Annotated in this window: 201 protein-coding genes, 2 tRNA genes and 1 pseudogene (2 of these 204 only partly in view); 83 read left to right on the top strand and 121 right to left on the bottom strand. The window is 50.1% G+C overall.

Translation table 11 applies throughout. From position 1 onward, the window contains the following. Positions 1-169, top strand: the end of a protein-coding gene (locus tag AC52PS_RS04960) for a ParB N-terminal domain-containing protein (protein WP_495561933.1). It extends 230 nt beyond the left edge of the window; 169 of the gene's 399 nt are visible here — the last part of the coding sequence; the start codon falls outside the window, past its left edge; it ends in the stop codon at positions 167-169. A 141-nt stretch (positions 170-310) separates the two neighbouring features. On the opposite strand, the gene pyrB is transcribed toward AC52PS_RS04960, so the two are convergent. Genes pyrB through AC52PS_RS04940 form a run of 4 tightly spaced genes read right to left on the bottom strand, consistent with a single transcriptional unit; the run spans position 311 to position 6,622 of the window. Next, positions 311-1,885, bottom strand: coding sequence for an aspartate carbamoyltransferase (gene pyrB / locus AC52PS_RS04955; RefSeq protein WP_495561932.1), 1,575 nt, complete (start codon positions 1,883-1,885; stop codon positions 311-313). Between the two features lie 35 nt (positions 1,886-1,920). Further along, entirely contained in the window at positions 1,921-3,504 is a 1,584-nt protein-coding gene (locus AC52PS_RS04950) for a P83/100 family protein (RefSeq protein WP_495561931.1), read from the bottom strand. 47 nt (positions 3,505-3,551) lie between these two features. After that, a complete protein-coding gene (locus AC52PS_RS04945; protein WP_495561930.1) occupies positions 3,552-5,312 on the bottom strand; it encodes a hypothetical protein in 1,761 nt (586 codons plus the stop codon). Next, positions 5,309-6,622, bottom strand: a complete 1,314-nt coding sequence (locus tag AC52PS_RS04940; protein WP_495561929.1) for a class I SAM-dependent RNA methyltransferase — start codon at positions 6,620-6,622, stop codon at positions 5,309-5,311. The genes AC52PS_RS04945 and AC52PS_RS04940 overlap by 4 nt, the downstream gene beginning before the upstream one ends. Positions 6,623-6,737: 115 nt before the next feature. Between AC52PS_RS04940 and AC52PS_RS04935 the strand changes: the two genes are divergently transcribed. Further along, positions 6,738-7,379, top strand: coding sequence for a redox-sensing transcriptional repressor Rex (locus AC52PS_RS04935; protein WP_495561928.1), 642 nt, complete (start codon positions 6,738-6,740; stop codon positions 7,377-7,379). Positions 7,380-7,442: 63 nt separating this feature from the next. Next, complete coding sequence (locus AC52PS_RS04930) at positions 7,443-8,411, top strand: class I SAM-dependent methyltransferase (protein WP_495561927.1); 969 nt, start codon at positions 7,443-7,445, stop codon at positions 8,409-8,411. 33 nt (positions 8,412-8,444) lie between these two features. Here AC52PS_RS04930 and tyrS read toward each other — a convergent pair whose 3' ends face one another. The 5 genes from tyrS to AC52PS_RS04905 form a co-directional block, all read right to left on the bottom strand. Continuing rightward, positions 8,445-9,773, bottom strand: coding sequence for a tyrosine--tRNA ligase (gene tyrS, locus AC52PS_RS04925; RefSeq protein ID WP_495561926.1), 1,329 nt, complete (start codon positions 9,771-9,773; stop codon positions 8,445-8,447). 143 nt (positions 9,774-9,916) lie between these two features. After that, positions 9,917-11,263 (bottom strand): glycine--tRNA ligase, encoded by a 1,347-nt coding sequence (locus tag AC52PS_RS04920; RefSeq protein ID WP_495561925.1) that lies wholly within the window; start codon positions 11,261-11,263, stop codon positions 9,917-9,919. A 30-nt stretch (positions 11,264-11,293) separates the two neighbouring features. Next, positions 11,294-12,769 carry a glutamate--tRNA ligase gene (gene gltX / locus AC52PS_RS04915; RefSeq protein WP_495561924.1) on the bottom strand — a complete coding sequence of 492 codons (1,476 nt, stop codon included), beginning with the start codon at positions 12,767-12,769 and terminating at the stop codon, positions 11,294-11,296. 142 nt (positions 12,770-12,911) lie between these two features. After that, positions 12,912-14,207 carry a pyridoxal phosphate-dependent aminotransferase gene (locus AC52PS_RS04910; protein ID WP_495561923.1) on the bottom strand — a complete coding sequence of 432 codons (1,296 nt, stop codon included), beginning with the start codon at positions 14,205-14,207 and terminating at the stop codon, positions 12,912-12,914. Then, on the bottom strand, positions 14,194-15,084 hold the full coding sequence (locus tag AC52PS_RS04905) for a hypothetical protein (protein ID WP_495561922.1): 891 nt from the start codon (positions 15,082-15,084) through the stop codon (positions 14,194-14,196). Before AC52PS_RS04905 ends, AC52PS_RS04910 begins: the two co-directional genes overlap by 14 nt. A gap of 151 nt (positions 15,085-15,235) precedes the next feature. On the opposite strand from AC52PS_RS04905, the gene AC52PS_RS04900 reads away from it, so the two are divergent. Continuing rightward, positions 15,236-16,399, top strand: a complete 1,164-nt coding sequence (locus AC52PS_RS04900) for an HD-GYP domain-containing protein (RefSeq protein ID WP_495561921.1) — start codon at positions 15,236-15,238, stop codon at positions 16,397-16,399. Between the two features lie 18 nt (positions 16,400-16,417). Beyond that, complete coding sequence (locus AC52PS_RS04895; protein ID WP_495561920.1) at positions 16,418-18,085, top strand: uridine kinase family protein; 1,668 nt, start codon at positions 16,418-16,420, stop codon at positions 18,083-18,085. On the opposite strand, the gene AC52PS_RS04890 is transcribed toward AC52PS_RS04895, so the two are convergent. The 8 genes from AC52PS_RS04890 to AC52PS_RS04855 form a co-directional block, all read right to left on the bottom strand. Continuing rightward, on the bottom strand, positions 18,075-18,494 hold the full coding sequence (locus AC52PS_RS04890; protein WP_495561919.1) for a hypothetical protein: 420 nt from the start codon (positions 18,492-18,494) through the stop codon (positions 18,075-18,077). The genes AC52PS_RS04895 and AC52PS_RS04890 overlap by 11 nt on opposite strands. 153 nt (positions 18,495-18,647) lie before the next feature. Further along, the gene (aat, locus tag AC52PS_RS04885) at positions 18,648-19,373 is read right to left on the bottom strand and encodes a leucyl/phenylalanyl-tRNA--protein transferase (RefSeq protein WP_495561918.1); all 726 of its coding nucleotides are present in this window, start codon (positions 19,371-19,373) and stop codon (positions 18,648-18,650) included. After that, positions 19,366-22,065 carry an AAA family ATPase gene (locus AC52PS_RS04880; RefSeq protein ID WP_495561917.1) on the bottom strand — a complete coding sequence of 900 codons (2,700 nt, stop codon included), beginning with the start codon at positions 22,063-22,065 and terminating at the stop codon, positions 19,366-19,368. The genes aat and AC52PS_RS04880 overlap by 8 nt, the downstream gene beginning before the upstream one ends. Before the next feature lie 15 nt (positions 22,066-22,080). Beyond that, positions 22,081-22,389, bottom strand: coding sequence for an ATP-dependent Clp protease adapter ClpS (gene clpS / locus AC52PS_RS04875; RefSeq protein WP_495561916.1), 309 nt, complete (start codon positions 22,387-22,389; stop codon positions 22,081-22,083). Positions 22,390-22,498: 109 nt separating this feature from the next. Beyond that, on the bottom strand, positions 22,499-24,604 hold the full coding sequence (locus AC52PS_RS04870; protein ID WP_495561915.1) for a hypothetical protein: 2,106 nt from the start codon (positions 24,602-24,604) through the stop codon (positions 22,499-22,501). After that, positions 24,601-25,269: a tetratricopeptide repeat protein gene (locus tag AC52PS_RS04865; protein ID WP_495561914.1), complete on the bottom strand. Its 669-nt coding sequence runs from the start codon at positions 25,267-25,269 to the stop codon at positions 24,601-24,603. The genes AC52PS_RS04870 and AC52PS_RS04865 overlap by 4 nt, the downstream gene beginning before the upstream one ends. 42 nt (positions 25,270-25,311) lie before the next feature. Beyond that, complete coding sequence (gene surE, locus AC52PS_RS04860; protein ID WP_495561913.1) at positions 25,312-26,064, bottom strand: 5'/3'-nucleotidase SurE; 753 nt, start codon at positions 26,062-26,064, stop codon at positions 25,312-25,314. A 79-nt stretch (positions 26,065-26,143) separates the two neighbouring features. After that, positions 26,144-27,292, bottom strand: a complete 1,149-nt coding sequence (locus AC52PS_RS04855) for a galactokinase (protein WP_495561912.1) — start codon at positions 27,290-27,292, stop codon at positions 26,144-26,146. A gap of 88 nt (positions 27,293-27,380) precedes the next feature. On the opposite strand from AC52PS_RS04855, the gene lnt (AC52PS_RS04850) reads away from it, so the two are divergent. Next, positions 27,381-29,051: an apolipoprotein N-acyltransferase gene (gene lnt / locus AC52PS_RS04850; RefSeq protein WP_495561911.1), complete on the top strand. Its 1,671-nt coding sequence runs from the start codon at positions 27,381-27,383 to the stop codon at positions 29,049-29,051. 119 nt (positions 29,052-29,170) lie between these two features. On the opposite strand, the gene AC52PS_RS04845 is transcribed toward lnt (AC52PS_RS04850), so the two are convergent. From AC52PS_RS04845 to rpsT, 9 genes are all read right to left on the bottom strand, one after another. Next, on the bottom strand, positions 29,171-29,416 hold the full coding sequence (locus AC52PS_RS04845) for a type B 50S ribosomal protein L31 (RefSeq protein WP_495561910.1): 246 nt from the start codon (positions 29,414-29,416) through the stop codon (positions 29,171-29,173). 78 nt (positions 29,417-29,494) lie between these two features. Continuing rightward, a complete protein-coding gene (rho, locus tag AC52PS_RS04840; RefSeq protein WP_495561909.1) occupies positions 29,495-31,444 on the bottom strand; it encodes a transcription termination factor Rho in 1,950 nt (649 codons plus the stop codon). Positions 31,445-31,557: 113 nt separating this feature from the next. Further along, a complete protein-coding gene (locus AC52PS_RS04835) occupies positions 31,558-32,190 on the bottom strand; it encodes a CinA family protein (protein WP_495561908.1) in 633 nt (210 codons plus the stop codon). Between the two features lie 25 nt (positions 32,191-32,215). Continuing rightward, positions 32,216-32,632 carry a bactofilin family protein gene (locus AC52PS_RS04830; protein ID WP_495561907.1) on the bottom strand — a complete coding sequence of 139 codons (417 nt, stop codon included), beginning with the start codon at positions 32,630-32,632 and terminating at the stop codon, positions 32,216-32,218. 56 nt (positions 32,633-32,688) lie between these two features. Then, complete coding sequence (locus tag AC52PS_RS04825) at positions 32,689-32,910, bottom strand: tetratricopeptide repeat protein (protein ID WP_495561906.1); 222 nt, start codon at positions 32,908-32,910, stop codon at positions 32,689-32,691. A 41-nt stretch (positions 32,911-32,951) separates the two neighbouring features. Continuing rightward, a complete protein-coding gene (locus AC52PS_RS04820; RefSeq protein WP_495561905.1) occupies positions 32,952-33,680 on the bottom strand; it encodes a response regulator transcription factor in 729 nt (242 codons plus the stop codon). Positions 33,681-33,815: 135 nt separating this feature from the next. Next, positions 33,816-35,525, bottom strand: coding sequence for an apolipoprotein N-acyltransferase (gene lnt, locus AC52PS_RS04815; RefSeq protein WP_495561904.1), 1,710 nt, complete (start codon positions 35,523-35,525; stop codon positions 33,816-33,818). A gap of 35 nt (positions 35,526-35,560) precedes the next feature. After that, complete coding sequence (locus AC52PS_RS04810; RefSeq protein WP_495561903.1) at positions 35,561-35,863, bottom strand: HU family DNA-binding protein; 303 nt, start codon at positions 35,861-35,863, stop codon at positions 35,561-35,563. Between the two features lie 112 nt (positions 35,864-35,975). Then, on the bottom strand, positions 35,976-36,239 hold the full coding sequence (gene rpsT / locus AC52PS_RS04805) for a 30S ribosomal protein S20 (protein WP_495561902.1): 264 nt from the start codon (positions 36,237-36,239) through the stop codon (positions 35,976-35,978). A 161-nt stretch (positions 36,240-36,400) separates the two neighbouring features. Between rpsT and AC52PS_RS04800 the strand changes: the two genes are divergently transcribed. The 3 genes from AC52PS_RS04800 (at position 36,401) to AC52PS_RS04790 (ending at position 41,145) form a co-directional block, all read left to right on the top strand. After that, a complete protein-coding gene (locus AC52PS_RS04800; RefSeq protein WP_495561901.1) occupies positions 36,401-37,141 on the top strand; it encodes a lysophospholipid acyltransferase family protein in 741 nt (246 codons plus the stop codon). Between the two features lie 156 nt (positions 37,142-37,297). Then, positions 37,298-39,001: an ABC transporter ATP-binding protein gene (locus AC52PS_RS04795; RefSeq protein ID WP_495561900.1), complete on the top strand. Its 1,704-nt coding sequence runs from the start codon at positions 37,298-37,300 to the stop codon at positions 38,999-39,001. Beyond that, positions 38,998-41,145, top strand: coding sequence for an ABC transporter ATP-binding protein (locus AC52PS_RS04790; RefSeq protein ID WP_495561899.1), 2,148 nt, complete (start codon positions 38,998-39,000; stop codon positions 41,143-41,145). The genes AC52PS_RS04795 and AC52PS_RS04790 overlap by 4 nt, the downstream gene beginning before the upstream one ends. Before the next feature lie 3 nt (positions 41,146-41,148). On the opposite strand, the gene AC52PS_RS04785 is transcribed toward AC52PS_RS04790, so the two are convergent. The 4 genes from AC52PS_RS04785 to AC52PS_RS04770 form a co-directional block, all read right to left on the bottom strand. Beyond that, positions 41,149-42,093, bottom strand: a complete 945-nt coding sequence (locus tag AC52PS_RS04785; RefSeq protein ID WP_495561898.1) for a PSP1 domain-containing protein — start codon at positions 42,091-42,093, stop codon at positions 41,149-41,151. 172 nt (positions 42,094-42,265) lie between these two features. Beyond that, positions 42,266-42,772, bottom strand: coding sequence for a YaaR family protein (locus AC52PS_RS04780; RefSeq protein ID WP_495561897.1), 507 nt, complete (start codon positions 42,770-42,772; stop codon positions 42,266-42,268). A gap of 13 nt (positions 42,773-42,785) precedes the next feature. Beyond that, positions 42,786-43,313, bottom strand: coding sequence for a bactofilin family protein (locus AC52PS_RS04775; RefSeq protein ID WP_495561896.1), 528 nt, complete (start codon positions 43,311-43,313; stop codon positions 42,786-42,788). Next, on the bottom strand, positions 43,313-44,236 hold the full coding sequence (locus AC52PS_RS04770; RefSeq protein ID WP_495561895.1) for a M23 family metallopeptidase: 924 nt from the start codon (positions 44,234-44,236) through the stop codon (positions 43,313-43,315). The genes AC52PS_RS04775 and AC52PS_RS04770 overlap by 1 nt, the downstream gene beginning before the upstream one ends. A 456-nt stretch (positions 44,237-44,692) precedes the next feature. On the opposite strand from AC52PS_RS04770, the gene AC52PS_RS04765 reads away from it, so the two are divergent. The 5 genes from AC52PS_RS04765 to purD all read left to right on the top strand — a co-directional run bounded on the left by AC52PS_RS04765 (position 44,693) and on the right by purD (position 50,002). Then, the gene (locus AC52PS_RS04765; RefSeq protein ID WP_495561894.1) at positions 44,693-45,481 is read left to right on the top strand and encodes a TatD family hydrolase; all 789 of its coding nucleotides are present in this window, start codon (positions 44,693-44,695) and stop codon (positions 45,479-45,481) included. A gap of 152 nt (positions 45,482-45,633) precedes the next feature. Then, the gene (gene purF, locus AC52PS_RS04760; RefSeq protein ID WP_495561893.1) at positions 45,634-47,076 is read left to right on the top strand and encodes an amidophosphoribosyltransferase; all 1,443 of its coding nucleotides are present in this window, start codon (positions 45,634-45,636) and stop codon (positions 47,074-47,076) included. A gap of 88 nt (positions 47,077-47,164) precedes the next feature. Continuing rightward, positions 47,165-48,127, top strand: coding sequence for a phosphoribosylformylglycinamidine cyclo-ligase (gene purM / locus AC52PS_RS04755; protein WP_495561892.1), 963 nt, complete (start codon positions 47,165-47,167; stop codon positions 48,125-48,127). Continuing rightward, positions 48,120-48,701: a phosphoribosylglycinamide formyltransferase gene (gene purN / locus AC52PS_RS04750; RefSeq protein ID WP_495561891.1), complete on the top strand. Its 582-nt coding sequence runs from the start codon at positions 48,120-48,122 to the stop codon at positions 48,699-48,701. The genes purM and purN overlap by 8 nt, the downstream gene beginning before the upstream one ends. A 44-nt stretch (positions 48,702-48,745) precedes the next feature. After that, the gene (purD, locus tag AC52PS_RS04745) at positions 48,746-50,002 is read left to right on the top strand and encodes a phosphoribosylamine--glycine ligase (protein WP_495561890.1); all 1,257 of its coding nucleotides are present in this window, start codon (positions 48,746-48,748) and stop codon (positions 50,000-50,002) included. A 32-nt stretch (positions 50,003-50,034) separates the two neighbouring features. On the opposite strand, the gene rlmB is transcribed toward purD, so the two are convergent. The 18 genes from rlmB to ptsP form a co-directional block, all read right to left on the bottom strand. Next, positions 50,035-50,826, bottom strand: coding sequence for a 23S rRNA (guanosine(2251)-2'-O)-methyltransferase RlmB (gene rlmB / locus AC52PS_RS04740; RefSeq protein WP_495561889.1), 792 nt, complete (start codon positions 50,824-50,826; stop codon positions 50,035-50,037). After that, positions 50,810-51,265 carry a hypothetical protein gene (locus AC52PS_RS04735; RefSeq protein ID WP_495561888.1) on the bottom strand — a complete coding sequence of 152 codons (456 nt, stop codon included), beginning with the start codon at positions 51,263-51,265 and terminating at the stop codon, positions 50,810-50,812. Before AC52PS_RS04735 ends, rlmB begins: the two co-directional genes overlap by 17 nt. A gap of 113 nt (positions 51,266-51,378) precedes the next feature. Further along, positions 51,379-52,509: a molecular chaperone DnaJ gene (gene dnaJ / locus AC52PS_RS04730; protein WP_495561887.1), complete on the bottom strand. Its 1,131-nt coding sequence runs from the start codon at positions 52,507-52,509 to the stop codon at positions 51,379-51,381. Between the two features lie 2 nt (positions 52,510-52,511). Beyond that, entirely contained in the window at positions 52,512-54,467 is a 1,956-nt protein-coding gene (gene dnaK, locus AC52PS_RS04725) for a molecular chaperone DnaK (RefSeq protein WP_495561886.1), read from the bottom strand. 128 nt (positions 54,468-54,595) lie between these two features. Further along, positions 54,596-55,267, bottom strand: coding sequence for a nucleotide exchange factor GrpE (gene grpE, locus AC52PS_RS04720; RefSeq protein WP_495561885.1), 672 nt, complete (start codon positions 55,265-55,267; stop codon positions 54,596-54,598). A gap of 178 nt (positions 55,268-55,445) precedes the next feature. Continuing rightward, positions 55,446-55,634, bottom strand: coding sequence for a hypothetical protein (locus AC52PS_RS04715; RefSeq protein ID WP_495561884.1), 189 nt, complete (start codon positions 55,632-55,634; stop codon positions 55,446-55,448). 33 nt (positions 55,635-55,667) lie between these two features. Next, positions 55,668-59,666, bottom strand: coding sequence for a SpiroCoCo family coiled-coil protein (locus AC52PS_RS04710; protein ID WP_495561883.1), 3,999 nt, complete (start codon positions 59,664-59,666; stop codon positions 55,668-55,670). A 90-nt stretch (positions 59,667-59,756) separates the two neighbouring features. Beyond that, positions 59,757-60,674 (bottom strand): pirin family protein, encoded by a 918-nt coding sequence (locus tag AC52PS_RS04705; protein WP_495561882.1) that lies wholly within the window; start codon positions 60,672-60,674, stop codon positions 59,757-59,759. A gap of 95 nt (positions 60,675-60,769) precedes the next feature. Further along, the gene (locus AC52PS_RS04700) at positions 60,770-61,432 is read right to left on the bottom strand and encodes an HAD family hydrolase (RefSeq protein ID WP_495561881.1); all 663 of its coding nucleotides are present in this window, start codon (positions 61,430-61,432) and stop codon (positions 60,770-60,772) included. A 72-nt stretch (positions 61,433-61,504) separates the two neighbouring features. Continuing rightward, positions 61,505-62,635: a hypothetical protein gene (locus tag AC52PS_RS04695; RefSeq protein ID WP_495561880.1), complete on the bottom strand. Its 1,131-nt coding sequence runs from the start codon at positions 62,633-62,635 to the stop codon at positions 61,505-61,507. Further along, positions 62,632-63,120 (bottom strand): ExbD/TolR family protein, encoded by a 489-nt coding sequence (locus AC52PS_RS04690; protein ID WP_495561879.1) that lies wholly within the window; start codon positions 63,118-63,120, stop codon positions 62,632-62,634. The genes AC52PS_RS04695 and AC52PS_RS04690 overlap by 4 nt, the downstream gene beginning before the upstream one ends. Continuing rightward, entirely contained in the window at positions 63,117-63,857 is a 741-nt protein-coding gene (locus AC52PS_RS04685; RefSeq protein ID WP_495561878.1) for a MotA/TolQ/ExbB proton channel family protein, read from the bottom strand. The genes AC52PS_RS04690 and AC52PS_RS04685 overlap by 4 nt, the downstream gene beginning before the upstream one ends. Before the next feature lie 75 nt (positions 63,858-63,932). Next, complete coding sequence (locus AC52PS_RS04680) at positions 63,933-65,807, bottom strand: hypothetical protein (RefSeq protein ID WP_495561877.1); 1,875 nt, start codon at positions 65,805-65,807, stop codon at positions 63,933-63,935. Further along, positions 65,804-68,926, bottom strand: a complete 3,123-nt coding sequence (locus tag AC52PS_RS04675; protein WP_495561876.1) for a tetratricopeptide repeat protein — start codon at positions 68,924-68,926, stop codon at positions 65,804-65,806. Before AC52PS_RS04675 ends, AC52PS_RS04680 begins: the two co-directional genes overlap by 4 nt. Before the next feature lie 34 nt (positions 68,927-68,960). Beyond that, on the bottom strand, positions 68,961-70,301 hold the full coding sequence (locus tag AC52PS_RS04670) for a DUF8515 domain-containing protein (protein ID WP_495561875.1): 1,341 nt from the start codon (positions 70,299-70,301) through the stop codon (positions 68,961-68,963). A gap of 44 nt (positions 70,302-70,345) precedes the next feature. Next, positions 70,346-71,824 carry a MerR family transcriptional regulator gene (locus AC52PS_RS04665; protein WP_495561874.1) on the bottom strand — a complete coding sequence of 493 codons (1,479 nt, stop codon included), beginning with the start codon at positions 71,822-71,824 and terminating at the stop codon, positions 70,346-70,348. Further along, the gene (gene der, locus AC52PS_RS04660) at positions 71,821-73,344 is read right to left on the bottom strand and encodes a ribosome biogenesis GTPase Der (protein ID WP_495561873.1); all 1,524 of its coding nucleotides are present in this window, start codon (positions 73,342-73,344) and stop codon (positions 71,821-71,823) included. The genes AC52PS_RS04665 and der overlap by 4 nt, the downstream gene beginning before the upstream one ends. Beyond that, a complete protein-coding gene (gene ptsP, locus AC52PS_RS04655) occupies positions 73,328-75,073 on the bottom strand; it encodes a phosphoenolpyruvate--protein phosphotransferase (protein WP_495561872.1) in 1,746 nt (581 codons plus the stop codon). The genes der and ptsP overlap by 17 nt, the downstream gene beginning before the upstream one ends. A 108-nt stretch (positions 75,074-75,181) precedes the next feature. Here ptsP and AC52PS_RS04650 point away from each other — a divergent pair, with 108 nt between their 5' ends. Next, positions 75,182-76,162, top strand: coding sequence for a GerMN domain-containing protein (locus AC52PS_RS04650; RefSeq protein ID WP_495561871.1), 981 nt, complete (start codon positions 75,182-75,184; stop codon positions 76,160-76,162). 31 nt (positions 76,163-76,193) lie between these two features. Then, positions 76,194-76,850 (top strand): hypothetical protein, encoded by a 657-nt coding sequence (locus AC52PS_RS04645; RefSeq protein WP_495561870.1) that lies wholly within the window; start codon positions 76,194-76,196, stop codon positions 76,848-76,850. Positions 76,851-76,864: 14 nt separating this feature from the next. Here AC52PS_RS04645 and AC52PS_RS04640 read toward each other — a convergent pair whose 3' ends face one another. Together AC52PS_RS04640 and AC52PS_RS04635 are read right to left on the bottom strand one after the other, a co-directional pair. Continuing rightward, a complete protein-coding gene (locus AC52PS_RS04640) occupies positions 76,865-77,725 on the bottom strand; it encodes a TlyA family RNA methyltransferase (protein ID WP_495561869.1) in 861 nt (286 codons plus the stop codon). Continuing rightward, positions 77,725-78,516 carry a TIGR00282 family metallophosphoesterase gene (locus AC52PS_RS04635; protein WP_495561868.1) on the bottom strand — a complete coding sequence of 264 codons (792 nt, stop codon included), beginning with the start codon at positions 78,514-78,516 and terminating at the stop codon, positions 77,725-77,727. The genes AC52PS_RS04640 and AC52PS_RS04635 overlap by 1 nt, the downstream gene beginning before the upstream one ends. A gap of 274 nt (positions 78,517-78,790) precedes the next feature. Here AC52PS_RS04635 and AC52PS_RS04630 point away from each other — a divergent pair, with 274 nt between their 5' ends. Beyond that, positions 78,791-79,570, top strand: coding sequence for an FMN-binding protein (locus AC52PS_RS04630; RefSeq protein WP_495561867.1), 780 nt, complete (start codon positions 78,791-78,793; stop codon positions 79,568-79,570). Between the two features lie 273 nt (positions 79,571-79,843). Here AC52PS_RS04630 and AC52PS_RS04625 read toward each other — a convergent pair whose 3' ends face one another. The 6 genes from AC52PS_RS04625 to AC52PS_RS04600 all read right to left on the bottom strand — a co-directional run bounded on the left by AC52PS_RS04625 (position 79,844) and on the right by AC52PS_RS04600 (position 87,442). Beyond that, complete coding sequence (locus AC52PS_RS04625; protein WP_495561866.1) at positions 79,844-81,733, bottom strand: sensor histidine kinase; 1,890 nt, start codon at positions 81,731-81,733, stop codon at positions 79,844-79,846. A 98-nt stretch (positions 81,734-81,831) separates the two neighbouring features. Beyond that, complete coding sequence (rny, locus tag AC52PS_RS04620; protein ID WP_495561865.1) at positions 81,832-83,361, bottom strand: ribonuclease Y; 1,530 nt, start codon at positions 83,359-83,361, stop codon at positions 81,832-81,834. A gap of 138 nt (positions 83,362-83,499) precedes the next feature. After that, positions 83,500-84,684, bottom strand: a complete 1,185-nt coding sequence (locus tag AC52PS_RS04615) for a glycine C-acetyltransferase (protein ID WP_495561864.1) — start codon at positions 84,682-84,684, stop codon at positions 83,500-83,502. Between the two features lie 40 nt (positions 84,685-84,724). Then, positions 84,725-86,179 (bottom strand): Gx transporter family protein, encoded by a 1,455-nt coding sequence (locus AC52PS_RS04610; protein WP_495561863.1) that lies wholly within the window; start codon positions 86,177-86,179, stop codon positions 84,725-84,727. After that, the gene (locus AC52PS_RS04605; RefSeq protein ID WP_495561862.1) at positions 86,169-87,119 is read right to left on the bottom strand and encodes a TIGR01212 family radical SAM protein; all 951 of its coding nucleotides are present in this window, start codon (positions 87,117-87,119) and stop codon (positions 86,169-86,171) included. The genes AC52PS_RS04610 and AC52PS_RS04605 overlap by 11 nt, the downstream gene beginning before the upstream one ends. Positions 87,120-87,368: 249 nt before the next feature. Next, positions 87,369-87,442, bottom strand: a tRNA-Arg gene (locus tag AC52PS_RS04600). A 112-nt stretch (positions 87,443-87,554) separates the two neighbouring features. Here AC52PS_RS04600 and AC52PS_RS04595 point away from each other — a divergent pair. The 9 genes from AC52PS_RS04595 to AC52PS_RS04555 all read left to right on the top strand — a co-directional run bounded on the left by AC52PS_RS04595 (position 87,555) and on the right by AC52PS_RS04555 (position 96,808). Then, positions 87,555-87,791 (top strand): hypothetical protein, encoded by a 237-nt coding sequence (locus AC52PS_RS04595; protein ID WP_495561861.1) that lies wholly within the window; start codon positions 87,555-87,557, stop codon positions 87,789-87,791. A gap of 123 nt (positions 87,792-87,914) precedes the next feature. Then, positions 87,915-88,601, top strand: coding sequence for a Maf family protein (locus AC52PS_RS04590; RefSeq protein WP_495561860.1), 687 nt, complete (start codon positions 87,915-87,917; stop codon positions 88,599-88,601). A gap of 160 nt (positions 88,602-88,761) precedes the next feature. Next, entirely contained in the window at positions 88,762-89,736 is a 975-nt protein-coding gene (gene rpsB / locus AC52PS_RS04585) for a 30S ribosomal protein S2 (protein WP_495561859.1), read from the top strand. Positions 89,737-89,838: 102 nt separating this feature from the next. Beyond that, positions 89,839-90,684: a translation elongation factor Ts gene (tsf, locus tag AC52PS_RS04580; protein WP_495561858.1), complete on the top strand. Its 846-nt coding sequence runs from the start codon at positions 89,839-89,841 to the stop codon at positions 90,682-90,684. A 103-nt stretch (positions 90,685-90,787) separates the two neighbouring features. Continuing rightward, positions 90,788-91,342, top strand: a complete 555-nt coding sequence (frr, locus tag AC52PS_RS04575) for a ribosome recycling factor (RefSeq protein ID WP_495561857.1) — start codon at positions 90,788-90,790, stop codon at positions 91,340-91,342. After that, a complete protein-coding gene (gene uppS, locus AC52PS_RS04570; RefSeq protein ID WP_495561856.1) occupies positions 91,339-92,037 on the top strand; it encodes a polyprenyl diphosphate synthase in 699 nt (232 codons plus the stop codon). Before frr ends, uppS begins: the two co-directional genes overlap by 4 nt. After that, positions 92,034-92,930, top strand: a complete 897-nt coding sequence (locus AC52PS_RS04565) for a phosphatidate cytidylyltransferase (RefSeq protein ID WP_495561855.1) — start codon at positions 92,034-92,036, stop codon at positions 92,928-92,930. The genes uppS and AC52PS_RS04565 overlap by 4 nt, the downstream gene beginning before the upstream one ends. A gap of 83 nt (positions 92,931-93,013) precedes the next feature. Continuing rightward, positions 93,014-94,387: an RIP metalloprotease RseP gene (gene rseP, locus AC52PS_RS04560; RefSeq protein WP_495561854.1), complete on the top strand. Its 1,374-nt coding sequence runs from the start codon at positions 93,014-93,016 to the stop codon at positions 94,385-94,387. 78 nt (positions 94,388-94,465) lie between these two features. After that, positions 94,466-96,808, top strand: a complete 2,343-nt coding sequence (locus AC52PS_RS04555) for a WD40 repeat domain-containing protein (RefSeq protein ID WP_495561853.1) — start codon at positions 94,466-94,468, stop codon at positions 96,806-96,808. 162 nt (positions 96,809-96,970) lie between these two features. Here the strand turns inward: AC52PS_RS04555 and AC52PS_RS04550 are convergent, their stop codons facing one another. From AC52PS_RS04550 to rpsF, 7 genes are all read right to left on the bottom strand, one after another. Further along, entirely contained in the window at positions 96,971-97,258 is a 288-nt protein-coding gene (locus AC52PS_RS04550) for a late competence development ComFB family protein (RefSeq protein ID WP_495561852.1), read from the bottom strand. A gap of 23 nt (positions 97,259-97,281) precedes the next feature. After that, entirely contained in the window at positions 97,282-98,622 is a 1,341-nt protein-coding gene (gene dnaB / locus AC52PS_RS04545) for a replicative DNA helicase (RefSeq protein WP_495561851.1), read from the bottom strand. 142 nt (positions 98,623-98,764) lie between these two features. Further along, on the bottom strand, positions 98,765-99,361 hold the full coding sequence (gene rplI / locus AC52PS_RS04540) for a 50S ribosomal protein L9 (protein WP_495561850.1): 597 nt from the start codon (positions 99,359-99,361) through the stop codon (positions 98,765-98,767). 124 nt (positions 99,362-99,485) lie between these two features. Next, the gene (locus AC52PS_RS04535; protein WP_495561849.1) at positions 99,486-100,511 is read right to left on the bottom strand and encodes a hypothetical protein; all 1,026 of its coding nucleotides are present in this window, start codon (positions 100,509-100,511) and stop codon (positions 99,486-99,488) included. A gap of 9 nt (positions 100,512-100,520) precedes the next feature. After that, on the bottom strand, positions 100,521-100,802 hold the full coding sequence (rpsR, locus tag AC52PS_RS04530) for a 30S ribosomal protein S18 (RefSeq protein WP_495561848.1): 282 nt from the start codon (positions 100,800-100,802) through the stop codon (positions 100,521-100,523). Between the two features lie 139 nt (positions 100,803-100,941). Beyond that, the gene (gene ssb, locus AC52PS_RS04525; protein ID WP_495561847.1) at positions 100,942-101,415 is read right to left on the bottom strand and encodes a single-stranded DNA-binding protein; all 474 of its coding nucleotides are present in this window, start codon (positions 101,413-101,415) and stop codon (positions 100,942-100,944) included. A 17-nt stretch (positions 101,416-101,432) separates the two neighbouring features. Continuing rightward, positions 101,433-101,714, bottom strand: coding sequence for a 30S ribosomal protein S6 (gene rpsF / locus AC52PS_RS04520; RefSeq protein ID WP_495561846.1), 282 nt, complete (start codon positions 101,712-101,714; stop codon positions 101,433-101,435). Positions 101,715-102,094: 380 nt separating this feature from the next. Between rpsF and AC52PS_RS04515 the strand changes: the two genes are divergently transcribed. From AC52PS_RS04515 to AC52PS_RS04490, 6 genes are all read left to right on the top strand, one after another. Further along, entirely contained in the window at positions 102,095-102,475 is a 381-nt protein-coding gene (locus tag AC52PS_RS04515) for a hypothetical protein (protein WP_495561845.1), read from the top strand. Positions 102,476-102,578: 103 nt separating this feature from the next. Then, complete coding sequence (locus tag AC52PS_RS04510) at positions 102,579-104,120, top strand: sigma 54-interacting transcriptional regulator (RefSeq protein ID WP_495561844.1); 1,542 nt, start codon at positions 102,579-102,581, stop codon at positions 104,118-104,120. Positions 104,121-104,583: 463 nt separating this feature from the next. Then, complete coding sequence (locus AC52PS_RS04505; protein WP_495561843.1) at positions 104,584-105,966, top strand: ammonium transporter; 1,383 nt, start codon at positions 104,584-104,586, stop codon at positions 105,964-105,966. Positions 105,967-105,989: 23 nt separating this feature from the next. Next, on the top strand, positions 105,990-106,331 hold the full coding sequence (locus AC52PS_RS04500) for a P-II family nitrogen regulator (protein WP_495561842.1): 342 nt from the start codon (positions 105,990-105,992) through the stop codon (positions 106,329-106,331). A gap of 227 nt (positions 106,332-106,558) precedes the next feature. Beyond that, entirely contained in the window at positions 106,559-106,936 is a 378-nt protein-coding gene (locus AC52PS_RS04495; protein ID WP_495561841.1) for a hypothetical protein, read from the top strand. Positions 106,937-106,984: 48 nt separating this feature from the next. Further along, a complete protein-coding gene (locus AC52PS_RS04490) occupies positions 106,985-109,843 on the top strand; it encodes a hybrid sensor histidine kinase/response regulator (protein WP_495561840.1) in 2,859 nt (952 codons plus the stop codon). A 128-nt stretch (positions 109,844-109,971) separates the two neighbouring features. Here AC52PS_RS04490 and AC52PS_RS04485 read toward each other — a convergent pair whose 3' ends face one another. Together AC52PS_RS04485 and AC52PS_RS04480 are read right to left on the bottom strand one after the other, a co-directional pair. Beyond that, on the bottom strand, positions 109,972-110,943 hold the full coding sequence (locus AC52PS_RS04485) for a hypothetical protein (protein WP_495561839.1): 972 nt from the start codon (positions 110,941-110,943) through the stop codon (positions 109,972-109,974). Continuing rightward, a complete protein-coding gene (locus AC52PS_RS04480; protein WP_495561838.1) occupies positions 110,940-112,463 on the bottom strand; it encodes a sigma-54 interaction domain-containing protein in 1,524 nt (507 codons plus the stop codon). Before AC52PS_RS04480 ends, AC52PS_RS04485 begins: the two co-directional genes overlap by 4 nt. Before the next feature lie 30 nt (positions 112,464-112,493). On the opposite strand from AC52PS_RS04480, the gene AC52PS_RS04475 reads away from it, so the two are divergent. Then, entirely contained in the window at positions 112,494-113,507 is a 1,014-nt protein-coding gene (locus AC52PS_RS04475; protein ID WP_495561837.1) for an aldo/keto reductase, read from the top strand. Here AC52PS_RS04475 and AC52PS_RS04470 read toward each other — a convergent pair. Then, a complete protein-coding gene (locus AC52PS_RS04470; protein ID WP_495561836.1) occupies positions 113,468-115,015 on the bottom strand; it encodes a DUF6938 domain-containing protein in 1,548 nt (515 codons plus the stop codon). The genes AC52PS_RS04475 and AC52PS_RS04470 overlap by 40 nt on opposite strands. A gap of 76 nt (positions 115,016-115,091) precedes the next feature. Continuing rightward, positions 115,092-116,666, bottom strand: coding sequence for a hypothetical protein (locus AC52PS_RS04465; RefSeq protein ID WP_495561835.1), 1,575 nt, complete (start codon positions 116,664-116,666; stop codon positions 115,092-115,094). A 32-nt stretch (positions 116,667-116,698) separates the two neighbouring features. Here AC52PS_RS04465 and AC52PS_RS04460 point away from each other — a divergent pair, with 32 nt between their 5' ends. Beyond that, on the top strand, positions 116,699-117,751 hold the full coding sequence (locus tag AC52PS_RS04460) for a bile acid:sodium symporter (RefSeq protein ID WP_495561834.1): 1,053 nt from the start codon (positions 116,699-116,701) through the stop codon (positions 117,749-117,751). Between the two features lie 85 nt (positions 117,752-117,836). Here the strand turns inward: AC52PS_RS04460 and AC52PS_RS04455 are convergent, their stop codons facing one another. Both AC52PS_RS04455 and AC52PS_RS04450 read right to left on the bottom strand, forming a co-directional pair. After that, on the bottom strand, positions 117,837-120,131 hold the full coding sequence (locus AC52PS_RS04455) for an ATP cone domain-containing protein (protein ID WP_495561833.1): 2,295 nt from the start codon (positions 120,129-120,131) through the stop codon (positions 117,837-117,839). Between the two features lie 502 nt (positions 120,132-120,633). Next, on the bottom strand, positions 120,634-121,029 hold the full coding sequence (locus AC52PS_RS04450) for a VOC family protein (RefSeq protein WP_495561832.1): 396 nt from the start codon (positions 121,027-121,029) through the stop codon (positions 120,634-120,636). A 379-nt stretch (positions 121,030-121,408) separates the two neighbouring features. Between AC52PS_RS04450 and AC52PS_RS04445 the strand changes: the two genes are divergently transcribed. Together AC52PS_RS04445 and AC52PS_RS04440 are read left to right on the top strand one after the other, a co-directional pair. Then, positions 121,409-121,600: a hypothetical protein gene (locus AC52PS_RS04445; RefSeq protein ID WP_495561831.1), complete on the top strand. Its 192-nt coding sequence runs from the start codon at positions 121,409-121,411 to the stop codon at positions 121,598-121,600. Between the two features lie 103 nt (positions 121,601-121,703). Continuing rightward, positions 121,704-122,231, top strand: a complete 528-nt coding sequence (locus AC52PS_RS04440) for a universal stress protein (RefSeq protein ID WP_495561830.1) — start codon at positions 121,704-121,706, stop codon at positions 122,229-122,231. Here AC52PS_RS04440 and AC52PS_RS04435 read toward each other — a convergent pair. Then, a complete protein-coding gene (locus tag AC52PS_RS04435) occupies positions 122,167-122,676 on the bottom strand; it encodes a hypothetical protein (RefSeq protein ID WP_495561829.1) in 510 nt (169 codons plus the stop codon). The genes AC52PS_RS04440 and AC52PS_RS04435 overlap by 65 nt on opposite strands. Positions 122,677-122,738: 62 nt before the next feature. After that, positions 122,739-123,299: a peptide-methionine (S)-S-oxide reductase MsrA gene (msrA, locus tag AC52PS_RS04430; RefSeq protein ID WP_495561828.1), complete on the bottom strand. Its 561-nt coding sequence runs from the start codon at positions 123,297-123,299 to the stop codon at positions 122,739-122,741. Between the two features lie 268 nt (positions 123,300-123,567). Here msrA and AC52PS_RS04425 point away from each other — a divergent pair, with 268 nt between their 5' ends. The 3 genes from AC52PS_RS04425 (at position 123,568) to AC52PS_RS04415 (ending at position 126,603) form a co-directional block, all read left to right on the top strand. Further along, positions 123,568-124,446, top strand: a complete 879-nt coding sequence (locus AC52PS_RS04425) for a hypothetical protein (protein WP_495561827.1) — start codon at positions 123,568-123,570, stop codon at positions 124,444-124,446. Positions 124,447-124,674: 228 nt separating this feature from the next. After that, the gene (deoD, locus tag AC52PS_RS04420) at positions 124,675-125,373 is read left to right on the top strand and encodes a purine-nucleoside phosphorylase (protein ID WP_495561826.1); all 699 of its coding nucleotides are present in this window, start codon (positions 124,675-124,677) and stop codon (positions 125,371-125,373) included. Between the two features lie 51 nt (positions 125,374-125,424). Continuing rightward, positions 125,425-126,603 carry a HAMP domain-containing protein gene (locus AC52PS_RS04415; RefSeq protein WP_495561825.1) on the top strand — a complete coding sequence of 393 codons (1,179 nt, stop codon included), beginning with the start codon at positions 125,425-125,427 and terminating at the stop codon, positions 126,601-126,603. 1 nt (position 126,604) lies between these two features. Here the strand turns inward: AC52PS_RS04415 and AC52PS_RS04410 are convergent, their stop codons facing one another. Continuing rightward, a complete protein-coding gene (locus AC52PS_RS04410) occupies positions 126,605-127,102 on the bottom strand; it encodes a hypothetical protein (protein WP_495561824.1) in 498 nt (165 codons plus the stop codon). An 84-nt stretch (positions 127,103-127,186) separates the two neighbouring features. Between AC52PS_RS04410 and AC52PS_RS04405 the strand changes: the two genes are divergently transcribed. Beyond that, complete coding sequence (locus AC52PS_RS04405) at positions 127,187-128,053, top strand: metal-dependent transcriptional regulator (protein WP_495561823.1); 867 nt, start codon at positions 127,187-127,189, stop codon at positions 128,051-128,053. Positions 128,054-128,108: 55 nt separating this feature from the next. On the opposite strand, the gene AC52PS_RS04400 is transcribed toward AC52PS_RS04405, so the two are convergent. Further along, a complete protein-coding gene (locus AC52PS_RS04400) occupies positions 128,109-129,107 on the bottom strand; it encodes a D-2-hydroxyacid dehydrogenase (RefSeq protein WP_495561822.1) in 999 nt (332 codons plus the stop codon). A 77-nt stretch (positions 129,108-129,184) separates the two neighbouring features. Between AC52PS_RS04400 and AC52PS_RS04395 the strand changes: the two genes are divergently transcribed. From AC52PS_RS04395 to AC52PS_RS04385, 3 genes are all read left to right on the top strand, one after another. After that, positions 129,185-129,427: a hypothetical protein gene (locus tag AC52PS_RS04395; RefSeq protein ID WP_495561821.1), complete on the top strand. Its 243-nt coding sequence runs from the start codon at positions 129,185-129,187 to the stop codon at positions 129,425-129,427. A 127-nt stretch (positions 129,428-129,554) separates the two neighbouring features. Continuing rightward, positions 129,555-131,405, top strand: a complete 1,851-nt coding sequence (ilvD, locus tag AC52PS_RS04390) for a dihydroxy-acid dehydratase (RefSeq protein ID WP_495561820.1) — start codon at positions 129,555-129,557, stop codon at positions 131,403-131,405. 38 nt (positions 131,406-131,443) lie between these two features. Continuing rightward, positions 131,444-132,838, top strand: coding sequence for an alanyl-tRNA editing protein (locus AC52PS_RS04385; RefSeq protein ID WP_495561819.1), 1,395 nt, complete (start codon positions 131,444-131,446; stop codon positions 132,836-132,838). Positions 132,839-132,976: 138 nt separating this feature from the next. Here the strand turns inward: AC52PS_RS04385 and AC52PS_RS04380 are convergent, their stop codons facing one another. The 3 genes from AC52PS_RS04380 to metH all read right to left on the bottom strand — a co-directional run bounded on the left by AC52PS_RS04380 (position 132,977) and on the right by metH (position 138,102). Then, positions 132,977-134,284 (bottom strand): PQQ-dependent sugar dehydrogenase, encoded by a 1,308-nt coding sequence (locus AC52PS_RS04380; RefSeq protein WP_495561818.1) that lies wholly within the window; start codon positions 134,282-134,284, stop codon positions 132,977-132,979. 13 nt (positions 134,285-134,297) lie between these two features. Next, entirely contained in the window at positions 134,298-134,456 is a 159-nt protein-coding gene (locus tag AC52PS_RS04375; protein ID WP_495561817.1) for a rubredoxin, read from the bottom strand. Between the two features lie 157 nt (positions 134,457-134,613). Then, positions 134,614-138,102: a methionine synthase gene (gene metH / locus AC52PS_RS04370; RefSeq protein WP_495561816.1), complete on the bottom strand. Its 3,489-nt coding sequence runs from the start codon at positions 138,100-138,102 to the stop codon at positions 134,614-134,616. A 455-nt stretch (positions 138,103-138,557) separates the two neighbouring features. Between metH and AC52PS_RS04365 the strand changes: the two genes are divergently transcribed. Further along, on the top strand, positions 138,558-139,355 hold the full coding sequence (locus AC52PS_RS04365; RefSeq protein ID WP_495561815.1) for an alpha/beta hydrolase: 798 nt from the start codon (positions 138,558-138,560) through the stop codon (positions 139,353-139,355). Between the two features lie 2 nt (positions 139,356-139,357). On the opposite strand, the gene AC52PS_RS04360 is transcribed toward AC52PS_RS04365, so the two are convergent. The 4 genes from AC52PS_RS04360 to yidD form a co-directional block, all read right to left on the bottom strand. Beyond that, positions 139,358-141,277, bottom strand: a complete 1,920-nt coding sequence (locus AC52PS_RS04360; protein WP_495561814.1) for a TRAP transporter large permease — start codon at positions 141,275-141,277, stop codon at positions 139,358-139,360. Beyond that, complete coding sequence (gene dctP / locus AC52PS_RS04355) at positions 141,277-142,353, bottom strand: TRAP transporter substrate-binding protein DctP (RefSeq protein ID WP_495561813.1); 1,077 nt, start codon at positions 142,351-142,353, stop codon at positions 141,277-141,279. Before dctP ends, AC52PS_RS04360 begins: the two co-directional genes overlap by 1 nt. Before the next feature lie 143 nt (positions 142,354-142,496). Beyond that, a complete protein-coding gene (locus tag AC52PS_RS04350; protein ID WP_495561812.1) occupies positions 142,497-143,456 on the bottom strand; it encodes a TRAP transporter TatT component family protein in 960 nt (319 codons plus the stop codon). Between the two features lie 83 nt (positions 143,457-143,539). Then, positions 143,540-143,821 (bottom strand): membrane protein insertion efficiency factor YidD, encoded by a 282-nt coding sequence (yidD, locus tag AC52PS_RS04345; protein ID WP_495561811.1) that lies wholly within the window; start codon positions 143,819-143,821, stop codon positions 143,540-143,542. Between the two features lie 257 nt (positions 143,822-144,078). On the opposite strand from yidD, the gene AC52PS_RS04340 reads away from it, so the two are divergent. Further along, positions 144,079-144,765 (top strand): alpha/beta hydrolase, encoded by a 687-nt coding sequence (locus tag AC52PS_RS04340; RefSeq protein WP_495561810.1) that lies wholly within the window; start codon positions 144,079-144,081, stop codon positions 144,763-144,765. Here the strand turns inward: AC52PS_RS04340 and AC52PS_RS04335 are convergent. The 4 genes from AC52PS_RS04335 to AC52PS_RS04320 all read right to left on the bottom strand — a co-directional run bounded on the left by AC52PS_RS04335 (position 144,743) and on the right by AC52PS_RS04320 (position 147,804). Beyond that, on the bottom strand, positions 144,743-145,405 hold the full coding sequence (locus AC52PS_RS04335; protein ID WP_495561809.1) for a hypothetical protein: 663 nt from the start codon (positions 145,403-145,405) through the stop codon (positions 144,743-144,745). The two genes, AC52PS_RS04340 and AC52PS_RS04335, sit on opposite strands and share 23 nt — an antisense overlap. Before the next feature lie 201 nt (positions 145,406-145,606). Next, on the bottom strand, positions 145,607-146,278 hold the full coding sequence (locus AC52PS_RS04330; RefSeq protein ID WP_495561808.1) for a SanA/YdcF family protein: 672 nt from the start codon (positions 146,276-146,278) through the stop codon (positions 145,607-145,609). A gap of 163 nt (positions 146,279-146,441) precedes the next feature. After that, the gene (locus AC52PS_RS04325) at positions 146,442-147,158 is read right to left on the bottom strand and encodes a HEAT repeat domain-containing protein (RefSeq protein WP_495561807.1); all 717 of its coding nucleotides are present in this window, start codon (positions 147,156-147,158) and stop codon (positions 146,442-146,444) included. Positions 147,159-147,225: 67 nt separating this feature from the next. Further along, a complete protein-coding gene (locus AC52PS_RS04320) occupies positions 147,226-147,804 on the bottom strand; it encodes a hypothetical protein (protein ID WP_495561806.1) in 579 nt (192 codons plus the stop codon). Positions 147,805-147,930: 126 nt separating this feature from the next. Between AC52PS_RS04320 and AC52PS_RS04315 the strand changes: the two genes are divergently transcribed. Further along, positions 147,931-149,988, top strand: coding sequence for a hypothetical protein (locus tag AC52PS_RS04315; RefSeq protein ID WP_495561805.1), 2,058 nt, complete (start codon positions 147,931-147,933; stop codon positions 149,986-149,988). Between the two features lie 108 nt (positions 149,989-150,096). Here AC52PS_RS04315 and AC52PS_RS04310 read toward each other — a convergent pair whose 3' ends face one another. Then, positions 150,097-150,657, bottom strand: a complete 561-nt coding sequence (locus AC52PS_RS04310; protein WP_495561804.1) for a 3'-5' exonuclease — start codon at positions 150,655-150,657, stop codon at positions 150,097-150,099. 97 nt (positions 150,658-150,754) lie between these two features. Between AC52PS_RS04310 and AC52PS_RS04305 the strand changes: the two genes are divergently transcribed. Beyond that, the gene (locus AC52PS_RS04305) at positions 150,755-151,042 is read left to right on the top strand and encodes a hypothetical protein (protein ID WP_495561803.1); all 288 of its coding nucleotides are present in this window, start codon (positions 150,755-150,757) and stop codon (positions 151,040-151,042) included. A gap of 61 nt (positions 151,043-151,103) precedes the next feature. On the opposite strand, the gene AC52PS_RS04300 is transcribed toward AC52PS_RS04305, so the two are convergent. Continuing rightward, a complete protein-coding gene (locus AC52PS_RS04300) occupies positions 151,104-152,873 on the bottom strand; it encodes a phospho-sugar mutase (RefSeq protein WP_495561802.1) in 1,770 nt (589 codons plus the stop codon). 92 nt (positions 152,874-152,965) lie between these two features. Here AC52PS_RS04300 and AC52PS_RS04295 point away from each other — a divergent pair, with 92 nt between their 5' ends. The 4 genes from AC52PS_RS04295 (at position 152,966) to AC52PS_RS04280 (ending at position 157,416) form a co-directional block, all read left to right on the top strand. After that, a complete protein-coding gene (locus tag AC52PS_RS04295) occupies positions 152,966-153,835 on the top strand; it encodes an RsmB/NOP family class I SAM-dependent RNA methyltransferase (protein ID WP_495561953.1) in 870 nt (289 codons plus the stop codon). Between the two features lie 43 nt (positions 153,836-153,878). After that, the gene (locus AC52PS_RS04290; protein WP_495561801.1) at positions 153,879-155,906 is read left to right on the top strand and encodes an ATP-dependent helicase; all 2,028 of its coding nucleotides are present in this window, start codon (positions 153,879-153,881) and stop codon (positions 155,904-155,906) included. 178 nt (positions 155,907-156,084) lie between these two features. Next, complete coding sequence (locus AC52PS_RS04285) at positions 156,085-156,762, top strand: protein-L-isoaspartate O-methyltransferase family protein (RefSeq protein ID WP_495561800.1); 678 nt, start codon at positions 156,085-156,087, stop codon at positions 156,760-156,762. Between the two features lie 27 nt (positions 156,763-156,789). Then, entirely contained in the window at positions 156,790-157,416 is a 627-nt protein-coding gene (locus tag AC52PS_RS04280; protein ID WP_495561799.1) for a DNA-3-methyladenine glycosylase I, read from the top strand. 495 nt (positions 157,417-157,911) lie between these two features. On the opposite strand, the gene AC52PS_RS04275 is transcribed toward AC52PS_RS04280, so the two are convergent. Further along, positions 157,912-157,998, bottom strand: a tRNA-Leu gene (locus AC52PS_RS04275). 63 nt (positions 157,999-158,061) lie between these two features. On the opposite strand from AC52PS_RS04275, the gene AC52PS_RS04270 reads away from it, so the two are divergent. After that, positions 158,062-158,880 (top strand): TatD family hydrolase, encoded by an 819-nt coding sequence (locus tag AC52PS_RS04270; RefSeq protein ID WP_495561798.1) that lies wholly within the window; start codon positions 158,062-158,064, stop codon positions 158,878-158,880. On the opposite strand, the gene AC52PS_RS04265 is transcribed toward AC52PS_RS04270, so the two are convergent. The 5 genes from AC52PS_RS04265 to AC52PS_RS04245 form a co-directional block, all read right to left on the bottom strand. Then, positions 158,849-160,030 carry an ATP-binding protein gene (locus AC52PS_RS04265; RefSeq protein ID WP_495561797.1) on the bottom strand — a complete coding sequence of 394 codons (1,182 nt, stop codon included), beginning with the start codon at positions 160,028-160,030 and terminating at the stop codon, positions 158,849-158,851. The two genes, AC52PS_RS04270 and AC52PS_RS04265, sit on opposite strands and share 32 nt — an antisense overlap. A 204-nt stretch (positions 160,031-160,234) precedes the next feature. After that, positions 160,235-160,936 carry a flagellar filament outer layer protein FlaA gene (locus tag AC52PS_RS04260; protein WP_495561796.1) on the bottom strand — a complete coding sequence of 234 codons (702 nt, stop codon included), beginning with the start codon at positions 160,934-160,936 and terminating at the stop codon, positions 160,235-160,237. Then, entirely contained in the window at positions 160,936-161,718 is a 783-nt protein-coding gene (locus tag AC52PS_RS04255; protein ID WP_495561795.1) for a flagellar filament outer layer protein FlaA, read from the bottom strand. Before AC52PS_RS04255 ends, AC52PS_RS04260 begins: the two co-directional genes overlap by 1 nt. Before the next feature lie 156 nt (positions 161,719-161,874). Next, a complete protein-coding gene (locus AC52PS_RS04250) occupies positions 161,875-162,876 on the bottom strand; it encodes a hypothetical protein (RefSeq protein WP_495561794.1) in 1,002 nt (333 codons plus the stop codon). Between the two features lie 4 nt (positions 162,877-162,880). Further along, complete coding sequence (locus AC52PS_RS04245; protein ID WP_495561793.1) at positions 162,881-163,558, bottom strand: hypothetical protein; 678 nt, start codon at positions 163,556-163,558, stop codon at positions 162,881-162,883. A 117-nt stretch (positions 163,559-163,675) separates the two neighbouring features. On the opposite strand from AC52PS_RS04245, the gene metX reads away from it, so the two are divergent. The 18 genes from metX to tsaB all read left to right on the top strand — a co-directional run bounded on the left by metX (position 163,676) and on the right by tsaB (position 179,804). Next, on the top strand, positions 163,676-164,827 hold the full coding sequence (gene metX / locus AC52PS_RS04240) for a homoserine O-acetyltransferase MetX (RefSeq protein WP_495561792.1): 1,152 nt from the start codon (positions 163,676-163,678) through the stop codon (positions 164,825-164,827). Further along, positions 164,827-165,429, top strand: coding sequence for a methionine biosynthesis protein MetW (gene metW, locus AC52PS_RS04235; protein ID WP_495561791.1), 603 nt, complete (start codon positions 164,827-164,829; stop codon positions 165,427-165,429). The genes metX and metW overlap by 1 nt, the downstream gene beginning before the upstream one ends. Before the next feature lie 97 nt (positions 165,430-165,526). Beyond that, entirely contained in the window at positions 165,527-166,075 is a 549-nt protein-coding gene (gene infC / locus AC52PS_RS04230; protein WP_495561790.1) for a translation initiation factor IF-3, read from the top strand. A gap of 7 nt (positions 166,076-166,082) precedes the next feature. Beyond that, positions 166,083-166,283, top strand: coding sequence for a 50S ribosomal protein L35 (gene rpmI / locus AC52PS_RS04225; protein WP_495561952.1), 201 nt, complete (start codon positions 166,083-166,085; stop codon positions 166,281-166,283). A gap of 107 nt (positions 166,284-166,390) precedes the next feature. Beyond that, complete coding sequence (gene rplT / locus AC52PS_RS04220) at positions 166,391-166,744, top strand: 50S ribosomal protein L20 (protein ID WP_024267573.1); 354 nt, start codon at positions 166,391-166,393, stop codon at positions 166,742-166,744. Positions 166,745-166,899: 155 nt separating this feature from the next. Continuing rightward, positions 166,900-167,562 carry a cell division protein ZapB gene (gene zapB, locus AC52PS_RS04215; RefSeq protein ID WP_495561789.1) on the top strand — a complete coding sequence of 221 codons (663 nt, stop codon included), beginning with the start codon at positions 166,900-166,902 and terminating at the stop codon, positions 167,560-167,562. Between the two features lie 50 nt (positions 167,563-167,612). Continuing rightward, positions 167,613-168,026, top strand: a complete 414-nt coding sequence (locus AC52PS_RS04210) for a cell division protein ZapA (RefSeq protein ID WP_495561788.1) — start codon at positions 167,613-167,615, stop codon at positions 168,024-168,026. Between the two features lie 137 nt (positions 168,027-168,163). Further along, positions 168,164-168,973, top strand: coding sequence for a PilZN3 domain-containing protein (locus AC52PS_RS04205; protein ID WP_495561787.1), 810 nt, complete (start codon positions 168,164-168,166; stop codon positions 168,971-168,973). Positions 168,974-169,064: 91 nt separating this feature from the next. Next, on the top strand, positions 169,065-170,180 hold the full coding sequence (locus tag AC52PS_RS04200; protein WP_495561786.1) for a tetratricopeptide repeat protein: 1,116 nt from the start codon (positions 169,065-169,067) through the stop codon (positions 170,178-170,180). 422 nt (positions 170,181-170,602) lie between these two features. Continuing rightward, positions 170,603-171,463, top strand: a complete 861-nt coding sequence (locus AC52PS_RS04195; protein ID WP_495561785.1) for a flagellin N-terminal helical domain-containing protein — start codon at positions 170,603-170,605, stop codon at positions 171,461-171,463. A gap of 516 nt (positions 171,464-171,979) precedes the next feature. Continuing rightward, positions 171,980-172,834 (top strand): flagellin N-terminal helical domain-containing protein, encoded by an 855-nt coding sequence (locus AC52PS_RS04190; RefSeq protein WP_495561784.1) that lies wholly within the window; start codon positions 171,980-171,982, stop codon positions 172,832-172,834. Between the two features lie 122 nt (positions 172,835-172,956). Next, positions 172,957-173,445 carry a flagellar protein FlaG gene (locus tag AC52PS_RS04185; RefSeq protein ID WP_495561783.1) on the top strand — a complete coding sequence of 163 codons (489 nt, stop codon included), beginning with the start codon at positions 172,957-172,959 and terminating at the stop codon, positions 173,443-173,445. A gap of 295 nt (positions 173,446-173,740) precedes the next feature. After that, entirely contained in the window at positions 173,741-175,759 is a 2,019-nt protein-coding gene (gene fliD / locus AC52PS_RS04180; protein WP_495561782.1) for a flagellar filament capping protein FliD, read from the top strand. A 232-nt stretch (positions 175,760-175,991) separates the two neighbouring features. Next, entirely contained in the window at positions 175,992-176,891 is a 900-nt protein-coding gene (locus tag AC52PS_RS04175) for a DUF8042 domain-containing protein (protein ID WP_495561781.1), read from the top strand. Then, positions 176,891-177,970 carry a flagellar brake protein gene (locus AC52PS_RS04170; RefSeq protein ID WP_495561780.1) on the top strand — a complete coding sequence of 360 codons (1,080 nt, stop codon included), beginning with the start codon at positions 176,891-176,893 and terminating at the stop codon, positions 177,968-177,970. Before AC52PS_RS04175 ends, AC52PS_RS04170 begins: the two co-directional genes overlap by 1 nt. Before the next feature lie 58 nt (positions 177,971-178,028). Then, positions 178,029-178,292, top strand: coding sequence for a hypothetical protein (locus AC52PS_RS04165; protein ID WP_495561779.1), 264 nt, complete (start codon positions 178,029-178,031; stop codon positions 178,290-178,292). A gap of 38 nt (positions 178,293-178,330) precedes the next feature. Continuing rightward, positions 178,331-178,882: a tRNA (adenosine(37)-N6)-threonylcarbamoyltransferase complex ATPase subunit type 1 TsaE gene (gene tsaE / locus AC52PS_RS04160; protein WP_495561778.1), complete on the top strand. Its 552-nt coding sequence runs from the start codon at positions 178,331-178,333 to the stop codon at positions 178,880-178,882. Positions 178,883-178,931: 49 nt separating this feature from the next. Further along, a complete protein-coding gene (gene tsaB / locus AC52PS_RS04155) occupies positions 178,932-179,804 on the top strand; it encodes a tRNA (adenosine(37)-N6)-threonylcarbamoyltransferase complex dimerization subunit type 1 TsaB (protein ID WP_495561777.1) in 873 nt (290 codons plus the stop codon). Between the two features lie 77 nt (positions 179,805-179,881). Here tsaB and csrA read toward each other — a convergent pair whose 3' ends face one another. From csrA to flgN, 5 genes are all read right to left on the bottom strand, one after another. Further along, positions 179,882-180,112: a carbon storage regulator CsrA gene (gene csrA, locus AC52PS_RS04150; protein WP_495561776.1), complete on the bottom strand. Its 231-nt coding sequence runs from the start codon at positions 180,110-180,112 to the stop codon at positions 179,882-179,884. After that, positions 180,112-180,594, bottom strand: coding sequence for a flagellar assembly protein FliW (fliW, locus tag AC52PS_RS04145; RefSeq protein WP_495561775.1), 483 nt, complete (start codon positions 180,592-180,594; stop codon positions 180,112-180,114). The genes csrA and fliW overlap by 1 nt, the downstream gene beginning before the upstream one ends. A 3-nt stretch (positions 180,595-180,597) precedes the next feature. Then, a complete protein-coding gene (locus tag AC52PS_RS04140; protein WP_495561774.1) occupies positions 180,598-181,842 on the bottom strand; it encodes a flagellar hook-associated protein 3 in 1,245 nt (414 codons plus the stop codon). Positions 181,843-181,872: 30 nt separating this feature from the next. Next, positions 181,873-183,750 (bottom strand): flagellar hook-associated protein FlgK, encoded by a 1,878-nt coding sequence (flgK, locus tag AC52PS_RS04135; protein WP_495561773.1) that lies wholly within the window; start codon positions 183,748-183,750, stop codon positions 181,873-181,875. Positions 183,751-183,824: 74 nt separating this feature from the next. After that, on the bottom strand, positions 183,825-184,310 hold the full coding sequence (flgN, locus tag AC52PS_RS04130) for a flagellar export chaperone FlgN (protein ID WP_495561772.1): 486 nt from the start codon (positions 184,308-184,310) through the stop codon (positions 183,825-183,827). A 111-nt stretch (positions 184,311-184,421) separates the two neighbouring features. Between flgN and AC52PS_RS04125 the strand changes: the two genes are divergently transcribed. The 3 genes from AC52PS_RS04125 to AC52PS_RS04115 all read left to right on the top strand — a co-directional run bounded on the left by AC52PS_RS04125 (position 184,422) and on the right by AC52PS_RS04115 (position 188,767). Next, complete coding sequence (locus AC52PS_RS04125) at positions 184,422-186,308, top strand: glycoside hydrolase family 3 protein (protein WP_495561771.1); 1,887 nt, start codon at positions 184,422-184,424, stop codon at positions 186,306-186,308. Next, positions 186,308-187,225: a GNAT family N-acetyltransferase gene (locus AC52PS_RS04120; protein WP_495561770.1), complete on the top strand. Its 918-nt coding sequence runs from the start codon at positions 186,308-186,310 to the stop codon at positions 187,223-187,225. Before AC52PS_RS04125 ends, AC52PS_RS04120 begins: the two co-directional genes overlap by 1 nt. An 87-nt stretch (positions 187,226-187,312) precedes the next feature. Further along, the gene (locus AC52PS_RS04115; RefSeq protein ID WP_495561769.1) at positions 187,313-188,767 is read left to right on the top strand and encodes a glycogen synthase; all 1,455 of its coding nucleotides are present in this window, start codon (positions 187,313-187,315) and stop codon (positions 188,765-188,767) included. Between the two features lie 16 nt (positions 188,768-188,783). Here AC52PS_RS04115 and AC52PS_RS04110 read toward each other — a convergent pair whose 3' ends face one another. Both AC52PS_RS04110 and AC52PS_RS04105 read right to left on the bottom strand, forming a co-directional pair. Continuing rightward, positions 188,784-189,899 carry a ribonuclease H-like domain-containing protein gene (locus AC52PS_RS04110; protein WP_495561768.1) on the bottom strand — a complete coding sequence of 372 codons (1,116 nt, stop codon included), beginning with the start codon at positions 189,897-189,899 and terminating at the stop codon, positions 188,784-188,786. Between the two features lie 266 nt (positions 189,900-190,165). Then, on the bottom strand, positions 190,166-192,496 hold the full coding sequence (locus tag AC52PS_RS04105) for a DEAD/DEAH box helicase (RefSeq protein ID WP_495561767.1): 2,331 nt from the start codon (positions 192,494-192,496) through the stop codon (positions 190,166-190,168). A 126-nt stretch (positions 192,497-192,622) separates the two neighbouring features. On the opposite strand from AC52PS_RS04105, the gene AC52PS_RS04100 reads away from it, so the two are divergent. Together AC52PS_RS04100 and AC52PS_RS04095 are read left to right on the top strand one after the other, a co-directional pair. Continuing rightward, positions 192,623-193,903 (top strand): glucose-1-phosphate adenylyltransferase, encoded by a 1,281-nt coding sequence (locus tag AC52PS_RS04100; RefSeq protein WP_495561766.1) that lies wholly within the window; start codon positions 192,623-192,625, stop codon positions 193,901-193,903. Between the two features lie 49 nt (positions 193,904-193,952). Beyond that, the gene (locus tag AC52PS_RS04095; RefSeq protein ID WP_495561765.1) at positions 193,953-194,822 is read left to right on the top strand and encodes a phosphotransferase; all 870 of its coding nucleotides are present in this window, start codon (positions 193,953-193,955) and stop codon (positions 194,820-194,822) included. Positions 194,823-194,995: 173 nt separating this feature from the next. Here the strand turns inward: AC52PS_RS04095 and AC52PS_RS04090 are convergent, their stop codons facing one another. Next, positions 194,996-195,436 carry an NUDIX domain-containing protein gene (locus AC52PS_RS04090; RefSeq protein ID WP_495561764.1) on the bottom strand — a complete coding sequence of 147 codons (441 nt, stop codon included), beginning with the start codon at positions 195,434-195,436 and terminating at the stop codon, positions 194,996-194,998. Then, entirely contained in the window at positions 195,433-195,846 is a 414-nt protein-coding gene (locus tag AC52PS_RS04085; protein WP_495561763.1) for a hypothetical protein, read from the bottom strand. Before AC52PS_RS04085 ends, AC52PS_RS04090 begins: the two co-directional genes overlap by 4 nt. An 816-nt stretch (positions 195,847-196,662) precedes the next feature. Between AC52PS_RS04085 and AC52PS_RS04080 the strand changes: the two are divergent. From AC52PS_RS04080 to AC52PS_RS04060, 5 genes and pseudogenes are all read left to right on the top strand, one after another. Further along, positions 196,663-196,806: pseudogene (locus AC52PS_RS04080) on the top strand (hypothetical protein); the annotation flags it as partial. Continuing rightward, entirely contained in the window at positions 196,803-197,030 is a 228-nt protein-coding gene (locus AC52PS_RS04075; protein ID WP_495561762.1) for a hypothetical protein, read from the top strand. The pseudogene AC52PS_RS04080 and the gene AC52PS_RS04075, both read left to right, overlap by 4 nt. Next, positions 197,021-197,914, top strand: a complete 894-nt coding sequence (locus AC52PS_RS04070) for a transposase (RefSeq protein ID WP_495561761.1) — start codon at positions 197,021-197,023, stop codon at positions 197,912-197,914. Before AC52PS_RS04075 ends, AC52PS_RS04070 begins: the two co-directional genes overlap by 10 nt. A 350-nt stretch (positions 197,915-198,264) precedes the next feature. After that, on the top strand, positions 198,265-199,506 hold the full coding sequence (locus tag AC52PS_RS04065; RefSeq protein WP_495561760.1) for a hypothetical protein: 1,242 nt from the start codon (positions 198,265-198,267) through the stop codon (positions 199,504-199,506). After that, on the top strand, positions 199,499-200,743 hold the full coding sequence (locus AC52PS_RS04060) for a hypothetical protein (RefSeq protein WP_495561759.1): 1,245 nt from the start codon (positions 199,499-199,501) through the stop codon (positions 200,741-200,743). The genes AC52PS_RS04065 and AC52PS_RS04060 overlap by 8 nt, the downstream gene beginning before the upstream one ends. Positions 200,744-201,115: 372 nt before the next feature. Here the strand turns inward: AC52PS_RS04060 and AC52PS_RS04055 are convergent, their stop codons facing one another. The 4 genes from AC52PS_RS04055 to AC52PS_RS04040 form a co-directional block, all read right to left on the bottom strand. Continuing rightward, positions 201,116-202,816 carry a formylglycine-generating enzyme family protein gene (locus AC52PS_RS04055; RefSeq protein ID WP_495561758.1) on the bottom strand — a complete coding sequence of 567 codons (1,701 nt, stop codon included), beginning with the start codon at positions 202,814-202,816 and terminating at the stop codon, positions 201,116-201,118. A gap of 127 nt (positions 202,817-202,943) precedes the next feature. Further along, positions 202,944-203,516, bottom strand: coding sequence for a hypothetical protein (locus AC52PS_RS04050; protein ID WP_495561757.1), 573 nt, complete (start codon positions 203,514-203,516; stop codon positions 202,944-202,946). Then, a complete protein-coding gene (locus tag AC52PS_RS04045; RefSeq protein ID WP_495561756.1) occupies positions 203,513-205,351 on the bottom strand; it encodes an NAD(P)H-hydrate dehydratase in 1,839 nt (612 codons plus the stop codon). The genes AC52PS_RS04050 and AC52PS_RS04045 overlap by 4 nt, the downstream gene beginning before the upstream one ends. Before the next feature lie 98 nt (positions 205,352-205,449). After that, complete coding sequence (locus tag AC52PS_RS04040; protein ID WP_495561755.1) at positions 205,450-206,658, bottom strand: LIC_12708 family protein; 1,209 nt, start codon at positions 206,656-206,658, stop codon at positions 205,450-205,452. Between the two features lie 72 nt (positions 206,659-206,730). On the opposite strand from AC52PS_RS04040, the gene secA reads away from it, so the two are divergent. Next, entirely contained in the window at positions 206,731-209,505 is a 2,775-nt protein-coding gene (gene secA / locus AC52PS_RS04035; RefSeq protein WP_495561754.1) for a preprotein translocase subunit SecA, read from the top strand. A 412-nt stretch (positions 209,506-209,917) separates the two neighbouring features. Here secA and AC52PS_RS04030 read toward each other — a convergent pair whose 3' ends face one another. Continuing rightward, complete coding sequence (locus AC52PS_RS04030; RefSeq protein WP_495561753.1) at positions 209,918-211,303, bottom strand: M23 family metallopeptidase; 1,386 nt, start codon at positions 211,301-211,303, stop codon at positions 209,918-209,920. Between the two features lie 106 nt (positions 211,304-211,409). Here AC52PS_RS04030 and AC52PS_RS04025 point away from each other — a divergent pair, with 106 nt between their 5' ends. Then, positions 211,410-213,305, top strand: a complete 1,896-nt coding sequence (locus AC52PS_RS04025) for a penicillin-binding protein (RefSeq protein WP_495561752.1) — start codon at positions 211,410-211,412, stop codon at positions 213,303-213,305. Beyond that, positions 213,298-215,112, top strand: coding sequence for a motility associated factor glycosyltransferase family protein (locus AC52PS_RS04020; protein WP_495561751.1), 1,815 nt, complete (start codon positions 213,298-213,300; stop codon positions 215,110-215,112). Before AC52PS_RS04025 ends, AC52PS_RS04020 begins: the two co-directional genes overlap by 8 nt. Positions 215,113-215,166: 54 nt before the next feature. Here the strand turns inward: AC52PS_RS04020 and AC52PS_RS04015 are convergent, their stop codons facing one another. The 15 genes from AC52PS_RS04015 to fliN form a co-directional block, all read right to left on the bottom strand. Next, positions 215,167-217,056, bottom strand: coding sequence for a hypothetical protein (locus AC52PS_RS04015; RefSeq protein ID WP_495561750.1), 1,890 nt, complete (start codon positions 217,054-217,056; stop codon positions 215,167-215,169). A 13-nt stretch (positions 217,057-217,069) separates the two neighbouring features. Next, a complete protein-coding gene (locus AC52PS_RS04010; RefSeq protein ID WP_495561749.1) occupies positions 217,070-217,726 on the bottom strand; it encodes a hypothetical protein in 657 nt (218 codons plus the stop codon). A gap of 78 nt (positions 217,727-217,804) precedes the next feature. Next, positions 217,805-218,134 (bottom strand): hypothetical protein, encoded by a 330-nt coding sequence (locus AC52PS_RS04005; RefSeq protein ID WP_495561748.1) that lies wholly within the window; start codon positions 218,132-218,134, stop codon positions 217,805-217,807. A gap of 96 nt (positions 218,135-218,230) precedes the next feature. Beyond that, on the bottom strand, positions 218,231-220,174 hold the full coding sequence (locus AC52PS_RS04000; RefSeq protein ID WP_495561747.1) for a FapA family protein: 1,944 nt from the start codon (positions 220,172-220,174) through the stop codon (positions 218,231-218,233). Positions 220,175-220,176: 2 nt separating this feature from the next. After that, positions 220,177-220,965: an RNA polymerase sigma factor WhiG gene (gene whiG / locus AC52PS_RS03995; protein ID WP_495561746.1), complete on the bottom strand. Its 789-nt coding sequence runs from the start codon at positions 220,963-220,965 to the stop codon at positions 220,177-220,179. Between the two features lie 18 nt (positions 220,966-220,983). Continuing rightward, positions 220,984-221,811: a hypothetical protein gene (locus AC52PS_RS03990; protein WP_495561745.1), complete on the bottom strand. Its 828-nt coding sequence runs from the start codon at positions 221,809-221,811 to the stop codon at positions 220,984-220,986. A gap of 63 nt (positions 221,812-221,874) precedes the next feature. Further along, positions 221,875-222,732: a MinD/ParA family protein gene (locus tag AC52PS_RS03985; RefSeq protein ID WP_495561744.1), complete on the bottom strand. Its 858-nt coding sequence runs from the start codon at positions 222,730-222,732 to the stop codon at positions 221,875-221,877. A 3-nt stretch (positions 222,733-222,735) separates the two neighbouring features. After that, on the bottom strand, positions 222,736-224,070 hold the full coding sequence (flhF, locus tag AC52PS_RS03980) for a flagellar biosynthesis GTPase FlhF (RefSeq protein ID WP_495561743.1): 1,335 nt from the start codon (positions 224,068-224,070) through the stop codon (positions 222,736-222,738). A 32-nt stretch (positions 224,071-224,102) separates the two neighbouring features. Then, entirely contained in the window at positions 224,103-226,214 is a 2,112-nt protein-coding gene (gene flhA, locus AC52PS_RS03975) for a flagellar biosynthesis protein FlhA (RefSeq protein ID WP_495561742.1), read from the bottom strand. Further along, a complete protein-coding gene (gene flhB, locus AC52PS_RS03970) occupies positions 226,214-227,407 on the bottom strand; it encodes a flagellar biosynthesis protein FlhB (RefSeq protein WP_495561741.1) in 1,194 nt (397 codons plus the stop codon). Before flhB ends, flhA begins: the two co-directional genes overlap by 1 nt. Then, a complete protein-coding gene (fliR, locus tag AC52PS_RS03965) occupies positions 227,404-228,258 on the bottom strand; it encodes a flagellar biosynthetic protein FliR (RefSeq protein WP_495561740.1) in 855 nt (284 codons plus the stop codon). The genes flhB and fliR overlap by 4 nt, the downstream gene beginning before the upstream one ends. A 7-nt stretch (positions 228,259-228,265) precedes the next feature. Further along, on the bottom strand, positions 228,266-228,535 hold the full coding sequence (fliQ, locus tag AC52PS_RS03960; protein ID WP_024267522.1) for a flagellar biosynthesis protein FliQ: 270 nt from the start codon (positions 228,533-228,535) through the stop codon (positions 228,266-228,268). An 86-nt stretch (positions 228,536-228,621) separates the two neighbouring features. After that, on the bottom strand, positions 228,622-229,473 hold the full coding sequence (fliP, locus tag AC52PS_RS03955; protein ID WP_495561739.1) for a flagellar type III secretion system pore protein FliP: 852 nt from the start codon (positions 229,471-229,473) through the stop codon (positions 228,622-228,624). Continuing rightward, positions 229,470-230,297 (bottom strand): flagellar biosynthetic protein FliO, encoded by an 828-nt coding sequence (locus AC52PS_RS03950; RefSeq protein WP_495561738.1) that lies wholly within the window; start codon positions 230,295-230,297, stop codon positions 229,470-229,472. The genes fliP and AC52PS_RS03950 overlap by 4 nt, the downstream gene beginning before the upstream one ends. Before the next feature lie 125 nt (positions 230,298-230,422). After that, positions 230,423-230,686 carry the 3' portion of a flagellar motor switch protein FliN gene (fliN, locus tag AC52PS_RS03945; RefSeq protein ID WP_495561951.1) on the bottom strand. It continues 87 nt past the right edge of the window, so 264 of the gene's 351 nt are visible here — the last part of the coding sequence; the start codon falls outside the window, past its right edge — the gene reads right to left on this strand; its stop codon occupies positions 230,423-230,425.

The raw sequence follows: 230,686 nt of genomic DNA, 5'->3' as shown, positions 1-230,686 counted from the left end.
TGAAATAGAAATTGAAGAGAATCTCTACCGGAAAAATCTCAGTGCTGATGAACTGGCAGAAGCATATGAGTATCTGGAGCGGTTGAAAAATCCCGGATGGTTCACCCGACTCCTGAATTTTATCAGGGATTTTTTCCGCCGGATTTTTAAACGGGGCAGTTCGTCCTGAGCCCCGCCCCGTTTCTGCCTACCTCGAATCTTAATTTCTGCTGCGCCGGATTTTCTATTACGGATTCCCCGAGGATCAGATTTCGATGCCGCCGATTTCAAGTACTGCTGCTATACAAATACTGCTGCCACAAGGTATCAATTACTGATCCTGCCAGATCTCGTTAAATCTGTGGGGGGTCTCACAGTAGGCACAGGTGAACTGATTTTCCGCTGAACGGATGAAATCTGAATATATGGGTTCATGATACTCGGGGCGACTTACGCATGCCTCATTTTTGCAGCACAGACCAGGCAGGCGGTACACCCTGGGCGGCGTGGTCAGCCGGAATTTCTTCACCACTTCATGATTCTCAACCAAATTCAGCGTAACTCCCGGAGAAACCGCCGAGAGCATCTTCAGCTTCTTCTCACCGGGCAGCCGGTGTTCAGGCAATGAAATAATGCCCTTGTAACTGCCTTCCCGAAAGCTGGGAAATACCCCGTGGGAACCCATGGTGTTCAAATCCAGAACTCTCCGTATCTTGGTGATATGTTCCCAGATTTCCTGGGGTGACTGTCCCTTTGCAATATGATCAATCACAATACCCCGGTCAACCGGCTTAATCCCCACCTTGAACTCCGGTTTGCTGCTGTTTGCCCGGGTGCTCTCGAGAATGAAATCGTCCGTGTACTCAGGAAGTTGAGCCTTCTCACCTTCATAATCGTGCCCCAGCTTCCCCCCCACCATGGCCAGTTCAATAATTCTGGTGAGGTATCCGTTCATACTCTGTTCATCCCAGCGGTTCACCGGGAGACGGTCCAGGAATGTGGGAATGGTGGGAGTTTCCGAATGCCGGGGAAGAGGGTGATAAAACCGCACCCGTTCATCCAGCTTTTCAAGATGATCCTCCCGAAAGCTCACCGACCTTCGCAGACGCTCGGCTTTGTTCAACAACTTGTCACCCATGCGTTCCAGCTGAAGTCTGGTGAAATACCACACAGGAGCCTGACGCTTTTGAGCCAGATATTCGTCAATGGATTCGAATATTCTGATACTGAAACCCTTGGATTCCATGGTTCTGATATAATGCTCCGGCATGGCCAATTCCTCGGGAGCTATGAGATCCACTTCCACGTTGTGAAACACCTCAAGACCGTCCACCTTTGAGTGCACGGTCCGGCCGTGAAATAAATCCCCCACAAGGGCAATGTGAATATGGTCCCGCTTCCATTCCAGCTGTTCAAGAAAGCTGAACTCATCTAGGAATTCCTGGGTGGGATGCTCATGCCGCCCGTCACCTGCGTTAATGAATGCCGGACGGGGGGCACCGATCTTTGCGGCGTACTCACTCAGACTGGCTTCCAGCCACCGGCAGGTACCCTCTATCCGGGAGCGGACCACAAAAATGCTTCGCGCCGAATATCCGGTGAGCATTTTAATGGTATCGGTAATGCTTTCTTTCTTCTGGAAACTAGAATTCTTGGCATCGAAATCATTCATCTTGATTCCGTGGAATTTCCCCGCATTCCTGAATGATTCTTTGGTCCGGGTGGAATCTTCCATAAAAAATAAATACATTCCCAGGTCGGGTTCATTCAAACGGAAGGAGTCCAGATTCCCCTCCCCTCGCATAGCCTGTTTCAATTCACGGGTTTTGGCATACAGATACCACTGCTCGTCAGGGTGAAGATCCCGTACGACCTGGATCGTCCTGCCGCTGAATGCTGAGTTCATATATTTTCTCCAAGATCAAAATCCGGTTTCCCGTTTCAGGGATTCACCGAGAGCTCGTCCAGATCCAGACCGGTGAAACGTCCGTCTTTCCGTTGGACAATGAGCTTTCCATTTTCTATCACTAAATTGCTTGCTTCGGAAACAGGTATTGACGATCTGAATAAAAGATTCAAGTTTGCATCGAAACGTCCGGCGTACCATTCACCGCCGTCGCGGATAACGGCAAATATCCCATCCCCCGAACCGCTGAGAATGGGGCTGTAAGGACTCACTTCACTGTCTCCCGCAGAAATGAAACTCAAGTCATCGGCATCAAGAAGTACCAGACCGGGGGAACCGTCCTCTTCACTGATGGCAATAATCCCCTGCCGGGTTTCCAGATATTGACGGCCGATAATCTCCCGCTGGGCGGTGGTGAGCACCGCACCGTCATTGGAATTGATAATTAACAGTGTTGAGTAAAGCACATTGTTGGCAACTCTGCTGCGGGTAACCCGAAGTTCGGATACCGGTTCCTCCCGGGAAGTGGACAGTTCCTCCACATCTTCGGCAGCTTCTTCCCGTATTTCCCGGGACCGCTCTTCCGCTTCATCGGTCTGTTCCCGGCGCTGTTCAGCCTGCTCCTGCCGTTCTTCAGTTTGCTGCTCCCGTTCCTCCAGATCTTCCTGCTGCCGGCTTACTTCTTCCTGCTGTTGGGCGGCTTCTTCCCGCTGCTGCTCCAGCTCTTCCTGCTCTTCGCTATCGGGTTCGGCTTCTTCAATCTGCCGGTCCAGGTCCTGAATTTCCTCTTCAATCTCCTGCTCCTGCTGCTGAAGTTCCAGCCGCTCCTCCTGGATCTCTTCCTGTTCCTGTTGAATTACCGCTTCTTCTTCCTCAACCTGGGAAGTCTCTTCATCCACGGTTCGGTCGATCAGGTCTGCGGTCTCCATTCGTTCTTCAAGGCCCCTGTCTTCACTGTCTCGGATGGTTTCTTCAACCGATTCATCCATGAGTTCATCGGCGGGTACCGATGAGAGTTCGCCGGGGGCGGCGTCAGATGCGATGGGGATAATTATCTGGGATGCTCCGGCCCATTCGGTATAGCTCAGGGAGAGTCCCGCTTTTTCTGGGTCCAGAACAGAGCTGAGTTCAGGAACATAGCGGCTGGTGAACAGCTCCATATTGCCCCGGTGCACTGCGTTGTATACGGTTACCAGACGTCCAAGAAGATTGGCGTCCTCGGGGCTGTATGCGTAGCGACTTTCAAGGTATGCGGAAATAATTCGTCTGAGGTTGTCAATGTGGTCCACCCGGGCGTCGTCAAGAAGTTCCAAAACATCCGCGCCTCTGAGAGTCTGGCCTTCTTCCGGAAGTACATGGGTTATACGGTACTTTCCGGCAAATTCCCTGCTTTCCCCCGATGCAATCTCCCGGGAAAGACTTACACCGATTCCCCGTATTTCTTCAATGGTATCAATATCATCGTGGGGACCTGAATAGTTAATAAAACTCACGGTATCGGTGACGGTTGTTTCCAACTCATCAACATCAACTTCAAGAGCATGAAGTGCGAACGCCGACGAAAAAACCAGTAAGGCCGCAAGTAAACCGTAACCAAATCTAGATTGTCTGAATTTCATAACATCCCCTTCTTCTATGATAATAGCGTTATTGATGGAATATTGCACTAGGGAGTTTGACCCAGAATGCGTCTGCGCAATTGAACATTTTCAAGATATGGATACAGGGCATTCAGCGCCGGAATAGCGGTCTGAACCACCATGGCATCCATATCCCCTCCCCCCGAGTCCTTCTCCAGTTCATTCAACAGGAAGCGGGCGAAACCGGAAATTACATTCTCACTAAGCTGCCAGGGTTCTGCATCGGCAATAAATTCCCTCACAAGGGTTATCAGCTCCAGCTTCTGCAACGGCATCAATTCATCTCCCCGCTCCACCAACTGTGAGAAAACCCGGGGGTCCACCTCGTATTGCAGGGCGTTAATGAGCCGGGAGAGCATCCGGGGATTTCCAAGTTGGAGCACTGCAGCTGACAGCCGGCTTCTGTTCTCTCCGGTACCGGGAAGAGTTTTCCCCCCGGAGGCTGCAGCTGGGGAGCCGTAAACCGCCCGGATGGCAGTATCCAGGGCGGAGCTGTAGGTATCCAGCCGGCCCTGCAGATCTCCGCTTTCCATGGCCTGAGTAATTGATGCGATCTGTGAATTGAACCTTTCGGGAAACTCGAGGGCGGCAACCAGCAAATCCGACAGAAAGTCTCCGGCGGAAGAATCCGGGACTGAACGTGGTGCCGGCGGGCGGATATTCAACCCATAAAGTTCCTTCGCCATGTCCTGTATATGGAAACGGTGAATCCGCCACCCGTTATCCGCAGCATAAAAGTATCCGGAGGAATAAAAAAACCGGAGGAACCGCCATTGATCTTCCAGCTGGAAAAACTTCTTTCTGAACCCATCTTCCGTCTCGGCATACAGTGCGCCGGAGGAACGGCTGATACTGAATTGTGCGCCTACCCCACCGGAGACAATATTCCAGCTCATCAGCGCGGGAGTGCCGGTCTGCTTTTTCCCCTCCATCAGCAGAGTTCCTGCAGCGTCATACATCCGGTACCTGCCTGCGTCCGGGTTGTTGAGCATATATACATCTCCCATTCGAAAGAGCGTATTCCATCCTCCGCCGGAATCATCCACGGGGATTTGAACCCGGGCACGTTCCCTCCCGTCCAGTGAATACCATATCAGGGATGCAGGAAACTGAAATATCAGAATGCGGGCTTCATGGAGATGAATGCTCTGGACTTCACCCGCCTCCCCGGAAATTTCCCACTGTAACAGTCTTGTCCCCCTGCCCTCCCCCGAGGGATTCCAGCGGTACAGACTCACCTCCCCAACCGAACCGGAGGTGATGACCTCAAGGATTCGTCCCTGCACAATATCCCGGAAGAATAGAGAACTTTCATCGCCGCCTTCACCGCCATCCATTTGCTGTGGGGCCATGAGCTGAAAAGGATTGCGAATGCTCCGGTCAAGTACCAGGCCCCGGCGGGGGTCTATGCTCCACATGCGCCGCTCGGGGGCTGGGATGAGAATGCCTCCGCCGCTTGATGTAAACCATTCCCCGGCGGATAATCTGGGAAGCCTGAGCGTCCAGTCCGGCGCCGAAACCTCCCCGGCCGTCCCGATGCGCTGTATTCTCCTGTCATCGCTGATCAGGATCATTCCCCCGTCACCGGTAAACAGGGGATCACTGATCACCCGTCCCTCCAGAATTATGGTTTGATACCATGGATAACGGTCAACGGCCGCCGCGGTGGGCGGGGGAGAGTCCTGGTCCTGGGCGCAAAGCAAGGTGCCGGTGGACAGACAAAGGAATACAGACAACAGAAGAGGCACATAATACAGCCGAAACCTGAACACCTGAAAACGGATCATAGAGCCAACTCCAGCCAGGCGGCGGCCTCCACATGATGATTATGGGGTGAAAAATCGAAGCCCGCCAGGCTTCGTACCCGGTAGCGCTCTTTCAGCCGGGCAAGATCCCTGGAAAATGTCACCGGATCACAGGAAACATAGAGAATATTGGGAGCGTCAATCTCCAGAAGGAGTTTTCTCAAAGGTGGATCAAGACCCTTTCTGGGAGGATCGACAATTACCAAATCATACATGCTTTGATCCGATGATCCGGGGCCTCCCTGCTGCAGCTGTTTTTTCAGTCTCCGTTTGCCGGGTCCCCGGGCCCAGGCGGATGCATCCATGGGGTAAAAACGGCCCCTGTCTCCCAGGTTCTGCCGGACAAACGGTTCAGCGTGACGGTTAATTTCCACCACGTCAATTGCCGTGAACTCCCTGGGAAGAAGGGAAGATAAAAATCCCACACCTCCGTACATATCCAGAGCACGTGCACCGGAGCCGGGATCCATTTGGGCGACACACTGCCGTATCCAGTGAACCAGCCATTCCAGGCCAGAAAGATTACTCTGAAAAAATCCCCGGACATCGAAACTCAAGCGTTGGCCGGCAATTTCCAGAATATGGGTTCCTTGCCTCACAGTGGCAGCCGAATCATCCGCAAAAACCGGTATGCGCTCACCCTCCACGCTGCTGTTGGCAAACGCAGGATCAGCCAGGAGGCCGTTAATTTGTTCATGAACCACCGGGCAGCGCTCAATCCGGATCACATTGTTGCTCCCGGCTTCCTTGAAACCCGGACCGTAAGGACCAAGTTGAATTTGCACCCTGTTTCGGCTGTTCCATTCGTCAGATGAGAACATCTCAAGACCCCCAAGCGCAGGATCCTCCGGATCAAACCCTCCCTGGCGTATCAGTGCTTCTTTAATGATTTCTTTCTTGATATCCAACTGGACGGCATACTCAATGTGCTGGAGATCGCAGCCGCCGCAACGGTAATAATACGTGCAGGGAGCTTCCCGGCGCCCCGGCCCAGGTTCCAGAATTTTGACCACTTCTCCGTAACGGGTTCCCCGGGCCGTCCGAATTGAATCCACCCGCAGTAAATCTCCCGGTACGGCATAAGGAACAAACAGCACCCCATGCTCATCCCTTCCAAGACCGTATCCTCCGGGAACGATTTTCTCTATGCGTATATCAGCGCCGGGCCGCTCTGTATTGCCGGAGGGCGCACCGTCTGCTGAGTTCTCATGCTGTGTTTCGGAGACCGCATGTTGCCCGGTAGCAGCCTGATGGCCGGCCTTGCCGGCCTGGTCGTTATGTTGTTCACTCATCTACTCTATTCTACCCCCATTTAGAAATCCCTGTCTAATGCTTGAGAAAGCGCAATTTTACCGATATAATTTCACCAGCTTTTCTTAATTCGCGTAACTGTTATGGGGTCCATACATGCCAATAGTAAAACTAGCCAGTCTGCCCACAATCAAGCGTCTTCCGTCATACCTACATGTTGTTGAAGCGGCTCAGAAAGATGGGAAAGACTTTATCTCCGGGACCATTATCGCCGAGGAGCTTGAACTTGAGCCGATTCAGGTGCGAAAAGACCTGGCAATCACCGGTATTGTGGGAAAACCCCGCATAGGGTTTCCAGTGAATGAACTTATTCATGCCATTAATTCATTTTTAGAATGGGATAAAATCCACCGTGCCATTATTGTGGGTGCCGGTAACCTTGGCCGGGCTCTTATGGGCTATGCAGAGTTTAAACGGCACGGTATGAGTATTCTCGCCGCTTTCGATCCATCAACAGATAAAATCGGGAAAACCATCTGCGGGGTAACGGTGCACTCCCTGAATCAGATGGTGGGCAAGATCCAGGAACTGGACGTACATATTGCAATTCTCACCGTGCCCTCGGATCAGGCCCAGGCGGTGGCTGAGCTGCTGGTGAAAGCCGGCATTAAGGCCATCTGGAACTTCACCAATGTAAAACTCAAGGTTCCCGAAGATGTGGTGGTTCAGAAAGAGGATCTTTCATCGGGCTATGCGGTTCTTGCGGTGAAAATGGCCCGACAGCACGGCTCAGTGTAGCCGCCGGCTGTATCGACAGATACAACAACAGAAAACGCGGCAGACACAACACAGGTACCTAAAATGGATGATAAAACCGCCGAACAGGCAGAAATGCTCACCAACCGCTTGAAAAAGCGGCATCAGCATCTTCGAAAATGGGCAAAACGACAGGATATTCAGGCGTTCCGGCTGTACGACAAAGATATCCCCGAAGTCCCTCTTCAGATTGATATATACGGAAAGTATCTGCACATCGCAGAGCTTCTGAAGTTCAGGGACAAAGATGAACAGGAACAGGAAGAGTGGACCATCACCATGGCCGAGCATGCGGCACGGGCCCTGGGAATTCCTGAGGAAAATGTGTTCATCAAAACCCGCAGGCAGCAGAAAGGGCGTAATCAGTATGAACGCTTCGCCCGTGAACGCTTCACCATAGAAATCCGCGAAGGCGGCCTGGAATTCGAAATTAACCTTTCGGATTATCTGGATACAGGACTGTTTCTGGACCACCGCACCACACGATCCTTCGTACGGGATATCGCTGACGGTTCCAGAATGCTCAATCTCTTTTCTTATACGGGGAGTTTTTCCGTCTACGCCGCCAATGGCGGGGCCATGAGCACCACCAGCGTAGATATGTCCAACACCTACAGCGAATGGGCCAAACGGAACCTTGAACGCAACGGCTTTCTTACCGGGAATCTGCATCGGCTGATCACCGCCAATGCAATAGAATGGCTGAATCAGGCGGTAGAGCGAAAAGACAGCTACGACCTCATTGTCTGCGATCCCCCCACCTTTTCCAACAGTAAAAAAATGGACGGGGTTTTTGATGTTCAAAAGGATCAGCTATGGCTCATAGAGCAATGCCTGAAACTTCTCACCAAGAAAGGAGTGCTGATCTTCAGTAACAACTTCAGAAAATTCCGTCTGGAAGAGCGGGAGCTAAAAAAACGGGGCGCTCTTATAGACGAAATTACCAACAAGACAATACCTGAGGATTTTGCCAAACGCAAACCCCACCGCTGCTGGCTTATTCAGCGAAGCTGAGCCCCGGAGTATGCCCAAGACACAGGGGCGGACTCAGCCCCTGACAATCCGTGCATACCGTTTTTTTCCGGCTCTGAGAATGATTCCGTCCTCTCCAAGACGGGAAGCATCGATGTTCTGCTCAATATCGCTCACCTTCTCATCGTTCACCCTTGCTCCGCCCTGCTGAACAAGGCGGCGGGCTTCACCCCGGGAGGAACACAGGCCGCTTCTGGCAAACAGTTCCAGTACGCCGATTCCCGCTTCCAGTTCTTCTGAAGGAATTTCGGTGGTGGGCATGGAATCCAGGGCTGCGGCAGCGCCATCCTTTGAGAAAGCCGCCTTTACCGATTCAAGGACTTTATCCGCAGTTTCTTTCCCGTGTACCAGCGAAGTGAATTCATAGGCCAGAATTTCCTTGGCTTCATTAATCTTTTGATCCTTCCATTCAGCCATTTCATCTATCCGTTCCATTGGAAGAAAGGTGAAGAGTTTGAGAAATTTAATTACATCCGCGTCCGCAACATTTCGCCAGTACTGGAAAAAATCAAATGGGCTGAACATATCAGCATCCAGATAAACTGCGCCTTTCTCTGTTTTTCCCATTTTCTTTCCGTCGGATCGGGTTACCAGAGGAAACGTAAGGCCGAAACTGCGTGCTTCATGCCCTTCCACCCTGCGGATCAGGTCAACGCCTGCCACAATGTTACCCCATTGGTCGTCCCCGCCGATTTGCAATTCACAATTGTGTTTCCGGTAGAGTTCCAGAAAGTCGAAGCTTTGCAGGAGTTGGTAATTAAACTCAATAAATGAAAGTCCATTTTCCATACGCATCTTGTATGCTTCAAAACTGAGCATCCGGTTTACCGAAAAATGGCGGCCGATATCCCGAAGGAATTCGATGTAGTTGAGACCGGAAAGCCAGTCTGCGTTGTTGGCTACAGTGATGCTCTCTGTAATGCCCGCATTTTTAAAGAACGTGTCGAACTGAGTCTGAAAGCGACCGACGTTTTCGTTGATTTCTTCCACGGTAATCATCTTCCGCATTTCAGTTTTCCCGCTGGGATCCCCGACTCTGGCTGTGCCGCCTCCAAGAAGTACCACCGGCTTGTGCCCCGCCCGGGCGAGGTGGGCAATGGCAAATACCGGGATCATATGCCCCGCATGGAGGCTGGGTCCGGTGGGATCAAACCCGGCGTAGAGTGTAACCGGACCTTCTTCCATCTTCTTCTCCAGCCCTTCAAGGTCGCTGCACTGCTGCAGGAAGCCCCGTTCTGCCAGAACCTTGAGGGCTTCATTGTGTACCGTACGCCCGGAAATGTGAGATCCGGGGATTTTATCCGTCTGTTCCGCCTTGGCGGAACCCTGTTCTTGGGTATTCATAGTCTTTTTCCCTTTGTAATATTTCACCCCTTCCGTAAGGGGAGCGGATCAGCATCCAGCGGGAACCTCCGTTCCGGCCATGGCCCTGGGTCAGGCCATGCACTGGGTCAGGCGATGCCCTGGTTTCGACGCTCCCCGTAGCCTCAGCTCCGACGGTATTCCTTCACCGCCTTGCGGATATGGGAGGAGAGTTCGCTGATAGGCAGGCGAACCTGCTCCATGCTGTCCCTGTAGCGCAGGGTAACCGTTTGATCTTCCTTGGAGTCATAGTCCACGGTGACGCAGAACGGCGTACCGATTTCATCCTGACGGCGGTAACGGCGGCCGATGGCACCGCTCTGGTCGTAAAAGGTGGCGAAGTCTTCCCGCAGTTCCTTTTCAACCTCCCGGGCCAACTCGGCCAGACCATCCTTTTTCACCAGGGGGAATACCGCAACGGTGATGGGAGCAAGATCGGGGTGGAAACGGAGAACGGTTCGCACATCTCCGTCGGCCACCTCTTCCTCTTCATATGCATCTGACAGAACCATGAGGAGGGTTCGGGTCAGACCTGCACTGGTTTCAATAATGTATGGAACAAAGCGCTCCCGGGTCTGATCATCCAGATAGGTCAGATCTTTTCCGGAGAACTCCCCATGCCGTTTCAGGTCGAAATCGGTACGGTTATGGATGCCTTCAAGCTCCTGCCATCCGAAGGGAAATTCATATTCAATATCGAACGCCGCCTTGGCGTAGTGGGCCAGCTCATCGGGGCCGTGCTCCTTGAAGCGAAGCTTATCCATGCGTATTCCGATTTTCTCGTAGTAGGCCATCCGGGCTTCCTTCCAGGTTTCAAACACCTCATCATCCTGGGAAGGATGGATAAAATACTGCATCTCCATCTGCTCGAACTCGCAGGTTCGGAAAATAAAATTCTTGGTAACGATTTCATTCCTGAATGCTTTTCCCACCTGGGCAATACCGAAGGGAACTTTCACTCGACCGGATTGGAGAACGTTTTTATAGTTCACATAAATTCCCTGGGCGGTTTCGGGTCGCAAATAGACGGGGGTGCCGCTTTCATCGGTGGGTCCCATGATTGTTTTGAACATGAGATTAAATTCCCTTGGCTCGGTGAAACTGTCCCTGGTGCCGCAGTTGGGACAGGCTGCATTCAGATCGATATGGTCGGCCCTAAAGCGTGACCGGCACTGCTTACAATCCACCATGGGGTCATGGAAGTTTTCCACATGACCGGAAGCCTCCCACACTCTGGGGTGCATGAGAATTGAAGCATCTATCCCCACGATATTATCGTGGAGCTGGGTCATTTCCTTCCACCATTTATTCTGAATATTGTTTTTCAGCTCAACACCCAGGGGACCGTAGTCCCAGGCTGAGGAGAGACCTCCGTAAATCTCGGAGGACTGGAAGACGAAGCCCCGGCGCTTGGACAAGGATACAATTTTATCCAGGGTTATACCCTTCTGGTTCTTTTCTTTCTTGGACATCTGTTTTCTCCTGTTGATAAATATCTGTGCTTACAGCAGCCCGATAGCCGTTTCCAGCCGGGAGAGGGCCTTTTCCCGCCCCATGAGACGGATTGAATCCGCCAAAGGAGGTGTGGCACGGCTTCCGGTAATGGCAATTCGAAGGGGCATCATCACCTTCCCCATACCTGTCCCAAAGGATTCGGCAAGATTCTGGAAGTAATCGTGAAAACCTTCCTCATCCAGGTCCGCAATGCGGCTGAAGTCGTCCCTGATATGTTTCAGGATTTTTTTCGTGTCTTCAGGTTCCTGTTTCTTCTGCACCAGATCTTCCGCTCCGTTGAGGGTGAAATCCCGGAAAAGGAATCCAGCCACCGATGGAATATCCGACAGAAGCTTCATCCGCTCTTTTGCCAGGGGCATCACCTTCTGAAGAACTTCAAGCTGTTCAGAAGGGACATTGCCCTGGGCGTCCCTGGTTATATAGCCTTCATCCAGAAGATACGGCAGACAAAGATCCACAAGCCGGTTCTCATCTGAACGGGCGATATACTGGGAGTTATACCACTGGAGTTTCTTGTAATCGAATACTCCAGGAGCCTTATTAATTTTCCCGTCTTTAAAGACCCGTTCCAGATCCTGAATACTGAAGAACTCGGTGGACTCGTCATAGCCCCAACCCACCATGGTCACATAATTCACCAATGCCTCGGGAAGATATCCCTGGGTACGGAAATCGATAACTGATGTGGACCCGTGACGTTTGGAGAGCTTGGACCCGTCTTTTCCCATGACCATGGGAAGGTGGACAAATTCCGGAACATCCCAGCCGAATGCCCGGTAGAGCAGTACATGAAGGGCTGCGGAACTGACCCATTCCTGGGCCCGGAGAATATGGGTAATTCCCATATGGTGATCGTCCACCACATGGGCCAGATGGTATGTGGGGAACCCATCGGTTTTCAGTAAAACCGGGTCGGGATTAATATCCTTGTGCTTTCTTCTGGTTTCGCCCAGAACCCGGTCGGAAATTACCGTTTCTCCCTCCAGGGGGATCTTGAATCGGATTACATAGGGTTCTCCGGCGGCTTCTTTGGCGGCAAGCTCTTCACTGTCGAGGTTTCTGCAATGACGGTCGTAACCCTGGTGCCCGCCTTTCTGTTTACTCTGCTGTTCACGCAGCTTTTCCAGACGCTCAGCGCTGCAGAAACATTTGTAGGCCTTTCCCTCTTCCACTAACTGGAGAGCAAGCTCTTTGTATCGGTCAAAACATTCACTCTGGATGTAGGGGCCGTACTCTCCTCCCACATCGGGACCTTCGTCCCAGTGTATCCCGATCCAGTTGAAGGTATCATAAATATCCTGAAGGGCACGGGGATCAAAACGGGTCTGATCGGTGTCTTCCACCCGGAGAATAAAGGTTCCACCCTGGCTGCGGGCGAAAAAGTAGTTGAAGAGAGCCGTTCGAAGACTCCCTATGTGCTGTAACCCCGTTGGACTCGGGGCATAGCGGACGCGGACGCTCATGAATTGCTCCGTTTGTTCGTGTATTTCACTACCCCGGCGTGGGCAGTGAATGGCCATTATAGCCAGTGGTGAATTTGCGGTCAAGGATGAGCGGGATTGGGCTGCCGGCGGAGGCTTCGGCCAGCGGGCCGGCGGCAGCCGCTTACTGCCGGTACCAGCTGAAAAAATCCTTCATTTCGGTACACACATGTCTGAGTTCATCCTTCTCGGGGAGAAAGACCATGCGGAAGTGATCGGGTTCGCTCCAGTTAAAGCCGGTTCCCTGTACAAGAAGAATTTTCTTCTCCAGGAGAAGGTCCAGAATCATTTTCTGGTCATTCTGAATATTGAAACGTTTCTGGTCCACACGGGGGAAGAGATACAATGCGCCTTTGGGCTTTACTACGCTGAGCCCCGGAATGGAGCTTACCATTTCATAGGCAATGCTCCGTTGCTGTTCAAGGCGACCTCCCTCTGCGGTGAGATCAGCGATGCTCTGGTAGCCGCCCAGACTTGCCTGAACCGCATACTGGGCGGGAACATTGGCACAAAGACGCATGCTGGCCAGGATATCCAATCCTTCCTGGTAATCTCTGGCATGGCTCAGTCTTCCCGAAAGAAGCATCCAGCCGCTTCGGAAGCCTGCAGCCCTGTAGCTCTTGCTAAGACCGTTAAAGGTAATACAGAGAATATCATCACAGATGCTTGCCATCGTGACATGTTTGTATCCATCGTAGACGATTTTATCATAAATCTCATCGGCAAATAGGATCAGATCATGTTCCGCTGCCATTGCATGAATTTTTTCCAGAATTTCCCGGGGGTACACGGCGCCTGTTGGATTATTTGGATTGATCACCACCACCGCCTTGGTCCGCGAGCTAATCTTTGACCTCATATCATCAATATCGGGATTCCACTCGGATGATTCATCACAGATGTAATGCACGGCCTTCCCGCCGGAGAGGTTCACCGCCGCGGTCCATAATGGATAATCTGGGGAAGGAATGAGCACTTCATCCCCGTCGTTGATCAGCCCCTGCATGGCCATAACGATCAGTTCGCTGACACCATTTCCCATATAGATGTTTTCAAGATCCGCATGGGGTACGCCCCGGGTTTGGTAGTACTGCATAATCGCCTTCCGGGCGGAAAACAACCCCTTGCTGTCGCAGTAGCCCTGGGCGTTACGAAGATTGTAGATTACGTCGTGGATCAGTTCGTCCGGGGCTTCGAAGCCGAAGGGAGCAGGATTCCCGGTGTTCAGTTGAATTACCCTGGTGCCCTCCTCTTCCAACCTTTTTGCCTCTTTCAGCACAGGTCCCCGAATATCATAGAGCACATCTGCCAGCTTGTTGCTTTTCACGTGTACCGGGTTTCCGGGCTCAGCCTGGGCCGCAAATTTTCTGCCCGGAGAAGGGCTCGCGTCCGGATCTGCGGATTGTTTACTGCTGGACATGCTCATCCTCCTGGTTTCGGGTGTCATCCGGATCTTGAACGTTTTCCACACTGGCCACCGGGATGTCGGCAGTGTAGGCATAATTGGCAATGCACCATTCACCGGCCTGCTGCAAAATTGAGCTTAATGTGAGAATATGAAGTTTTTCCTTCCGTGCTTCAAGTTTTTTCGCCCAGCCTGCCTTGGAGTAGCGTGATGCAAAACTTGAAAGAAAATCTCCTACCTGCTCAGAAATTTCCTGCTGGAGAATATCTTTTAAGAGATACGCAGACAGCAGTCGCACCGCTTCATCATTGCTCTTTTCTGCGGCCAGGGTAAGACGGTCCCGGGGGGCGTCTCCTTCCTGAAGACGTAATGCGGAAAACGCCCACATCCAGTCCGCCCATCCTTTCTTGGTGAGGGAATTCTGGATAATCCAGGGATCGAAAAATTCTTTGAGCCCGCGAAAATCATTTGTGAGAAGATAGCCGGTACTCAAAGGCAGAAGCAGACGCCTGAAGACACGCGGCTTCTCTTTGCCTACCCACTCCGCAAGACGTACAATATTTTCGGGTTTCCCCTTTACCACATAGGTATTCAGGAGAATCTGGACCCGTTGATCGCCGATCCGTTTCTTCGAAAAAATCTCCTGTTCCAAATACTTCTGGATCATATCCCAATCCTTCTGCTCAAGGAGAGTGAACATTTTCCAGTTGCGTATGAAGTAGCCGTCGAGCCCCAGAAGCACCAGGACAAATAGAAGCAGCAGATGCCAGGAATTTTGCCAGAACGGAGCTGCATATTCCCAACCCAGCATGAAAACCGGGAGTAACGCAATAAAAAGGAAAGAAAAAACCACGATGGCGTTGAAAATCAGGAAAATCAGCTTAAATTTCATGTCTAATGCTCCTATAATATATATTGGGAGAAGGTATTTATTTAGAAATCTGCTTGTTCTACAAATTATACGTTTATACACTTTGAGGTACAAGAGATTCCATGGATGAATCAATACGGAGATTCACAACCCACGGCATGAAAGGGAGTTCATGAACGATTATTTATTGAGCCAGATAGAGGAAGGGAAGTTTTTTAATCTTGGCGCCTTTCTTGATGACAACTACATCCTCCTGTCCCCCGAGACCCCTGTAGATCAGCCCCTGCTGGAACGGCTCCAACGATGGGGTTATAATTATGTATATTCCAACGGCGATATGACCAACCGGGCGGACAGCCAGGGCGGAATAAACGGCGATGACGTTGAAGTGGCAAACCTGAACGCCCAGTTCGAGGAACGGGAGGAACTGGAGCAGGCAGAAGCAAAGTTCCGGGAGATGGTAGAGTTCACGGAAAAAATATTCACCCAGTTTGTCACCCGGGGAGATCTTCCCCACGGGATGATCTCCAACAAGGTGAAGGAATTCATCGAGACGGTGAAACGGTACCGCCACTTTCTTCTCCGGTACAACGAATTTCATGTAAATATCAACTACATTGTGGTTCACTCGGTAAAGACCACCATTGTGGGCACCATCCTGGGACTGGAAATGCATCTTCCACCCCACAAAATGATTGAACTTGCCACCACCTGTCTGCTCCATGAAATCGGGATGATCAAACTCCCCAGTCAGCTCTACATGACAGACAAACTTCTGAATGAGAAGGAGCGGAAGGCTATATCCGCCCATACCGCCCTGGGATTTAAAATCCTAAGGACCCATGATTATCCTATGGCCGTCTGCCTGGGCGTCCTGGAAAGTCATGAAAATATTGACGGCAGCGGATACCCCCGGAGCCTCACCGGCGAACGGATCAGCCAATATGCTAAAATTGTTTCTGTGGCTTCTTCATTCGCCGCCATGAACTCGGACAGACCCTTCCGGGTGGCCCTGGACGGACATCATGCGGTTGTTGAGCTCCTGAAAAACCGGGGCACCCGCTACGATGCGGCAGTGCTCGGCGGGCTGGTAAAAGCCTTGTCGGTATACCCAATAGGAACCTTTGTTCAGGTGGAAAACGGCGCTCAGGGAATGGTGGTAAAGACATTTCAGGAACAACCCCGGGCACCCCTTGTCAAACTGCTGCTGGGCCCCCAGGGCGGCCAATACATGGAAAATCCGGTGGTTAACACCCATAATGAAGAATACCGAATTGTGGGAGTCATTCCCAACACCAAGGCATCCAAGCTCAGGGAAGCTCTGAACCGCGAATAGCCGGATCGGAGGGTAACAGTGGACATTGAACTCCATTCAGATCGGGGAAAAACGGTTATTCTTCCCCGTCATTCGCCCGCTCTGCAAGCCATAGAGACCCTCTATTCTCACGAATTACAACAGACCGGTCTTCCTGCCGGTGTGAGTTTAGACAACCAGATCATGCCTCTCCAGGAAGAGCTCCTAACAGGGGGCGAATTGAAGATGATTCTTCGGGATTCCCCTCAAGGTAGTGAAATCCGGCGCAGAAGCATGAATTTTATTTTAAGTATGGCTTCTCAGAACCTGTTTCCCGGGCGGCAGCTGGTAATTGGCCACAGCATCGGTGAAAGCATGTTTTTTTCATACCGTGGAGAAGAAGCCGTTTCCCGGCAGGATCTTGATACTCTCCAGCGGGAGATTGATCGTATTCTGGTTGAAGACCCGGCTATCAAACTGAATATTAGGAAATACGAAGAACTGGAAGCGTATTTCTCTCAGCATGGTCGATACAGCACACTTCTACTGATGCATCATTATACCCAGCCCCATCTACGGGTGTATGAATGTGAATCCTACATTGACCTGGATCATGGCCCCCTGCTCTCACGATGCTCAATGGCAGGCAATTTTCATCTCAGGGTCCATTCTTCGGGCTTTGTACTGATATATCCCCGTTCTGGCGGCGATGGGGACCTAGCTGGAGAATTTACCGATATTCATGTCCTCACCCAAACCTACACCGAGTATCACCGATGGGCTGAAATCCTGGGAGTGGATACCGTAGGCAAAATGAACCAGCTGGTTCAGGAAAAACGGATTAAAGAGTTTATCTGGGTTGCCGAATCCCTGCAGGCTCAGAAACTTGCCAGTATTTCACAGGATATTCAGCAAAGAAAGGAAATTCCGAAAATTATTCTGGTTGCAGGCCCTTCTTCCAGCGGGAAAACCACCTTTGCCAAACGGCTGCTGATTGAGTTACGCAGCCTGGGACTGCATCCCAGAAGCCTTTCCCTGGACAATTATTTTGTGCCCAGACAGAACACCCCCCTGGATGATGAAGGAAACTATGACTTCGAGAGCATCGACGCACTGGACATCCCGCTTCTGAACAGCCATCTGCTTGATTTAATAAACGGAAACACGGTTGGCATTCCACGCTTCGACTTTGTGAACGGTATACCTGAATACAATAATTACGAGCTTGCGCTGGAAGAAGACGGCATATTAATCATCGAAGGAATTCACGGTCTGAACCCCGCCCTCACTCCGGAGATACCCGATGAACAAAGCTACCGAATTTACATATCTGCACTCACCCAAATAAACCTGGATGACAGCAACCGGATATCCACCAGCGATAACCGACTAATCCGGCGGATTGTCAGGGATCATCGCTACCGGGGCTACAGCGCCCGGGAAAGCATTATGCGCTGGCCTTCGGTTCGCAGGGGGGAACATGCTCATATTTTTCCGTTTCAGGATGAGGCGGACGCCACCTTCAATTCGGCCCTGGATTACGAATTGGGGGTTCTAAAAGCCCATGCCGAGCCCCTTCTCAAAGAAATTCATCCATCATCCCGGCATTTTTCCCAGGCCCGCCGGCTTCTGGGAATTCTGGAAGCCTTCCTTCCCATTCAAAGAGAGTTTGTTCCCGACCTCTCGATTCTCAGGGAATTCATCGGCGGCAGCAGATTCAAGTATTGATGTATCCCAGTTCTTTCATCCACTCCATCCCCTGCTGAACCGACCGGAAATAGCGTTGAACACACTCGCCGCTTTTTAATGAACGGTAAATATCATCAAACTGATATTCAGTGAGAGTGGAGCTTTCGGGAATATCTTTGCTGTGAATAATCGCAATGTGACGCAATCCGTGGGCTACTCTCCAGGCATGAAGATCTTTGAGAATGGGAGTGGAAAACTGGGTGTACAACCCCTGTCCGTGCAAAATGGCAATCATAGCCCAGGTATCGTCTGACCAGCTGGCAATTACTGCATCCTTTACACGGACAGCAAAGCGGCTCGCCGCCTCCGCGTTCCAAGGACCAGTGGCGTTCACCACCAGCAGACGCTGCTGAATGGAAATATCATACACCCCATGTTCTTCAAACATTGTGTCCTCACAACCTCAGACTTTATAACTTCATATTACCACAACAGTATAGATTTCCAATATTCACATTAAGCACATCATTATCGTAGCCTTCTGGAAATAGCCAAAATTGGTTATGTATTCTTTGTCTATGTAGTGAGCATAATACACATATCAGCTGAAAAATTCTTCAGCCCGGTATTCAATATTGCCCCATCCGGAAATATCCGGGTATTCCAATGCCCGGGTAAGATGGGAAAGATACTGAGGCCGAGGGATGTTTTGGGCTCCCAGGGAGAGAATGTGGGGATTTTCCACCTGGGAATCGATGATTTCACAGCCGGCGAGAGAGAGAAAGCGGGCCAGCCCGGCGAGGGCGAACTTGGACGCATTGGGAAGAAGGGAAAACATGGATTCTCCGCAAAATATCCGGCCTCTGCTCACACCGTACAACCCGCCCACCAGCTTACCATCGGCATACACTTCCGCAGAGTGAGCATAGCCCAGGCGATGGAGTTCGTTATATGCGGAGATCATTTCCGGGGTAATCCAGGTGCCGACTTCCCCTTTGCGGGATACGGCGGCGCAGTTGCGTATTACCCCGGAAAAATCCCGGTCCATTTTCAGCACGTACCCCGAATTTTTCAGCATTCTGCGGCTGCGCTTGGAGATGCGGATGGCGTCGGAATAAAACACACAGCGGGGATCGGGACTCCACCAGAGTACAGGGTCGGGCTCAGAGTACCAGGGGAAAACCCCCTGCTCGTAGGCTGATAACAGCAATCCGGGGGATAAGTTGCCCCCCACCCCCAGAATCCCCTGGGGATCGGCATCCCCGGGGGCCGGGAGAGTTATCCGGTAATAATGGGAAAGTTCTTCTATAGATGAAAAATCATACATGCTCGCTCACGGGAGCCTTGGTTTCTGTCTTCTTTTTTCTCCGACGGGTGAATTTGATCACGATTTTATCCTCAGCCTGTTCCGCCTGGGCGTTGAGGCTCACCCGCGCCTTTCCGCCGTTTTCCAGTTTCCCGAAGAGAACTTCGTCTATGAAACGGGCTCTAATGAGATCATCCACGGTGCGGCTGATATTCCGGGCACCGAAATCTTCACTGTAGCCTTCAGCTGCCAGGAACCGTACCACGTCATTATCGACCTTCACCTGAACATCCTTTTCAACCAGCTGCTGCTGGAAGTTCTCCAGTTCTTTCTCGACAATATCAACCACGGCTTCATGGGTGAGGCCGTTAAAGACCACAACTTTATCCAGACGGTTGCGGAATTCCGGAGAAAAGGTTTTATCAACCGCATCGTGAATTGCCGCCCGATCCATCACCCGTTCACCGAAGCCGATGAGGCTTTTGCCGATGTTACGGGCGCCGGCGTTGCTTGTCATTATGAGTATGACGTTCCGGAAATCCGCCTTTCGGCCCGAATTGTCGGTGAGGGTTGCATAATCCATGATCTGCAGCAGAATGTTGTAAATATCCGGATGAGCCTTCTCCACTTCATCCAGCAATAACACCGCATGGGGGTTGCGCCGAATGGATTCGGTGAGCATGCCGCCTTCTTCGAACCCCACGTATCCCGGAGGGCTTCCGATAAGCCGGCTCACCGAGTGACGCTCCTGGTATTCGGTCATGTCGAAGCGGAGAAGCTGGACGCCCATTTGTTCGGAGAGCTGGCGGGCAAGTTCCGTTTTTCCCACACCGGTGGGTCCCACAAAAAGAAAGTTGGCCACCGGCTTATCGGCCTTGCGGAATCCCGCACGGCTTCGCTTAATAGATTCAACCACCGCATTCACCGCTTCATCCTGTCCGTACAGGGTGGAGAGAATGCCCGATTCAAGGGTTTTCAGTTTCTCCCGCTCGTTTCCGTACACACGCTTTCGGGGGACCCGGGCGATTTTTGAAATGACCGTCTCGATATCTTCAACACTCACCTCTGGCCACAATTCCCGGTCCCATTCTTCATTGGTTTTGGCTTCCTCTGCCTCTGGAACGCTGTGGCCGTCCTGTTCATCGCTTGTGTCCCGGATAACGGATTTCTCTTGCTCTCCCTGCTCCCCGGCTTCGGACCTCTCGTTAAAGCTTTGCTGCTCATTTGAGCTGTTTTCTGATGCCGGCGCATCTTCTGAGGCCTTTCCAGATGGATTTTCTGCTTTATCTTCTGTATTTTCTTCGCCTTTTTTTTCTGCGCTCTGATCTGACTGTTTTGCATGTGCATTGGCCTTCTCAAGAGCTTCCTGGGCGGTAAAACGGAAGGTGCGCAGGCGGATGAGGGCACCAATCTCGTCAATTACATCGATGGCCTTATCGGGGAGGTAGCGTTCATTGATGTACTGATCCGAGAGCTCTACAGCCTGCCTCAGGGCGTCGTCGCTGTAGCGTACATGATGATGGTCTTCATAATTCTTTCTCAGCCCTTTGAGAATCTCGTAGGCGTCATCCTGCGATGGTTCCGGCACCTCGATACTCTGAAATCTCCTGGCCAGGGCATGATCCCGCTCAATAAAACGGCGGTATTCCTCCGGGGTGGTGGCTCCGATAATCCGGACCTTCCCGGATGCCAATGCGGGCTTGAGCATGTTGGAGGCATCCATGCTGCCGCCAGACGCTGCGCCGGTTCCAACCACTGTATGAAGCTCATCAATAAAAAGAATAATATTATTCTGAGATTCAACTTCCTTCATGAGAAGTTTCATCCGTTCTTCGAAATCCCCCCGGTAGCGGGTTCCGGCAACAAGGGCGCCCATATCCAGGGCAAGAAGTTGATAGTCTTTCAGAAGGTCGGGAGTTTCTTCGTGGGCCAAAGCCCGGGCAAGACCTTCCACAATGGCGGTCTTTCCCACCCCCGGTTTACCGATAAGCACCGGGTTATTTTTAATTCTCCGCATGAGAACCTGCATCGTTCGCTCCAGCTCTTCATCCCTTCCAATGATGGGATCAATTTCACCGTTCACCGCAGCAGCCACAAGGTCCCGTGTAAAGGCTTTGATCGCTTTCTTTTTCTTCCCCGATGATTTTTTTTCGCCTGACTGTCCCTGGGCGTCATCTTCCTCGGCTGCGAAGAAGTTTTCTTCTCCTTCCTCTTCACTTGAGGCAAACAATTCCTCATCATCATCATCTTCATCATCGTCATCATTCTGATTATTCATGTCCTGTTCGCTTCTACCCAGCACATGACTGATAATTTCCAGAAGTCCGATTCGTTCAACACCGGCCTGTTCAAGAAAATACCGACCATGACTTTCTGGTTCATCGAACAGAGATACAAGAATATCTCCGGGCTCAATGGTGTCTTTGTTCACGTGATGGCTATGCAAAACCGCCCGTTCAAACACATGGTTGAACGAAGCGGAGGAGAGCGGCTCGTTGTTTTCTATTGTGGGTGTGTTCTCCATGAGAAATTCTTTCAGCTGTTCCCGGAGTTTATCCGGTTCCCCGCCGCAATGAGTGATTACTTCCCGGGGATAGGGAAAATTCAGCGCAGCATAAAGTACATGTTCCGGGGTGAGAAATTCATGCTGCCAGCTCAACGCTTCCTGGTATGCGGAATTGAGTATATCCTGGACTTCACCGCTAACTTTCATATATACCTCTTGATTTCAAGCTTTTTCGATTCTGCACCGGAGGGGATATTCTTTCTCCCTGGCATAACGATGCACCTTCTGGACCTTGCTTTGGGCAATATCGTAGGTGAATGTTCCTACGTCGCCGGCCCCTTTTTCATGGATTTCAAACATAATACGCTGAGCATTCATCGGGTCCTTCTGAAAAAACTTCATCAGCACCTCAACCACGAACTCCATGGTTGTATAATCATCATTCAACATAATGACCTTATACATGTCGGGTTTTTTCAGTTCTGTTTTTTTCTTCAGCTGAACATCACCCTGTCCGCCGGGTTCAGGCATAGAAATACTCCCATAGTCGTTGCTGCAGTGGCACAGCATGTGATCCTTCGTCTGTGATTAAACCTTCCCTCAGAACTGTAAGGGTCATGTAACGGCGCCTCTGCAGGGCTTAAAATTCCAGAGGTGCGAAGTATCCCGATTCATCTCTGCCGCTTTTGGTGAAGTGGGTTACCTCAACCTCTATAGGAAGATACTTTCTTCCAAAGTCAGCGTCAAACAATGAATTGGTTTGAAACAGATATATTCCGGTTCTTCTCCGTTCAAAATCCCGGGCCATCTCATTGAGTCCCCGGGGCTGGAAAAGACGGTAACGCTTCCCGCCGCTTTGCTCGAGTAGATATTCAAGGGCCGGATCCACCGTGGTGTCGCTCAACTGGATAAGGCTAAACCTGATGCTGTTATTCCGCAGATATGCCAGTGTCTGGTTCAAACCGATATTTTCGAAAGCCCAGTCGGGCAGACTGCCCCGGCCGATGAACACCAGCTCCCGCTTACTCTGATCCAGCAGCAACCGGTCTCCGGCCAGCCGGATTGCCTGATCCAGCCGCCACTCACGGTCCGCACCCAGGTTTTCAAGGATGGCAGGAATATTATCCGGATCATCTCCCCGGTCGTATTCAAGAACCGGAGACAGCCCTGCAGATACAACCCTGAGAGAGGGGGGGCTTTCCATGGATGAGATTGCTTGAAGGGTCTGATTCAGGGCTTCGACCTGGCGCTCACGGAATCCCCCGTCATTCCGGGCCTGGGAAGACTCCATAATCAGAGCAATACTGCTGTGGGTGTCGAAAGAGCCGCTGTACTCCAAATCCCAGCCGTTAAGGGGAAGCCCTTCTTCTGTAAGAATAAAGTTCTCTTCAGCCAACCCGAGAACGGGATTTCCAGCGAAATCCCGTACCGAAACTTCCACATGTATGTCGGGAAAATCCGCTGACTCAACCCGTAGAATTTCCACATGATAGCCCGAGTAAAGACCTGATAATCTGGACAAAAACAGAACCCGGCTGTTACGAAAATCACTTACCAGCAGATTATCGTTATCGTCCAGTCGGGCAGAAATGAACTGTGCATTCCGGTTCTGCGCAGCTTGGTGCAGCTCCCTCAGGCTCAAATCGGCGGAGTTAAAGCGGTGCACGGCGCTGCGGCTTGTAATGATAATTTCCTGCGCTGATTCAGCATAGATATCTTCAATTTCATCCAACCGGGGCATAGGAAAACTTTCGAGAATATTCCCGCTGTGATCAAAAAAATGAATTACCGGGGAACTGCTGCGGTTATCCGCGGCAAAGATCCCCTCCTCCACTGCAGTGATCCCCCCGATCTGGGAAAAGCCCTGAAACACCGACGGAGCGTCCCGGAATGCCGCCGGGGACCCGAAATGGAACAAGAGATTTCCCTGAAGGTCAAACTTTGCAATTCTCTGATTACCAAAATCACTCACGTAGAGGGCGGGCTCCGGGGAAATGCTCACGTACTGGGGACCAATGAGCTGGTTGTCGCCGATGCCGGTGCCACCGAAGCGCCTCACCGTGTTGCCCTGCATGTCCAGGACGGAAATGTTGTCCGAAAGGAAGTTGCTGACGAAAATTTCATCTTCGTAAAGATCAAGGTCATACGGGCCTGAAAGGGGGGTCAGCCCCCCGATGAGAGTATCCAGAATGCGTCCGCTTTGATCCAGGAGCTGTATGCTGTTTCTGCTGAAAGATGTGATGTAGCTTCGCCCCGTACCGTCGGGAACGATCCCTCCGGGGTGCAGCATAGAATTCTGATATTCCTCAGCTTCGAATTCCTCCAGGATCAGGTAATCCCGGTCTTCCCCCAGTTCTCCGGCGAGACTCTGGCGGGAGCGTACATGATCAATAAATGCCCGAAGGGATGGCGACGCCTCTCCGGCATTTTCGATTCGCTCCCACTCATTCAAGGCTGCATCTTCGAACCCGCTGAAATAGAGAGCCCGTCCCAGCCATTCTCGGGTGAGGTTATCGTCTGCCACAAAACTCAGACTTCTTTGAAAAGCGAGAATTGCCTCATTATATCGGCCCCGGTGAAAGCCCACCACTCCCTCTCTGAAACTCTCCGATGCATTCAAGGCGTTAAAATCCACCTGTGCCCAGAGGGGGGTGCTGCCTGACAGTAAAATGAGAAGCAACATGGCCGCTGCTCCCATGTTTTTGGTATCCGGCATTCCGGATCGGAACATCGCTAATCCCTTCATGTATTTATCATACCCGCTTTTTTCACTTGTGCAAAATGCTCCTGAATTTCCTTCTCATCCGGTGCAAGATCCCGGGCCTTTTTCAGGGCTTTCATGGCACCCTCAAGTTCGCCGCTCTTAAACAGAACCCAGCCAAGAGTATCCATATACGCCGCACTATCGGGCCTGATGTTCAACGCCTTTCGGATGTAATCCCGGGCCACAGAAAGCCTCAATCCCTGGTCGGCCATAATAAAGGCCAGGGAATTCAGTGCGGTGGGATTCTCCGGATCGATATTCAGCGCTTCCTCCAGATTCTTAATACTGCCTGGAATATTGCCCTGTTCATAGAAAATATACCCCAAAGCGGCGTGAACCCGTGCGCTTTCATAGCCCTCATCCAAAAGATGCTGAAATTCGAACTCAGCCAGCCGGAAGCGGCCGGTCTCCGCATATATGTAGCCGATCACCATTCTGCTCTGATACGCCTGGGCGAAATCATCTGAGGAAGCTATTACCTGGTCCAAATATATTAGGGCTTCATCGTACTGCTCCAGACGGGTGTAGCACAATCCGAGATAGTATGAGACCTGGGAATACTGATCCTCCTCAACATCTATGCTCCGGAAATACCTCAGGGCTTCCTGAAACTTGCCTTCCTTATATAGGTGTATGCCTTTTTGCACAGTACGTACTCCCCGTTATCACTTCAGCATTGCTGAAGCACCTTATATGATAAAATTCGTCTGTTCATACTCAGAATCAATCTCATTATTTAAAGGATGCAGATGAACCGGGCTGATAGACACCAGATTCTGACTTACCGCCTCCCAGTCCGAACCGGGCTCATCGCTGTTATCCACCGGCTGCCCGGCAAGAAACCAGTAGCGGTCTCCCGACGGGGCATCGAACCACTCCAGTGCATCCTTATACAGGCGCCTGCCCGGATAGGTTATGCGGATATCCTTTCCTCCTCCGGGAATATTGGGTCCATTAATATTGATAAAATGATGCTCGTCCCAGATTCGGATAAACGCCGCCAGGTTTTTCGCAACAGTTTCCGCCAGCGGAGCATAGTGCAACGGAGGATGAAATCCGTTCAGGCTCACCGCAATGGAGGGAATATTCATGTATGCACCCTGCCGGGCGGCGGCTGCAGTACCTGAGTAGGTGATATCAGTTCCCAGATTCGGACCTCTGTTGATTCCCGATACAATTACATCGGGACGGCCATCCATAATGCCCATTACCGCAGTCATTACACAGTCCGCAGGAGAGCCGCTGGTCTGATATTCCCGCTCCCCGATCTTCCGCGCCCGGATGGAGTCCCGAAGAGTAATGGAGTGGGACATACCGCTGCGTTCCCCGTCGGGAGCCACAACCCAGATTTCCGCATCCGGATGATGCTGCTGAATTAGGGTCTTGAGAATTCGGATTCCATCGCTGTCTATGCCGTCATCATTGCTAAGAAGTATTTTCATCTGTTGACTGTTTCCTTTGCTGCCCAGTTGTCCGATATTTCGCTGGAAAAGAACGCTGCAGTTTCCGTTGCTTCGAAAGCTATAATTCCTTCCGCGTGCCTTCCCCGGGGCTCACCTCAATTAATTCCGGGTGAAATCCGAAGATCCTTTCATACTCATCCATCCGCTCCCGGTAGGTCTCCATATGTTCTTTCTCAATAAGCAGAAGCACGCATCCGCCGAATCCCCGGCCGGTAAGACGGGCGCCGTACACTCCGTCCATCTCCATACTCCGCTTTACCACCCAGTCAATCTCCGGTACCGACAATTCCATGAGATCCCTCAGACCTTCGTGGCTGCGGAACATCTCTTTGCCGGCTTCGGCATAGTTTCCATTCTGCAAATATTCGTAAACATCAGAAACTCTCTGGTATTCCTGAGCAACATGGATGCAGACCCGCCGCCGGGACTCGGAAAGGATACCCAGACTGTGGCGAATTTCCCTGATACTCAAATTCCTGTAGTCTCTGCCCCCAAGTTTTTCTTTAAGCTGATTTATGCAATCATCGGTAAGCTGATGGCGCTCAATCCGATCCTCTTCAAATTCCTGGGGCGGAACCTTGGAGTCAAGTAACACCATTCGGACGCTTCCCGGTGTATATTCCATATGCTCTACACTGAGACTGTGGGTGTCGATAAGACTGATTTTACCAGGCAATGCATGATGACATGCGAGATGGGGTAAAAATCCGGTATCTTCATGGAGAAATGCCGTTTCCGCCTGGTGGGCGCATTGCAGGAGTTGAAGTTCGCTCAAGGGGAACTTCTGAAGTCCGGCAATGGCTCGGGTTGCAGCAACCACTATGGCCGCCGAACTTCCCAGACCAATACCGCTTGGAACATTGCCGCCCACAGTGACATTGAGCCCCTCTATTGTACAGCCCATATTTTGAAGTCCGTAAATGGAACCTTTAATGAGATTCGCCCATCGGTCTTCCCGCTTGTACTTAAGATTTGAAAGGCTGCATTTCTTCCGTTCATCCAGATCAGCCGCATAAAATTTAAAGCTGTGATCATCCCGGGAAGATACCGCCACGTACATGCGAAACGGCAGAGCAAAACTCAGGGCATGACCCTCGGCGAATTCCGTGTGTTCACCCATGAGATTTGCAACTCCGGGTGCAGAGACCATGACCCCAGGCTTGTGATGATATTCTGTTGTATGAAGTTCAACGTAATCCCGGTCCAAACAGTCCCCCCTGGACTTTGAAATAATAGTACCTGATTATCAGAAACGTATCAACAAAAAGGATTTTTCTGATATGCTCTCCTGTATTATGAAGCTACACAGACCCCATTACCACATAATTCTTCTCTTTCCGCCATTCTCAGCACTGCTGAACTGGCTTGCCCAGCCCAATGAGCTGTTTCTTAATGGAAACTGGCTATTCGGACTCATTTCCTATATTCCGCTGTATGTGATGTTTGTTACCCCCGGAATAAAACGGAACCAAATGCGACTTTCAGCCGTTATTTTTGCTGTGAGTTTCACACTATCAAGCTATTTCTGGCTGACAAATTTTGGAGAATACTCCCTATGGACCATCGGCGGGGTGACCCTTGCGTACATAGGATATCATCTTGCATTTTTCCGGCTCTTATATTTTTTATTAGCTCCGGTGAAAGATACCAGGATGCAGGTATGGATGCAGCCATCTCTACGCCCTCTCCTTTTCGCCCTGGCCTGGACCGCCTTTGAGTTCTTTAAAAGCCGTGGGTATCTTGCATTTCCCTGGAATCTTGCAGCCTATCCCTTCCATGGCTTCACCGTCTTTAATCAGATCAGCGAACTGACCGGTATCTGGGCTATGAGTTTTACCATTTTGTTCCTTCAAGCTGCTCTTGCCCAATATCTACTGGAGCACACAGCAGGAACTCCGGGAAATTCCTCCCCGGCAGCCCCTGCTTTTCTCCGGAGGTCAAACGACGCCTGGCGTCAAGTAGCTGCGGCGGCGTCAATAATCCTGATGGTTTCAGCGTACGGTGTGATCCGGCATGGACACATTTCCCGCATACAGCTCAACGATGAAACACCTGAACTGATCCTGCTCATTCAGCAGAATGTGGACAGCTGGGCGGAATCCGACCCTGCTGCGGGAATGTCTGTGGCCATGGATCTTACCCATAAGGGAATAACAGCGGCCCTGGAAGAGTACGGACGGCAACCGGATATCATCAGCTGGAGTGAAACCAGTCTGAGCTATCCCTACGCCCCGGACAGCAGCTTTTACCGGAATTTCCCCCGGGAACTGCCTTTCAGAGAATTTCTTCAGGACTTGGAAGGTTCTTTGATAACCGGTGCTCCTCTGCTTCGAAGCAGAGACCCGTTTGTTGCCATGAACGGGGTACTGCAGATCAGTCCGGAAGGGGAAATTCTTCAGGACTACGGGAAAATACATCTTATTCCTTTTGCCGAGCATGTACCCCTCACCGACCTGCCATTTATCAGTACATTTTTAGAGGAGGTTATCGGCATCCCCGCCAGCGGATGGACTCCGGGCGGCGGCATTAGACTGTTTGACTTCCCCGAACGGGATCTTCACCTGGGTACCCCGGTGTGTTTTGAAGATTCCTTTGCATATAACAGCAGGTTTTTTGTAAAGGAAGGAGCAGATGTCCTGCTGAATCTTACAAACAATGCGTGGAGTCAAACCTACTCCGCCCAAATGCAGCATCTGGTATCCGCCCGCTACCGGGCAATAGAAAACCGCCGCCCCCTTCTCAGGGCCACAAACGGCGGAGTAACCAGCATAATTATGCCGAACGGCGAGATTTCAGCACAAATCCCCATGTTCGAAGCAGACTATCTTCTGGCTGAGATTCCTGTTGCAACCGAAATGCCCGTAACTTTGTACACCCGCTACGGGGACTGGCTGGCATGGCTGTTAAGCGCAGGACTTCTGGCGGCCTTAATCCTCCGCTACCGCCGGGAATTCCTCAATCGATAGCAGCTGAGACTGTTTCCACACTCTTTGGGGCAGTATTATTTGATGAGGACACAAAAAAAGGCATACCCCGAAAGGTATGCCGTATTACCGGTATCATGCCGGTCTGCATCTGTGTACAATTATTTGATGTTGTACTTCTTTTTGAACCGTTCAACACGACCGGCAGTATCCACTAGCTGCTGCTTACCGGTAAAGAAGGGATGGGATGCGGATGAGATTTCCAGCTCATAGAGCGGATACTCGTTTCCATCTTCATGTTTCAAGGTCTTTTTGGTTTCAACGGTGGACCGGGTAAGAAACACGGTTCCGTTGGCAATATCCTTGAATGCAACGGTTCGATATTCTGGATGAATATCTTTTTTCATAATGTCACCTCTCGTATATGTCCTCCCCGCCGTTCGAGCCACCGGAAAATTAACCGGGCTCCCCGGGAAAGAGGATTATTATTCACCGGCCGGCGAGGTATTCATCGACCGCAGGAAGGCCTCATTATTCTTAGTTTTGCGCATCCTGTCAATAAGCAGTTCCAGTACCTCGTTATCTTCCATGGGATTAATCACCTTCCGCAACACCCACATTTTCTGGAGCTCTTTCTCATCCAGCAGAAGATCTTCCTTTCTCGTTCCTGAACGTTTAATGTTAATTGCAGGATACAAGCGGCGGTCGGCCATTTTCCTGTCAAGGTTCACTTCCATATTACCGGTACCCTTGAACTCTTCGAAGATCACTTCATCCATCCGGCTTCCCGTCTCTATGAGGGCGGTGGCTACAATGGTTAGACTTCCTCCCCCTTCAATATTCCGGGCTGCACCGAAGAAACGTTTGGGTTTATGCAGGGCATTGGAATCCACACCACCGGAGAGAATCTTTCCCGATGTGGGAACCGTCTGGTTGTAGGCCCGGGCAAGACGGGTTATGGAATCCAGGAGGATTACCACATCCTTGCCGTGCTCCACCATTCGGCGGGCTTTTTCCAGCACCATCTCCGCAACCTGTACATGCCGGGTTGCCTGTTCGTCGAACGTGGAGCTGATGACCTCCGCCTTCACATTACGCTGCATGTCCGTAACTTCTTCCGGACGCTCATCAATAAGCAGAACAATGAGATACACGTCGGGATTATTTTCCGTAATTGCGTTGGCAATGCGCTGGAGAAGAATGGTTTTACCGGTTCGGGGAGGAGCAACCAAGAGTCCCCGCTGCCCTTTTCCAATGGGGCAAAAGAGGTTGATCATACGGGTACTCACCTCTCCGTTTTTCGTTTCCATATTCAGCCGCTCATTAGGATACAAAGGCGTAAGGTTATCGAAGGGAATTCGGGTCTGTGCCACTGAAGGGTTGTCGAAGTTCACCGACTCAACCCTGAGCATCGCAAAGAAGCGCTCGCCGTCTTTGGGAGGCCGGATTTGTCCGTACACCGTATCTCCGGTTTTCAGATTAAAAAGCCTGATCTGACTGGGAGAAATATAAATATCGTCAGGACCGGGGAGATACGAGTTTTGGGGAGAACGGAGAAAACCGTACCCGTCGGGAAGGATTTCCAGGCTGCCGTAGGCGTAGATGGTTCCGTTGCGGTCTGTGTGGGCTTTCAGGATGGCAAATATGATCTCCTGCTTTTTCAAAGAGAGCATGTTTTCCTTGCTGATACCCATCTGGGCGGCAAAATCCCGAAGCCCCTGCATGTGTGTTGTTATGAGATCGTTGATGCTCAAGCTCTTGCTCATGGGCTTGGGCGAACCGGATGATCCGCCGTCCTGTGCCTGACCGCCGGGACTGGCCTGGTACCCGGAAGCATCTCCGTTGTCTTTTTTCACTTCCACCCTGACTTTTCGTTTTTTACCTTTATTGGGGCCCTTGCTTTTTCCGTTGCCCCCGGAATTTCGGGATGGAGAACCTGAACCGTTGGATGCTCCGCCGTTCCCGGAATTTCCGTTATCCGGATTTCCGCTTCGGGATGAGGACGATCCCTTCTGACCTCTGCGCTGGGGACCTTTACCATTATCTCCGCTTTTTCCCTGAAAGGAAGAACCGGATTGACTCCCCTCCGATTCTCCGTTGTCTCCGCCGGATTCGTTTGGGCCGGATCCATTTCGGCCGGATTTAGAACCCTCAGCGTCTGAGTCGCCTCTTCCGGATTCACCCTGCGGATCGGAGGTGGCATTAGAGGTGTTCTCTGTTGTGTCCCCGGCATGGTTTTGCCGGTTCGGGGAGTCGGATGGGGAATCATCCCTGTCCTCTGGCTTGTTTTCTGGGGTTTCGGGATTGCCGGCAGTGGCGTTATTTCCGGAATCTCTGTGTGTATCGCTATCCGCAGTCTTAGATGCGGCTGATTCTTCCTGAGAGGTTTCGTCTTCGGAATGCTCTTCGTTTCGTTTTCTTCTGATAATTGGCATAAATTCTCCAGATAGGTAGTCGGGGTTGGTTATATACTTACGTAAGCTGATTTTTGAAAGGAACGTATGTTGTATGGATTGCTATTCACTATAGTATGCTCTCTTTGAAGCTGTCAACAGTTCAGAAGCCGGTGAATCATTTGTATATTGGCTGATTCCACTGCCTTACGTCGGATCATGGCCCGGTCGCCGTGGAACAGCCACCTCCGGATGTCCGGATCCTGATTTTTCAAGCCTGCTGCAATATAGACAAGCCCCACCGGCTTCTCTTCACTGCCTCCACCGGGGCCTGCAATACCGCTCACCGCACAGGCTGCCGCACCCGGATTGATACTCAAAAGTCCCCGGTACATATTTTCAACAGTTTGTGATGAAACCGCGCCGTGTTTCTCCAATATCTCAGAGTTCACCCCCAGTATTTGCTGTTTCATTGCATTACTGTAGGTAACTGCCGAAAAATCAAACACACGGCTGCTTCCGGGAATTGCGGTCAGCTGGGAGGCCATAGCTCCTCCGGTACAGCTTTCCGCCAAAGAAAGCCGCAGTCCCCGGGACTCACAGACCTGGAGCAGAACCCTGGCTGTCAGCTCAGAAAGATCCCTACCCCCAGCGGAAACTAGATTTTGAGGGACGGAAAGAAGAATTCCTTCTCCTGTTTCCCGGGAAGATACTTCCGCACAGTCAGAGCCGTGCTCCACGTCAATCAGATTTCGGCTGAAGGGTTCATTTCCCAAAAACAGTCTCATGAAGGATGCATATCCTCTGGAGGGATCATTCTCCGTTCTGAATATTTTCCCGGAGCTCTTTTACCGGAGAGGAAAAAATATCCACGCTTTCTGCTTTCCGGATCATTTCGCAGCGTCCCTCGAAAATGACCCCGTCGGCGATCCGCAGTTTGGCCGATCGAACGTTTCCATAGATCTTGGCACTGTCCAGCATCTCCACCATTCCCTGGGCTTCAATATTGCCCCGCACGGTACCGCCTACAACCACATCCTGAACGAAAAGGTCGGCTTCGATCTCTGCGCCCTCTTCAATATAGAGAAAACCTCCGGATGAAATCTTTCCCTGGAACCGTCCGCTGATCCGCATGGAGCTGTCGAACTTAAGCTCGCCTTTTAAAAAAGTCTGGGAACCCAAGCGGGTTCTCGTGTGTTCCAGTACGCTCTTATCGAATGAGGATGACATGTGTGCTCCGTATGCTGGCTGCCACGCAGGGATATCTCACTGGATGCATTGCCGGTTTATTTTGTTTTCATGGTGAAGACTCCGTCCCAATCATCTTCAGGCGGATTTTTCAGATAATGTTTACAGCGCAGTTCATATACTCTGCTTGGACCGTCACTGGGATCTATTTCCCGAGCCTTCTGGAAGGTTCTCAGTGCTTCCTCAAAATTCATGAGTTTATAGTATTTTCGCCCCTGGGCGAAAAGATCAAGAAGCTGCTGTTTTTCTTCACTAATCATGGTCTACTCCGGGTATCCGCGCCTGCCTGCTGACCGCAGGCTTACATATTTACATTTTTTGCCCTGTAATTATTAAAATGCTTTTGGTACTTAAGTTCAAGGCTTTCCAGACTCACTTCGTCTTCTTTCAACTTGTCGCCCTGAACTTTCAGGTCCTGAACCTTATCCTGCAAACCGTTCAGGGTGGCAAGAGTTTCCTCAGTCTCGGCAATAACGCTCGTAATAAACTCTTGTACCGCATCCTTATTGTCCGTATCCAGGTTCTGGGCCATCTGGAGAAGATCTGATGTAGGCTTTTTCACATGATTGGTGAAATAAAGAAGACTGTTGTTCAGGCTTTCAGTGAGGGCAAGACGCTTTTCCCTTTGCAGAATCTGCTGGGTAAGATCCCGGCCTCTGAGAACCGCCTTAATTCTGGCAAGAACCTCGGAAAAGTTGAACGGCTTGGTGATATAATCCTCAACTCCCAATTCAAAACCTTCGATTTTATCTTTCACATCATCCATGGCAGAGAACATTACCACCGGAATATTGGAATATTCGGAATATTCCTCATCATTTTTCAGAATCTTCGTTACTTCCCAGCCCGAAAGCCTGGGCATAATATTATCGAGAATTATGAGATCAGGATTGCACTCCTTCACTTTCTGGAGCGCACGTTCACCGTCTTCGGCTTTTTCAACGGTAAAACCCAGTTTGGAGAGCATTACCTCAAAAAAATCGAGGTTAATTTGTTCGTCGTCCACTATGAGAATTTTCTCTTTCTGCATTATCAAATACCCCCAAAGGTTATTAATATTTTCACAGGAAACAAGGTTTCTGTCAATTGAGAAAGCACCTGTAGACAGATTACCTGTTTTTAGACAGATTATGTTTTTCTGCTTACTGCCCGGCTTTTTTTCTAGTTACCGCCCGGAATTTCCTGGAGAGCGGATGACCAGGAGGACTACCGCGGCAATTACAGATATAATTCCCGAAATCAGGAATATATAGGCAAACAGGTCACCGAGCCGAGTATACACCCCGTCAGAGGCGGTATATACGGGCACATCGCTTACTATATAGCTTTCTGTGAACGGCTCATTACTGTCTATAATTCTTCCGTTAGGATCTATGACCGCGGTCATTCCTCCATTGGTGGAGCGAACCATGCTTCTTCTATTTTCTGTGGTTCGAAAAACCGCCATGGCCAGATGCTGTGTAGCGGAAGGAATCGACTCCGCCCAGGAATCGTTGGTAAGATTTATGATCAGCTGCGCGCCCCGCTGTACAAAGCCCCTGCTGAGATATCCGAATGTGTCCTCAAAACATATGGGGGTTGCAAACTGAAGGGAATCCAGCTCTTCCAATCCCTGCTCCAGCCGGAAAATAGTCCACTCTTCCCCCTTTTCCCAAAAACTGGTGTCATTTTCCACAAGAAGCCTATGAAGCCAGGGAAATTGTCGCTCATAAGGAAAATGCTCGGTAAAAGGAACCAGATGAAGCTTTCGGTAAATCTCACTGTCATCCCTGTCCCTGTACAGGTAGACCGCATTGTAATCATTCCGGATATACTCCCCTTCCTCGTTAAGCCGAAGCTGCCCGTCACCGTTGCCCAGCAGCACCGGGACATTGGTTGAATCGATGTACTCCAGCAGCTCATCCACCAGTTCGTAGCGCTCAGGCTGGGTCCGGTATCTGCTGTGAAAATCGATGGCGGGAATGAAACTGGTTTCAGACCACACGACAAGTTCGGTATCCGGGGCTTGTTCAAGGGCCAGACGGGTCTGGCGGATACTGGCGTCCATGGAATTCCGGTATGCCCGGGTTCCCCCTATTTTCGGATCCACATTCTGCTGTACCAGAGCCATTTTCACCCTGGGGGCCTGACTGTAATCCACCTGACTTGCAGTACCGTAGCTTACCGCCAGCGCATGAAGAACCAGAATAGAAACCGCGGGAATGAGAAAAGGTTTACTTTTTACATTCCATCGTTCGGGGTCTGCAAGGATCTGGGCGGCGAAAAATTGGGGAAGTATAACCAGTAGGCTCACTCCCCATACTCCTGTCAGCGAGGCCACGTTCACAAGGGGAATGTTCAGATACTGGGTGTAGCCCACTATACCGTATGCATAACCCAGGAACCCCCGGGTCCGCAGGTATTCATAGCCCAGCCAGATAAAGAGCTGTGCGATCCAGGCGTATGAACCCATGCTGAGAACCGGAAGCTTCAGCAAAGGTATGAGCAGCAGATAGTATGCTGCATAAATTACCGGTACGATAAATATGGCGAGGGGATGAAAATTTACCAGCCAGAGATTGAATAGAGCATAGGTAAAAAACCCGATGAACGGGCCGTATACGGCCAGTCTCCATAGGGGTGCCCGGTGAATTGTCCACATAAGGGGAAGGAGGGAAACATAACCCAAAAGGCCGAATCCGTCGTGGGAAATATCGTTGGGATTGGCCAGATAAAATAAAAGAACCGACAGAATTATGCCTGCCAGTTCCTGAATAACTGAGCGGAAACCACGGGATTGGCCCGCCGGTTTTCCGGTAACATGTTCATGATCATTTTGCAGCACGGGGCTGCCCTGCCCGGATTTTCGGGAAACTTTCATGCTGCCTGATGACATTGCATCTCCTGAAAGATCATCATCCGTTCCATATGCTATTTCCGTAACGGCCAGGCGCTGTCTTTCAGCTCCTTACCGGGACGAAAATTTACAACACCGTGGTCTTCCACCTTGACGGTTTGGCCGGTCTTCGGATTTCTGGCTTTCTCCCGGCCCTTGCGGGTACGGATTTCGAAGGTGCCGAAACCTCTCAGTTCAATAATCCTGTCTTCAGATAATGCGTCTTTTACCTGGGAAAGCATCAGATCTATGATGTTGTGAACATTTTTTTTCGGCATACCTGTTGAATCGGAAATACTCTCAACTATTTCTGCCTTGGTCATTTTTACTTTGGACACAGATACTCCTTCTCATCCCCTATTCATGCGGTATGATGCTTTGAAGTGTATTGCGGGATGGGCGCGGTCAGAAATCTTCCGCCCCCCAGAATGAGGGGCGAAGTTTCCGCCGTTACTTCAAATTATTGAGATGTTTTGCCAGGCGGGACTTCTTTCGCGCAACGGTATTTTTGTGCATGATGCCCCTGCTGACAGCAGTATCAAGAAGCTTCCTGATAGTATTAAACTGCTCTTCCGCAGCTTCTTTGTTTTCGTCTTTGACGGCCACAAGAAATCTTCTCATTGATGTGCGGATTTCACTCTTTGCAGTCCGGTTCCGCATCCGGCGTCCCACACTCTGTCGGTGACGCTTTTCAGCTGTTTTTGAATTCGCCAAGGATTAACCTCCGTTGAAGTTTCGGTTACAATTGCTGTAAGCAACTGAATTGACACCGGACTCATAAGAGTCCGGAGTGTCGTAATACGGCTCACAGCCATATAACAGGCGGAAAAGCTATCAGATAAATCTTTAGCTGTCAATACAATATGCGAGGTCTTATGATTTTAATCGTCTATCTATCTATGGTGCTCATACATCTCATTTCAGTGGATCTCCGGCTTGCCTGGGCTAAACTGTTTCTCCCCCGGGACAGGGCCATGAGAGCAGTTGGGCGGATTGCAGAGAGTGCAACGGATTTTATTCTCCGCTGGGGAAGAAGAATGATCGGTTTGGATATCCGCCAGGTGCCTGATCACAACAGGCTTCCGGATCAGTTCATTGTTGTGGCAAACCATCAGAGTCTGCTGGATATTCTTGCAGCCCTTCACAGTTTTCACGGCAAAGGGCTGCGCTTCGTAGCAAAACGGGAACTCGGCCGGCACATTCCCGGAGCTTCCCGGGTTCTTCGCTACGGCAGGCACGCCCTGATCAACCGCTACACCAATTTCCGGGAAACCGCAGATATCCTCAGTTCATTCGCCCGGACAAGCATGCGGCGGGGCTTTAACCCCGCCATATTCCCGGAAGGCACCCGAAGCCGCGACGGGACCCTGAAAAAATTCAACCCCGGTGCATACCGGATTATTCAGACCCGCACTAGGCTGCCCACAGTGGTACTGGCAATAGACGGAGGTTCAAAGTACAGTCATTTTACAGACTTTTTACGGAAAAATGATTATCTTTACCGCACGAAGCTACTTACTGTACTTCCTGCTCCCGAATCCAAGGATGATATCAAAAAAGATCTTGAAAAAGCCCGGGAAATGATCGCCGATCAATTAGAATTTTGGCGCTCATGATCTTTGGTGCACCTGACCTTTTCCACAGCGGGTCAACGGACGCCGCAGATACCATAGAGCATCATCCCTATGACACCGACAGGCCGCATGGGGAAACATCACATTCACGTGTAAGGACGTAAATTGCTTAAGGAATACCGTACATTAATCGCATATATGAAACCGTTCCGCCTTTGGTATCTACTGGGTATTATCAGCCTGGTGATAACCAGCGGATTTCAACTCCTCATTCCCCAGTTTATCCGGCAGGCGGTGGATAGCTTCGCTGAGATGGACTTTGTGCTTGAGGATATTGCAAAAATTATTCTGCACATGTTTCTCACCTCCCTGGCGATTGCTGCAGGAAGACTGGGCTGGCGGTATTTTCTCGGCACACCTGCGAGGAAAATTGAAACCGAACTGCGCAAAGATCTTTTTTCTCATCTCATGAACCTGGACGGCCCATTCTACGAGAAATACGGAATCGGGGATCTAATGGCCCGGGCCACTAACGATATGCAAACCATCCGGCGGGCGGCAAGCATGGCTCTTGTTGCGGCATTCGACGGAATATTTCTCACAGTTTCCATTCTTATTATCATGTTCACTCAGACTCCTGAACTTGCCGCATACACCATCATCCCCCTTCCCGCCATTACAATTCTGCTGATTTTTTTCGGCAGATTAATCGGACCGTTATTCAAGAACGTGCAGGAAGGATTCGCCAATATGAGCGGCCATAGTCAGGCAACATTCACCGGGATACGGGTTATCAAGTCCTTCGTGAAGGAACGGTTTTTCCTTCGGAAGTTTGCAGTATTAAACGATGATTACCGCAGTAGAAATATGCGGCTGGTTTCGGTGAACGGGGTGTTCTTCCCCATTGTGATGTTTCTTTCGGGGCTTACTATTATGATTCTCCTTCTCGTGGGCGGGCGTCAGGTTCTTCAGGATCAAATCAGTCATGGTCAGCTTGTAGCAACTCTGAGTTATCTCCAAATGCTTATATGGCCCATGTTGGGAGCCGGTTTTACCGTGAACCTTATTCAGCGGGGCGCTGCAAGCCTTGGACGTATTAATTCGGTAATGGAGCAGAAGCCCCGCATAGATCCCGGAATACAGCGTCCTTCTCCCGACCTGAATGGAGAAATCAGACTGGAACATGTAAGCGTCCGGCGTGAACAGGGAGAAATCCTCTCAGATATCAACATCAGCATTTCCCCGGGAAGTCTGGTGGGGATAACCGGTCCGGTGGGCGGCGGCAAAACCACACTCATCCATCTTCTCCCCCGGCTCACTGAGTTTGACAGCGGCCGAATCCTGATAAACGGAAGCGATATCCGCGATATTGATCTGGGGCATCTGAGAAGCTATTTCGGATTTGTCCCCCAGAAGAGCTTCCTGTTTTCCGCGAGCATTCGGGATAATATTGCCTTCGGCGTGGATTCCCTTGAGGAGCAACGGCTGGATGAGTTGGTCCGTGCCTCCAGCCTGGACAGGGATCTGCCCCAGTTTCCCCAGGGATGGGAAACCGTCGTGGGAGAAAAAGGAATCACGATTTCCGGCGGACAAAAACAGCGCACCAGCATCGCCAGGGCCCTGGCCCGCTTTGCTCCCATGCTTCTGCTGGATGACCCGTTGAGTGCGGTGGACTCGGAGACCGAGGAGCGGATCCTCACGTCACTCCTGGAACAAATGAAATCCCGAAGCGCAGTAATCGTAAGTAACAGAATCTCCACCCTGAAGCATTGCGATCATATCATCGTTTTGGAGAACGGGAGGGTGAGCCAGCAGGGTACCCATGAAAAACTGGCCTCTGAAGCGGGATACTATCGGAATATTGCCAGGATCCAACAGTTGAGCCCGGAGGTTTCATCATGATCACCCACGAAGAACAACAGTTTACCGGCTTTCAGAAGGGCCTGGTTATGCGGCTTTTCCAGTATATGCGTCGCTACAGCTGGCAGACATATCTCAGCATGTTTTTTATTATTCTCACCACTCTTGGACAACTCAGCATGCCGGTAATTATTCAGCGTGCAGTGGACGACAACCTTCAACCCGGCTGGCTGCCGGGAGAAATCACCGATCTGGAGGGAATCCGTGAAATTGATCCCAGAATTGATGGAAACTGGGTTGATGTGGAAGGATTCCGTTTTTATTCCCGCCGCTATGCAGGCAGATACTTCAGAACCAAGGATGCAGACCCGCCCGCATACTATCTCATAGTCAGAAAGAGTGAAGATTCTTCCCACACCACCCCGGATAACGCCCTGATAAACAGGATTAATGATCAATTGTCATCCTCACAAGCCTCAGACTACCCCGAATTTCTGTATAACGCCGAATATGCCGCAATTCGGGATTCGGCCTACCGGGAGCTGACGCCTGAATTAAAACGTGAACTGCGAGCGGCGGACTGGAAGGGAATCCGGGATAAGGCCTTTCTGTATCTGGGCATTCTGATCCTTGTTCTCCTGTCCAGTTTTCTGCAAATCTTTTTCATGGCTCTGGCAGGTCAAAATGTAATGAAAGACCTGCGTATCCAGCTGTATCATCAGACCATTCATCAGGATCTCCGGTTTTTGCAGAATCAGCAGGTGGGAAAACTTGTTACCCGGGTTTCCAGCGATGTGGAAACTATTAATGAACTGTTCACCAATGTTCTCACTTCAATTATTTCCGATGTGATTATGATGGCGGGGGTATTGATTACCCTCTTCCTGCTTGATTTCAACTTAGGGCTGATTTCCCTTGCCATACTTCCTCCGGTGACGCTGCTGCTGCTGTTCTTTCGCAGGCAGGCACGCAGCGCGTACCGAAAGGTCCGCAGCTGGGTAAGTTCGGTAAACGCCTATATCTCCGAGCACCTGAGCGGGGTGAGCCTTGTACAGCTGTTCGCCCGGGAGACTGAGACAATCAGGGAATTTACCAGGAGAAATTACCAGCTCTTCAAGGCGAATCTCAGCGAACTGTATGTGTTCACCATATTCCGGCCGGTTGTGGATTTTCTCTCAACCATGTCTATTGCCCTGGTTCTTTTCGCCGGTGCCCAGCGACTTCTTTCCGGACTTGTGAGCCTGGGTGTGCTTATTGCGTTTATCAATCTAATTCAACGCTTTTATCAGCCGGTGCGGGATATGGCAGAGAAATTCACCCTCATTCAATCTGCCATGGCCGGTAGTGAACGGGTCTTCTCCCTGCTGGATGAAAAACACCTGGAACATCAGACCATCGGTGGGGAGGGATCTGAAACATCTATTCCCGAAAAGGAAAAGGTAGTGGGAGCAATAGAATTCAAGGACGTGCGCTTCTCTTACAATCCCGGGGATCCGGTCTTAAAGGGCATCAGTTTTAAAGGTTCACCGGGCCAGCGGATCGCACTGGTGGGATACACCGGCTCGGGAAAAACAACCATTGCAAATGTTTTATCCAGGCTTTGGGAAATTGAAAAAGGAACGATCCGCATAGATGGGATTAATGTGAAAAATATTCCCCTCCACCGCCTGAGAACTATTGTCCAGCCGGTTCAACAGGATGTAACCCTCTTCCATATGAGTCTTCGGGAAAATCTTTTGTTAGGAAAGAAACTGAGCGATGAACGGGTTTTTGAGGTGCTGGATACGGTTCAGGCCGGTGAGTTTATCCGCAGACTTCCCAGAGGCCTGGATACCATGGTCTCTGAAAGCGGAGAAAATTTTTCAAGCGGACAGCTGCAGCTTCTCTCCTTCGCCAGGCTCCTGCTCCAGGATCCGAGAATCATCATTATGGATGAGGCAACTGCGAACATCGACACAGAAACGGAGCGGAAAATTCAGCATGCCATGGAAACTCTGATGACCGGCAGAACTTCAATTGTCATTGCCCACCGCCTTTCAACCATTATGGATGCGGATAATATCGTCGTTCTGCATAATGGCAAAGTAGCGGAATCCGGCAGGCATGAAGAATTGATGAAGAAACAGGGTTTATACCACAGTCTACAGCAGCTTCAGTTCAAGCGGGATGGAATGAATGCTTCATAATGCTTAGAGCAGGTCTTCCGGTTCGGGTTCCCGTGCCTGGTAGCGCCAGACATTTTCGCCTCTGGTATATTTCATATCATCCCCGGAAAACTCCATTCTTACGCCGTCTCGGGAGTAGGCACATACCTTTCTGCTGAGAATATTCACTTCGGAAATCCGCACCTTCTCTCCCGGCTTCAGCTCAAGCCACTGCCCTTCCCGTGGAAAGCCTTCCTGTTCCTTCTGATATGTCCGATATTCAAATGCCAGACAGCATAGCAAACGGCCGCAGGGGCCGGAAATTTTCTGGGAATTAAGGCTCAGCTTTTGGGTCTTCGCCATTTTTATGGAGACCGGCTCGAGATTTTCACCAATTGCACTGCAGCACAAGGCCCGGCCGCATACTCCCCGGCCGCCGACCATTCGTGCTTCATCTCGTACCCCGATCTGCCTCAGTTCGATCCGGGCCCGAAAATGGCTTACCAGATCTCTTACCAGAGCACGGAAGTCAACCCGTTTCTCTGATGTAAAAAAGAATACGATTCTGCTCTCCCGGAGGACAAAATGTATCCGGACAAGTTTCATATTCAAATTATGATGATCTATAAGATCCTGGGTGATTTGAAACGCTTCCCGGGAACGTTCAAGATTTTGAGAATACGCTTCCATATCTTCGCCTCCCGCCTCTTCAATAATTGCGATGAGGCGGGGCCCTTCTGCATTCTCATCATCGGACGCAGAGCCGTTCAGGTTGCATTGCACGCAGGTATCGGTGACTCCAATTGCCAGGGCCAAATCGGGGCCGTATTTTGTGGGGATAATGTAGTGTTTGCCAGGCTGAACTTCACCGTTGTTTCTGCAATACTGCACATCGTTGGTATGAAGCACTTTCAGCGCCATATATTCAGATCTGCATGCAGATGAATCAATCCCTGTATCCGCAGATCGCTGAGATGGTGTGGAACTCATATATTTTCTCCCGTACGGGGTTTGTCTGGTTTAGTTGGACAGCGACTGATCCGTATTGTTTCAGGTACCGGAGCAGTACTTTCCATTCCATATTCCATACTACCCCAGATTGAAAAAAATATGAAGGTTTTTGTTACAGCTTTTCTTTTGGAGTTTTTTATGAGTTATTTAGTCAACTAATATGGAGAAGATCCACAAGAAGTCCCTGGATCTCCTCCATACCCCCGAGCATCTCCATCTGCCGGTTTTGAGATGAAAGCACAGACCGGGAAAGTTTCTCAAGCTTTTCATTCACAACACGGATAATACTGTATTTTTTCTGATTCATAACATCCCGGCGGGAAATTTGCTCATCCACCTCATATGCATTGCTGCTTACGTGCCGAATAAAATCTCCCACAGCCTGCCGGTAACGGGCAAGGGTATCTGGTCCGGGATATTTCATGATCTGTTCTCCGGTGCTGTGAATGGTATCAATAATTTCCCGTAATTGATCATCGCTTTCAATGGGCGAACCGGGCAAAGTGGAAAACTCAGATTCTGTCACTTCACTTTTAGATAGTAACTTACCGAACATTCCCTTGGATGCTGATTTTGTGGAGTTTGTTTTTTTCTTTTTTTCAGGCAGAGGATGGTCGGGACGAAAAAGGAACCCACCGGTTCCGTCTATTCGATCCATTATTACCCCCAGATCAGGAAGTTTTGGAGCTTACATTTTCTTCCGGGGCGGAAGGCTGTCTGCGTTTTCTACCGATGCGGAAAAGACCGCCCGCCCTGCCCGCTTCATTTTCCCGGGTATGATTTTTCATTCCCCCGTCCTGAGCGTCGGAAGTATCAAGTCCATTTCTCCGGGGCTGTACCACATTCTTTCTTCCGGCTTTTTTTCCGGTTATAACCAGAGATCCGTTTATCAGAACGCCTTCCTCGGCTATCAACCGGGGCGTATACAGATTTCCGATAACCACAGCGGACGCAAGGACGATGATTTTCTCCTGTGCATAAACGGTTCCCCGGAAAATTCCACCGATTACAACCACTCGGGCATTGATACTGCAGTCCGCCCTGCCACGGCTTCCGATCAGGACCTTGCCTTCAGTTTTCACCGAACCGGAGAAGTCACCGTCAATTCTGAACAATCCGTCAATTTCGATATCCCCTTTAAATCTGCTGCCAAAGCCAATGAGGGAATTAACGTATTGTTCTTCGGGAAACCGCTCCATCAGCGGTTACCCTCCCAGCGTTCGAATGTGTTCTGAATTTTTAGAAAACTTGCAGGGTCAAGTACTTCAGTTCCCAGCATGATTTGAAAGTCAAGATGGGGACCAGATGATTTTCCGGTACTCCCAAGAGTACCTATCCGGTCTCCCTGGGAAACAATATCCCCTTCTTCCACCAGACGGCTTCCCATGTGACTGTAACGGGTTTTAAATCCGTATTTATGCTCAATTACCACATAGTTTCCGTAACCGGAAATATTATTTACACCCGATTCTACGACCCGTCCGTTTGCGGCTGCCTGAATGGGCAGCCCCATGGGGCCTGCAATATCTATACCTTTATGGAGATACCAGTTACCGTTAATCGGATGGATGTTGGGGCCGAACTCCATGGTTACTGCGGAGCGTCCGCCGGCAACGGGCCACAACGTGGGCAGGTTTGCGAGAACCTCTTTTCGTACCCCAAGCACCGATGAAATATTCTCAAGGGGCCCCACGGCATCAGAAATGGATTCCCTGAGTCTTCGCAGATCATAAATTTCCCGAACTTCCCCGTTATTAATCTCCTGAAGATCACTGATGGAGGATAAATCCCCCGATCCGCTGATCCCATTTTCCATTCTGCTGGAAACTTCAAGTTCATTCAGGGTACTGGACATGGCATGTTCAAATATCTCATACACCTTAACCAGATCATTCACTTCATCCAGCACGGTATCAAGGTTACCCTGAGTTACCACAAGGTCATCTTCCTGTTCACTGATAACCTGTTCGGAACCGGCATATACGGTGGTCATGTAAAAGAATCCACCCACCATCCCCAGCAGTATTGCTCCTACGAATGCCAGCAGAACGGTGCTCACCTGGAAATTTACGACTTTCTTTTCAGAATGGGGAATAAACATGACGGTGAATTTCTGTTTCACCAGAGAAACGGCAAAAGCGGAGGTTTTACGGAAAAAAGCTTTGATGTTAGAAAATACAGGCTTTCGATTCTTGCTATCCGAGCGCATAATTTGTTTAGCTGCCTCCACATTAGTTCAAGGAGTATTCATGCCGGTTTTCGGTCAGCCGCCCCTTGTTACCCTGACGTTAAAAGTCAAACGTATGGTAATAATTATATCGGCTTATCCCACCGAAAGTTAACCCCTGCTGCGTTGGGTAAGACCTAAAGCGCACGGACCGGTATGATCGGGCAATCGGACCATTCATAAACAGCTTTTCCCCAATTTGTTAACAGTTAAAAAAATAGCATGTTTGTTCATATTTTGTCAAACAGTAAAGTAGTACGGGAGTGTTGAGAATGAGTTGACCTTTGTCACTTGGCGTGATACTTTTTAAATCTGACTGCAATAGTACGCAGGCAGCTATATCATTTCTCAATGGAAAAATCAATTATGAAGCTATTTGATACTCACGCCCACATCGGGTTGATACACGAAGACCCGATTGAACAACTTATTATTACTCAGGAAGCCCGCCAATCCAATGTGGATGGAATTATCAGCATTTGTAACAATCTACATGATTTCTTTGCAGTTTATGAAAACCTGAAAACCGCCAGCAACGTGTATTACGCCGTCGGCGTCTCACCTTCTGAAGTACAAAACCCCGGCCTGGACTGGGAATCGAAGATCGACCAGGGGGCATCACTGGATAAGGTGGTTGCCATCGGTGAAACCGGTCTGGATTATTACCGTAAATTCGGAGATAAGGACAGCCAGGTGGAGCTTTTTATCCGGCAGCTGGAAATTGCCGAAAAATTAGACCTTCCGGTAATCATTCATAATCGGGATGCCGGTACCGATATCCTCGATATCCTCCGGGAACGTATTCCCAGCAGGGGAGGAATTCTTCATTGCTACGGGGAAGACTGGGATTTCGCCAAGAAAGCCCTGGAGTTAAACCTCTATATCTCCTTCGCCGGGAATGTCACCTATAAGAATGCACGGAACCTTCATGAAACGGCAAAGAATATGCCTCTGGACCGGATTGTTATTGAATCCGAGAGTCCCTTCATGGTACCCGCCGCATACCGGGGAAAGAGAAATAAGCCCAGCTATCTTCATAGTACCGCGGAATTTCTTGCGGAACTCCGGGATATGTCTGTGGAGGATTTTTCTCAAACAAGCTTTGACAACGCCTGCAGGTTGTTAAATATTGAGCAATAACCTGTTTCACCAACAGCCTGTGTAGGCTGTAGATAACTGCAGCATCACCCAAAACACCCAATCCACCGCCACCGGCGAATTTACGGCGGTGGTGCAGGGTTTCCAGACGGTGGTGCTTGACCCTCCACCCCCCCGATGATATACATCAAACCGTGAATACTGATAAACCCGGACATTACTGCGGGGTGGTAGGTTTGTTCAGCCGCAACCCCTCGAATATTCCTCAGGATCTGTACTTTCCGCTGTTTGCCCTTCAGCACAGGGGTCAGGAAAGCGCCGGCATCGCATATCGGGAAGGCGACAGCACTGTGGTCCATAAGGACCTGGGCATGGTGAGTAGTGTGCTGGGACGGTACCTGGAAACCCCCCACAGCTCCCACGCCGGCATAGGGCATGTACGCTACTCCACCCACGGGGGGAATAAAAAAGAAAACGCCCAGCCCCTGGTGGTAAACAGCAATAAGGGCGAGATTGCAATTGCACACAACGGGAATCTTACCAATACCGGCGAACTGAAAGAGGAGCTGTTTCAGGAAGGGGCAATCTTTCAAACCAGTTCCGACACCGAGGTAATTCTTCATCTCATCAGCAGATGCAGAAAGGATGGATTTCATGAGGCGCTCATGCACAGCCTGGGCAGACTGAAAGGCGCCTTTTCCATGGTTGCCCTCCACGATGACAGCCTTATCGCAATCCGGGATCCCTGGGGCTTTCGCCCCCTCTATATTGGCTGGAAAGAAGATAAAACCTACCTGGCATCGGAAAGCGTTGCGCTAGATATGATGCAGGTGAGCGAATACCGTTCTGTTGAACCCGGGGAAGTAATTGTTATAAACAGGGATGGCGAATCATCCTATTTTATCCCCCGGAATCCCGACGAAGGAACCCAGCAGTGTATTTTTGAAATGATATACTTCGCCCGTCCCGATTCGGAAATCTACGATGCCTCAGTTCACAACTTCCGGAAACGGATCGGTGCAGCCCTGGCTGAGAAGGACCGGAAACTTCTCAACACAACCCACTCCGGCGGCGATATTGTTGTACCGGTTCCGGACAGCGGCACCATTGCCGCCCTGGGCTACGCCCAGCATGCGGGTATTCCCTTTGAAATGGGTCTCACCAGAAATCATTACACAGGAAGATCCTTCATACTCCCCAGCACCGCAGAACGTGAACTTGCCGTACGTCTGAAACTTCATCCGGTTCGTTCAGTAATTCAGGGACGAAGGGTATTTCTCATAGACGACAGCCTGGTACGGGGAACAACGGCAAAAATTCTGGTCAAACTCATTAAAGAAGCCGGGGCAGCTGAGGTTCACTTGCGCCTTTCCGCCCCGGAAATCCGCTGGCCATGCTTTTTCGGGATTGATATCCCCACACGGAAAGAACTGATCAGCAACCGCCTTTCTCCTGACGAGCTATCGGACCATGTGGGTGCCGACAGCCTGCGCTTCCTCCAGGTTGATGATCTGAAGGCTGCCAGCGGAGATTCCCCAAAATTCTGCTTCTCCTGCTTCACCGGTAATTACCCTTTTGAAGTTCCCCTCCGGCCGGAAGCCAGGAAGGCTACGCCCAGGGATCTCAACGGCGGGTGATGAAAACCGGGGAACGGACGTAGGTTCGGCTGGAACCAGTTAATTGAAATAGAGAAATACATAGAGGAAATACACCAAGGGAGATAACATGAAGCCCAAAGATTATGCTGAAGCAGGCGTGGATATCGAAAAAGGCGACGCATTCGCCCGTCACATTGCAGGAATTCAGTCTCCTGCGGTCTCCAGGGGCATTGGAGGATTTGCCGGTGGAATTGAACTGGATATGAATGGAATCAGCAATCCGGTAATGCTCAGTTCAACCGACGGGGTGGGTACCAAACTTCTGGTCGCCCGCCGACTCGAAACCTACGATACTCTGGGAATCGACCTTGTTGCCATGTGCGTAAACGATCTTGCGGTGGCCGGTGTGCGGCCCCAGGTGTTTCTCGACTACATTGCCTGCGGAAAACTGCAAAACGATGTTCTTGAAGAACTTATGAAGGGTATTGTTTCCGGCTGCGAACAGGCCGGCTGCATGCTCGCGGGGGGGGAAACTGCGGAAATGCCTGACGTCTACCGAACAGATGATTTTGATCTTGCGGGCTTCTGCAGCGGTGTGGGTGACAAATCCAGACTTCTTCCCAAGTCCACAGAAATTCAGGAAGGCGATCTCCTTCTGGGCTTCCCCTCAACCGGGGTGCATTCCAACGGATTCTCGCTGGCCCGGAAGCTGCTTGAGGAAGCCGATGATGAAATATGGCACGAGCTCCTTACCCCCACCCGAATTTACGTAGAAGATTTCATGCCCTTTCATGAACAGAACCTGGTAAAAGCTGCCGCTCACATTACCGGAGGAGGACTTGAAGGCAACCTTAGGAGAATTCTCCCTCCAGGAATGATACCCGCCCTGAGCTGGGATTGGGATGTTCCCGGTATTTTCAAGCAAATCAGGAAATTGGGTCAGACCTCGGAAGATGAACTGCGCAAGGTATTCAACATGGGACTGGGTCTGGTAATGGTTGTTTCCCCTTCTAAGCTGGATCAGGCCAACACTCTTGCAGAAAGCCGGGGTGTACAAATTATTGAAGCAGGGAAGATCATTCGTGGCTGATATTGCAGTATTTGCCTCGGGAAACGGTACAAATTTTCAGGCCATTCACCGGGATTTTGAAAGGGATTCCCGCCACCGTATCAGCATGCTTATCAGCGACCGAAAAAACTCAGGCGCCTTGAATTATGCGATTGAGAAAGGTATTCCCGGGGAATTTATCAGCTATAAAAACCGACCCCGGGAAGAAGCTGAACAGGAGATTCTTTCCCATCTGGAGCAGAGGGGAATCGCTTTGATCGTCCTTGCCGGATTCATGCGCCTGATCAGCCCCTTGATCATCAATGCATATCCTGACAGAATCATAAACATTCACCCCTCCCTGCTGCCCAGACACCCGGGAACACGGGGTATAGAGCAAAGTTGGGGGAGCGGGGATGATTACCTGGGAATATCCATTCACTATGTGGATGAGGGAATGGATACCGGCCGCATCATTGTTCAACAGGCTTTTCACCGGTCAGATGTGAATAGTTTGACAGAAGCCGAGAATCAGATTCACCAGCTCGAGCATTTCTGGTACCCCAGGACCATTCGCAATCTGTTAGATTACCCCGAGAATGGAAATACTGACTGATACGTTTTAATTCATTTTGGTGATATCAGCGTTTGGAGGACGTATTGAAAGTTTTAGTTGTGGGCGGCGGAGCCCGTGAACATGCCATTGCCTGGAAATTTCACACAAGCACCAGAAATAACGGAGTGTTTTGCGCACCGGGAAACGCCGGAACCGCAGAGTTTGCCATTAATCTGGATATTGATAGCAGCGATACCAAAGCAATTCTTTCGGCAGTGAACGAGCACGGAATAAAGCTGGTGTTTATCGGCCCTGAAGTCCCCCTTTCAAGGGGACTGGCGGATGAACTGAGAAAGAACTCCATTCCCACCGTCGGCCCCGGAGCTGATGGTGCAAAGCTTGAATCCAGCAAAGCGTACAGCAAGGAGTTCATGCTCCGGCATAAGATTCCCACTGCAAAAGCACGGGTTGTACGTACATCTAAGGAACTTGAAACTGCGTTATCTGAATTTCAACTGCCCCTGGTGGTGAAGAAAAGCGGGTTGGCTGCAGGAAAAGGCGTACTGGAAACTTCCGATCTTTCTCAAGCCAGAGATTTCGCTGAAGACCAGTTAAAAGATGGCGAAGTGGTCATAGAGGAATTCCTTACCGGATATGAAGTATCCATTTTCGCCCTCAGCGACGGAAAAGACTACCTGCTCTGCCCCCCTGCGGCGGATTACAAAAAGGCCGCTGAAGGGAACCGGGGTCCGAACACTGGCGGCATGGGTGCGGTATGTCCCGTGCCCTGGTTTGATACTTCCCTCATACCGGAAATTGAGGAAACAATCATTCGCCCAAGTTTTCAGGGACTTCTGGATGACGGTATCGATTTTCGCGGGATTCTCTATTTCGGACTCATGATTACCGATGAGGGACCAAAGGTGCTGGAATATAATGTACGCTTTGGCGATCCAGAGGCCCAGGCTGTCATACCTCTTATCGAAACGGATTTTGCAAACCTCTTCGAAGCGGTGGCCAAGCAAAGCCTGGGAACACAGAAATTAAGTATTTCACCTCTCCAATCCATTTGCGTGGTGGTTGCTGCAGAAGGATACCCGGGAGAATATGAGAAGAATTTTCAGGTGGAGCTGCCGGATATCAGATTGGAGAAACGACAACATCTTTTTCATGCATCAACCCGCATGGTTCACGGCGAGCTTGTTACCGGCGGAGGAAGATGTTTTTCCGTAGTGGGGAAAGGCAGCGAATTGCTGAAGGCACGTAACAGATGCTACGAATTGGCTTCTCAGGTGCAATTTCCCGGGGCCTGGTACCGGAAGGATATCGGAAACCGCATATTCGGCGAAGACGGAAAATAGCCTCTCCCCGGCGGGGGAGGTTTTGTCAGGACTCAGTCTTCCACCGGCATTTGTTCACGAACGGCATACATGAGAATTCCCGCGGCTACAGACACGTTCAGAGAATCCACATTGCCTGATGTGGGGATAGTGACCACATCATCCGCGTGTTTTTTCACTTCCTGTCCCAATCCCTTACCTTCACTGCCCATAACCAGGACGGTTTTTCCTGATAATCTCAGCTGGGAGGGGTTTTTCCCGTCAAGATCCGCGCCGTAGATCCAATAGCCCTCCCCCTTCAGCTGATCAAGAGTTCGGGATAAATTGCTTACATAAAATACTGGAATGTGATGACTTGCACCTGCGGAGATCCGACGCACCGTATCGGTTACATGGACGCTGCGCTTTTTGGGAAGCACCACTGCATGCACAGAAAACATATCCGCACTCCGGAGAATGGCACCCAGATTGTGAGGATCGGTAATACCGTCCAATACGAGTATGAGGGAATTAGGTGAATCGCTACTTTGAATAAGATCTTCAAGGCCGCCGGTGTTCTGCATTGGAATGAGCATGGAATCGGGAACATGAAGCAGGATATGCCTGAGAGCTTTGGGACGGGAGGAGCCGAAAATGTCAGATGCCCCTGCGTTAAAGGAATCCCTGGAGAGGGGGTGAAGCTTCACAGCCTTCTTTTTACATAGGTCCAGGATCTCTTTTTCCCGGCGGTTTACATCAGGAGAATATTCCAGGGTAAGCTGCTTCAGCGGGCCCTTGTTGCCCCTGAGGAATTCTTCTATATCGTGAAGAGCAAACAATATTCCGGAGTTATTCGTTTTCGCCATACAATTTCACCACATCAATCCTTCCGTCATAATTGCTGTCCCGCTCATACCCCTGAACGTACACGCCTTCGGTAAGATACACCCATAAATCTATAAGCTGATCATCGTTTTGATCAAGTTCCTGCCGAACCAACACACCCCGTGAATAAAAATAAAAATCATCCATTTTTCCGTTGCCGTCGAAATCAATTACTTCAAAGACTTTAAACCCGTCTTCATCGAAGTAAATTGCATAGTCCACCATTCCGTCGGCATTTTCATCATTCACTATCCAGCCCTCACCGTAATCCGATGGGTCAAAAGAGAGATCCTCATGAAGAGCATGGTATTCGCCTATATTATCTTCACTGGGCTGTGATGTGGATGCGGACGCCGGAAGGATCAAACATAATAAAATAAGGAGACCGCCACGGCCCCCGAGCTGTATTAACGATTTCATCGAACACTCCTGATAAAGGGGGAAAGATCTCCCCGCTTTATCATCGGGAGTTGTCCGATGAAACTTAAGCCTTAGCACTATGTTACGGATTCCTTGGGGATGATCTCGAACCTTTACAGATGCCGCAGAAGTACCGGCTGTGGAGAAGCATTGCTTCCTTCCAAAGCTCCAAGCTCCTTCAGCAAATCCTTTGATTTAGCGCTCAGTTTAGTGGGAACGTCAACCTGAATCTTAATGTAGAGATCGCCGCGCTTATTTGAGTTGTTTAGATGGGGGATCCCCTCGTTTCTGAGACGGAGTATTTTACCGTTCTGAGTTCCCGCAGGAATTTTCAACTTAACCCGCTTATTCTCCAGGGTAGGAACGGTAATTTCTGTACCCAGGCTGGCCTGAACTATATCGATGGGAATTACACAGTACAGATCCGCTCCGTCCCGCTCATAGTATTCATGGGGTTCCACATTGATAAATACATAGAGATCTCCCGGAGGTCCGCCGTTTTTCCCCGCATCGCCCTGACCTGGAATATTTATCCGTTTGCCATTCTCAATACCCGCGGGAATCGTCACCTTGATTCTGGTATGTTTTTCCACACGTCCCGCACCCCGGCAGGTCTTACAGGGACTTTCGATAATGGTTCCCTCACCGCTGCAATTGGGGCAGGTGGAGGCTATAGAGAAGAATCCGGAGGAACGGCGCACCTGACCGGTGCCGCCGCAGCCCGGACAGGTCTTTTTCCCCGTACCAGGTTCTGCACCGTTTCCCTTGCAGCTTTCACACTGGACGCTGCGGTTATAGCTCACTTCAACCTTGGTGCCGAATGCGGCATCCTTGAACGGTACCTTGAGATCGTAGCGCAGATCGGATCCACGAACCGCGGAGCTTCTTCTACGCTGGCCTCCCCCTCCCCGGCCGCCGCCGAAGAAGGAATCGAAAATACCGAAGTCGCCGAAGATATCGCCGAAATCCCGGAACACGCTGGAGAAATCCTGTGCTCCGCCACCGCCGCCGCCCATACCTTCCAGCCCGGCAAAGCCGAATTGGTCATAGGTCTGCCGCTTCTTTTCATCGGCAAGAACCTCATAGGCTTCGGAGGCTTCTTTGAACAGTTCTTCCGCCTTTTTATCGCCGGGATTCTTGTCGGGATGATACTTCACCGCCAGTTTCCGGTATGCTTTTTTGATATCATCCTTGGAGGCTCCTTTGGAGACTCCAAGGACTTCGTAATAATCTCGTTTAGCCATTATTACTTATCATCCTCGTCCACTACTTCATAGTCAACGTCTTCGACATTGTCCTTGGAAGCGGAACCGGATGAATGATCGGCACCATCGGCCTGCTCTTCACCTGCTGCGCCGGCTTCGGCACCTTCAGCACCGGGTTGAGCCTGATCGCCGCCCTGTGCTTTATATACCTCTTCAGCCAGCTTATAACTTGCCTGTTTGAGAGCTTCAGTCTTTGCCTTAATGTCTTCCAGGTCGTCGCCTTCCAGGGACTTTTTCAGATCGGCAATGGCTTCATTGATCTTGCTTTTTTCATCATCACCGATTTTTTCACCATAGTCTTTTACGGATTTTTCTGTTGCATATATGAGACTGTCAGCCTCATTCCTGGTTTCAACCCCTTCTTTAAGCTTTTGGTCCTCTTCCGCATGCACCTCTGCATCTTTCACCATCTTTTCGATTTCAGATTCACTCAGACCTGAACTGCTTTCGATTCGGATTTTCTGTTCCTTTCCGGTTCCAAGATCCTTGGCACTTACATGCACAATACCGTTTGCATCGATATCGAAGGTCACTTCAATCTGGGGAACGCCTCTGGGAGCAGGGGGAATTTCGGCCAGATCAAATCGGCCTAGAGTTCTGTTCTGAGAGGCCATTTCCCGCTCACCCTGAAGCACATGAATGGATACCGCGGTCTGGTTATCCGCAGCGGTTGAGAAAATCTGAGTCTTCCGTGTGGGGATGGTGGTATTCCGTTCGATCAATTTGGTGAATACGCCCCCGAGAGTTTCAATTCCCATGGAAAGGGGTGTTACATCAAGAAGGAGAACGTCTTTCACATCTCCGCCGAGAATACCACCCTGAATGGCGGCACCCAGAGCAACAACTTCATCGGGGTTTACCCCTTTGTGTGGGTCTCTTCCGAAAATCTCTTTCACTAGGGTCTGCACCGCAGGAATCCGGGTACTTCCCCCTACCAGAATTACCTCATCGATATCGGAAGCGCTTAAGCCCGCATCTTTCAGTGCCGCCTTACACGGCGCTTCTGTCCGCTTGATTAGATCATCGGCAAGCTGCTCGAATTTACTCCGGGTTAGATTATACTGCATATGCTTAGGTCCGGATTCATCGGCTGTAATAAAAGGAAGGTTAATATCCGTACTTGCAGTTGAAGAAAGCTCTTTCTTTGCTTTTTCTGCGGCTTCTTTCAGTCTCTGAAGGGCCATTCGATCTTTGCTCAGATCGATGCCATAGTCATTTCGGAAATTTTCAATGAGCCAGTCAATAATTTTCTGGTCAAAATTGTCCCCGCCCAGATGGGTGTCTCCATTGGTGGATTTAACCTCGAAAACACCGTCACCCAGCTCAAGAATTGAAATATCGAATGTACCGCCACCAAGGTCATACACGGCGATTTTTTCATCCTTTCCTTCTTTGCCAAAACCGTACGCAAGGGCAGCCGCCGTGGGCTCGTTAACAATACGCTTCACTTCCAATCCGGCAATCCGGCCGGCATCTTTGGTGGCCTGGCGCTGAGCGTCATTAAAATACGCAGGAACGGTAATTACCGCTTCGGTGACGGTTTCGCCCAGGTAGCTCTCTGCGGTTTCTTTCATTTTTTTTAAAATTGCTGCAGAAATTTCTTGAGGGGTGAACTTTTTATCACCCACAACAACCTTTACAGCGGAAGATTTGTCGGAGGTATCCACATTGTAGGGAACCATCGTTACTTCCTGATCCACTTCGTTACCCCGACGGCCCATGAAACGTTTGATTGAATAGATGGTATTGTCGGGGTTGGTCACCATCTGGTTTTTTGCAGGCTGTCCCACCAGCCGTTCATTTTTCGCAGTGTAGGCGACCATTGAAGGAGTGGTTCGCTGCCCTTCCGCATTTTGAATGACTACAGATTCGCCACTTTCCATTACAGCTACACAGGAATTGGTTGTACCAAGGTCAATTCCGATTATTCTACCCATACATATCTCCTTGCATTTCCACCCGCATACTCGCTGCGGGGTTTCATCAAATTATTAATTTTATTCCGGAGCCCCGGGAATCCGGAGTGCTCCACTTTTATGATTCATTTAATATCGGCCGGGAACGATTATTCCTGTTCCCGGGAATCTGGACTATCCGCGCTTTCGGCGGTGTTTTCTGCAGTGGTTTCGCCCTGCTCCCCGGATTCACCTGGTGAGACAGGCTGGGAAACCTTTACCTTGGCCGCCCTGAGCACCTGATCCTTAAGCATATAACCTTTTTGAAAATCCTGAAGAACCACCTGGTGATCGTAATCACCGGACTCTTCCACCATCATCGCTTCATGCTTCATGGGGTCGAACTCTTCACCCTCTGATTCGAAGCGGGTTAAATGCCATTTTCGTTCGAGCATACCCACAAACTCTTTTTCAATCATCACAATTCCGTCATGAAAAGAGTCAAAGTCCCTGGCGCTTTCGGAACTTTTGATTGCCCGTTCGAAGTTATCTATAATTGTGATTAAATCCAGCAGTAATTGCTTGTTTGCGAAGGTAATGGCATCTTCTTTTTCTTTTAACAACCGCTTCCTGAAGTTATCCATGTCAGCCTGTTTCCGAAGAAACTGATCCTTCAGATCGCTGTTTTCCTGCTGTAAACGTGTAATTTCCTTGTCCTTCACGGACATTTCGTCATCGGTACTCAGTTCAGACCCTTCCCCGGCTTCAGCCTGGGCGTCATCTTCAGAGCCGGATTCCGGGGATGCTTCATCCACCTGATGCTCCTTATCCTCGACGGCCACAAACTCCTCCTACTTTATACATGAATGAGATTTTATTTAGATGTGTTCTGGTGAATAGAAAATACACAGAGCAATAGCAAAGGTCAAGTAATGTAAAAAATTTCATTACCGCCGGACTCCGGCGGCTGAAATTGTGTTGAAAAACACAGAGGGAAAACCCCCGCTCTGAATGCTCCGATCAGCGGTGAGCCATCTCAAGAATCAGCTCTACCTCTCCCCGGGAAATCTTACAGGATTTCGCAATATCTTCAATCTTCCACCCCTGATGTTTCAGCTTGATCACCATGTCACGTACTGAGACCGAAGGCGCAGAACGGTCATCGCCATCCGCGGCGCTATACTGCTGACCGGTAATGTTTCCCAACAAATGAACACGCTGGTCGGCTTGCTGGGATACTTCTTACAACCGGGTCTCTGTGCGGGCGAGCCATTCTCTGGCCTTTTGCATATCCGACATCCGCTGGTCTATCTCCTCCATAGCCTGATTCAGGTTTGTGAGATTTCTCAAGGCCATATCCGATTCTTTTTTGTTCATAGCCAGGCTCTCGAGGCGTTCTTTCAGGTCGTCGGCATTTTTGTTCAGTCCGCTGATATGCCCGTGAAGATCGGATATACGGGTTTCCAGATCGGTAAGCTGGTGAAAATTCCGGTCAACTCCTTCCAGGGTTGTGTCGATCACCTCTTTCCGTTTGCTCAGCCGGTCATAACGCTGGTCAAGCTCTTTCTGCAGGTCATCCAGATTCCGGATGGCAAGCTGCATCTGCTGAAGGCTATCGTGCTTACTGGTTACCTTGTCCAACTGACTATCCACGTTGGAGGAGAGGGTCATCAGTTTTTTGTAATCATCTTCGATGGTTTCAAGCCGACGCTGTTCACCGATAAAGCGGTTCATTTTCTCAGTTGCTTCATCGCCAAGCTTGCGGATCCGTTTAAACTCTCCGTCCAGCTCCTCAACCTGTTTCCTTTCGTTCTGAACCCGGTCAATTTCCGATTTCAGTTGAGCAACGTCTTCCATGAGGCTCTTTTTCAGGTTATCAGCCCGCTCGAATAGCTTGGTCTGCTGAAGAAAGTTTTTCTGCTTTTTCTCAATTTGTTTAATATTTACATCCAGCATCCGTAGATCTTCATTGAGCCGGTCCATAAGCCGTTTTTGGGCCGCTTCGAATTCGTCCCTGGTGGAAGAAACAAAGCCTCTGAATTCCCTGACCGAATCATCAACTTCCTGACCGAATTCCCTGCCCCGATGTTCCATCTCTTTCATGAAACTTTGGTAGTCCATATTGAAGCGGTTCAGAGCTTCCTCGGTTTTTTCGTTCAGGTTTGTCTGCAGTTCGCTGATCTGTACCGACGCTTCCTGAATACCGTTTCTCAGCTCGGCCCGGGCATTTTCTCCCGATGCGACAATATCATCCTTCTCACTGCTGTATTCTTCTTTCAGTGCAGTCAGAGTATCGGTCATCCTCACTCTGAAATTGGACATTTCCTCTTCGATACCGCTTTCCGAGCCCTTCAATCTCTGGAGAATCTGATTCTGCCAGATGGTGACATCCGAACGAATGGTTTCGTGAAGATCCCGAATTTCTCCTTCCCGTTCATCCATACTCTGATGAAGTCTGGCCAGTTTTCCATCCACATCAGATTCGGCTTCATGAAACTTGCTGCTGAGAATGCCCTGAATATCCTGAAAACGTGCATCGATGAGAGACTGGGACTGCTCCTGGAAGACTGAAAGCTGATCATCAAGACCTGTTTTGGCGGAACCTACCTTCTCAGAAAGGGCACTCAGATCTTCTCTGATTAGGCCTTCACGATCCCTGAACTCGCTTTGTAGCTCATCAATTCGGCTGCCAAGACCGCTTCTCAGGCCTTCTATCCTACTGGCAAAATCATCAACATATTTCCGTTCAAGATTTAGCCGCTCTTCTTCCCCCTGACTGCTCAACCTGTCCAGATTATCATCGAATTCCTCCGTCCATGACTCCAGACGCTTGTCAAGGTTTTGCTGACGCTGGCGCAGATCATTAAAAAACTCCTGCTCAAGAACCTCCAGCTGCTTCGACATGCTGGCATGGCTCTGCTCCTTGAGTTCCTCCAGTTCCCGCTGATGGGATGTAATTTGATTGCTCAGCGTTTCCATTTCCTCACGGGCACGGACCAGGTCCTCTTCCCTCTGCTGTCTCAGCTCCTGACTCATTTTTTCCATATCGTCATTCACCGATGCGGAGACCAGCTCCATGGATTCGTGAATTTTGGAATCCAGTTCCTCCAGCTCGGTTCCCACATTTTCCAGTCGGGTAAGCCGGTAGTTGATGCTCCCCTCATAATCCATGAGACGTTTTTCCAGCTGTCCGAAAATTTTCTGTTCCATCTGGAGAGTCTCTTCAGAGATGCTTTGCTCCAAATTCCCGTGGGTTTCCGACAGTTTTTGCCGCAGCTGCTCAACGGCATTCTGAAGGCTTACATCTATCTCCTGAATCTTCCGCTCATTATCTTCCTGAAGTCCCTGAATCCGCTGGATTTCATGACCGCTGGAATCGAGCTGCTCATGCAATTTCTGTTCATGCTCCTGAATTCTATCTTGAACACCTGCCTGAAGCTCTTTGGTCCGTTGGTCCTGGTCTTCATACACCTGCCGGGCCTTCGCCATGAAATCTTCCCGGGCCTGCTGCAGAAGCTTTGCCCCTTCGCCGCTGTGCTCATCCAGCTCGCCCTGAAAACCTTCCTGCCATTCTTCTATGCGATGACGTATTTGTTCCACCTGCTGATAGGCGGAATTCTGTGCTTCCTGTATTCTGCTGTCCACCTGGGCGAACTGGGATTCAAGATTTCGGGTATTCCGCTCGCTGCTTTCCCGAATTTCACGGTTCACATATTCTTCCGCATCATGCACAAGCTGCTGACTTGCATCTTTCAGGCTTTGAAAGCGGGTGTTCACCTCATCCTCGGTGCGCACAATTTCCGCCTCAATCTGTTCGAGCCGGGCGGTATGATCCTGTTCCAGCCGTATGCTCTTTTCATTCAGCTGGGAGAACTGGGTATCCAGATTTCCGATATAACTGTTGGAACGTTCCATCCAGTCATCCAGTCGTTCTCGGAGTTCGCTAAAGCGGGTATCTATCTGATTATGGGAAAGTTGAACACGGGAATCCAGATCCTCCAACTGCTTTTCTATGGTTTGCTCAAGGCTCTGGCCCCGGGCTTCCACATCCATGCTGATCCGGTTCAGCAGCTCATCGGCTTTTAGGCTGCCCTCTTCACGGCTTTGCTGGAGCTTCTCTTCAATTTCCTGTTCAATGCGGATAAACCCGTTCTCGAATTCTTCCTGATGTTCGCTCAATCGTCCCCGGTAGCTGCTGCTTTGCTCCTCCAGTTCCGTTTCAAGCTCACTGAATTTTCGTGCTAATTCCTGCTGTTGCTCCTGAGCCTGGGATGTAATCAGTGCAGTATCGTTTCTCAACTGTTCACCGAGTTCGCCCAGGGTTGTGTCCAGCCGTGAACTATTCTCCTGGCGGGCATCTTCGAACTTCTGCTCAAGTTCGCTTTGCTGATCCTGAATGCTTTCTAAGAGAGAGCTGCGAAGATCGCTTCTTCTACCGTCCAACTCCTCTTGTAGCTCGGAAAATGCCTGGAGTTCAAAATTCCGGGCCTTGGTGGCAATTTCATTCATCTTGCTGCGGAAATTCTCCTCTGCAGCATTCAGCTCATCCCGAAATGTACCGAAGCGTTCCTCCATCGAGTTAATCAGGGACGCAGAATGACTGTCCATCCCTTCCTGAACCTCAGATGACCTCTGCTCCAATCCGCTGAGGGTATCGGCAGCCTGGGATCGGGCATCTTCCACCCGCTTCTGCAGATCAGCAGCCATTTTCTCACCCTCTTTCAGGACCTCAGCGCCGGTATGCTCAAGCTGACGGGAATTGCGCTTCTCAAAATCTTCCAAAAGGGAGGGAATCTGCTTTTCGATACCTTCCATCTGTTTTCGGGCATCCTTAATCCGCCTGCCCACGGTATCCACGTAGGCAGACTCCTTCTGAATCCCCTTCATATTCTCTTCAGCCTTGTTGGTCATTTCCACCAACTGCTTGAGAGCAAGATCATACTCATCTATTCGCTGCTGAATTTCATCGATGTGAGCCGCCTTGGCATTCAATTCCTCGGCGGATGCTTCCAGACGTTCTATAGCCCTCCGGGCGGACTGCTGATGTACGTCCACCCCTATAGAGATATCCTGAAGCTGTTGTGATTTTTCTTCGGCAATTTCCGCAAGTTCCTGCTGGATCCGGTCACTGAATTTCTTCACCTTCTCCAGGGATCTGTTATTCCTGTCCAGGTGGCGGAATATTAATACAACTATCACCGCCACGCTGAGGATGAGCAGGTCTCCCAGCGTAAACATCATTTGTTCCCTCTCCCATGACCCTTTGGGGGTCGTATATATTATACAATAAAAATCAAATTTGACGAGGGTTGAGGGATCTTTTTGGAGAATTTATTGGGAAGACCTGAGAAATTTTCCTGTTTCCAGATCGCTGAGGGCCTGACGGATCTCTCCCTGGCTGTTCATAACGATGGGACCGTGCCATGCCACCGGTTCTTTCAGGGGCTGGCCGGAAACCAGAAGAAACCGGATGCCTTCATCCCCGGCCCTCACCAGGATCTCATCCCCCCGGTCAAAAAGCACCAGGTTTCGGTTTTCCACAGGATGGGAGGGAAGGGCTTCGGTGGTGCCCTCTGCGTTCACATATTCGGTAGGGGCAAGGAAAGGGTCGGAAGCGCCTCGAAAGCTGCCGGAACCGGCAAACACATATGCAAAGGCATTATGGGTCAGGTCGATTTTAAAAAACCGCTCTTTCCCCGGTGGAACCGAGATATCCAGATATCTGGGATCGGCGGCAATACCCTCCACCGGTCCGCGCTTTCCCCAGAACTCACCGGTAATAATACGGACCTTGGTACCGTCGTCCTCGGTTACCTCGGGGATTTCCCCGGAGGGAATATCCTGATATCTGGGATCTGTCATCTTCTGAGATGAGGGCAGGTTCGCCCAAAGCTGAAACCCGTGCATGGCCCCCGCAACATCTCCCCGGGGCATCTCCTGGTGAATGATCCCGCTTCCGGCAGTCATCCACTGCACGTCTCCGGCACCCAGAGTTCCCGTGTTCCCCAGACTGTCCCCATGATCCACCTCTCCGGCCAGAACATATGTGATGGTTTCTATCCCCCTATGGGGATGCCAGGGAAAACCCTTGCTGTAGAGACGGGGATCGTTGTTCCGGAAATCATCAAACAGAAGGAACGGATCGCTGGCTGCGGTATCACCGAAACCGAAGGCTCTGTGCAGGTGAACTCCTGCACCCTCTATGGCGGGACTTGCATTAGATATCTTTGAAACGGGACGAATGGACATGGCAACCTCATTTTCACCGATCTGCTGTAGCTGATCTTTTTTGTAATATTTGTGCGTTTTACAAAAAGTAGTAAGATCAGAACGGGAAGACAAGATTAATTTAACCGGGGTAGAATCCACTCTTTAAGCTCGGTATAGCGACGAAAGGTAAAATCCGCCACCGAGCCCCGGGGCGGGGAGGAACTGATATGTGCAGTCATCATTCCCAGAGAATGTGCGCCCTCCACATCATAATGATAGCTGTTTCCCACATAGAGCAGATTTTCCGGCTTAACTTCAAGCCGCCTGGCCATTTCCTTGAAGGGTTCGGGATTGGGCTTCAGATACCCCAGCTCTTCGGAGCTCATTTCCACATCGAAATAGTTCTCAATATTGAGGATTTTCATTTTTGTAACCACAGGAAAATCTGACATTACCGCCAGGGGTACATTTTTTTCCTTGAGAAACCGGATCAGATCTAAAACTCCAGGGTAAAGATTCACCCTGTGGAGTACCGACTCCCAGCGGGTATAAAATGTTGTATTGATAATTTCCCGGGCTTCTTCCCGGTTTACAGAGATCCGGTCTGCAAACATCCGAGCTTGGAGATCATAAAAATCCTTCACCGGCCGGGTCTCCCTGAGTTCCTTGCGAACCTTTCTGAAGGAATTGAGAAGCCGAAAATGTCCCAGGGCAAATCCCAGGCTGGCAAGATACATTTTCCGGTTTGGATAGAGGGTACCATCGATATCAAAGGCAACTGCGTGTATGTGTTTCATATATGACTCTCAATGCCGGTTCTAATTGGATCCGGTACAATTTCTCTGTCTAATACGCACTTCATTCTCATGTCAGCGGATTTGAAATATGATTTCTCCCCGAACCGGAGGCGCGCCGGGATCGGGCTGGAACATGGGACCATTAAACAGCTGGCGTATGGCATCTGCAAGCCGATTATACGGCGAGAAGGCATCTTCGTTCAAGATCGTGGCAATTCCCTGTTCATCGACCCGAAATTCCACCGTGATGCGTTCCCGCCACGTTGGATCTCTCTGTTCCAGATATTGACTTAAATCCAACCGGTCTTCGCTAATCAGATCCCTGCCCTGACGGAGAATATCCCCGGAAATCCCCTGTCGGCGCAAAGATTCGGCGCTGCTGGGGCCGGGGTCTGAGGCCGGGTTTGTATCCGGAGCAGTGCTGTCACCGGTCTCAGTTGCCTGGCCGGGATCTGTGCTGCTGTCGCTGTTTTGGCTCTGCTCCCTAAATCGCGCGAGATCGTCAGCAAGCTCCGGGTTCGGGCCGCTTTCACCCGGACTATCCTCGACGGTTTCCCCCTGGGCAGGGTCCTGGTCAGCGGGAGCGTTTTCGTTGAGGCCGGGGGCGTCTCCATTGGAAGTACCAGAGGCATTGCTGCTTCGCCACTCTTCCAGCGATCGGTCCCCGTCGGACTGTTCGTCATTGTCCAGAAACCTGTTGAGAGGGGTGGGGCTGCTCTCTTCTCTGTCCCGGTCTCTCTCCCGGGGAACCTGCCAGTCCAGGGGTTCGGGGCTCTCGGGTATTGCCGGGGGGCTGGTTCCTCCGGCGGGTTCATCGGCCCTGGCGGGTTCATCGGCCCCATTCCCCCCGCCGGTCTCAGGGGGGCGGGAAGAATCGGAAGGCTGCCGTCGATCGGCACCGGCGGGTTCACTTCGATTTTCTGATGGGATGGGATCGGCGACAGGAGCGTCTGTAGATGATTCGGGAGTTGTTTCCGGTGCATTTGCGACCGTCTCCGGAGCTTGGGGGGACCGGGATCTGTCCTCCTGATTATCCTCAGACCCAACTGCTGAGGGAGGAGATGCCGGCGCCAGCACCACCTGCAGAGATTCAGACTCTTTCTCCGGGGAAAGGGATGCCACGATAAGCCCCAGGGATATGAGCATTATGTGAATCAATAGAGAGATCAGCATGGATGTACTGAGACTGGCTCCTTCTTTCAAGGCTGCTCCTCTGTATTATTTCCGGATGCATTACCGGATGTTTCCCCGGAGGTGTCGCTTCCCTCTGTCTCAGGGGGAGCTGTACCGGGTGCGGGATTCTTGGCAAGAATGCTGGCGTTTCGCACGCCGTTGGAGCGAAGTGTATCCAGTACGCGTACCAGCTGCTGCAGTGGAACCCCCGCATCTCCCTGAATTACCACCCGCTGTTTTTCATCTTCATTGAGGTCTTTCAAAATGACCGGCAACTGGTTCAGCAATACTTCCTTGTCCTGGAAAAATATCCGGCCATCGGAATTAAGGCTGATCTGATAAAGATCCATGCTCACCTGTTCTTCCGTGGAGGATTCGGGAAGGTCCAACCCGATACCCGGGGCTACCACAAAGGTGCTGGATACCATAAAGAAAACCACAAGCTGGAATACTATATCGATCATGGGAATGAGATCCGGCTGCACCTGTGCTTTCAGCTGACGGCGGAATTTCATGATCGGGAACCTCCGTTGGTAGGACCTGCACCGGAGCCCCGGGAGAAGGATGATGATGCTCCAGTTTTGGATGCTCCGGTCCTTGATGTTCCTGGTCTGGATGTTTCAAGATCGGCCATGGTTTTGCTTCCCACATCCCCTTTGAGCAGAACCACCAATTCACTTACCCGGTTTTCCAGGCGGATGAGGTTGTGGTTCACTTTGCTTACCAGCTGATTATAAAAGGCAATTGCAGGAATGGCCGCAACGATACCCGCTGCAGTTGTCACCAGAGCTTCGGCTATTCCCCCGGCAAGTAATCCCGGGTCTGCTGCAGCGCCGAAGTCGCTTAAGACGCCGAAGGCCTGAATGTTTCCGGTAACAGTCCCCAGAAGCCCCAAAAGAGGGGTGATGTGGGCGATGGTTCCCAGCAGCGCAATATTTTTTTCCATTTTCGGCACTTCCAGATTGGCAGCATCGGAAATCAGATCATGAATTACCTCAGGTGAGTACTTCCGGTATTCAACCCCCACCTTCATGAGGTCGCTTAATGGTCCGGGGTTCTGTTCACAGATGCTCAATGCTTCATCGTAAAAGCCTTTTTCCACACTGTGACGGATCCGCTCCAGCAGTCTGTCCTCATCTGCGCGGCTTTTCCGAAAGTATCTCATCCGCTCAATGATTATGCCCACTGCCGTTACCGACAGCAGGGCAATAAGTGCAAGGATGATGGTTCCGCTGCTGATTATTTCATTCATACGTTTTTCTCCCCGGCCGTATTTCTTTATTTGATACTGATCTCTGATAGTACATACGGCGCTTGTTTATCCACGTTATTTGCCTTTTTCGAATTCAACGAACAGTTCTACTGTGAATCCCCGGGTCCTTACAGGACTTACATATGGGTCACTCAGATACCTTCCCCGGGAAAGGAATGCCGCCACAGGATCTGATATCTCCAGGTTAAGCGCCCAGAGCTGACTCAGCTTCCAGCTTCCGCTGATGCGAAACAGGGGCGGCTGAAGATTCCGGAACAGATTCAGCTCCATGTGCATGGCTGCGCTCAGGGTCTCATTCGGTCCCTGGAGTTCCACTTGGGCTTCCAGCTGCTGGGAAGGCCGAAGTCCGTCATCCAGGAGAAAATTTCCCAGCCAGAATGCTTCAGCGAAGATATTCTCTGTGAATAACCCCCGAAATCCCAGGGAGGTGACAAAATTCCATCCACTGGAAGCATACCAGTCCCGGAAATCCCTTCCGTCGTCCTGAAAGCGGATCGATTGATCCCAGGGACCGGCTATCGGGCGTTCATAGTAATACGAGGCATCCAACGCCCCGCTGAGAAGCAGATCTTCAGTGAGAGCCATCTCGCTGTCGGCGGAGACAAACCACTTCCTGCTCATGGGACGGTTTGCCGGTGCACCGGAGATGACCCGAATGACTGCATTTTCATCCTCTTCAGATTCAGCAGTCCCGTCAGGAATCAAATAGTAGGGCGAAAGCAGCGGATTGGCCTTCCACAGGGAGGTTTCGTCGGGTCTCAGCTGTTGGAAACCCGCCCGAAACTTATGCCCCCATCTTTCACCGTTAAAACCCAGGCCAAGGTGGAAATTATGGTTAATTCCCCGGTACCCGGGACTGGTATAGCCAGGCGCGGTCCCTTCCCGGGACACCCCTGCTCCAGGGCCCCTGCTGATACCCGGCAGATAGCCAATCTCATAATTCCACGGTTCCCCGTTCATGGATCTGAGCACTCCGCCCAGACTGAAATCCTGCCAGAGTCCATACTGGGGGCTCAGCTCTATCCGGTAACTAAGAGGAAGCTCCAGGGCAATGCGTTCCCATTCTTTCCGGTACCGGTTGGAACTTTCTCCGGCAAACCGGAAGTATCCATCGGGAATGCCGGTACCGGTCTGAACAGCAGGAAGCATTCTCCGGTAATCCTGAAGAAGATTAAGTTCGCCGCTGAACCCTGCGACATTCCATTCAAAACCCGCCTCAAGGTCCAAAAGCTGCTGGGCCTCATGGAATTCCAGTGCTCCCAGTCCCTGAATATGATACTCGGCCTGTAAAAAGCCCGGATCATATCTGCCCAAAATTCCCGACCGGCTTGCGGCAAACCCATCTGCCGGAGGGGTATATGTTCCGGCAAAATCTCCCCAGGACTGAAGATGCTCCCCGGCAAGGAGGTAACTGCCCAGGGGATCGAAAACCTGAAATGAAGCGTACATTCCCGGAGCATAGCCCCCTCCAAGTGTGAATTGAACGGCGGGAGCGGAAGTTGCAGCTCCTTCTCCGGCCATTTGCTCAGACTCAGCACCTTCGGGAGGAAGCTCTGGACCGCCAAGCTCCCGGGGACGGGGAAGGGCCCGAAAGAGGTTCTCCTCATCCCGGGCCCCGGGCAGCAGGGTTTGCACGTCCCCGTAATCCGGTTCGGGAAGGTCCACAATAACATCCGGGAGTACCAGCCGGGTGCTATCCGGTGCGCTGAGTCCCTCTTCCTGGGGGAAAACGGATGCTGAGAAACCGGCAAGAAGTATACACCCAAGGATGAACGCTTTGAAAAATGCCGCCGAGTATCTGGATGTTCCTATGGCCGGGTTCGGGAATGGGAATATGGAGAACCGGGGATGGAGATGCAACCTGGGCAGGGATCTTCCCCTGGCCGGGTATATAGCCGGATAAGAGGGCCGGGACATGATGGTGCTCATGAATTACCTCCTGGAGAAAGTGCTCCGGGAATATAGCGGCGGATCGCTCTGCGTCCGTCCTCAGTCCAGCTTGAATCGGGATATATTTCGGTCATTTGCTGATACACTGCCAATGCCTCCTGATCCGCACCCTGACGGCTGTAAGATTCCAACGCAAAATAGAGATATTCCGGGGCGCGCTGCCGGTCACTGCTGTTGCTCAGCGCCGCATCAATGAAGTATTCCGCCGCCCGGGAGTACTCGGCCCGCTGCAGAGCTGCCCTTCCCAGATAGTACAATGCCCTGGACCGCTGTCGGGGGCTGGCGTCCCCGTGGACGCTGAGAGTCTCCAGGTAAGGCTCAAGATCTCTGCTCCGCTGACTGATCCCCGCCTGATCGATGATCATGGTTTTCCCCAGCTCCAGCACCCGGTTCCTGGAAGCCTGACGGCTCAGCCCGGGATCGGATTCCAGAACGGAGGGAAAATCGTCTCCGGGTGAACCGGTGGACAAAGCGGCTCTGAGACTTTCTATATCCAGGTTTGACGCCTGTCCGGGATATTCTGATTCTATCCGGTCGTAGAGTTCGGTGGCTAATGATGCTCGTCCCTGTTCCACATACAGTTCGGCCAGAAGCAGCATGGTGTTCAACCGGAAGTAACTCCGGGGGAAATTTTCCACCAGGTTATTCCAGTAGAGACGGGCTGCCGCCGCTTCCCCTGATTGCCAGGAAGCTCTGCCGCTGAAATACAGGGCGGCATCCACATTGCCGTCCCGGGGATACTCATTCCGATAGCTGTTGAAAGCCTCCCGAGCTTCTTCAAAGCGGCCGTTCTGATAGTACAGTTCGCCGATCCGATAGGCTGCAAGAGCGGCATTTTGATTGTCCGGATATGCACTAATCAGTTCATACAGGCTTCGTACCGCCCGATTGACTTGGCCCTGGGAGGCGCGCACCCTTGCATAATCCAAGAGAGCTTCATCTGCAAGGTCGTGCCGGGGATAGAGATCCCGAAAATCCATGAGCGCATTGGCGGCATCCTCCGGTTTCCGCTGGAGCATTAGGAGCTTGGCTCGCAAATACAACGCCCGGGAGTAGGTATCGCCCGCCTTACTCTGCAGCCCCATTTCCTGAAGTTCCCGGGAAACGGGTGAGTTCAGCACAGAAGCCAGAAGCGTCAGCCCCCTTGGGTACTCCCCGAGGCGCAGAGCCGCCCATGCACCTTCATAGGCTGCCCGGACGAAAAGTTCCGTACTTCCGGAAGATGAAGATGAAACGCCGTTTTCCCCAATCCGGGGACTATCGTTCAAGAGGCGTTTAACCAGCCGTTCGTAGGCCTGTACGGCGGTTTGATCCTGCGAACTCCGGAAGGAAGCCCATCCCAGGTAATAATCCGCATAGATCTCCAGCTCCGCTCCCGGATTCCCCCCGCTCAGCTCATGGAAAATCTCCACTGCCTGCTCAAACCTGCCGGTTTGAACGAGGGCCAGGCCGTATAAATAGCGGCTGGCAGGAAAATCTTCCGGATTGTCCGGCGAAAAACTTCGGTGCCGGGATATAATCGCCGTCCATCGCCCCAATTTCACCAGGTATTGATAGTACTCGGATCGTAGACCGTCATTGGGGCTGATTTGGCTGTGGGTGGAAAACAGAGGCTCAAGGATCTCTGCCGCCCGGGCGTATTCACCCATGCCGGCATAGGCCCGGGCGGTCACCGGTCTGAAACGGGGATACTCTTCAACATGTTCACTCCCCAGACTGGCACTGCGGCTGAATTCACCTGCGGAATAGAGGGAATACAGCATGATCTCCAAACGCTGAATCCGGAAATCCTCAATGGAAGAGGGAGCTCCGGGTAAGGTTTCACCGGGGACCAAATTCTCCAGACGCTGCCATGACTGGGTAAAATCCCCCTGCCGGTAATCCAGTTCCGAGAGAAGCACATCCAACCAAGGATTGCCCTCCCCTCCCTCACGCTGATATGCACGGATAACCTGACGGGCTGCATCGATGCCCCCGTCGGACTCATTCTCCAGGAGCGTCAAAGCCGTATAATACGGGGTAATATAGCTTTGGTATTCCGTACCCAGCCGATCCAGACGACTGATGATCTGCCGGATCGACTCTCCCTCTCCCCGGGGAAAGCGATCGGCCAGCATTCGCTCATAAAACGCCGCCAAAATATCAGGATGAGCTTCCAGGTCATTTTCCGCTGTCTTCAGCAGATCGCTGACAGAATTCTCTCCGGCATCGGGACGGCTGCTGTATAGATTAAAAAGCCGTACATATATTATTGGAGTGAATTCATCCACCCTGTTCCTGAGACTCTCGAATATGGAGATCACCTCAGCAGCAGCGGGGGCCCGGGCAACGCCGGGGTCATCCATGAGAAAATAGAATGCTTCCCCCCGGAGCAGCTGCAGTTCGCGACTGGCTGATAGCTGTTCAAACCGGCTGAACCGTGAATCCAGCCAAGAAGCCAACTCCCCATAGCGCTGCTCCCGATAAAGTTCCCGGGCCGCTCTGAGTTCCAGCTCGCTGATTACCCGGGTATACCAGGGTGCGGACAGGTCGGAGAACAGGGCTTCACTGCCCCGTGGATCTTGCAGTGTGTCCAGCCGCAATTCATGACTTTTCCGCCACAGTTCAGGATATTCGGCGTACACAGCACGGGAATTTTCAAGCAGCGCATCAATATATTCCATTGATTGTTCAGGCTGCTTGAGAAGCATATGAGCCCGGGCCCGGTAAAAGAGAAGCCGCCGTTCAGAAACCCCGGGCTGACGCCGGGCCCGGTTCAGAACCTCAAGGGCTGCGCGTGGTTGGGATGCTTGAAGGTGACTCTCCGCAAGGCGCACATGAAGTCCGGCACGATCTGCCATACTGATGGATCCGGTCCCTTCCGTGGGGAAATCAAGCAGACGGCCGTACAGTCTGATGGCAGTGGGATAATCCCCCGCTTCGTATGCAGTTTCGGCAAGGGAATAAAGATCCAGCAGATCTGAATTCGGAGGCCAGCCATCCCGAATAGAAGCCCTGGCATCCTGGGCGAAGAGTGTGGATAGGCTAGTAAACGGAAGAGGCAACCCAATTGTAATACCTGCTGCAAGCAGGAATGTAATCCGGAGGAACTGGTTCATATCTGCCTAAAGATACAGTCAGTGAATCGGTTTTTCAATTAACTCCGGGAATTTCCGGCAAAATATACTTTTCTGTGGGAGTAATTCTCACAAGGTGAACATACTTACCCGGATAGCGCCGTCTCAGGGACTCGGGTGAAGACTCCACGTTCCGTTCGAGAACCGCAATTCGGAACCTGCCGCTGTCATCGAAGTAGGGAAACAGAACCACCACATGGAAATGCTGCCACAACACCGGATCGCTGCCGAATTCTCCGTTGATGCTGCCCAGGTAGAAGTCCCCGGGGTTTTCACGGGCCTGGAGATACATGACCTGGACAAGCCGGTCCACCGGATACCCAAGATCATCCCGGTATTCAACATAGGGCGTATTGCGCACATCCATGGCTTCAGGCCGGCGCCGGATAATCTCCTCAAGCCCGGAGGGCTCGGCACCCCGGGATACGGCGTCCATTGCCACCGCCAGGTTCCGTGTCCAGTCAAGCCCGAAATACGGGTCCCGGGACTCCTCGAATTTCCGGCTCAGTTCCGTCCCCCGGTACTCCGGATGCCGGGTTTTCAGCAGCTCAACGTCGCTCAAGCCGCCGCTGAGGGGAAGGTACATGCCGTCCACCACAAATTTCGCAAAGCCTGAGCAGTTAAATCCCGGCAGGCTGTGAAGCCCCAGGGTTTCGATACGCACCATATTGCCCTGGGCGTCCATGGCTCCGTCTTCGCTGTCAGGAAGAGCGGGAAGAATTAAGCGGAGATTTTCAAGAATCTCTCTCATGGCCGTATATTCGGATAGATCGCTTGGGGCCGACAACTGCTCCCAGGGTATCCGCCCCCCCGCCAATTCAAGTATGCGGTTAATATCAGTTTGAATTATTTCATTAATTTCTAGAAAGATAGGAATCCTGTTATAGAGTCTGGTGCCGAACAGGGAGAGGGAGAGTTCGCTTCTTCCTCCCCTGGGGTGAATTCTCAGCACCAGAGCACCAATTTCATCCAGAAAGATCTTTACCTGATCGATGTCACCGGTACTCCGGCTTCGGCGGATGATCATATTTCCCGGCGAAATATCGGGAAATCGGTTTTCCCTCTCATGCTTGAAAATGAGATACAGACGATCATCCATTTCCTGCACCTCAAATTTAACCAGAATTGAGCTGAACGGATCGCTAAGAACCCGACCCTCTGAAGGGGAAATCATACTGTAGGGGGCTGTTATGGTATCGATAAGTGATCGTCTGGCCATGGAAGTGTCGGGTACACTAAGGGCCTGGGCGGGAAGTTGGTGGATTGCGAAAAAAAACAGGAGGGCGAGCATGGTTCGGGAGGAATGGAATACCGGAAATCGCCTGCTTCTCTGTGTGGCCGTATACGCCTTCTTCATAAAATCCTCCTGATAGATTCGAAAAAGGGGCGGATACCGCAAAATCAGATATACAATCCCTTCAGCCCCCCGGGGGCCTGAGAGTCGTCGGCACCGCCGGCACCCCGCCGCTGCATTTCTTCCCGGTTTCGGGCAAAGAGGGGACTGATCTCCACATCTCCCCTGCCGGGATACGTGCTCAGCCAGGAACGGTGCATCCGACTCATCTGAGATGAAAGTTCATCGGGGCTGTACCACTCTTTTCCGTAGAAGGGGGGGAAATATTCCCATTGACTGGGACGCAGAAGCCCCCGGGTTTCCGGGGAATGGATTATCAGATACCCCTTCTGTGCCAAAGTATCGGCGTATTGGAGGCGGACATTGATATTTCCGGATAAATGTGACGGAGATATATGTACCGGTCGAAGTCGATCCATGGGGCGTATCTTGAAATACATCTCGCCGGGAATTCGCCCCCCTCCTCCTGAAGGAAGATAGCCCCTGAGCACCGGATGGCTGTTGGCAAACAGTTCGGCAATCGCCGACTCATCGGGGAGAGGAATGAGCGGATGCTCCAGGCTGAGCAGCTGACCAAAACGGAAATCGTGTTCAAGAAGGTAGGGCATCATCAGCCTGCGCAGAGCAAAGAGTGCACCGGCATCTCCGGTACTCAGTTCGTCGTAGTCCGGCTGGGGAAGAATGATCAGTGATTTCCGGGGAATTCCGAAGTACCCATGCTTATTCATCAGCCCTAAAAGATGGTAAAAATGACGTTTCCGCACGGTAATTACCCAGAGAGGGTAATTACCATAAGCTCCAGCAGCAGCAGTGATCTTTTCTGCCGCATATTCAAGGGCTGAAAGTCTGCGTAAAGGAGTAACCAGTTTCCCGCCGGCATATGAGGCATCCAGCGTGGAGCGGTAGGGGTCGGGAGTAATTACCAGCCAGCGCCCGTCGGCCATAATAGACTCGGGGAGCACAGTCCCCGCCCTGCCGGACGCACTGGAGTCCCCGGAGTCCCGGAGAGAACCGGTCTCAACCCCGCCGGCGGCTCCGTCTTCTAGAAACGAAGCCAGCTCCGATTCCAGGGCGGCGTAATTATCTCCACGAAAGAGTTCATCGGGGGAGAAAAACTGAAGGGGATGCACCAGTTCGCCCCTGCTTTCGGTCCAGGCGGGAGCTGCGTGGCTGCCCGGGGGCAGACGGTATTTGAGGGCAAGACGGTTGGCCGCCTGAACAGACTGGAGCCGGGTTTTCAGTAAGTCATGCCGGATCTGGAGAAACCTGGCAGTCATGTCCAGGGAGTCTCCTTCAAGTTCCTGAAACAGCATGTGCACGGCCTGCTGGAGGGAGCGTCCATCCCGCCGGGTTAGCCGGAGAATTCGGGAGAAGAGATATATATCTTTTAGATTATACACCTTCCTGCCCCGTTGATCGTAGGACGTACTGATAATGGGAAGGTGTTCTTCGATGTATCGGATGTGGTGTACTTTGCAATCCAGCACCCGGCAGATTTCCGGAAGCAGAAATCCCTGATGTTTCATGTTCTCCGCGAGTCCCTGAGCTCAAACTGAATAGGTATATTTCCCAATGCAAAGTCTTTGCGGACACGGTTTTTAATAAAACCCACATAGCTTTCGGGAAAGTCCTTCTTTCTGTTCACAAAAAGAATGAATTTCATGGGCAGTACACTCACCTGGGTAATATACTTCACCTTCCAGAAAAAGCCTTTCCTGGAAGGGGGCGGGGTATGCTCCTGCCAGGCCTTCAACTTCTGGTTCAGCACACCGGTTCCAAGACGGGTGTACAGCTGCCTCTGAATTTTCAGACTGGTTTGAAGAAGCTCCTGAACTCCGCTGCCTTCCTTTGCCGAGATGGGGAGAATGGGTGCAAATTCCAGAACGGGAAACAGGAAGTTTATGCGGTCCCGCACCGCCTGTATGCGGTTGGGGATATCTTCCAGCAAATCCCACTTATTTACCGCCAGAATAATGCCCCGGCCGTGTTTCACCACCTGAGCTGAAATTTTCTTATCTTGTTCCGAAAGCCCCTTCTCCGCATCAATCATCAGAACCACCACCTCGGATTGTTCAATGGCCGATATAGCCCGGGTGACCGAATAATACTCCAGGTTTTCGTGAACCCGATTTTTTCTCCGGATACCTGCGGTATCCAGGAGCCGGAATTTTTTATCTCTATATGCAAAGCTGCCCTCAAGCACATCCCGGGTGGTGCCTGCAATTTCAGATACCAGGGAGTTTTCCGTTCCTGTCAGGGCATTGGAAAGGGTGCTTTTTCCCGTATTGGGCTGACCCAATATGGCCAGTGAGATGTCCCAGGGTTGGGACGCCCGCTTATCCAGACGGAGAAGTTTTTCAGCATCGATTGAGATGCCCTCCTGGGCGGCCTCCGCTTGAATTTCTTCTATGTCCTGCTGAAGCAGTTCCCGGACTTCTGCTCTGAGTTCCTCGATTTCAGTTGATGTAAGACTGTGTTCGTTGATCCGCCTATGCTCCGCAGCCTCAATCCTGAGCTTCAGTTCCTCAGCCAGCTCATCAATTCCTTCACCGTGGGTTGCGGAAATAGGGAAGATGGTATCGAATCCCAAACGGTAGTATTCCCATACCATCTGTTCCCGCTGTTCGTTATCAACCTTATTCACAGCAAGAATGATCCTGTCGGAAAGCTGACGCAGCCGGTTGATAAATTCCTCATCTTCCGGGGTCACTTCCGTTACATCCAGCACAAACACCAGAATATCCGCTTGTTCAATAGTTGAAAGACTCTTACTGGTAATGAGGGTGTCCAGATAGTCTTTTGATTCGGTGAGCCCCCCGGTGTCTATGAGCATGCATGCGGTCTGATCAAATTCAGCCCGCTGAAATATGGGATCGCGGGTGACGCCGGGTGTGGGATCGGTAATCGCTTTCCGGCTTCCGATGAAACGGTTAAAAAGGGTAGATTTACCCACATTGGGGCGTCCCACAATGGCTACACGGGGCAACACCGCTTTATCCACCTCATCCAGACGGCGGATCAGCTGTTCTTTATCCTGTAATGTCAAATTTATCCTCCATGGTGGTGGACACAAAGTCCACTATGGCATCCGGGGAATCCATCTCCAGCACTCTTCCTACAAATTCTTCGGCTTCAAGAATTGATGTGGACCGGATAATCTGTTTGATCTGGGGGATACCGAAGGAGCTCATGCTGAACTCATCCAGTCCGAGACCGAGAAGAATGAGAGTGTAGAGGGGATCCCCTGCCATTTCACCGCACATGCCGGCGGATATTCCCGCTTTGTGGGCGTTGTCGATGATCATCTTCAAACTCCGGATTATTCCGGGATGAAGAGGGTCATAGAGATATGCCACATGTTCGTTGCCCCGGTCAACTGCCAGAGTGTACTGAATCAGGTCATTTGTACCTATGGAGAAAAAATTGCTATGTTTCGCGAGCAAATCGCTTGTCATGGCGGCACTTGGGACTTCAATCATGATTCCCGCGGGAATATTATCCGCCATGGGAATATCTTCTTCCTGAAGTTCAAGTTTTACCGCTTGAAATATGGCAAGGGCTTCTTTCAGCTCCTGGACCCCGGAGATCAGGGGGAACATAATCCGCAGGTTTCCGTGTACGCTGGCCCGGAGAAGAGCCCTCAACTGGGTACGGAATATATCCACATGGGAAAGACAAAAACGGATTGCCCGCCAGCCGAGAATAGGATTTTTCTCAACCCCACCGTGAAGGTTCATGCTATGCATCAGCTTGTCCCCCCCCAGATCCAGGGTGCGTATGGTCACCGGGCGCCGTTTCATGGCGGAGAGTACACGGCTGTATGAATCGTATTGCTCTTCCTCATCTGGAAGGCTGGAAGATTTCATAAACAGAAACTCTGAACGGTAAAGACCAATGCCGGCCGCACCGTGGCTTTCTACCGCATCTACCTCTTCGGGGATTTCAATATTGGCCTTCAGGCTGAGTACCTTTCCGTCTATAGTCTCCGCCGGCAGCTCATTGAGACGCATGAGCTGAATCTCCCGTTTTTGAACCGCTTGCTGCTTTCTGGAGTAGCTTTCCCGGGTTTGCTCATCCGGTTCCAGATACACAATCCCCTTGTATCCGTCCATTACAATAAAATCGCCGGAATTCACCCGTTGAGAAATATCTCCCAGACCAAGCACGGCGGGGATTTCAAATGCCCGGGCGATAATCGCGGTGTGAGAAGTTTTACCCCCGCCGTCCATGGCTATACCCTTTACCCGCATTTTATCCATGGCAATTGCATCGCTGGGCATGAGATCATGACATATCAGAATGACATCTTCATCCAGGGTGGAAAGGTCCGCCCGTTCATCAGAAAGGAGATTGTTAATAATTCGTTTGCTAACATCGTGGAGGTCGGCTGTACGTTCCCGGATATAATCGTCCTTCACCGCTTCCAGCTTCTTCACCAGATCCTGCATGAGATCGAAAAGGACGTATTCAACATTTGTGAGCTGCTCGTAAAGCCCCGCCTGAACCTTGTGTCCAAGATCGGGGTCGTTCAGCATGAGCATATGGGTATCCAGCATTTGACGCTCATTGGGCTGAAGAGGAGTGTCACCCTGGTTTTTAATCTGCTCTATCTCACTAATTGCCGCCTGGACTGCCTGGCTGAAACGCTCGTACTCCCGGCTGACCATATCCTCATCGATATCGTAGCGGGGAATTTCATTCTGATCGTCCTGAAGAACCAGAACCGCACATTGAGATATACCTGGACTGGCCGAAATTCCCCGGAGTTCCTTCATAATACATCAAACTATAGAGCAGAAATATCACAGCTGTCAAATTGATGGTGACAAGTGAAACTTCACATATAATGCCCCCGAAGCTTTGTTCCGATAGCTATTAAAGAGATGACAAAACAGGATAAAAAACGAAAAACATCACTTGGCGTGCTCTTCTGGATCGCCGCCATACTACTCATACTGGTGGTATTCCTCTTCAACAGAAGCAATATTGAACAGGTCATGGAGAGTACCGGCCTGGTTGAAGTGATCAACCAGCGGATCGGCATGGACGGGGACGAACAGCAAGATGATGAGATTCAGGATGAAGAAACGCTCCCCATGGAAGATCGGGAGGAAGAAGACCCCTCCATGGAAGAGGATCTTCCAAACGAAAAAGAAGAGGATCTTCCAAACGGAGAAACCGACGACAGCCCTTCTGAATCCGGTTCTCAATCTGAACCCGGTGAAGACGAGCAAGGAACAAATGAGCAGACGGTAAATGAGCCGACAGATGATGGATCGACCCCATCCTCATCTCAGGAGACAAACGGCTCCTCCTCTCAAAGCGATGATAATGGAGACAGTCAGACGGAACCCCAGGAAGATTCTAATACGGAACAGACTGACGGCGGTTCCGGAGAACCGGGAGAATCCGAAGAAGGATCTCAGCCGGCGGTTCAGCCCAAGGTGAGAGAGTTCTCTATATATTTGGTGCATATTGATGATGCCGGGGATATACGTGTGAGGTCGGAAGCGGTGGAAGTTGAATTCACAAGCAGTCCCCTTACCCGCACGTTGGAGACTCTTTTTGAGCAGCCTCAGGAGAGTCAGGGGGGCTCTGTTCGGAACCTTATTCCCTCCCGCAGCCGGATACACCGGGTTTGGGTGGATGAGGGAGTAGCATATATCGATGTAAATGAATCATTCCGCTTCAACCCTATCGGCATGGAGGGACACAGACTCCAGCTTGCACAGGTGATAAACACCGCAACCCAATTCCCCACAGTGGATGCAATCCGTATTCTCATTGACGGTGAACGCTTCGATTTTCTGGGAGGAGAGGGAACATTTATCGGTAAGGCGCTGTATCCCGGGGATTACCCCTGATTTTCCACTCCACATGCATTATACATGTAGAGTGACCATAATACATCTTACCCGGCGTTCCATGACCGCCGATCTGCCGAGATCCATCTCTCGTTTTCTCAACACCAAGACGGCCTTGCTGATAATTGCGGGGCTGTTCCTGCTGAGTGTTCCCACAGCCAATGTTTTTACCGACAGCCCTGAGCTTTCCGCAGTCCTAGAGCGAAGCCTCAGTGTGGGCAGCGGAAGGGAGCTGAGCCGGGGAAGCTATGGAACGGGTGCGCGCATTACCTTCACCCCAAATTTCCTGGAGTTTTCTCCTGTTTTTGCATTGGGGATTCCCCTGGACCTTGGCGCGGGCATCCAGTTGCCCCTTCCCGATTCGGTGCAGGCAATCATTTACCAGAAGGCTGGAGCAGGGGCTCAACTGCGTTTTCGGGGCAGCCCTGCATTGCGGTTCACCCTCGATATTCAGGGCGGTGCATACCTGCGGCAGGTCCGGTATCTTCGCTATGGTGATACCGAAAATTCTTCGGTGGTGAACTCATATATGGAAGCGGGCCCGGGTCTTGAGCTGAGTTTTCCCCGGCGGCAAAAGAGTGACCTGAAATTTATTCTCAGGGTGAATCCGGGGTACGGGCTGCTCTTCGCCAGAGATACCAACGCATCGTATATATCATTGCGTATATTCAGCGGACTGACCTGGTAGCCGCCTCCCCGCTCTCACGCCTGTAATGGTTCCCGATTCAGTGCCAGTAAGGCAAAATACTCCTGGTTGCCCTGCCCTCCCTTCAAGCCAGATGGCCAGTGATTTTTCACTTCCACGCCCTGTTCGAAAAGCCGTTTGAAGGTATTTTCGAGTATTTGCAATGCAATGTTCTCATCGCTGATAACCCCGCTAAATTCGGGAATCTGAATATCAGAATATTCCAGTTCGAACTGTGGCTTCAACAGTGCAAGCAACAGCTTTCCGGAGGTAAGCTGGAGAATGTGACGGGCAACCCCTTCCATGCTGCGAAATGAGAGATCCGCCACAGCCAATTCCGGGGGAGGCTCAAGCTCTCCTGGTTGAATTGACATTATATTGCAGCGTTCCCGCACGTGGACACGGGGATCCCGCCGCAGCCGGTAATCCAGCTGGTTGTATCCTACATCAACTGCATGGATTGTAGCAGCCCCTCTCTTCAGCAGACAGTCGGTGAATCCCCCCGTGGAGGCTCCTGCGTCGAGAATTACCCTGTTGTGGTAGTGAAAACCGTCAAAATCGGCTTTTTCAAGAACGGAATCGAGCTTAAAACCGCCCCGGCTAACAAATGAAGGTGCACTCTTCAAAGTCCCTCCGGATTGATTCCAAGGCTTAGATGCTTCGCCGCTGTCCGGATGGCCGGGAAGCCCTTCCACATGCAGCTGGGCGTCTGAAGCCACCGCTGCACCCGGTTGCTTCTCCCGATGACCGTTCACCCAGACATCACCATGAAGTACCCGGGCATACAGCCATTCTCTGGTCTGCTCAGGAAAGCGGAGGACCAGAAGGTCCAGGAGTTTTTTTCGCGGTTTTCCGGATTTTTTACGGCTGGTTGACATTAAAATCCCGCAGCTTCTTTCACCGGAAATATTTCGGTGCTTATAAGGGGATGCTGATCATCAAAGCGAATGACCAGGGCACTCACAATTGCTGCATTTTCACTCACTTCATTTCTCAGGGGAAGGTCGGTGAGATGTCTCTGAATTCCGATATGAGCATCAAAACCGATAATGCTCTGATCCGGACCGGTGGAACCGATATCGGTAATAAATCCTGCTCCAGAGGATAGGATTCTCTGATCTGCAGTCTGAATATGGGTGTGGGTTCCGAACAATGCGGTAATTTTTCCATCCAGGTAATACGCAAGAGCTTCTTTTTCCTGGGGATTTTCAGCATGGAAGTCCACAATGACCGCATCGGCTTCGGATTTTACTTTTCTCAGCAGTTCGTTCGCTTTTTTAAAGGGGCAGTCTATAGGCCACATTCCGTAGCGACCCTGAAGATTTAACACGGCAATCCGAACACCGCCGGCGGAAAAAACGCAGCTGCCGTGCCCGGGATTACCCGATGGGTAATTTGCCGGTCGCAAAATCATAGGCTGCTCATCCAGGTAGCGGTAAATATCACGCTGCTGCCAGATATGGTTTCCAGAAGTAATTACATCGGCACCGGACTGAAAGATGGTATCCGCCAATTCCGGGGTTAGCCCGAACCCGTCACTGGCATTTTCCCCGTTTACAATTGTGAGATCGGCCTTGTAGGTCTTTTTCATCTTCGGTAGCATGGCAAATAATGCACGCATTCCGGGTTGGCCGACGATATCGCCTATTGCAAGTATTGTGCGTTCCATTTTTCAGCTCCTGAGGGCATAGTCGCCTGCAAATCTACCACAAAGCGTTGCCCTCTCCAACTGCCAAAAGCCGGGGAATCGATGTTTCAGAGGAACATCGTGTACGGATTCTTATGAGGCGCTCTATATTTTTCTTTTTTTATATTCCGTTTCTGTTATATTTGATAATTTTTTATAGAATCCGCCCTGGCTCATTGCCCGTTTAATATTTTGAATATATAATCGGGATGAACACGGAGAAACGTGTACATTTTACATATCTTGGAGGCTTATAATGAGATCAGCTTACAAAATCTTAAGCATTACGGTACTGGCAGTTATCAGTATCGCCCTGATCGGCTGTGGCAGCAGTTCATCATATACAGACGGTGTATATTTCGCCATGGAAGACGGATATTCCGACAGCGGCTGGCGTTACAATGTCACCCTGGTGGTTGAAGACGGAGAATTCACCGAGGTAACCTGGAACGGTTCAAATATCAATGGCGGTATCGATAAGATTTCCCTCTCCGAAGAAGGGGGATATCCGATGGTTGAACAGGGCGGTGCAATGGCGGACTGGCACGTACAATCGGCAGCTGTTGAGGAATACTTCCTGGAAAACCAGTCAACCGACCAGCCGGATGCAATCAGCGGCGCGACAATTCATTATGATGAGTTCTACGCATTGGTTAACAAAGCCCTTGAAAACGGCCCCACAGGTTACGGCCCTTATGAAGATGGCAATTACCGTGCCAGCGCCGAGGAGTTCAGCAACGGTTGGAAGTATTTCGTGGATATCACCGTAATTTCCGGCTACGTTACTTCCGCTCACTGGGATGCCATTCCTGAAGAAGAGGGAACCAACAAGGCTCAACGTTCACGTGACGGGGAATACGGTATGGTGGAAAACGGCGGTGCAATTGCTCCTTGGTGGGAACAGGCTCGCGCGGTTGAAGAAGCGTTTATTGCAAGCCAGAGTGTAACTGCGCCCGATTCTATCTCCGGTGCAACAATCGGCATCGACACATTCTACAACCTGGCATCTGAAGCACTTGAAGGTGCAGAGCGCTAAGATTCCACCGGAATCTTTCCGGCTCTGCCGGGATGTCACCAAACGGCCGCCGTGGTTTATCCCGGCTGGCCGTTTTTTTTCGCCCCTGAGCCGAAGAGTTTGTCCGCCGTCTGGGTTTCGGCAGGTTTGCCCGTCCACCGGTTTCGGCGGTTTTGTCCGTCGCCTCAGATTCGGCAGGTTTGTCAGCCGTCTGGGGTTTCGCATATTGTAGAGCAAGTGTCCAAAATACCTGATTACTTGCAGGATGCAAGTTATACAGGTTGATAGACGGGGTCAGGCATCCTGTCCCATTGGGAAGGAGCCGGGAATAAACAGACAGAATCGGATACTACTGGATGGGTGGGTAGAACCGTTAATTTCTACACTCAGCTGCCCTTCAAGCTGTTCCACCATAGACTTTACAAGCTGAAGGCCCGTACCGCCGTCTTCTTCAATACTGAATTCGGAAGGTACGCCGACGCCGTTATCAGAAACGTGTAATGCAAGCCCCTGTTCATGGGATTCGAGCAGAATGGTTACCTTCGCTGTTGCACCGGGTATTGTCGATTCATTCAGGGCGCCGCTATCTGTTTTGGATGCGGCGGGGTTTGCTGCCCCGTTCTTTTTTGCTGCGGGAAACGCGTATTTAAAGGAGTTGGTAATCAGCTCCACGGTCACAAGCCCGATAATGCTTGCATATTCAAACGGAACCTGCATGGGCGTCAGATGAACGTTCATGGAAATTCCTTTTTCAGCACTGTTGTACATCCGGGACAGATCGTGAATAAGGGGATGAAGATAAGATTTTAATGCTATTCCATCGGGTGTCTCATGTTCGGAAGCCATTTCATGAACGGAGCTGATTGATTGGACTTTCGCAATGATATCATTGATGCTTTCATATACATCGGGATCCTGATGATACTGAAATTTCAAACTGATAAGCGAAGATAATACCTGGAAATTATTTTTAATTCTGTGATGAGTCTCCCTGATCAGCAATTCCTTGTTGGCCAGCGATTCCTCCAAAGCGGCTTCTTTCAACCGCCGTTCCAGATTCCTTTGCCGGATCAGAAAAAACAAACCGATAATCAGCAGGGTCTCTATAATTAGTGCGCTGAGAACAAGAATTACATACAGACCGTATTTGGCAAATAGGGTATCGGGTCGATTTATGAGGCGGCTGTCGCCGGGAATTCGAATCCTGGAAATTCCGTTCTGTGATGCCGCCTGTAGATCAATAATATTGGTAACTGCAATTTCGGTTTCAGCCATTGTGGAGGCGGTTCCCCGGAGTATTTCCCGAGTCATCTCCGCCACTCCCCTGGCGTAACCTTCAGCACTGGTCATGGCCCCGCCGACAATTCCCGTATCCGCAATGCTGTCATACATCCCGAAAATGGGAATAGAACTCTCCTGAACGATCCCCGGCAATTCTTTGGCAAGGGTGTAACTGCTTCCCCCGCTATCCTGTGAATAGGAAATCATTATTGCAAGTTCCCGTTCATCGGCGTTGCCCAATCTCTCCTTTAACTGGGGAAGGGGTAAACCGATCAGCCACTCGACCTGACGTTCATCGGGCAGCACATCCAGCACCGATTCCACCAGCTCAACATAGTGGAGATCGCTGCTGTGGGTACCGGAGATAAATACCAGCTTATCCTTTTGGGGAAGGAGCTGCCGGGTAAGGTCCAGGGTTTTCCTGGTGGCAGAGCGGAACGCCGAGGGAAAAATATAGCTGTTTCCCCTGCCTCCGTCCATACGTCGGATAGTCTCCACCTGCACCGGTGTGGCCAGGGTATAGATCACCGGGATATCCATGGTGGTCAACAGACCGCTGGAAATAAAAAAATCTATTACCCCGGGGAGAAACGCTACAATCACATCCGGATCTTCTATACTCATATCCCAGAGCAGATACCGGGAGATCACCTCCATGTCATCGCGATTTCTGATATTTTCCGTATCCAGATAATGCAGCTGCATATTCACCTCCCCGGACCAGGCTTCCCGAAGAGATTCCAGATAGATCGAATTAAATGTCTGCTGCCATGCACCGGCCTCTTCCGAGGCATGAATTACATAGGCGGTGAGGGGCTCTGAAAATAGATGGGGAGTAAATAGCAACAGGAGAGATGGCAGGATTAAAACACGGAAACGCCGACAACTCATCATGTCCTTCATACTAACAGAAAAACGGGGAAGCTGCAGAGATTTGTTACAAAAAAAGGCTGCACAGGAAGCTCCCGTGCAGCCTTTTCGTGCTGAATTTTAATAAGATATCAGCGTGCGTATTCCACAATCCGGGTTTCACGTATCATTGTAACTTTAATACGTCCAGGATAGCGAAGCTCTGCTTCAATCCGTTTGGCAATGTCCCGGGCGATTTCCCGGGCTTCATTATCACTGACTTTTTCGTGGTCTACCATAATCCGAAGTTCCCGACCCGCCTGAATAGCGTATGCTTTATCCACACCGTCAAAATCCTCGGCAATCTTTTCCAGGTTTTCCAGACGCTTAATATAATTATCAAGGGTCTCCCGGCGTGCACCGGGGCGGGAAGCACTCAATGCATCTGCGATCTGAACGATTACCGATTCCACACAGCTGTGGGGCACATCGCCGTGATGGGATGCGATTGCGTTTATTACCCGCTCATCCTCACCGGTTCGCTTGGCAAGTTCCACTCCAAGTTCAACATGGTTGGAATCGCCGTCGGATTCTATTCCCTTACCCACATCATGGAGCAAACCTGCTCTGCGGGCAATTTCCGTATCAGCGCCCACTTCTGCGGCGATCATGCCGGCAAAAACCGCCACTTCCTTGGAATGGGCCAGCACATTCTGCCCGTAGCTGGTTCTGAACACCAGCCGGCCGATTCCCCGAATACCTTCTGGTTTCATGTGGTGGATACCCAGATCGAAGAGTACCTTTTCACCTTCTTCGAAGACGTACTGGCTGATCTCCTGAGTAACTTTCTGCACCACTTCTTCGATGCGGGTTGGATGGATCCGCCCGTCACTGATCAGCCGTTCAAGGCTGCGCCGGGCAATCTCTTTCCGCACCGGATCGAAGCAGGAAACCACAACGGCTTCCGGAGTGTCATCAATGATGATATCCACCCCGGTAAGGGTTTCCAGAGTTCGGATATTTCGTCCTTCACGGCCGATTATCCGTCCCTTCATTTCATCGTTGGGAAGATTAACTGAGGCGACGGTAACTTCCGCATTCACCTCGCTGGCCATTCGCTGGATGGTGGAAATAAGAATTTCCCGCCCCTTGCGCTCAGCGGTAATCTGTCCTTCCTGCTCGATTTTATGAATGAGCGCCTGGGCGTCATGCCGGGCCTCATCCTCCAATGATGAGATAATCAGTTTTTTCGCTTCATCTCGGGTGAGACTGGAAACACGTTCCAGCTCATTCCGCCAATTATCTTCCTGCCTGCCGAGCTCTTGCTCGCGGACCTGTATTTTCCTCTCGCGGTCAGCGAATGTCGACTGCTGTTGTTCGACATAGGCCAGTTTTTCGTCTAGGTTTTCTTCCTTCTGGAGAAGTCGTTTCTCGAATTTATTGAGTTCTTGTCTTCGTTCTCGAAACTCACGTTCCTGTGTATTTCTTTCTCGTAGAAGTTCATCTTTTGTTTCTAATACCAATTCCCTTTTCAGGGCCTCGGCTTCCTTTACAGCATCACGTTTTAACCGCTCACTCTTCTGTTCAGAAGAGGTAAGCTGAAATCTGGCATAAAGCCAGCGTATTGTCCAACCTAGAATCAATCCCGCAAGAGGAAGGGTTATATAAAGTACGATGTTCATACTTCCCTCCACTCTAGGGTTGTCTTATTCAAATTAGGAGATTCACCACGCTTTGTCAAGCTTTCTGCATTAACAGGAATCAGACAGTGCCAATAGCGTTTTTTTCTCCGATTTGTCTATTTTGATCAACGCGACGGCTCATGCTTCCTTTCGAGAAGCGGCAAAGGCTGCCAGGGCCCGGTCAAGATCTTCACGGCTGTGTGCGGCGGAAATTTGTACTCTCACCCGGGCCTTTCCCCTGGGAACCACGGGGAATGAGAAGGCCACGGCATAGATTTTCTCCGTGAATAGTTTCCCGGCAGTTTCAACTGCCAGTTTTTCATCATAGAGCATAATTGGAATGATCGGATGCTCCGCCTCGGGGACATGGAACCCTAAATCAAGAAGACCTTTTCGGAAGTATTCAGTATTCTTCCACACAGCTTTCCTGAGTTCCGGATGCCGTTTTCGCAATTCCAGGGCTTTCAGGGATGCGGCAACAATCGGCGGAGCCAAAGAATTTGAGAAAAGATAGGGGCGGCTTCGCTGACGCAGAAGTTCGATAATCTCCTTCCTTCCGGACGTGTATCCGCCGCTGGCTCCCCCCAGAGCTTTTCCCAGAGTTCCGGTGATAATATCCACCCTATCCTGAACTCCGAACATCTCGGGTGTACCCGCTCCGCTGTTTCCCACGAATCCCACCGCATGACTGTCATCCACCATCACCATTGCGTCAAATTGATCGGCGGCCCGGCAAATATCCTTCAGAGGCGCATAGGTACCGTCCATACTGAACACGCCGTCGGTTGCAATGAGGATATGCCGGGAGCCCGCATCCCTGGCTTCCTGTAGTTTGGATGCCAGATCTTCCATGTCACGGTTCTTATAGCGGTATCGGGCAGCCTTGGATAGCCGGATACCGTCAATAATGCTGGCATGATTCAGTTCATCTGAAATAATGGCATCTTCCTTTCCCAGAATGGTTTCAAAGAGTCCGCCGTTGGCATCGAAACAGGACGAATAAAGAATGGTATCGTCACTGCCCAGCATTTCAGAGATTTCCTTTTCCAGTTCACGATGCCGGTCCTGGGTTCCGCAGATGAAGCGCACCGAACTCATGCCGAAGCCCCGCTGGGCCAGGCTTTCTCCCGCCGCCTTGATTATTTCCGGATGATCGCTTAATCCCAGATAGTTATTTGCACAGAAATTCAAATATTCCCCTTCTTCCTCCTGGAGGGTAAAGTGGGGGTTTTGGGGACTTGTAATGGTAAATTCATGTTTCCATAAGCCTGATGATTCAATTTCATCCAACTGATTGCGTAGATCTTTACGAAATGTGCTCATGTTCACTCCTTGTATGTATCAGTATAACACCGGGAGATGATCAGGAAAGAATGAAATTTGAAAATAGGAGCGGCAGGGCGATGAGCATATCAATCAGCAGGATAATCAGCCCCTGAACCCAAAGCGGTGGATGGGGCGCAGCAGCGGTTTTGTGAGCATATTCCCCCCGATCGGTGCCAGGCGATGCCCCGTCTGTGGACGATTCCCGGGTTTCCTCAAAGGGAAGATCGGAGAGTTCAAACAGAACTCTGTCAATCCGCCCTACCAGTCCGCCGATCCGGGCCTGCTTGCGAAACTCATAAATATGCTCAAAAAATCTCAGGGTTGCAGAGATCAACTTCCCCAGGGTACCCGGAATTTTCAAATCTTTCCTGATGGAGAACAGGGAAATAAAGACAAACCCGATAATGGTCAACCCTCTTCCCAGCCCGGAAAGCAGTGCTCCCCGGGTAATGGCGAAGCCTCCAATATAGGCAAGTACCCGTCCCTGGGGTACCAGGGCGTGAAAGAACGTTACCGACGCAAGGAGAAAAATGAAATAGGTGTACAGCAGCCGTTTCCCCGCCATGCGGGTAAGAACCCCGAGGGTAAGCACTTGGATAAAACGGGCAGCGGGATCCTGGGTGATAAGATATATGGGGAGTACGCTCAAGCCGGCGATAAACGCGGCGTTGGTACTGAGAAGTTGCTGCAGGGGACCCCAGCGCCGTGACCGGCGGCGAGAAGGGGATGATCGGGCCCCCTCAAGGGATGCATTGGCCGCTTCCTCCGCTTCCTCCAACTGAACATCGCTATCCAACTGAACATCACTATACGGCGGAGCATCACCATCTGCCCGAATATCCGCTGCGAGATTTCCCGAGTAATGAATGGATCTCTCTGCCAAGCCATTTTCTGTTGTTCCCATGCGCACATACTGAAGGTAAAACCAGCGGGAGCGCCTGGACAGCAGTTCAGCAAGAACTCCGATTACCACACCAGCGGCGAATCCCAGACCGTAAAAAAGGGGCAGAATGACCCAGGCTTGCTGTCCGAAGATCACAAGTACCGAAAAAAGGCTCTGAACAGTATTGCTTGCCAGGGCTCCTCCAAGGCTGAGACCAAGGTAGCTGAGCCTGCCCGGCAGGAGACGATAGAGCCCGTACATCAGAAAGAATGAAGCAAAACTTCCGGTGAGACTGAGCAAAAATACATAACTTGCCAGGGTGCCGTTTACCAGACCCTGCCCCAGCACTTTTAACAGGGTAAGGGTGAGGAGACCGGGCAGATCCAGAAGGGGAAATGCAAGAAGAATTGGCAGATTTGCAAGTCCGAGTCGGAAAAACGGCACCGGTCGGGGAAACAGGTACTCTAAAGTGGCAGCGAACATGCTGAATGCGGCAAACATGGCAATGTATTTCAAGCGGCGAATTCGCTCATTCTCCTGCTCATGGAGCAATCCGCCGTTCCCGGAAACGGGTGTTGAAGGGGGAGTGGAATCGGATTTACGGCTCATATTTACGTCCCTGCCATGTATTACGCTGCTCCAGCTCCGCCTCGAACATGGCGGTAAAACGGTAGTTCTTCATACCCTTCCAGGATTCGTGCTCATGGATCACCAGCTGCTCCGCTGCGTCGGCACAGAGGCGCTCGATTTGTATATCCGGCCGTATACGCTCTATCACATCAAGAAGTGTATCAGCATAATCCTGAACTGTCAGAGATTTCCGGGGAAGCGAGGAGATCTTCTTTCCCGATGCGGCCAGTTCTCCCCAGGGGCTTTTTCGGATAAGCTGCAGCTGATGAAATTTCAGCATGGAGAGAGGTAGGTGATTGATATATTCCGGGAGCATGTGCAGCTGATCTTCACCGGGAAGCCCGATTATAATGTGAGCGCCTGCGGGGATGTTTCGTATCTCAAGATCCCGGAGAGCGGAACGAATCTGGGCGGGGGAAACACCCCGCCTGGCCTCCCGCAAAGCTGAGGGACTGAAGCTCTCGACTCCCAGTTCCACCCTGATATCCTTTGTTTTCGGTTTCGATTCACATTTTTTCGGTTCCGCAACATATTTTTTCGATTCCGATTCACCGGAAGGTATAGACGGCCAGCGCTGCCTTGAGAGCCGCGCAAGGGCATCAAGAATTTCCGATGGAAGGCAATCCGGACGGGTTCCGATTACCAGTGAGTGCACCTCCGGTAGTTCCAGCAATGCAGCGTACATCTGCTCAAGATGAAGGGGCTGCCCAAGCGTTCCGGTATATCCCTGAACGTATGCAATATACTTTTGCTCGGGGTATTTTTCCCGAAATTTTTCCATTCCTGCATAAAACTGCTCCACAGGATCCAGCTGCCCCCTGCTGTCCGGGGGAAGAAAGCTGTCCGGATTGCAGAAGGCACAGCCGCCGCCCCGCTGTTTGGGGCAGGCACGCTCCAGGGTGATACTGATTTTCTGCACACGGCTGCCCTCAGCACGTTTCAGTTCACGGCCCCGAAGGAAGAGTCGATGGGAACCTTGCCAGATGTTACGGCATTCTTGGAGAGTCATGGTATTCCCTGAATATTGAATGGCCTGACCATTGAATTGGATGGAGAGAGTGAACGTGAATGGAAACTTGAGACGCTGTTGGGGAGATATCCATCCTGGGGATTTGATATTGCCTGAAGGAAACGTTTCGGGAAATGGGGTGCACCTTTGAAAAAATTATGAGCTCGGCGGGATTCGAACCCACGACCTTCGCCTCCGGAGGGCGACGCTCTATCCAGCTGAGCTACGAACCCATATAATTGATGAGCAATACACTACTCAATGTTCACAGCAGTGTCAATAGTGTATAATCTGAGCTGCTGTGCATTGCAGCCTGCACATCTTCTGTGTACAATTCCTCTCACTATGAAGTTAAGCGCTAAAACCCGCCCCCACCTGCTTCGCCTGCTTTTTCTTGGGCTGATGCTTGGAACGTTGAGCTGGGGGATTATTGAAAAAGTTGCCGCCCTTTCCGGCCTTCCTTTTGATGTCAGCCTGGGTCCAATCGGCTTTGACATCTATGTAATATCCGCGTATATCCGCATAAATCCCGGTTCAGTACTGGGAGCATTTCTGGGGTACCGATTGTTTGCAAGCGCATAGCAAATTTATGATTCGGCCAAAACTTCAGCAATGTGCGTCCCCTTCTGTGCCCTCCTTAGAATATAATACCCTACAAGAGATAGTATACCCGGTGGAGAACTGGGAAACACAAAGGAGAACACAATGATTCAGTCCCACCCCTTCGTTTTGGCCAGCGCATCTCCACAGCGCAGCACCCTGCTGAGGCAAATGGGGCTTGAATTCAGCGTACATCCGGTTGATATGGATGAGGATCACCGCAAGGGGGCAGACGCCCGGGAACTGGTGCGCCTGCTGGCCAAAGAAAAACTTGAACTCAGGCTGAACACAGAGGGTAACTACGACCCCGGCTCATGTATCCTGGCTGCGGACACCATCGTGGCCCTGGATAGGCACAGACTGGGAAAACCGGCGGATGAACGGCAGGCCGAAGAATTTCTGGACCGACTTTCCGGGAGGAAGCATCAGGTAATCACCGGTCTAGCGCTCTACTTGCCCGAATCCCTTTCGGCGGATATCCCGGCCCTGGAGGGGCAAATCCCGGGGGATATAGAGTGCATGGCAACAGGTTCTTCCGCAACCACGGCTGTATTGCCGGGAACGGTCGCAGTGGCCCATGCAAGCACCGATATTTCCCTTAAGCATCTTGAATCGGATGAAATCCAGGCATATCTGGATTGGGGGGAATTCAGGGGAGCCGCCGGCGGCTACAGAGTCCAGGGCCGTGCAGGTTGTTTCCTCACAGGAATTTCCGGCTCCTACACCAATGTCGTGGGCTTGCCAATTGAGCTCTTATATGCCATACTCCGCCGAACTTCTTTCTGGCAGTGAAGCAAATCCCCGATAACCGGGGGGCAGAAGCGGTCAGTAATAGAAGAAATCTTCCGTATTCACCTGCAGCCAGGAACTTTATCTGGATTCTGCAGCGGAATATGAGACAAAGAGATGAGTGCAGGCCCCGGGACTCACGGGAAACCTGCGAGGAGGAAACGTGGCAGTAGTCACTATGAAGAATCTCCTGGAGTCAGGAGTACATTTCGGTCATCAGACCAAGCGCTGGGATCCCCGGATGAAGAAATTTATCTTTGCAGAACGTAACGGGATTCACATCATCGACCTGCAGAAAACCATTGTTTGTATTAAGGAGGCCTACGAGGCTGTCCGCAAAACGGTTCTGCAGAACAAGTCCGTACTATTTATCGGTACCAAAAAACAGGCCCAGGGCGCCATTAAAGATCAGGCTGAACGCTGCGGCATGTACTTTGTGAACAACCGCTGGCTCGGCGGAATGCTCACAAACTTTTCCACCATCAAAAAATCCCTTCTTCGCTTGAAAAAGCTCGAAAAGATGGAAGTGGATGGAACCTACGAAAGCCTTACCAAGAAAGAAATTGCGAAACTCAACAAAGAGAAGACAAAGCTGGAAAAGAACCTTGGCGGGATCAAAGATATGAAAGATCTCCCCGGGATCGCATTCGTAATCGATACCCGGAAGGAAGCCATCGCGGTTGCCGAAGCACGGAGAATGGGCATACCTATTGTTGCAGTAGTGGACACCAATTCCAATCCCGAAGGAATTGATTTCCCCATCCCTGGAAACGACGACGCGATCCGCGCCATCACCCTGTTCACTGAAATTATCGCTAACGCGGTTGTTGAAGCTGATAATGAAGCCGGTCTTCAAGTAATTGAAAGCCTGGGTGACGATGATGAAGTGGTTGAAGCGGATGCCGGTGCCGATCGGGAAGATGAATCAAGTGAGATCACCGCCCCTGTAGCAGTTCAGGTTGACGAAGAGGCAGCAGAAGAAGTGGTGGAAGAAAAGGAAGAAGACGGCTTTGCCGCCGAAGATTATTCTGATTACACCCCGGGCAATGATGAAAAACCTGCTCCCGAAAAACCCAGAGAAATGGAAGTTGCAGACGAAGCGGGTATAGACGAAGACAAACTCTACGAAGAAGATTAGGTTCGAAGAGATTATGTGAACCGGCCTGAGCCATACCACAGCTCCGGCCGTTATAAACCGATAAATCATATATAATACGGCGTGTAATGTAAGGAGAAATCAATGGCAATAAGTGCTGCAGATGTGAAAAAACTGCGTGAAAAAACCGGTGCAGGAATGATGGACTGTAAGAAAGCCCTGAATGAAGCAGAGGGTGATTTCAGCCGGGCAGTGGAAATACTGAAAGAATTGGGACTTGCGGCGGTGGCAAAACGCTCCGGTCGATCAACCGAAGAGGGCAGAATCTTTACCTATGTGGGAGATGATGTTGCCGGAATTATGGAAATCAGCTGCGAAACCGACTTCGTAGCCCGAAATGCTGAATTCGCCAGCACCGGTGCCAAGCTTGTTGAAGATGCGGTAGTTCAGAACCTCCCCGCTGATGACGAAGGACTGGTTAACCGGGTTAACGAACTTGCGGCAACCATTAAAGAAAACATGACCATCCGACGCTTTCAGCGCAAGGAACTGGGCTCAAATCAGTCAGCTGTGGCGTATGTCCATGGTGAAGCCGGAAGCCTGGGCGTACTTCTCACCCTGCAGCTTTCTTCTCCCGAGCTGAAAGACAACGAAGCAGTTGGGACACTGGGTAAAGACCTGGCCATGCATGCGGCGGCTTTCAGTCCCCTCTACCTGAATGAAGACGCAGTTGAATCCAGCTACCTTGCAGAACAGGAAAAAATCTTTAAAACACAGGCGGAAAACATGGACAAACCCGCCCATGTTATTGAAGGAATTATTAAAGGAAAGCTGAAAAAACATCTCAAGGAAATCTGCTTTACCGAACAGGGATTTGTGAAAGATGACAAGCGCTCCGTTGCCCAGGTTCTGAAAGATACCGGAAAAGAAGTAGGCGGTGAGATCAAACTTGTTGATTACATTGTTTTCCGGGCAGGCGAAGAACTGTAATTCGGGTTATACTGAAGTTACTTCCGGCTCCATTCGCATGCATAGGATGGAGCCGTTCTGCACCCGGGGGTTCCCGGAAAAATCAATGCGGAGGATACAGCCAATGGACAGTGTGTTAAAGAGCCATGAAGACAGGATGAAGAAGTCCGTGAAGAATCTGGAAGAGGAGTTCAATAATCTTCGCACCGGACGGGCCAGCGCCTCACTTTTCGACAAGATCCGGGTGGACTACTACGGAAGCCCCACCCCCCTGAATCAGGTTGCAAATATCAGCGTACCTGAAGCCAGGTTGGTGGTTATTCAGCCCTGGGATAAGAGTCTTATCGGTGAAATTGAGAAAGCCATCCAGAAGTCCGAACTCTCCCTGAATCCCGCCAGTGACGGGAAAGTGATTCGCATCAGCATTCCGCCGCTTACAGAAGACCGTCGGAAGGAGCTGGTAAAACTTGCCAAACAGATTGCCGAACAGAGCAGGGTTGCGGTTCGAAATATTCGCCGGGATGCCAATGATGAGCTGAAGAAGCAGGAAAAAGAGAGCGAGATCAGTGAAGATGACCTGAAGCGGGGAGAAGACGAGGTTCAGAAACTTACAGATTCATATGTGAAGAAAATTGATGAGCTTCTCGACGCCAAGGAAAAGGAGATCATGGAGGTTTGAGTTCATCAATCCCCACGCATGTCGGCATCATTATGGACGGTAACGGCCGCTGGGCCCGGGAAAGAAGCCTTCCCCGGACCGCAGGTCATAATGAGGGCTTGAAAGCTGCCAAGAAGATCGTCAAAGCCGTTCATGATGCCGGTATTTCCTACCTGACCCTTTATACCTTCTCTACGGAAAACTGGAAACGAACAGAAGAGGAAGTCTCTTTCCTTATGAAACTCATCAAGACAAGTCTCCGAAAGGAATATGAGTTTTATAAGGAAAATGATATCCGGGTGGTTCACTCGGGGGATCTTTCGGTACTCCCCGGGGATATACAGGATGAAATTCAACTCGTTGAAGAGGACACATCCCACTTCACCTCCCTTGTGGTGAATCTCGCCATAAACTATGGGGGACGGGATGAGATTGTACGCGCCGCAACCAGAGCTTTATCGGCTAATCCTGAGCCGGGCGGCGGCATCTCTGAAGAGCAGATCCGCAATAATCTGGATTGCCCGGAGATACCCGATCTTGATCTGATAATCCGCAGCGGCGGGGAACAGCGCTTGAGTAATTTTATGCTATGGAGAAGCAGCTATGCAGAAATCTTCTTCAGTCAAACCCTCTGGCCGGACTTCAACGAAGTGGAATTTCATAAAATTCTTCAGTGGTTCACGTCCCGAACGAGGCGCTATGGAGGGACAACATGAATTCTCACAAAGACGGTGAAAAGCGCAGACCCTCACGAAACCTCATTCAACGGCTTGTCCTTTTTGCCGTTGCGGTGCCCGCCATAATTCTGGTAATTTTTCTGGAAGCCGATCGTTTTCACTGGCCGTTGAACCTGGTATTACTGTTCATCGCCGTCCCCAGCGCATTTGAAGCAGCCCGGCTTTTTGGCTTCAATCCCTGGAAAACCAAACCCAGAACCATCGGGGTTTTTCTCAGCGGGCTGTCTCTCCCACTGGTTTCATTTTTATGGGTGTGCGGACTAATCAGAACAGAATTTCTTTTTCCCGTATACACGGGCATGGTCATGAGCATTTTGTTTGTTCAGGTTTTCCGCCAGCAGCACAAGGTGAAAAAAATCTCTCCGGGAATCGGTAAACATTTGGCAACCCTGGCCTATCCGGGGCTTCTAATATCCCATCTAATAATGATCAGCGCCCTACCTCATGCAACAATTCTGTATCTCACATTTATCGCCGGTGTTTTTTCCAATGACAGCATGGCATACGTGGGAGGCCGGCTATTCGGGGCCAAAAGTTACCATCCGGTGGCTATCAGCCCGAACAAAACCATGGCAGGGTTTCTTATCGGCTTCTTATTCAGTCCTGTTGCGGTGACAGTGGTGTACTTTCTGGCACCCCAGGCATTTCCTTCAGGCATTCATGTGGCGCTGATCCTTGGATTACTCATAGGATTCACTACCATTGTGGGAGACTTGATTGAGTCCGGCCTGAAACGCTCGGCGAAGATCAAGGATTCGGGTGAAGCAATTCCCGGCAGAGGTGGTCTTCTTGACAGCCTTGATAGTATCTTGTTCACTGCTCCGGTGTTCTTCTATGCATACCAGATCCTCACCGGCATCTGGGTGCTGTAACATAGCGGGTATTACGGAATTGCTGAAGACAGCAACCGGTTTAAAAGACACGAAACACTCAATAGCAAAGATAGAGGTCGCACATGCAAATACTTTTCGGAATTCTCGGACTCGGTTTAGTGGTAATTATCCATGAGGCGGGCCATTTCCTGGCCGCACGGGCCGTGGGCATAGATGTGGAGGTATTCTCCGTTGGTTGGGGAAAGAAACTGCTGGGAATTACCCGGGGGGGAACGGAGTACCGGATTTCCCTGATTCCCCTCGGTGGTTTCGTGAAAATGAAGGGCGAAACCGCATACCAAAAGGCCATAGAAGAGGGTCTGGATGAGATAGAGCCCCAGGAAAATTCGTTTTTCAGCGCAGCTCCATGGAAGCGGATAGTGGTGGCCATTGCCGGACCGGCAATGAATCTCGTATTCGCACTGGTGGTTTTAGGAATTATCAATCTTTCGGGCTTCAGCTACAGCAGTTTTGAAAACCGCATCGTCCTTGCAGACGACTATCCCCGGTATCATGCAATTTCCAGTTTACCAAGCCCCGCCGCCGAAGCAGGGCTTCAAACAGGCGATAAAATCCTGGCGGTTAACGGCGAATCTGTAGAGAATTACAGCGAACTGCGACAGCTTCTTGCCAGCAACGCCCTGGAAAACGTAAACCTTCAGGTGGAGCGGGACGGAACCATGCTGCAGCGCTCCGCGGATCTGATTCTGGATAACCAAACCGGAGCAGGAATTCTGGGTATTTCTCCATACATTGAACCGATAATCGACTCTCCGGTGGAAGGAGAAAGCCGGGGGTTACAGCCGGGAGACCGAATTACCGGAATTAACGGTAAAGAGGTGGAAAACAGCTTTGATGTGCGTCAGATCCTGGATTCCCTGTCGGTGGGAACCGAGCAGGTCTATGCGGATATCAGCGTGATCCGGGACGGGGAACCTGTGGTCATTGAGCACCCCCTGCAGCACAACCAGGAACAGGACGCACTCTATCTCGGATACTACTATTCCCAAAATACCTATCGCCATGCTGCTGACGGCCCCTTCGATGCATTGGCGTCCGGCTGGGAGGAAATAGGAAACACCCTGGCAATGACATTAAAAGGATTAGGATTGATGTTCAGAGGACTGGATCCCATGTCCGCTCTCTCCGGCCCCATCAGAATTGTAGATATAGTTGGCCAGGTTACCGCACAGGGCTTGAGCCAGGGAATTGCAGAAGGACTGCGTTCATTTTTTCATCTCTTAAGTCTCTTAAGCGTCGCACTCTTTTTCGGCAATCTTCTGCCCATCCCGGTGCTGGACGGTGGGCAGATTGTGGTTTTCACTGCGGAAATGATTAAACGGAAACCCATAAAACCCCGGACCTTCTTCCGGTATCAGACAATTGGGGCGATAATTGTATTTGGCCTCATTGCCTTTGTTTTATTCAGCGATTTATTATATATATTCGCAGGGTGATGACCCGAGAAAACTGGGAGACCCGCCGGAAGCCCGCATAAACAGCCGGCATGAGCACATAATGGAAGGGTACTTACTATGAAAAAACTACTACTTACTGCACTAATTCTGCTATTCACAACCACGGTTTTCGGAATTGAAGCCGTACCAGGAAGCTTTCCCCACATTAATCAGGGGCATTCTTCACCCGTAAGTGCCACAGCCGTACGGGATGACGGCCTGCTTTCGTTCAGCGGCAGTTCCAGCGGCGTACTCAAGGTATGGAACAATGAATCCCGCCGCCTGATCCAGCATATTCAAGTGGGTCAGGACCCGATTATTATGATAACCCCCCATCCACAGAATAATGAACTCGCACTGATTGAAGAAGGAAGCCGGGGCGAATACCGCCTATCTGTGTGGAACTGGGAAGATAAACGACTAAGTTTTGCCAGAACCTTGGAGGATCTTCCGGTGTTTCTCAACTACAGCCCCCGGGGATCGTTTTTAACCCTCGCCCTCCCCCAATGGAGATCTTTACGGTTTTATGACACCCAGCGGGCTCGGGAATTGAACTACCTTCCCGACGGATTCGGCATTGTTCAGCATGCCGTAGTGTCGGGGAGCGAAAATAGAATCATGACCTATTCAGGAAACAACGGGAATATCCGTTATCTGGATCTTAAAAGCGGCGAGCAAAATCATGAAACCCAAACACAGAGGGATTTGCGCTACTTTACCCTGCTTGACAATCAGCGGCATGCGTTGGGGTATGCAAATGGGACATTGTACCTCATCGATGTGGTAAACGGCAGAACCGTGGACAGCCTGGACAGCGGTGAGATTCTGGGAATTATTCCCGACAACTCCCGGGATAACGGGTATTTCCTGCTTCAGCAGCTTGGAAGACGGAAACGCCTGAATTCACTCAATGTACGCTTTGAAAATTCCATCCGGCTTGAGCGCAGTGCAGATTCCGTCAGCATCAGCGGGAATGCAGACTACTTCAGCACCAGTTCGGAAATTTCAGTGTTTGCAGCAGACAACGGACAACTTGGAATGGTGGAAGACGGGAGCATCCGTTTTCTTGGCGTAACCGGACTCAGCGGTGTTCAGCGGATCGTATATCAGGGAAACTGGACATATATCCAAAGTGCCGATGGTATATCCCGCATTCCCAGCGGATTGCTCCTTGAAGCAGGAAACCGGGGCACCCAAAGCAACTTTGAAGGTGTCGAAGAATTAATCACACGGCTGGATCTTCCCATTGTAAACCCTGCAGGCATGGCTCCCCTGGATAATGTGAGAATTCTCATCTGGGGCAGAGAGGAGACCCAAAGCATCCTGGAATACAACAGTTTCACCCGGGAAGTTACGCGTATAGACGTTGAAATGCGATCCCCCATTCAGGAAATCCGGGTCGGGGAGCGATACATCATTCTGATGGACAATGAAGACGGCATTCAGCTCTTGGATATACACAGCTACGAAAAGCAGTTTCAATACCAAACCCTGGGACTGATGGACGTACTGGAACTATCCAACGGGCAACTGCTCATTGCAAAGAACCAGTCAGGATTTTTCAACTCCAGCCTGATTCAAGTAAATCCACAGACCGGAGAAACATCTATTGTTGAAAGTGAGGACACGGTGGTATTCCAGTTCGTGCGCCCTTCCAACAGCAGAACATTCTACAGCCTTGGAATTGCAAGCAGCAGAGGCAGCTCCTACACACATATCAGAGAGTTTTCCCAGGGCAGACTCTCCTCTGGCAGAAGTATAATGCGTTTTACCGGCGAAGATAGCCATGCATCTATGTTTTTCAATGACGAAAACAACAGTCTGGTCACCTCCGCCGGTCCGGACGGAGTGAGTATTTACCGCAACCGTCGTTTAAACAGTCTTGAAAGTAATAATAATCTTCCCCTGAAGGTGTTTGCGGAAGGGAATTTAGTTTTTGCTGTGAACGCGGACGGAACCGCCAGCATTTGGGACGGCAGAAGCAGGGATCTGGTGTCTCAGATCACCTCACTGCCCAACGGTGACCTGGTAATACTCCTTCCCGACAGCTCCTTTATTCCCCTGGAGACCAATCCTGGTAACCCAATTTTCCCATACACCGAACTTCTAACTCCTGTTCGACTATCCTCGGGAGCACAAGCACGGCTTAACAGAATTGATGTACTCCCCGCTGAATCACCAACCGGAGAAGAAACCCGAAGATCGGGTGAAACAGATCCTCCGGAGGAAAAAGCTGCAGGAAATACCGATTCAGGCTCGGATTCAGAACAGGATACGCAAGATAGCGGAGGTAATTCCCCGGATCAGGATTCTGCCTCTGGCGGGGATGAAGAAGCTGCCGGGAATGACAGAAATGCCGAGGAAGAGGGAAATGCTAACGTAGAGAAAGACGACGCCGCCTCCGATGGGAATACTAATTGAGAAACGGCAGATTGATTCACCTAAGGGATCGTTATCCGGGGATAAGTATGAAGCCCAAGAAGAGAATTCTGAGAAATACGTTGATGGGCAAACAGGTATGTCTGAGTCCGGTTGGTTTAGTTCCAGTTGGATTCAGCCCGGATCGTTTCGATCCGGTTGGATTCAGTCCGGCGGATTCTCGCTGATTTTTGCCACAGCCTGGTTCACCGCACTGGCAATTTCATCCCTGTGCTCCTGGGACAATGCCGGAGCATACACTCTTCCAAGAAGATTGGCCCGGTACATGGGCTTTACCAAATTCAACGCATAGGCGGCCATGTCGACTACTGAATCCTGATCCTTGGGCACATTGTTATCCGAAAGCTCAAGTTGACGCTCCAGTTCCTCAAAGACCAGTTCTTCAGCTTCATTATACAGATCTTCAAAATTATACCTGGCTTCTAATGCCATTGCCCCTCCCTCTTTCCGCGGTATTACCGGCGGTCAAGTGATACATATTCAGCATAACTCGGCAGGAAGTTAATATCAACTGTACCCACAGGGCCGTTCCGGTTCTTGGCAAGAATGAGCTGAGTTTCCACACCCTGCATATTTTCCGCAAGCTCCTTATCGTGGGAGCGGTCTCTGTGAAGGAAAAGTACCACGTCGGCATCCTGCTCAATAGCGCCGGATTCCCGTATGCTCGCCAGATGGGGAGCCTTACCTTCACTGTCACGACTTACCTGACTCAGGGCTACGATGGGTATTTCCAGTTCACGAGCCAGAGCCTTGAGACTACGGCTAATTTCTGCCACCTGAAGATGTCTGTCCATCCCATTGTTTTCCGGTGTAATAATAGAGAGGTAGTCGATGAAGATGATTTTCACATCGTGCTGGGATTTCATCCTTCGTGCCTGGGCTTTCAAATCCAGAAGGCGCATGTTGGGAGTATCACCGATATACAAGGGAGCATCGTATATCACACTGGCAACATCCATAATAGAGTGAAAATCACTGGCTTTCAGAAGCCCCTTGCGCAAATTGCCGCCGGGGATTCGGGATTCCATGGAAATGACACGCTGCATCAGCTGCATGTTGGCCATTTCGAGGCTGAAAAACCCGGTGGGGATGTGGTGGCGAAGGCAGATATTCCTGGTCATGGAAAGGGCAAGAGCGGTTTTCCCTATGGATGGCCGGGCGCCGATGATAATGAATTCAGAGTTTTGAAAGCCGTCAGTCATATCGTCCAGCGTGGTAAATCCGCTGGCAATGCCGGTATAATTCCCCGCATTATTATAATAACTTTCAATGGTTTCTACTGCTAAATTCACGATATCACGGGCCTTTTTATAGCCTTCGGAAACCTGACCGTCGGTTATATCGAAAATTTTCCGCTCTGCATCATCAATAACCTGGCTGATCTCCTGGCTTTCGTCATAGGCTTCCCCGCTTATCTCTGCAGATATGCGAAGCAGAGTTCTGCGCAGGCTGTTTTCCTTTACGATTCCCGCATAATACCCTACGTTTGCGCTTGTGGGGACCACATCGGTGAGTCCCGAGATATACGAGACTCCGCCCACCTGATCAAGCATTTTTTGGGCTTGAAGTTCATCGTTCAGGGTTATGAGATCAATGGGTTCGTTTCTCGCTGCAAGATCTTTAATTGCCGTATAAATCTTCTGATGAGCATTCCGGTAGAAATCAGAGGGTCTCAACTGGAGAACAACCTGATCAAGAGTCTGTTCAGGATCCAAAAGGATGGCACCCAGACAAGCCTGTTCAGCTTCGATACTGTGGGGAGGAACTCTTCCTCCGTGCTTTTGAATGTCGCTCACATGTTGCTCCCGGTAAGTAATATAATGCAGAAGAGATTCTCCGGCAGAGGCTGTGTGTCATAGAACTATATGCATATAATAATGCCGCCGACAGATCCTGTCGACGGCATTCTATTGATGAGAAGAAAATGATTAGCGAAAACTATTCTTCGCCTTCTCCGGCTTTCTCTTCTGTTTCACCGGCAGCAGCTTCACTCTCTTCTGCCGTGGTTTGCTCGGATTCCTTTGGGGCGGCGGCAGCTGCAGGCTTTTCATTTTTGGCAGCAGCTGCAGGGGCAGCATCGGCTTTTCCACCTTCCTTCTGGATATCTACGCCCAGATCCGCATCATGATCTCCGTACAGCTTGATTTTCAGCTTGTAGTTACCAAGGGTTTTCAATGTGTGTCCGGGAATTTCAACTTTCTTCCGTTCCACTTCCATCCCCTGCTTGGCAAGTTCATCCACGATCATTTGGGAAGTAACGGCACCAAAAAGTTTACCGTTATCTCCTGCGGGCATGTTGAACTGAAGCGTGGTGCCATTGAGCCGCTCTTTCAGAGAAAGTGCATTTTGCCGCTTTTCTTCTTTCCGCTTCTCGATGGCTTTCATTCGGCTTTCCAGTACGGCAAGGTTGGTCTTGTTGTACATGGAAACCATACCTTTGGGAAGAAGATAGTTCCGGGCATATCCCGGAGAGACATTTATAATATCCCCTTCTTCACCAAGGCTTGCAATGTCAGTATTTAATATTACCTTCATTGACCTGTCCTTAAAAATTTATTCTTTTGGATGCATTACCCCGGGGCGAAACATGGAAACCCATGATCAAACCTGAGGTCCACAGCCACTTCGAATCCTGGCAACCGGATCAACGAACCGGAGGTCAGGATCCCGCCGAACCGCCGGAGGCGGTTCCACTCGAATAATGTATCCAGATTGAGGAAATACCGAACAATGCCAGCATCCCCAAAAATATCAGATTCAGTCCCGGGAGCAGTACTCCAAGGATTAATAGTCCCGGCAGCATGGTTCTTAACAGGGGCCGGGTCTGTGCCAGACGAAGGATTACCCCCAAACCCTGTAAAACATAGAGCAAACCGGAAATAAGAAACAAATTCCAGCCGATGTACGCCATGGGTAACACTGCGAAACGCTCGGCGATCATCAGCCCTGCCAGGCTCACGATAAACACCCACACAAAAAGCTGGGGCATGGCAAAGCGTCTGAGTAAAAACAGCAGTATTCGGGAACCCCCTGCCAAAAGCAGTCCCAGAGAAGCCCCGATCAGCAAAACCAGCAGGGAACTTAGACCCAAGGAACGGTATATCACCTGTTTTGACAGTTCCAGCAGCTGTTCGCCGTCCATACCGGGCATTAGCTGATTCAGCAAATCCCCCTGGGACGACCCCCCCGAGAGTAATTGAAGCAACTGTTCCCAGCCTCCGCCATTGGAAAACTGATACAGCACCGCCGTCATTCCTGCAGAAGTGGCCACAGAAGCGGCCAGTATTCGCAGCCAGATGGGTATAATGCGGTAGGTACGCTCCGATTCTTTCCCTCCAAAAGTGATTCTTCGAAGGTTCAAAATCAGAAGCCCGATCAACATACCGGCGGCGCTGAAGTACACGCTTACCTGAGGCTGCTCAAGCCCCCGTATCAGCAGAATAACACCGGCTATACCTGCAGAAGTCATGAAGGCATAGCCGAAGCTTTTCATTCCCTGCCTGAATGCTGCAAACTGCAGGGGAACAATAAATAGCATATTTATCATCCCCAGGCCCAGGAGCACACCGGATACCAGACCGCTGATTAATCCGGTCTTTACATCATTGCCCCCGGAAGAACCTGGAGAACCGCCGGGTGTTCTCAGCAGTCTTCCACTATTCCGGGGATTTCCAATTGGATTCACTTTTTCCGATTATCCCATGGGAAGAAGTGCCAAATATCTGGCCTTCTTAATTTCCCGGACCAGACGCCGCTGATTTTTTGCACTGGTTCCGGTAATACGGCGGGGAAGAATTTTTCCCTTGTCTGTTACAAAACGGCGAAGAATTTCAGGGTGTTTATAATCAACGGTGAGATTCTGCGTCTTAATTTTGTCTACCTTCTTCTTAAAGAAGGGTTTTCCACCGCCGCGGCGCGGGGGGCGCCGGTTGTCCCGGTCATCACTGTTTCTATCGTTGTTTCTTGAATCGCTCATGTTTATCCTCCAACATAAATCCCTGTAATAGGGTCGAAATCACATCCATCTATATGTATATGGTTTGCGATTTCTCAAGATCTCGAGGGTTTCTCAATATCTTCGGTTTCACAAATCGCCGCAGGCTGAATATGCCTGCCTAGAACGGAATATCGTCATCGAATCCGTCATCAACAGGAGCCGGACCCTGGTTGCTAAATCCGCCTCCCTGCTGGGGTGAGTTTTGGCTGTAGCCTCCACCCTGATTGGAATATCCGCCCTGGTTCTGGCCTCCGCCGGGTTTATTTCCCACAAGCTGAATATCGTTCACCAATATTTCAACCTTGCTTCGATTCTGTCCGGTTTGTTTATCCTGCCACCTGTTCTGCTGCAGCGTACCCAGCACCACCACCTGCTGCCCTTTGGAGAGATAGCGCTGTAAAGCATCTGCACGCCTTCCCAAAAGCACTGCATCAAAAAAATGGCTTTCTTCGGTCCACTGATCGCCGCTTTTCCGGCTCTGAGTATTTGCAATAGAAAATCGGGCAATTGCGGTGCCGTTGGTGCTGTATTTGAGTTCAGCGTCACGGGTTAGGCGCCCGACAAGTGTTACTGAATTGAGGTCTGAAGCCATAGGGCCCTCCGGTTATTCTAGTCGTCCTGGCGGGTTACCAGTATTCGCAGAAGATCGTCGAAGTATTTCACCCGGTCTTCAATTTGATGTGCTGATGCGGGATCCATTTTGAATTCGAACACCAAATAATGACTCTGAAGTTCACCTTCAATCTGGTATGCAAGGGTGCGTACCGCCATGTCGTGTTCTTTAATGGATTCGGCACCAAGTTCCTTCAGTACTGCCAGCACTTCCTCCCGGGAAGCCTGGTACTTTTCTTCTTCCGCCTTAAAAACACAGGCGGCTTCATATGTGCGCATTGTTCCTCCTCACGGACCAATCATCGGCCGAGCTTACTCGAGCCGGTGACATCGACCATTCCATGGACCGGGGACCGGCTTGAAAACCGGTCAGAATGGCAAAGAGGCAAAAAGTATTACCTTTCTGTCTTTTTTTCGGATGTCAGATTCTCGTGTTGATATATTCTCCCTCTACAGGGAAATTTGGTTGCTAAAAATATCATGCTGAGCCTTTCGCTGTCAAGCTGAGGCCCTTCTCCGCCGAAGTATATCAATAGGGCGAAGCAGTACTATCCCGTCAGCCCTGTATAGAGAGGTATAGAGACGTGAGCGCTCAGGTACATTACGATGCAAATATATTCTTTATCGCGTTGCTCATCAGAGATCTTCGCAGAGGGTGTATGCTGAAGATCGACCCCTCCTACTTCCTGGACAAGATTATTGAAGACATCATGTTCTGCGACGAGTCCCTGAAAACCCTCATGAACTCACTGGGCCAAAACGACCATTTGGTGAATCAGGAAAAGCATCTGAGAGATCTCTATTTGGCAAAACGGGACCTGGTGCTGCTCCTTGAAGATCTGATCGGAGAGCAACTGCCTTTCGCTTCTGAAATCCGGCAATATGTATCCCGGTTCAACCAGATTATCCGCGGTCAAAAAGAGGATATGATGGAAATTGACGATTCCCTGAATGCTACCATTCCCCAAGGGGATGAAAAAAATATTGTCAGCCAGCAGGAATACCAAATTCTCTTCGATGATTCCCAGGATGAAGCCTGAGACGGATATTTCCCACGTGTATTTCCCTTCAAAATAGTATGCCCTTGCTCACATTCTTACAATTATGTAGTATAGGAATTGAGGTACAAAGGTGAACGCACATATGTCAGAATCTCCGGAACAACAACTTGAAGAACTGTCGCTATTATTTTCCATCAGCCAGATTCTTGACCAGAGTCTGGACATTAAACAGGTAGTGGACCCGGTACTAGAAGCCGTGGGCGAAGAATTCGGTATGCTCAGGGGAACCATCTCTCTGCTGGATACCAACACCGAAGAGATTTTTATAGAGTCTGCCTACGGTCTCAGTGATGAGGAGATCGAAAAAGGTCAGTATCAATTGGGAGAGGGAATTACCGGAAAGGTTGTTGAATCGGGAATTCCGAGAATAATTCCCAAGATATCAGACAGTCTGGAATTTCTCAACCGTACCGGTGCCCGGGCACAGACCCCTGAACAGGAGCACGCCTTTCTTTGTGTTCCAATTAAACTGGGAAACACTACCATCGGTGCTTTCTCGGTGGACATTCCCAGCCCGGAGAACGACGTGTTGCTGGAGCAGCGTACCCGGCTGCTTTCAATTATTGCGTCAATGCTTGCTCAGGCGGTAAAAATCCGCAGGGATGTAATGGAAGAGAAGCGGGTGCTCATGGAGGAAAACCAGCGACTGCAGGATGAGCTCAGGGACCGTTTTAAGCCTGCGAATATTATCGGCAACTCAAAATCCATGCAGAATGTATTCGATATGATCGCACAGGTTTCCCGGTCAGATGCCACTGTACTGATCCGGGGGGAAAGCGGTACAGGAAAAGAACTGGTGGCGCATGCTATTCATTACAACAGCCATCGATCGGGAAAACCCTTCGTCAAGGTCAATTGCGCAGCATTACCGGAGACGGTAATTGAAAGCGAGCTTTTCGGGCATGAAAAAGGTGCATTCACTTCGGCTATCGCCACCCGGAAGGGTCGCTTTGAGATGGCAAACGGCGGCACCATCTTCCTGGATGAAATCGGAGACCTCTCCCCCACCACCCAGGTGAAGCTCCTGCGGGTACTTCAGGAAAAAGAATTTGAACGGGTGGGAGGCAACGATACGATTCGCACCAATGTGCGGGTAATCGCCGCCACCAACCGGAATCTGGAAGACTTGATGAATCAAAATATTTTCCGGGAAGATCTCTACTACCGATTGAATGTATTTCCTGTACATATTCCCCCCCTCAGGGACAGGAAAAGCGATATTTTACTCTTGGCCGATCATTTTATTGCCAAATACAACAAGCAGAATATGAAAACTGTTCGCAGAATCTCCACACCGGCTATTGAACTGCTCACCAACTACCACTGGCCGGGAAATGTGAGGGAACTTGAGAATTGCGTTGAACGTGCGGTGCTTTTGAGTATTGATAACGTAATTCATTCCCACCATTTACCCCCAAGTCTTCAATCCGCCGAATCCACCGGTACCCGGCTGAATGAAGGCCTGCAGGAAGCTCTGGATTCCCTTGAACGGGAACTGCTGCAGGATGCACTGAAATCCACCAAGGGTAATATGGCCAAAGCCGCCCGGCTTCTGGATCTTACAGAGCGGAAGATGGGCCTGAGAGTAAAAAAGCACAACGTGGATCCCAGGATCTACCGTTAGAGAACTCTGTACTTCCACGGCGCCCGATTTTCCGGGCGCTTTTCTCATTTGCCGGAGAACCCGGCCCTTCAGTTCATAACTCCCGGAATCCCCCCTCCCGCTCCTGACTGAGATGTCCCTCAGGAATGATCCGAATACGTGCGTAGCATGTATATACCCTACATTTATGTACTTTTAGCATATAGTAATTACATTTTTGTATCTTTTTCTTTATCGGCATACGCAAACGGTTTCTCATTCAAAATTTTTTTCACTTTCTTAAGTTCCCTCTCCACAAATAGTTAGAACCCTGGCAAGTACTTTATTCACTATACGCATCGGTTTTTGGCACGCTTCCTGCATAACAGATGGCAAATACAATCCTGTAAACGTGAGACATTCGGAAAACCGGATGTGTACAGCTCACATTCACCATACGCCGGTATCCCGGGCGTAGGTGAAACAGAAAGGTAAAGGAGGAAGTATGAAGGGGAAATTCCGCATTTCTGCAATTCTTGTAGTAATAGCCCTTCTTCTCAGCACAGGTATTCTCAGCGCACAGGATCTTACGGCAGAGACCGTTGCGGCAGCTGTGGATATGATCTGGCTGACACTGGCGGCAGCACTGGTCTTTTTTATGCAGGCCGGATTCGCCATGGTGGAGATTGGACTTACCCAGGCGAAAAACTCGGGTAATATTATCATGAAAAACCTGATGGACTTTTCCGTAGGTGCTATCGCCTATTGGGCCATCGGTTGGGCCTTCATGTACGGTAATAGTATCGGCGGTTGGATCGGCGGTGCCGGCGGCGAAGCGTTCTTCCTGAACTACAGTCCCGCAGGTCTTGAAGCGTACGGCGTTTCCGCCATGACCGACATTTACCGGGACTGGATATTCCAGGTGGTATTCGCAGCCACTGCCGCGACCATCGTGTCAGGAGCAATGGCCGAGCGGACCAAGTTCACTGCATATCTGGTGTATTCGGTATTTATTTCAGCTCTGATTTATCCTATTGCCGGTCACTGGCATTGGGGAGGCGGTTGGTTGGCACAGCTCGGTTTCCATGACTTTGCCGGTTCAACCCTTGTTCACAGTCTCGGTGGATGGGCGGCCCTGGCAGGTGCCGTGGTTCTTGGACCCAGGAGCGGCAAATACACCAAAGTGGGAAACAAGGTAGTCACCAAGGCGATCCCCGGACACAGCCTGCCCCTGGCGGCTCTGGGTGTATTTATCCTTTGGTTCGGATGGTTCGGATTTAATGCAGGTTCCACCCTCAGCGGAAATGATGCCACAATCGGTCACGTTGCAGTCACCACCACCCTGGCAGCCAGCGCAGGTGCCATCGCAGCCATGATCACATCATGGGTATGGTTCGGTAAACCCGATCCCTCAATGTCACTCAACGGTGCTCTGGCAGGACTTGTGGGTATTACCGCAGGTACATGGGTTGTAGGACCAGGTGCTTCAATCATTATCGGTCTTGTTGCTGGTATTCTGGTGGTACTCTCTGTAGAGTTCTTCGATAAGGTTCTTCACATAGACGACCCGGTTGGTGCAATTTCCGTGCACGGTATTAACGGTGCATGGGGTACGCTGGCAATCGGTCTGTTCGCCAACGGGGTGAATGATCCCGGTGTTGTGGGTATTTTCTTCGATTTCTCAGCCGGACTGCAGCAGCTTGGAGTACAGGCGTTGGGTGTGCTGGCATATCTGATCTGGACCCTGGTTACCGGATTCATCCTGTTCTTCACAGTTAAGAAGACCATGGGCCTGAGAGTGGACGAGAAAGACGAGCGCACGGGTCTGGATATTACCGAGCATGCTACTGATTCATATGCCGGTTTCCAGATTTTCTCCAACCTTTAATCATACGTCGAGGAGCTATGCATATGAAATTGGTTACAGCATTTATTCAGCCCCATAAGCTGCACGATGTTAAAGATGAACTGTACAAGGCAGAGATCTTTAAGATGAGCGTATCCAACGTCTTGGGTGCGGGTCAGCAGAAGGGGTACAAAGAGTCGTACCGGGGGATCGCCTACGAGGTGAATCTCCTGAAAAAAGTCCGCATCGAAATAGCGGTGAATGACGAGTATGTCAAAACCACCGTAGATGCAATTATCAAAGGAGCCCGAACCGGAGATATCGGTGACGGCAAGATTCTGATCTCTCCCCTGGAAGATGTAATCAGAATCCGAAGCGGTGAAAAGGGAGAAGTGGCCATAGGCTGAGGTCCCCCGAATCAGCGGTCATATTAAGGAGGTCTTACCTTTTCATCACTTTTGTCCGGTGTCCCGGGCGCAGATCAGGCTGCAGAGCCTGTCTGCCCCGGCGGCTGCCGGACTTTTTTTTTCAGATGCAGAGAGTGCATGCCCCTGTTTTTTTCGGCATGCGTTTCATGAAAAAAGCGCTGGTGATGCTTCATTCGGATGCCGATCCTTAGAATATGGGGGTTGGTATGCAGACACTTAACGGCGTAACGGAGTTCCAAAGCATTCGAATTCGGAATCTCCGGGAATTCCTTCAGAATCATCTTGACCATTCATGGCTCATCGCCACCCTTCCCCCTCACCTCTTCACCGAAAGTCATATGCAGAACCTGAGAAATGAACTGTATGATATGGAATACTTTGGTGTAAGCGGTTTCCGACTGGAACACTGTCTCCAACTCACCGGAAAACTTCATGATGCCCTTTCCAAAATTGATATTTCCCGCCTGCGCACCACACTGAGAAGGAGAAACGGACTGGGATTGCGTCAGGAATTTGTTCTTTCCACCCTGGAAACGAACATTCGAAGCCTTGAAAACCAAATTCGGGAATTGACCCGCCCATAAATACCAGGAGCTTGAGCACATCCGCTGAATATCTGGTACAATGCTAAAATGTGGTCAAAGATATCTTTTCACACGTTATTTCCTGCAAGCTTTTTTATCCTCATTCTTATTACAGTTTCTCTGACTCTGGGAGTTTACAGCTATACATCTCAACGAACCTTTGTGGATCATGCAGATGAGATCATGCAGCAATCCTCGGATTTTATATATCAGCAGACCAAGGAGCATCTGGTCACCGCAAGCGATGCGGTTCAGCTTCTGCGGCAGCTGGCTGAGCATCAGGTACTGGACAGCCTGGATTTTCAGGAACTGAATGAGAGCTTCTACAGCCTCATGAATATCAACTCTCAGATTTCAGCCATATTTTACGCAACCCCCGACGGACAGTTCATTATGTCCAGCCGCTACAACGATCAGGATCCCCGGGGGCATTTCACAAAAATCATTCGGAATACCGGAAGCGCAAAATACATCTATTATGACTCCAACCAGCGCTTGCAGCAGGAAAAAAACGAAGTACCTGACACCTACGATCCCAGGAAACGCCCCTGGTATCAGCAAAGCGTTGGGTCATCCGATGAGATATGGACAGATCCATATCTTTTTTTTACCAGCCAATCACCGGGAATCACCACTGCACGGGCGGTGTATACAAATACCGGTGAGCTGCAAGGGGTTATCGGTGTTGATCTTACTCTTCAGAACCTCAGTGAATTTGTGGGACAAACCGCCAAACAATCCGACAGTTCCCTGTTCATTATTGATGAAAACCGGCGCTTTCTGGCCATTTCCGGAGGTATCACCGATACCATAGAGCCTCCGGGGGACAGGTTGAGCAGCATTGTGGATTACCGGAATACTGCGGTGGAAACTGCCCTCCTGCGCTACGGCTCTACCCAATCTCAACAGCGACTGTCTGATAACGCGGCTTCAGCCCAGCGAATTCAGCGGCTGCGATTCAGCCACGGGCAATCCAATTACTATGGAGTCTTCAGGAATATGTCCGCAGACGGTTGGTCGTGGACCATCGGCATGTTCATGGATGAGGATCAAATTTTGGGAACCCTTATTGAGAACCGCCGAATGATTCTCATTCTCGGAGGGGTAATCGGGATAATTTTCAGTATGCTGGGGTATCTTCTTTCAAGGGGAATTACCGCCCCGCTGAGGGAGATCCAGGATGCATTGAATATTATCGCCGCCGGTTCGTATCCTACCAAGATCCGCAGCAATTTCATCAGCAGGGAATTCAGCGATATTACTATCCACCTTAAGCAGATGAGTGACAACCTTCGATCCTACCATACATCCATGGAGGACTTGGTTGATCAGAAAACCAGAGAGCTGCAACAGGCCCTGGAAGCCAGAACCGCAATTCTTGCCGCTGTAAGTCATGAAATGCGGACTCCGTTAAACGCACTCATGGGCTACAGCGAACTGCTGAAGAATAGCCTGTCCGCCCCCTCTGCCCGGTCAAAATTGGATATCATGTCGGGGGAAGCAGGTAAGCTTCTTCATCTCATCAACCAGATTCTGGATCAGGAAAAGATGGAGACCAGAGGGCTGGAACTGAATGAAGAAGCAATTTCACTGCAGGAGATGAGCCGGGAACTTATCCAAAGCTTTCAGGTGCATGATCATTCTCTCAGACCCCGAATTTTTCTTGTGATGGATTCATCTATCCCTTCTTTTGTGTACAGCGACCGATTTCGGCTGTATCAGGTCCTCTCAAATCTTCTCAGCAACGCAGTGAAGTACTGTGAACGGGGAGATATTCACATGAGCATTACCCGTGCCGAGGATGGACTGTTTCGTTTTTCCGTACGGGACCGGGGTATCGGCATTCCGGAAAGCAAGCATGATGAAATCTTTGACGCATATAACCGGGGGGACGAGACGGTAGCCCGGCGTTTTACCGGAACCGGTCTCGGCCTTAGCATTTCCCGCCGGATTGTGGAACGTATGGGAGGCCGTCTGGAGGTAACGAGCAAAGAAGGTGATGGTAGCGAGTTTTTCTTTACTATCCCCCTGAAAGAAGCCCGTTCAGCTGAACAGCACCGGAAAGATGACCATGTTTTTCCAGCAAGGGAGACTCCCCGGAGTTTTCTTAAAGGCAGACGCGTACTCCTGGGCGAGGATTATCCGGTAACCCGGGAACTGATCAGTTACTACCTGAGCGATAGCGGATGCAATCTCGACAGCATGGGCGGCGGAAATGAAATTCTTGCCACCGCTGCCAACAAGCCCTATGATATCATTCTGCTGGATCTCCACCTTCCGGAAGTTGATGGTATTGAACTGGCAGAAAAACTCCGGAAACTGGAAGCACGGCAAAATTCCTGCTTCATTGCAATTTCTGCCGATGTGGAACTGGTTGAGCAATTAAATGATGGAAGCGGCCCATTCGATTCAGCCCTGCTCAAGCCCTTTACCAGAGAAGAGCTGATTTCAATTATTGATCGAAGCTGCCGGCACTCAGATGCACGGAAGGCACCTGCTTTCAACGATTCAAGTAATGGTCACAATACCCCCATTGAAATGGGCAAAGTGGTAGATACTTTAGATGGCGACAGTCATCAGGCATTCATTCTTCTGGAAGGCTTTCTTGCGGAGAGCGAAAAAAGCCTTCAGCAGCTGCAGGAACTCATGGCGCAGGAGAATTGGAAGGAAAGTCACCGCCTCGTCCACTCCCTGCGCAGCGGTGCGCAGCTGCTTTTCGCCGGGAGTCTGGCTCAACAGGCCGGTGAAATTGAAGAAATTCTCAAGTCCCGAATGGATCTTCACGGAACCGGGAAAGAAGATTCATCCGACGGGTACGAGCTGTTTTCCATGCTTCAAACTCTCTTTCAGGCATTTGAAGAGGTGCAGAATTACTGTGAGCAGCACATACTCAATGAAGAACTATGATCCATACAGAGTGCCCCAAAGAGTGTGGAAAGCAATCTGACAGGCGCTAGCGCATACCAAAACCGGCATAGGAGCAGCTCGGCAGCCGTTTCCACACTCTTTGGGGCTTTATCTGATTTAGAAGTTGATCACACCAGCTTCTGCTCCAGTTCGGGGAATTGTTCAATTTCCACCCGGTGAACAAGGTAAAAAAGGCTGGAAATACCCATCTTTTTCAATAATGGAGACATTTCCCGCCGTACTTTCAAATACCCGTAAAACTGCAGACTGTCCCCCCACCCTCTGGAAAAGAAATATCTGAGTATTTCCTCCTGGGTGTCGCTGAGCTCAACCTTGCTGCGGATGGCTTCGATGGCTTTATCAATATCGATAAATGTGAGAGCGCTTCTGAATCTGGTGATCACCGTAAGCATTTGAAAGAGAACCGGAAGCATGGCCAGTATCAATGCAATGCTGCTGAAAAACCCGCTGTTGTAAAGGGCTCTGCTTGTCTCTATCCAATAACTTGTGTGAATAAAATGGTCGGCGAAATATGCAGGAATCAACATAATGCACATGGCAATAAATCCGGACCAGACGCTGCGGTGAATGATATCCCCTTCACGGCGGTAGCGACGGTTAAAAAACAGAACAATCACACAGAGTATAAGAAGAATGACAAACTGCAGGGCATACCCCCGGCTGATCTGTTGAAGGATTTCCCCTGAATTTCGACCAAAAAAATATACGATACGATTGGCTGCACTTCCCGCGAAGACGGCTCCGGCATAAAACAGGGGAAATATCCGGAACACCGGCCCCTTATTCCAGCCGATAAGACGGAGAAACAAGTTCAGAAAATAATAGCTCAGCATGGCCACCAAGATGGTATCAAGAGCCACTGAAACATACAGAATGTTAAGGAAGAGTGCATTACCCATGTTGTAATAAATATACACGGTATTTTGAATGATCAGACGGAGCATTGCGAAAAGAAACAATCGGGTCAGATCCCGATAAAGAAGATCTGCGGTTCTCAGATACCAAATTGAACTAAGCCAGGCAATGCCGATGCTGACCATCATTGCTGCGGATGTCACAAAATAGAATAGCTGAATCATATTCCCTCATTATAAGATATGTTTAAGCGCTTCATCCAGTTGCTCAGGGTCTGATGATTGCTGAAACCCAATTCCCGTGCAGTGCTGCCGATCTGCCAGCGATTACGCAGTAAACTGTCACGTATGCGGCTGCGGGCGATTTCATCAAGTTCCTCCCGAAGATTTAATGCCCCGGAATAGTCCGTAGGATTCGTCTGTTCCCCGTCTCCGGGGACTACACTTAGCAAATCCATGATCTCCTCCCTTGATATTTCTGACGATTCGCTCCATAACGCCGCCTGTTTCAACGTGTTGGACAGCTGACGGATATTACCCGGCCACGGATAGGCATCAATAAAATCCTGAGCGTCTTCATGAAGAAAGCGGGGGTTCCACTGGGTATCCACCTTGCTGAATTCTTCGTTTATCCCGGTCAGGAGATGTTCACTTATGATCCGGATATCCTCCCTGCGTTCCCGCAGAGGCGGGACTTGCAGGATGGCTACAGCCAGGCGATAAAACAAATCGGCCCTGAAATTGCCTCTGTGGATTTCTTCGGGAAGATATCTATTGGTGGCGGCAATTACCCGAACATCGGTTGGTACCGGCTTGACTGCTCCCAGGGGCTGCACCTCACCTTCCTGCAAAACCCGCAGAAGCTTAACCTGAAGATCCACAGGCAGTTCCCCGATCTCATCAAGAAATAGACTGCCTCCCCTGGCCTGGCGGAATGCACCGGGATGTTCCCTTTCAGCGCCGGTGAACGCCCCCTTTACATGGCCGAACAGTTCAGACTCCATTAACTCCCGGGGAATCGCCCCGCAGTTAATGCTCACAAAGGGAGCATGTTTTCTCGGGCCGCTGTTATGGAGAGCCCGGGAAATCAGCTCCTTCCCAGTACCCGACTCACCCATAACCAGTACCGGGATATCAAAGAGCGCAGCTTTTTTTGCCCGGGAAATGAGGCGTTTCATCGAATTATGGGAGTGGATAATATGGCGGAATGCTGAATCGCTGGGCTCTTCCTCTTCCATAATCCTGGAAAGCAGGGCAGATATACCCGGAAGATTCCGAGCCTCCAGCTCGAAGGGCAGATTTACCTCCCGTATTCCCTGCTCCCTTGAACTTTGAATGAGCCGTGCCGGAAAGCGGCTCTGGGAGAATACCATCCAGAGGGCAGCCATTGCGGGAGTACCCGGCGATAAATGAAATACCCTTCCACCGTCGTCAGGAGGATTATCCTGGAGAGTCCTGTGAACAATCAGATAGATTTCCCGGTAATCTGTGGGATCCTCAAGCTCCACCCCCAGGGGATGGATGTTACATTGAATTCCAGCGGATTCCAGCCGGCGTGTAAGACGGTTCGCATAGTCCCGCAGCACCCCGGGACCTGCATTACTAAGAATATATGCCCGCTCGGGTTTCCGCACCAATAATGCCTGACAGAGGGGTCCGGGGTGCTCCCGATCATCGATAAGGCGGATATCGCTGTTTCCAAGCCATGAGTAGAGATACTCCATGTAGCCAATCATACTTGACATTCAACCGTCCCCGCAAGCTAAGCTGTAGATATGAAACAATTGAATCAGGCGGATATTTCCGCTATGCGCCGGGAAAACCGGCTCACCGAGGCCCTGGGCCGTCAAAGCATGATATACGGATGCATGAATCTTGCCTCCTCCTGGGATACAGCTCCTTTGACCGATGAGCAGACCGGACAGGGATTTGCCACCCTGGAAAAAGCCCTGGAACTGGGCTTCAGTACCTTCGACCATGCTGATATTTACTGCAGGGGCAAATCGGAGGAACTCTTCGGAAGGTTTCTGGCCAAGCAGGACGCGGGGTTCCGGGAGTCAATAATCGTGCAGAGCAAGGCGGGAATCCGGTTCCCCGATGACGGCGGCAGTGGAATGCCGGGACGTTATGACTTCTCTCCGGAGTATATCAGATCTTCGGTCGAAGGTATTATTGAGCGGCTGAACTGCGGATACCTGGATATGTTTTTACTTCACCGGCCCGATCCTCTGGTGGATATTCCCTCCCTGGGCAAAGAACTTCGGACTCTGCAGAAAGAGGGGCTGATTCACCATATAGGGGTAAGCAATCATTCGGGGGCCCAAATCGAAGCGTTGAGGAAACTCGGCGAAATAGACGTGGTAGTAAACCAAATGGAGATCAGCCTTGGTCACCGCAATCTTATAGAAGCTGGAGTGCTGGTTAACCAGAACCATGGGGACTCGGCTCCGAGAAACCAAGACACCCTGGAATACTGTATGATGGAGGGAATCCAGATCCAGGCATGGGCCCCCCTTTTCCGGGGCCGTTACAGCGGCGGCGGTACAGACCTTTCTGAATCCGAGCAGCGACTACGGGATTATGTATCTACCCTGGCTGATAAAAAAAACAGCTCACCGGAAGCCATTGTAGTTTCCTGGGTTATGCGGCATCCGGCGGGTATTGTGCCGGTGATCGGTTCCACCCATCCGGGCCGATTGACAGCCTGCTCAGGAGCTGAAAAGAGCCTGCTCAGCCGGGAAGAGTGGTATCAGATGTTTGTTTTATCCAGGGGGGAAGCATTGCCCTGAACCGCAAAATCGATAACCTTGTAAGCTCCATGGTAAATTCCGGCTTCAAGGTTATTGAGAATATTTTCACACATCATGGGGATGAGATCCCGGCTCTCACTCAGGAGATTCAGAGTTTGAATCAGATTATTTTCCCCAACTGTTTCCATGGTGCTGTCTCCGATCTCAGCTCCCCGAATTGCCCCCCATGCCTCGTGCCGTCCCACCCGCTGGATGAATAGCTTGGGAACCGGATAAAAGGAAAGCTCCGAAGGTTTGGTTATCAGAAGGTCGCAGGAGCGCATGAGCAGATTGGTGATGTACACCGCAGGAAGCACTTCATCATGGAGGAATACATGTACACCATGCACCGGTGAATCATAGGCTTCCCGGGCAAAGGCGAAACTGTCCTCCCAGCTGCGGTAGACCCGTGTATCAAGCCCAACATCCTCCAGAAAGCCAAGAAGAGGATTCAAGAGTTTTTCGTGGTCGCCCAGATTCACAAAAAGCGCCATCTGCTGCTTGCGAAGCTTCAAGCTCAGCTGCCGGATGATAAACTGGAATTTCTTCATCTGAGCCCCTGCTCCTCCAATTGTAAGCAGGAACCGCCTCGGTTCATCCCGTTCATGGCGTCTAATTCTGCGATCGCAGTCTTCCTGGGCGTTCACCACCAGTTCGTGATCCACAAAATGGCCGCTGTACTTCACGTGTTCGTCGGACATGGGCTTGAGCACCTGTCCCTTCCTGCCCATATTCCTGAGGGTTCTGTACCCCTGATATGCAGACGGTCCCTGAACACAGTGAATGCTCCCGGGTGCAAGATGAAATGCCAGGGCAAGGTTATCGGGAATAGCAGTAATGACCCGCTTCATACCTGCGTGAATTGCCGCCTGGGCAGCCCAGGGATGTACCGAGAGAAACGGAACATCTTCAGGAATGGCCCTGATATTCGGTGCGAAGAACCTGCTCATGTGCCAGTCACGCAACTGATACTCCAGCCTACGGGCAATTCTGTCGGTAACCTTCTCCCAAATCAGGGCATTGAACAATGGCAGCCGTTCACTGAGACGGCTGCCCCAGCTGTACAGTCCCTCAAGACCGGTTATAATTTTGCTGGCAATTGTTTTCGGATTTTCCAGAAGATCGAGCCAGACCGGTGTGTATCCCAGGAAACTGGCTACTGAAGCAAGTGCCAGTGCAATGCGGTAATGTCCGAAGCCCATGCGAATGGTACCGATAATAATCGGATTTTCAATGGAACTCAGATCGCAGTATTCGCCTCTATTCTCACCGGACCAATTCATTGGCTTTTCCCCGGACTTGAGATATCTCATTCCGAATATGCTGGCCCCCTTGGCTGCAGTATGGAGCGACAGGGGATAGTACAGAGAATCTGGATTGCCGTAGCGGCGTGCCAGACGCAGGTAGCGCCGACGGGCTTTCGCAAGAGATTTTTTGCTCATACCGTTTCCGAAGAGATAAAAATCCTGCTGCCGGGAACCTGGAAGATTGGGATATTGTTTAGACACAGAGCCTTCCTCAGATGATGTTGATGTATACTAGTGTAGGCCTTGTGAAGAGTATTTTCCAGTGCAGGGGCTTTCCCTAATTTCCTGAATTCAGTTCTGGCTCCAGTTCCCGAATTCCCAGCTCCTCCCGAAGTTCCATATAACGGGAGGGGGAACTTACCCGTTTCAGCTCCTTAATCAGATTTTTCAGGGTCTCCATGGTGTGAATATCTTTGTTGATAATGGTAATAAGCTCTGACTCCCGGAGTTCAAGGCAAAGCTGGAGCAGAACCTTGGCCACCGTACGCAGTGCGTCACGAACCGTCTGGCCAGCAAGAAATGCCGAGCTGTATTGGAGACTGCTCTCGAAGGGAATAAAAAACTGCATATCCTCATATGCGATCGGCCTGATCACCGGAACACCGGCTTCATTTTTTGCAGCGGAAGCATGGGCCAGCACTCTTGCCAGGGTTCGGGACATCTGAAAGTAGAGGGAAAGAAGCTCCGAGACGCTGCTGAAAATAGGTTCTTCGTTTGTAGTTACCGCCATACTTCCCTCGGAGAGCACTCTCAGATACCTCATCCTGGGGAATTGGGGAACCTTCAGCATGGCCTTGTCCAGTTTATCCTTAATATAGGCGATCCGCTTAAAATAGTTTGAGAACACCGCAGTATCGAATATCCGCACCTTCTTCTTTCCTGTGACGGTTACCTCAGACATAAGAATTCCCCTGAACTCAATTAGAACCTTTTGGGAGAATACCACCAGAAAACTGTGTAAATTTTCAAATTCTGGAGTAAAGCGGTCCTCGTTCCCCGAATTGCCGTTATAAAACTGCTTGAGTAGGTTCAGGTTATGGGTACCCGTCTTCCCTCCAGGAGGAAGAAGCCCTTTATACAGGGCGGTCTCATTGTGATTTTTCATCTGGTTTTTGACCGATAGAATTACCTCACTGGTGTAATTTTCCAAAAGCGGTCTCAAATGCTCATCTATATCAAAATGATCGGGATCGAAATAGCTACGGGTTTCCTGGGTAATGGTATCTTCAAGATCGCAGAAGCGCTTATGATGCATGGAATTCAGGGATACAAACAGGGAATAGAGGGTCAGACGCTGGGAATTTCTGGAAAGAAGCATCTGAATGGCCCGGATTATTCCGTCCACAGGAAATTTCTGCACATTCCCCAGTTTTGCATAGATTTCAAGCTGTCGTTCCAGAGATGCAAGCAGGCTGGGATCGCTGTAGAAGATGTAGTAGGCGGTTTCAATATGGCGCATATGATCAAGGATTTTCCCTGGTGACTGACTGAATGTTCCCGGTTCCAGGCCTGCTATATCCCGGGAAAACTGATACAGATATATGAGCTTATTGTATTCAAGCTTCTGGAAAAACCGCCACCCGCTCTCCACCACCGGATACAGAGCCTTATGAAGAGGTTCGGCCAGGGAGCGCTGTATCTGCTGAATAAACCGCTCAGGAAGCTGACTGTCCAGGCGCATGAATATGAAAAATGAAAACTTTATGATACCGTTATTCCGGGCAAACTGGCGGATTCCCAACAAATCCGAAGAGAGGTAGTGAAAAAAGCCCTGAACCGGAATATGGCGCTTGATACTCCGCCGGTTCTTGACAATCTCTTCTGGTGTTGGGTTGGGTGCTCGTTCCTCCAAAATGCTCTCCAAATAGGTGTAAAGGATATATCATGCCGCAATCTTCCAGGATAAAGCATACCGGAGGAAGCTCCGGAGGTCCGGGTATCGCAGGGCGTTTACACAACAACTGGTTTCTTATCGGGCTGTTGGCTATTCTCAGTATACATCAAATTTCTCCCAATTGGCACCCTAAAGATCTTCTAGAGCAGGTGCTTGAAGCTTCGACCATGGGAAATATCCTGGTTGCCGTTTTGTTTTTCATTCAGGGCCTGGGAATGGATGCCTCGGTTCTCGTGAGCCGAATGAAACGGGGAGACTTTCATCTTCGGAGTCAGGCGAACATCTTCCTCGTATTTCCCCTGGCATGCGGCATTCCTGCAGCTCTCATTCTTACATGGTTAGAAACCCTTCTCCCCGGAATACGGACATTAGGACTTCCTGCAGCGGTGCTGCTTCTCTCTGTGCTCCCCACCACGGTTTCAAGCTCAACAGTATATACCCGTTTGGACGGAGGAGCCTCTGAGTTGGCATTAATTAACGCCGTACTGGCCAATATTCTGGGCATCATTCTTTCGCCGCTGCTGGTTTCCCTGCTGCTCCCAATGGGAAGCACGGGCTTTTCAGGATCCGAAGCGGCCGCCATGATTTTGTCCCTCCTTTTCAATGCCGGTCTCCCGCTATTGGCAGGCACTGTGCTGCGGCGTCTCATGGCTTTGAGGAAATTTACAAAAATGAAGCCCCCCACAGGGGGAATTTCTCAGGTAATCATTCTGCTCATTGTGTTGATCTCCCCGGCGGAACGCTCAGGAGGACTGAGTGTAGGAGTATCGGTTCTCAGCGCAGCAACGCTGTATGCCGGTATTTCCAGGATTACCCTCTTGCTTGGACACAATCTTCCCGGGGATGAGCAAATCGCCCTCTATTACCTGGGGACTCAGAAAACCATGGCCATGGGCCTTCCCCTGCTTCATCAGCTGAACAATACGGGAGCCGCTGTGGATGGGGGAATAACTCTGCTGATTATATATCATGCAATGCAGCTGATTCTGGGGCGCATGAAACTGCCGGGACTTCACAGCGCCAGGGCAGCCGTCGGAGGATGAAAAAACGGACCGAAGGGTTGTGGCCCTTCGGTCCGTCATATTAGAAAGCCTCGAGAATTCTGTCCTTACTCCCTTCTGTCAAAGATTATATGTCACAGTTTCCCGCCATACACGCCAGCTCCTGGGCAGCGGTGGTCAAATCCTTCTCTTCATATCGGTAGATCTTGGCAAAATCGATTACCGGGAATTTCTCCGACAACTTCAGATATGTGGCTTCATCAATTTCTTCGTACGGCATTTGCTCATATTGGGCGTCAGTTGCGGGAAGGAAGGCCATTCCGCCGATTTTATCCTGATGCTCCCATATCCAATGGATAATATCGATTACTTCGTCCGGTTTATAGGTGATTGTGACGCTGGGATTGTGTTCGGTATAGTGCACCTTATTCTGGAGCCAGTACTCGCATTGTGCAATTGCGCTGCGGTCACCCCGTGTCTGAGCGTCATCAGGGCTCTTTACCGGAAAGTGGGCAACCCAGGTGCTGGCATTATCCGCATTTTGACCGTTCTCAGGATCCATGGGTACGCCTTCGTCTTTCAACACCCGGTATACCGGTGTATGCGCCCCCACCCTGACATTTCGGACATAGTAGGGAGCCCAGCGGGAGTGGAGACCGGAAGAGCTGTTCAACAGCTGACTGGAGTTACCTGAAGGTTTCACGGCAGTCACAGAGGCACTCTGATTAATGCCCAATTTTTTGGCATAGATCCGGTTGGTTTCAACCGCCACATAGCGAAGGCGGCTTTGAACATCCGGATCCTGAGCCAGAGGAGCATCCATTTGACCGTTCAAATCCACGCCCAACAGACGCTCCTCTTCGGAATTTTTCTTCCATACATCACGAAGACCGGGAAACTTGGTTGCCATACTCTGGATAGTACCAATCATGGCCGCAAGCTCAACCTTGTCCTTCAAATCTTCGAAACTGTCTGTGGGGCGGGCAACTGCGGAACTGAGATTACAGAACTGATACGGCCGGAGAATTATTTCACCGCAGGGATTGGTGCCGAATTCTTGAATTACCCGGCGTTCGGGGCGATTATCCACTGCCGCCCGGCGGTTGAAAATTCCCGGTTCCCCTCTGCCGGAACTCACCATATCCAGAACAAAGCGGGCGATCTCTTCCTGGGTAAGTTCCCGGTTGGGCCAGACCGCCGAATTATTGGCATTCCAGCGCTGACTGTTCTTTATCCAGAAATCCCCGTCCTTACAGTGACGCATATCGTTATCATCGTAATCAAAAAGACTGATCATGGCAGTTCGTCGCACACCGCCGGATACCGCAGCTCCGCCCACTGAACACATAATGTCATGTGCGTCCAGGCTGGTCATAAAACGTCCCTGACGGGCGAGGATCTTATCCCGGGCAAAAAGCAGCATCTGACGCAGAGGTTCGGGACCGCTGGCCCTCCCCCCTTTAATCTTCAGGGGTGCTCCCGCGGGCCGGACCTGGCTGAAATCGAATTCAACATCTTCACCGTCGAACCATGTTTCCAGACCATAGCGCAGGGACTTGGCCCACCCTTCGGAGGTATCTTCCACCACGTAGTTAGGACGCTTGGTACCGGTCTGGCGCTTAATTCTGGGCATCTGTTCGATGTACTGATGCTCAACCGAGTACCCCACTCCACAGCCATTCATGGAAATAATCAGAGCTTCCACAAACGAATCTATACTGTCCACCGGCAAATAGGAACAGTTATATATGGCGATGTTGCTTCGTTCAGCGGGAGACCCGGCCATCGCAAGAAGACGCATGGAGGGCATAACCTTCATGTCCAGAATACCCTTGCGGATGCGGTTATAATCGCTTTCGCTGAGCTTGTTTTTACTGAGCTCTTTCATGAAATCCACGGCTCGGTTTACCGTTTCGATCCAGGTTTCCCTGCGGCCCACATCATAGTTAAAGCGGCTGTATTTATCGTAAAACTGAAACTTCTGCAGCTGGGTGGGAAAAAAGCTGTCGGATTCATCGAATGCCTTTTGTACTTCCTGAGGAACCGGTCGGGTCTTCCGGATTTCGGCATGGGACGCCCGATAGAGGATGTAGGCCTTTGCCGCGGCGTACTCACCGGCTGCCTGGAGGACCATTTCCACGATATCCTGAACCTGTTCCACCGTAGGAGTCTGGTACTTCACGGCTACAACATTCACGATCTGGTTGGTGAGTTCGTCCAGATTTGCCTTGGGTTCTTCGCCGATACTCTGAAAACAACGCTCCATTGCCTTCTTAATCCGAATAGGCTCGAATTCCTGCTTGCTCCCATCTCTTTTGAGAATTGTTTCCGGCATGGTAAAACCGTCCTCAAGGGTGATATCAAGCGTTTCGTCGGCTTGAAGATTCACCTTATGGACATCAATGACTTTACCCTCTGGCATGGTGGCCCTCCCTTTGTTGAATATTCTATGAAGCAATTTGAAAACGAATACTTTCGAAATTGCCTGTATCTATGAAGTTCAGAACCGTAGGGCATGTATACCCTTTTGAGCTCAACTCCATTCCGGTTACTCTTCAAAACAGATGCCTTGAAGGATCATCACTATATTCAGTGGTTAAAAAGGCGTTTTTGCCGGTTTTGCCCACCACATATAGTGTGGTTGAAAATAATATATCATAGAGGAATCATGGCTTCAATCCGAAGATCAGCAAAAACAGCATCTTTCAAAATTAATTTTTGAAAGATGCTCCGATATCGGGCCGAAATCAATATTGTTTCAAGAATGAACTAGGATTTATCAAGGTCCTGGTAATTTCCAAAATCAATGATTTTCGAATTACCTCAAAAGAAAAAATGCGGAACAATTCCCGGAGCAACTGGTATTTGAAAGCCGCTTCCGTACGTGAGAAGCCTTCGGATAAGCAGCTAATCTGGCTTTTGCCTCAAGATCCGTTTACCTGATATACCCAGATTCTCAGGCCTTCGGGGTCGTCAATACCAAAGCTGCTGTGACCCCATGGATCTTCTGTGAGTTTCCTTGCAATCGGCATCTTATGGTTCAATAAATGTTGATATATGCTTTGCACATCTTCCACTTCAAGACTTAATTCAAGGTTCACCGGTGACGGAGCGTTTGGTACGGCGACATCGTTTAGCTGAATAATTTCGATTAATGCATTTCCGCTCATTTCACCCGGTGAAAGCAGTACTCCCCGGTCGTTAGTACCCCTGTCCCATTCCCGTACGGCGGTGAGACCGAGAATTTCTTCATAGAATTTCCTCATGATGTGGTAGTTCCGGGTATGCCGGACAACGGTAAATTCTCTGGTTCGCAGCATAGAAGCCTCCTGAATGGCCGAATTGTTTCTGGTTATAGCTGACCGGTTCTAAACCGGTGCATCATACCTCAAACTATAACTTGAATGATATTCAGTATCTACATGCTGAATGAAATTTCTGCTCACTACATAGTTGCGGTGTGCTCAATTTCACGGGTTTTGGAGCTCCGATTGTAATATTATTTATTTTTCGCTACTTTTTTTACTTGCTATTTCGAGTGATACAGGTGCATAACTGTGGACACAGCATTGGTGTTTTTCGAAGTCTTTCGTATCTTGCTTCTATGTAGACACTTAACATATCCACCCATATACAATCCCTCAAAATCTCAGATCTTGGCACACTCTTTGCATATAAGAACATACATGGAGGTACATTATGAATATTACAATCAGCGCAATTGAAGGCACCCTTATCGTGGCAGCAGGGATTATCCCTCTCATCCTTATGCTCGGCAGCATAGAAAAACTCTTGGCCCTCGTGGATGAATACCGATACCGAAGAAGAGTACGCAAACAACTGCGGCTCATACGGCAGAATTTTCACCACAGCCTGCATGATGCAGCATGAAATAACGGGTGATTACCATATTTCACTTCACCACATAAACTGAAATGCATCTTCATATTGCACTATAGGTCTAATCTGCTACAATTACATTCAGGAGGACAGTATGAAAAACATATTAGTCGCCCTGGATTTCACGCCTGTTTCCAATGTGATTGTCAACTACGCCAAGGAACAGGCAAAAAAGTTCGATGCCGATCTGACGCTTTTACATGTTGCCACCGCGGTGCGGGACCTGTATATAGGCTACAATCTCGGTTCCCAGGATATCCTCGGTGCCGGAATGCCCATGTATTACAGCGACGAAGGTGTAATGGAAGTTATTAAACAAGAACTGGAAAATGAACACGAGCAGCTGACAACGTATGTAAAATCTTTGAAAGGTGAAGATATCAGGGTATCAGCTGTGCTCAAACAGGGTCCTGTGGTTGAGACCATTCTTGAGCAAGCTGAGAAGCTGGATGTGGATTTAATAATTATTGGGAGCCATGGTCACAATCCCTTGAGGAGGGTAATTCTCGGTTCAGTATCCGAAGGAGTCGTGGCGGAATCCTGTTGTCCGGTGATGGTTATTCCGTCTGCATGCGGGGATGGGAGCTCCCGGAAGGAAGATACTCAAGAAGCTGGCGGGTAAAAGCCCCAACCGATTCAACATAAAACCCGTAACGCTCTCCACTCACCTTTTCGCGCTCACTGCTGCCTGCCAGAAAACGGACGGATTCCACCTGGTCTGAGGCAAGTTCAACCATCCCCACATCGGATCCTAAAATACGCTTTAAAAATCCCGGTTTTTCCGCATACAGTAATCGTGACTGGAGGAGTGGGATTTCCAATGAAACATCCACTGGCTCTCTTCTATTTCCTGTAAGAGATTCGACCCAGTCCTGTTTATCGAAAGCGAAATGAACAAGTACTGGAGCTTCGGAACCGCATGCAACAAAACACACCCCCCAGCGGGTGTTCTCCGGCCTTCCGTTTCTCACCACAGTAAGCTCGGCACTTCCAATGATTTTAAGATCCCTTCCGTAATACTTTTCCAGTACTTTTCGGGAGCTGTCTCCCTGATTACCACTTTGCATATCTGCTTATACCAAAAAAAACCCCCGGGAACAATCCCGGGGGTCTGTTTGTGCAGTTCCAATTACAGATCCAGCTCAAGAACATTTATTTTTTCTCCACCTTCCAGACCCAGCTTTTCCATTTTTGGCCGGATTACCGCAGCGCAGTATCCATTGTTGGGATTCTTTTCGTAAAAATCCTGATGATACTCCTCAGCGGGATAAAAATTACTCAGTGATTCGATTTCTGTAACAATGGGGTCGGGCCAGTCATTCTGAGCTTCCCCCATCACCCTTCGGGCGATTTTGGCTTGGGAGTCATCATGGGTGAGAATAATTGACCGGTACTGGGGACCCACATCCAACCCCTGCCTGTTTGGCGTTGTTGGATTATGAGCCTTGAAAAATAATTTCAGCACTTGCTCGTAACTGATTTTTTCCGGATTGAAGTATAGCTGGACAACCTCCGCGTGGCCGGTTCTTCCGGTACTTATCTGCTGATAGCTGGGATTCTCCAGCTCGCCTCCTGCATATCCTGATACCGCACCGTACACGCCTTCAATCGGTTCGTACACTGCCTCAACACACCAGAAGCATCCGCCCCCAAGGGTTGCAACTTCATGATTTTCCGGTACATCTTTCATATAATTCACCTCCGGACCTGAATTATTTACCCTGTTTTGCTCCTGTGCTCCACTATTTTCGGACCCTCCGAATGCAAAGATGGGAGGGGGAGTCAAAAGCCAGAATCCTGCAAGCATTATCCCGAGGAACAGATGCAGGGGTGTTCTCTTACGATGAAGGTTTTTCATAGTGTTTACCTCAGGTTTAATATACGAAGGGAACATAGAAAAAAGCAAACTGCTCCGGATTATTTCTGGCATCACGATCCCCATCTGATATACTGTAAATATGGATCAGGCATTTATCCGAAAATACGAAACAGCTTATGGGGATGATGAACTTAAACTCGACAGTTTCCTGATACACAGAATGGGTCTGCAAAAGCGGCATACATTCATCAAGGTCAAGGATTTTTTTCTGTATGCCGTTCCAGTAAAACTCGGATTCTCACAGGGTCAAATCCTTTTAAGCATGAGTGAACGGGAAATTTCTCTCCTGGATTCTGTGAAGGAAAGTCCCCAACAGCTGCGAATGCGTTTTGTATCACCCAGATTTTCGCAGGAAATCGGACTTTTTTTGAAAATTCTCATCCAAAAGATTCACGTTGGAAATGGAGCTGGAAACGCAGTACTGGTGGATCTTAAGCTGCTCTCCCCCTCGGACGATTTCAAAAGCATCCTCATTGACGTCTTTCAGCTTCATGACGAACTCCAACAGGCTTGGGAAGCCTGGAAAGAGAGCGAAACCAGGGTACCCACCAAGTTGATCCAGCAGGTTGATATCGCTTCCACTCTGCACCTGATTATTCCCGGAAAGGGCCGCTACAGATGCCTCATAAAGGATATCAGCCTTACTGCCTGCAGCATCTATATTTCCCAGGGGCTGGTTCCTGCACTGGAAAATGGTATTGAAAGACTTTCCCTGGAAATTGTATGGTCCCAGGGGTCTTTTATCGTTCCGGCAACAATATCAGGTTCAATTGAAGAAACACATCAACACAGTGTGAAACTGTTGAATGTGGCCATCCATTTCTCTCCGGCTCTCACAGATTTGCTGCTGCCATTGATTCGGATGATCGACGAACGGAAAGGTTCGCGCCACTCTTCCGATGGCGGGGGAAACGTGGATTCTTCCAATGGACCTGCCAAAGAAGCGGAAATTACCTGAGCATTGTTCAAAAAGCAATTTTGAACAATGCTCAGGTAACGTATCAACATCATAATTCACATACAAGAATGGAATTATGATTTTTACAGGTCTTGGTAATTTCAAAAATCACTGATTTTTGAAATTGCCTCACCGAATTTTATAAACCAAACGGGGAATTACATTCAGCCGGCAAAAGGGCAGCAGCCCCCAGTCAGACTGGGTAACCCCGCTTAACGGAGGATTTACATGAGTATTCATATTAATGCAAAAGAAGGGAGCATTGCCCCTACCGTACTATTTCCCGGAGATCCTCTCCGGGCTAAGTACTTTGCGGAAACGTATCTCCAGAACACGGAGACGGTCAGCGATTTGCGGGGAATGTACTGTCTCAGTGGCGAGTACCAGGGCAAACCGGTGAGTATAATGGGTTCGGGGATGGGGCAGCCCTCCCTCTCCATATACGCAAATGAACTATATCGGGATTACGGCGTTGAACAGATCATCAGAATAGGGAGCTGCGGATCCATTCAGGAACAGGTAAAAGTGAACGATTTGATTCTTGCCCAGGGAGCATGCACCAATGGGAATATGAACCGACGACGCTTTAACGGCCTGGATTTTGCAGCCATTTCCGATTTTCATCTCCTTCAAACGGCCTATACTACTGCACAGGAGCGGGGGCTAAATGTTCATGTTGGGAACATTCTCTCCACCGACAGCTTTTACGATCCCCAGCCTGAGGCCTGGAAGCTCTGGGCTGAATATTCAGTCCTGGGAATTGAAATGGAAAGCGCAGAATTGTACACCCTGGGGGCATACTACGGGAAAAAGGCATTGAGCATCCTCACGGTAAGTGACAGCCTTCTGGACAACAGTCACGATATCCTCCAGGACAGGGAGAAAGGGATGGGCGCCATGGCTGAGCTTGCTCTCACTCTGGCATAATCCGGCATGCGTATAGACAGAGAAATGAGGCACTGGTAAAGTTCATTCACAATGATATATGGATTTGACCGAAGTCAGGGGCTTCGCAGAAGTTTTATTTTATTGCCCCTTATTACCCTTCTGAGCATGGTACTGATCAGTATTTTTCTCACAGGGGTTATCCGATCGAATACTCTCAGAGAAACGAGGAGAATTCTCGAAGCATCGGCAGAATTCTTCTCGGCTGCGTTTCTCAGTGAATACCGGGACAGAAACACTACTCTGATGAATTGGGCCCAGGACTACACCCGGGAACTTGCCCACCAGGCTGAAATACGAATCACCGTTATCCGGGAGGATGGAACGGTTATTGCCGATAACTGGGCGGAGCCAGCTCTCATGGATAATCATGCATTCCGTCCCGAAATACGCTCAGCGTTGCTGGGCCGGGATGAACATACCAGCAGATACAGTTCCACCCTGGATGCAGAGCTAATGTATTATGCCCGCACACTGGCTTCCGAAGGGGAATTTCCCGGTGAATCATTGATTATCAGAACTGCATCCAGGCTTACTCAGACCGAAGAATTGCTGGCTAACAGTTATCGGGTAATAATAATTATCAGCAGTATTATTATCAGCCTATCTATTTTGGTAATTGTTACCCAGCTGCGGGCCATGCAAAAACCTCTCAGTAAAATTCTGGCCTCTGCGGAGGCTATTGAGCGTGGGGACTGGGACCTGGATCTCTATATTCTCAGGCCTTACGAGTTTGCAAGCATTGCCAGGGCAATGAAAAAAATGGCAAAAGCTCTCAAAAACCAGATTCATGATTTGAACCGCCAGCGTGAAGAGCTTCAGAGAGTGTTCAATCTTCAGAAGGATGTAGTAATGGTGCTGAACCGCCATCAGATTATTATTCAGCACAATATTCCCGCAGCCCGCTTCCTCCTACAACGTGAATCTGAGATTCACGATACGGATTTCAGCAGCGAAATGCTTCTGGATCAGAGTACACGGAGACTAACCGGTTCAAGCATGCTCAGTTATGTGAGAAGTTCACAGTTAAACCGCATTTTTGAAGAGGCCCGGGATCATGGACGGCTGAGCAAAGGTACATTTACACTCTATTCCGAGAATGCGGAACAGTTTGAGTGTTATGTCACGCCCATAATGAGGTTCAATTTTGGGGATGGTGTAAAACATGAACAGCGGGATGAAGAAGACTACCTGATGGTTATTTACCGCTGAATTAACGGGATTCTTCTGCTCCCTGATTTTCCAATTCAATTACCTGATTGAGCCTGTCCAACTGTTCCTGCAGCTGCCGATCCTTGCTGATAAGATCTGAGAGAAAGGTATCGATATCTCCGCCGCTGATTCGGGGGTTTTCCGCTTGAATCGAGAGACCCGCGATATACTCTCTCCACCATTGAGTCGCCTCTCTCAATCTTTCCAACGGTACGCTGTTTGCATCCACCCCGTTGAAAACCACCGATTCAATAATCGGATCTGTTTCCGTTAATAGTTTATCGAAAGCGTCCAGCACGGTCTGAAAATGTTCCATATTTCGCAGCACCCCGGGCAGCTTGGGAATTTCAGGTCCAGGGGGTATAGAAATTCTGAGATCTTCATCTGTTTGTTCGCCTTGGCCTGATGCGTACATAAATATGGGGGAGAAAAGAAACACCATTAACCATAGCAAGAGGAGGGGGAGAATACTCAGCCGTTTATATTGTGCCCAGTCCATGAAAACCTCCGATAAATTGTATCGCAGCTCGCCGAAACGCGTCCTGCTACCTTCATTATAGCCCAGCAACCCATTCGCGCCAACATGATCACTGACAGGAACAGAAGCGATGTATGGAACCACGGCAATATCTGGAGACAGAGGACCGCCGGCGGGGAAGCAGATGAGAAGGGGCGAATTTTCGGGATTGTGGCGAAAGAGCTGTCCAAGAAGAGATTTTCCATATATATTTGGAGGATGGATATGGAATTCGAAGATATTTTACAAACGTTTCCCGCAGCAAGCGATTACCTTTCGGCGATGTATCTGATCAACCGGGATCACGGCCAGGTATCGAATTCGAAATTGGCAGATTGGCTGGATGTAAGCAGGCCGGCGGTCAGCCAGGCAGTCAGCAGATTAAAAAAACTGGATCTTATTACCCAGGAGAGATATTCTCATATACAAATGACTGAGAGAGGCTCCAGATTCGCCGTAAAAATGCTCCGTCGTCATTATCTGCTGGAGCATTTTCTCATGGATCATCTTGGGTTCACCTGGGATGAAATAGATATTGAAGCAAAACGACTGCAGAACAATATTTCGGATCTTTTCGAAGATCGGATGTTTAAGGCTCTGGGCAAACCTCAAACCTGTCCCCATGGAAACCCCATTCCAGGAACCGATGATGAACAGGAAATCCTCGCCTATCCTCAATTTTCCCGGGCGGAAGAAGGGGAATCAGGTATATTCACCCGTATCACCGAAGAAGGTGAGGAAAAGGAAGGGTTGCTGAAATATGTTCACGAGCATCAGATTCAGTTAGGCGACAGTTTCACGGTAAAAAGACATCAGGATGACGGATTGCTTGTGGATTTTCAGCGGCAAAGCAACACATTGGGCGATGAGGAATTAATTATTCCACAGGAGTTCTGTGATTACTTGTGCTATTCACCCGGCAGTGCAGAATAATGTATCAGGCAGTGCAGATTGATGCATCCGCTGCTAACCGATTGAAAAAATCGTCTTAAACCCTGCCCCGCTGTACGTTATTCACCACATTCACCGGTCTACCTTCCATCCACGCCTGTATATTTCGGGTGGCAATCTGTATTGCCCGTTCTCGGGCTTCCTTGCTGGCCCAGGCAATATGGGGGGTGAACAAGGATTTTGGATGGTGGATCAGCGCCGAAGCCGGTTTTGGCGGTTCCTGTTCATACACGTCCGCGGCGTAACAGATGAGTTTCCCGTCATCAAGGGCATCGAGAACCGCTTCTTCATGAATTACACCTCCCCTGGAGGTATTGAGAAGAACCGTTCCAGGTTTTATTCGACTGAGCAGTGATGTATCAATCATTTCCTTGGTATGGGTATTGAGGGGGGTATGAAGACTGATAAAATTGCTCCGTTCGAAAAGCTCTTCTATGGTCACTGCATGCACCCGACCCAGATTAATATCATCCTGAGATCCTCCGGGCAGGCTTGCGTCCTGTTTTCTGGCGATGAGTACATCCATTCCGAAAGATCGGCCGATTTCGCTCAGCTTCCTGCCGATATCTCCGTAGCCCACAATTCCCAGAGTTTTCCCGCTAAGCTCCACGGGAGCTGTACGAATATAGGAAAAATCGGCGGAAGTCTCCCAGTCACCATTCTTGACTGAGCGGTTATAGTCGGAAACCATGTTACTCACATGGAGAATATAGGCAAACACCATTTGAGCCACCGAATCCCGGGAATATCCCGGGATATTCGTCACCGGCAGCCCCAGCTGCTGGGCATACGCGCTGTCCACCGTGTTATAGCCGGTAGCCAGCACTCCAATATATTTCAGACGGGTAAGAAGATCCATCATATCCCGCCCGATGGGGACTTTGTTTGTGAGAATCACTTCAGCATCTGCGGCGTGGGTGACCACATCCACAGCTTTCATCCGGGGGAAAATATCAAGGTCGCCAAGCTTGGCAACAGGATCCCAGCTCAAATCACCGGGGTTCATTGTGTGTCCGTCCAAAATGCAGATCTTCATGTGATGAGTATAAGAACGGAGGGAAAAAGAGTCCAGAAAATCCTTTTCCCGTTTCACAGTTGTGCTATACTGGGCGTATGCCAAAACTACACGATTTATGCCAACAGTTCTGGGAAGAGATCACTTCCGCAGCTCCTAAAGGAGACACGACCCGAAGCCCTGAGGAAATTGTAGAGATTGCCTACGGATACATGCAAAACAACCTTCCCAGGGACGCCGATGTACTGAAACGCCATTTGCTTGTTTTATCCAGGGAATTGAATATCCAACCCCTGAAATACGATGAAGTTGAGCAACTGACAGAAAGTTTGTTCGGCTGATCTTCCGGCCCTTCAGCTCCTGTATGTTCGTCCATGCAAGTAGCGCTCTGTGGGAAAGCTTCCGCCCACTTGCGAAAGCTCTGTAGAAATAATACAGTAATCCTGCATAATTATACAGGAGCACAGAATGCCACAATTACGCAGTACCACCAACACATCCGGGCGGAATATGGCCGGAGCCAGATCGCTCTGGCGGGCCAACGGTATGCAGTCCGGTCAGTTCGGAAAACCTATTATCGCCATTGCAAATTCCTTTACTCAGTTTGTACCGGGACACGCCCATCTCCACAATATCGGACAGGAAGTGAAATCGATAATTGAAGATAGGGGCTGCTTTGCCGCCGAATTCAACACTATAGCGGTGGATGACGGTATCGCCATGGGTCATGAAGGGATGCTCTATTCCCTGCCCAGCCGGGAAGTTATTGCCGACAGTGTGGAATACATGGTGAACGCCCATTGTGCAGATGCTCTAATCTGCATATCTAATTGTGACAAGATTACTCCGGGGATGCTTATGGCAGCCATGAGGCTCAATATTCCCACGATTTTCGTCAGCGGCGGCCCCATGGAAGCGGGGAGAGTGGGAGATGAGCGATACGACTTGGTGGATGTAATGGTTATGGGCCCCGACGAATCGGTAAGCGATCAACAGCTCTCGGTTGTTGAAGAGAATGCCTGCCCCACCTGTGGAAGTTGCTCCGGGATGTTCACCGCCAACAGTATGAATTGTCTAAACGAAGCCCTGGGTCTGGCCCTCCCGGGAAACGGAACCCTGGTGGCCACCCATGCCGGCCGCCGGGAGCTGTTCCGGAATGCTGCAGAACGCATTGTTGACCTGGCCCGGGAATATTATGAAAACGACAATGCGGATGTTCTCCCACGGTCAATTGCCGGCCGTCAGGCGTTTCTGAATGCCATGAGTCTGGATATCGCCATGGGGGGAAGTACCAACACGGTTCTGCATCTTCTGGCCATTGCCAGGGAAGCAGAAGTGGATTTCACCATGGAAGACATAGACCGCTTGAGCCGAAGCATTCCCTGCATATGTAAGGTAAGCCCGAACAGCAGCTATCATATTGAAGACGTTCACCGGGCGGGGGGAATTATGGGCATCCTCAGCGAACTGGCAGATGCAGATTTGATCGACAGCTCGGTTAAGCGGGTGGACTCCCCTTCCCTGAAACAGATTCTTAAAGAACACAATATTCTAAAATCCAGAGGCGGTGTATCGGAACCTGCTTTTGAGTTCTTCTCCGCCGCACCCGGAGGCGTGAAGAACCTCAAACTGGGCAGCCAGAATTCCCGATACAAGACGCTGGATACCGATAGAATTAATGGCTGTATCCGGAATGTGGAACATGCCTACTATGCGGACGGTGGATTGGCAGTGCTCACCGGAAATATTGCACGCCGCGGCTGTATTATTAAAACGGCGGGGGTGGATGAAAGCATTTTTCAGTTTCAAGGTCCTGCTGTGGTGTTTGAAAGCCAGGATGATGCCATCCAGGGGATCCTCAATGGCAGGGTGAAATCCGGAGATGTGGTGATTATCCGCTATGAAGGCCCGAAGGGCGGCCCGGGAATGCAGGAGATGCTGTATCCCACCAGTTATCTGAAAAGCATGAAACTGGGAAAATCCTGCGCCCTCATTACCGATGGACGATTTTCCGGCGGCACCAGCGGACTTTCCATTGGACATGTGAGCCCGGAAGCGGCTTCCGGGGGGGAAATTGCCCTCATAGAAGATGGTGACGGGGTAGAAATAGATATTCCCGGCAGAACCATACGGGTATTAGTATCACCGGAAGTGTTGGAATCCCGGCGGAAGCTTCAGAAAAGCAGAGGTGATGCCGCATTCACTCCCCTGAACCGGAATCGTACGGTGAGCCGAGCCCTGAGAATGTACGCCCTGCATGCAACAAGTGCAGACCAGGGGGCAGTACGAAGACTACCCGGTGAAGATTTTCAAAGCTGATAAAAATATGGTATGAAGGGTGGATCGGAGGTAATACCATGAGCCAGCCCAACGGCAGCCTGTACCATCAGCAGCCATATATACGAAGCATCCACACCCGAATCGAAGCAATCCACAGTCTGGAACTGGAGGGGCAATCCCGTACAGCAGTGGAATTCAAGAGAAGCCATTTTTATCCTCAAGGGGGTGGACAGCCTGGAGACCGGGGGTCGTTTGCCGGGCACGCAGTTCTTGAAACCCTGAAAGGTTCTGACATTCCGGGTTTTTCTGGCGCCCCCGCCTCTACCGTTCATATAATGGAACTCAACGGAAAATTACGTCCCGGCGATGAAGGCGAGCTGACCCTTGACTGGGAACACCGCTGGGATTACATGCAGCAGCACAGCGGACAACACCTCATATCCGCCGCGTTCTGGCTCATCGGCGGGTACCCTACGATTTCGGTACATCAGGGAAGTGAGTACACCACGGTTGAGTTTGAAGCTGGAGATATCCCCGATAATGATATTCTCAAAGCAGGCGAATTGGCAAACAGTTGTATTATGGCAGGACTGGATATCCGCAGCCGGCAAATTGACGAAGCACAGCTTGAGAAGCTGCCGCTGCGCAGAAGTCTGAAGGTGGATTCCCGCATCCGAGTCCTGGAAATCGGCCGTTTCCCCAAGGCAGAAGAAGCCGAAATACCACCCCTTGTTAAAGGTCCGGATGATCCCCGCCTGGAAGCCGGCAACCATGCACCTCTACTGTTGGATGTGGTGGGATGCGGAGGGGTGCACCTTCAAAACAGCTCACAGGTCCGGCTCATACATCATCTAAAAACAGAACGGATTCGCGGGAGGGTGCGTCTCTACTGGAAAATCGGTGACAGGGCTTTTGAAGATTATCGCATGAAAGAAAAGGTATGCGGTGAAACCGGCACTATGCTCAGCCGCCCGCCCGAAGAAATTCCCCGGAGGGTTATGGAACTTCAGCACGAAATCAGCAATGTAAAAAAGGAGCTGGCTCTGCTGAGACGACAGCAATTAGAGAACAGGATCAATCAAGTTCTTTCCCGTTCTCCTTCAACGGAAGATGGCCGGGGGAATTCTCCCTCCCCACCCGAAATTTCACTCTTTCTGGAAGAAGGGGACATGAATGATTTGAAAGAAGGGGTGAAATATCTGCAGAAGGTGAACGTTGAGACCGCCGTGCTTGCGGCTTACCATCAAGATGGTGCAAACGGCGAAGACTCCAAAATTTTCTGGTGCATTCTAGACAGACGGGATACCCCCCTGGAATTCGGCGGTATTAAAAAGAGTATTCTGGACCCGCTGAATGCCCGGGGGGGTGGAAAAGCACCCCTTTGGCAAGGAAGTATTCTTTCGGGAACCATTGAACAAGGAAAGCTGCTTGTTGAGAACTTATCAGCAGGCTTTGCCAAGGAGAACATGTAGAACGGGTGGAACGGATATAACGGAGATAACGGAGAGGACGGGTGGAACGGAGAGGAAAAATGCCGCCGGATATTCGATCTGTCAGTCTGTCAATCTCGTATTCGGCGGCGATGGCGGTAGTCCCTGTCCAGGAATTCGTTATTCGGCAGGTATGAGGCGGTAAAGCTTTCCGTTATCCGAATCGCTCAGCAAATATATATACCCGGCCTGATCAATACGCACATCCCGTATGCGGCCCAGTTCTCCTTCAAGTAGCAGCTCTTCTTCATAACCCGGGAAAGCATTAGGGTGTTCATTCAGCGGCCATAGCTCTCTTTGATCTTCCCATCCCCAGGGAAGCTTTACGAATCGCAGATGCTCCCCGGCCAAAGCCCCGGTAAACAGCCCACCGTCGAATCCCCTATCGCCTGACATTGCGAAAACACCCTGTGAGGGGTACACTGCCAATCCGCTGGGGGCGATGGAGGGGGTCCAATGAAGCAGGGGTTCTTCCACGCCGGGCATGCTGCTACGACTGCTTACCGGACTGCCGTCGTAGTTCACTCCGTAGCTCACATCCGGCCAGCCGTAATTCCTTCCTTCCCGGATGATATTAATTTCGTCGCCCCCCTTAGGACCGTGTTCATTGGCTATGAGCAGCCCCCTGGCGGGATCCCATGCCAGCCCTTGAACATTCCGGTTACCCGTGCTGTAGAGCGTCCAGTCTCTTCCGCTGCCGTTATTATTCCGAGGGTCCAGTTGAACAATTCCTCCGGCACTGTCTCCGGAATCCTGTGCACGGGCTGAACTGCCCCGGTCACCGGTACTCACGTAGAGCATGCCCCGATTATCCATGGCAATTCTACTGCCGTAATGTATATTGCTTCGGCTTGCTTGCTGCATTTCATACAACAGGGTAAGGTTTTCCAAACGGTATTCTTCGGAGTTGAATTCCGCCCGGTACAGGGCGGTGGCCGATCCGCTGATTCCCCTGGGCTTGGCCAGAGAAAAATATATGCGCCGATTCCGGTGAAAATCGGGATCGGGGAACAGATCCAGCAACCCCCCCTGACGCCGGGAATGTATCTCGGGCAGACCGCCCACGGGATACATTCCTGTTCCTTCAATATCAGCAGTAGAAGAGGCTCCAGGGAGACCGGTGAAATAATATAGCTCCCCGGGGCGCAATGAAATAAAGCCCCGGCTTCCCGAATCATCGGCAGATCCATTCTCCGAAGGAAGAATAGCCAGAGCCCATGGTCGCTGCAATCCGCTCAACAGCTCCTGAACCCGGAACTCTACACCGGATGATGACCTGTAACGTCCGGGAAGGATTCCCCCGTCGGCTTCCGGCTGGGCGTAGAGCCCGGAAACGCTGCCCATGGCCATTATGGCAAATATCAAAAGATGGATTACTGCCATTTGCCCCTTGCAGAAAACCCGCCGCAGATAGTGTTGTATATACATATATGAATCCTCCTCAGTCCAAAGGATCGAAGAACGAAGCATCCTGATAACAGATGGGACAGGTCCAGTCCTCCGGAAGATCCTCAAACTCCGTGCCCTCTTCTATGCCTCCCTCCAGATCCCCCTGCTGAGGATCATAGATGTAACCGCAATTGGAACATATATAGCGCATTATTCCTCCCATGCCCTGTTTAGTTTTGATCAGTGAATCAGGAACCACTGTATAAGGCGGGAGCGAATCGAATCTCAACCTGCCTATCTAAAAGAACAAAGTACTGATTTTTGATTCCCGGAGTAAATTGAATTTTTAATTCGGGTTCGATATTTGTTTAATCCACATTGAAATACTTAGCCTGGGGGTGATGAACAATGAATGCGCTGGTGGTTTGCTCAGGAACCATCTGATCTTCTTCGCTCACCGCCACGCCGATCCGCTCACTGTCCAGAATATTGCATAGAATTCGGTTCTGGTTCAGATCTGGACATGCGGGATACCCGAAACTGTATCGGCTTCCACGGTATTTCTGGATCACAAAATCGGAAATGCCATCACCATCCTCTTCGGTAATACCCAGCTCCTGGCGCACCTTTAAATGCCAGTATTCCGCAAGGGCCTCGGCGGTTTCCACGCTCAGACCATGGAACAGCAGATAATCCTTATACGCCCCCTGATCATAAAGACTCTGATTATGCTCATGTGCGGCCATTCCCACGGTTGCAATCTGGAGTGCAATCACATCTTTCTGCCCGCTTTCCCGGGGCAGGAAATAATCGGCAATGCATTGCCGGGGCGCTTCGGATTGGCGGGGAAAGGTGAATCGGGCCATCTCCTCATCGCTTTCGGGCTGATACATGATCACATCTTCTCCCTGGCTGTTGCACTGGAAGTATCCGTATATCACTTTGGGGTGAAGAAGCTTCTCTTCACGGGCCATGGACTTGAGCTGTTCAAATTCCGGGCGCACGTGGGATTCTATGAGTTCTTCATACTCTTTCTTACTGAGTTTACCCCGGCGATATCCCCATCGTCCCCGGAACAGCACTTCCTCGGTAAGATATGTATACACCTCGTCCAGATCTATTCCTTCCGCTATTCGGGTTCCCAAAAAAGGGGCCCGGGGTATATTCACCGAACGGTCCACTTCTATGTGTTCGGGTACATCCTTCTTAATTCTGGGCCGGGGGGCGGGACGCTTGCTCCGTTTTTCCTGCTCTGCAGCCACAAAGCTGTCCAGACCGTCTTCCTTGATGAGATTCATAACATTGAGACCGGCGAAGGCATCTGCGCAGTACAGTACCGGGCTGTCTACCTCTTTTGCACAGGTATCCCACACATATGACGGAGTGAGCGCGGCTCCTCCAAGAAGCACCGGTACATGAACCTTTCTGCGCTGGAGTTCCTCCAGATTGTCTTTCATGACAATGGTAGATTTCACCAACAGACCGCTCATACCGATTGCATCGGCGTTCACTTCCTGGGCTTTTCTGATAATGGTATCTATTTCACACTTGATTCCAAGGTTATATACCTTGTAGCCGTTGTTGCTCAGAATAATATCCACCAGATTTTTTCCGATATCGTGGACATCTCCCCGGACTGTGGCAAGTACAATGGATTTCTGCTCGCTGGATTCCTGACGTTCCATGTAAGGTTCCAGGATATCCACGGAGAATTTCATCACTTCTGCGGACTGGAGCACAAATGGAAGCTGCATCTTGCCCGCCCCGAAAAGATCCCCGACAACCTTCATACCTGGAATCAGAATATCGTTGATTATTTCAAGGGGACCAATAGTCTCCATAGCCTGAAGGAGGAGACCGTCCATGTTGCCTTTGGAGCCCTGAATAATTTTCTGCTGCAGCTGCTCTTCCAGCGGCAGGTCCACCAACTGCACATCCGGACCTCCCTTTTCTTCCGGACTCTTGGAATCGAAGTGGGAGATAAACTGGAAGAGGGGTGTACTGCCTTCGGGTGCTTCAGGGGATTCATCGAGTTTATTGTAAATCAGGTTTCTGGATACTAAAATATCCTGATCACTCAGGTTGGCAAGGGGAACAATATGTTTCAGATTCACAATCGCCGAGTCGAGGCCCGCATCTATTGCATCGTTCAGAAATACCGAATTGAGCACCTTTCTGCTTGAGGCATTCAAGCCGAAGCTCACATTGCTGAGGCCCAGAACAGTGCGTACGCCGGGAATTTCCCCCTTGATTCTCCGAATTCCCTCAAGGGTTTCAATGGCTGAGTTCACCATACTTTCATCCCCTGCTCCAAGGGTAAAGGTGAGAGGATCAAATATGAGATCCCCTGCCTTGAGACCATGTCGGTTGACGGCGATATCATATATCCGCTTTGCAATGGATACTTTTCTCTCCACGTCTTTTGCCATGCCCTCTTCGTCGATTGTCAGGGCTATGAGGGCGGCACCGTAGCGCTTGGCCAGTCGGCAGATTGCATCGGCCCTCCCTTCCCCGTCTTCCAGATTAATGGAATTAATCACCGCCCGTCCTCCGTACATCTGCAGCGCAGACTCCATAACCGGAAGCTCAGTACTGTCGATCACCAAAGGCAGGGGTACCTGGGTCACCATCCGGGAGAGAACCTGTCCCATATCCCGGACTTCATCCCTGCCGGTGTAGGCAACGCATACATCCAGGGCGTGCACCCCTGTCTGCACCTGCTGCCTGGCCACATCCACCAGACCGTCCCAGTTTTCATCCAGAAGCAGCTCGCGGAATTTTTTACTCCCGTTGGTGTTGGTCCGTTCCCCAATGAAGAACGCCGAGTTATCCTGGGTCAGACTCTGGGCGCCGAAAATTCCGCTCACAGAGTCCGGAAAGGAAGGGGTCCGCTCTGCGGGAAGCTGTACTCCGGCCTCCTGAAGAGCTTCGCTCAGGAAGGAGATAAAGGCGGGGGTGGTTCCGCAACACCCGCCTACTATGCTCACCCCATCCCGCTGAATGAACGAAAGCATGTTTTGCACATAATCATCAATGGCAAGAGTGTAGACCAGTTCACCGTTTACGTTTTGAGGCAGACCCGCATTGGGCTGAACGGATATGGGGAGACTGCTGAGGCCGCTCAGCTGCTTCACATAGCTGACCATATCCTCAGGGCCGGTTGCGCAGTTCATACCCAGGGTGTCCACTCCCAATGGAGTAATGGCGGCAACCACTGCGGGTACTTCCGTTCCCACTAGGAGCGTACCGGTGGTCTCCACCGTAAAGGACACCATAATGGGTACGATTCGCCCCAGAGCCTCCATTTCATCCTGGGCGGCAACCACCGCACATTTAATTTGTAGTGGATCCTGACAGGTCTCGATAAGTATGGCGTCGGCGCCGCCCTCCAGGAGACCGCCGGCATGATCCCGGTATGAACGGTACATGCTTTCCCAGTCTGTTTGACGGAGACTGATCAGTTTGGTCCCCGGGCCCATGGCTCCGGCAACGAAGCGAGGTTTGCCGGGGACCGCGTTCTGCCAGGCATCGGCGGCCTCCCGTGCCAGGGAGGCGGATATTCTGCTGATTTCCCGTGCTCTTTCCTGAATGCCATATTCCGCCAGCACTATGGCATTGGACCCGAAGCTGTTGGTTTCTATAATATCGCTGCCTGCTTCCAGGTATGTTTCATGAATGGTCCGGATCTTGTCGGGAATTGTGACATTGAGAATTTCGCTGCATCCCAGTAGTCCCTGATACTCTTCATCACTGGGTTCCAAAGCGTGGATCTGGGTTCCCATGGCACCGTCAAAAAGAGCAACACCCTGCTCTATTCGATCTGTAAACGTAATTTTATTTGAAGTCTTTCTGCTCATGGTTCCTCCCGGTTTTTCGTAACATCAGAGGCAATGAGCAAAATCAGTGATTTTGCTCATTGCCAAGACCTTTAGAATCATACGTCCTTTCTTGTAAAAGGCATCTGATTTCGACCCGCTATCCAGCAGCTTTCAAGATGCAATTTTAAAAGCTGCTCATCAATGTATCGCGATTTATCGTTATATTCAATAGCTGATAAACTCTCTCATATTCCGACTGTTCAATCTATTGGGTCTGTTCAGAGTATTCCCGAAACGGGAAAATCCGAATTCCTGCGGGGTTCCCCGCTACCGTGGCGTGAGAGGTTCAGCCGGCTGTTCCAAATTGCTGCCATTCCTGATACGTTATTGTAAGCTCGGCTAATCTGAATATTGTGAGCCCGGAATATCTGCCCGGTGAATCATATGCAATGAACATCTGCCCCCTGCGGAACGTATACTGAGGAGACTATGCTGTGAAAGATCCACGAAGAATTATTTGTATACACGGATACGGAGTACGGGGGTTTTTCTGGACCCCTTTGAAACTTCATCTTGAGGAATACTTTTCGGAAGTGCTCACCCCTGATCTCAAAATGGAGGATATCCCCAGCGCAATTACCGAGGTTCGGGAACTTGCGAAGATTCACTCCAGGGAATCTGGGCAGCCGGTCATTCTCTGCGGTCACAGCCTTGGAGGAATTCTTTGCGCCATGGCAGCCAAAGAACTGGAAAAAAATGATCTTCACAGCCTGATAGTTATGGCTTCTCCCTTCGGCCGCCGGAAAAATGGGATGAATCCGCTGATCAAGTTTTTACTCAAACACAAACTCATTCCGGGATGGGCTGTGAGATCACAATTTTTCGGGAGTAACACGCCGGTACATTTGCAGAAGGAATTGTTTAACAATGCGGTACCCGAGAACCTCTCCATTCAGGAGGCGGTGACCGAGCCGACCTGGTTTCACAGCGAAGAAATAAACCATCCATTTGGATTTCCTGTGCTGGGTCTGGCAAGCGAAGCTGATAAAATTGTCTCCAGCCGGGAAACCCAATTATTTACTGAGGCTTTGGGCGGACAGTTTTATACCTTCCCCTTCAGCCTCCAAATCGGTCATGACGATTTTACCGTCCATGAACCCGCCATCAAACAGCTGCTGCGGGTTCTGCTTCCGTTTTTCGGGAAAAGCTACGAACTTCCGCCGCCCAACGACGGGCTGCTGCTCCAAGATGACGGAGATGACCTGGAACAGCAGCTGATGATGGATTACTGAGCTCAGACGACCCCCACCAGCCAGAGGCTGAACTGGGGAACAAAGGTGATAATCAGAACCAGCAGAACCTGAAGGATCAGAAACGGGACAATACTGGCATACACTTGGGTGAGAGGCTTACGGAAACGGTATGAGCTGAGAAAGAGGTTCAGACCCACCGGTGGAGTGCGGAAACCCAGTTCAAGATTCGCCAGGAAAATGATGCCCAAATGCAGAGGGTTAATGCCGAATGCCTCACCCAGAGGCAGTACCAGAGGCACCACCACGAAAATGGCCGAATAGATATCCATGAGGGTGCCGGTAATGAGAAGAGCCAGGTTCAGCAACAGCAGAAATGCGATTTTAGAAGAAATTCCTGTTTGAACGAACTCCGCCAGACGCTGGGGAATACCTGCATCAACAATAAACGCGGAAAGACCTTTGGCAAGCATCAGTATCATCAGAACACCGCCCACAATACGCATGCTCTTCAGGGATACCTGTCCAAGACCCCGAATGGTGAAATCCTTTTTAATGAATAGCTCTACTATTAGGGTGTACAGGAGGGCTATCGCACTTGTTTCAAGAAGGGAGGATATTCCCGAAAAATACAGCACCATGGTTATTACCGGAATGAGCAGTTCCCAAAACGCATCTTTCAAGGCGGCAAAAACTCTGGAGGCTTTCAGGGGAATCACCTGGTTATGAGACCTGATGGAACGGTATACCCCAAAAAGACTGATCCCCAAAACGAGGATCAATCCGGGCACCACTCCGGCCAAAAAGAGATCCCTGATGTTCACCCCCGCCACAGACCCGTAGAGAATAATGGCCAGGCTCGGGGGAAACAGCAGACCGATACTGCCTGAACTGGTAAGCAATCCGATGGTGAATTTTTCCCCGTACTGTCCGCTCCCGTGGAGTACCGAATACAGCAAACCTCCCAGAGCCAGAATAGTCACGCCGCTGGCTCCGGTGAATGTGGTGAATACTGCACTCACAAGTACGGCGGCGATCACCATTCCTCCGGGAAGCCAGCCGAACATGGATGTAAAAACCTCAATAAAACGCTCACTCGCCTTGCTTTCAGAAAGTAGGTATCCGGTTAGCGTGAACAGGGCAATGGAGGAAATTGCGGAGTTATCCAGCACCGCATACCCTTCATAGAGGATAATCCCCGGCCCGGATCCGGTTCTGAGGAAAAGCAGCATTCCAACGCCCCCGAGCACGGTGAACAGAGGAAGTCCCAAGGGGACGTGAAGAATGATAAGGATAATCAGGATTGGAATCAGCGGAGGAAGCACCTGGTACCACAGCTGATCGATGGTGAAGAAAAACTCCGGCAGCTGGGGAAACAGGGCGAAAAGTATATTCATGAGAGACGGAAAACTGGTTAGGATTCCCAGTACGAGTACGGCGGCGTGGGCAATAATAGTCTTTCCCCGTGCCCGTATTCTCAGCCAGTGAAACAGGATGCCGAAGAATCCCAGAGGAATGAATGCCACAAAAAGCTGTATGGGTATTCCCAGAATCCGCTCATCCAAAAAGGCCACGAATAGCATTTCCAGACTGCCGAGAAAAAACTGAACAATAATAAAGCTTCCCAGAAGATCCCGGCTCATTCTCAGCAGTTCAGCCCATTTTTCACTCCGGGAATCCAAGCCCAGATCCAGCTTCAGATGATCCGACGTACTGGCCGTATAACTGCCGGCCATAGCTGTGAGCATAACCACAAAATGGAAAACCAATGGTCCAAGATACGGAACATCCCCGGCGCCGATTAAGCGGAGAAATGCAGAGATAACCGGAAGCAACGCCAGGAGCAGATACCAAGTATAGCCGCCCATAACTTCAACCCACTGGAATCCCTTCAGAGCAGCTACCCGTTCCTCATCATGTTCAAGCCGGTTTGCATTCCGGGAGTCATTATTGGAAACGTTCACTATCGATTATTCTCCCTGAATTCATCCAGTAATTGGGTCATTTTGGAGATCAGAGGGTTATCAAAATAGCTGGAGTTCAGTTCATTTCTCTTTTCCTCGAACACCTCATACCAGTCATCCTCCTGTTCCGAGGATACATCAATTACTGTAAGACCGTATTCCTTCATCAGGTTCAGGGCATCGGATTCCAGCCCTGCCAGCTGGGATTCAATTTCAACTCCGATCCGTTCCGCGCTGGCCATGAGCTCATCGTGATATTCCCGGGGAATTCTTCTCCAGGTTCGCTCATCAATGTATATTGCCCCGAAAAACGGAGCCACCGGCACATCCAACATATGATCGGTAACGCCGAACCATTGGAAACCCGCAACCCCCAGGGGGGCATATAATACCGAATCTATGAGTCCCGAGTTCAAACCGCTGAGAATTTCCGGTGAAGAAAGGGGTACGGGCTGCATCCCCATCCCCCTCATCACCTCATTGATATCTTCAATAAAATCTCCTGTGGCCACCTTCAAACCTTCGAGATTTTCCGGGGAACGAATCTCGCGGGTTGAGAAAAACTTCAGCCAGCCGGCATTTGACCAGGTAAGAATCTCATATCCTTCATCCCGGAAGGACTGGTTAAGATCCTCCTCCAGGCTGTCCAGAACATAGTCTAACTCGGCATCGCTCTCAATAACGCCCGGCATCACCATTCCCCACAATTCGGGAAGAACCGCTGTAAGCCCCACGGTGGTAACCGCTGCGCCCTGGAGCTGACCGAGACGGATTTTACGGATAAAATCCTTTTCGTCACCGGCAACTCCGCCGTGAAAAACCCTGACGCGCACCCTGCCGTTGGTAATCTGGGACCATTCTGCGGCCATACGGTTCAAACCTTCGCCCCAGGGTGTTGATTCCGGGGCAATTGAACCAATTTTAATAGTCTGCGAACTTAACGAACCCAGAACCAGTACCAGCAGAATCAGCATTACCACGGCGGTTTTGCCTGCCTTGAAGCAAAATCCTGAGTAAAATCCTGAGCCCGGAGCTTTAACCCGGTCGCCATGCATGTGTCGTAGTATTGTCTTCATAATGTACTCCTCCCAGTCCCTATTTCCTATACCATCTACTTTTTGTCAAATTTTCTCCGCCACTGGGTGGCGCTATTATCTGCGACCGCTCCCCGGTGTTTTAAATCTTATCTGCTCACTCACACCAAGGCCCCCAACTAAACTCAGAGGAGGAAAAAGTCTTCAAGATGATCCAGATACCAGCGGGCTTTCCGCTGTTGGATTGTATTCAGCAAAATATTCTCTGGATATTCCTCCACCGGAATTTCCAGCGCCTTTTCCATTAGTTCTACAAATCGGTCCACATCCTGGGCCGGCTTGGCAACAGAGAGTGCAAGGCTCACATATGGCCCCGCAGAGCTTCCCTGTTGAATCTCAATTGCCCGGGCGAACGCATTCTCAGCTTTCGCCACATCTCCGCCCAGACCTGCCGGTAGTGCTGCATATACGGAGATAAACAACTCTTCGATGCTGCCGTTATTGTAATCGGGATCCAAATCGTATGCAGCCTCCAGCAGGGTGAGCACCGCAGGCAGCCGAAACCCAATCTCCATATCGAAAGAATCGATTGAAGCCGCTGCGAACCATCCAGCGGCATACCAGTACACAAGGCCAACATCCTGCATTTCCAGTTTCTCACCGTAGCTTTCAACGGCTTCACCGCCTTTTACCGCCTGAAGAATCCCCGGATGACGGAGTTCAAGCGCCCTCCCCAGCATGTCCCTTCCTCTGAGATACAGATTTTTCGCACGACGGTATGCCCGTAATTTGGATTCGAAGTCCTCCGGCTCGGACAGCTCCGCGGGAGTCTGGATAAAACCATTGGCATACATAACATACAGACTTCCTGTAGTCTCAATAAGTTCCAGGTGATCGGGATTTTGCTGAAGCAGGGTTTCATACATTTTAATAGCAAAGGGGAGTGCTTCTCCCACCAAAGCCGGATCGTTATCTCCCATAAACACCTGGCTGCTTCCCTCAGCGGTGAGTGCATCGGATATCCGGTTTACTGCATATTGCTGAATGGAACAGGAACTGAACAGCATAAGCAGCACGGCAGTCAATATATACAGTCCGCTTTTCATATTCAGTCCTTTCTTCCGCCGGCCTGTTTCCATGTTCATACTTCACCTCTCACATTTTGCTTTCATGTTTGCAGGCAGCGGATTTCATTATTCCATGCCAGGCAAAACCCAAATCTTTCCGTTTAATCCGGCGTACTATTTTTCCCTGTTCCGGGTCCCGAGTAAAAGCTCCGGTATCCGTAGGGAATTTCACTCCAACTCCAATGTTCAGGCACCGGATCATTGCCTCCGGAGAACCACCCCCAGCATCTGAGCATTCGCGCCAGGGCCAGAATACCTCCGGCAAAGATTCCGAACCGCAGAATTGAACGCTTGCCGTACTCTGAACAGCTGGGATGATATCGGCAGGATCCGGGGGTCATGGGTGATATGAATTTCTGATAAATTATAATGGGCAAAATCATAATCCGGCGGAGTATGATCAATCCTTGCCGGAACAAATTCATGTGTGTAGCTTTCTTAATAGTTCTCCCCCGTTATAATCTATGCTCCAATACCGCTGGTAAATTCCCATCATCATCTGCAATTGTATGGATTTTTGAAAAACGGTATTTTGGAAATACCACATTGTGATAAGATAATACATCTACATGGATAGAACAATCCACAACCCAAATTTCCGCAGGGAATCGGGAAATACGTCAGTTCACAGGACCTGTTTATGAATTTTACATGGAAACAATTGGAGTCAGAATCAAATAGCCAGGAACAGGGCTCACATACGAAGAAAAGCGAAACGTATATCATTCTGGCCCACGGGTTCGGTGCCCATGCCGGGGACTTGGCGCCGCTGGCTCAACAGGCACCGGATACAACCAAATGGCTCTTTCCCCAAGCGCCGGTTACCCTTCAGCCCGGCAGCTATGCATGGTTTCCCTCCGCCGCCCGGGAATTGCAGCGAATATTCGATGGCGAGTATTTCAATCACTTGGAGCAGATGAGCGTACCCGAGCTGGGAGAAAGGGCCGATCAGCTGATACAGGATATTGAAGAGCTGGGAATCCCCTGGGAGCACTGCATCTTGGGGGGATTCAGCCAGGGTTCCATGCTTGCACTACGGGCTGCCGTTGAGCATCGCCTGCCTCTGCGGGGACTTATTCTCCTCTCTTCGGCAGCGGTGGATGTAAAGCGATTGAAAGAGCTCATGAGCCCCGACTATCAGGTGCCGGTATTTCAGAGTCACGGGCTCTCAGACCCGGTCTTGCCCTATGAGGGGGCCGTTCAGCTAAAAGAACTGCTGGAAACAGAAGGATGGAATGTACAATTTCAGCAATTTGACGGCCCCCACGGAATCCCACAGGAGGTGGAGCGAGAAATGATCCGTTTCATTGGCGGTCGGCTTCACTAATTTCCACATTCCAGGTATCCGAGTCCTCGTTCAGTCGAAGCCGGGTGTAGAGAGACCCATTGTCCTGATCTATTGCCAGGAGATCATAGGGGGTGAAATCCCCCACAGCGGGAAGGATGAGCCTCCTGCTGTCTCCTGCAATAAATACGCTTTCATCGTCAAGAATATCCACCCCCCAGGTAATTGAATCCGAAGGGCTGAAAAACATATACCAAATATCGCTGCGGGAGCTATTTGTGAGGACAAGTTCACGGAATTCCAAATCTTCATCGGGCCCGAGATGATGCTCCAGCCGAATATCCAGATACGCCTCCCGCCCATTGGATACGGGAAAGCGATCAATCCTGTACACATCCAAATCTTCATCCACGGCCAAAAAACTGAAGCTGCTTTCAAGACCCGGATAATGGATATAAAATCGTAAACGTCCTCCATCCACCAATCCCCCGTCCTGACTCAGCAGGTCGGGTCCCCAATTCTTGCTGTCAACAGGTGAATAAAAAAGATAACGGAGTTCGAATCCCGTGCTGTTGGAAACGGTAATTCGGTTCAACTCCCCCGGATCTATGGTCTGTGACATTACCGGCGACAGATTGAGACAAATACAGATAAGAAGGAGGGTTCCCCGAAAACGGTACATACTTCATATTATGTTTCTTTTCACCCGATTTTGAAAGGCAAATATCCGGTTTTCACCCTTCCCTACTCTGCAATATGGATTGCTTCATAGATATATATGGGATGAAGTTGTTTTGCTTTGGCTGCATAATCAAGTGGAATGCATGGTCAGCTTACGACGATGAGCCGCAGGCGGGGAAACCGGAGCACCTGAATGGCTGAACTATATTTCAGCATCCGGGAGCACCACAGGGGGAATTGCTTCCGGATCCCCGAGGAATTTGGGAGCCCGATTCAGCACATGAACATCCAGCAGAGCTTTTACCCTGGCCAAGACTTCCCGCACAAGCACGCTCAGTCCGGCTACCCCGCCCACATCCCGTGCATTATACGCTACAGCATCCATATTCTGGGAGGCGGCAATGTATAGCGCCCGTTCGTTATGAAAACGCTGGCTAATGATTATGGGAGCATTCTGACCGAACACTTTCCGGGCCCGGATTACCGAATCCAAGGTGGAAAATCCGGCGTAATCCAGTACGATTCTGTCTGCCGGAATTCCCCTGGCCATCAGTTCCTTCTGCATATAAATAGGCTCATTATATTGCATTGAACTGTTATCACCGCTTGCCAGAATGTAGCCAATCCGTCCGCTTTGGTACAGCAGAACCGCCGCATCAATACGGTTTTGGAAAAACTCACTGGCAGTACCCTTACGTGTCCGCGGGCTTGTTCCCAGAAGCAGCCCCACTTCACGGACAGGCAGGTCTTCCAGGCTGTCATAGAGATCATCACCGGCCCGCTGAGTAATCACACTATACGAAAGGGTGAGAAAAAGGAGAAAAATGGGAATCGAGAAAGCTGTTACGCGTGCAACTATTCGCAGTTTATTCATGATCTATCAGCGGGGATTATACACAACTGTAGGTAATTTCAAAACCTTTTATGGAATTTACCCCAGCCGGAATGAAAAAAACACCCGGTCTGAACACCGGGTGTTTTTTCCTTTGGGTCGTATGTGAATTGCTGTGGGGCCCGTGAGCCGCGCCAATGTCTGATCAGCGGCCCATTTGGCGCAGCTGCTCAATAACATCCAGGGCTTTGAGCCGGACAGTCTGAATGTAATTCCCGCCTACCACATCCAAAAGTGATGCCAACACATCAGGGTCAGCGATACCTTCGTCTGAATTCATCAGTTTTTCCAGAGAGAGAAGGCAGGCGAATGCCAGATTATTGTCAGGGTTTACCCGGGCAGTGTTTCTATCCAGTACATCTGCAAGGTACAGCGTCGTGCGCATATCTTCATTGCTTCCGATCACTCCCAACGCATATACTGCTTCAGATAGAACCATAGGTTCCGGATCTTCATCCACCACATCAAACAAAATCTCTTGAGCCCGTTCTCCACCAATCTGCCCCAGCAGTTGAACAGCCTGCCGGCGTACTTCGGGGAAGTTATTAATTACCCTGCCACCCGAACGGACGGTTTTCGTAACCCCTTCACCTGCGAGAGACTCAAGAACCACCACTACCGCCTGGTCGCTCTGGGTAACTCTGCCGGCATCCAGCATCTGACGAATGGTCTGAATAGCCAGAATCTTATTATCCCTGTTATCGGAGACGGCCTGGCTGCGAATCAGCTGAATTTCAATATCTGAACTTAAATACAATTCCTCAATGGTAAGAGAACCGCTGTCCTCTTCCTGGGCACTCAGCCCGGAAATAACAAAAAGGAAGATCAGGACGAGAGGAAGCAATCCCTTCAATACCTTCATAGCACGCTCCTTGTGTGGTAAAAATCCCTGCGTACAGGATTATTCAAATCACCTCTATTGTATATTATTATCGCTCAATTTTCCACTCATTGTCTACTAAACGCAGACGATAGACGCTTATCCGCTGATCCCTCACGATCATGATGGCTTCAACGCTTTTTTCGTTCAGGAATACCAAATCGTCCAGACGGAGGTTAGCCCTGCTGGGAACCACCACATGGCGGAAAAAATCTTCCAGATTTTTCAGTTGAATGCCGGCAGACTGAAGGCGTTCGCTTTCTGAATACCGTTCCAGCTGCTGAGGTGAAGAATAATAACTGCGGTAATCTTCGGTGAGATACGTGAGCCATTCCTGATACTGCTCCTGTCGGATCAGGCTGTTCAGCTCAGCAATTACCGCCTCAACCTCCATGAAGGTCTGGTCAAAAACCTCTTCGCTCACTTCAAAGTCTTCTTCAGAAATATCCTGTTCGACCTCGGCTTCTTCAGCAGGTTCGCTTTCCTTTTCCGTCGGCTGCTCCTGCACCTCCGGCTGAGGTTCATCAGCCGCCGGATCCGCGGGCTCAATACTGGTACAAGCGGAAAAAACCAGCAGTGCAATAAGCAGAAGAATAATACTTCGTGGTACGATGTATGCGTTTTTCATATCATTATGATGATAGCGACTTTATTTCTGTTTTGTCAAATCGAAAGGAGATATTTGTGGAGATAAATAGACTGTTACCTGTACACATAGTGTGTTATAACTGATATATGAGGAGTGTACAAAGCCATGTCATCGCCTATTGATGTTCAACGTCTTATATCACAATATCTTAAACAGTACAAAAACCCCTCAATCAGCTACAGTCAGCTGCTGACATTTACGGAGCGGTATCTCCAACAGAATGAACTTGACAACCCCCATATGCAGGATCTACGCCAGGATGCTCATCGTACCCTCTCTCATCATTTACGGAGCCTGGAACAGAACGATAAAATTGAGATACAGAAAAGCCAAGGGCAGCCTGTTTCAATATTTTATGAGCAGTACTTCCATGAGAAAATCCGCAACTATTACAAGAAAATTATGGAAGATTTCGGCCTGCCCCTGGCCACAGAGGAAAACCTTTCCCTGGAAATACCTGAAGAACGTATCCTGGCCATAGATATCAAGAAAGATTTTGTTGAATGGCTGAACAAAGAGCTGGATAAGCCCAGAATAATCCGGATTCTATTTCCATCGGGACTGAAAAATTTGGTAACCACCACTCCCCTTCTCCAGAAGGAAATGATCAGCGCATCCATCCAGAAGATCCGGCAATACCTCCAGCAGCAGCGTAACCACTCCTATATCTCACAGAAACTGGTGCCGATCTTCAAAGGCAGGGAGGTGGCGGTAAAGGATCTGATGCGGATCATTACCCAATCGCCGGAGGCGGCGGCCCGCACTGTGGTGGAAGCTTCGGAATTTTCTTTTCAGGTCTGGACCCAGTTATCAACCTTCATAATCAAGGAATATGAAGGCAAATCTGATAAGATGGAAGAAGAGCATAACTTCTGTCAGGCAGCCTATATGATCGGCTATTACTGCGTCTTCCACAAAGGGAAGGAGCAGAAAAAAAAGGATGAAGCCGGCGCCCTGAAGTACCTTGAACAAAATATGAAAAAACCGCCGTATGCCTTCACCATCACTGAAATAAAGGGAATGAAGGACGATAAGGGAATTCCTCTGCTGAAAAAATACAGCAGGGAGAGCCTGAATGAATTCATCGAAGCGAAGACCACAACAGCGGAAAAAGCAGCCCTTCCCGAACTGCTGCGACTTCAGCTGCCCGATGAAAGTCAGGTATATATTTTTGCCGGTTCAGTAGGGAAAGTACTTGAAAACCAGAGAATCCGGGCAGGCAAGCAATTCAGGGATTTTTATAAGAACAGCTGGTATTCCGCCATGATGGAAAATGACCGTCTGGACACCATGGATGACGATGAAAAGTTCCGAATCCATGTAACCAACAGGCTCCGGGAACGGTATCCCCTGTTATTTACCCTTCTGCGTTTTGAACTTCTCTATTTGCTCAGCCAGGAGCGAAGCACGCCGGAGGCTGTGAAGAACCAATGTCTTGGCTTTCTTGACCTTCACCATGAAACCATCAAAGATATTGACGAAATCCTCGATCTGGACCGACGCAAAATACTTTCCGACGCCCGCATACTTCTGCCCTTTTGGATGTCAATTCCCATACTCAGAGGAATTGTGCATCTGTTCCGTAGAGTTTTTCTGGGTCGTGATTTTGTGGACCGATACCATTCCGAGCGTTTCGATCATGAACAGCAAAGAAGCATGAAAAAGAAAAAGAGCAGCCAGAAGGTGGAAACTATCACCAAACAATTTGGAACCTCACGTCCATCTGCGAACCAGAATGAAAAGGGATCCGGCGGAAGGGATGACGCCCCCGGCAGTACCCCGCCTGCAGCTACGGGCAGCAACTCCACGCCCCAGACGGCCAAAGCCCAAAAGGCCGCCTTCAAGCAGCAAATTCAGCGGCTTGAACCCGAATTTCTGGACCGGGGAAAAAGTTTGGAGATGAGTCTGAGAGAATTGGTGGATAAGTGGAATCCCATTCTGGATCAGGCGAAGCGAAAGGATCTGGTGGAAGATGTGAACGCAATGTGCCGGGATTTTATTCGCGGTCTGCGTATCACCTACCGATCAACTCCTCCCGATTCGGACACTATTAGAGAGATGGCTCATCGTCTTGCAGGGAATGCAACCTTCGACCGGATCAGAGACAGAAATTACCTTGAGCAGTACATTCAACTGTATTTTCTAAAAATCCTGGGCCGTTAAGAGTTATCTGACCTGCATCTGCGTCGGTCCGGCGAGTACCCGGCTCGGTCAAGCCGGCACCACCTGTCAGGGCAGCACTAGCGTCGGTCAGGCCAGCACTAGCGTTGGTCAGGCCAGCACCTCTTTCAGGGTAATTTCGCCCATAAAACTCAGCTCCTGGGCGCAGGCGTTAAACAGTTTCATGCACTGGATGGAATCATCAACAGCCCGGTGGGCGGTATTCAGGGGAAAATTCAAAAACCCGGCAAGATTCTGCAGGGAGTAGCTCTTTTGACCGGGATATGCCCGTTTCGCCAGCTGCTGGGTATCTATGAGCAAGTTCTTGATATCGCTTCTGCCGCTTCCCGCCAATGCAGCCCGGAGAAACCCCATGTCGAAACTGGCGTTATGGGCGACCAGAATGCTTTCGCCGATGAATTCGATAAATGGATCAAGCATCTGCTCGACTCCAGGTTTGCCAGCTACCATCTCGTCGCTGATGCCTGAGATTTGCGCCGCATCCTCCGGAATGGAAATACCTGGGTTCACAAGTTCGCCAAACTCGCCAAGAATGGAATTCCCTTTGAATTTCACTGCGCCGAACTCAACAATTCTGTCGCTTCCGGAATAGAGGCCGGTGGTTTCAAAATCGAATGCTACAAAAGTCAGATCGTATACAGATGCGTTCATATCCATGCATTAGTACCTATCATATCCCGATTGGAAGGTAAAGTGCCGGCTTGTAAAATCCTGCACACTGAACCATACTTGGCCTTCGGAGGCTTGCATGTTGAACAGTGAAAAGCTCATGAAAGAATACGATTTGGAAATTGATGATGTTCGCTGGTACCTTTCGGTACAGCTGGCCGAAGATCTGCTGGCCCTGTACGAGGAACCGAAGAAGCTCATTCACAGAATTTGGGATAAAAGCCTCGAGGAAGAATTGTACAATATGGAAGAGCGCTACATGGAACGCCTCGATGAATCCCTTAAACAGGGCAGCGCCGATGAAGTGAAAATCCGCCAAATATTCACAGAGATGAAGGGCGCCAAACGCAGGAGAAAGGGACGCTGAGGGAGGAGCAGTCAACGACAGTCTCCTCCCCCATGGTTATTCCCTTCCAAATCTGTGTGGATTATTGTTTCGCCGCTGCAATCACCGACTCAATAAACGATTCAATTCCTTCAATTTTCTCCCGGACACGTTTTCTTGATGCATCCAGTTCTTTACCCGGTTCATCCTTCACTGAAGCATAAAACTTAATTTTCGGCTCAGTACCGGAAGGTCTGGCGGAAATAATGCTTCCATCTGAAAGGATAAACTGAAGTACATTGGACGAGGGTAAATCAATATTTTTGGTCTTTGAACCGGTCTGGATATCCAGAGTTGTACCATCCTGAATATCCCGTACGGACGAAACCGCAATGCCCGCAATTTCAGCAGGAGGATGCTCACGGAGCCCGGCCATCATACCGTTCATGATTCCCACCCCATTGGCACCTTCGAAATACTTGCTGATTAGTGTTTCCTGGTACAGCCCGAATTCCCTATGGATCTCGTCCAGCCGGTCCAGAAGGCTCTTTCCCTGTTGCTGGTAATACAGAGCCATCTCTATGGTTACCACAGTGGCGGAAATTGAATCCTTATCGCGGACCTCATTTCCGATCATAAAACCATAGCTTTCTTCTCCACCCATTACATACGTAGGACCGTTGTTTTCCTCCAGCTCTCGGATTTTCGAGGCGATCCACTTAAATCCGGTAAGGGTTTCGAATACTTCGGCTCCGTATTTAGAAGCGATTTTCCTCTGCAGATCGGTACTCACGATGGTGTTGATGAACGCCGGCCGCTTGGGAAGAGTTCCCAGTTCTTTCATGGAACCATACATGTAATCTGTGAGCAGAACCCCATGCTGGTTTCCATTGAGAAGTACGTAATCGTCTCCCGACTTAACGGCGATTCCAACCCTGTCCGCGTCCGGATCGGTTCCGATAACCAGATCGGCGTCTTCCTTCCGGGCGAGTTCCAGAGCCAGCTTCATGGCGCTGGCCTCTTCGGGATTGGGAAATTCAACAGTGGGGAAATCCCCATCGGGATCCCGCTGCTCGGGTACAATGCTAACAGATATACCAAGCTCGTTCATGACCCGTTCGATCATCATGGTTCCGGTCCCGTGCAAAGGCGTATACACAACCTTCAAATCGTGGGGACCCTTCATGAGCATATCCGGGCGTACCACCTGGCGCTTCACCATCTCCACAAATTTATTGTCCAAGTCCGCGTCGATGTACTCCACCAGCCCCTGATCCAAGGCATCCTGGAAGTCCATAGACTTAACAGGGCCGTTAACCGCCTTCACCTGAGAGATGATACCGGAGTCATGGGGGGGGGTAATCTGGGCTCCGTCCTGCCAGTATACCTTGTAGCCGTTGTATTTCTTGGGGTTGTGGCTGGCGGTACACACGATTCCACTGGTACAGCCCAATTCACGGACGGTGAAGCTCAGCTCCGGTGTGGGGCGCAGCGAGCTGAACAAATATACATGTATTCCATTGGCCGCCAGGACCTGAGCAGCAGTGGATGAGAACAGGGGCGAATTATTCCTGCTGTCGTAGGCGATAGCCACCGAGAGACGGCCCTGCTGATCCTTAATGCCATGCTCAAGGAGGTAATTGGCCAATCCCTGGGTTGTGCGCTGAATGACCAGCGGATTCATGCGGTTGAATCCTCCACCCATTACTCCCCGAATTCCTCCGGTACCGAAGCTCAGATCAGTATAAAATCGTTCAAAAAGTTCATCATCATTGTTTTGTTTCAGAAGAGCTTCAACTTCACTGCGAAATGACTCATTCTGTTCCTGGTCAACATATTCCTGAGCCCGCGCGCGTATGGCTTTGCTATCCATTATTCCTCCTGTACTGCTGCAAATACTACGAAGTCGTCAAGCGCTCTGTCAACTATTCTTCTCATTCAATTATATGATACCCTCCTGTGAAGATGGCAAAAAAGCGGAAAAAGATCGACAGAGAAGCACAAAAGGAGAAGTTCTCTCATTTCTATGGGGATATGTTCGGCGAACGGTGGCCAAAGCTAAGGAGATCTCTCCTGAAAAGTCCAAGCCACCATGAGCTTAAGTCGGGGCTTCTTGATTCCTATTTTCTGGATGAAGCGTCCCTGTATCCCGCCAGATACCTTGAAGCTCAAACTCACAACAGCATCCTTGATCTCTGTGCCGCCCCCGGGGGGAAAAGTCTGGTAATTCTCTCGGACCTAATCTCCGGCGGATTAACGCCCGGGGAATCGTTCCGCTTTGTGCTGAATGAACGTTCGGCAACCCGTAGAGGCAGACTGAAGCAGGTGGTGAGTCAGTTTGTCCCGGAACATTTTCAGAGCTATCTCAGAATTACCGGCCACGATGCGGGGAAATGGGGACTCCATGAGCAAAATGCATATGAAAAAATTCTTCTGGATGTGCCCTGCTCCAGCGAGCGGCATCTACTGAACGATCCCAAGCATCTGGATCAGTGGAGCCCCTCCAGGAGTGCCCGGCTGGCCCAGCAGTCGTATAGCTTTGTTCTCTCCGCACTGAGAGCTTTAAAACCCGGGGGAACCCTTGTGTACTCTACCTGTGCCCTCTCCCCCCTGGAGAACGACCAGGTACTTGACCGGGTATTCATGCGAATGCTCAAGAAACAGGAAATGACCCTGATCACCCGGAATGACAGAACATACCGTAGATCTACCGGGGCCGAAGCGGATCGGCTGCCTGATTGGGTAGAAGATACATCCTTCGGTCACATAATTCTTCCCGATCGGGCAGAAGGACGTGGCCCAATCTATTTCAGCAGAATCCGACGACTGAGTTGATAAGTGCTTCCAAGTCCTGCTTCTGTGTGATAGAAAAGGCCATATGTCAACACAGTTAAAATCTCTGCTCAACCCAGAGCAGTATGAGGCAGCAACAAATCTGGAAGGCCCTCTGCTCATCATTGCAGGTGCAGGATCGGGCAAGACCAGGGTTATCACCTACCGGATAACAGAAATGCTCGATCAGGGCATTAATCAAAGCTCAATACTCGCCCTCACCTTCACCAACAAAGCAGCCCGGGAGATGGCCGGCAGGGTCAAAGAACTGGTTGGCCGGAAACTTCCCCAGCTCACCGTATCAACCTTTCACAGCTTCGGCGTACAAATCCTGAAAAAGCACATCACACTCCTGGGATGGAGGGAAAATTTCAGTATTTACGATACCAACGACCAGCGCAGTTTAATCAAGGAATGTGCCAGGGAACTGAAATGGAGCCTGGAGTACCTGGACTTAAATCACTGTATGAACACATTCTCGCGAATCAAAACCCGACGCTCCAGTTGGAGTGATCCCGAAATAGACGACAGTCTCCAGCCCCTGTACGATGAATACCAGAGCCACAGAAAACTGTATAACGCCCTGGACTTTGATGATCTCATCCGTCTGCCTATCGACCTGTTTCAGCAACATCCAGAGGTCCTGGAAGAATACCGCAAGCGTTATAAGTACATCATGGTGGATGAGTTTCAAGACACATCAATCCAGCAGTATGAACTGATGAAATTCCTCGCCGACGGAAGCAGAAATATTTGTGTTGTGGGTGATGACGATCAGTCAATATATTCCTGGCGAGGGGCCAATTTCGATAACATCAGAAACTTTGAACGGGATTTCCCCGAGCTGCGGGAAATTAAGCTGGAACAGAACTACCGTTCCACAGGTACCATTCTGGACGCGGCGAACCACCTGATCAAGAACAATAAGAACCGAAAAATCAAAGCTCTTTGGACCGGAGGAGACGGGGGAAAACCCATTGAACTCTACCAGCCCCAGGATGAACGGGCTGAAGCCCGGTTTATCTGCGACATGATTCAGACTCTTAACCTCAAAGAACAGATCCACTACCATGAAATCTCCATTCTCATTCGTACCAACGCGCTGGCCAGGGGGATTGAAGAAGAACTGATGGCCCGAAACCTTCCGTACCGAATCACAGGCGGAACCAGTTTTTTCGAGCGTCCTGAGGTGAAAGATATGATCAGCTATCTGCGCTGTCTTGCAAACCCGGATGACGACATTAGTCTGCTTCGGATTATGAACACCCCCAGACGGGGTATTGGAAAGAGAACTCTGGAGCACATGACAGAACTTGCCCAGGGCCAGGGAATGAGCCTCTACGGCGCTATGCAGGCTCTGGTTCTTGCCAATGACAGCCCCATCGGTAAGCGGGCCCGGGCAGATATTGAAGATTTCCTGGAACTGATCACCGAATTTCGGCCCAAACTCCTGAGCGGAAAAGACCTTGCACAATCACTGAGAGCTCTGATAGCCAAAATCGACTACTGGGGACATTTAGTAGGCGAACACCCCAATAACGAGCGGGTTGCCAAATTCAAGCTCAGGAATGTTGAGCTTTTCACTTCAAGCCTGGAGCAATGGGAAAAAGACCCCGACAACCTGAGCCCCAGTGTTTTCAATTACCTGAACCGAATTACCCTTGCCGGCAAGGATGACGACGATGGAGAGGAAGGCAAAGTGAACCTCATGACCATTCACTCCGCCAAAGGGTTGGAATTTGATGTGGTGTTTATAGCCGGAGTGGAAGAAAATATCATCCCCCACCAACGCAGTCTTGAAGAGAATGATGCGGGAAGCTATGAAGACAACATGGAAGAGGAACGCAGACTCTTTTACGTAGCCCTTACCAGGGCGAAAATGAAACTGTATCTTACCTCGTGCCAGCAAAGAAAGGTGCTGCGAGATCTGATGAGTATGACAGTGAGCCCATTTATTGAAGAAATACCCGAAAAACTCATTGATATTAAGGAACCGGATACAGAAATTAGTGAGGAGGAAGCTCACAACTACTTCGAGCTGATGAAGAAAAAATTTGCCGCAGTGGAAGAATAACCTTCCCCGGCTGGGAAACACGAATACCCTGTACCCCCGGCTCTCTGACTTCTGGTCTAATTTCTGGTCCAATGCCGATTTCAATTCCCAGGCTGACTTGGGGCTAATCCCGGGCCGAACTTCGGGTTTCAGAATTTTCCTGCTCGGGCGAGGAGATCCGGTAATCCAGGAGGAAATCGTGGCCCAAACACACAGTGAACTGATCAGGCAGATTACCGGCAGACTTGCATCGGAAAAGATCCATTTGTCTCCCCGGCTCATCCGGGCCTTTCAGCTGACAGATCGGAAATTTTTTGTTCCCAGGCAACCCGATCCGGAAGATATGTACGGTGATTATCCAATCCCCATAGGATTCGGTCAGACCAACAGCCAGCCCTTCACCGTAGCCTTTATGCTTCAGCTCCTGGCCCCTGAGGCGGGCAACCGGGTAATGGATATCGGTTCGGGCTCGGGATGGACTACCGCTCTTTTGAGCCTTCTGTGCGCTCCTGGAGGCAGCGTACATCCGGTAGAACGCATACCAGAGCTTCTCAATATCTCCCGAAAGAATATTCGCCGGTGGAAAACGGAACTGGGAAAACAGAGATCGCCAGCTTTGAAACAATCTTCAGAAATACACTTCAAAGTTGCGGGCGGCAGTGCAGGAATTCCCGGAATAAAGTTTGATCGAATTCTGGTTTCAGCCTCTGCAACCGAAATCCCCGATGAACTGCTGGAACAACTGTCTTCACCGGGCATTATGATAATTCCTGTAGGCAATGCTATAATGAAAATTGAGCATTCCCCTTCGGGGAGGACTCATACAGAACGATTTGAAGGGTTTCGCTTTGTACCCTTTATCAGGAACGGTGAATAATATTAAGAAACACAGGAAAGAGTCCACATGACCCCCGTTGAATCCGAAAAGCAAACCAATCCCGAACGATGTCCCTGGTGTATAGGCTCTCAAATCTATGAAAATTATCATGATACAGTTTGGGGAGTCCCGAATTTCAATGATAATGAATTATTCGCCAAGCTCTGTCTCGACGGACAGCAAGCAGGTTTAAGCTGGCTTACCATTCTTAAAAAGCAGAACAATTATTTCCGCGCATATGCTGATTTCAATCCTGATATTATCAGAACATACGGCAATGCCGAAATAGAACGGTTGTTGAATGACCCGGGTATAATTCGCAACAAACTGAAAATCAGATCTATCATTGCCAATGCCGAAGCTTTCTGCAGAATGAAAGAAAACGGGGAACGTTTGAGCGAGTTCTTATGGAGCCGAATCGATTTTCACCCTATACAGAATCATTTTACTGAATTAAAGGAGATCCCAACCGAAACCGACCTGAGCAGGGAAATATCCCGGGAATTGAAAAAACGGGGATTCAATTTTGTGGGTCCGACAATCGTCTATGCATTTATGCAAGCTGTGGGAATGGTGAACGACCATATAATCGGCTGTTTCCGGCACCACGAATGCCGCGAACTTGCAGAAATAGCCGCCGGAGACGGGACTTGAATTGCTTCGCAGGACTCCGCAAAATCTCTCTCCGTTCAATTTCGCTCGGCCTTCGGTTCAAGTCCCGTCGTTTCTCCAGAATTGCATAAAAAAAGACCCCTTCGGGATCTTTTTTTATGCATACCGGAGACGGGACTTGAATTGTTACACAACTTGAAAAAGCACTTCCTGTACTTTTTTTGGCCGATGGTTCAAGTCCGTCTTTATTTTCGGTAAAAAAAGACCCCATCCTGGGGTCTATTTTTTACCGGAGACGGGACTTGAATTGCTTCGCAACTTGAAAAAGCACTTCCTGTACTTTTTTTGGCCTATGGTTCAAGTCCGTCTTTATTTTCGGTAAAAAGAGACCCCATCCTGGGGTCTATTTTTTACCGGAGACGGGACTTGAATTGCTACGCACCTTGAAAAAGCACTTCCTGTACTTTTTTTGGCCTATGGTTCAAGTCCGTCTTTATTTTCGGTAAAAAAAAAGACCCCATCCTGGGGTCTATTTTTTACCGGAGACGGGACTTGAACCCGTACAGCTATGTTCTAGCCGGGGGATTTTAAGTCCCCTGTGTCTACCAATTCCACCACTCCGGCGAGATCTGGCTGATATTACTATAGCATTTCATAAGTGGTCAAGCATTTGCTATACTGTCGCTTATGGTAAAAAACGGCACAAACGAAAATACTGATTTATATTTTATTGATTCCCATTTTCATATCCTTCAATCTGCGAACCGCGGGTTTGATCCCGCAAATGTGGTTTCCAGTGCTTCTGACTCGGGCCTGCAAGGCGGAATGGATATTGCAGTGGATCTTGAACAGATCGACCGAAGACGGGAATACTGCGCTGAGCATCCGGGTTTCGGTTACAGCATCGGATTGTATCCCAGTTTTTCAACAGATCAAGATCGTACTCATTTACTCCACCGGCTGGAGGAAGAGCTGAACCGCAGAAAAGCCGACCGTCTTCTTTGGGCACTGGGAGAAATCGGCATGGATTTCCACTGGGATTACGGAACGGAGGAGCTGCAGGCTGAACTGTTCTATGCCCAGCTTGAGCTCGCCTCGAAGGCCGGGCTACCGGTGGTAATTCACAACAGGGAGGCAGACGAAGCCATTCTCAGTGTTCTGAAGTCCCGTCCAGTGGAAGGAATTATGCATTGTTTTTCTTCGGATCAGGATGTCATGAAGAAATTTTTGGATCTGGGGATATACATTAGTTTTGCTGGAAACCTGACATTTAAAAATGCGGTGAACATTCAGGAAGCTGCCCGGGCTGTCCCACTGGATCGGGTGTTATTTGAGACTGATGCTCCCTATTTGACCCCGGTTCCCCACCGGGGAAAACCGAATCAGCCTGAGAATGTCCGGTATGTTTATGAGTTCTTTTCACAGCTGCGAAAGATTCCAATGAAGGATTTAAGCGAAATTGTGCGGGAGAATTTTATTCAGGCAATACCTGGGCACGGGGAATAACAAGACTGACGGTTGTGCCATGGTTGACCCGGCTGTTTATCTGCACTACTCCTTTATGAGCTTCGATAATAGTTTTCACGCTGACCATTCCCAAACCTGTACCTCCGCCCTGTGAGGAAGAGTAGAAAGGTTCAAAAATATGGGCCAGGACATCCTTGTCCATACCAAGGCCATTATCCTGAATGCTGATTGCGATATCCTTTTCCCCGACTCGTCCGTAAATTGAAAGTGATCCCCCTCGTGGCATCGCCTTACGGGCATTATCGCACAGGTTAACAATGGCACGAATTAATCGCCCCTCATCCACATAAAACGGATCGTTTCCATCATGACTGATAGAAAATTCTATGTTTGTCTTCTGGAGACTCTTTTCCAAATACTGCTGAACTTTTTGAAAAATCATTGGCAGAGAGGTAAACACCCATCGAAGTCTGAGTTCGCCTCGACTGTAATCCAGCAGTTCCTCAGCAAACTGATTCAGCCGCTCGGCCTCCTGGACAATTTTCCGAGAATACTCCTGTACCTGCTCCGGTTGATCATTAAGAACCTGGAGCATTTCACCGTATCCTTTGATTACCGAGAGGGGGTTTCGCAGGTCATGAATTATAAGGCTGGACAGTTTGCCAAGGTTGGAGAAACGCTCTGAACGGATAAGCTCTTTCTGAGTGGTGCGCAGATCATCCAAAGCTTGCTGGAGTTCGGTATTCTGCTTACTGAGGCTTTTTATAAAGCTGTCATTGCTGGTTCGAATCATCCGGCTCAGCGCCCTGAGAACTGCCAGCATGATTGAAGGATACTTCTCACTGAGATCCATGAAAGTCTGTTTATGCATGTACAAAAAGCTGCTGTCCTCAGCGGAAAGTACAGTAGCGCTTCTCGGCTCATCATCAATCAGTGCCATTTCACCGAAAATGTGTCCGGTGGTCTGTACTGCCAGTCGTGCAGCCTTTTCTGTTCCAAAATTTTTCCAAATCTCAACGGAACCATTTTGAATGACATATAAGCAGTCAGCTACGGTGTTCTCTTTCAAGATCACTGTGCCGCCGGAATACTCAACGCTTTCAAAATGAGGGGCGATTTTCTGAAGATCTTCATCGCTGAGTATTGAGAAGAAATCGGATCGTCTGAGCAGATTTTCAGTCGCTTTCATGGTGGGTATGATTGTACTATCGACTTTCAATGTGCGCAACGCAGAGCGTCAATTTATTTCCCCACGCCTCCTTTTACGGCACCAGGAAATCTTGTGCTCAGTCAGCAATATACACCGGAAAAAGATGGAGATAAAAAAACACCGTCCGTGGTATCCAACGGACGGTGTTCGTTACTGCAAAATATTAATTTCTGATCGGATGGTTTACCAACCGTCCACCATATCGTCGGGATCCCGGTTATCTTCGCTGAAGAGGTCTGTCCATACCCGGAGATCGTCAAAGTACACATAATATGTACCGTATGCTTCAAGCATGGCCGGCTCGATGGTAAACCCGATAATCTTCAATCCTTGCTGATTGTTATAGTGGGCGTTCTTTTGTGCCACAGAGGGAGGAATCGCAACAGTGAGGCGTTTCCATCCGGAAAAGTTCAGGGTTCCCATGGGCAGGGTTGATCTGCGGCCGAAAAAATCTTCAACCACAACATTCAGGACATGATTGAAATTCCGGCCTACCACCCACATAGATATGGTTTTGGTAATGCCGGGTACCTGAATCGGTCGAACAGGTGATATTGAAATAGTGGTGTTTCCCCGTCGGAAGTAATCCACCCGCACACCCAGAACATATTCATCGGGCTCATCGATATTTGCACTTTCTTCAGCTTCGATGGGCTCTTTTTCCAGAGGACCGCCTTCAAAACGCCTGTGAGCGACCACTCCGTCATCCAGTGGGATGTGGACGGACCAGAATCCCGGATCTTCGAACTTGGAAATGGATACTTCCTGCAGCGCCTGCTGTGCCGTATCCACGCCGATCTGTGTAGGATCGGGCTCTGTAGCCTGAGCAGAAACCGCAGCGGCGGCCAGTAAAAACATTATGGAAATCAGTATGAGTTTCTTCATTAGTTAGCTCCTCCCTGAGTTCCCTGATTCCACAACTGGTCAACTTCATCGGGATCCGAGAGGATTTCGCCGTCGAAGGGCTGCTGGAATACATCGGTGAACACTTTAATCTGGTCAAGATACACATAGAAGCCGCTGACATTCTCATCTGGTGTTGTCCAGAGCACGATCTTCACGAGTTCAAGACCCTTGCGCTGGGGTACATAGGTAACATTCTGAGGTATGGATGTGGGAATGTTAACCCTGAGATTCTGCCAACCCCGGTAGTTGATATCATCAACCCGGAGCACATGACTGATTCCCCGATAATCCTGAAGATGAATTTCCATGTAGAAATTGTAATTGGAACCCCAAACCCAAAAATCCAGGTTTTTTACAATTCCGGGAATCTCAATACCTGTTGGAACAGGTCCATCTTCACCGTCTTGATCTTCAACCGGAATAAACTCAAGGTAATTATACCCCTGTCTGTCAAATGCAGCCTGAGCACCCAGGGCTCGGGGAGTCACTCCCGGAGGGATGGGATTGTTTCGGTTGTATAAAGCCTCAGGATAGGTTTCCACCCATGCAAACTGGGGAAATCCTTCAGTGATAAACTTGCTTCCCCTGACAATCCAACGGAAGTTCTGGCGGGTACCGTAAAGATCCGTACCTGCGGGATCATCAAATCGCTCAATTATACGAGACTGGAGATTCTCTGTATCGTTTTGTGCGAAAAGGTTTGAAGCAAGTAGAAATATCAGAGCCATCAGGCATAATGTAAGCACGCTGCCTCGTCTCATTCTCCACTCCTTTGAATGCTAATCGTAAACCCTCTTAGTCTACGTCGAAATTATAGGTGGTCAGAAGTCCCCTGTCAAACAGGATTACAGTCACCCTTTTCTATATTAAACTTTTTGGCGACAAATGCAATAGAAAGTATCGACTGAATTTCTTTATTACTTATTATAGATGAAAAAGGGCACAGAAATAAAGATATTTTCCCGATCCCCCGCCTCAAAATGTTCGGGAATCCGGCTCAACATTCGTAAAAAGCTGAAGGGGAAGCCTCCCCGGATTACAATATCAGGTTGATACAACGTGGCGATCACCTCACTGAAGCTTTTCGGGGGAAGGGTAAGCGATCCCAACTCTTCCGGAGATAGCAGCAGATACAGAGTCAGGGGCGCTTTTTCCCCTTCAGCCATTTGTGCAAGCCGATCCTCCAGGTCACCCGGGGTCATGTTTCCAGTACTGTGGATCGCCGAGGGAGGAAATTCTGAGGATAAGCGCTTGAGAATAGATATGCTGTCCGGATTTCTTCCGGATGTTTCGTCCGTTGATGTAGCGTTGCCGAGTATGGCCTCAACGGATGCTTCTATATATTCCGGATCATAAATCAGAGTCCCCTCCCCCCTACGCTGCTGAATATGATCGAATAGTGCGGGATCGCCAAAATCGGGAATAAGATATATACCCATAAGAAGCGGATACTCCGGGGATACCTGACCCAATACATAGATATGTTCCGGGGCTGCCTCCATACCAGAAATTTCCTCCCCAAGTTTCCTCTGCCAAGGCGCAAGGATCAGAGCCGAATAACGGTCCATGGACCGGGAAGGTAAATCAGCCAATAGTTGTGCACTCATGGTAATTTCGTTTTCCAGAACATCGTCGGGGGAAACGGTAACAATTTCCAGGGTATATCCCCGCTGGCGGAAGTATCGCCTGAGCGCTTTTTGCAGGGAAGCCGAATCCGCAGGGGTACCGCTAAGGGGGGACAAGTTCTGTCCACCCTGTTGCTGAAGCTCGTAGATAAGCTGACGTTTCAGAGGCGGATCGAGTATAAGAAGAATGTCAGGTTCAGATCCGCAGGACAGAAGCGGAAGGGCGGTAAGAAAGATGAGGAAGATGAGTATATGAATGTTTTTCTGTGAACTCTTCCTTTCCTTGCCAAGCATGGCATCAACGTCCGGAAAACGCCCGGACAAGAGGCTTAATTTTTCTCTCCAGCTCCAGACGGTATTGAATATCTTGCTCCAGACGGTTGAAAAATCTGTCGGTCAGAATGAGGATTAAAAGGGTAATTAACACTGCGGTCCAACCCCAGAAATACTTTAACAGCGCAAAGAGTACTGAAGTTACCGGAGCAGCGATGAGGACAAGGAAAAAACTCATGTACATAATGAACGTCCAGTGCTTTTCAAAACGGCGTGATCTGATCATGATCCGAGCAAGAATCGGAATAAGTATCAAATAGAGCAGCGGCAAAACAAGAAGTATAAATTGATTGTAGTTTCCGGAATGAATGAAATACAATCCGGCATTAAAAAAAAGGAAAAACCCGGTGAACTGCACCCGGATCAACAGGGAAGCGGCAGCGCCGTCAACTCCATTTTTCTTCAACTTCCCCCGGCCCATCAGGACCAGAAAAAACACCGGAACCAGGAAGTACAGCACCGCATGATACAGATAAAGGGGAAGGATCTGAATTGAGACGGAAACCAGCATATAGAGTGTAAAAAACACAGCTGCACTGAGAGCACCAAAGACGACCCCTCCTATTGCCGATGCGCGGAGTTGAGAGAGATCCTGAATATCATCTCTGTGCCAATGGATAAGCTGGCCCATATATAGGGGCATGGAAAACAATATAAACAGCTGCATAGTGAAAAGAACCTACCACAACAGCATGTTTCAGAGCAAGTATTGACAGCAGTACTTTGAGGGTGCAAGTATGTGAAATCCCAAGGAGAGCTAATGACAGAAGGAGCACAACTGCCAGGGCTCGGCCTGGTACGGCAGCATGATCTCTATATTGATGATACACACGCACTGACTCTTGAAAGCGGCGTGGAGTTCGGTCCATTGAATATCAGATACGAATGTTATGGAACACTCAATGCCGATAAGTCCAACGCTGTACTTATTGTACATGCATTTTCCGGAGACGCTCATGCCGCAGGATACCATAGCCCGGATGACCGGAAACCGGGGTGGTGGGATTCGATGATCGGACCCGGCAAAGCATTTGATACCGACCGCTATTTCATTATTTGCTCCAATACCCTGGGAGGATGCACCGGCACCAGCGGGCCCGGATCCATTAATCCTGCCAGTGGGGACCCCTATGCCCTGGATTTTCCGGTAATCACCATCCAGGACATGGTGGAAACCGAAAGAATACTGATTGATCATTTGGGGATTGATCAGCTGCTGGCAATCGCCGGGGGTTCCATGGGAGGAATGCAGGTACTGGAATGGAGCATTCGCTATCCCGAGCGATTAAGAACTGCAATCGTCATCGCATCCACCGGGCGTCTCAGTGCCCAGGGTATAGCATTCAATGCCGTGGGACGGAACGCAATCATGTCCGACCCCCATTGGAATGGAGGTCATTATTACGGCCGGGATCACTTACCCCGCCAGGGCTTGTCAATCGCCCGGATGGTGGGACATATCACCTATCTTTCCGAGGAATCCATGCGGATGAAATTTGGACGAAGACTTCAAACCCGGGATGACTTCAATTTTGATTTCTCCGATCAGTTTCAGGTGGAAAGCTATCTTGAATATCAGGGGGATCAGTTTGTTGAGCGTTTTGATGCCAATTCCTATATCTACCTGAGCAAGGCCATGGATTATTATGATTTTTCATCCCGCTACGGTACAATGGATAGCACCATCGACCGCTCCACAGCTTCCTTTCTGGTAATCTCGTATTCCAGCGACTGGCTGTTTCCCAGCTACCAGTCCAAGGAGTTGGTCTACGCCATGATGCGCAGGGGAAAGGATGTGTCATACACCGAACTTGACAGCCCCTACGGACACGATGCCTTCCTTCTGGAAACCGGACGGCAGGAAATTATCGTCTCGTCTTTTCTGAACTCAGCAATGGAGGGGCGCCGCTGATGCACAATTATGATCCTACACGGTTCAGCTACGAGGAAATTGCCAAACTGGTTCGTCCCGGGAGCCGGGTACTAGATCTGGGCTGCGGAAGCGGTGATCTCCTGCTCAGGCTTCAGGAAGAACGCAGATGTAAAGGCAGAGGAGTGGATATTGAAGAGGATATGGTGCTCAGCTGCATCCGGAAAGGTTTATCTGTGTTTCAGGGAGACTTGGATGAGGGCTTGAAGGACTTCCCCAGCAAGAGCTATGACTATGTTATTCTCAACCAGACTCTGCAGATGCTCCAGGACCCGGTATTTCTTCTCAAGGAAATGCTCAGAGTTGGAAGGAACCTTATTGTGAACTTTCCCAATTTCGGACATCTGAGAAATCGACGCCAGCTGATGTTCCGGGGAGTTATGCCCAGGAATAAAAATCTGCCGTACAGCTGGCACAATACGCCGAACATCCATTTTTGCACCAGAAAAGACTTCCGTCAGCTGTGCGGAGAGCTGGGGCTGAGAATTACCGATGAAATTTGCCTGAACGAGCGGGGAAAACCCCTGACAATTGGGCGGGATCTCCTGGCAACACAGGTGTGTATGCTCCTGGAAGAGAAATAACTACTTACACTCTCTGAGAATATGATGAATTCATGCCCGGTGGTTTGACCTTTTTATAAGACAATGCTACATTGTCAATCCGTGAAATTCCAATATCATGGTCAAAACTAAGGGAGGCATATTGTCCGCAAAGAACCATCGAATTAACGAGCAAATCCGGGTCAAAGAGGTTCGTCTCATCGCAGACGACGGGGAACAGCTAGGTGTAGTATCCACCGATAAGGCCCTGGAGATGGCCCGGGAGCGGGACCTCGACCTGGTCGAAGTCTCCCCCAATGCCAAACCCCCGGTATGTAAGCTCATTGACTACGGAAAGTATAAATACGAGATGGACAAGAAGAACCGCGAGTCCAAGAAGAACCAGACTCAGGTAAAACTGAAAGAAATCCGTATGCAACCGAAAATTGAAGGTCACGATCTGCAATTCAAGACCAAACATGTGCTTGAATTTTTGCAGGATGGCAACAAGTGTAAGGTTACGATACGATTCCGCGGACGAGAACTTGCCCACACACATTTAGGAAAGGATGTACTTCATAAAGTACTAGAGCTATTGGGCGAAGAGAATTACAACCTTGACCGTGCCCCCCAAATGGAAGGCCGGTTCATGAGTATGATTCTCAGTCCAAAAGCCAAGAAAAAATAGAGAGGGTATCATGCCGAAAATGAAAACCCGCAGATCTGCGGCAAAACGCTATAAGGTGACCGGCAGCGGCAAGGTGCGGTATAAGAAGCAGGGGCTTCGCCACATCCTCACCAAGAAAAGCACCAAGCGGAAACGAAAACTCCGGAAAGCCGGAATTCTCAGCCCTGCTGAGAATGACCGTATCCGGAAAATCCTCCCCTACGGCTAGTACCGGGGAGGAACAGGCCTGGTTCCAGGTGGTTGGCTACCGAAGAACCGGCAAGCAATGAAAAATCGAGCCCGTAATAGTATACGGAACTCATCAAGGAGAAAAAAATGCCAAGAGCAGTAGACGGTACCCGGCGCAAAAGCCGCCGGAAAAAAATTCTGAAAGAAACGAAAGGTTTCTACGGACGGCGAAGCACTCTTCACACCACCGCAAAAGATGCATTGAAGAAGAGTCTTCAGTACGCATATCGGGATAGAAAGAACAAGAAGCGGGAATTCCGCCGCTTATGGATTGCCCGTATTTCCGCAGCAGTCCGGGAAGAAGGCCTGTCATATTCCCGTTTTATCAACGGTCTGAATAAGGCAAATGTAGAAATTAATAGAAAAGTATTATCCAATCTTGCAATTGAAGACCCCAAGGCGTTCAAGGCAGTTGTAGAAACCGCCAAAAAACACCTATAGGGTTATGTGAAGTGCATCCCCGGCGGGGGCGGCAAAGAAACACGGATCAGTATCGTGCCTGACCACGGCCTGATGCTACCCGGTGTTTTTTCGCCGCCCCCGTTTTTTTCGGATTCAACATGGACAGATAAGGATGTGCTTCGTATACTGTATTATTGATCACAGCAGAGGGGTTAACCATGATCAGCATAGACCAGATTAAGAAACTTGAAAGCAAAATTCAGGAAGCAGTGGAACTTATCAGTCAGTACAAGGAAGAGAACCGTTTACTGAAAAACCGGCTGGGCAATTATGAAGGACGGATCGCCGAACTTGAAAACCTGATAGATCAGTACCGGGATGAACAGGGAGAGATCGAACAGGGAATCATCAATGCTCTGGAACATCTTGACAGTCTGGAACAGGTTGTGGGTACGATGAAAGAGGATCCTGAAGCCAGCGTGCTTGCGGAACAGGAAGCCGATGCGGTACAGAGAGAAATTGAAGCCCGGGAAGCCGGTGTTACCACCCCGGATATTGTGGGAGATGGCGATTCAGCGGAAAAAAGCGGCGCAGAAACATCCCGCGTTCATTCCGAAGAAGAAACGCTGCAGACCGATGAAGAAGAAGTTGATCTGGGCAACCCTGACAGCAGCTTTTCTGAAGAAGAGCAGGACAGTGAAGATGATGAATCCGACCTGGATGAAGAAGACAGATTGGAAGAATCCAATATCGATGATGCCCTGAATGACAATGAAGGCATCAGCGACGATTCATCTGAAGAATTCGATGAAGAATCTGAAGAGGAATCACGGGAAGGTCAACTGGATATTTTCTAAATCCGGATGATGATGCTACGCCCCACAAACTCAGGTCAGCGAGGAAACGCATGAAGGTGGAAATGCTGGGAACAAGCTTTACTCTCCAATCGGATGAGGATCCTGTATATCTGGAGCAGGTTACCAGGTTCTATGAATCCAAGATCGAGGAGATTAGGAGCAGCGTGGAAACCCGGGATCCTGTAAAGCTGGCCATTTTGGCAGGTATTTTGGTGGTGGATGATCTTTTTAAGACGGGGGCAGCGGGTCAAAGCCGGCTTCAGCCCTCCCCTGCCCCGCAGACAAACGAAGATGCATCACTGCAGGATGCTGTAAACCCCGGGGAATCGACAATTGACAGCAGCGAACTGGAAGAGGCGGAAAGAATCACCATGAATCTGATACACCGCATCAGCAGCACTCTTGAGGAAGCAGCCATCGATGAACCGCTGCCACTCCTCGCATCTGACGAGCAGGGTATCTGACTCGACTCAGAGCCGGTGCATGTCGATTGCATGTGTATTGAATGTTTGTGCCGCCTGTTCGAGCAATTCTTCCCCTCCCTCATTTTTTCACCGGATTGAATTGACTGTCATTCACGCTTTCGCTATTATCAGCCCAAATGTCTGTTGTTACGAGCCAGCAAATCTCAAAATTATACGACCGCTTCAGCGAACAGGATGTACTGTTCAACAAAGATATTAACCGTGCATTGATGCTGAATACCAAAGGTATTCATCTTCGCTGCCTGGGATATCAGTGGCCGTGTATTCTCTACTCCAGTTCCATGACCTCCGCCAAGCTGGTTGTAAACGTCAAAACACCTATCAAAAAAGTGATCGAACAGGCAAACCGAATGGTCAGTCTGAACTACAGCTTTCTTCAAAAAGACAAGGGCAATCCTGTGAGCTTTTTCATGAAAGGCCGGGTAGTGAGCTACGCACCGTATCATCCGGAAAAACCCGACCTGAATTTCCTGAACCTGGAGTTCGCACATCGCCCCCCCGATGAACTCATTTTCCGTCTCGGAGAACTTCTTGAGGCCCAGACCAGTTCAAACGAACGAAAGGATGAAAGAATTGTCATGAATCCGCAAGTTCAGCAGGAGTTGGGACTGAGCGCAAAGGACAGTGTAGCAATAAGCATCGATAATATCCCCAGAAAATGCATCCTCAGGGATATTTCCTTCGGCGGCGCTAAGGTTATTATCTTCGGCGTACCTGCATTTCTGGTGAACAAACCCTCGCTGCTGACGCTGAAATTTGAAGATCCGGATCTGCAGCTTCAGATCGCCGGGAAAGTTCTTCGCTTTGAGGAAGTTCAGGGAAGGAAAGACCTGGCGGCTTTTGCCATACAGTTTGATGAAAAAGCTATCCCCACAGAATATAAACTGCGCCTGAATCAGTATCTGAAACTGAAAAAACGTAAATAGCCGACTGAGTGCAGATGGCGCCGTTGGATTTTAATCGATAGGCGTATGTATACCCAAGGCGTTATCTATCGAAGCCCGTAAAGGATTTTATATGAAACATTCCCACGAAAAACTTGAACATCTGATATACATCTCCCTGCCCGAAGCCATGCAGAAAGAGATCGGCGGATTCCAGCTTCGGCCGGACATTATGCTGCCTGTGGAAACCGGAAGCGATGAAGAAGATTGGGATATTGCCAATCTGAGCTGGGAGATGATTGTTACCGGAATGTTGAAAGTTCTTGCCTACGACCAGGACAATGAGAATGGGGGATATTTCCGCCAGTTTGTTCTGGCGGTAAAGCCCGGCATTCTGGAGGAGCTCACCCAGACAGCCATCCTTAAAGCCCAGAACAACGATTGGGATTTAGCCGAAGAACTTTTTCTGGCCCTTCAGGGACTGCAGCCTGACAATCCCCGGTCCACCCTGAATCTTGCCCTGATGTACGATCAGCGAGCTGAGGGATATGAAAAACTGGGCAATGAACCGGAGCAGAAACGTTTTGAAGAGTACGCATTCAGTGCATATATCAGCGCTCTTCAACAAAAACCCGAATTACCTGAAGCCCATTTATATGCCGGCTATTTTTTTCTCCGGCAACAGTCATTCGGCAGGGCAAAAAAGGAATTTTCCCGTTTCATGGAAATCAGTTCCGATCCGGACAAGAAAGCCGAGGTTGAGCAGATCCTCTCCCAGCTGAAAGGCAGCTCCAACCGGGACGCATTGTTTAACGAAGCATTTGATTTTATCCGCTTAGGAAAGGAAACCGAAGGGCTCGCGAAAATTGAAGAGTTCCTCAAAATGCAGCCTGAGATTTGGAACGCCTGGTTCCTGAAAGGTTGGGCACTTCGACGTCTTAAACGCTACCAGGAGGGTTACAACGCCTTCACCATAGCCAGAAGCAGAGGAGGGAACAGTTCAGATCTGCTGAATGAGATGGCGATTTGTGCCATGGAGATTAACAGACTGGATGAGAGCCGTTCGCTGTTGGAGGAGGCTCTGCAGCTGAGTCCCGATGATGTAAAAATCCTTTCCAATCTGGGTATCTGTCTGATCAAAATGGGAGAGTTTGAGGATGCGCAGGAACAGTTTCTGCGGGTTCTGCATGGAGATCCGGAGGATCAAATCGCTCGGCAGTACCTGTCGTATATTGAAGAGCAGCTCTAAAACCCCCGGCCCTATCCGACCGCAGACCCCAAATTTCCGAAATTCATCACCTTTTCGCCGGGCTCATCCGCCTTTCGGCATTTTTCAAAAAAGCTTAACACTTTTTTTATCTTTTTTTTAAAGTTTCGCCCCATCTCTACCGATGCTCTAATACGGGAGAGGTTCGGGGATCACAGATTCTTCGGAAGCATATCTCTCCCTATTCATACTATCGGGTTTTGGATAATACCCTTTAGTGAAAATTCGTAAAAAAATTGTGGAATCCACAATTTTTTTCCCAAGGTCCGGGTGATGATTTCAGGATGCGGATATCTGTAAAAAGGATGTACTCGCCCGCTGCCTGAAATCGGATCCTGGATCTTGCGAAAAAATCACGGGCACGGATGCCCGTGAATCCGCTAATCATCTTCAAGGAGGATATGATGATTATTAATCACAATCTTAGTGCAATGTTTGCACAGCGTCAGAACGGCGTGAACAATGAAGCCGTTACCAAGAACATGGAAAAACTGAGTTCCGGTTTACGAATTAACCGGGCCGGTGATGATGCATCTGGTCTTGCCGTTTCTGAGAAACTGCGAAGCCAGATTCGAGGTCTCCAGCAGGCCAGCCGGAATGCATCCAACGGTATCAGTCTGATCCAGACCACCGAAGGCTACCTGCAGGAAACTCAGGATATTCTTCAGCGGGTCCGTGAACTGTCCGTACAGTCTTCCAACGGTATTTATTCCGCAGAAGACCGTATGCAGATTCAGGTTGAGGTAAGCCAGCTGGTTGACGAAATCGACCGTGTTGCAAGTCATGCCCAGTTTAACGGTATGAACCTGCTCACCGGACGTTTCGCACGACCCGATGCCGCGGGTACTCCTGTACAGGAAATGGCATTCCACATCGGTGCCAACATGGACCAGAAAGAACGGGCGTTCATCGGTACCATGACTGCGGCGGCCCTGGGTGTGAAAAACCTGGGAACCAACGAGATTATCTCAATCTCCACTCCCGAGCAGGCCAACGCCAACATCGGTGTTGTTGATACCGCACTGAAAACTGTAAACAAACAGCGTGCGGACCTGGGCGCCTACCAGAATCGTCTGGAAATGGCAATTCAGGGTATCGACATCGGTGCTGAAAACCTGCAGGCAGCGGAAAGCCGGATCAGAGACGTTGACATGGCCAAGGAAATGGTTGATTTCACCAAAAACCAGATCCTGGTTCAGGCCTCCAACGCCATGCTCGCTCAGGCCAACATGAAGAACCAGTCGGTCCTTCAGCTCCTGGGATAATTCCGGTTTGACCTGATACGGAAACTGCTGAACTGTGCAACATCTATAGCCTTACAATTGCAGTATCCGACGGCCTGCAGGTCCCCCAAAGGGGGCCTCAGGCCCGTTTTTGTTGGAATATCGTCTGCTTTTCAAAGGCTTTACTTGATATGTGGAGCAAGATGATATAATCTTATTAATGCTGATGGAGCAGAATTATCGGCAAAACACTGGGGAAACCTTAAGTTTTTTTTGGTCTTTTGCTTCTGTTTCATGCGCAATGATCTTTGACAACGTCCCCTCTTTGATCTGCCTGATGAAAAACCTCCCGCTGTGAGCGGAGCGACCTTCTGGCTCCCAAGTACACAGTCTTGCTCTTTGTCACGTAACACACCAGTTGACTTAGAAGTCAGGTAAGATCACTCCGCTGGACAACGGCCTGAACGGAGCAAAGTGCAAAGGATTGCGCTTTGATGTGCCGAGACAGCGGGTCCGAAGGCAAGGATTGCCTTCGAGAAGATATCAAGGAGGGGTTATATGATTATTAACCACAACATGAGCGCAATGTACGCAAACCGTACATTAGGTGAGCGGACACAGGAAACTCAGAGTTCCATTGAAAAACTGAGCTCTGGAGAACGCATCACCCGCGCAGCGGACGACGCATCTGGTCTCGCGGTTTCCGAGAAGCTTCGCTCTCAGGTTCGAGGATTGAACCAGGCAAGCAGGAATATCGGTAATGCAGTATCCTTTATTCAGACTACTGAAGGCTATCTGCAGAACACCGGCGATATTCTCGGTCGTATTCGGGAACTCTCCGTTCAATCTGCCAACGGTATTTACACAGCTGAAGACCGTATGCAGATTCAGGTAGAAGTTTCCCAGCTTGTAGACGAAGTCAACCGAATCGCAAGCCATGCACAGTTCAATGGAATGAACATGCTCACCGGTGCATTTGCATCTGACAGTGCAACCGGACAGATCATGCAGTTCCACGTGGGTGCAAACATGGACCAGAATGAACAGGTGTTCATCGGTACCATGACTGCCGAATCTCTTGGTCTGACAAATGCACAGGGCAATGGAGAAATTATTAACATTTCTTCCCCTGAATCTGCAAACCAGGCCATCGGTCAGGTAGATACCGCTCTCAGTGTGATTAACAAGCAGCGAGCCGACCTGGGTGCCTATCAGAATCGTTTCGAAATGGCACAAAAGGGTGTGGACATTGCTGCAGAGAATCTGCAGGCAGCTGAATCGAGAATCCGTGATGCCGACATGGCATCTGAAATGGTGGAATTCACCAAAAATCAGATTCTCACTCAGGCAAACACCGCCATGCTGGCACAGGCCAATGTACAGAGCCAGTCAGTACTTCAGCTTCTTGGCTAATTTCAGGCAGAACACTCCGTTCAAACCTTAGGGAAAGAAGGATCTGGACGTCTCTTCTTTTCCGTATTGCCATCTCCGCCCTCTTTCGGGGGGGCGGAGACTTTCTAACAGGGAGGTTAGATATGTCATTTGAAATACACAGCGCGGCCGGCCAGGGAAGCCCCCGTCCCGCGACAAACCAGGATTCCCGAGGGAATCCGTCTTCACCGGTTAATAGTCCCACAGGAAACAACGAACAGAGGGATTATTCCATACCCGGCAGCAGGAGAAACTCTCAGCAGCAGAAAACCCGGCAACTCCAGGCGGAAGCCCGTCAGCAACAGCAGATCGACGCTCAGCGGCGTTCTGAAGAAGCTCAGGCTGTTCAGCAGGCCAGCCAGGAAGAAGTGGAACGGGAAGTTCAGCAAGCGCTCAAGGAGCTTGAACGAGTAAACCTCTCCTTTGCCCACAAGCTGAAATACAGCATTGATCATGATGATCATGAAATTCTTGTGAAAGTGATCGACCCTGTAACCGATGAGGTGATCAAAGAACTTCCTCCTGTCGCCCTGCAGAAACTTCACGATCGCATACAGGAGTTTATCGGATTGCTGGTGGACGAAGAAGTGTGATTCATAGCCGCCCAGCGGCACATGCACCTTTATACGTTATTTCTCTCCCGATTGTTCATCTCCCGTAAATACGTCAAATACCCATCACTCTCCCGATTTTTTCCCTGAAACAGGATATACTCCTCATTGAGAATGGAGGAACAGGTATAGGAACCGACCAATAATTCAAGCCGGTTTCGATCAAGGTCCGGGGGTAAAAAGGCAGCGAAAAGCTTCTTTACCTTGTGACAAATTATGACGAAATTTAAAAAGAATCTGCAGTACATAATTCAGGCTGCATACAGGAAATGAGAAAATGTCTGATATTTCAATTCCCGGTGTTTCCAGCCGGTTCAATACTGAAAGCATGGTGAAGGAACTGGTTGAAGCGGAAAGCACCCGCCTTGACCGGATGGAATCCGAGCTTCAAACGTATCAGACCGAAAAGAAGGTTTGGCAGGAAATGAACCTCGGTCTGAATAATCTCCGTGAAAGCGCCCGGAGTCTCTTCAGCTTTGAAAATCCTTTTAACGAACGGAATGCCGTTTCCAGCAATGATTCTGTGCTTACAGCCCAGGCAACACGGGAAGCTGTGGAAGGAACCACCGATGTGAAGGTTATTCAGGTCGCACGATCCGACCGCTTCATCTCTGACGATTTGAGCCGGGAAATGGAAGTGGATCAGGGAATCTATAATTTTACCGTAGGGGATGATTCAGTTCGGCTCCGTTTCCGGGGAGGTAGTCTGAGGGAGTTTTCCGACGCCCTCAACCGTCGGGATCCGGAATTACTGCGGAGTTCGGTGGTAAACAACCGCCCCGGAAGCCAGGTAATTCTCATTGAAGCCCTGAAAGAAGGCAGCGAAAATCCTCTGGGATTCGAAGATGATGCCCGGGAACTTGCATTGGAACTGGGCTGGGTGGAACGGGCCCGGGATAGCAGCGCATCTATAGATATGAGCGAAACGCGGGTGGAACAATGGACCAAAAACCTGGACAACCTCCCCCTGAGCAGGGACGGCGAAGTTCTCCAGCTGGGTCCGGGAGCGGATCTATCCCTACCCTTTCGGGAACCGGTGAACATTAAATCGGGGATGATTCTTCAGTACCAGGTGAAGCTGGCAAGCAATGAATCGTACCGCCAATCCGAGCCGGTTCCACCCTCCGGACCCGGGACCCCGGAAACAGGGTCGGTGAGCCTGCGGGAGGCAAGCCTTCCGGACCTGCCCAGCAGCATAGATCTGCCCGAGCCGACGGATCCCAAACCCCAGGAGATAATCGAAGCTAATCAACTCATTTTTGCACGGAACAGAAATCAGACCATCCCCCTTCCGGAGGTGCGTGAGAGCGGCGATTTTATTACCGTTGAAGTGCCGATTTCCGATTATACCTCCCGTCTGGATGCGTTGAACATCAGTAATCCAAATACACTCAAAGATCTCTCCATCCGGAACATCCAGGTAATTGATCCCTCGGCCCGGGGAGACCTTCGGCCGAAAAACTCGGTCGCCAATGCACGGGATGCCATCCTGGAAGTTGACGGCATAACCATCGAGCGTCAAAGCAACACCATAGACGATGTAATTCCGGGTGTGACCATGGAACTGAGACGGGATTCCCCCGAAGAGATCGAACTGCGGGTGGAGCCTGACCGCGAACTGGTGAAGGAAGGACTCATAGAATGGGTGGCCAGTTATAACCAAATTATTCGGGATGTGAATATCCTCACACGGAACTCTCCGGAGATCATCGATGAAATCGAGTATTTCACCGAGGAAGAACGGGAAAAATACACTGAACGCCTGGGCATGTTTCAGGGCGACAGCACACTGAACACGCTAAAAAGCCGGCTTCAAACCATAACCATGAGCAGCTACGACACCCGTGCAGGACGTGATCTGGCATTGCTGGCCCAAATGGGAATCAGCACCAATGCCTCCCGGGGGGGCGGAGGAGGCGTAAACGCAAGCCGTTTGCGCGGGTATCTGGAGATTAACGAAGAAGTCCTGGATCAGGCTCTTGCAAGCAATTTTCAGGCCGCGAAGGAACTTTTTGGAAGGGACGGCGACGGGGATCTGCTTACCGACCAGGGTGCAGCCTATGAAATGGATACCCTGGTAAGGCCTTTTGTGGAAATCGGGGGTATTATTGCCAACCGAACATCCCGCTACGACACCATGATCAGCTCCACCAACGACGAAATCCGCGACTACGAGGAATATCTGGAAGATTATGAGGCTGAGATGCGCCGTCAGTTCGGAACCATGGAATCTGCAATTAACAGCCTTGAAAGTCAGAGACAGGGCCTGGAAAACCTGAACAATAACTCAGAGTAACCACAGCGGGAACAACAGACCCGCATGGGAATATCTGAGCGGCTATATGTATTCTGTTTCCCCTAAGCCCCGCTTTTTCCCTTAGGTTCTTCTTTTTCTCTGAAGCTTTGCTTTTTCCCTGAAGACCTTCTTTTTCTCCGAAGCCCTGCTTTCGGGCAGCGATAGTTCAGCGTTCCATTTTACCTCAATACATGTCATAATACTCCGATAATCAGAGTAAACTGGAGGAATCGTGAAGATTATTATCAACAATGAAGAAATGGATATTACTCTGGAAAAGGAATCTACGCTGGGCGAAATCTTCACTTCCCTTCGGGAATGGCTATCTCAGGGAGGCCTGTACCCCCTTTCACTGGAGCTGGATAATGAATCTGCGGATATCGTGGATCAATCTGATTGGGCCGGACTCCCGCTTGACTCCTGTGAAGCGTTTCATCTTCGGGCAGGAAACCTGAACCAACTTAGACAGCAACAGCTGATGGTCATTCTGGACTATCTAAACCTGCTTATCCAGACTCTCGGCAGTCTCCAGAATAGCGGAGACGATCAGATGTTCAAGAAGGCTTTTTCCGAATATTCCCACGTACGCAACGCCCTTCCTTCGGTCCTCAGGCTTGAGGAGGAAAGTTTTATTAACGACTTCAAGCGGCTGGAGGACGCAAAAGCTGCCGTGGAATCTTCCCCCGGGGATGGGGCGGCATTAAAGGAGTTCAACGACCGCCTGAAAGATCTCCGGATTATTCTCCTTGACCGGTTGCAGGAAGTGAACAAGCCGGGAAAAGAGCTGAACACCGCCATTACCTTATTGAAAAATATCGTACCCGGCCTTGAAGAGGCGGGTGTAGCTTTGCAGACAGGGAAGGAACGGGAAGCGTACGGTCTGATATTCAGAATATCCGAAACCGCTGCAAAATTTATTCGGATCATGAATATCCTCGGCATTGATGATCAGGAAATCCGTCACGATGAAGTTCACCGGAATCTGCAGAAGCTCAGTGAGATTATCGGAGAGATGAATCAAGCCATTTCTTCGGAGGACACAGTGATGCTTGCAGATCTGCTTGAATACGACCTCCAGGAGCTGCTGGAGTCTTTAATTGACGCTGCACAGGGCGTGCACGTGGAGGCCTGATGAATCCGATACTGCTGCAGTTTATTGCAAAAGCCGATAATACATCGGCAATTATCTCGGCAATTGTGTTCGGCGCTCTGATTTTGCTCATGGTTTTAAGCGCACGGCGGAGCGGAGGCGGTTCAGGGGGCGCAAAACGCAGCAATTATAATAAGGGGAACTTCAAAAAAACCGGGAAAAACATGGGGTTGGAGAATCATCATATTCAGATTCTGCAGAAGGCAATTAAGGACAATAATATTTCCAACCCCCAGCGTTTATATCAGAGCCCCGGCTATCTTAATAAGATACTTCAGAATGTTATTTCAGATGTGGAAGATGCCAATATGTCCCGGGGAGAACGTAACCGGGTCATCAATGAGATTTTTGAAATCAAGAGGGCAATTTCCCGCGGCAGCGATCAGGTTAAGCGATATGGTCACACCAAAAATCTCAAGCTGGGTCAGGAGGTGTCCGTCTACTCCAAAACTCTGCCTCCTGCCCAATCCCAGGTTACCGGTAACCTGGAAAACCATCTGGCCATAGAAACGCCGGTAAGCGCAGACGGTTCCCCAATGAAGTACCGTCCGGGTGCAACTCTGAAAGTACGTTTTATTAGAGACAGCGGCAAAGTATATGTCTTTATTACCAAGCTCAGAGAGTACCGGAAGGTTGACGGCATCGATAATATGCTTGTGGACCACAGCGATAAGGTGGAACAGAACCAGCTGAGAAAATCTCCAAGACGTGAATTCAACCGGCCGGCGTATTTTCAGCCCGTGGAAATTATTACCGAGGGAAGAGGGAAAAAAGCCCGCCGACGGGCGGTGGTGAATAAAAACCGCCGCTTATTAGGGCAGATTGAAGATATCAGCCGGGGCGGATGCGCCCTCTACAGCCGGAATCCCATGCGGAAGGGGGCGCTTCTGAAGATCCGCTTTGACTTCGCCAGCGGCGAGGATATCTCTGTTTTCGGCAAGGTGCGAAGCGTTGAACCCACAAAACCCTTCGGAGGTCTCATGCATGTGGCCTTCACCCGGGTAAGTATGCAGCACCTTAACGAGATTCAAAGCTATGTTTACGGTTTTTTCGAAGAGTAGCTTTACCCCGGCACCTGAATGTTTTAGTATTGATAACGACTATGAAGCGGGTATTTATATGGTGAATGCAATTCAAAATATTACCAGGAAACATATGCTGATATCCTATCGACAGGAATATCATGGGGATGCGGTGCTGGATCTGCGGAAGAACGGCAGTACCTTGAACTGTAAAATCGAATTTTCCCTTGAACTCACGCCTCTTGGATCCAAGAATATACGGGTTCAGTTTCTGGACAATATTGAATATCCCCTCATACCGGTAATCCGGGAATTAAAAAACCATATTACCCAGTTGGATAAAAGCGGCAGATTGCCCTGATTTCATCCCTGGGATACAATACGGCCGTGCAGCAAAACATGAAAAAATCATCAGGATCACAGTCTAATCAACCCCTCTCCCCTTCCCCCGCAGATAACTTCACAGGTATTTCTGAAACCCAATTGGAGTACCACAGCGCCTCTGTGGAGGAGAGTTTAAATCTCGCACGGGTAATGGGGGCTCAGGCTCTCACCGGCGATATTCTTACGCTGGAAGGGGGGCTTGGCGCGGGAAAGACCCTTTTCAGCCGGGGGTTTGCCGAGGGAATGGGAATTCAGGAGCCGGTCACCAGCCCAACCTTCCCCATTATTCAGGAATATGATCATACCCCGCCGTTGTATCACATGGATTTGTACCGGCTTATGGACAGCGGGGATGTAATAGAAACCGGCGCCCAGGAGTTATGGTTGGGCCCGGGAATAACTCTGATTGAATGGCCCGACCGGGCAGCGGATATTCTCCCTTCAGAAATTATCCGGATTGATATTGCAGTGGAAGGTGCGGAAAGCCGAAGAATTCGAATTTCCGCCACCGCCCAACGCATTGAGCAGCTGGCCAACGCCTTGAACGCCACTATACCCCGGGCCTGAAAAGCCCCCGGCCGGAAGATCCCATAAGAAGAGCAGCGAGGACGGTTCCATGTTAGAGTCGAAAGAACAATCAAATCCATCTATGCCGGACAGAGAAGGCAACTTCCTCAGCCTTGACGCCGGGAGTGAATACCTTCAGCTATGTCTCAGTATGCCGGGCAAACGCCGGGAACGTATCCGTCATATTCGGGTGCTGGATGCGGGGTTGAGGCATGTGGAAGGCCTTTTGCCCGAAATAGAAAATCTCATCGCCCACGGAGGCCTGGCGCCTGCGGATCTTCATGGTCTGATTACCGGGCGGGGTCCCGGCAGTTTTACCGGTCTACGGATCGCAATGGCGGCAATGAAGGGGCTTTCCTCGGCCCTGGAAATTCCACTGGTGAGCATATCCGCCCTGGAGGCAATTGCCTGGAAGTACCACCGCAGCGAAGCAATCGTTGCGGCTTCCATTGACGCCCGGAAATCCCGTTACTATTGCGGGGTCTGGAATTTCGCCGGTGCTCAGGAAATTTCCGGGGACGGAGAAAGAAATTACCGGGAAATGCAGGATTTTCTTGAGGCTCACCGGATAGTGAAACCCTCAGACCTGCTGCCCGGGGAGCTGGGAATGCAGCTCCATGAGCTGCAGAATGCTGTGAGGATTGGTGGAGATACAGGAAACGCTGAATATGAACAAGGGGGCGGCACCCCCGTTCTGCTTGCAGGACCACACAGTGGCCCTTTAGCCGGGGACCTGAAGCAGGCACAGAAAGAGAAGAGCATTCCCCGGTTTCTTCATGGATCACTGCAGGTGCTGCCCTTCAATGAATGGGTGAGCAGCATGGATGAGCTGGGACGCAGTGCCCTTGCATTGGGAATCAGTGATCCTGAAACCTTCGGTCCCGAGTACCTCCGCTCAAGCGAAGCGGAAATCCACAGCTAATCCCAGGGTTCGGCGGGTACCACCAGGCTGTGACGGGGAATCCGCAGCTTCCACGCAGCCTGAGGGAAGGCTCGGATTCATTCTTTTTTCGGTGGAAAATCCCCCAGAGAGGGCAGATCCCCGGAGGATTCGGCAGCTCTGCGGTTTTCTTCCTGAATGGCCTCATACACTTCATGTCTGAACACTTTCACTGATCTTGGCGCCCGGATTCCCAGCTTTACCTGGTCGCCTTTAATATCTACAACGGCAATTTCTATATCATCGCCGATCATAATTGCTTCATTGATTTTTCTGGTGAGTACAAGCATCAGCTGCCCTCCCCTTGAGACATCTCCTGAAGAATGAAGTGTTTGGTTTTCCACATGGCATCGGTCTGTATGCCCTGCATTCCCAGCCGGTCCCGGGGGTTAATGATAATCGGCCCCTGGAGGTTGGCGGTCATCTGGTTCTTGTCCGGAGTAACAGTCACAATGGAGAGCACCAACAGTTCCGCCGACTCATCGCTTCCCCGGTACACCAAATCTCCATCATCCTTCTGAACAATTTCGAGAAGTTCAAGTTCCGCGCTTACCACGCTCAGTTCATAATCCTTGCGAAATATATCCGGAGAGATGAGTACAAATGCAGTTTGCGCATTCCGCAGTGACTGAAGCCAGTAAAACGGTGGCTGCGATGCATCGATAAGCGCAAAGTCATGGTGATCCTCAAACCCGAGAATTCCTTTGGGAAAACTGATAATCTGTCTGTCGTCCACATCGATGCTGCCGAATGCCCGTGAATCAATGGTCATATGTTACCTCAGAAAATCCAATAATGTGGTTTGCATTACATCGGCCGCCACTGACAGTGCGGCCTGATGGGTCTGTTCAAGCATTGCGAATTCGGTGATAGCCTGGGTGAGATCGATATCTGTGAGACGGCTGGCACGGTCTCCCACATCCACGATCTCCTTTTCTGTGCGTTTGAAGGCCAGCTCCATCCGGTTGGTTTTCGCTCCCACACTTCCAAGATTTGAGAGCATGTTGCTGAGGGCTGAATCGATACTTCTCAGGCCGTCTCCGCCGATATCGATGGTATCTCCCTGATGCAGATTATCCCGAAGGCGAATGATTGCATCGAATGCGCTTCCTCCGAAAAGCTGGGCATCCTGGGAAATATTCTGGGGAGGCCGGGAATCGCCGTCCTGAAGAATACCAAGATCCTGAAGAACGCTCCCGTTTTCATCGGCAAGCCAGAGTTGGCGGGGGGTTGTAGTTTCCATTACCAGAGAATTGCTCACCGGATCCAGCCGCGCTTTAACCTCTGCGCCCGAGTCATTAATTTTTGAGATCACCTGATATACGTTATCCCCTTCCCGGAGGGAAACTTCCGTGCCGTTTACATTGATACTGCTGTCAGCCTGTACCACATAGTTCTGCGCATCTGTTTCGGCATAGAGCTGCTGGTTTTCCGCCCAGAAGACCTGGTTCCCCGGGAAATTCAGTTCAATATACTTTCCGTCGGCAACCTCGGTTTTGCGCTGCCCGATATTTCCAATGTACTCCACATCGGTGACAACCGTAGATCCCATTCCGGGAATTCTTCCCTCCACAACACGGTAGGGCAGATTCTGGGTTCTGTCTCCGGAGAAAATGCTGTTGCCCTCACCGTCCCTGGCGTTTGCACTGCTGATAAACTCCTGGAGAAGTTCATCAACCTGTCGTCCCATGGCAGACAGATCGTCCTTTGAATAGGTTCCATTACCCCCCATTACCGCAATCTGCCGGATCTCTTGAAGGATATCCACCCCGTGGCGCATATGCCCTTCGGCGCTGCGGTAATGTTCCATGCTGTTTTGGATATTATCGCTGAAGCGTTCAAGACGGGTCAGATAGCTCTGCTGACGGGTAGCATGAGCAGCTGCCGCCGGATCATCCCGGAGGTTGAGAATACGGGTCTGGGATGCCATCCGGTTTTGAGCTTCATTCATGCGAACCTGACGGTTGCGGGTATGAAACTGAAGATTATCGTTGGGTAAATTCGTGCTGATTCTATGCATATTCACATCCTTGTGCTATTGCCGGAGGAGTTATACTCCCATCCGGTTGATAATTGTATCCAGCATGCTGTTGAAGGTGCTGATAAATCGGGAAGTGGCATTGTATCCATGCTGAAACTTCATCATCTGGGCCAGCTCTTCATCAATATTCACGCCGGATATTGATGCCCGGGTATCCCGCAGATCCTTCATAATCAGCTCCTGTGTTTCCAAGGCAATTTCCGCCTCCTGACCCTTGAGACCGATATATGCAGCGGTATCTGCGAAATAGTCATCGAAACTGTCAATTTGACCCACCATTACCGGCTGATTCCTGATGGATGCAATTTCAATGGCCGCCCTGCCGTCACCTACTTCTCCGGGTCTGCCCTGGGCGCCGAATCCGGTGGCGATGCTTGCCGGATCGTTGGAAACCTCGGTACTGACGCCAATCCATGCCGAAGGATGCCCCTGGGGAGAAACTTCATAACTCAGCGCCCCTCCTCTCAGAGATGCCACCGCGTCTTCCTGTGCGGATGTATACCCACCCTCCGCACCGCTTTCGAGAAGTATTCCCGAGTAGCCCACCAGAAACTGGCCTGAATCCTCCATCTGACGTATCACAAAATCGGGATTGCTCATATCGCCGGAAGGGGTTGCTTTCATGCTGAGCCTGCCCTCGCGGTCAAGCCGTGCCACCACCTCCGCTCCTGAGTTGTTAATGCGAAGAATTACATCCCGTACTGTGTCTTCAGACTGATAATTTACCTGCACCGGCCCTTCGGCTCCGTTGAGGGTAATGGTACCGGCAATTCCAATCTCCTGTTGGGGATCCAGGCTGTTGCTGCCGGTAACCCGGAACAGATAGGTTGAGTCGAACGCCCCGTCGCCGTTTGCATCGAAGTTTCCGTTTACATTATTTACAAATGGATGTTGATCAAAAAAGTTCAGCCCGGTGCGGCCGTTCATGCCGTAGGCATCCCGGTGAACTTCATTCACCAGATCCACAAAATTCACCGTCATGTTATCCAGCCCCTGAATCTCTTCCCGTACATCCACGTCCCGGAGCTCTATGAGAGCTGCGAGTTTTCCTCCGCGAAAATGGGCCTGCTCCTGGTTGTATTCCCAAATTACGTCAGGATTTCCCTCGTTTTGAGGATTGGACTGGAGTTCGAATTCCTTATATTTATCGCCCTGAACCAGTTGAAACCCCGCAGTGTGCACGTTGATCTCATCCGAATCCCGGTAGTCTACTGTCACATCGATCAGCTGTCCCAACTCCTCAATGAGGAGATCCCGTCTGTCCATGAGATCGTTGGGTTCATCGCCTGCGGCCTTCACTTTCACAATCTCATGGTTCAGTGAGGCAATTTCCCGACTCAGATCATTCACCTGGTTCACTGTCACATTGATGTCGTCGTTCAGCATGGAGCGGATCTGTTCAAGACCCTGGTTACGCAGCTGTATTCCATCTGCCAGGGCTTTCCCATTCTCAAGAACTGCCTGGCGGGAAGCCACCTGGTCCGGGTAGATGGAGAGTTCCTCCCAGCTGTCCCAGAAGCGGTCCATCTGCCCGCGGATGGAAAGCTCGCCGGGTTCATTATAAATCTGTTCCATCTGAAGGATGTAGCTGTCCCGGGTTTCCCAATAGCCTTCTCCGTTGGCATTTGCGACAATTCTGCCTTCCAAGAGCTCATCCCGCACCCGTTCAATCCTGGCAATATCCACTCCCTGGCCTATCTGCCCGGGAGTTTCGGCCCGGTTTAATTGGGGGCGGTAGAGGGGATCGGTTGCACTGAAATGGACTCTTTGTCTGCTGTATCCCTCGGTGGAGGCGTTGCTCATATTGTGTCCGACGGTGGACAATGCCCGTGAATGGGCGAACAGCGAGCGTTTACCCAGTTCAATTCCGGAAAATGTACTCTGCATTATCTACCTCCATGTATCTGCTCTCATTAATTCTCACCATTACGTTCTTGCTGGTCACGGTCCCAATCTCCGGTTCACAGGCTGTGGTCAAGCACAAGCGGCTGAGCGCTGGTACTGTGCATGCCCCGGGACGTATACGTACCGTCTCTTCTCTGTGGATACAACTCATCCACTATGCCTTCCATGGTCTCCAGTTGACTCCCGGAATACGCCATTATTCCTTCATTCACGGTGCGAACCTGCAGAACCGCAATCTTCAATTCCCGGAATGCCGATGCAAGTTTTTCACGCTGGGCGTCCTCAAGAGTGGCAAACAGCATTGTTAAACCGAATTCCGGGGATATATTCAGTTGATCAAGAAGTTCTTCGAAAGCAAGCTGCCGCCGGGTTTCGCAGTCCCGAATTCCTTCGGATAATTCCTTCATGGCTGAAATACTCTTTTCCGCCCCGGGATAATCCCGTTCAATTACCGCTTCCTGGAGATTCACCTGATGCTCCGACAACTGTTGGAAAAGTACGGTTTGTGTTTCGAGTATGCTTTGAAATTCCTGAACAGTCATGACATGCTCCTTCTTCTTTCTCATCATCGGCGTAGGCAGGAGAAAGATAAGCACTTCTTCCCCGGGTTTACTTGAATTTCCCCCGTGACCTGGGCTACATTCCCAGATACGATGGCCGCAATAGACTTGTATAAACAAAGCGAACAACAGCGCAGCAGCCTGCGCCACTATACCCCTGTACATCTGGCGGTATTACTCTCCGCAGTAATTTTCTCCCTGAGTTTTATTTCACCCGCCGGCCTCTTGGATGCGGGCACCCTGAACGGTTCGCCGGCTCCCCCGAGCTTGAACAGAACAGGGCAAAGGGGTGAACAGCAGCTCAGGGGCATTGCTCAGGGCGATCTGGTTAGCGATCTCCAGGAAATTCCCCGTGACCGGATGTTCTGGCAGGAGCTTGACACCGACACCCTGGTGAACAATCTGATCAGCGATATGAGCGCAGAAGAGCTGGTGGGACAGGTTTTCCTCCTGGGCTGGCAGAGCGAGTTCGCGGAAGGTCCCATTATGGAATGGATCGAGCGGCGGAATATCGGTGGAGTGAAAATTTTCGGTTGGAACGGAAATAATCTGCAGAATCTTGCGGAAGCTTTGAATGAGATGCAGGATCTGGCCCTTTCGGGGCCCCATGGAATTCCCCTGTTCACTGCAACCGACCAAGAAGGCGGATGGGTGAGACACATTAAGGATCAGACCAGCATCACACCGGGCAATATGGCCATCGGAGCTTCATCCGTGCCCTTAGACAGCTATTATAGCGGGTATTACATCGGTAGAGAATTGAGAGCGCTGGGAGTGAACATGAACTTCGCTCCTACGGTGGACGTTTATGTAAACAGTCAGGCCCATGTAATCGGCCCCAGAGCATTTTCATCCGACCCCCGGAAAACCGGCCTGCTGGGTATCGCCTTTTACCGGGGTATGGAGGAAACAGGGGTAATCGCCACGGCAAAACATTTTCCCGGTCACGGCAACGCCCTGGGCGACAGCCACGGCTATATGCCGATAATAGAGGATGATTTCGAAACCATATGGGAACGAGACCTTCTGCCCTACCGTATGATGATTCCCGAAGGACTGCCTGCGGTACTATCTGGACATCTCAGTTTCCCCAATATTTCCGGCAGCCTGCGCCCGGCCTCCCTGAACCCCTATTTTAAAGAGGAGATCCTGCGCAAACAGCTGGATTTTCAGGGGATTGTAATTACCGATGACCTGTACATGGGCGGGGCAATTGAGTACGGGGAAAGCCAGGGCTGGGATATGCCCAGGATTGTACTTGAAGCCTTGAAAGCCGGAAACGACATGGTGATGTTATCCAAGACACCGGAAATAAACGATGCAATCTGGAATCTGGTATATGAAACCTATCTTGAAGACGATCAGTTCCGCCTCCGAATCCGGGAAGCCGTGAAGCGCATTCTGGAAATTAAACTTCGCTACCTCAAGCCCGGGTGGAGGGTCCCCCTGGAGGTGAACCCGGAAGAAGTGTATGAACGTATTGCCTCGGACAGCGGAAGAAATTTCTTTCAGGAGCAGGCTGCCAGGGGTGTGACACTGATACGAGATCATATTGTGCCATATACACCGGATGAAGGGGAGAGCGTTCTTCTGGCGGGCCAAGACTGGGACTTTCTTCGGGAAGGGCTCAGAAGATATCCGTCGGCGGATCAGTATTATTTTGACTATACCCCGTTTTATACCGCAGACAATGAGGTGATCAGGGAGATCGGGAATTTGGCTGAAAATTACGATGTGGTGATATTCAATTTGGCAAACCCCAACAGTCTGCAGGTTCTCCAAAGCCTGGAAGAACTGGGAGAGCGGATAATCGTATTCTCAACCCTCACACCTGTGTACCTTGAAGAGCTTCCCTGGGTGAAATCGGCACTGGCAGTATACGGATGGGGAATCGAGTCCTTTTCCGCCGGGTTTGCCGCATTGATTGGAGATATTCCGTTTAAGGGAAATCTTCCGGTTCACCTAAGCCGGAGGGATTAATGCCCTGGTTTCAGGCCGAACAGGCAGATGAGGCCGAACTGGAACAGTTTCTCATTCCCAGAGAAATATATGCAGCCAGCCTGACAAGCCGCCTGAAAAGCCGACTGAAAGACGATCCCAAGACCATCAGCCGACTCTTAGGTATGAAACCCGGAAGCCGGATCTCTGTCCCCAGGGGAAACCGGGCGGTGTTCCTGGAAACCGCAAATCCCGGAAGCCCTGTGCGCGCCTGTATTTACATCGAAAAAGGGGGGATGTGCTTCCCCATCTTCAGCGATACATATTTTCAACAGGCTGTGCCCGACTCTGCCGGTTTGCCGAAGGATTTTTTTCGAAACTACCTCCCGGGTATCTTTTCGGCCATGGGTATGCAGTCCGATGTACGGGAGTTGTTACGGCTCACAAAACTGAATCCGGTCCACATGATTTCCTACACCATGATGTACCGGGACGCTTCCCGCCGGGGCCATGCTCTGGAATACAGAAAAGACTGGAGTATTCAACGGGGAAATCCCCGTGACGGTAAACTTCTCATGCCACTTCAGCTGGGTTATGAGGAAGAAGAGGTGGTTATTCCCGGCAAGCAGGTAAACCCAAGGGTGGCGTTTCACACACTTATGAAATCCCTTGAAGAACAGCGGCTCATCTATCTGGTCTCCGCAACCGGCCCCGCCGGAAAGGCCCAGACTAATGCCAGAGGGATAACTGTGGAACAGATCGGAGGCGTATACACAAGCCCCAGCTATCGAAGCAAGGGAATTGGGGCACAGCTGGTGGAACGTTTGAGCCGGGAAATTATCCGGGAAGGAAAAGGGGTCAGTCTCTTTGTAAAGACAGAGAACGCCCCCGCAAAACGCCTGTACGAAAAATGCGGCTTTTTACCATGTTGTGACTTCGGAATTTATTACTTTTCCTGAGCCGGGTTCCGGTTTCAAGCTGCTATATTCACTGAATAAGTTTCCGATACTCTGCAGGTCGAGCTCATTTATGTTAATATTAGGTTCATGAAGATACTGATGGTGAGCAGCGAAGTTTACCCCTACGCCAAAGTCGGCGGGCTTGCGGATGTGGTTCCGAATCTCAGCAGGGAACTGGACCGGCAGGGACACGAAGTAATCATCCTGATGCCCAGATATTATCAGATAGACCGGCTTTTACTGGAGCGCCACCCCGCCCCCCTTTCCATTCATCTGGGAGATCAAGAATTTTGGGCAGCTGTGTATCACCAGACCATGGCAGACAGCCATGTGGAAGTATACTTCCTGGAACATGAGCAGCTTTACGGAAGAGAAGGGATCTACGGCCCCCCGTCAGGGGGAGATTTCCCCGACAATGCCACCCGCTTCGCCCTGCTTTCAAAGGCGTCTTTTCAGCTGTGCAGACTTCTGGGCTGGTACCCGGATATTATTCACAGTCACGACTGGCCCAGTGCACTCACATCGACCTATCTCGCCCACCAGGAGCACAGCGGAGAGTATCTTCATACCAAATCGGTGTTTACCATTCATAATATCGGCTATCAGGGACGCTTCACCGCCGACCTCAGCCATCAACTGGGATTCGGCATGGAAGAAGCAGAACAGATAGGGCTGATTTTCCATGAGGAGTTGAACTTTCTCCGCTCAGCTCTGGTGAACGCTCATAGCATCTCCACCGTATCGCCCCATTACGCCAAAGAAATTTTATCTCCACAAACCGGATTCGGCATGGAAGATATTCTCAACCGACGAAATACAGTCCTCCGGGGTATTCTCAACGGTATGGACTATGAGACATGGAATCCAGCCTCCGACCAAAATCTACCATACCCCTATGATGCGGGAGAACTGGCTAACAAAGCGCTGAATAAAAACTTTGTTCAGCAGGAATCGGGTATGGAGATCAGCGCAAGACCTCCTCTTATCGGAATGGTTTCCCGCCTTGTTGATCAGAAAGGTTTCGATACACTCCTTGGCTCGGAAGGGGTAAATCTGAACAGGATATGCCGGGAACTTGACCTTCAGATGATCATTCTGGGAACCGGCGATCCGGCGATTGAAGAGAGCCTGCGCAGGGCCGCCAACCACCACAGTAATCTGCGAGTGTATTTGCGCTACAATGAGAAAATGAGTCACATTATCCAGGCGGCCAGTGATTTTTTTCTCATGCCCTCCCATTACGAACCCTGCGGTCTCACTCAAATGTACGCCCTCAGATATGGCAGTGTTCCTGTGGTAAGCCGCACCGGAGGACTGGTTGACACTGTTGTGGATATTGATGAAGACCCTTCAGAGGGCACAGGAATTCTCATTGGAAGCCCCATGAGTGAAGACGCCCTGTTTGAAGCTTTGAAACGTTCGGTACAGTTGTGGCAGCAGCAGCGCAGCAGCTATGAGGCCACGCAGCGCAGAGGCATGCACCTGCGTTTCGACTGGAAACACTCCGCAGACGCCTATGTAGCCATGTACAGCCAAAGCTGACTGCAAGCGTACCCGTTTAATCCATTCCGGTTTTTCTACGAATCCGCTCCATTCGATACTGAAGCCGGCTTCTCCAGGCCCGGTCACTGCTGTGTGATATTCCGCCCGCCTTGGTGGTATACTGGGATCCTTCTTCATCCAGTGCATTCTCTATGAGGATGAGTGCAGCGGGATAATCTTTTCGCCGGTGCTCATATTCAATAAGAATTTCGGTAAGGGCACGGTAATCCCGGTATTTTGCGTATAACTCCTCCCAGACCTGAAAAGCCGCGTCATATTCCCTGCGCCGTTTCAGGAGTCCGGCGAGCATCCTCAGCTCAGCGGCATTTTCAGAATGCGCCCTCAGTATTGCCAGCGCCCCATCCTCCATTCCGGCGGAAAGTAGCTGCCGAGCCCCTCCCCTGAGTGAAATTCCGGGAAGAAGCGCCCCCCGTTCCAGATCTTCAAATTCCCGGCTCATCCGGATATGCAGCCTGGCAAGGCTTACAATATCCTGGGCATGATGGGCAAACACCGGCTCCAGCTTATTGTATGCAGGAGACATCTCCCCGCTGCCCTCCCTGGAAGGGACAGAATCTGCCTCACGCTGCACCTGGAAATAGAGATCGGGAATTTCGCTCCCCGGAATATCCAGGTCACGCCGAATTTGCAAAATATGATGCTCTATGTCAGAGAGTCTGCAGCGCTCAAGACCTTCTCCGAACAGCCGCCGAGCAATATATAAGAGATCAAGTTGGCGGTACATGGGACAGTTGAGACCATTCATCACATAGCGGCTTGTCAGAAGAGGATAGTCGAAGCTTTTCCCGTTATAACTCACATATACCGATTCTTCCTCCAGGAAATCCTGCATATCCATAAGAAATTCAGGTTCCCAGGGAAAATCCCCTAAAAACCACTGCTGAACCTGGAATCCTTCGGATGTAAAGCGGCCGGAACCGAACAGGAAAATGTAGGTTCCGGCACCGGAAGAAAGACCGGTCGTTTCGGTATCGTAATAACGGTAATCCTCCCAGCCGTTTTCCTGGAAGCCCAGTGCCCGGTGGGGAGATGCTTCCACCGGCTTCAGCTCATAGGTTAGAATACGCTTCCAGACCCGGGGATGTATGGCCGTCCATCCGGCTGTTTCCACAGAAGCATTCTCAGTTTTGTTTTTCGGCAATTGCTCAGTCATTTTTTCTGGTGGCCCGGGCAATTGCTCTGGCGGCCCGGGCAATTGCTCAGTCATTTTTTCTGGCGGCCGTGAACCTGCTTCCTCCAAAGGAGCGGGCCGGGCAGTCTGCCGTTCTTTGATCTTTTTTATTCGTTCATACAGATCCATGTTCTCTGCCTACTTCAGCTGTCTACCGGAGTATCCCGGACATACCGGAGCAACCCGGAGTACCCTGGACATCCGGCTCAGGAAATGGCCGCTTCCATCCAACGGGAAATAAATTCAATTACCATGGGTTTAGGATTTTCTCCTATCTCTTCATCTTTTAGTCGGGGTCCTATGCAGGAAGGGCAGCCCTCTTCACAAGGGCAGTTTTCCACCAGTTCACGGGACGCCTGGAGAATAACAGGAAGTTTGGAGACCAACGTTGCACTCAGCCCCGATCCACCTGGATATTTATCGTAGACGTAGAGGGCTGGAGATGCGAAATGAGGATCCCTGATGCGTTCTGCAATGCCCAAATCCCTGGGGTCGCAGAGCAGAAATGCCGGAGCTGTGGCCTGTATGAGACTACCAAGCCGATTGATTACCGCAGTCTGCTCGCCAGGCTCTCTGTTGAGAAAAATCTTCCCGGGGGGAGAATCCTTCTCCAGAAGAATTACGGCTGAATTCGTGTGCATCTCCTCTTCAGGAAGATGGATTTCACCGAAACCGATGTTTTCATGGGTGTTAAACCGGAGCTTCTTGAATTTCGCCACCTGGGTACGCACAAGGATATCTCCAAACACCACTGAGGCACCCATTACCTGATACTTCTCATCCTCCTGAAGCACCTTGATATCCCGCTTTACCACCGCATCGGTGTAATAATTCAGCTCCTTCTGTTCCACATAACATCTGCGCTCCTCCAGATCGAGCTGATGGACCACATATTGCTCTCCCCGGTGAATGTACACGGCCTTCGGATAAATCAGTTCCTTGGCACTGGGCCGATCCATTTCTCCGATCACCTCGTTCCTTCCTCCGCTTGTATCGATAATTACCACATTATCTGTGGTTGCCGAGCGGAGACTGATCCCCTCGGCTGGATACCCCCGGTCAGACCAGTAATATCTGCCCCTACTCAATCGTACCGTCCCGTCCTCTTCAAGAATCTGCAGATACATTGCTGCATCGGGGAATTCAGGATCACCGTCCTCGGGAAACGGCAGCTCAAATGCCGCACACTTAATGTGGTCCATCCGAACGTAAAAGTTTTCCGGATTGATAAACCCAGCCTCAGGACTTGAGCCGAGAAAATATCCGTTATTTTTGACCATATACTGATCCAGGGGGGAGGCGGAGGCCACAAGGATGGCGATGCTCCGGCTGGCACTTCTTCCCGCCCGGCCGGCCTGCTGCCAGACAGAGGCAATGGAGCCCGGAAAGCCTGCCATTACGGCTGCATCCAGCCCTCCGATATCGATTCCCAGCTCCAGCGCATTGGTGGAAACCACTCCCTGTATATGACCTTCTCTCAAACCCTTTTCAATTTCCCGACGCTCATTGGGCAGATAGCCCCCTCGGTATGCTTCAACCCGGATCCGCTCATTATCACTGTAGATGTTTTCCAGGCTCTTTCTGATATAACCTGCGATAAGTTCCACCCTGACTCTACTCCGGGCAAATACAATGGTTTTTACCCCGCCCCTGAGCAATCTGAGTGCGATTCGCTGACTCTCCTTTACCGTTCCCCTGCGAATACCCTGTACTCGATCCACCAGAGGCGGGTTGTAAAGCACTAAATGTTTCTCCCCGGAAGGAGCTCCGTTTATATCTATGAGTTCAACTTCAGAATTAATCACCCTGGTTGCCAGTTCCCCAGGATTCCCGATGGTGGCGGAGCAGCAAATAAACCGGGGATTACTGCCGTAGAAACGGCATACCCGCCGAATTCTTCGAATCAGGTTGGCAAGATGACTTCCGTGAATACCCCGGTATGCATGCAGCTCGTCGATGACAATATAGCGAAGATTCTTCAGGAACTTAATCCATTTAGGGTGATTGGGAAGAATGCCCGCGTGCATCATATCCGGATTGCTGATAATAATTTGCCCCTTCTCCCGAGCACTGCTTCTGAGACTTGCAGGGGTGTCTCCATCGTAGGTGGAAATGTTCACCCCCAATTCGGAGTTCAGGGTGAGTTCGTTCAAAGCCGACTGTTGATCCTGGGAAAGGGCCTTGGTGGGAAACAGGTAAAGGGCTCTGCTGTCAGGTTCACTGAGTATGGTTTGCAGTACCGGCAGATTATAACTCAGCGTCTTACCGGAGGCTGTGGGAGTGACTATCACCAAATCCCGCCCCTGCATAGACCTCGTAAATGCTTCGGCCTGATGACTGTAAAGACGCTCTATCCCTCTTTTCCTGAGACCGTCTGCAATTCGCTCATGAAGCTCCGGAGGAAATTCCCGATATATCCCATCCCCTGGAGGTATAACCTCCCAATGGGTGACTGACCTCATGAAATCCGGATCTTCCCGAAGCTGCTGGATAATATCATGGTCCCGGCCGTGTATTGAATTCGTATTTTTGGGCATTGCATCATCTTATCCGGTTTTCCGAAAAAAAAGAAGAATTAACCGGTTTACATCGGCCTTTTCCCCCTTGCAGATTGGCAGGATTTTTCTCAAGATGGAAATGATACAGCATAGAAGGAGTATATCATGCCCCAGGTTCTTACGATTATTCTCGGCGGAGGAAAAGGGACCAGACTTTATCCCCTTACCAAGAACCGGGCAAAACCCGCCGTTCCCTTCGGCGCGAAATACCGTTTGGTGGATATTCCCATCAGTAACTCTATTAATGCAGGATTCAAAAACATTTACGTTCTGACTCAATTCAATTCTGCTTCCCTGCATCTGCATCTGGCAAACACATACATATTCGATTCCTTCACCAAGGGTTTCGTAGAAATTCTGGCCGCAGAGCAAAGTTTTGACCAGGCGGGGTGGTATGAAGGTACCGCAGATGCTGTACGAAAAAACATGCACCATTTCAAGACCCAAAGACCCAGCCATTATCTCATTCTTTCCGGCGACCAGCTGTACCGAATGGATTTGGCGGATTTTTTTCTTAAGCATATAGAAAGCGGAGCAGACGCCACCATCGCAGCCACCCCGGTAAGCCGGGAAGCCGCAAGCGGTTTCGGAATTCTTGAGCTTAACAGCAAAGGAACAGTGAAGGGTTTTCTGGAAAAACCTGAACCTGAGCGAAATATTGAAGAAATGCGAATACCCGAGCGACTTCATCCAAACACCCAAATGCGGAACGAAGGCCGGGAATACCTGGGTTCCATGGGCATTTATCTATTCAAGGCCGAGGTGATGGAAAAGGCATTGGATAACGCGCTCACCGATTTTGGCCATGAAATTATTCCCGGGTTGATAAAAAAGCATAAGGTTCAGTCCTACATTTACACCGGTTTTTGGGAAGACATTGGAACAATCCGGAATTTCTATGAAACCAATCTGAGTCTTGCAGGGATTTATCCTTCATTCAATTTTTATGATGAAGCAATGCCCATTTACACCCACAAGCGGGATTTACCCGCCAGCAAATTCAACTTCAGTTCAATCAGTCAGAGCTTAACCGCCGACGGCTGCATTATCACCAACGCAAACATTACCAACTCCATCGTGGGTATCCGCACATTTATAGAATCCGGTGCCAATCTGGACGGAGCAATCTGCATGGGAGCCGATTATTATGAGACCCCCGCAGAGCGGCAGGAAAACAGGGATAGCGGAGTTCCCGACATTGGTATTGGCGGTAAAACCATGATCAAAAACGCAATTATCGATAAGAATGCCCGAATTGGTCAGGGATGCCGAATCGGCATCGATAATATCGATCGCAAAGAAGGAGATAATGGGTTTTACTATGTGCGTGACGAGATTATCGTGGTACCAAAAAATACGATTATCCCGGATGGTACAGTTATCTGACTAAAAATGCCAAAAAGAGTGGTATGTAGACCCAGGATATGCTGGAAAAATGAACCAACACAATCAATATTTAGGAACAATAAAAAAACATTATCCAAATCTATTAATAACCAAATCAAGCTTAAACACCAAAATTGGACAATACAATGACATATTATGTATAAACGGAGAATTAATATTTCGTTTCCCAAAATATAAAAGTGTGGCCGCTGACTTATCAAACGAAGTTCGCACATTAGAGATCATAAAAAATAAAATATCATGTAGTATTCCAGATCCCATGTATTCGAATCTTGTAGATGAGCATGAAGCATTTATGGGGTATCCCATGATCCAGGGCGTACCATTCACAAAATCAATACAAGAGCAGATTTATAATGATGATTTACAAAGAAGCGTAGCCAAACAAATTTCCGGAATATTAAGGGAACTGCACAGCATCTCAACTGAAGAAATTGGATTGCTACCTGCCCCTAAAGATCAAATACTTCATTATTACGAATTGATGCTTGAAAAGACGATTAAGGAATTATTTCCATTTATTTCTTTTGAAAAGCAGAAATACATAAAAAAACGATTTAATGAATTCTTGTTCACGGATCATTTTGCTAATTATATACCGGTTTTAACCCATGGTGACTTTGGCGGTTCAAATCTCATTTACGATAGAGAACAAGAGAGAATTTCAGGAATAATTGATTTTAGCTTTAGTAAAATTGGTGATGCGGCATATGATCTTGCTTCAATCTCGACTTTACGACCACCGTATAATTCTGAAATCATAGAGGCATATCCTATAACACAGAACATGCTTTTTCGAATGAAATTTTATAAAGATACATTTGCATTATCTGAGGCATTGCATGGCATAGAAAATGGAGATAAAGATGCATTTAAAGCTGGGATAGAAGCCTTATAGAAAATATAATTAGCTGAATTATAATGGCTGCATCACAAGGAGTTCGAACTGACTTGCCTATGTCACGGTTCTTCCATTCGCAAGAACACACGCCATATACGGCTCGCAGTTCAACTCATCGTGGAAAGCAAGCTGAGGCTGTTTCCACACTCTTTGGGGCATGATCATGACGGCTATCTCAGATCCGGTAAGCTCTCTTCTAAAAGCAAAGAAAGCAGCTGCCGATCAGAATCTACAAGCATTGCGGGCTCTTTGCCGAGCATTGCCTCTATAGAAGATCGGGAAAACCAATCGAGCCGGTCATGAAGAAGAGAACTATTCGGTACCGTATCGGAGTGAACACGATACCCAAGCAAACTGTGCTCAATACCCCGATGAAAAAATTTACCGCTGCCTAAAAAACCGGTAACCCGGACAGTGACCATCAGTTCTTCCTCCCACTCCCGCACAAGCGCAGTTTCGGGATCTTCCCCATGCTCACATTTGCCGCCGGGAAGTTCCCAGCGGCCGTCCATTACTCCGCCATCGTTTCTTCGGAGGGCCAGGAGAAGCCGGCCGCCGGAGAGCAGAAGCCCCGCCACCGATGTTACAGTTGGGTGTTTCTCTTGGGTCACAGCACCTGGATTCCCGGAAAGATGAAGTGAACCAGTGCGGTTAGCAGGATGAAAACACCGATTAGATTTCTGCGGCTTAGGAATATTCGATCAAAGCTCAGGAAAAATGCTGCCGGCTCCTCGGATTTCTGTACGAAGTATTCACTTATGAGCATGAGGGTTGCCAGAGCTCCACTGAGAACCGGAAGGATGTCTCCAAGGACCGCCAGGTTACCAGGATGAGGAAAAAACAGGCGCAAGAGGGTGAGAATTGCCATAACCACACCTGTTATAAGGATAAATCTGGGTGAAAGAATTTTTTCCGAGCTGAAGACTTCGCCACATTTTAAACGTTGATCAAACCACTCGAATGCAAGAATGAATCCTGAAAATCCTAATACAAGTACAAATAAGCTGAATATCTGAAACATTCTGTTCCTCCTATTGGAAATCCGAAAAGTAAGGTAAAAAGAAACGTTCTCGTATCATTTTGAGTTTACAAGAAGTTGGCTTGCGCAGCAAGACAATTTGGATGGAGCCGAAGGCGTAATCTTGTAAACTCTGTTAGCGGATGTGCCCCGCAGTCCGGTACCAGGCACTACAGGGAAACACGGATGTTTTCCTGTAATCGTTTTTCTGCTTAAAGCATAACGTATAAAGCAGTATCCCGAAATAAGAAAAATCACTACCCTTTCCCGTTACAGTACCAGAATAGAGATATTAAAACTGTTTGCCATGCGGTTTTTTATGCACGGGCCGGTACGGTATCTAGACTTGCGCTAACCTGTTGAACTATCCGTGAATAGCTGAATACGCATAAACGCGCCTGTACTCGCAAAGCGGACGCCTATGTTATTGTTCTCATTGTTCGGGTTGTTGTTGTTCCAGTTGCCAACTTGCAGGTTGTTGGCAGAATTGTTCCAGCTACCGCCCCCGGATGCTTGGGCGATCAGCAATTCGAAGAATTGCGACCAGCCCCGTTTCAAACGATTAGACCCGCTTTCGATACCGTGCCTGTATATAGTCTGCTTTTCAGCAGGCCATTACTATAATGAGTCAAATGAGCCGTAAGACTCTGCATACTGCTAGAATTTACTGTTGAAGTGCAAGGTTTTTGAGAAAAATTGCCGAAAACCCTTGCACCGGTTTCTGTGGCGGAGGGGAATATGTATCGGAGTGAAGATTCACAGCAGTTTGCATTTGAGGATTTTTACCTGCCATTTGGGTGAAACCTAAACCCCAATAACCGCTGGGTGCAGCTTGCCGATTTAATTCCCTGGGAGGATTTAGAAGCAGAATACGCCTCACAATTCGCTATAGAGAGCGGGCAAGGAGCTCCGGCAATCCAATTCCGTACAGCGTTAGGCGCCCTGATTATAAAAGAAAAATGAGCATGGACATGATTTCCCTGGCAAATGAAATGATAATTGCCGAAGAGCGTAAAAAAAAGGAAAATGATCCGGAAGTTGAAGAAGAAGATTCTGAGGTAGGAAACAGCGGTAAGCTTCTCCTTGATGCTACCTGTATTCCGGCGGATATCCGTTATTCAACAGATCTCTCCCTCTATATGAGGGTCGAGAAAAGCTGGAAGAGACCATCGATGTTTTGCATCTAACGAAAGCTTCCTGGTCAATAAAGCCGAGAACCTACCGTCAGCGGGCGAGAAAGGATTTTCTGTCGGTTATCAAAAAGCGGAAAGCCGGAAGAAACAAGATCCGCAAGGCCATTCGAAAACAGCTTGGGTACATACAACGTAACCTGCGACATATAGAGAAGTTAGCAGACGAAACGGGATTACAGCACCTGTCTAAACGTCAGTACCGCAATCTCCAGGTTGTTTCTGAAGTGCTTCGCCAGCAGCAACAAATGTATAAAGCTAAGGATCACCGGGTGACAGGCAGGATCGTGAGTAACTCCCAGTCCCATCTTCGCCCCATTGTCAGGGGAAAGGCTGGTACGCCGATAGAGTTTGGCATGGAGATTTCGGCGGCGAATGTTAACGGACTGATGTTTATTGATCGCAGTTCATGGGATCCATTCAACGAATCGCAGGATGTGATTTTTCAAGCTGAAGAATATCGATGCAGATACGGCATGTACCCTGCATCAATACATGATGACCAGATTTACCGCACCAGGGACAACCGAAGCTGGTACAGAGAAAAGGGAATCAGATTATCCGGTCCACTGCTGGGTCGACCACCGAAAGATCCTGATGAAAAGCGAGAGAAAAAGAAGCAGGCTCGTCAGGATGAGTTGGAAAGAATTGCAGTTGAAGGAATATTCGCTAGAGTAAAACGACGCTACTCAATGGGACGATTACTGACAAAGTTGGCTGCAACCAGTGAAACCCAGGTGGCTATGATCATGCTGGTGATGAAACTGGAAAAGATTCGAAAGGATCTTTTTTGCGCCCTTCTCCGGTGCCTGAGAATTTTGTGTAAAATCGGGAATTACCGCTGCTCACCCTTGTATGGGTGTGCTAACGTGGCAGCGTAGGGTTTTTCAGGAGGCCCTAATTAATTTTGAGAACAATATTTCATCTTTGGATCAGCTTTCGAAAAATGAAATTCGTTTGAGGTCGGTTTTTTCCAGTATTTTGTGCATATGGATGGTCCTTCTTACGACATATTTCTTGTGATTGCTCTGCATTTGATCTTTCTTCTCAGTTACATTACTTTTATTGTAATGTATTGTTAGGAGCTGATATGCGGAAATTTGCAATACCCTCTCAATTACTTTTTCAGTGCATAATTCTCATATTTGCCCTCCCATTATCCATGAATGCTCAGAATACTGAAGGCAATCCTCCCTCAGTCAACTTCGAAGAACTACGGGCTTTGTTCCCCTTGGAAGAAATTTCCAATACTCGTTCTCCTCTCGAACTGCTACAAGCTGGGGAGGCTATATTAGAGGAATTGACAGAGATCGAGGAATACATAAACGAACTCATGGAGAGCACATTTCTCGGGTACTTGGAATCGGAGAAGCTTGAAATTGAACAGAGGAAAAACGAACTGCTGTCGACGATTGCAAGCACTTTAAATCCTCCAGAGTTTTTTGTATACAGCAGTGCGTTGGATGATGCCATTGCCTATGAACGGCATGTGGAGACCGCTGTTAACGAACCGGATGATCTGTACGACTATTCGCGCCCGTTCTACCCAATAGATATTCCCTCCTCTGACTTCGCTGGTGATGTGGACAGGGCGGAAGAGTTCTTGCAGAGCAAATTAGCGTACGGGCTCGAGTATGCCGATTATTCGCATACCTTCCGGGAATCTGCCTTGCTGTTTGCCCTGGGCTATGCAAACGACCATCCTCAACAGTGGCTCGGGCATTATTATGCTGGGTTGCTGTCTGAAAACCTGCTAGATGCCTACCGATTTTCAGCCCGCGCCTATGAACTCACTCCCGCCCGGGAGGAGGTAGAAGAACTATTTGCTTTAGCGTCTCAACGGGTTTCGGAGCGTTTATACCAAGCAATTAAAGAGTATGAACAACCATTCCTCACCAATGCGGCCCAACAGCTGCCTATTCACAGCTTCACCCGGGGGGAGAAAGAAACCCCATATACATTCGCACTGAAAAATAACCATCGTTCTCTGGGCATTCTATTGGAATCAACAGCCGATTCGGCTCGAGGAAGGGTTGTAGCCAGCCTTATGGATCCTGCAATTGAAGCACAATTGGAAGATTCAATTGGTGTTTTGATTTCTTTCGGTGGTTCCCTTCGACCTCGGCTTGAGGAAGTGGAACAGCAGGTGGCTGACCTGCAAAACATTGAGCGGGTGAATCGCATACTGCGACCAATCCAAATCGGTTTGGGAATTGCTGCTGCCGTCATTTCCGGCTATGCAATCGATCAGGGAATACGGGGTTACGAAGAATATCAAAATGAAGATCGCTATTATGAGGCCTATGTAGGCCGGCTTTCAGTCCGTCGTGCAAGTCAAATTGCATCCGTGGCGGTCCCCGCCACAGTTTTCTCCCTAGGTTCCCTGCCGCTAACCATACCTTCCCTCCGTCGATTACAGACCCTGCAGGGCGAAAGAAATTTCCTTCTAAGGATGGTTGATCTTTATGAATAAAAGCTTGAATAAGAATTGGCTTCTTTACGCAGTAGTTGGAATGCTATCTCTAACGCTTCTAAGCGCGTGCAGCAATTTATTCGGACCGTTAAATAATTCCGCTGACCATTTTTCTGCTGAGGTGTTGTGGACCCGTGCTGCTGAGGATATTCAAGAGTATGGTTTTGAAATTATTGATGACGGGTTTTCGCCAACCCTTGGGTCCTTGCTTCATATTGCCGCTAATCCCGCTGCAGAGTCGACAGATGATTCGGACGCTGTTTTTATCGCGTATAGCTGGGCAACGAACAATATTAACTCCGTTTCAGCTCGGTTTGAAACCCTTACAAATGCCTACGCCGGACCCGATATTTATGTGCGAGATCTTATTGTAGATGATGGTGGTAATGCATACGTTGTAGGTTTCGATCCTATTGATGATTTGCAAAAAATTTATTCTCTTGACTATTCGGATGGTTCCTCCTCGCTGATAAGCACTGTTCCCGTCGACACACCGTGGCGTGTGATCAATCCCAACGCTGGTGCAGCTATTTCGGGGGATGGTCTGTCTATTTTCGTATCGATACCCACTGAGTTCGTTATTCTTGAATATGCAATGTCTTCTCCGGGAGATACCGGTGGCAGCTGGAGTGTAATTGCTGGCACAGAGGGTTCGCAGGGTACAGTCGACAGCACAGAAAATACTCCTGCGACCGAGGCTTTGTTGGCAGGACCCTTCGCCATAGCCGTAGAACAAGACGGCCTCCTATTCTTTGATTCAGCAATTACTTTTTTGGATGGTGACTTCAATTATGCCCGTCCTGACATACCGCGGCTTCGAAGAATAGATTCAGACGGAATGATCAGTACATTTTCTGATATCCCAGTTCTGGATGATGTGAGTCTGCCGTATGTTGAAGTATATTATTCGGCATATAGGTATTCAGTAAGTGACGGTTATCTCTCAGTGGACAATGAGCACAACATTCTCTTTGGAAACATCGATGAAGTTATCCGAATCGAAAATCGGAATGGGAAGGCCACAGTTATCAGTGGTGAAGTCGATAAGAGATTCGACTTCACAAATCCATTGAGTGACTGGACCACAGAACCAGGTTTGCTGGCCGAACGGGCATTTGATGTTGATCTTCGCTTTATTATGGATATCATGCCGCTTCCAGACGGCAGCATCATTGTTTCCCAAGGTGGATACGGAAACCTGCAGGGGATTCGAATTTTGCGCTTGTTCCAAGATTAATGTTCCCAATGATAGGAAAAGATATACCGGAGCGCAAGTGTAGCAGTAGGTGCGCGAGGAAAAATTGCCGCGAAAACCGTCAAAACCGCTCAATCGAAGTGAACTTAGTTGCTTCCAGCCGCGAAGGTTAATGAAAGCTAAATAACTATCGCAGAAAGTTATGCCGCAGCCGTATAATACTGAGAATATAATGAGTGTTTGGGTACAACTCCACTAAGGATAGGAACATAAGATCAGATTTTTTGAATTTCCACTTTTTTGACTCCAGGAGGCTGGTCGGAAACCTCCGGTTTACGACCAGCCTATGAAACCTGACTATCGGCAGGTTGACAAAAGGTAAAAAAGTAAAAAACCAAAATGTTATGCAAACTTTCAGTTTGCTGTCCTCGCAAAGCGGAAGCCTCTGTTGTAGCTCTCGGAGTCCGGGGCGTAGTTAGTGAGCCAGCGGCCAACTTGCAGGCGGGAGGCAGAACTGAACCAGCTGCCGCCCCGTATAACGCGGTAAGACCCCCCGGTCGCTGTAAAACACCATTCCCACACATTGCCGCTCATATCATAAAGCCCAAGCTGATTCGCTGTTTTACTTGCCACCTCTTGAGCTTCAGAATATGGATTTGGATCTGTATAATCATATATTGCTACTTCTCTGGTCTCTGTCTCGTTAGTATAGTCCCGGTTGGCTCCGCTGGCATAATCAGCAGGTGTCCAGTAGTACCCGGCTGTCAAGGTTGCATGACCGCCGTTAACACCGGCTGCCACATATTCTGTGGGCAGATCGCCCTCTGTGGGCTCAGTGCTGCCAATATAACGAGATGCGTACTCCCACTCTTCGCTTGAGGGCAGGCGGTAACCGTTTCTATCTGCGTTTTCAACCGTTTCTGTATGAACCCAGGTTGTATCAATACCGGTGTACACAGCATTTGCTGTGTTCCCATCACGCATCTCGGTCAGCCAGTTGCAGAACATGACAGCTCCGTACCAGGTCACACCTACCACCGGGTGGTCTTCAAAACCTGAGTCTACCGTAAAACTGCCGCCGGAATAGTTGATCTTTGCAGAAAGGTCATCGAGGTCAAGAAGCTGCTGGCCGCCATGTTTTGCCGTACTATTGTCAAGGCCGTTGTGGTCGCCAACGGTGGTACTGAACTTGCCATTATTGTACGCCCACTGCAGAACCTCGGTCATGAGGGCGTTGGTCACCTCGGTCTCGCTCATAAAGAACTTTCTCGTCAGGGTTGCAAGGTTATTGTCAACTGGTGTTGCTGATAATGGGGAAAAGGGAAAAATGATACTGGTCTGGTTGTTGGCGTAGATCATGTCTGCTGTCTCTGAGTCCACAGTAATAGTGCCATTTTGTCCTACAGTTGATGCACCGGTAAAACCGCTCTCTGCTGCTGCTGCTGTTTCCGCAAATACCGCTGTTACCACACCTGAATCAGCACTATTAGTTACTGTCTCAGCCCCGGCCACAGTAAAGAAATCCGCACTTACACCAGTCAGGGTGTAGCCGGTCTTCGCCGTCAGGGTAATGGTTGCAGTATAAGCCGTTTCAGCAGCGAATGTGCTGCTGACAGTAGGTGACCAGTTTACTTCTCCAGTGTACTGGGACGTTTCAGTAATCATGCTTACCGGAGTTTCTCCGTAAGCAGGCGCTGTTACGCCGGGCATCGCTGCGATGTCGATGACATCTGGTGCTACTGTTTCCGCAAATACCGCTGTTACCACACCGGAATCAGCGTTGTTTGACACACTTGCTGCACCGCTCACTGTAAAGAAATCCGCGGCCACTCCGGTCAATGTGTACCCGCTCTTCGCCGTCAGAGTAATAGTCGCAGTATACACCGTGTCAGCAGCAAATGTGCTGCTGACAGTTGGTGACCAGCTTACTTCTCCAGTGTACTGGGACGTTTCAGTAATTACGCTTACCGGAGTTTCTCCGTAAGCAGGTGCTGTTACGCCGGGGATTGCTGCGATGTCGATGACATCACGAGAAGTATCAACTGATGGATTCTTACAAGCACTAATCATCAAGGCAAGGATGATCAATCCTAACAATGGTAATTTATTTTTCATTTTTTTCTCCTGACAAGTATTTTTCTATATTCAAGGCGGCCATGGAGGGCCGCCTCTTTTCCCCATTAAAGTCCAGGTGGGGCATTTCCGCTAGCTCCTGTGTATAATTATACTGATTCTCCCGGTGCTATTCCAGTTCCACCTGCCGGCGGAGAATAATCTCTTCGATTCCGGTGATAATACGGGCAACAATAACGGGAACATCCTGCCCCGTATCGAGCAATTCTCCTGGGAGCCGGAAGCGGACAATTCGTTCCCGATCACGGGTATCAGGCAGTAATTCCCGGATTTCCCACTCGTTCTCTGCGAACTCGTCGGAATTTTCCCTTCCGGAAGCGGTTTCCACGCTCACCTGGACCGTTCCCGGGCTTCCGGATACCAGATCCTCCAGGGCACGGATTTTAACTGTAGCGAGGATCTCATTTCCGAACTGAATTGCCCTGAGTTGAAACTGATGGGTTTCATTCTCCGAGGTGCTGGGATCAGGTTTCAAAAACGTGTTGAATATGATGAATATGATAATGATAAGAAGAATATCGATAATCAGCAGGACATTTCCCCGGTTCTTTCGGAACCAGGAGCGGTGATCCACTCTTCCCAGACTGTCTCCGGCCAGGCTCACGCGTTCTTCACGGTTGTAGTGAAAATGATACTGGTCGCTCCCGGGTGTGTGGGTTTCCGGTGATTTTGGTTCTCTCATACTTCAACTCCCCGGTACTGAAGTTCTCCCAGTATGCGGGAAATGGGTGGCAGCATTTCAGTGGATGAAAAAAAACCCAGGCTGGCATAACTCCTTCTGCCTGCTTCACTGTGAATCAGTACAGCGGCTCTCAGCGCGTCCCAGGCCTCAAGCCCTCTCCCCAAAAGTGCCGCCCCGATTCCGGCCAGACAATCTCCGCTTCCGGCGGTTCCCAGCGCAGGATTCGGCGCATCTAATACCGCACTGCGCCCCTGAGGGTCCGCGAGGTAACTTAACGAAGAAGTGATCACAACTGAAGCCTCATAGATGCGGGCAATTTCGGCCGCAGATTGAAGGGGATCATGGAGAATCTTCTTGAGATCTCTATTCAGCAACGCCGCAGCTTCCCCAGGGTGGGGAGTTAATACAAGGGCAGGAGAGCGGCCGGCAAGGATTTCCCGTACTGCGGTATCTGATGCCAGTAAACGGAGAGCATCCGCATCCAGAAGTAAGGGAATCGGGGACTGAGCCAAAGACGTAAGTATACTTCGCTGGTCAGCTCCCCTTCCCCAGCCCGGTCCGGCTAGAGCAGCGCTTCCCCACTCTCCGGGTTGGAAGCTTTGATCCGGAAGCGTTCCGGTCATGAGGGCCGCTTCATTTGCTGATACGCTTTCCAGAACGTTGGGATTGCTGTTATACACCTTTACCAGTCCGGCGGAAGCGTGGAGGGCCGCGGATGCCGAAAGCCGTGCAGCCCCGCTCATTCCCTCGCTGCCGGCATACACTTCAACCTTGCCTCGTACGCCCTTATGGGCGTGGGAAGGGAGGGGTGGAACCAGCTGCTGAAGCATTTCGAGAGATATCCGTTCGCTGAGTCCCGGATCATCAACTTGGCTGAACTCCGGCTTAGCGGACGATGTGGAAGAATCCGGATAGGAGGCATACACCCGTTCCAAGCGGGAGAGGGGGAAACCTATGGTGATGGTACGGATTTCACCTGCAAGTTCCCGGAAAGCGGGTCGAAAGAGAAAGCGCCGAGGGAACTGAACCCCGAGGGTCACATCAGCTTTAAGAATGGGCCAGTCGGAGGAAGCCTGTTCACCGCTACCACTTGGAACATCCAGAGCATACCGTTTACCGGGCCAGGAGTTCCACAACGCACACAAGCGTTGTAATCCGCGGCTGTGGTCTGTGTTCTCTTTCCCGCGGTTCACAGAGCTGTGGTCTGCGGCTTGTTTTTCGGTGTTTGCAGCGCTTTGGTTCACCGGTCCATGGTTTACCGGTCCATGGTTTACAGGCCCATGGTTCACAGGCCCCAGATTCAAAGGATAGAGAGGGCGGCTGATTCCCGACCCCAAAAACCCGTCAACCAGAACCCATGAGAATGCCTCCGACTTCCGGGTGTCAAGGAAATCACAAAAGCGGTCCCAGGATTCATCGTTTGGATCTGAATTTAGTATTCGTACCCGGGATTCATCGGTATCCAGGGCTCGAAGCATGCGGGAGACGAGTGGGTCCTCCTTTGAGGGGGGACGGTAAAAAACTTCCGCCTGATATCCGGCCTGAATAATGTGGCGGGCGAGAACCAGCGCGTCGCCGCCGTTATGTCCCGGTCCGGCCAGAATACAAAAGGCTTGATATCCGGCGGCTTTTTGCACATCTCTGAGCAACTCATTGGCCATGGTTGTGCCGGCTTGCTCCATTAGGATCATCTCGGGAACGATCTCTGCTGATTCACGGTCGAAAGACCTCATAATTTCTGTATCCGCTATAAATCTTCCGGCACGGGCGGGGATTTTTCGCTGCCCGCTGGATGAATTAGCATGTGGGTGTTTATGAGTACGGTGTTCTGCCATGGAATATTCCTTTTTTCCTGCCGTTTTCCAGTTCTGCTCTGATTCTCCTCTGCGGCTTCCAACCTGATGTTTCCGGGAGAGCGGTTCTGGACAGGAGATTACGGCAGAAGTTCGTCCGCCCTCCACCAATAGAGGGAAACTCCCCCGGGATCCCCCAGCAAGGCGGTAATGATTCCTTCTCTGGATACGGTGTAATCGTTAAAAAAAATATCAGGATTCTCCACCCGGAGAATTCTTCTCGCAACCAGTCTTCCTTCATTATCCATGATAATCATTGTATGTTCAAAGCTGTTGTTTCTGCTTATGAAGAACAAATGCCCGTCCGCAGCGGTTCCAATGAACTCGAATAGATACTGAATATACTCAAGCCCTTCCTGACCGGGAAGCGGCTGTAGATTTTCCGGCAGTTCAAATGAACCGCTGTACACGCTTTCGGGTAGATCCAGGGTGTATACCGATGAGGTAACATTTTCCCCGTCCTCCTGTTCGAAATTCACATGAAGATATAGGCGGTAGGACTCCATATCAGGATAAATGGTTTCCAGAGAGGGGAAGGTTCCCTGCTCGCCGGCAGGCAAATGATCTTCATCAATTCTGAGAGTGTAAAGAATATCGCCATCCCGATTATACCAGAATATCTTGTATGCATTGGGGCTCCGGGTAGTAACAACCAGATCATCCCGGGAAGTGAGGTTCATGGATACGATAAATGGAAACGGGGTTCCGCCCACCCCTTCCTGCCCGATATAATCCAGATATTCCCCGGAAGGTCCGAAGCGATGGATTACGTGCTGGAGTGCGGTACCCGTCTCCTGATCAAGAAGTCTCCGCTCCGGGGCAACATGATCTTCCACCAAAAGAACGTGATCTTCCGTGACGGCAATATCACCAATATTCCGAAAGGGAAAGGCTGTGGCACTTCGGTTCACGACCATTTGTTCATCCTGGCGGGAAGAGAGGAGTACAGGACGGGGATTTTCTTCTTCGTTATATATAAGAGAGATAAGATCACCGTATGAGGAGAACTCCATCACCTTGGAGCCCAGTGAGTTCCCGATAAATATAAGGCCCTGGTACATGTAGAGGGAGTTCTTTCGGTTCGGAAGGGTATTGCCTCGGTGAAAAATATCCACTTCATCCTCGAGAATTCCCACGGGCAGGGAAAAAAGACGTTCAGCTTCCAGAATCTCCCCCCCGCTCCTGCTTTCACAGGAGGAGAATAGACTTATCAGCAGAAGAATCCCCGGGACTATACAACTGAACGCTGCACGCTGCTTCCCGGTCCTGGTCTCACGCACGGTATACATGCCACGATACTAATGAGGCTTGTACTCTCTGTCAATCTTGACCGTGAAAGGAGCTGAGTATAGACTCATGTCATGTTACAAGGACTATTTGAATCGTTATTTGGAAATAAACATGAAGAGGATCTGAAGGAATTACTGCCCATCCTTCATGATGTTAACGCCTTGGAAAGCTGGACCCGAAAACTGGGGAAAGAGGATTTCCTCAATCATACCCGTGAGATGAAGCAATATCTTGAAACAGAAGGGGAGATGTCCGAGATTCTCCCCAAAGCGTTTGCCTTGGTACGGGAAGCAGCCAGACGGACTCTGGGGGAGCGCCCCTATGATGTTCAGGTGCTGGGTGGAATTGCCCTGCACCAGGGAAGGATCATGGAGCTGAAGACCGGTGAAGGAAAAACCCTCTCCAGTGTAGCTCCCGCCTATTTGAACGCCCTGGAAGGCAGGGGTGTGCACATGGTCACAGTGAATGATTATCTTGCCAAACGGGATGCGGAATGGATGGGTCCGGTTTTTGAATATCTGGGACTGACTGTGGGATACGTAATCAGTCAGCTTCCTCTGGATCAGAGAAAAGACGCATACGAAAAAGATATTACCTATGGAACCAACAACGAGATTGCCTTTGATTATCTGAGAGATAACATGCGCTACTCCCGCAAGGAGAAGATGCAGCGGGGACATCATTATTGTATTATTGATGAAATCGACTCTATCCTGATTGACGGAGCCCGAACTCCCCTGATCATCTCCGGGCCTACCCAGGAGGATACCAGAAAATATGTAGAGGCCAAAAAGGCGGTTCAATTTCTGGAGGAATGCGCAAAGGATCCGGCGACCGGTGAGTATCCCGAGGAACCTGTGGGGGATTACAAGGTTGAGGAAAAGAACAAGAAAATCAGTTTCACTGACGAAGGTTTTACCAGTTTGGAAACCGCACTCCAGGGCCAAAAGACCTTCAGCGGCAGTTTATATGACAGTGAAAACTTTGAATACATTCATTATGCAACCCAGGCGTTGCGGGCTAAGCTTCTGTTTCACAAAGATACCCATTATGTGGTGAAAGAGTGCATGGTGGAAATTGTGGATGAGTTTACCGGACGTATTCTTCACGGTAGACGTTACAGCGAAGGTTTGCATCAGGCAATTGAAGCCAAGGAAGGGATACGGATTCAGCAACGCAGCCGCACCCTGGCCAGTATTACATTTCAGAATTTTTTCCGGATGTACAACAAGATCAGCGGGATGACCGGTACTGCTGCCACGGAAGAAAAGGAATTCCAGAAGATATACGGACTGGATGTTGCCGTCATTCCAACCAACCGCCCGGTAATTCGGAATGATGAGGATGATGTAATCTTCCTGGATGAGAAGGCCAAGTTCAATGCCATCTGCGATGAGATCCAGGAAGTGAGTGGAAAAGGTCAGCCCATACTGGTGGGGACTGTTTCCATCGACAAATCTGAGCGCCTTTCCCAGCTCCTTACCAAACGGGGCGTACGGCATGAAGTTCTCAATGCAAAAAATCATGCCAGAGAGGCCGTAATTGTAGCAGAGGCAGGGGCTGAAGGTTCGGTTACCATTGCAACCAATATGGCCGGGCGGGGTACCGACATTAAATTGGGAGGAAACCCCGATTTCCGGGCCAGGAGGGCTGCGGGAAGCGATGCCGACGATACAGCTCTTGAAGCCTCTTTTGCAAAGGAACGGGAAAAATGGATTCCGCAAAACAGGAACGTTAAGGAACTGGGTGGACTGTACATTCTTGGTACCGAACGGCATGAAAGCCGCCGGATAGATAATCAGCTCCGGGGACGGAGCGGCCGACAGGGAGATCCCGGGCGGAGTAAATTCTTTTTGTCCATGGATGATGAACTGATGCGTCTTTTCGGGGGCGGTGCGGCCAACATGAAATCATTAATGGCCAGGGCAGGACTTCAGGGCGAAGTCGCCATGAACCATCCCCTGCTCAACCGGGCCATTGAACGGGCGCAGAACAAGGTGGAAGAGCGAAACTTCGAAATCCGGAAGCATCTTCTGAAATTCGATGATGTTCTGAATGAACAAAGAAAATTCATTTACGATCAGAGAGACAGCATTCTTCAGGACGACGAACTTATCCGTAGAGTTCTTTCCAGCGTGGAAGACAGTCTTGAAGGTTTCGGCGAGGCGTACGGGGCACGTAAGGTGCTTGGCGAGTCAGGAGCAGCGGAGCTTGGTGATCATTTGAAGGAAGAGCTGTTGTACAGTCTTCCGGCAGATTCCGCCGACTTCTCCAGTCTTACTGCAGAGCAGGCAGGAGAGCAGATTCTAGCTCTAATCCGCGATGAACTCAGTGCAAAGGAACATGCCATCGGCAAGGAAATCCTCAACCTGGCTCTTCGCAGAGAATATCTCATGAATATCGATAACGGGTGGCAGGATCATCTTGAAAATCTGGAAGCGCTCCGGGAAGCCGTGTATTTGAGAAGTTACGCCCAAAAAAATCCACTGCTTGAGTATAAGCTGGAAGGTTTCCAGATTTTCGATGAAATGCTTCAGAGAATCCGCCTGGCTGTGGCGCGAAAGCTCATACTGGTGCGTACCCAGGGGCTTGAGCAGCCCTCCGCAGTTCAGATGCCCAGGGGCGAGGTGAAGCACCAGGAACTGAACCTCCTCAGCCGTTCAGGAGGAGCCCCAGGAGCGCAGGGTACCAAACCCGCTGCGCGGGCATCCGGCGCCGGTTCCCGCAGAGGTCCGCTGCCGGGCCAGAAAGCCTCCACGGTGGTTCGCTCACAACCGAAGGTAGGAAGAAACGATCCCTGCCCCTGCGGCAGCGGAAAGAAGTACAAGCATTGCCACGGTTCATGATTCCTGTGGTATAGATGCCGAAGCCGGCAGAATTTCAATGACGGGAGATCCCGCCCTTTTTGGTCGAGACCGGCACCTTATCTATAGTCGGAACCGGCAGCATTTCCCGGCCGGAACCGGCAACTTACCCGTTGTCGGAATCAGCGGCATGTAGCGAAGAGTTGTGTATTTTTCGGGGTTAGTTTTTAGTTCAGATGTAATGATTCAGAATGATCAGGGGCAGGCTTATTCACCGTCGGGAATGACGGAGAATTGTGCCTGCTCTACTCCACTACTTCGTTCCACAGTATACGCATTGATGAATGTGAATACTGCTAGAAGTATGATAATAAATATTGCGATACGCCGCATAGCTGAACTCCCTTGTGTATTTTGGCGATTATTTGAATGGCTGTTTAAGGATACGGCCATTCTAATGCAAATACGCCGACGGGTCTACAAAATTACCGTTACGAATCAATGAAAAATGAAGGTGAGGTCCGGTAGACCGCCCGGTATTTCCCATTCTCCCGATGATTTCCCCCTGGGATACGTATTCGCCCCGGGTCACATTAATACTGTCCATATGTGCATAGAGGGTTTGAAATCCCCGGGGATGTTGTATGATGACGAATCGGCCGTAGTTACCAATTTGAGATTCAACATGAACAACCGTTCCCGCCATGGACGCTTTAATAGCTGTGCCTACCCTATTGGCCCAGTCGATCCCGTTGTGAAAGCGTCGTGCCCCGGTGAAGGGATCCGAGCGATAACCGAAACCGCTGGTGTATCTGCCGATTGTAGGATATATGAACAGTTCGCCCAGAACCAGTTTCAGATCGGTCTGGTTCATTCTTACCCCGGGAATAAATATCGTCTGTCCAGGGGAAATATTTTCCGAGTCCAGGGAGTTAGCATCAAGTATCGCATTGAGACTGCTTCCATATTCCTGGGAGAGGGCGCTGAGGGAATCCCCTTCGTCCACATGATGCAACAGACCGTCTCGATTCGGTATTTGAAGTGACTGGCCCACCTGCATGCGCCGAACATCCCTGATCTGATTAAAACTGATGAGGGTATCCATATTGAGGTCAAAATCCAGGGCAATTTGCCCCAGAGTGTCCCCACTTTGAATTTGATATTCACTTACTTCAAGAGAATCAAACTGACTATGATCCACCTCAGGAATTTCCTCGGTGGTTGAGGTTGCGGAGGATCCCTGGAGTCCCGGGTCACGGGGTACGGCAAAGGCTCCGCTATAGAGCCCCGGAGGAAGATAGAGGCTGCGGCTATCTATATACATGCTCAAGGACCCCCGGGCGGGCCCCAGGAAGAGCGAGAGCAATACCAGTACCATCAACATATTGGACATAAACAGCAGATCGATCCAGGATATCTGAATAGCTTCTTTTTCCGAGGTATATTTCCCTCCGGAATGGCTTCGCCTGGGGTGTTGCTCAGGAAATTGGATAATGCCGGAAGATTTGGATGTTTCGCTAAATATTTTTCCACCTGATAGCAGTGCATTCAGTCCCAAGGGCTTTCCGGTTCTGCCTGGGGTGCGGGATTTTGCTGATCTTCCAAAAGGAGTTCGTACCGCTCGCCGCTTGGCTTTCATTGAAGTTTTTCCGTAATTGTTTCGACGAGTATTTCCTGCGGGGTGGGCTGGAGTACCATCGGATTTTTCCCGATGGAGAAGTCGGGTGGGATCGGTTGATATGACTTCAAGAGGTCGTCGGGGATCTTTCTGCAGGCGAGCTTTTTCCTGGGGTGCACGAGGTCGATCTTCAATAATCTGATGTTTGATAATACTGGTCATATAATGCTTATCGACCGGAGTGCTCCGGAGAATAAGATGTTTTCACCCCCCCTTCACACTCTGGAAGATCTTCCAATCCAGCCCAATACCCGGTAATATAGATTCAGTGAATACATCGTTGTCGAACCGGAGAATAGCCGTTGTGGCAGGAGCGTTACTGCTTTTTGCCGTAACCCTTCTCATACATTATGGACGAATTATGCTCAGTGCCGGGGAACAGTATGACCCGCCTGGCAGCACTCTGGATGTTGAGAGAGGCCCCATTCTTGACCGCAATGGAAGACTTCTGGCAATACAAAGCGAACTCCCCACGGTTACCGTGTGGACCCCCTATGTTGAAGATCCTCAGGCCACGGCCCAGCAGCTTTCGCGGGTGCTCAATATTCCCCTGGAGGATATTCTTCAGCGGCTGAGCATACCCAACCGGGATGTGGTAATCAAACGCACCATAACCCCCGGCGAAGCGGAAGTGCTGGAGCTTCTTAAACAGCAGGGTGAACTCCCGGGAGTAACCTTGAGACGGGATGTGGGCAGGGTCTACCCGGAAGATAATTCGGCATCCCATGTTATCGGTTTCACCGGTACCGACAATTCAGGTCTTGAAGGGATTGAGTTCACGCAAAATGAACTCTTGAGTCCTATGGCGGAAAATCCCCGGGAGAGGGTATACGGCAGTCAAATTTTTCTCACTATCGATATTGTTATCCAGAACGCGGTGGAACAAATTGCTGCGGAGCTCATGGATCTGCACTCACCGGATTCAGTGATGATTATGGTGATGGATGCCAAGAACGGTGATTTACTCAGCCATGTAAGCAAACCGGATTATGATCTAAACCGTTTTAATGAATTTGATGAGGATGTGCGTCGAAACAGGCCTGTTCAAATGAGCTACGAACCGGGATCGGTGTTTAAAGTGTTCTCATTGGCTTCTTTCATGCACCTGGGAGGAGTGCAGAACGACTCCCGATTCAATACATCCGGAGGATATACGAACCCCCGCATTTCCATCCCCATTACCGATTTAGGAGATTACGGCGTAATCGGACCACGGGGAATTATTCAATACAGTTCAAACGTCGGAGCGGCATACGCATCTGATACGGTAAACCGGGAAAACTTCTATCATATGCTCCGCCGTTTCGGCTTCGGTCAGCCAACGGGAATTGAATTAAATGGTGAGGAATCGGGACTTCTTGCCGATGTGGAACGTTGGTCCGGGCGAAGCAAACCGACCATTGCCATCGGGCAGGAGATCGGCGTAACCGCCATCCAGATGATGCAGGCGGCCACTGCACTGGCAAATGAGGGTGTCCTTTTGAAACCTCACATTATCAAGAGAATAGTGAGTCCTTCCGGCGAACTGCTGAGGGAATACGGAAGAACTCCGGTCCGGCAGGTTCTTGATCCCGATGTGGCAAATACGATTCTTAAATACATGAATGCTGCAAGCGGAAGCGGCGGTACAGGAAGGAGAGCCGCCATTGACGGAATGGAAATCTCAGTTAAAACCGGAACCGCTGAAGTTATCGATCCGGAAACGGGACAGTATTCCGACGATCTGTTTATTGCCAGCACCCTTGCCGTACTTCCCAGCGATGATCCCCAGCTGATTATGTATGTGGTAATTCAACACCCCAGGGGTGAAAGTTTTCTCGGGGGAAGAATCGCGGCTCCTGTTATCAGGGACTTGGGAGAATTTATTATCCCCTATCTCCAGCTTGATGAAGGCGGGAGGCAAATTTCCGGCCTGCCATCATCTCTGGAAATTGCCGAACCCCTTCTTCCGCCCCTGGGGAAGCAAATTCCCGACTATCGGGGACTCCCTCTGCGCACCCTGCTGCCTCTCTATACCCGGGATGATATCTCGCTGCAGATTCACGGCAGCGGCTGGGTTCAGCGTCAGTCCCCATCTCCCGGTACAGCTTTTCAGGAAGGAATGGAACTGACTCTCTATCTCGAGGACAGCGCTTCCACTTCCGGGGAGTCAGCGGATGAATAAGATTCCGGAATTTCCCGGCGGAAAAATTTACCGGAATGAACATGGAATTCTCTGTGCAGAACTTGCAGGTGTTCACCTTCACAGCAGACGAAACCCGGTTAGAGAGGCTGAGAAGATCACCGGGAAAAGCCTTGGGGGGAATGAAGCCGAAATTCCGGGAATTGTGGTCTTCGGCCTGGGATTAGCTTACCACATTCGGGCTATCCAAAAAAATCTCCCCGGAACTGAAGTAATCTGCTTTGAACCCCACAGCCAATGGCTTGAGCTTCTGCGCCACACAGATGCGGATCTTCCGGAATGCAGAATTATCTGTCCGGATGCCCGAAACGACGGTGAGGACCCCGATTGGGAGAAGGAACTCAGTGCGCTGTTTCATGGAGGATACAGCCTATTTGCTCTGGATGTTCACAAGAGGGTCTACAGGAGTTGGTACGAGCGAATTCAGGAACTGAGCACCCGTTTCAGTAACCGGGACACCATTAACCGGAATACTCTGAAACGTTTCGGTAAACGCTGGATGGACAACCTCATTCAGAACTTTTTCCTTACAGATCAAACAGGGGATATTTCCGCCCTCGAGGGGATATTCTCCGGCAGCCCCGCCCTCCTTCTTGCCGGAGGACCGGGGCTTGAATCCCTGTCCGGTAATTTGAAAGATCTTGCAGAAAAGATGCCTCTATGCGCGGTGGATACCGCATATCCCTTCTGTCTACGGCATGGAGTCGTGCCGGATTTTATATTAGCTGTGGATCCTCAGTACTGGAACACGAAACACTTGGAGCGGATAACCCAGTTTTCCATCCCGGGCAATTCCCCCCGCCCCATTCTTATTAGCGAAACCTCCGCCCACCCCAGAAGTTTCAGACTTCTTCACGGCACCCCCCGATTCTGTCAATCCATGTTTCCCCTTGGTGAATATTTTGAGCGGCACTACCCTCCCCGGCCAGCCCTTGGTTCAGGAGGATCGGTAGCCACCACAGCCTGGGACTTTCTGAGATTTCTCGGCTGCAGCCAAATTTACACAGCGGGCCTGGACATGGGGTTTCCAGGACATCAAACCCATTTCCGGGGCTCGTATATCGAAGAAACCCTGGCGGTCAGGGGAATACGATTGAAACCCTGTGAACAACACAGCTTTGAATATCTCATATCCGGAAATCCTGTGAAACGAAAAAATTATGCGGGTAATGAAATTCTCAGCGATTCAAGAATGGATATATTCTGTGACTGGTTTGAATATCAGCTGAGACAGAAAGATGCTCCGGGAACCTACTCGCTTACCCCTTTCAGCAGAGAGATTCCAGGGATGCAATGGATTGATATTCGGGAAATTTCCCAAGCGGGTACCTGTAGAAATGAAATACGGAAAATCCTGAAACCCTTCCGCCATAGCTGTGGCAATGGCACCGAAATACCAGATACCTCTCCGGTTCTCGATCCGCTAATGGATTCTATGGAGAGCATATCCCAGTTATGCCGAAGAGCTCTGAATCATTTAAACCAATACGAATCGGGACAATTGGAACTTGAAAAGCTGCTGGAGGTCCTGGATGGAGTGGACCGGACTCTTTTAGGCGATGACAGCAGACGGATCGCGGGCTTTTTGATCAACGATATAATGGAAAGCCTGGCAAAACTGCCCGAGGCATCAAATATTGAGGAAGCATTGCGGCGGAGCAGGACGCTCTACTCCAGATTGAGCGCTGGTGCACTGCAGACCGTTGAATTGATTCAGAAGAGCAAAAAACGGGTCAAGAATTTTCGGGAGTACACCGAAGATAAAATCAGAGGGGAAAACTCTCGATGAACGGTATGCTTTCCGACGTCCAGGCATACCGTTTTTTTATGCCCTTTGCATTTTTTATGCCCTTTCCAGGGGAACTCTTCTTCCCAGCCGGTCATTCCAGACATTCACATCGTCAGGAGCCACAAACTCCCTTGAAGATCCAAGTGTGCGACGCAGCAGATAGACCTCCCGGCAGTCGCCGGGACAGGATGCAATGAGTATTTCATCGATTAATGATGAATCTTCGCCCCCTTCCGATGCTTCCTTTCCCCATGCCTCGGTGAGTTCATATCCGGACCGGATTGGCTGGGGACCGCACTTTCGGGAATTATAGTATGCGGTTTTCGCTCCCTGGAATATGAGTCTGGGGTAGGCAAACGGCTCTAATGCGGTGACCCGGTACATTGGGACTGCAATAATGTTTCCAAGAATATCCTCCCCATACAGCAGCGGCTGGGGGCTCACTTCACTGTGAAAGCGTAAGGATATTTCATAAGGCCCGCTTTTACCCATGCTGAAATCCCCTGAAATGCGTAAGGCAGAACGGCGGATGCCTTCCAGACCGAGTCCAGCCCCGGATAAGGGCGTTGAGGAGGCTGAGGAATCCCCGGATGCAAACACAGAAGCCTTTAAATTTGCAGCCTCCTTTGGGTGACCGTGGACCGGTTTTTTCGATTTCAGAACCCGTTCCCGGTAACCAAACAGCAATGTATCATCTGTATCGGGGATCAGAGAGACGACCAGTGCCATATGATCCCCGTTATGAGCCAGGCTGTTGTTCAGAGCCAGGGCACACAGTTCTTTTAGACGAAACTGGAGATCGGGATGAAGCCCCAGGATTCCCCCTTCCAGCTCCAGTTTGGGGGTGGTGCCGCTCAGGCGTTGAGCCTGGGTTAATGCGTGTACGGTTATAAAGTGAAATACCCCTGCGGGAGATTCCCGGTTAAGATCAAACCGGCGAAGAACTCTTCCCAGTTCATCTCCTCCGTGACGCCGATACACGTATTTCATTATTGGGAGAAGATCGCCTTCCTGCAGCGGGGAATTTTGATTGCCAGGAACGGTTGATGAATATGAACTATTTTCCGATTCCGGGCCGGATCCGATCCCGGACCCATTCCAGGTCCCGGTCCGGAGATTTAGAAAGACATCCAGTCCGGCATCTTCTATGGCAGCCTCGGGATTAAAGTGGGGGAACGGACTTCCGCAGAGCATATACACCACAGATGGAGATTTCTTTTCGGCCTCCAATCTTTTAATTTCCTGGATTCCAGGTTGGAGCTGCTCAACCGTTCCCTCATGTTTCACCGCATTCATGGCTACAAAGATCCGGGCGCTGGGAAGCGATTCCCCGGATTGAAAAGCTATGCCCATCAGGGAGAAGTAGCGTTGACCGGGACCACGGGTTTCGAACGCTTTCTGAAACAGTTCAAAAGCGGGCAATCCGTCATTTATGTCAAAAGGCGGGGTAGTATTCTCTGCCATTCGGGGGAAGCTGTTAACCGATAACCGGAGGGCATCATCAGAGAAAATTTCGGCAGACCGTTGGGACCAGCAGCTTCTAAATTCGCTCAGCATTCGTTCCAGTTGATCCAAAGCCCGATCCATGTCTCCGTGCAGGGCAGCTTTTCCTTCGGGCTCATCGATTCCTTCGGGTTCTTCAAGTCCTTCGGGTTCTTCGAAAGCCGCCGCTTGGGAAAACCCGGTATTCCTATCCCCGTCATTTTGATCATAAAGGAATTGATGCAGCCGATCGGATGCTTGAATGAGAGAACTCTCCGAAGTGTACACCAGCATTGAACGGAGAGAGTGCAGCTCCCTAAGCCCCATGCCCCCCTGCCGATTACGTATCTGCTTCAATAGATTATTGCCCCCTTCCTCCGTACACCATACGGCTGACGAGCGGAAAAAAGACTCAATTAATTGACGCAACTGTCTAAGATGGGCGATCCGTGGATTATTCATATGGATACTCGTTTCATTTATGAAGTTCGATAATCAGCTCCACTTCACCCAGCGGCAGCCCGGTCTTTGCAACAATATCGTCGATTTCTCTCCCCTGATGATAGTAACCCATTACTTTATCCCGGGGAGAAGGTTCGTCACTCTCTGACTCGCTTTTCGGGGTTTCCATTGGGGAAACGATATCTCTTCGAGGTGGCGGATTTGGGGGTTCTTTCATATTAATCTGAGTTTCCTGGGGATCCTGCTTGTCCGGCGGCTGCTTCCGGGAAGTATCGCAAGGGGCCGTATGCCGGGATACAGCTGCGGTTTTACGGTACGCGTCAGTTGGATTGACAGCTTTCACTGGATTTTTTTGTATGCGTCGTGCGTTATCCAGAATTTCTTGATATCGACTGTCACGACTGTCCAGAAGAGTGTAGATCTGCTGCATTTCTGCTATGCGCTCTTCCACTTTCAGTTCAAGTTTTTTCAGTTTTTCTGATTCATGACTGATTATTTGGACGTTCATCTCTGTGGTCTGGTTCAGATCGGTGATCACTCCATTCACTTCTTTCTGAAGTCGGTCAATGAAGTTTTCGCTGTTATAATTCCGTATGATCTGGTGTCGTAATGCCAGATACATCAAGGCCAAAACGGCCAGATTGATTAATAGTAATAGTACGAAGTCCATAAATTCCTGCCGGGTTTGAATAGGGCTGACACTTCAGCCGCTGAAATTATGTTTACCGGAATACCGTCGAAGTGTTTTTTACCCGCTGATATCAATTCGGTTGCCCAGGTCCGGATCGCGGAACGGATCATCCTGTTCCGATCCTTCTTCCTGTTGATCCTGTTCTCCCTCCGGATGCTCCTTGGATGTGTCACGGTTTTTTGCCTGGTCGTCGTGAATTTTTTCCGGGCCGTCGGAACTTTCCTCTGTGGGTTGTACCTTTTCACCCATTTGCCTGGTCTTTTGCTCTATTTCCTGGGCTGCTATTTGCTGGGCGTGAAGGGGAGCTTCCTGCTGGGCGGCCTGCTGTTTGCTGACCAAATTCATTCTGAGAAAGAGATTTTGAAGATCCATTGGCCGTATTGACATATGATCCTGCTCCTCTGCTCATTCCCCGGGCCGTAATTCACTGCCGTAAGGGCGCTGACCGCCGGTTCCCATGGCATTATTACACGGGTTGAATGATCAGCCTCCCTTGGCTTTGATGGTCAAATCCTCCTCAATTTCCTCGTACTTGGTGACTTTGACCATGCCGTTTTCATTCACGAATGTAACGGACTTAAATTCGTTCCGAACATCCAAGTATGCATCCTTAATATTCACCTTCACACCGGCGAACACGGTACCGGATGCGGATATTTTGCCGTTGGCTTTGAGCTCGGCAAGATAGGAGTTCATATCGTTGCGTTCATCTTCAATTTCTGATAGACGTGTCTGAAGCTCCATTTGTTCTTGTTTAAATACTTTATATTTTTCTTTTCTGTCCTGGGGAATATTTTTCTTAACTTTGATATTTTTTTCCAAGATGTTTAAATCTTTCGACAACTCTTCAAGTCTGGATTCAACTTCTTTTTGCTCAGTAACCAGTGCATCAAGTTTTTCTTTGCTTTTGGGATCAAATCCAACCTCCAACTGGGTTTCGACATTTGCCACCGATCCGAGGCTCTTGGCGTTAATCTCTTCGGCAGCGGTAAGGCTTCCCCCTACAATGCTGGCCCGTTTCCCTTTACAAAGTATTTTCTTATCGCTTGAAACATGACTGTTGATAATTCCGTCGCTCACTACAACCATACCGGAAGCTTCAACATTGGTATTCTGAATAAACTTGGCGTAGATGTTTCCCCCTGCATGAATGGAACCACTCTCGCGACCGTTCATACCCTGGCGGATAATAATATCTCCCTCTGCATCAAGCTCGCATTTTCCCACGGAACCGGTAATTTCAATGTTTCCCGCAGCCTTGACGGAAAAACCGTCTTCCACATTTCCATTCACCAATACGGTGCCCAGAAAGAGAATGTTGCCGGTCTTCAGGTCCACGCCGTTGTTTACAACATATATGGGCTCGACGCTGACCTTGCCGTTTAAAAGAATTACTTGGCCATTCTTCTCGGCCAAAGCTGTGGTTCCGTCATCGCTGAGACGCACATTATTACCCACTTCCATTTCCACCGGCTTTCCAGACCTTGCCGGAAGGAGCTTTCCGGTGACTGTCTGACCGGCTTCACCTTTGCTGGGTTTCTTCAGTTTTGCCAGAACCTGACCGGCAACAACGTTGTTGATTTTATTCAATTCCTTATAATCAACTTTTCCATCGATTTCTTTGAGACGGATGCTGTTGGTATCAGTTTCAAAATTATACACGATTTTTCCGTCTTCACCATTCTTCGGTTTATCACCTTTAGCCACCAGGACCGGCTGACCGTACACCGGATTGTCCGCAAGCTCTTGAATGCTTTCGTCCAGATATCCGTACACCACACCGTTGGATTGGAGAAACGCCAGGATCGAGTTTTTGTCCGGATCGGCCCCCTGCTCTCCGGGCGTACGGATATTGATGTAGGCCTGCATTTCCATATCCTGAAGTTCAAAGGTGAGAATGGCATCCTGAGTTGGATCATGGCGTAGTTCGGCGATTTTTACAAATATGTTATCCGCCTTTTTAACCACCTTGCTGACCATGTTCTTATCTACACCGGCCACCTGTTTATGCAGGAGCATTTCCATTGCAGATTTTTCGGTAACTCTGACCCCATCGCCTTCAGGGGCACTAACCTTCATATACACACCGTCTTCATTCCGACGTACAAATACTTTTCCATCTTTGTTGGCGCTCATTTCGAAACTGATATCGAAATTACTTGGGAAGGTTTGATCTTCCTCAGAAGTTTCAGGACCGCTTATGGGATACGCCAGAATGAGGCAGGGCTTTTTTCCCACTCCCAACATTCCTTTGGAACCGGGGTCGAGGATTTCATATTCAATTTTTTTAACCGGGATGCCCAGTTCTATGGATGCCTGATGAAGTGCTTCTTCCAGACTGTTTCCTGAAACATTTACATAGCGGGCCCGTTTTCCAGCTTCGAGCTGATGCCGCATATAATCCTGTATCTGTTTCAGGTCAGGCATAATTAAAATATCCCTTTTTTTATATTCGTGAGTTTTGCTCTCAGCCGCATAATTGCCTTGGTATGGAGCTGGCTGATTCGTGATTCTGTAACTTCAAGAACTTTTCCGATTTCCTTCAATGTGAGGTCTTCGTAGTAGTAGAGAACCAGAACGGTTTTTTCTTTTTCCGGCAGTTCCTGGATGGACTGGATGATAACCCGTTTAACTTCTTCCTTTTCCACGATGTTGTCGGGATTAAAATTATCGGGGCTTTCAATGCTGTCGGCGATGGATACCTTGTCGTTGTCCTCGCCGGTATACCACACATCGTTGAGGCTCAGAATGCTGGTTCCGCTTACCCGGAGCATGGTTTTCTCATACTCCTTGTCGCTCATCCCCATCTCTTTGGCGATTTCCGCATCACTGGCGGAGCGTCCCAAACTTGCCTCCAGGCGGCGGATTGTGTCTTCGACCTCCCGGGATTTCTGCCGTACAGATCGAGGCACCCAGTCGATGGCCCGAAGCTCATCGAATATCGCTCCCCGGATACGGGTAACCGCATAGGTCTTGAATTTCACATGCTTATCGGGATCAAATTTCTCTATGGCATCGAAGAGTCCGAACACGCCATATCCAACAAGGTCATCAAACTCCACATTCTGGGGCATTCCCACGGCAACCTTGCCGGCAACATATTTTACAAGGGGCGCATACTGCTTCACCATTCTGTCCCGAATATCGGGATTTCCGGTTTCCTTATACTCCTTCCAGAGGCGCAACTCATCCTGTTCCGTATAGGTTTTCTCAGCCATAATTCCCCTCGCTCAGGCTTACTCTTTCTTCAACATTGTACTGATAGCCTGGGCAATCAACTTCGGATCATTCCCATCTTCACCTGCAGCCTGAGAGCCGCCTGTTCCCGAATGGTCTGACAGCGGGGCTCCGATTTCGCTGTCAGAGCTCTCCTCCCCCGGAGGAGATTCCTCTTCATCACTGAAAGATCCGTGATTAAAAGCATCGTTCATCTGACCGATATCCGGTAAACTGTCTACCGAACCGGCAAATTCTTCTTCATCTATACCCGCGGAAGATGAGGAATAACTGCTTCCGTCCTCATGCACTTCTTCCACCATGGATTCTTCATCATCAGTAAAGATGTTACCTGCATCACCGGACTTTCCGCTGCTTTGGTTTTGTACCGATTCCTGCTGAAACTCCTGTTCCAGGGTATTCACGTCCAGGTCATCGGAAGATCCGTTCCGTCCCGTTTCTGCAGCACCGCTGTTTACCCGGTCAACCGCCTGGCGCAGCGGATCAGCCTGATCTCCCCGTACCGGACCTGAACGGCCGGTTTCATGGCTTCCGCCTTCATCATCAACAACGATATCCACATTGCCCCCGGTTTCCACACTCAAATCTCCACCGAGACCGGAATCCAGGTTGTCGTCATTCCCCAGGGAAAGCTCATTGAGCAGTTCCGGCAGATACGTTTTCACAACAACATACCCCCCTGCTCCAAGTGCGGCTGCAATGATCCCGGAGAGGAGCATACGCAAAATTATTGTGGAAAGATCTATTCCGCCTATCACACCGCCAATAAGACCCAACACGAGGCCTGCAATGGCCGTTTTCAGGGCAAATCCAAGGGCTTTATCCATAACAGCACCATCTATCCCTAATATTATACCTTAAGCTACAAATTACCAACTGGTCAATGGCACTTATCTGGTGAACAATTTCTTCAGAAAGTTGCCTAAACCACCGCCTTCCCGGTATTCAATCTTCTCCAGCCGGCTTACAAGCTGCTGGACACAGGCACTGGCTTTAGAGCGTGGCTCAAGAACCGAGAAGGGTTTCTGTTTCTTCACCGCGTCCCGCACCGCCGTATCTTCAAAGACATAGCCCAGATAATCCACCTTGAGATTCAGAAACTGGGAGGCGATATTGGTCACTCTTTCAGCCACCTTTTTCCCCTCGGTAACGCTGGAAACCCTGTTAACAATCAGCTTGAGACTCAGACCAAGGTTATCAATCTCTGTTGCAATGATTTTAATAATTCCATACGCATCGGTAATTGCCGTAGGTTCCGGGGTAGTGACAATAATTGCGTCGTCTGCGGCTGCGATGAATGAGAGAACATTGTTATTCACACCTGCGCTGGCATCAATAATAATAACATCGGCGGAACTGAGCTCGGTAAGCTCCCGGATAAAATTATTCCGCTCCTCTTCTGAAAGATTGGCCAATTTGCTGAAGCCGCTGGCTCCGGCTACCAGCTGAATACCGTATTGGGTATCCATGAGAATATCCTTCATGGTCTTCTGCTTACGGATCAGGTGATAGAGGTTGTACTTCGGAATTATTCCCATAACTACATTCACGTTAGCCAGCCCGAGATCGGCATCCATGAGTACCACCCGTTTGCCCAGTTTTCCGTAGGCGATGGCCAGATTCGTGGAGATATTGGTTTTCCCCACCCCGCCTTTACCGCTGGCCACCGTGATAATCCGTGTTTTGGAATTCGCCAGCTGGGAATTCCCCTGCATAATCTCCCGTAATGCTTCTGCCTGATCAGCCATATTCTACTCCACCTTAACCTTTCTGTATTCTTCATCCAGCCGCTGCCGGTCGATTCTGAACCCGGCGAGTCTCAGCAGGAACTGTTTTGTATCGGCTGTCTTCAGATCATGGGGGACTGACTGGCCGTAGGTTATAAAACTCACTTCCTTGTTTTTCTCCCAAAGGCTGCTGATAACCGTTCCAAGACTCGTGGTTTCATCGGTTTTTGTAACCACCACTGATTGATAATTAAATGGTTCGAACTGCTGCATAATCCGCTTTATATCCGAACTTCTGGTGCAGGCACTGAGAGCAAGATGCACTTCCGCCTGTGCACCGCAGGATTGCAGAAGTGTATTCATTTTCCCCAGGGTCTCAAACTCGTTGGGACTGCGCCCGATGGTATCTATAAAGATCATGTCCACATCATGATAAATATCCAGCCACTTCTTCAGGTCATCCGGAGACTCGGCTGCTTCCACAGGAATATTCATGATTTCCCCGTAGGTTTCAATCTGTTTCTTCGCCCCGATACGGTAATTATCGATAGTGAGGATTCGCACGGTCTGTTTTGCGCCGCCGATTTTCCCCAAGTGGTACTGGGCGGCAAGCTTGGCTATTGTAGTGGTTTTACCCACACCGGTGGGCCCCACCAGCACTACCACCCTGGGCCGGGTTTTGGGACTGTCTTCATGAATTCCGATACTTTCGCCTATCCATTCAAGCACCCGTTGCTGAACAAGCTCGGGATTATCCAGATCATCAATGGAAAGGCTCCGGCACTTTTTCAGAACGTACTCTATATACTTGGCACTGAATTCATTCTCATCCAAAAGTTCCCGTATGGCGGAAATAGAGCTATGCTCGGTGTCCGCCCCGTTAACCGGTTGTTCACTCTGATGCTTGGTCACCGAACTGACATCGTCCCTGAGATTTTTCAACTCAGCAAGAATACGGGTCATAGTTACCGAATCATTCATTCCTGCGGCCTTTAAAAGCTGCTGTTTGGTTGTATCCAGAGCACTGCCGTTTCCTCCGCTTCGGGACGCTGCCTGATTGCGGTACGCCGCCTCGTTGAGTTTACTCTGAGCTGAGGCTGCTGCGCTCCGCGGTGGAGTATACGGATACCCCTGTGCGCCTGGATTTCGTGTGGGAGCGCTTCGCCGGGATGCTCCCAGAGGTTCAAGGGCAACAAAACCGCTGACCTCCACCGCATCCTTACGAAAGAGACCGAGAAATCCGCCGATCTGCCTCTGCCTTCGCTGTGTGATTGTAGCCTTGCCCCCGTATTTCTGGGTCACAAGGTCTTCCGCTTCCCTGTATGAGGAAGCGACTTCAGTAAAATATTCGTAACTCATGTTCCCCACCCATTTCCTTTTGTATCATATTTTCACCGATCATTCTCGTTCTCGCGTGTAGAAATTACACCAATTGATTCAATATTCACCTCAGGAATAATCTCAGGAACGGAAAGTACCACCAGATCCGGAATATCCCTCCGGGTTCCCGCCTTCACAAGTGGACGGGTGACCTCCTGGGTGAGCACAACAGGGAGATAGCCCATCTCCTGTACATGTTTCACCGTATTCATGCTGGCATTAATCCAGCGGCGGTGCTGGTCCGGGGGAAGTGCGGGCATGACCCCCGCAGCTGTCTGCTGACGGCTCTCTATAAGCTGCTGTTCAAGCTCGGGGTCCAGGGTAATAACATGGATGATCTTGTCATCATCCGCATACTGGAGACAGATCTGCCTTGCAAGCCCCTGGCGCACCTTCTCAATAAGATACGGAATATCGTCCTTGGCAATCTTCGCAAAGTCAGCCAGGCTTTCAAGAATACTCACCATATTCCTGATAGACACCTGTTCCCGGAGTAGTCCCTGCAACACTTTCTGGATCTCCCCGATACCCAGAATATTCTGTACTTCTTCCACCACGGCTGAATAATCTTCCCGCAAACCGTCAAGCAGGCTCTTCACTTCCTGTCTTCCCAGAATGCTTTCTGCATTTCGTTTAATCAATTCCGTGAGATGTGTGGCAATAATTGAAGGGGGATCCACTACCGTGTACCCTGCCCGTTCAGCCCTGTCCCGGTCATTCTCGCCGATCCACATGGCCGGAAGTCCAAATGCCGGGTCAGTGGTCTTTTCACCGTCAATATCATCACTTACTCCACCGGGGTTAATGCAGAGGAAGCTTCCCATTCTCAAAACTCCCCGGCCCACTTCAACTCCGCGGATTTTCAGACAGTATTCCGAGGGATCCAGCCGCATATTATCAATAATCCGAATTCTGGGTACGATCAGCCCCAGATCCAAAGCGGTCTCCCGCCGAATCTTCGTGATCCGTTCCAGAAGCTCCGCTCCCTGTTCTTTATCCACTAAAGGTACCAGCCCGTACCCCAGTTCGAGACTTATGGGATCAAGGGGGGCTACCTTGGGAAACTCCTGGGGCTGTTCTGCGGGAGCTGCGGACTTCTGAGCCGCCTGGTCCTTTTCCCTGGTTTCTCGCTCCTCGCGGCGTTGCCCAAGGCGGTAGGCCATAACTGCGCTCATCGCAGCAAGCGGCAGAAGTACATACCAAGGAAATCCCGGGAGGAATGCCAGAACTAAGAGGAAAATGGAGGCAATCCAGTATACCCGGTCCTGGCGGCCGAACTGTTGAATAAGATCATGACCGAAACTTCCATCGCTCACCGCCCTGGTAACGATCAAACCGGTGGCGGTGGAAACCAGAAGACTGGGAAACTGGCTCACCAGACCGTCTCCTATGGTAAGACTCACATAGGTGTTCACCGCGGTATTAAGATCCTCGCCGTGAATAGTAAGCCCTACGATCAGACCACCCACAATATTTACGACGGTAATGAGAATACCCACAGTTACATTACCCTGAATAAACTTACTGGCACCGTCCATTGCACCGTAAAAATCAACTTCTTTTTGAAGTTCCTGTTTCCGTTTTTGTGCTTCCTGTTCAGAGATGGAACCGTTGCTGTACTCCGCATCAATGGCCATCTGCTTACCCGGAAGGGCATCCAGGGTAAACCGGGCGGCAACCTCTGCAACTCTGGTAGCGCCCTTGGTAATTACCAGAAACTGTACGGCGATGATGATAATGTAAATTATCGCCCCGATCACCAGTCCCTCGGCTCCCTCGGCTCCGGTTACAAAACTACCGAAGGCCCGTACAATCTGTCCTCCGAACTCGCTTCCGTTGCTGAGAATAAGCCGGGTTGAGCTCACGTTCAGCGCCAGGGAAAACACCGTACTCACCAAAAGAATGGTGGGAAATATGGAGAAGTCCAGCGCTCGCACCGTGTACAGAACGATCAACAGTATAAGCAGCGAGAGAACCAGATTCGAGGCCTGAAAGGTGTCCAGAATAATGGACGGCAGGGGGATGATGAGCATCATCACCACAATAATTACACCGATAGCCACCAGGGCATCGCTTCGCTCTTTAAGAAAGGCGGTACTCAGCTGTGATTGAATATCGGCCATCAGCCTGCCTCCTTCTGATTATTCATTCGATACACCATCTTCAACAGCTCCGCCACGGCCTGATAATGCTGGGCGGGAATTTGATCTCCAATTTCCACATCTGCGTACAGGGCTCTGGCAAGGGGTTTATTTTCCATGACCGGGACGTCGTGCTCGGCGGCCAAAGCTTTCATCCGCTGGGCAATATGATCCTGGCCCTTGGCGGTTACCATGGGAGCGTTCATGCTCTCTTTCTGGTATTCCAGGGCAACTGCGAAGTGGGTGGGGTTGGTGACCACCACATCCGCTTCAGGAACCTTCCGCATCATATTCGACTGGAGAATCTCCCGCATTCGTTCCTTTAATCTGGCCTTCACCTGCGGATCCCCTTCGAAGTTTTTCCGCTCCTCTTTCACTTCCTGCTTTTTCATCTTCAACGATTCCCGGTGCTGCTTCCGCTGGAACCAGTAATCCAGAAGACTGAAAATAAGCATAACAATTGCCGCCTCAAGAATAATGAGAAAGGCAATATCGGAGATAAGAAACACCCCTTCCATGAAGGGTCTTCTCACCAGACCGGTAATCTCCTCGAGCCGGATAAACACATTAAAATAGGAGATACTCACCACGATGATCACTTTTACAATGCTCTTGCTGAGATTAAACAGAGCCTCGGTTGAAAGCAGGGTTCTTTTTATGTACTTAGGAAAATTGGGCGCAATCTTTTTGAAATCCGGTTTCAGAGGCTTGGTGGTAAAGAGAAATCCAACCTGAATAAGATTTCCCAGCACCGCCATAACAAAAGCCGTAATCGCCACAGGGAGGGTCAACCTCATAAAGAAGGAGAAGAATGCCCGAAACAACACCCCGCTGCCTTCCACAGGAGGGTTCGAGACGAAACCGAGATAATACTTCACCATATCCTGCATGGTGTTGAACATGCCCCTGCCGAAAAACGCCAGTACCGCAATGCTGCCCAGAAGGACGATGGTCGAGCTCACGTCCTGACTCTTTGCAACCTTCCCGTCTTCCCTGGCCTTCCGGATTTTCTGTTCGGTTGGCTCTTCTGTTCGCCCCTCATCCTCTGCGGCGAACCACTGAAGGGTCATGTTTTCAAAGATAGGCTGCCCTGCAGATTCCCCATACCTCAATGGTTCGGGTATTGCGGGAACATACATGTGAGCGACTGCATCGGAATTCAGGTATTCAATCATATCTGGCTCCCCCTGAGCTGCATGAGCAGGCTCTCGATGATGCTAAAGCCGTTATCGAACACCGCACCGAAGGTATTCATGAGCACTGGGATGACAAAGAGCAGAATGGTAAAGGTAACCAGAATAGCCAGGGGAAACCCCAGCATCAGAAGGTTCATTTGAGGAGCAGCCTTTGCTAGCAGTCCCATGGTAACCTGTACCAGAAATAATGTGCCGAAAATAGGAAAGGCCATGGCCATGGCCTGACGGAAAAGCACCGCCATACTCCCAATAAACACCTCCATAAAGACTCCCCGGGCACGGATCAAATCCGCCGCCCGGACAGCCTGGAAGCTCACCAGAATCCCGGTAAAAAACAACTTCTGAAACCCGTTAATAATCAGGAAAACCAACATTGCTACCAAATTAAAAAACTGACCCATCAGGGGGATCTGCTCCTGGGCCATGGGGTCGAACACTGCCGAGGCACCGAACCCCATCTGCATAGTGAAAAATTGCCCAGCACTCTGAAACGCCATGGTTATAAGATTCAAAATAAAGCCCTGAATAATCCCGATAAAAGCTTCGCCGATGAGTAAAAAGACATATTTAAGTCCGAAGTCCGCCACAGCGGCATCCGCCGCAGGAAGTCCCATGGCGGAAAAATTCACAACTTCCTGCTGCAGGCTGGTGATTTCAGCCACATTAATCCATGGCAGAATAAGAACAGAAGTGAGAAGGGTCAGCCCCACCCGGGCCATTCCCGGAAGGCTTGAGGAGGAGAACAGCGGCGCAACAGAAAGGAGTGCAAACACCCTTGCGAAAATGAGAAAAAATACTGCTGCCTGGGGCCCGAGTTCATTCCAGAACACTGTTCACCTATCCTCCGATTACAGAAATCTGATTAAAAATTCCTGTGGTAAAATTCACCAGCATGGCCATCATCCAGGGGCCGAGAAACATAAGGGTAATGAGAATTGCCGCAATTTTTGGCACGAACGTCAGGGTTTGTTCCTGGATTGATGTGGTTGCCTGAAAGATGGATATAATTAGACCCACAACCAATCCAACCAGCAGAAGCGGCGCACTGAGCACCAATATCTGGAAGATTGCCGAGCGCATTAGTCCCATGGCGGTTCCCATGTCCATATATTTCCTCCCTTCGTTTTTTTTCACTCACCGGCCAAATTACACGACCGGCTATTTGCCGTTCTGCCTTATCCATCACGATCCGGCTAATTGAAACTTGCCACAAGCTGCTGGGTAAGCAGCCCCCAACCGTCCACCAGAACAAAGAGTATCAGCTTGAACGGCAGCGATATCATCACCGGCGGAAGCATGATCATCCCCATTGACATGAGGGTAGATGCCACAACCATGTCGATAATAATGAACGGAATGAACAGCAGAATTCCTATCTGAAACGCTACGGTAAGTTCATTCAAAATGTATGCGGGGATGAGCACATAGGTTGGCACATCCGCAAGATTGTTCGGTCGTTCCAACCCGCTCATCCGCATAAATAGCCGGATGTTATCCGGACTCCCCTGCATTTGGCGGTACATAAAATAGCGCATCTCATCTTCAAACACCCCGTAGGCCTGTTCAAGGTTGATCTCTCCCTCCGAAAGAGGCACAAAGGCATCCTCATAAATCAGATTAATGCTGGGCCACATAATAAAGAGAGTGAGAAACAGGGCAATGCCCATGAGAATCTGGGTGGGGGGAACCTGCTGAAGGCTGAGGGCCCGCTTCACAAAGTCGAGCACAATGGCCAGTCTGAGAAAACTGGTCATCATCACCACTATAGAAGGGGCAAGTGTTAATACGGTAAGCAACATGAGCAGCTGCAGCGAGAGAGCTACTTCCTCCCCGGACTCTGCCTGCTGAACAGACAGATTCACAAAAGGCAGCAGCTCCTGACCACCCTGTAAATCGCCGATCAGGTTGTTACCAACACCAGGGGCCTCAGGCGACGGGGCCGTCTGCTGAGCGCTCAGTCCGGACAGATTGACGCCCATGAGCAGGATCAGTGCAAGTATCAGCCTGATCACCCCGGCCTGGCGGCGGAAACTTCCCACACTCATAGCTTTTTCAGCCTTTCCCGCTGTCTGCGGACAAAGTCGAATCCGTCGCTTTGGGGAAGATCCTCAACCGGTGAAGATGGGGTACCGGTGGAACCGGCAGCGGAACGTCCCGTGTCCCCGGGCCGGGATTCGCCTGTATTGAAGAAACTGCCCAGAAGCTGGGAGAAATTTCCCTTATGAAGCTGCTGCCGGGAAGAATGGAGCCGCATTTCATCCACGGTCTCCTTATCGTCGATCTGGGTAATCAGATTAACGCCGCCATCGCCTGCGCCCAAAAGATACACCTTCCCGCCCACATCTATGACATGAAGAGTTCTTCCCCCGGGAAGATTCTGATTGGAGAGCACCTGTATAAAGCTGCTACTCTCTGCCTGGGAAGCCTTGCTTTTTCGAAGGATGAAATACAGGCCGTAAATGAGTCCAACCACCAGCGCAAGAACGAGAACCATGCGAAGCAGATCCCAGAATCCGAATACGGCAAGATCTTCACTTCCCGCTTCGTCCTCCGGGCTTACATCGTCAAAGTCGAATGTGAGATTTCTCTCATCCACGCTTCGCTCAGCCGGGTCATTGGAGATTTGATTTGATGATTCTGTATCGGTTTGATCGGCGCTGTTCTGCTGTGTACTCCGGCTTTCTGTACCGGCTCCGGCGGTATCCTCTGCCTGATTTTGGGCAGCGGCACCAGCCTGTTCGCCTGTTGAGGCCCGGTTTTCTGACGGGGATGAATTTTCTCCGTCAACCCGGCCCGGGACCTCTCCTGCAGCACCGGCTCCCTCGACGCCGGTGGCCTGCTGGGCAAATCCCGCAATAGCCGTACACATCAGCAGCAGCGCAACTAGTATTGCGCGTCTCAGTTTTCCCCTCCCAAAGAAACTGAAATACAATGAGCCGAATACCCTTTATGGGGCATTCAAGACTCATTGACTGCCATGTCTCTGTATGTATTCTACGATATTGTGTTCATTCTTTCCATAGGTGAAACGATCTCTGTGACACGAACACCGAAATTTTCGTCAATTACCACCACTTCGCCCTTGGCAATGAGCTTATGGTTCACCAAAATATCCACCGGTTCGCCCGCAAGCTTGTCCAGCTCAATAATGGTACCTTCACCCATTCCCAGAATGTCCTTAATCAGCTTTCTGGTTCGCCCCAGCTCGACGGTCATTTCCATGTACACGTCCATGAGAAGACCGATGTTGCCCTGCTC

The sequence above is a fragment of the Salinispira sp. genome, from assembly GCF_059431795.1.
This window is presented reverse-complemented; position numbering and strand designations above follow the sequence as displayed.

Bases quoted from the DNA above. Each gene is read 5' to 3' on its own strand.
- pyrB (WP_495561932.1), bottom strand. From the start codon at position 1,885: ATGAACTCAGCATTCAGCGGCAGGACGATCCAGGTCGTACGGGATCTT.
- AC52PS_RS04950 (WP_495561931.1), bottom strand. From the start codon at position 3,504: ATGAAATTCAGACAATCTAGATTTGGTTACGGTTTACTTGCGGCCTTA.
- AC52PS_RS04945 (WP_495561930.1), bottom strand. From the start codon at position 5,312: ATGATCCGTTTTCAGGTGTTCAGGTTTCGGCTGTATTATGTGCCTCTT.
- AC52PS_RS04940 (WP_495561929.1), bottom strand. From the start codon at position 6,622: ATGAGTGAACAACATAACGACCAGGCCGGCAAGGCCGGCCATCAGGCT.
- AC52PS_RS04935 (WP_495561928.1), top strand. From the start codon at position 6,738: ATGCCAATAGTAAAACTAGCCAGTCTGCCCACAATCAAGCGTCTTCCG.
- AC52PS_RS04930 (WP_495561927.1), top strand. From the start codon at position 7,443: ATGGATGATAAAACCGCCGAACAGGCAGAAATGCTCACCAACCGCTTG.
- tyrS (WP_495561926.1), bottom strand. From the start codon at position 9,773: ATGAATACCCAAGAACAGGGTTCCGCCAAGGCGGAACAGACGGATAAA.
- AC52PS_RS04920 (WP_495561925.1), bottom strand. From the start codon at position 11,263: ATGTCCAAGAAAGAAAAGAACCAGAAGGGTATAACCCTGGATAAAATT.
- gltX (WP_495561924.1), bottom strand. From the start codon at position 12,769: ATGAGCGTCCGCGTCCGCTATGCCCCGAGTCCAACGGGGTTACAGCAC.
- AC52PS_RS04910 (WP_495561923.1), bottom strand. From the start codon at position 14,207: ATGTCCAGCAGTAAACAATCCGCAGATCCGGACGCGAGCCCTTCTCCG.
- AC52PS_RS04905 (WP_495561922.1), bottom strand. From the start codon at position 15,084: ATGAAATTTAAGCTGATTTTCCTGATTTTCAACGCCATCGTGGTTTTT.
- AC52PS_RS04900 (WP_495561921.1), top strand. From the start codon at position 15,236: ATGAACGATTATTTATTGAGCCAGATAGAGGAAGGGAAGTTTTTTAAT.
- AC52PS_RS04890 (WP_495561919.1), bottom strand. From the start codon at position 18,494: ATGTTTGAAGAACATGGGGTGTATGATATTTCCATTCAGCAGCGTCTG.
- aat (WP_495561918.1), bottom strand. From the start codon at position 19,373: ATGTATGATTTTTCATCTATAGAAGAACTTTCCCATTATTACCGGATA.
- AC52PS_RS04880 (WP_495561917.1), bottom strand. From the start codon at position 22,065: ATGAAAGTTAGCGGTGAAGTCCAGGATATACTCAATTCCGCATACCAG.
- clpS (WP_495561916.1), bottom strand. From the start codon at position 22,389: ATGCCTGAACCCGGCGGACAGGGTGATGTTCAGCTGAAGAAAAAAACA.
- AC52PS_RS04870 (WP_495561915.1), bottom strand. From the start codon at position 24,604: ATGAAGGGATTAGCGATGTTCCGATCCGGAATGCCGGATACCAAAAAC.
- surE (WP_495561913.1), bottom strand. From the start codon at position 26,064: ATGAAAATACTTCTTAGCAATGATGACGGCATAGACAGCGATGGAATC.
- lnt (WP_495561911.1), top strand. From the start codon at position 27,381: ATGAAGCTACACAGACCCCATTACCACATAATTCTTCTCTTTCCGCCA.
- AC52PS_RS04845 (WP_495561910.1), bottom strand. From the start codon at position 29,416: ATGAAAAAAGATATTCATCCAGAATATCGAACCGTTGCATTCAAGGAT.
- rho (WP_495561909.1), bottom strand. From the start codon at position 31,444: ATGCCAATTATCAGAAGAAAACGAAACGAAGAGCATTCCGAAGACGAA.
- AC52PS_RS04835 (WP_495561908.1), bottom strand. From the start codon at position 32,190: ATGAGACTGTTTTTGGGAAATGAACCCTTCAGCCGAAATCTGATTGAC.
- AC52PS_RS04830 (WP_495561907.1), bottom strand. From the start codon at position 32,632: ATGTCATCCTCATTCGATAAGAGCGTACTGGAACACACGAGAACCCGC.
- AC52PS_RS04825 (WP_495561906.1), bottom strand. From the start codon at position 32,910: ATGATTAGTGAAGAAAAACAGCAGCTTCTTGATCTTTTCGCCCAGGGG.
- AC52PS_RS04820 (WP_495561905.1), bottom strand. From the start codon at position 33,680: ATGCAGAAAGAGAAAATTCTCATAGTGGACGACGAACAAATTAACCTC.
- lnt (WP_495561904.1), bottom strand. From the start codon at position 35,525: ATGTCATCAGGCAGCATGAAAGTTTCCCGAAAATCCGGGCAGGGCAGC.
- AC52PS_RS04800 (WP_495561901.1), top strand. From the start codon at position 36,401: ATGATTTTAATCGTCTATCTATCTATGGTGCTCATACATCTCATTTCA.
- AC52PS_RS04795 (WP_495561900.1), top strand. From the start codon at position 37,298: ATGAAACCGTTCCGCCTTTGGTATCTACTGGGTATTATCAGCCTGGTG.
- AC52PS_RS04790 (WP_495561899.1), top strand. From the start codon at position 38,998: ATGATCACCCACGAAGAACAACAGTTTACCGGCTTTCAGAAGGGCCTG.
- AC52PS_RS04785 (WP_495561898.1), bottom strand. From the start codon at position 42,093: ATGAGTTCCACACCATCTCAGCGATCTGCGGATACAGGGATTGATTCA.
- AC52PS_RS04780 (WP_495561897.1), bottom strand. From the start codon at position 42,772: ATGGATCGAATAGACGGAACCGGTGGGTTCCTTTTTCGTCCCGACCAT.
- AC52PS_RS04775 (WP_495561896.1), bottom strand. From the start codon at position 43,313: ATGGAGCGGTTTCCCGAAGAACAATACGTTAATTCCCTCATTGGCTTT.
- AC52PS_RS04765 (WP_495561894.1), top strand. From the start codon at position 44,693: ATGGAAAAATCAATTATGAAGCTATTTGATACTCACGCCCACATCGGG.
- purM (WP_495561892.1), top strand. From the start codon at position 47,165: ATGAAGCCCAAAGATTATGCTGAAGCAGGCGTGGATATCGAAAAAGGC.
- rlmB (WP_495561889.1), bottom strand. From the start codon at position 50,826: ATGGCGAAAACGAATAACTCCGGAATATTGTTTGCTCTTCACGATATA.
- AC52PS_RS04735 (WP_495561888.1), bottom strand. From the start codon at position 51,265: ATGAAATCGTTAATACAGCTCGGGGGCCGTGGCGGTCTCCTTATTTTA.
- dnaJ (WP_495561887.1), bottom strand. From the start codon at position 52,509: ATGGCTAAACGAGATTATTACGAAGTCCTTGGAGTCTCCAAAGGAGCC.
- dnaK (WP_495561886.1), bottom strand. From the start codon at position 54,467: ATGGGTAGAATAATCGGAATTGACCTTGGTACAACCAATTCCTGTGTA.
- AC52PS_RS04710 (WP_495561883.1), bottom strand. From the start codon at position 59,666: ATGATGTTTACGCTGGGAGACCTGCTCATCCTCAGCGTGGCGGTGATA.
- AC52PS_RS04705 (WP_495561882.1), bottom strand. From the start codon at position 60,674: ATGTCCATTCGTCCCGTTTCAAAGATATCTAATGCAAGTCCCGCCATA.
- AC52PS_RS04700 (WP_495561881.1), bottom strand. From the start codon at position 61,432: ATGAAACACATACACGCAGTTGCCTTTGATATCGATGGTACCCTCTAT.
- AC52PS_RS04690 (WP_495561879.1), bottom strand. From the start codon at position 63,120: ATGAAATTCCGCCGTCAGCTGAAAGCACAGGTGCAGCCGGATCTCATT.
- AC52PS_RS04685 (WP_495561878.1), bottom strand. From the start codon at position 63,857: ATGAATGAAATAATCAGCAGCGGAACCATCATCCTTGCACTTATTGCC.
- AC52PS_RS04680 (WP_495561877.1), bottom strand. From the start codon at position 65,807: ATGAGCACCATCATGTCCCGGCCCTCTTATCCGGCTATATACCCGGCC.
- AC52PS_RS04675 (WP_495561876.1), bottom strand. From the start codon at position 68,926: ATGAACCAGTTCCTCCGGATTACATTCCTGCTTGCAGCAGGTATTACA.
- AC52PS_RS04670 (WP_495561875.1), bottom strand. From the start codon at position 70,301: ATGAAGAAGGCGTATACGGCCACACAGAGAAGCAGGCGATTTCCGGTA.
- AC52PS_RS04665 (WP_495561874.1), bottom strand. From the start codon at position 71,824: ATGAAACATCAGGGATTTCTGCTTCCGGAAATCTGCCGGGTGCTGGAT.
- ptsP (WP_495561872.1), bottom strand. From the start codon at position 75,073: ATGAAGGAACTCCGGGGAATTTCGGCCAGTCCAGGTATATCTCAATGT.
- AC52PS_RS04650 (WP_495561871.1), top strand. From the start codon at position 75,182: ATGACAAAACAGGATAAAAAACGAAAAACATCACTTGGCGTGCTCTTC.
- AC52PS_RS04640 (WP_495561869.1), bottom strand. From the start codon at position 77,725: ATGTCAACCAGCCGTAAAAAATCCGGAAAACCGCGAAAAAAACTCCTG.
- AC52PS_RS04635 (WP_495561868.1), bottom strand. From the start codon at position 78,516: ATGGAACGCACAATACTTGCAATAGGCGATATCGTCGGCCAACCCGGA.
- AC52PS_RS04630 (WP_495561867.1), top strand. From the start codon at position 78,791: ATGAGATCAGCTTACAAAATCTTAAGCATTACGGTACTGGCAGTTATC.
- AC52PS_RS04625 (WP_495561866.1), bottom strand. From the start codon at position 81,733: ATGAAGGACATGATGAGTTGTCGGCGTTTCCGTGTTTTAATCCTGCCA.
- rny (WP_495561865.1), bottom strand. From the start codon at position 83,361: ATGAACATCGTACTTTATATAACCCTTCCTCTTGCGGGATTGATTCTA.
- AC52PS_RS04615 (WP_495561864.1), bottom strand. From the start codon at position 84,684: ATGAGCACATTTCGTAAAGATCTACGCAATCAGTTGGATGAAATTGAA.
- AC52PS_RS04610 (WP_495561863.1), bottom strand. From the start codon at position 86,179: ATGAGCCGTAAATCCGATTCCACTCCCCCTTCAACACCCGTTTCCGGG.
- AC52PS_RS04595 (WP_495561861.1), top strand. From the start codon at position 87,555: ATGAAGTTAAGCGCTAAAACCCGCCCCCACCTGCTTCGCCTGCTTTTT.
- AC52PS_RS04590 (WP_495561860.1), top strand. From the start codon at position 87,915: ATGATTCAGTCCCACCCCTTCGTTTTGGCCAGCGCATCTCCACAGCGC.
- tsf (WP_495561858.1), top strand. From the start codon at position 89,839: ATGGCAATAAGTGCTGCAGATGTGAAAAAACTGCGTGAAAAAACCGGT.
- frr (WP_495561857.1), top strand. From the start codon at position 90,788: ATGGACAGTGTGTTAAAGAGCCATGAAGACAGGATGAAGAAGTCCGTG.
- AC52PS_RS04565 (WP_495561855.1), top strand. From the start codon at position 92,034: ATGAATTCTCACAAAGACGGTGAAAAGCGCAGACCCTCACGAAACCTC.
- rseP (WP_495561854.1), top strand. From the start codon at position 93,014: ATGCAAATACTTTTCGGAATTCTCGGACTCGGTTTAGTGGTAATTATC.
- AC52PS_RS04555 (WP_495561853.1), top strand. From the start codon at position 94,466: ATGAAAAAACTACTACTTACTGCACTAATTCTGCTATTCACAACCACG.
- AC52PS_RS04550 (WP_495561852.1), bottom strand. From the start codon at position 97,258: ATGGCATTAGAAGCCAGGTATAATTTTGAAGATCTGTATAATGAAGCT.
- rplI (WP_495561850.1), bottom strand. From the start codon at position 99,361: ATGAAGGTAATATTAAATACTGACATTGCAAGCCTTGGTGAAGAAGGG.
- rpsR (WP_495561848.1), bottom strand. From the start codon at position 100,802: ATGAGCGATTCAAGAAACAACGATAGAAACAGTGATGACCGGGACAAC.
- ssb (WP_495561847.1), bottom strand. From the start codon at position 101,415: ATGGCTTCAGACCTCAATTCAGTAACACTTGTCGGGCGCCTAACCCGT.
- rpsF (WP_495561846.1), bottom strand. From the start codon at position 101,714: ATGCGCACATATGAAGCCGCCTGTGTTTTTAAGGCGGAAGAAGAAAAG.
- AC52PS_RS04515 (WP_495561845.1), top strand. From the start codon at position 102,095: ATGCTGAAGATCGACCCCTCCTACTTCCTGGACAAGATTATTGAAGAC.
- AC52PS_RS04510 (WP_495561844.1), top strand. From the start codon at position 102,579: ATGTCAGAATCTCCGGAACAACAACTTGAAGAACTGTCGCTATTATTT.
- AC52PS_RS04505 (WP_495561843.1), top strand. From the start codon at position 104,584: ATGAAGGGGAAATTCCGCATTTCTGCAATTCTTGTAGTAATAGCCCTT.
- AC52PS_RS04500 (WP_495561842.1), top strand. From the start codon at position 105,990: ATGAAATTGGTTACAGCATTTATTCAGCCCCATAAGCTGCACGATGTT.
- AC52PS_RS04495 (WP_495561841.1), top strand. From the start codon at position 106,559: ATGCAGACACTTAACGGCGTAACGGAGTTCCAAAGCATTCGAATTCGG.
- AC52PS_RS04490 (WP_495561840.1), top strand. From the start codon at position 106,985: ATGTGGTCAAAGATATCTTTTCACACGTTATTTCCTGCAAGCTTTTTT.
- AC52PS_RS04485 (WP_495561839.1), bottom strand. From the start codon at position 110,943: ATGATTCAGCTATTCTATTTTGTGACATCCGCAGCAATGATGGTCAGC.
- AC52PS_RS04480 (WP_495561838.1), bottom strand. From the start codon at position 112,463: ATGTCAAGTATGATTGGCTACATGGAGTATCTCTACTCATGGCTTGGA.
- AC52PS_RS04475 (WP_495561837.1), top strand. From the start codon at position 112,494: ATGAAACAATTGAATCAGGCGGATATTTCCGCTATGCGCCGGGAAAAC.
- AC52PS_RS04460 (WP_495561834.1), top strand. From the start codon at position 116,699: ATGCCGCAATCTTCCAGGATAAAGCATACCGGAGGAAGCTCCGGAGGT.
- AC52PS_RS04455 (WP_495561833.1), bottom strand. From the start codon at position 120,131: ATGCCAGAGGGTAAAGTCATTGATGTCCATAAGGTGAATCTTCAAGCC.
- AC52PS_RS04450 (WP_495561832.1), bottom strand. From the start codon at position 121,029: ATGCTGCGAACCAGAGAATTTACCGTTGTCCGGCATACCCGGAACTAC.
- AC52PS_RS04445 (WP_495561831.1), top strand. From the start codon at position 121,409: ATGAATATTACAATCAGCGCAATTGAAGGCACCCTTATCGTGGCAGCA.
- AC52PS_RS04440 (WP_495561830.1), top strand. From the start codon at position 121,704: ATGAAAAACATATTAGTCGCCCTGGATTTCACGCCTGTTTCCAATGTG.
- AC52PS_RS04435 (WP_495561829.1), bottom strand. From the start codon at position 122,676: ATGCAAAGTGGTAATCAGGGAGACAGCTCCCGAAAAGTACTGGAAAAG.
- msrA (WP_495561828.1), bottom strand. From the start codon at position 123,299: ATGAAAGATGTACCGGAAAATCATGAAGTTGCAACCCTTGGGGGCGGA.
- AC52PS_RS04425 (WP_495561827.1), top strand. From the start codon at position 123,568: ATGGATCAGGCATTTATCCGAAAATACGAAACAGCTTATGGGGATGAT.
- deoD (WP_495561826.1), top strand. From the start codon at position 124,675: ATGAGTATTCATATTAATGCAAAAGAAGGGAGCATTGCCCCTACCGTA.
- AC52PS_RS04415 (WP_495561825.1), top strand. From the start codon at position 125,425: ATGATATATGGATTTGACCGAAGTCAGGGGCTTCGCAGAAGTTTTATT.
- AC52PS_RS04410 (WP_495561824.1), bottom strand. From the start codon at position 127,102: ATGGACTGGGCACAATATAAACGGCTGAGTATTCTCCCCCTCCTCTTG.
- AC52PS_RS04405 (WP_495561823.1), top strand. From the start codon at position 127,187: ATGATCACTGACAGGAACAGAAGCGATGTATGGAACCACGGCAATATC.
- AC52PS_RS04400 (WP_495561822.1), bottom strand. From the start codon at position 129,107: ATGAAGATCTGCATTTTGGACGGACACACAATGAACCCCGGTGATTTG.
- AC52PS_RS04395 (WP_495561821.1), top strand. From the start codon at position 129,185: ATGCCAAAACTACACGATTTATGCCAACAGTTCTGGGAAGAGATCACT.
- ilvD (WP_495561820.1), top strand. From the start codon at position 129,555: ATGCCACAATTACGCAGTACCACCAACACATCCGGGCGGAATATGGCC.
- AC52PS_RS04385 (WP_495561819.1), top strand. From the start codon at position 131,444: ATGAGCCAGCCCAACGGCAGCCTGTACCATCAGCAGCCATATATACGA.
- AC52PS_RS04380 (WP_495561818.1), bottom strand. From the start codon at position 134,284: ATGTATATACAACACTATCTGCGGCGGGTTTTCTGCAAGGGGCAAATG.
- AC52PS_RS04375 (WP_495561817.1), bottom strand. From the start codon at position 134,456: ATGCGCTATATATGTTCCAATTGCGGTTACATCTATGATCCTCAGCAG.
- metH (WP_495561816.1), bottom strand. From the start codon at position 138,102: ATGAGCAGAAAGACTTCAAATAAAATTACGTTTACAGATCGAATAGAG.
- dctP (WP_495561813.1), bottom strand. From the start codon at position 142,353: ATGAAGACAATACTACGACACATGCATGGCGACCGGGTTAAAGCTCCG.
- AC52PS_RS04350 (WP_495561812.1), bottom strand. From the start codon at position 143,456: ATGAACATGGAAACAGGCCGGCGGAAGAAAGGACTGAATATGAAAAGC.
- yidD (WP_495561811.1), bottom strand. From the start codon at position 143,821: ATGATTTTGCCCATTATAATTTATCAGAAATTCATATCACCCATGACC.
- AC52PS_RS04340 (WP_495561810.1), top strand. From the start codon at position 144,079: ATGAATTTTACATGGAAACAATTGGAGTCAGAATCAAATAGCCAGGAA.
- AC52PS_RS04335 (WP_495561809.1), bottom strand. From the start codon at position 145,405: ATGTACCGTTTTCGGGGAACCCTCCTTCTTATCTGTATTTGTCTCAAT.
- AC52PS_RS04330 (WP_495561808.1), bottom strand. From the start codon at position 146,278: ATGAATAAACTGCGAATAGTTGCACGCGTAACAGCTTTCTCGATTCCC.
- AC52PS_RS04325 (WP_495561807.1), bottom strand. From the start codon at position 147,158: ATGAAGGTATTGAAGGGATTGCTTCCTCTCGTCCTGATCTTCCTTTTT.
- AC52PS_RS04320 (WP_495561806.1), bottom strand. From the start codon at position 147,804: ATGAAAAACGCATACATCGTACCACGAAGTATTATTCTTCTGCTTATT.
- AC52PS_RS04315 (WP_495561805.1), top strand. From the start codon at position 147,931: ATGTCATCGCCTATTGATGTTCAACGTCTTATATCACAATATCTTAAA.
- AC52PS_RS04310 (WP_495561804.1), bottom strand. From the start codon at position 150,657: ATGAACGCATCTGTATACGATCTGACTTTTGTAGCATTCGATTTTGAA.
- AC52PS_RS04305 (WP_495561803.1), top strand. From the start codon at position 150,755: ATGTTGAACAGTGAAAAGCTCATGAAAGAATACGATTTGGAAATTGAT.
- AC52PS_RS04300 (WP_495561802.1), bottom strand. From the start codon at position 152,873: ATGGATAGCAAAGCCATACGCGCGCGGGCTCAGGAATATGTTGACCAG.
- AC52PS_RS04295 (WP_495561953.1), top strand. From the start codon at position 152,966: ATGGCAAAAAAGCGGAAAAAGATCGACAGAGAAGCACAAAAGGAGAAG.
- AC52PS_RS04290 (WP_495561801.1), top strand. From the start codon at position 153,879: ATGTCAACACAGTTAAAATCTCTGCTCAACCCAGAGCAGTATGAGGCA.
- AC52PS_RS04280 (WP_495561799.1), top strand. From the start codon at position 156,790: ATGACCCCCGTTGAATCCGAAAAGCAAACCAATCCCGAACGATGTCCC.
- AC52PS_RS04270 (WP_495561798.1), top strand. From the start codon at position 158,062: ATGGTAAAAAACGGCACAAACGAAAATACTGATTTATATTTTATTGAT.
- AC52PS_RS04265 (WP_495561797.1), bottom strand. From the start codon at position 160,030: ATGAAAGCGACTGAAAATCTGCTCAGACGATCCGATTTCTTCTCAATA.
- AC52PS_RS04260 (WP_495561796.1), bottom strand. From the start codon at position 160,936: ATGAAGAAACTCATACTGATTTCCATAATGTTTTTACTGGCCGCCGCT.
- AC52PS_RS04255 (WP_495561795.1), bottom strand. From the start codon at position 161,718: ATGAGACGAGGCAGCGTGCTTACATTATGCCTGATGGCTCTGATATTT.
- AC52PS_RS04250 (WP_495561794.1), bottom strand. From the start codon at position 162,876: ATGCTTGGCAAGGAAAGGAAGAGTTCACAGAAAAACATTCATATACTC.
- AC52PS_RS04245 (WP_495561793.1), bottom strand. From the start codon at position 163,558: ATGCCCCTATATATGGGCCAGCTTATCCATTGGCACAGAGATGATATT.
- metX (WP_495561792.1), top strand. From the start codon at position 163,676: ATGACAGAAGGAGCACAACTGCCAGGGCTCGGCCTGGTACGGCAGCAT.
- metW (WP_495561791.1), top strand. From the start codon at position 164,827: ATGCACAATTATGATCCTACACGGTTCAGCTACGAGGAAATTGCCAAA.
- infC (WP_495561790.1), top strand. From the start codon at position 165,527: ATGGTCAAAACTAAGGGAGGCATATTGTCCGCAAAGAACCATCGAATT.
- rplT (WP_024267573.1), top strand. From the start codon at position 166,391: ATGCCAAGAGCAGTAGACGGTACCCGGCGCAAAAGCCGCCGGAAAAAA.
- AC52PS_RS04210 (WP_495561788.1), top strand. From the start codon at position 167,613: ATGAAGGTGGAAATGCTGGGAACAAGCTTTACTCTCCAATCGGATGAG.
- AC52PS_RS04205 (WP_495561787.1), top strand. From the start codon at position 168,164: ATGTCTGTTGTTACGAGCCAGCAAATCTCAAAATTATACGACCGCTTC.
- AC52PS_RS04200 (WP_495561786.1), top strand. From the start codon at position 169,065: ATGAAACATTCCCACGAAAAACTTGAACATCTGATATACATCTCCCTG.
- AC52PS_RS04195 (WP_495561785.1), top strand. From the start codon at position 170,603: ATGATTATTAATCACAATCTTAGTGCAATGTTTGCACAGCGTCAGAAC.
- AC52PS_RS04190 (WP_495561784.1), top strand. From the start codon at position 171,980: ATGATTATTAACCACAACATGAGCGCAATGTACGCAAACCGTACATTA.
- AC52PS_RS04185 (WP_495561783.1), top strand. From the start codon at position 172,957: ATGTCATTTGAAATACACAGCGCGGCCGGCCAGGGAAGCCCCCGTCCC.
- fliD (WP_495561782.1), top strand. From the start codon at position 173,741: ATGTCTGATATTTCAATTCCCGGTGTTTCCAGCCGGTTCAATACTGAA.
- AC52PS_RS04170 (WP_495561780.1), top strand. From the start codon at position 176,891: ATGAATCCGATACTGCTGCAGTTTATTGCAAAAGCCGATAATACATCG.
- AC52PS_RS04165 (WP_495561779.1), top strand. From the start codon at position 178,029: ATGGTGAATGCAATTCAAAATATTACCAGGAAACATATGCTGATATCC.
- tsaE (WP_495561778.1), top strand. From the start codon at position 178,331: ATGAAAAAATCATCAGGATCACAGTCTAATCAACCCCTCTCCCCTTCC.
- tsaB (WP_495561777.1), top strand. From the start codon at position 178,932: ATGTTAGAGTCGAAAGAACAATCAAATCCATCTATGCCGGACAGAGAA.
- csrA (WP_495561776.1), bottom strand. From the start codon at position 180,112: ATGCTTGTACTCACCAGAAAAATCAATGAAGCAATTATGATCGGCGAT.
- fliW (WP_495561775.1), bottom strand. From the start codon at position 180,594: ATGACCATTGATTCACGGGCATTCGGCAGCATCGATGTGGACGACAGA.
- AC52PS_RS04140 (WP_495561774.1), bottom strand. From the start codon at position 181,842: ATGCATAGAATCAGCACGAATTTACCCAACGATAATCTTCAGTTTCAT.
- flgK (WP_495561773.1), bottom strand. From the start codon at position 183,750: ATGCAGAGTACATTTTCCGGAATTGAACTGGGTAAACGCTCGCTGTTC.
- flgN (WP_495561772.1), bottom strand. From the start codon at position 184,310: ATGACTGTTCAGGAATTTCAAAGCATACTCGAAACACAAACCGTACTT.
- AC52PS_RS04125 (WP_495561771.1), top strand. From the start codon at position 184,422: ATGGCCGCAATAGACTTGTATAAACAAAGCGAACAACAGCGCAGCAGC.
- AC52PS_RS04120 (WP_495561770.1), top strand. From the start codon at position 186,308: ATGCCCTGGTTTCAGGCCGAACAGGCAGATGAGGCCGAACTGGAACAG.
- AC52PS_RS04115 (WP_495561769.1), top strand. From the start codon at position 187,313: ATGAAGATACTGATGGTGAGCAGCGAAGTTTACCCCTACGCCAAAGTC.
- AC52PS_RS04105 (WP_495561767.1), bottom strand. From the start codon at position 192,496: ATGCCCAAAAATACGAATTCAATACACGGCCGGGACCATGATATTATC.
- AC52PS_RS04100 (WP_495561766.1), top strand. From the start codon at position 192,623: ATGCCCCAGGTTCTTACGATTATTCTCGGCGGAGGAAAAGGGACCAGA.
- AC52PS_RS04095 (WP_495561765.1), top strand. From the start codon at position 193,953: ATGAACCAACACAATCAATATTTAGGAACAATAAAAAAACATTATCCA.
- AC52PS_RS04085 (WP_495561763.1), bottom strand. From the start codon at position 195,846: ATGTTTCAGATATTCAGCTTATTTGTACTTGTATTAGGATTTTCAGGA.
- AC52PS_RS04075 (WP_495561762.1), top strand. From the start codon at position 196,803: ATGAGCATGGACATGATTTCCCTGGCAAATGAAATGATAATTGCCGAA.
- AC52PS_RS04060 (WP_495561759.1), top strand. From the start codon at position 199,499: ATGAATAAAAGCTTGAATAAGAATTGGCTTCTTTACGCAGTAGTTGGA.
- AC52PS_RS04055 (WP_495561758.1), bottom strand. From the start codon at position 202,816: ATGAAAAATAAATTACCATTGTTAGGATTGATCATCCTTGCCTTGATG.
- AC52PS_RS04050 (WP_495561757.1), bottom strand. From the start codon at position 203,516: ATGAGAGAACCAAAATCACCGGAAACCCACACACCCGGGAGCGACCAG.
- AC52PS_RS04045 (WP_495561756.1), bottom strand. From the start codon at position 205,351: ATGGCAGAACACCGTACTCATAAACACCCACATGCTAATTCATCCAGC.
- AC52PS_RS04040 (WP_495561755.1), bottom strand. From the start codon at position 206,658: ATGTATACCGTGCGTGAGACCAGGACCGGGAAGCAGCGTGCAGCGTTC.
- secA (WP_495561754.1), top strand. From the start codon at position 206,731: ATGTTACAAGGACTATTTGAATCGTTATTTGGAAATAAACATGAAGAG.
- AC52PS_RS04030 (WP_495561753.1), bottom strand. From the start codon at position 211,303: ATGACCAGTATTATCAAACATCAGATTATTGAAGATCGACCTCGTGCA.
- AC52PS_RS04020 (WP_495561751.1), top strand. From the start codon at position 213,298: ATGAATAAGATTCCGGAATTTCCCGGCGGAAAAATTTACCGGAATGAA.
- AC52PS_RS04015 (WP_495561750.1), bottom strand. From the start codon at position 217,056: ATGAATAATCCACGGATCGCCCATCTTAGACAGTTGCGTCAATTAATT.
- AC52PS_RS04010 (WP_495561749.1), bottom strand. From the start codon at position 217,726: ATGGACTTCGTACTATTACTATTAATCAATCTGGCCGTTTTGGCCTTG.
- AC52PS_RS04005 (WP_495561748.1), bottom strand. From the start codon at position 218,134: ATGTCAATACGGCCAATGGATCTTCAAAATCTCTTTCTCAGAATGAAT.
- AC52PS_RS04000 (WP_495561747.1), bottom strand. From the start codon at position 220,174: ATGCCTGACCTGAAACAGATACAGGATTATATGCGGCATCAGCTCGAA.
- whiG (WP_495561746.1), bottom strand. From the start codon at position 220,965: ATGGCTGAGAAAACCTATACGGAACAGGATGAGTTGCGCCTCTGGAAG.
- AC52PS_RS03990 (WP_495561745.1), bottom strand. From the start codon at position 221,811: ATGGATAAAGCCCTTGGATTTGCCCTGAAAACGGCCATTGCAGGCCTC.
- AC52PS_RS03985 (WP_495561744.1), bottom strand. From the start codon at position 222,732: ATGGCTGATCAGGCAGAAGCATTACGGGAGATTATGCAGGGGAATTCC.
- flhF (WP_495561743.1), bottom strand. From the start codon at position 224,070: ATGAGTTACGAATATTTTACTGAAGTCGCTTCCTCATACAGGGAAGCG.
- flhA (WP_495561742.1), bottom strand. From the start codon at position 226,214: ATGGCCGATATTCAATCACAGCTGAGTACCGCCTTTCTTAAAGAGCGA.
- flhB (WP_495561741.1), bottom strand. From the start codon at position 227,407: ATGATTGAATACCTGAATTCCGATGCAGTCGCTCACATGTATGTTCCC.
- fliQ (WP_024267522.1), bottom strand. From the start codon at position 228,535: ATGGACATGGGAACCGCCATGGGACTAATGCGCTCGGCAATCTTCCAG.
- fliP (WP_495561739.1), bottom strand. From the start codon at position 229,473: ATGAGTGTGGGAAGTTTCCGCCGCCAGGCCGGGGTGATCAGGCTGATA.
- AC52PS_RS03950 (WP_495561738.1), bottom strand. From the start codon at position 230,297: ATGTGTACGGCTATTGCGGGATTTGCCCAGCAGGCCACCGGCGTCGAG.